Genomic DNA, 225,535 nt, shown 5'->3' with positions numbered 1-225,535 from the left:
AGTTGGGTGCGTACTTCGTCGCCGTGCGCGGGGTCGTTGCGATCCACTTGCCGGAGGGTCTGCCCCGGCAGTGGTTCGTAATGCACCGCGTCGCGCTGGATCTGCGGGATCCGCAGGACGTCCAGCACCTTCGGACAGACGATGTTGCGCCGTGCCAGCTCGCTGGCGTTGCGGGCGAAGCGTTCCGCGTAGGGGAACAGGGCTGCGGAGGAAATCAGTCGCTTGCGGCGAAACAGCTTGAGGAAGGTCCCGTCGCGCAGACGCAGTACCTTGTCCCCATGACCATCGGCTTCCAGCACTTCTGCGTTGTCACGCAACTGCAAGTAGGAGGGGTAGTCTATGACTCGCATGCGAGCTCCTGAACGAACGGCCCGCCATCTTACCCCAACACGCCCCCGGGCGGAGTGATGGACGTCCTGTGCTACACTCCGGGACCTTTTCAGCATGTAAGAAACCATGAGCGATAGTCCTCAGAATCCCGGACCTTCCAGTCTCAAGATCTATTTCCGCCTGTTGGGCTACGTGAAGCCCTACATCGGAATGTTCCTACTCAGCATCGTCGGTTTCCTGATCTTCGCCTCGACCCAGCCGATGCTGGCGGGCATTCTCAAGTATTTCGTCGACGGCCTGTCCAATCCTGACGCGGCTTTGTTTCCGAACGTGGAATGGCCCTGGCTGCGCGATCTGCACCTGGTCTACGCGGTGCCGCTGCTGATCATCCTGATCGCCGCCTGGCAGGGCCTGGGTTCGTTCCTCGGCAACTTCTTCCTGGCCAAGGTCTCCCTCGGCCTGGTGCACGACCTGCGGGTGGCGCTGTTCAACAAGCTATTGGTGCTGCCGAACCGCTATTTCGATACGCACAACTCCGGCCACCTGATCTCGCGCATCACCTTCAACGTGACCATGGTCACCGGCGCCGCCACCGAGGCGATCAAGGTAGTGATCCGCGAAGGCCTGACCGTGGTCTTTCTGTTCCTCTACCTGCTGTGGATGAACTGGAAGCTGACCCTGGTGATGCTGGCGATCCTGCCGCTGATCGCGGTGATGGTGACCACTGCCAGCCGCAAGTTCCGCAAGCAGAGCAAGAAGATCCAGGTGGCGATGGGAGACGTCACCCACGTCGCCTCGGAAACCATCCAGGGTTACCGCGTGGTGCGCAGCTTCGGCGGAGAGGCCTACGAGGAAAAGCGCTTCCTCGACGCCAGCCAGAGCAACACCGACAAGCAATTGCGAATGACCAAGACCGGCGCGGTCTACACGCCGATGCTGCAACTGGTGATCTATGTCGCCATGGCGGTGCTGATGTTCCTGGTGCTGTGGTTGCGTGGCGATGCCTCGGCGGGCGACCTGGTCGCCTATATCACCGCGGCTGGCTTGCTGCCCAAGCCGATCCGCCAGCTTTCCGAGGTCAGTTCGACCGTGCAGCGCGGCGTCGCCGGCGCGGAAAGCATCTTCGAGCAACTGGACGAAGCCCCCGAGGAAGACCGGGGTACCGTGGAGAAGGAACGAGTCGGCGGGCGCCTGGAGGTACGCAACCTGAGCTTCCGCTACCCGGGCACCGACAAGCAGGTGCTGGACGACATCAGCTTCGTCGCCGAGCCCGGGCAGATGATCGCGCTGGTCGGCCGTTCCGGTAGCGGCAAGTCGACCCTGGCGAATCTGGTTCCGCGCTTTTATCAGCACAATGAGGGGCAGATTCTCCTGGATGGCGTCGAGATCGAGGATTATCGTCTGCGCAATCTGCGTCGCCACATCGCCCTGGTGACGCAGCAGGTCACTCTGTTCAACGACAGCGTGGCCAACAACATCGCCTATGGCGACCTCGCCGGCGCTCCGCGCGAGCAGATCGAGCGGGCAGCGAAGGCGGCGAACGCCAAGGAGTTCATCGACAACCTGCCGCAGGGCTTCGATACCGAGGTCGGCGAGAACGGCGTGCTGCTCTCCGGCGGCCAGCGCCAGCGCCTGGCGATCGCCCGGGCGCTGCTCAAGGACGCACCGCTGCTGATCCTCGACGAGGCCACCTCGGCGCTGGACACCGAATCGGAGCGGCACATCCAGGCGGCGCTGGACGAGGTGATGAAAGGACGCACCACCCTGGTGATCGCTCACCGCCTGTCGACCATCGAGAAGGCCGACCTGATCCTGGTGATGGACCAGGGGCATATCGTCGAGCGTGGCAGCCACGCCGAGCTGCTGGCGCAGAACGGCCACTATGCGCGGCTGCACGCGATGGGACTGGATGAGCAGGCGCCGGCGCCTGTCGGCTGATAAACTGGGCGTCTGCCCCGAGAGGTTGTTTTCTGGAGTTCCCATGAAGTTGTCCATGCCCCGTTTCGACCAGGCCCCGGTATTGGTGGTCGGTGATGTGATGCTCGACCGCTACTGGCATGGCGCGACTTCGCGCATCTCGCCGGAGGCGCCGGTGCCGGTGGTCCGCGTCGAACAGCACGAGGACCGTCCCGGCGGCGCCGCCAACGTCGCGCTGAACATCGCCGCGCTGGGCGCCCAGGCCTTGCTGGTCGGCGTCACCGGCCGCGACGAGGCTGCCGACAGCCTGGCCAACAGCCTCAAGGCCGCCGGCGTGGACGCGCGTTTCCAGCGCATCGACAGCCAGCCGACCATCGTCAAGCTGAGGGTCATGAGCCGTCACCAGCAATTGCTGCGGGTGGATTTCGAAGAACCGTTCCGAACCGACGCTGCGGCCCTGGCGCTGGACGTCGAGGCGCTGCTCGACCAGGTCAAGGTGCTGGTGCTGTCCGATTACGGCAAGGGCGCACTGCAGAACCACCAGGTGCTGATCCAGGCGGCCCGGACTCGCAATATCCCGGTATTGGCCGATCCCAAGGGCAAGGATTTCGCCATCTATCGCGGCGCCAGCCTGATCACCCCGAACCTGTCCGAATTCGAGACCATCGTCGGCCGCTGCGCCGACGAGGCCGAGCTGGTCGCCAAGGGCCAGGCGCTGATGAGCGAGCTGGAGCTCGGCGCGTTGCTGGTGACTCGCGGCGAGCATGGCATGACCCTGCTCCGCCATGGCCAGCCGGCCCTGCACCTGCCGGCGCGGGCGCGGGAAGTGTTCGACGTCACCGGTGCCGGCGATACGGTGATTTCCACCCTGGCCGCGGCGCTTGCCGCCGGCGAGGAGCTGCCGTCCGCGGTGGGCCTGGCCAACCTGGCCGCCGGCATCGTGGTCGGCAAGCTCGGTACCGCGGCGATCAGCGCGCCCGAATTGCGTCGCGCGGTGCAGCGCGAGCAGGGTTCCGAGCGCGGCGTGCTGGGCCTGGAGCAGCTGCTGCTGGCGATCGAGGACGCCCGCGCCCACGGCGAAAGGATCGTCTTCACCAACGGTTGCTTCGACATCCTTCACGCCGGCCACGTGACCTACCTCGAACAGGCGCGCGCCCAGGGCGACCGCCTGATCGTCGGGGTCAACGACGACGCCTCGGTCACCCGTCTGAAGGGCGCCGGCCGGCCGATCAACTCGGTGGACCGGCGCATGGCGGTGCTCGCCGGGCTTGGCGCGGTGGACTGGGTGGTGAGTTTTGCCGAGGACACCCCCGAGCGCCTGCTCGAGCAGGTCCGCCCGGACGTGCTGGTCAAGGGCGGCGACTACGGTGTCGAGCAGGTGGTCGGCGCGCAGATCGTCAAGGCCTACGGCGGCGAGGTACGGGTGCTCGGCCTGGTGGAGAACAGCTCGACCACCGCCATCGTCGAGAAGATCCGCCAGAAAGGCTGAGCCTTTCCCCGGCCGGTCCCCCCTGGCGGATGACTGGCTGGCCTGACAACTCCCTTCGGCGAGACGGTCATAGGCGCTGCCCATGCGGCGGCGCATGATCCGGGCATCCCATCCTGCGTGGAGCAAGATGCCCATGAGCACCGATGTACAGGGCCGTGCCCTGGCTGTACTGAACCGCGTCGCCCAGGCCGACTGGCCGGACCGTTTCAATCTCCGCAAACCCTTCGAGAAACTGCTCTACAGCGGCAGCCGCACCGGTTTCCGCCTGGCCAGCGAGCGCTCGGCGAAGCAGACGAAGGGGCCGCGCAAGGCCGATCCGGACGGATTGTTCGACCTGTCTTTCTCCGATGACCAGCAGATGCTGGTGGACATGCTCGAAGGCTTCGCCCTGGAGGTGCTGCGTCCGCTGGCTCATGACGCGGACGCCGAGGCCAGCCTGCCGGCGGAGCTGCTCAACCAGGCGTTGGAGCTGGGCCTGACCCACTACGGCGTGGGCGAGGTGCACGGCGGCATGGCCGGCGAGCGCACCACCGTGACCACCGCGCTGATCGCCGAGGCCCTGGCCAAGGGCGACCTGTCGCTGGCGGCGGCGCTGCTGGTGCCGCTGTCGGCAGCCAACTGCATCCGCCGCTGGGGCAGTCCGTCACAGCAGGCGCAGTGGCTGCCGGCGTTCGTCAGCGAGGAGGGCGCGCCGCTCACCGCCATCGCGGTCAACGAGCCGAGCCTGCTGTTCGATCCGCGCAAGCCGGCCACCCGTGCCCGGCGCAAGGGCAGCCACTACCTCGTTTCCGGGGAGAAATGCCTGGTCCTGCGGGGCCTGGAGGCCAGCCGCCTGATCGTTGCGGCGAACACCGATGACGGCCCCGCGCTGTTCCTGGTGGAGGCTTCGGCCAAGGGAGTCGAGCGGCGTGCCGAACCGGCGATGGGCTTGAAGGCCGGCGGCACCGCCCGGTTGCGCCTGAAAAGCGTCAAGGTGCCGGCGGGCAACCGTCTGGCCGCCGAGCATTTCGACTACCAGGCTTTCCTCGACCACGCGGCCCTGGCCTGGTGCGCCCTGGCGCTGGGCACCGGGCAGGCGGCGCTGGACTACGTGATCGCCTACTGCAACGAGCGCGAGGCTTTCGGCGAGCCGATCAGCCATCGCCAGGGCGTGGCCTTCATGGTCGCCGACATCGCCATCGAGCTGGATGCCATGCGCCTGATGGTCTGGCGCGCCTGCGCCCTGGCCGAGCGCGGCCAGGCGTTCCATCGCGAGGCCTACCTGGCGCGCCTGCTCTGTGCCGAGAAGGCGATGAAGATCGGCACCGACGCCGTGCAACTGCTCGGTGGCCACGGCTTCACCAAGGAACATCCGGCCGAACGCTGGTACCGCGACCTGCGCGCAGTGGCGCTGATGGCCGGCGGCCTGCACCTGTGAACCCGAGCGAGCGCGCGGCCCGCCGCGGCGAGTGAACGAGGAACCGACATGTACCTGGAAACCCCGAAGAAATTCCGCAGCCTGGCCAACCAGGCGTATCAGGTGGCGGAGAACTACTTCCGGCCGATCTCGCGCAAGTACGACAAGGCCGAGCACGCCTACCCGAAGGAGCTGGACCTGCTCGCCGCCCTGCTGGATGGCATGAACAGCGGCTCGCCCGAGGCGGTCGGCGCGACCTCGGCGAGCAAGCGCGCCGGCAGGCAGGTAGAGGAAGGCATCAAGAACGGCGGCAACCTGTCGGCGCTGCTCGGCGTGATGGAACTGTGCTGGGGCGACGTCGGCCTGCTCCTGGCCATGCCGCGCCAGGGCCTGGGCAACGCGGCGATCGCCGCGGTGGCCAACGAGGAGCAGTTGCAGCGCTTCGGCGGTACCTGGGCGGCGATGGCGATCACCGAGCCGGGTTGCGGCTCGGACTCGGCGGCGATCCGCACCACCGCGACCCAGGATGGCGACCACTATGTACTGAACGGAGAGAAGATTTTCGTCACTTCCGGCGAGCGGGCCGACGCCGTGGTGGTCTGGGCCACCCTGGACCGTAACCTGGGGCGGGCGGCGATCAAGTCCTTCGTGGTCGAGAAGGGCACGCCGGGGATGACCGTCACCCGCCTGGAGAAGAAGCTCGGGATCAAGGCTTCGGATACCGCTTCGATCAGTTTCAATGATTGCCGGGTGCCGGCTGCGAACCTGCTGGGCAACGCCGAGGTCGACGTGCAGAAGGGTTTCGCCGGGGTCATGGAGACCTTCGACAATACCCGCCCGCTGGTGGCCGGGATGGCCGTCGGGGTGGCCAAGGCGGCGCTGGACCGGACCCGCGAATTACTGAAGAAGGCCGGCTGCAAGTTCGATTACAGGAAGCCGCTGCTCGTCGTCAGCCACGCCGAGGCGACCCTCTATCGGCTGGAGGCGGAATGGGAAGCGGCGCGCCTGCTGACCCTGAAGGCGGCGTGGATGGCCGACAACAAGCTGCCCAACTCGAAGGAGGCGTCCATCGCCAAGGCCAAGGCCGGGCGGGTGGCCAACGAGATCACCCTGAAGTGCGTGGAGCTGGCCGGCGCCCTCGGCTACGCCGAGGAGGAGCTGCTGGAGAAGTGGGCGCGGGACTCGAAGATCCTCGATATCTTCGAAGGCACCCAGCAGATCCAGCTGCTGATCGTCGCCCGGCGCCTGCTGGGCAAGTCGTCCAGCCAGCTGAAGTAGGTCCGGGCCGGGCGGCCTGGCGTGGCCTCAGGCGCTGGCGCGGTCACGCGCGCCGCCCTGGTCGCCGTCGTCCGAGGGCCACAGCGCCAGCCAGTCGCGGAAGCGGATGCGCTCCTCGCGCACCAGCCAGCCGTCCTGTACGGCGAAGCTCTCGGCCAGCCACAGCCCGCGCGTGCCCGCCGGGCGCAGCTGGCCCTTGCGCAGGGTGAACAGCTCGCCGCTGGGGCGTCCCTGCGCCAGCGGCAACAGGTACAGGTCCGGGCGGCGGCGATCCAGGCGCGCCACCAGCGGACCGCTCTCGAGCCGCTCGTCGACATGGTAGAGGCTCGGCTCGCGCGCATCGCGCGGCAGTTCCAGGCGCATGTCATAGACCAGTTGCAGCGAGGCCGTGGGCAGGTGCACGTAGGCCCGGGGGCGTTCCAGCAGGCGCAGGCTGCCGGCTTGCACCGGGCGGGCGGCGCCGGACAGCGGGGTGAGGACGAAGTGGCTGTTCTCCCGGTAGCGCAGCGAGCCCTGGTAGGGCGTCGGCAGCCAGGTATCGCCGAAGCGCCCGCCGAGCCAGCCGCCGGCGGTCTCCACCAGGCACTCCTCGGCGACCTCCTGGATCGCCGTGAGCAACGGCAGGTTCAATTCGTGCGCCGGCACGTAGCCGGAGATCAGCTTGAGCACGGTATCGCCGCGATCCAGGCGGCGCTGGCGGACCAGCACCCAGTAGTCGCGGCCCTGCCAGTTCAGGGTCAGGCGCACGGAGACGCCGAGATTGGCCAGCTCGGCGACGAAGCGCTGCGGGTCGGCGACCTCGATTCGCCGGCGGCGCCCGAGCATCTGCTGGAAGTTCAGTGGCAGGCCGAGGGCCTGGTAGACCAGGCCGTCCGGGGTGGCCTCCACCAGCAGCGGCAGGGTCTTGAAGGCGGACGGGTCCTTGCGGGCGAGCATTCGGGGCATACGGGACTCCTTCTCGGGTCATCGCGCCGGGGCGGGACGGAGGCTCTCGTTCGATGCACCGGCCACCGGAAGGTGAGGGCGGCAGGCAGGGTTCGGCTCGTTCGGGAGGAACATGGCAACGGAATGCACCGCGAGTGTCAACCCGCGGTTGTTGCAGCCGATGTATCGCTCAGGTCTTTTTCAGGGCTTGCGCGGCCATCGCGACATTATGGGCCAGGTGCAGCGGGTTGATGGTACCGACGATGGCCGCGCCGACGCCGGGCTGGCCGAACACCAGTTCAAAGCTGGCGCGCACCGGGTCCTGGCCGGCGTCCAGGCAGGCATGCCCGCTGGCCAGCGCCTTCTTCACCAGGATGCCCTTGGCGTGGGCGGCGGCGTAGTCGATGACCGGCAATTCGGCACGTTCGGCGAGGTTGTAGGTGACCATCGCGCAGTCGCCCTCGCGCAGGGCCTCCAGGCCGCCCTCTACGGTCTTGCCAGACAGCCCGTAAGCGCCGATCAGGCCCTCGCGCTTGAGCGCGGCGAGGGTCGGGTAGACCTCGCTGTTCTCCAGGATATCCAGGTCGTTGCCGTCGGAATGCACCAGCACCAGCTCGATGTGGTCGGTCTCCAGGCGTTTCAGGCTGCGTTCGACGGAGCGCCGGGTATGCGCGGCGGAGAAATCGAAGTGCGACCGGCCGTCGACGAATTCCTCGCCGACCTTGCTGACGATCACCCAGTGCTCGCGCTGGCCGCGCAACAGCGGGCCGAGGCGCTCCTCGCTGCGCCCGTAGGCTGGCGCGGTGTCGATCAGGTTGATGCCGAGCTCGCGGGCCAGGGCCAGCAGGTCGGCGGCTTCGCGGTCGTCGGGGATGGTGAAGCCGGAAGGGTACTTCACGCCCTGGTCGCGACCGAACTTGACGGTACCCAGGCCCAGCGGCGAGACCGTCAGGCCGGTGTCGCCCAGTGCGCGGTGCAGGTGGTGGAGGGTATCCCTGATCATTGGAAGGCAACCTCCCAGGCCGGCTCGGCGAGCGGCGGACGCGGCAGTTCCGGCAGCGCGACATGCCCGCCGGGGCGGATGCCTTCCTCTTCCAGGCGGGCGCAGACCCGGTCGGCGAAGTCCGGGGCCAGCGCCAGCTTGGTCGGCCAGCCGACCAACAGGCGTCCCTGTTCGGCGAGGAAGGCGTTGTCCGGGCGCAACAGGTTGGACTGCGCCGGCTCGGCGCGATCCACCCGCAGAGTCGCCCACCGCGCCTGGCCGAGGTCGATCCAGGGCAGCAGCTTTGCCAGCTCGCGCCGCGCCTCGGCGATCTGCGCGGCTTCGTCGCGGGCCACGCCATCGGCTTCGGCGATATCGCCGCCGAGGTACCAGACCGCCTGGCCATCGCGGGTCGGATGGGTGGTCACGGTGATCCGTGGCTTCGGCCCTGCGCCCAGGCAGTGGGCGTAGAGCGGCTTCAGGGTCGTCGCCTTGACCATCACCATGTGCAGCGGCCGCCGCTGCATGGCCGGTTGTTCCAGGCCCAGTTCGCGGAGCAGCGCCTGGTTGCCGGCACCGGCGCTGAGCACCACGCGCTGGGCACGGATCTCTCGGCCGTCGACGCGCAAGCCGGCCAGTTCCTCGCCTTCGCGCAGCGCTTCGATGCGCTGGCCGGCGAGCAGGCTGTCGCCGGCCAGTTCCGCCAGGCGACGAATCAGGTCGGGGACGTCGAAGACGATTTCCGTGAGGCGGTAGGCCTTGCCCTTGAACCCCTTGTCGCGCAATGCCGGCGGCAAATCGTCGCCCTTGGCCTGCTCGACCCGGCTGCGCACCGCCTTGCTGGCGAAGAAGCTGGTCAGGCTGCCGGCCAGGCCACCCGGCGACCACAGGTAGTGCGCCTCGGAAAGCAGGCGCACGCCCCGCAGGTCGAGTTCGCCGTCATCGCCGAGGCAGGCGCGCCAGCGCCGCGGCATGTCGGCGATGGCTTCCGAGGCGCCGGTCAGGGCGCCATGCAGAGCGTACTTGGCACCGCCGTGGATGATCCCCTGCGACTTCACGCTCTGCCCGCCGCCGAGGCTGGCGCTTTCCACCAGTACGGTGGCGTAGCCGGCCCGGCGCAGGCGGGCGTTCAGCCAGAGGCCGGCGATACCGCCGCCAACGATGAGGATGTCGGTGGAAAGGGCTTGGGGCATGGGGCTGCCTTATCGGAAACGGAAAGGGCGCAGTATACAACCTGCGCCCGCGACGGTCGTTCAGTGGCCCGAAGCGCGGGAAAACAGCTGGATCACCAGCACGCCGGCGATGATCAGGCCGATGCCGAGCAGGGCGGCCGGGTCCAGGCGCTGGCCGTAGACGAACATCGCAACCAGGCTGACCAGGACGATGCCCATCCCCGACCAGATGGCGTAGACCACCCCTACCGGCAGGGTACGCATGACCAGCACCAGCATGCTGAAGGCGACCACGTAGCCGCCCACCACCAGCAGCAGCGGCAGCGGTTTGCTGAGGCCGGAGACGGCTTTCAGCGAGGTGGTGGCGACCACTTCGGCGGCAATGGCGATGGCGAGGTAGAGATAGGTGGTCATGGCGAGGCCCTCCGGAAATTGTGGCCATTCTAGGGAGCCGGCGGATGGGATAAAGTCGTTACCTATCTGGATTGGAGATAGGTCATGCACTGGAGCCTGGAGCAGATCCGCCTGTTCGTCAGCGTCGCCGAGCGCCAGTCGTTCTCGGCCGCCGCCCGCGAACTGAAACGGGTGCAGTCGGCGGTGAGCAACGGCATCGCGCTGCTGGAGGCGGACCTCGGCGTCACCCTGTTCGAACGCAGCAGCGGACGCCAGCCGCGCCTGACCGACGAGGGCCGGGTGCTGCTGGCGGAGGCGCGCGAGGTGTTGCGCCAGTGCGAGCGCCTGCAGGGGCGCGCGCTGGGGCTGGCGCGCGGTGAGGAACCGCGGCTGCGCCTGGCCCAGGACGAGGCAATGCCCTACCAGCCGGTGCTGGACAGCCTGGAAGCGCTGGCGCAGCGCTTTCCCAGGCTGGAGGTACAGGTGGCCAGCGGCGGCCAGGGCGACGTGACCCGACGTTTGCTCGAGGAGCAGGCTGACCTCGGCCTGCTGTTCCACCACGAGCGCATGCCCGAGTCGCTGGAGCGGCGGCGCCTCGGCAGCGTCGAGATGGTCACCGTGTGCGGCGCCGGCCATCCGCTGGCCGGGCTGCCCCGGGTCAGCCGACGCGAGCTGGCACAGCACCGGCAACTTTTGATCGTGCCCCAGCAGAGCGACTATCCGGGCGGCGAGCAGATCAGCCCGCAGGTCTGGCGACTGGACAGCTTCTATTCCATGGCCGAGCTGCTGATGCGCAACCTCGGCTGGGCCTGGCTGCCGCGGCACGTGGTGCAGTACCCTACCTACGACCGGCTGATGGTCGAGCTGACCAGCGACTGGACGCCGCCGCCACTGGTGGTCGAGCTGGTCTGGCGGCGCAACGAGGTGCTCGGCCCGGCGGCGGCCTGGCTCGGCGAAGCCTTCACCCGCCACCTGCGCGCCATCGGCTGAGCCGGTCGGCGGCAGTTTTTGCTAAGCTGCGCGCCCATGAACCGAACCCTCTATACCCTGCTGTTCCACCTCGGCTTGCCGCTGGTGGCGCTGCGCCTGTGGTGGCGCGCGCGCCAGGCGCCGGCCTACGCCAAGCGCATCGGCGAGCGTTTTTCCCTGTCCTTGCCCGAGGTGCCGCCCGGCGGCATCTGGGTGCACGCCGTCTCGGTGGGCGAGAGCATCGCCGCCGCGCCGATGGTGCGGGCGCTGCTGGAGCGCCATCCGCAGCTGCCGGTCACCGTCACCTGCATGACCCCGACCGGCTCGGAGCGCATCCGCGCATTGTTCGGCGAACAGGTCCGGCACTGCTACCTGCCCTACGACCTGCCGTGGGCGGCGGCACGTTTCCTCGACCGGATACGGCCGCGCCTGGCGGTGATCATGGAAACCGAGCTGTGGCCCAACCACATCCACGCCTGCGCGGTGCGCGGGATCCCGGTGGCGCTGGCCAACGCGCGCCTGTCCGAGCGTTCGGCGCGCGGTTACGCGCGCTTCGCCGGGCTGACCCGGCCGATGCTCGCCGAGCTGTCCTGGATCGCCGTGCAGACCGAGGCCGAGGCCGAGCGCTTCCGTAGCCTCGGCGCACGTCCGGAATGCGTCAGCGTGACCGGTTCGATCAAGTTCGACCTGCGCATCGACCCGCAGTTGCCGGCCGCCGCCGCCGCGCTGCGCGCCGAGTGGGGCGCGACGGCGCGTCCGCTGTGGATCGCCGCCAGTACCCACGCCGGCGAGGACGAGATCGTCCTGGCGGCTCACCGACGCCTGCTGGAAACGCGTCCCGACGCGCTGCTGATCCTGGTGCCGCGCCATCCGGAACGCTTCGCCGGCGTCCACGAGCTATGCCGCCGCGAAGGCTTCGCGACGGTCCGGCGCTCCGGCGGCGAGCCGGTGGAACGCGCGACGCAGGTGCTGCTCGGCGACACCATGGGCGAGCTGCTGTTCCTCTACGCCCTGGCCGACATCGCCTTCGTCGGCGGCAGCCTGGTGCCCAACGGCGGGCACAACCTGCTGGAACCGGCCGCCCTGGGCAAGCCGGTGTTCAGCGGCCCGCACCTGTTCAACTTCCTCGATATCGCCACGCAACTGCGCGATGCCGGGGCATTGGCCGAGGTGGCCGATGCCCCGCAGTTGGCCGACGGGGTGGCGCGCCTGTGGGCGCAGCCGGAGGACGCGGCAGCCATGGCGGCTGCCGGGGAGAGCGTGCTGCGTGCCAACCAGGGCGCCCTGGAGCGGCTGCTGGCAGGGCTGGCGCGGTTGCTCGGGCGCGCCGGTTAGCGTTCGCCCCGTACGGCCTTGCGCGTATCGCATAGCGTCCCGCCAGGGCGTTTCAAAACGTCGGCGGGGTGATCACCCAGAGCACCACGGCATCGCTCTCGCCCGGATTGCCGTAGCGGTGCGGTTCCTGGCTGGCGTAGCTGAAACTGTCGCCCTCGCGCAGTTGGAAGTGGCGCTCGCCGACCCAGAGTTCGAAGACCCCGCTGAGGATGTAGCCGGCCTCTTCGCCCTCGTGGCTGTAGCTCTGCTGGCTGTAGGTGCCCGGCGGGAAGCGCGAGTGGAGGATCTCCAGCTGGCGGCTGGGCTGCGGGCTGAGCAGTTCGTCGATGATGCCGTCTTCGTAATGCACGCTCATGCGCGTGTTGCGCCGTACCACGTAGCCGGCGTCCGCCGGGTCCACCGCGGCCTCGCTGGCGAAGAACCACTGGATGGTCACGCCCAGGCTGCGGGCGATGTTGAACAGCGCCGGAATCGACGGGTACGCCAGGTTGCGTTCCAGCTGGCTGATGTAGCCGGCGGTGAGCTCGCTCTGCGCCGCCAGTGCGGCGAGGGTCAGGCCGCGGCGCTTGCGCAGGCCGCGGATGCGGGTGCCGAGGAAATGCGTTTCGCTGCGCGGCGTGTCGGTGGCGTCCGGCGTTGACGGGCGGGGCATGCGGCGGGGTCCTGGCTGCGTTTGCGGCATTCTAGGGGCTGGGCCGGGACCCGTCGAGGGCACTCCGGCGAAGCCGCTCAGATGCTCCAGGCGGCCCTGAGCCCTTCGTAGATCGCTTCCTCGGCGGTGCGTGGCGCCAGGCAATCGCCGATTCGCACCACCTCCGCCAGGCCTGCCAGGCTATCGGCCAGGCGATCCACCGGCTGGTGGCCGTGGCACAGCACCAGGGTATCGACCTCCTCGAACAGTATCGCCGCGCCACTGGCGCTGTGCTGCATGTACACCGTGGCGTCGTCGCAGCCGTACAGGCGGGCATAGGGCGTCACCGGGATGCCCAGGCGGTGCAGCTCGCCGGCCAACTGGTCGCGCACGTACAGCGGCAGGCTCTCGCCGCAATGGGTGCCATTCACCGCCAGGCGCACCTGGTGGCCCTCGCGTACCAGCTTTTCCGCGATACCGGGACCGATCCAGTCGCCCCGCCAGTCGGTGACCAGCACCGAGCGACCGGCCCGTACCTCGCCGCGCAGGACCTGCCAGGCATCTACCACCTGCAGCTCGCCGCCACGCTCGAAAGGCGGCCAATAGGGTTCGGCGCCGGTGGCGACGATCACCAGGTCCGGCCGCTCGCGTTCCACCAGCGCGCGGTCGACCGGGGTGTTGCGGCGCACCTCTACGCCGGCCAGTTGCATCTCCCGCTGCAGGTTGGTGGAGGCTCCGCCGAATTCGGCACGACGCGGCAGCAGTTGCGCGAGGTTGACCTGGCCGCCGAGTTGAGCACCGGCCTCGCAGAGCACTACCTCATGGCCGCGCTGTGCCGCCACCGCCGCCGCCTTCATCCCGGCCGGACCGCCGCCGGCGACCAGCACGCGCTTGCGCCGCGCGGCCGGATTGGGCGTTGCGTAGGTCAGCTCGCGGCCGGTTTCCGGGTGCTGGATGCAGGAGATCGGATAGCCACGGTGGAAATGTCCGATGCAGGCCTGGTTGCAGGCGATGCAGGCGCGCACGTCGTCGCTGCGCCCGGCCCCGGCCTTGTTCGGCATCTGCGGGTCGCAGATCAGCGCGCGGGTCATGCCGCAGACGTCGGCCTGGCCCCGGGCGAGGATCGCCTCGGCCTCCTGCGGCTGGTTGATGCGCCCGGTGACGAACAGCGGGATCGCCAGGCGCGCCTTGAAGGTACCGGCTTCGCGGGCCAGGTAGGCCGGCTCGATGGCCATCGGCGGCACGATGTGGATGGCGCCGCCGAGGGATGCCGAGGTACCGGCGACGATGTGCAGGTAGTCCAGCTCGCCCTGGACCGCCTCGGCCGCCTGCAGCGACTCGCTTTCGCTGAGACCCTCGGGATCGCGCTCGTCGGCGGACAGGCGCAGGCCGACGATGAAGTCCTCGGCGGTGGCCGCGCGTACCGCCGCCAGCACCTCGCGGAGGAAACGCAGGCGGGCGTCGAGGTCGCCGTTGTAGCCGTCCGTGCGGCGGTTCACCCGCGGGTTGAGGAATTGCGCCGGCAGATAGCCATGGCTGGCAACCACCTCCACTCCGTCCAGTCCCGCCTGGTGCAGGCGGCGCGCGGCGGCGGCGTAGCCGGCGACGATCTCGTCGATCAGCGGCTGGTCGAGTTCGCGGGGCATCACCCGGAAGCGTTCGTTGGGCGAGGCCGAGGCGGAATAGGCCACCGCCAGCAGGCCGTCGGCGGACTCCATGATCTCGCGCCCGGGATGGAAGACCTGCGACAGCACCAGGCAGCCTTCGGCGTGGCAGGCCTCGGCGACCCGCCGGTAGCCGGGAATGCAGGCGTCGTCGGTGGCCATCAGTACGTGCGAGGTGTAGCGCGCGCTGTCGTGCACGCCCGCCACCTGCATGACGATCAGCCCGGCGCCGCCGCGGGCGCGGGCCTGGTGGTAGGCGACCAGTTGGTCGTTGACCCGGTTGTCGGTGGGCATCGAGGTGTCGTGGCCGCTCGACATGATGCGGTTCTTCAGGCGTTTGCCCCGGATTTCCAGGGGACTGAACAGATGCGGGAAATTCACGGCTGGCGTCCTTCTTGTCGTTATGGCGGCGCGCTTCAGAAACAGGATATGAATTTACCATCAGTAAAAAATCAACTTGTTTTTTTAAAATCGACTGGCTAGTTTCTGTTCCGTGGCTGCCTCTCGGCGGCTCGCTGCGATCCACTCCACAACAAGAACAAGAGGAGACGCACATGAACCGTTCCCCTGCGTTGCGCCCTGCAGCCAGCGTTCGTTCGCATTCCATCGGCGGTTGCCGCGTCCTGCTCGGCGCCGTCCTGCTGGCGCTCGCTGCCGTGGCGCCGCTACGCGCCGCCGACGGGCTGGTGGTGGTCGGCTACGGCGGCGCCGGACAGAAGGCCCAGGACGTGGCGTTCTTCCAGCCGTTCAGCCAGCAGACCGGGATTCCCCTGGTGCAAAGCGAGTACAACGGCGAAATGGCCCGGATCAAGGTGATGGCCGACACCGGCCACGCCGACTGGGACCTGGTCCAGGTCGAGGGGCCGGACCTGGCGCGCGGTTGCGATGACGGCCTGTTCGAGCGCCTGGACTGGGCGGCCATCGGCGGCGAGGAGCGCTTGATCGCCAATGCCGCCCAGGATTGCGGCTCGGCCGCCCTGGTCTGGGGCGTGGCGATCGGCTACGACGCCGACCGGCTGAAACAGCCGCCGGCCTCCTGGGCCGACTTCTGGGACGTGCAGCGTTTCCCCGGCAAGCGTGGCCTGCGCAAGCGGGCGATCTACAACCTGGAATTCGCCCTGCTCGCCGACGGCGTACCGCGCGAGCAGGTTTACCCGACGCTGGCGACCCGCGCCGGGGTCGAGCGTGCCTTCGCCAAGCTGGGCCAGCTCAAGCCCTACATCCAGTGGTGGGAGGCGGGAGCGCAGCCGACACAGTGGCTGGCCGCAGGCGACGTGGTGATGACCTCCACCTACACCGGGCGCATCGCCGACGCCCACCGCGCGGGGCGTAACCTGGCGCTGGTGTGGCCGGGCAGCCTGTACGGCATGGATTACTGGGCGGTGGTCAAGGGCTCGAAACGGGTCGCCGAGGCGCGCCGCTTCATCGCCTTCGCCAATTCCCCGGAGGCCCAGGTGCGTTACGTCGAGAACATTCCCTACGGGCCGACCAATCGCCAGGCCGCCCAGCGCCTGCCTGCGCGCCTGGCGAGCTGGGTGCCGACCGCGCCGGCGAACCTGGAGCAGGGTCTGGCGATGGACGACGAATTCTGGGTCGAGCACGGCGAAGAGCTGGAGGAGCGTTTCAACGCCTGGGCCAGCCAGTGAGACGGGCGCCGCGCCAGCGGCGATCATCGGCTCGCCCCGCCGATGGGAGCTGTTCGACGAGAGGCTTTATCCGCTGGCCAGTCGAGTTCTCCTCTGAAAACCGCCTCGCCATGACGCGCATGGCGAGGCGGTGATGACGGGCTGCGCAACAACGCTACGCGCCGCGGCCCGGTCTCCTTACCAGGGGGCTTGTTCTCCGACATGGTTGTCGAACTGCAGGCCTCGGTTCAGGCCGATCAGTTTTCCGGAGACGGTGGCGCTTGTATCGACCCTGCCGCTGGTGAACGAATGGCTAACCGAGCCCAGGTTCCAGCCCACCAGGCCTGCGATGACAGTGCCATGGTCGCTGGAGACATTCCCGGTGGCGGAGGTGTCGCTGACGTCACCGATGTTCCAGCCGATCAGGCCGGCCGCTACACCGTCAAGACCCGTTGTGACATCGCCACTGGCAGAGGCGTGTTCCACTCTGCCGCTGGCGTGGCGACCGATCAGCCCGCCCACCGTGCTCTGCTCGCCCCCCGTTACCTTGCCCTGCGCCTGGGCACCGACGATCAAAGCGTCCTGGCTTTCGCCGATCAGCCCGCCGATCTTGCTCGCACTACCGCCAGTGACGTTACCGGTAACCGAAAGAGCGCTCAACTGGCCGCCCTGGTTGTAGCCGACCAGCCCTCCCACCATGCTTTCGCTCCCCCTGGCAGTGACATCTACAGCGGAGTCGAGATTGTGCAGCGTGCCTCCCTGGTTATGTCCGATCAGCCCGCCGATGTTAAGGCGATCGCCGGATAGGTTTATGCTGCCACGCGCCCTGCTGTCGCGCAGGGTTCCGCCGGCATTGATGCCTGCCAGCGCGCCGGCGCTGGCTTTCAGCATCTGCCCATCCAGCACGGCATCGGCCGAACTGTTGGCGATCAGGGCATTGCTGCCGTTGTATCCGACCAGTCCGCCCATCACATCGGTGTTGTGGTTGCCGGTGATACGACCCTGGAAGGAACTGTTGTGAATGCTGCCGAGGTTCCGCGCGACCAGGCCGCCGACGCTGTTGTGCTGCTTGCCGCTGCTGATCTTGCTGTTACGGACCTTCACATTGTCGATGGTCCCCAGGTTGACCGCGGCGAGAGTGCCCGCCGCTATGTTGGAGGGATGGGTGGCGCTGACCGTCATTCCTTCGAGGGAGAGATTGGCGATACGGCCGAAGTTCATGTTGAACAAACCTACCGTGTTGGTGGTGCTGTAGAGGACCAGGTTGGCGATGCTGTTGCCCAGGCCGTCGAAGTCGCCGCCGAAGACCTCGTTGGGACGGTTGCCGAGGGTTTCGAAGCGGGTGTTGCCACCATCGATTCGATTGCCGAGCACGTAGCGACCGCCCATCTTCTCGTCGATCTCGCGCAGCTGCGCGAGGTTCTGGATCACCCGGTAATCCTCGCCGTTGGCACGGTAGCCGGCACCGGCGCCGGAAAGGGTCACGCGCACGCCGTCGGCGAGCTTGTGGCCTTTGCCGCTGTTCAGCTCCAGCCTGGCGTTGCGCCCGGTGAGGGACAGGTCGGCGTTCAGGCGTACATGGTCGCGCGCGTTCAGCGCCAGTTCGGCCTTGTCGCCGCTGGCGCGCAGGTTGCCGTTCACCTCGACGTTGCCGCGCTCGGCGCTCAGGCCCAGCTTGTTGCCGCTGTTCCAGGAGAGCGGTGCGTCGACCTTGATATCTCCCTGGGTGCTGGTCAGCTCGATGTTGGTGGTCTGCAGGTTGTTCGCCAGGGTATCGCTCAGCACGCCAGATACCTTGGGCGCCGAGGTGCTGGCGACGTCCAGGGCGTTGGCGGCGACTTTCCAGGTGCCGGTCCTGCCCTGGGCCGATTGTGTGTCCACCTTGGCGCCCAATTGCACCTCGATCCCGGCGCCGCGGTTTTCCACCACTCCGCCATTGCCCTGGCCGCTGGCGCTGGCGTCCTGGCGGCCGGCGACCTGGAGGGTGCCGTTGCCGGCGTCGAGGACGATGCGGCCGTCTCGATTCTGCAGGGTCTTCGCCTCGATCACGCCCTGGTTGCTGACCACGGTCTTGAGCAGGCTGTCGGCGCTGCGCGCGGTCATCAGCACCTGGCCGCCGTCGGCCTTGAGCAGGCCGCCGTTGTGCGCCAGGGCGTCGACCGCGCCGGCGTTCACCTGCAGGTTGAGCAGGCCGTTGCCGTCGAAGTTGAGGCTGACGTCCTCGCCGGCGCCGAGGGCGACGCTGCCCAGGCGGGCCTGGATCACACCGCTGTTGTCGACCCGCGCGCCGAGCAGGGCGACACTGCCGCCTTCGCTGGCGTTGAGGCTGCCGGCGTTGCTCACCTGGGCGGTGGACTTGCCGCTGAAGCGGTAGTTGCCGTCGAGGAAGTCCTTGTCGGAGATGTCCAGGGTGCTGGCGACCAGGCCGCCGACGTTGACCTGGGCGGTCTTGCCGAACACCACCCCGTTGGGGTTGACCAGGAACACCTTGCCGTTGGCGTCGAGCTTGCCGAGGATCTGGCTGCCGTTGGTGCCGACCACGCGGTTGAGGGCGACGGCGGTGCTGTTGGGCTGGTTGAAGCGGACGCTTTCATCGCCGGCGATATCGAAGCCGTTCCATTGGGCGATCAGCTTCTGGCTCTGCTGGTCGATGGTCAGGTGCTTGCCGTCGGTGGAGGTGTGAAGGCCGGCCTCGCCATGGATGACCTTGCCGTCGCTGGGCAGGGCGAAGGCCTCGGGCAGGCCGAGCAGGCCCAGCAGCGAGGCGCCGGCGACCGCCAGCAGGGTGCCGCGACCGCTCTTGCCGCGCCGGCGGGTGCCTTCGCTGGTGACGTTCCAGCATCCCGTGGCCTGGTTCCAGACCAGGGCGTAGGTCTTGTTCATGTTAGCTCCTTACATATGGTTAGGTCCCGTTGCTCGCAGCGGGACAGTTGAGTTCCGGCGATGCCGGCAGTCATTGCCAGCGTTTCGTGCCGGTTACCCGAACAGGGGATCCCTGAACGAAGTTCTTTCTGGAAATTTTTGAATGAGCAAATACGCAGAACTGAAAATCAGGCTCCGGTATTCATTTTGTTTTTTGGCTTTTCTGGAAGATTTATATATTTGGAGTATTTGGCAGGTGCGCGTTGGATAACAATGCGTGCGCAGGTGAAAGGGAGATTACTTGCCTGTTTGCCGGATTTTCCTAAAGGGGGCGCTAATACTTTCTGAAGTCCTTTCGTATTCGTTCTATTCGATGCGGAGAATGGCTTTTGGCTGCCGGCGGCCCCACGGCGCTGGCGGTCAGCCGTAAATACGCCGTCGGGAGATGAGCCCGGCTGGGCTATCGAGCATATTCTTTCATGCGTGGAGTGTCGGACTGGCAGGGGGATAATTATTTCTGAAGTTTCTTATTGGATATTCGGATTTTTTTAGTTGTTTTAATTTGTTTTGAGCAAGATTGATTGCATGGATTGGCTTTATCGGGACGGCGAGTGTCCTGGTCCATTCGCCAGGTTGTCCTAGCGCTTGTCGATGGCGGATCGTATCGCGGGGAAATGGAGGCGGGAATGCCGGCTGGCTGCTGGATGCATCCGCCTCCGGCCCGGATGGTCGGAGGCGGCGCTGGGGGAAGGGAGGTCAGCGGACCCGCGGCTGGGCCTGCAACTGCTCGGCGGCGGCCTTGGCCAGGTCTGGCGGGAGGAAGTCCTTGTCCGGATCGTAATCCTGCTTCAGGTAGGCGCTGAGCGCCTCCAGGTCGGCCGGGCTGAGGGTGCCGGCGGCCTGCTTCAGGCGCAGGGTATCGAGGATGTAGTCGTAGCGGCTGTTGTTGTAGTCGCGCACGGCGGCGTACAGCTGGCGCTGGGCGTTGAGCACGTCGACGATGTTGCGGGTGCCGACCTGGTAGCCGATCTCGGTGGCTTCCAGCGAACTCTGGTTGGAGATGATCGCCTGGCGCCGCGCCTGGACCTGCTCGACGTCGGTATTCACCGCGCGGTGCAGGTTGCGGGTGTCCTGCACCACCTGGCGGCGCTGGCCTTCGCGGGACTGCTCGCTCTGGTTGAGGCGCTGGTAGGACTCGCGGACCTGGGAGGAGGTCAGGCCGCCGCTGTAGATCGGGATGTTCAGTTCCAGGCCAATGCTGCGCTCGTCGACATACTTGCCATAGTGCACCAGCGGATTGGCGGCGCTGTTGGCGAAGCCGAGGGCGTCGTTGTCGCCCTTCTGGTACTGGGCCACGGCATCGAGGGTCGGCAGGTGCCCGGCCTTGCGCTGGCGGAGGGTTTCCTCGGCGGCGTTGACCGCGTAGTTGCTGGCCAGCAGGCGCAGGTTCTGCTGCACCGCGGTGTCGACCCAGGCCTTGGCGTCGTTCGGCGCCGGCGGCACCACCGGCAGGGTATGGCGCATGCCCTCGATGGCGCTGTAGTCGCGGTTGGTCAGGGTCACCAGGGCCTGGAAGGCATCGTCCACGCGCTGTTCGGCGATCAACCGGTTGGCGCGGGCGGTGTCGTAGCTGGCCTGGGCCTCGAGCACGTCGGTCTTGTCGGAAAGGCCCACGTCGAAGCGCTCGTTGGCCTGGTCCAGCTGGCGCTTGAAGGCGGCTTCCTCGGCCTTGCTGGTGGCCAGGTTGTCCTGGGCGCGGAGCACCGTGAAGTAGGTCTCGGCGCTGCGCAGGATCAGGTCCTGCTGGGTCGCGGAGAATTCCAGCCGGGCCTGGTCGCTGGTTTCCTTAGCGGCCTGCCACTGGAACCAGCGGTCGGCGCGGAACAATGGCTGGCTGAGGGTGGCCTGGACGACCTGGCTGTTGCGCTTGACGGTCGCCGGACGCTCGTCGAAGGCGATCCGGGTGTCTCCGACGCGGGCGCCGGCGCCGAGTTGCGGCAGCAGGCCGGCGCGGGCCTGGGCACCACTTCCTTGCGCGCCAGGTAGTCGGCCTGGGCGGCGGCGAGGTCGGCGTTGTTGTCGACGGCTTCCTTGTAGACGCTGATCAGGTCGGTCTTGGTCGGCAGCGGGGTCGGCTGGGCGGCCCAGGCGACACCGGTCGCAGCGGCCACGGCGGCCGCCAGGGAGAGTCTGCGCAGCATTCGTTCGTCCTGGAAAAGATGCGAGGTGGGGCAAGGCTAAGGTCGCCATCGGTGGCGGTCAAGGCAGCCGTGCGGCAACTGATCGAAGAGCCAGTCCGGAGCGATGTTCCGGCGATCGTGGGGGTATCTGCGGCTACCCTGGCGAGTGCGTCGACGACTGCCGGTCGGCGCGGGCGTTTTCCGTTGGCGAATCCCGCCGGTCTTGATTAGACTGCCAGGGTTCTTGTCGGGGTGCCCTATACGAGGGGCTGAGATCGGATAGTTCCGGATCCCGTTGAACCTGATCGGGCTAGCGTCCGGTTCCGCCTCGCGCGGACCGCAGCAACCCGCGTAGGGAACAAGATGTCCGCGCCATGCCTGCCTTGCCGGCGCGTCCTTCTCGCCACCAGTCCCGGTGGCCCCGCGTGCCAGGTTCTCCCGACAATCACCCAGGAGAGCCATCGATGAGCGCAACGCAGAAGAACAACATCACCCGCCTTGAGCAGCTCGACCGCCAGTCGACGCAGCCTTTCCCGAACTCGCGCAAGGTCTACCTGACCGGCTCGCGCCCGGACATCCGCGTCCCGGTGCGGGAAATCTCCCTCGCCGACACCCCCACCGCCTTCGGCGGCGAAAAGAACCCGCCGGTGTTCGTCTACGACACCTCAGGTCCGTATACCGACCCGGAGGTCCGCATCGACCTGCGCAAGGGCCTGCCTGACGTGCGTTCGCGCTGGATCGACGAGCGCGGCGACACCGAGATCCTCCCCGGCCTGACTTCCGAGTTCGGCCAAGCGCGCCTGGCCGACGCCAGCCTCGATGCGCTGCGCTTCGCCCACGTGCGCACGCCGCGCCGGGCCAAGCCGGGCGCCAACGTCTCGCAGATGCATTACGCGAAGAAAGGCATCATCACCCCGGAGATGGAATACATCGCCATCCGCGAGAACATGAAGCTGCAGGAAGCCCGGGCCGCCGGCCTGCTCGACCAGCAGCACCCGGGGCACAGCTTCGGCGCCAATATCCCGAAGGAAATCACCCCCGAGTTCGTCCGCGAGGAAGTCGCCCGCGGCCGCGCGATCATTCCGGCGAACATCAACCACACCGAGCTTGAGCCGATGATCATCGGCCGCAATTTCCTGGTGAAGATCAACGGCAACATCGGCAACAGCGCGCTGGGCTCGTCGATCGAGGAAGAAGTGGAGAAGCTCACCTGGGGCATCCGCTGGGGCGCCGACACGGTGATGGACCTGTCCACCGGCAAGCACATCCATGAAACCCGCGAGTGGATCCTGCGCAACAGCCCGGTACCGATCGGCACCGTACCGATCTACCAGGCGCTGGAAAAGGTCAATGGCGTCGCCGAGGACCTGACCTGGGAAATCTTCCGCGACACCCTGATCGAACAGGCCGAGCAGGGCGTCGACTACTTCACCATCCACGCCGGCGTGCTGCTGCGCTATGTGCCGCTGACCGCCAAGCGGGTCACCGGCATCGTTTCCCGCGGCGGCTCGATCATGGCCAAGTGGTGCCTGGCGCACCACAAGGAAAACTTCCTCTACACGCATTTCGAAGAGATCTGCGAAATCATGAAGGCCTACGACGTCAGCTTCTCGCTGGGCGATGGCCTGCGCCCGGGCTCGGTGGCCGACGCCAACGACGCCGCCCAGTTCGGTGAGCTGGAGACCCTCGGCGAGCTGACCAAGATCGCCTGGAAGCACGACGTGCAGGTGATGATCGAAGGCCCCGGCCACGTGCCGATGCAACTGATCAAGGAAAACATGGACAAGCAGCTGGAGTGCTGCGACGAGGCGCCGTTCTACACCCTCGGTCCGCTGACCACCGACATCGCTCCCGGCTACGACCACATCACCTCGGGCATCGGCGCGGCGATGATCGGCTGGTTCGGCTGCGCCATGCTCTGCTACGTCACGCCCAAGGAGCACCTGGGCCTGCCGAACAAGGATGACGTGAAGACCGGGATCATCACCTACAAGATCGCCGCCCACGCCGCCGACCTCGCCAAGGGCCACCCGGGCGCGCAGATCCGCGACAATGCGCTGTCCAAGGCGCGCTTCGAGTTCCGCTGGGAAGACCAGTTCAACCTCGGCCTGGACCCGGACACCGCGCGGGCGTTCCATGACGAGACGCTGCCGAAGGACTCGGCCAAGGTCGCGCACTTCTGCTCCATGTGCGGGCCGAAGTTCTGCTCGATGAAGATCACCCAGGAAGTCCGCGACTACGCTAAGGAGAACGGCCTGTCCGACGAGAGCAAGGCCATCGAGGCCGGCTTCCAGGAGCAGGCGGCGCGCTTCAAGGATGAAGGTTCGGTGATCTACAAGCAGGTGTAGGCCGCGTCGCGCAGGCCCACCAGGCCCCTCGCCGTGCGCGGCGAGGGGCTTTTTCGTTGACGCCCGGAAGCGTTCAGCCGCGGCCGGGGAACAGGTTCGGCTTGACGATGCCGTTCAGGCGCGGATACGGGATCTTCAGTTCGGGGTGGGCGTAGGAATACGGCGCGATGGAATAGGCGTCGTACTTCAGCGTCACCGCGCCGAAGGTCAGTGCCACGTGCGGGGTGCGCTGGAACGGCCAGGTCTTCTGGAAGTCGGCGTCCTGGTCGAGCTTGTTGGCCAGCAGCCAGGCCTTGTGGGCCAGCTCGGCCTGCTTCCAGAAGGCTTCTTCCTGGCCGGGAACCAGCATGTCCTGCAGGCCCAGCACCTTGTGCTGGCGGCGGTCGTAGTTGATGAAGCCACGCCCCGGCATGCCGTGGGCGCCGCCGGTGAACAGGTAGCTGGAAAGCTCGATGATCACCAGACCGTCATGTTGTTCGCGCACCTTGGCTTGCAGGTAGCTGCTCCAGCCCGGTTCGGCGCTGTCCAGGAACTGCCGCTCGTAGGCCGCCAGCGATGCCGGCAGCGGCGTTTCGTTGTTCTCCCGGGTCATTTCCAGCAGGGCGCGCTCGATGATCGGATCCAGTTGCGGCTCGTCGGGGAACTTCAGGGTATCGATGTTTACCAACGGGCACTGTTCGCCCTGGCAACCGGGCTTCAGGTGCTCGCTGGCGAGGCGTTCGCTGGGCAGCGGATCGTCGAGGCCGGGCTTGAAGAAGCTCTGGCAGGCACTCAGCAGAACGACCAGGCTGCCGAGGGCGGCGAATTTCAGAAGGCGCATGGGATTCCTTTTGCGGCGATGAAAGGGCGGGTCCGAGGCGTCGGCCAGTCCGTTTCGACCCTGGCGCCGCGCTTGAGTTCGGCCCGCGCAAACCCCAAGTATGGCCTAGCCGCGCCCGGGAAACACGCCCGTGCGGCGAGCGCCGCGAAGTTTTCCCGAGCTGTCCTGAAAGTGGCTGCGCCCTGCGCCGGGCCGCGATAGGATGGCGCGAAACCCACAGACCCGAGTGAAGTGAGTCGAGGATGTCCGAAACCTTCAAACCCGCCCCCGGTGACGTCGAGCTCGTCCAGCGCGAGGAATGCTTCCGTGGCTTCTATCGCCTGGATCGCCTGCGCCTGCGCCATCGCCAGTTCGACGGCAGCATGGGCCGGGAAATCAGCCGGGAACTGTTTGTCCGCCACGACGCGGTCTGCGTGCTGCCCTACGATCCGCAGCGTGACTGCGTGGTGCTGATCGAGCAGTTCCGCGTCGGGGCGATGCAGAAGCTCGCCAATCCCTGGCTGCTGGAGCTGGTCGCCGGCCTGATCGACAAGGACGAGCAACCGGAGGAGGTCGCCCATCGCGAGGCGATGGAGGAGGCCGGGCTGACCCTCGGCGCGCTCTGGCCGATCACCCAGTACCTGCCATCGCCGGGTGGCACCGACGAGGTGGTGCACCTGTTCGTCGGCCGCTGCGACAGCGAGGGCGTCGGCGGGGTGCATGGCCTGCCGGAAGAGGGCGAGGACATCCGCGTCCACGTCTGGCCGCTGGAGGACGCGCTGCAGGCCGTGCGCGACGGGCGGATCAACAACGCGGCGAGCATCATCGCCCTGCAGTGGCTGGCCCTGAACCGGGCCGAGGTGCGTGGGCTATGGGCCTGAGCCTGCTGCGCGAGCGCTACCGGGTCGACCTGGCCGGCCTGCAGGCGACCTGCGAGGCCAACTACGCGCGGCTCATGCGCCTGCTCCCGGACATGCGCGAGACCCGGGCCTCGCGCCGCGTGGCACTGAGCGAGGGGGAGCGGCTGATCGGCGTGCTGGCGCTGGAGGTGACCGAGGCCTGCCCGTACACCACCACCCTGCAGGTGCGCCAGGAGCTGGGGCTGCCCTGGCTGCCGGCGCCGCGCCTGGAGGTACGGGTCTACCACGATGCGCGGATGGCCGAGGTGATCGGTGCCGAGCAGGCGCGCCGGCTGATGGCGATCTATCCCTACCCGAACCAGGCGATGCACCAGCCGGACGAGAAGAACCAGCTCAACCTGTTCCTTGGCGAATGGCTCGCCCACTGCCTGGCCTGCGGCCACGAAATGGAGCCGGTGGCCCAGCGTTGAGCGGCTGAAGGCAAAAGGCCAGTTGAATGACATCAAGCCAAAAGTAGTCCTCGCAACTGTGATCTGTTCCGCTTTCCGGGTTTGCCGCCTCTTTCGCCGGTCACCATAATCACCCCCATTCACCGCGGACGCCTCGCCTTCAGGAGACGGCCCCTTGTCACGCCATTCGAACACTCCCGATACCGACGCCTCCGTACTGCTGGTGCAGCTCTCGGACAGCCACCTGTTCGCCGAGGACGGCGCGCGCCTGCTCGGCATGGATACCGCCTACAGCCTGGAGAAGGTGGTCGAGCGGGTCGCCCGGGAGCAGCCGAGCATCGACCTGATCCTCGCCACCGGCGACGTCTCCCAGGACGGCAGTCTCGACTCCTACGCACGCTTCCGTCGCTTGAGCGCGCCGCTCGCCGCGCCGTTGCGCTGGTTCGCCGGCAACCACGACGAACGCGAGCCGATGCAGCAGGCCACCGCGGGCAGCGACCTGCTGGAACAGGTCGTCGATGTCGGCAACTGGCGCGTGGTGCTGCTCGATTCGAGCATTCCCGGCGCGGTGCCGGGCTATCTCGAGGAGGACCAGTTGGAGCTGCTGCGGCGCGCCATCGACAGCGCCGGAGAACGTTTCCTGCTGGTCTCCTTCCACCACCATCCGGTGCCGATCGGCAGCGACTGGATGGATCCCATCGGCCTGCGCAACCCGCAGGCGCTGTTCGACCTGCTGGCGCCCTATCCGCAGGTGCGTTGCCTGCTGTGGGGGCACATCCACCAGGAGTTCGACCGCCAGCGCGGCCCCCTGCGCCTGCTGGCCTCGCCGTCCACCTGCGTGCAGTTCGCCCCGGGCAGCAGCGACTTCACCCTCGACCGCCAGGCGCCGGGCTATCGCTGGCTGCGTCTGCATGCCGACGGGCGCCTGGAAACCGGGATCTCGCGGGTCGACGACATCGCTTTCGAGGTGGACTACGACACCGCCGGCTACTGACGGGCGCGCCGCTGCCGATCGGCGCACAGGCTGGAAGATGACGCCTGGAAGCTGGTACCGTTCGGCTTTCCCCTTCCGAGTCGAAGCCCATTAGCCCGTTCCCGATGACCGCGCCCCGTCCATCCCTGCTGTATATCCACGGCTTCAACAGTTCGCCCGAGTCGCACAAGGCGCGCCAGTTGCAGGCGGTCTTCGGTCACCTGGGCCTGGCCGGCGGCCTGCGCGTCCCGGGCCTGCACCACCATCCGCGGCAGGCGATCGCCCAGCTGGAGCGGGCCATCGCCGAACTCGGCAGGCCGGTGCTGGTCGGCAGCTCCCTGGGTGGCTACTATGCGACCCACCTGGCGGAGCGCCACGGCCTGGCGGCGATCCTGGTCAACCCGGCGGTCCTCCCGCACCGCTCCTTCGACGGTTACCTGGGGCCGCAGACCAATCACTACAGCGGCGAGACCTGGGAGCTCACCGAGGACCACGTGGCGGCCCTGGCCGAGCTGGAGGTCACGCAATTGCAACACCCCGAGCGCTACCAGGTGTGGCTGCAGACCGCCGACGAAACCCTCGACTACCGCGCCGCGCAGGCTTTCTACCGGGCCTGCGCGCTGCGCATCCAGGCCGGCGGCGACCACGGCTTCCAGGGCTTCGCCCGGCACCTGCCGGCGCTGCTGGCGTTCGCCGGCTATCCGTCGGCGCTGTGGCGCGATACCGATTTTTCGACTTTTGACTGAATAGAGACCCCATGGCTACCTACAACGCAGACGCCATCGAAGTCCTCTCCGGCCTCGACCCGGTGCGCAAGCGCCCGGGGATGTACACCGACACCACCCGTCCCAACCACCTGGCCCAGGAAGTCATCGACAACAGCGTCGACGAAGCCCTGGCCGGCCACGCCAAGAGCGTGCAGGTGATCCTGCACCAGGACAACTCGCTGGAGGTCATCGACGATGGCCGCGGCATGCCGGTGGACATCCATCCGGAAGAGGGCGTGCCGGGCGTCGAGCTGATCCTTACCAAGCTGCACGCCGGCGGCAAGTTCTCGAACAAGAACTACCAGTTCTCCGGCGGCCTGCACGGGGTCGGCATCTCGGTGGTGAACGCGCTCTCGACCCGGGTCGAGGTGCGCGTCAAGCGTGACGCCAACGAATACCGCATGACCTTCGCCGACGGCTTCAAGGACACCGACCTGGAAGTCATCGGCACGGTCGGCAGGCGCAATACCGGTACCAGCGTGCATTTCTGGCCGGATCCCAAGTATTTCGATTCGGCGAAGTTCTCGGTCAGTCGCCTCAAGCATGTGCTCAAGGCCAAGGCGGTGCTGTGCCCGGGCCTGAGCGTGGTGTTCGAGGACAAGAACACCGGCGAGCGCGTCGAGTGGCACTTCGAGGACGGCCTGCGCTCCTACCTGACCGACGCGGTCGCCGAACTGCCGCGCCTGCCCGACGAACCCTTCTGCGGCAACCTCGAGGGTTCCAAGGAGGCGGTGAGCTGGGCCCTGCTGTGGCTGCCCGAGGGCGGCGAGTCGGTGCAGGAAAGCTACGTCAACCTGATTCCCACGGCCCAGGGCGGCACCCACGTGAACGGCCTGCGCCAGGGCCTGCTCGACGCCATGCGCGAGTTCTGCGAGTTCCGCAACCTGCTGCCGCGCGGGGTCAAGCTGGCGCCCGAGGACGTCTGGGAACGGATCGCCTTCGTGCTCTCGATGAAGATGCAGGAGCCGCAGTTCTCCGGGCAGACCAAGGAACGCCTGTCGTCCCGCGAGGCGGCGGCGTTCGTCTCGGGCGTGGTGAAGGATGCCTTCAGCCTGTGGCTCAACGAGCACGCCGAGATCGGCTTGCAGCTGGCCGAGCTGGCGATCAGCAACGCCGGCCGGCGCCTCAAGGCGGGCAAGAAGGTCGAGCGCAAGAAGATCACCCAGGGCCCGGCGCTGCCCGGCAAGCTGGCCGACTGCGCCGGCCAGGAGCCGATGCGCGCCGAACTGTTCCTGGTCGAGGGCGACTCCGCCGGCGGCTCGGCGAAGCAGGCGCGGGACAAGGAGTTCCAGGCGATCATGCCGCTGCGCGGGAAAATCCTGAACACCTGGGAAGTCGATGGCGGCGAAGTGCTCGCCAGCCAGGAGGTCCACGACATCGCCGTGGCCATCGGCGTCGATCCGGGCGCCAGCGACCTGGCCCAGCTGCGCTACGGCAAGATCTGCATCCTCGCCGATGCCGACTCCGACGGCCTGCACATCGCCACGCTGCTCTGCGCGCTGTTCGTCCGCCATTTCCGCCCGCTGGTGGAAGCCGGCCATGTCTATGTGGCGATGCCGCCGCTGTACCGCATCGACCTGGGCAAGGATATCTACTACGCCCTCGACGAAGCCGAGCGCGACGGTATCCTCGAGCGCCTGGCCGCCGAGAAGAAGCGCGGCAAGCCGCAGGTCACCCGCTTCAAGGGGCTGGGCGAGATGAACCCGTTGCAGTTGCGCGAGACCACCATGGACCCCAACACCCGGCGCCTGGTCCAGCTGACCCTGGAAGACGCCAGCGGGACCCTGGAGATCATGGACATGCTGCTGGCCAAGAAGCGCGCCGGCGACCGCAAGTCGTGGCTGGAAAGCAAGGGCAACCTGGCCGAGGTGCTGGTCTGATGCGCCGCTTTCTGGCTGTCCTCGGCCTGTGTAGCGGCCTGGCCCAGGCGGCCGAGCCGGTAGCGCCGCCGGTGCCGGCGGCGCTGAGCTTCATTTCCGAGCACGCCGTGGAGGGCATGCGCGGCGGCAACCTGTCCGGGTTGGCCTGGTGCGGCAATGCGCTGTGGACCGTCTCCGACCGCGACGACGATCGCCTGTATCGCCTGCAGCCGTCGCCCGAGGGCTCCAACAAGCCCTGGCAGGCCGAGGCCGAGCACTTCATCGCCCCGACGCCGCCGGACAGCGGCCTGCCCTGGGGCATGAGCACGCGGGTCTGGCTCAGCGGCCTGGTGCGCGGCGGCAACCTCGACTTCGAGGGCATCGCCTGCGACGCTGCCGGCAACCGCTACCTGGTCAGCGAGGCGCACGCCGCGGTCCTGCAACTGCCGGTCAGCGGCGCGCCGAACTGGCTGCGCCTGCCGCCTGGCCTGCTGACCCAGGCGCGTGCCAGCGGCATGCTGATGAACTTCAACGCTCTGTTCGAAGGCATCGCCATCGACCCTGACGGCAAGCGCCTGTGGCTGGCTGCCGAGCGCGAGCGCCGTGGCCTGCTGGTGGCCCACCGGAACAACAGCGCCTGGCGCTGCGAGGGGAGCTGCGTGCTGCTCGCCGAGGGCGGCAGGATCGACCCGCCGCCGGAGCTGGGCAGTGAGCGCAAGTTGCCGAAGGACTTTTCCGATCTGGCCTTCTACCACGGCAAGCTGTTCACCCTGGAGCGCCTGGCGCACCAGATCTGCCGTCGCGACCTGGCCCAGGCCAGGGTCGAGCGCTGCTGGTCGTTCGCCTCGGCAGTGCTGGCGCCCGAGCGTCGCTACGAACTGCCCTACGGGGTGGCCGAAGCCCTGGTCCTGGATGACAAGGGCGCCTGGCTGGGTATCGACAATGGCGGCCACGCGCGCGCCGATGGCGATGTGCGGCCGTTCGTCCTGCGCTTCGCCGCGCCCGCCGGCGGCTGGTTGGGCGACAAGTGAGGCAAGGCGCGCCCGGCCAGCGGCTGGGACGGATCATGCTGGTACTGGCCTGGATCGCCGGGCTGGCGTTGGCGACGCGCTATTTCGGGCTCTGGGAAGACCGCCAGCGCAACCCGAACCAGACGCCGCAGTCGATCCATGGCGACGGTTACGTCGAGCTGCGCCTGGCCAGCAGCCGCCAGGGCCATTACCTGTTGAACGGGCAGGTCAACGGCGAGGCCGTGACCTTCCTGCTCGACACCGGGGCGACCCAGGTGGCGGTGCCGCAAGCCCTGGCGGAACGACTCGTGCTCGAGCGCGGCGCGCCGATCACCCTGAGCACGGCCAACGGCCGCGCGACGGGCTGGCGCACGCGGCTGGACCGGCTGCAACTCGGCGATATCCGTCTGTCCGGGGTCGCGGCGCTGATCGTGCCGGGCATGGACGGCGATGAGGTGCTGCTCGGCATGAGCGCCCTGAAACAACTCGAATTCACCCAGCGCGACGGCACCCTGGTGCTGCGCCAAAACATTTCTCCGTGAGGCACGCATGAGCGAATCCCTCGATCTGAGCCTGGAAGGGGTCGAACGCCGGTCGTTGGCCGAGTTCACCGAACAGGCCTATCTGAACTACTCCATGTACGTGATCATGGACCGCGCCCTGCCGCACATCGGCGACGGGCTGAAGCCGGTGCAGCGGCGCATCGTCTACGCCATGAGCGAACTGGGCCTGGACGCCGACTCCAAGCACAAGAAGTCGGCGCGCACCGTCGGCGACGTGCTCGGCAAGTTCCATCCGCACGGCGATTCGGCCTGCTACGAGGCCATGGTGCTGATGGCGCAGCCGTTCTCCTACCGCTATCCGCTGGTGGACGGCCAGGGCAACTGGGGCGCGCCGGACGATCCGAAGTCGTTCGCCGCGATGCGCTACACCGAGGCGCGCCTGTCGCGCTACTCCGAGGTACTGCTCAGCGAACTGGGACAGGGCACGGTGGACTGGGTGCCGAACTTCGACGGCACCCTCGACGAGCCGGCCGTGCTGCCGGCGCGCCTGCCCAACCTGCTGCTCAACGGCACCACCGGGATCGCCGTGGGCATGGCCACCGACGTGCCGCCGCACAACCTGCGGGAAGTCGCGTCGGCCTGCGTGCGCCTGCTCGACCAGCCGGGCGCGACGGTCGCCGAGTTGTGCGAACACGTGCCGGGCCCGGACTTCCCCACCGAAGCCGAGATCATCACCCCGCGCGCCGACCTGCAGAAGGTCTACGAGACCGGCCGCGGTTCGGTGCGCATGCGCGCGGTGTACCGCGTCGAGGACGGCGACATCGTCATCCATGCCCTGCCGCACCAGGTGTCCGGTTCCAAGGTGCTGGAACAGATCGCCGGGCAGATGCAGGCGAAGAAGCTGCCGATGGTGGCCGACCTGCGCGACGAGTCGGACCACGAGAACCCGACCCGCATCGTCATCATCCCGCGTTCGAACCGGGTCGATGTCGAGGAGCTGATGACCCACCTGTTCGCCACCACCGACCTGGAGACCACCTACCGGGTCAACCTGAACATCATCGGCCTCGACGGCAAGCCGCAGGTCAAGGACCTGCGCCAGTTGCTCTCGGAGTGGCTGCAGTACCGCATCGGCACCGTGCGTCGGCGCCTGCAGTTCCGCCTGGACAAGGTCGAGCGCCGCCTGCATCTGCTGGATGGCTTGCTGATCGCCTTCCTCAACCTCGACGAGGTGATCCACATCATCCGCACCGAGGACCAGCCCAAGGCGGTGTTGATGGAGCGCTTCGAACTCAGCGAAGTGCAGGCCGACTACATCCTCGACACCCGCCTGCGCCAGTTGGCGCGCCTGGAAGAGATGAAGATCCGCGGCGAGCAGGAAGAGTTGCTGAAGGAGCAGAAGCGCCTGCAGACCCTGCTCGGCAGCGAGGCCAAGCTGAAGAAGCTGGTGCGCGAGGAGCTGATCAGGGACGCCGAGACCTACGGCGACGACCGCCGTTCGCCGATCGTCGCCCGCGCAGAGGCCCGCGCGCTGTCGGAAACCGAGCTGATGCCCACCGAACCGGTGACCGTGGTGCTCTCGGAAAAAGGCTGGGTGCGTTGCGCCAAGGGCCACGACATCGACGCCGCCGGCCTCTCCTACAAGGCCGGTGACGGCTTCAAGGCCGCCGCGCCGGGACGCTCGAACCAGTATGCGGTATTCATCGACTCCAGCGGGCGCAGCTACTCGCTTCCGGCCCACAGCCTGCCGTCCGCGCGCGGTCAGGGCGAGCCGCTCAGCGGACGCCTGACGCCGCCGCCGGGGGCCAGCTTCGAATGCGTGCTGCTGCCGGACGACGATGCGCTGTACGTGATCGCCTCCGACGCCGGCTATGGCTTCGTGGTCAAGGGCGAGGACCTTCAGGCCAAGAACAAGGCCGGCAAGGCCCTGCTCAGCCTGCCCAACGGCGCCGCCGTGGTGGCCCCGCGTCCGGTGCGCGACGTGGAACAGGATTGGCTGGCGGCCGTGACGACGGAGGGGCGTCTGCTATTGTTCAAGGTCTCGGACCTGCCCCAACTAGGCAAGGGCAAGGGCAACAAGATCATCGGCATCCCCGGCGAACGGGTGGCCAGCCGCGAGGAGTACCTCACCGACCTGGCAGTTCTGCCAGCCGGGGCGACGTTGGTCCTGCAGGCCGGAAAGCGTACCCTTTCGCTCAAGGGCGATGACCTGGAGCACTACAAGGGGGAGCGCGGCCGCAGGGGTAACAAGCTGCCGCGTGGATTCCAGCGTGTCGACAGCCTGCTGGTGGACATTCCGTCGCAGGATTGAAACGAGCCGTTACCGGCTTCCGATTTCCCGCATGCCCGCAAGGGACGGTGAAAGCGGCCTCTTCCGAGGCCGCCTCGGCGGGAAAATGTCATCCTCCTGGCCGGTTTCGCCAGGTTTTCCCCTGAGGCAGGTGGTCCGAAACCGGTTTCGGAATACGCTCTGCCTCTGGAGCTATGGCGCTGGTTAAGGGATGATACGCCCCTTCGGTCGCCGTTTCCGATGGCGGGTGGCCAGTAGAATTCAAGTCTTGCATCAGTAGTGCCGAACTTCGGCGAAATACGGTGGTTCTCGATGAGCGCGTGGCGCGTCTTCGCATGTCTTTCCCTCGTCAGCCTGCTCGGGCTGGCGGGTTGTGCGGTCAATCCGCCGGCCCAGCTCTACCAGCTGGACGTCGGTGCCGCCGCGGTTCCGAAAAAGGATGGCGGTGCGGCCGTCCTGCTCGGCCCGGTACAACTGGCTGACTATCTCAAGCGCGATGTGATGGTGCAGCGCCAGGCCGACGGCATTCTCAGCCTGTCCACCGAGGCGCGCTGGGCGGGCAACCTGGAGACCAATGTCAGCCAGCAACTGCTGCGGCAGATGTCCAGCGAGCTGGGCAGCAGCCGCCTGGCGCTGTTCCCGGAGAAGCCCGGCTTCACCCCGCAGGTGCAGGTGATGCTGACCATCAGCCGGCTCGACTCCGGCCCCAAGCAGCCAGCGGTGATCGAGGCGCGCTGGCGCCTGCTGGACCAGAAGGGCGACCTGAAGGACAGCCGGGTGTTCCATGAGGAGGAGCAGCACCAGGGCAGCATCGGCGACCAGATCCGTGCCCAGAGCGACCTGCTCAAGCGCCTGGCGGCGCAGTTGGCCAAGGACGTCAAGCCGATCGCCGTGGCCGCCGAGGCGCCGCCGCCGGCGACCGCGCGCAAGCCGGCGGCCAAGCCGAAGGCCAAGGAAGAGGAAGGTCCGAAAATGCCGCTGGTGGTGCCGATTCGCACCGATGCCGAGGTCTATCGGTTCTGATTGTCGATAGCCGACCAGAAAAGAGCCCCGCCGAAGCGGGGCTTTTTCGTTTCGTCAGTCCGGGCGGCGTCGCAACAAGGCACGCAGGCCTGCCCCGGCGAGCGCCACGCCCAGGCATGGCAGCCAGACCCAGCGCGCCTCCGATTGCAGCACCAGCAATCCGCGTTCGCTGAGGAAGCGCGACAGGCCGATGGGCGACACGGCGATCGGATGGAAGGGCATGAAGTGGCGACTATCGCTCCACGGCCAGAACCAGGCGACGCCCAGGCCGCCGTTGGTCATCGCGTCCAGCAGGCTGTGCGAGGCGGTGGCCAGGGCTACCCACAGGCCGGCCTTCAGCGGGCCGCTGTGCAGCGGCCGGCAGGCAAGAGCGGCGAACAGGCCGAGGAACGCGGCGAACAGCAGCGAGTGACTGAAGCCGCGGTGGCCGAAGGCGTCGTGGTAGGCGATGCCGAGCTTGAAGGCGATCACGTCGAAGTCCGGCAGGCAGGCGGCGAGCATGCCGGCCAGCAACAGGCGCGCTGGAATCGCCCGGCTGCCGAGCGCCAGCCCCACTGCCAGGACCGGCAGCGGGTGGGTGATCAGGGTGGTCACGGACGGACGCGGTCGTGCATGCGCGCCAGCTGGCGCTCGAGCATCGACGGGTAGGGCTCGAGCAGGCGCTCCACGCAGCAGGCGCCTTCAGGGCTGGCGATGGCGCGGATACGCGCGCGTTCGCGGAGCACGGCGTCGTCGGCGATGCTGCGCTCCACCAGCAGCAGGTTGCGGCTGTGCTGGTTGAGGGCGAGGGCGTTCTGCACGGTCTCGTTGAGCAGCAGGTCGGCCTGGCTCAGTTCGCTGAGATCCTCGCCGAGGCTCAGGCCCAACTGCAGTTGCAGGGTGATGCCGCTGTCGGCGACCTCGATCTGCAGGGCATGGCCGAGGGCGCGCATCAGCTCGCCGCAGCAGAGCGCGTTGGTCAGGTAGTCGGCGCGGTTGTCGCGGCTGTGGAAGAGGATCAGGCTGCCGCCGTCGCTGAGGGTGTGCAGGCTACCCTTGTACTGCCGGGCGGCCTGCTCCAGGCAATCGCGATAACGTTGCAGCAGGTCCACCAGGCGGCTGCGCGGCAGGCGGCGCAACTGTTCCTGGGCGCCGAGCTGGATCGCCAGCACGGCGCTACGCTGCGGCTCGCGCGTGGCGCTCGGCGTCGCGGCGGGCTGTCCGGCGCTTGCGTCGTCGGTTTCATCGAAGGCGTCCTGGTCCAGCGGGTCTTCGTCGATAGAGGTGAACTCCACCGGCTTGCTGTCGTCGAGCAGGCCGTCGCCCAGCGGGATGTCGTCTTCCTCGAAGGCCGAGGCCTCGACCTTGCGGCTGCGCAGGTCGGCCTCGTCGTCCTCCAGCAGGATGTCGTCGAAGTTCTGCGGCAGCGGCGCTTCTTCCGGCTCCGGCGCCGGCGGTTTTTCCGGCACCAGGCGCTCTTCCAGGTCGCGGGCCAGATCGCCCAGCTCGTTCTGCAGCTCGGCGCCGGGCGCCGGGTTGTCCGGATCGCGCAGCCAGACCCGCAATTGCAACAAGGGCGTGGAAATCTGCCGGCCCAGGCGCAGGCTGAAATACAGCGCGAGGATCAGCAGGATCAGGCTGATCAGTCCCATGCTCTGCAGGCTGATCATCATCGGTTGCTGGAACTGCTGCATGTCCAGGCTGATGCGCAGGTGCCCGGCGATCACTTCCTGGAAGGTGATCGGTGTCGAGTAGAGTCCTTCGGTGGCACCCAGCAGGCTCTGCTTCGGGCGGCTGCCGGCCTCGGCGAGGATGCGCTGGTCGACGCTGTAGATCGCCGCGTGGGCCACCAGCGGGTTCTTCACCAGGTTGTTGAGCAGCACGTTGAGACTGAGGATGTCGTTGGAGACCAGCAGCTCGGTGGCGGAGGCGGCGGTCTGGGTGATCAGGCTCTGGCCCAGGGCGTCGGCCTGCTGCTGCATGGCCTGGCGGAACTGCATGCCCATGACCCAGGCATAAATGAGCAGGGCCAGGGCCACCAGAATCAGGCTGTGGCTGGCGAGCCGCAGGGCGATCGGGACACGGCGCTGGCGCAAGGCGCGATACAGCAGGAGAAAGAAATTGTCGGGCTTGACGGACGTGGGCCGGGTCACAGGGGGCTCGGTCTTCTGAAATAGAGGTATCGCGCAGTATAACCAGCGCCCCCTTGGGGGCAAAGGGCCGTTGACGCGCTTTCCAGGCCGCCGCGCGGCGGTTTCGCGGGTTTTCCCGGCGGTTCCGACCGATGGTGGCGGCAAATGCCGACGCCGGTTGCTCTCGGCTGTGTGGGAAAGCGGGTAGAATGGCGTCTTTTACCTGGCGGAGCGTACGCCTTGCGCGAAATTGTCCTGATCAACATCACCGGGGAAGATCGCCCCGGCCTCACCGCGGCCATCACCGGCGTGCTGGCCCAGGGTGGGGTGAATATCCTCGACATCGGCCAGGCGGTGATCCACGACACCCTGTCGTTCGGCATCCTGGTGGAGATCCCGGATACCGAGGCTGGCTCCTCGGTTCTCAAGGACGTGCTGTTCACCGCCTACAAGCTGGACCAGCAGGTGCGTTTCACCCCGGTCTCGGAAGAGGACTACCGGCAGTGGGTCGAGGGCCAGGGCAAGGCGCGGCACATCGTGACCCTGCTGACCCGGCGGGTGACCGCCGAGCAGTTGCAGCGGGTCAGTTCGATCACCGCCAAATATGCGCTGAACATCGACCATATCGATCGCCTCTCCGGCCGCATGCCGCTGGACACTCCCGCCGACCAGGGCAAGGGCTGCATCGAGTTTTCCGTGCGTGGCGAACCGGCCGATCCGGCGGCCCTGCGCGCGGAGTTCCTCAGCGTCGCCCAGGAGCTGAACGTCGACATCGCCTTCCAGCAGGACAGCGTGTTCCGGCGCAACCGCCGGCTGGCGGTGTTCGACATGGACTCGACGCTGATCGAGGCGGAAGTCATCGATGAGCTGGCCAAGGCCGCGGGTGTCGGCGAGAAGGTCGCGGCGATCACCGAGCGGGCGATGCGCGGCGAGCTGGACTTCCGCGCCAGCTTCAAGGAGCGCCTGGCGCTGCTGCAGGGGCTGTCGGAGGACGTGCTGGCGGAGATCGGCGCCTCGCTGCGCCTGACCGAGGGGGCGCAGACGCTGTTCGCCGAGCTCAAGCGCCTGGGCTACAAGACCGCGATCCTGTCCGGCGGCTTCACCTATTTCGCCCGCCAGTTGCAGGCGCAGCTGGGCATCGACTACGTGTTCGCCAACGAGCTGCAGATCGTCGACGGCAAGGTCACCGGGGTGGCGGTCGAGCCGATCGTCGACGCCCAGCGCAAGGCCGACCTGCTGCGCGAACTGGCGGCGAAGGAGGGGCTGAGCCTGGAGCAGACCATCGCCGTGGGCGACGGCGCCAACGACCTGCCGATGCTTGGCCTGGCCGGCCTGGGCGTGGCCTTCCGCGCCAAGCCGCTGGTCAAGCAGTCGGCGAAGCAGGCGATCTCCACCCTGGGCCTGGATGGCATTCTCTACCTGCTCGGCTACCGCGACCGCGAAGGGCGGGCCTGAGGCCGGCGGGCACCTCTTGGCGGCCCGGCAGCCACGAGCCAGGTCGGTAGAGCGGAAAAAGCAACGGGCGCCTTGGGCGCCCGTTCTTCATTCGTCTCCCGAGGAGAAGTCGTAGTCCATCGCCTGGCTCGGCCCCTGCAGGTAGTAGCCCTGGATATAGGTGGCGCCGGCCTGCCACAGGGTGGCGAGGACGCTGGCGCTTTCGACGAAGGGCACGATGCTGAGCTTTTCCTGTTCGTGCAGGTCGGCGATCAGGCCCTTGAGGATGTCCTGGTTCTCCGCCTGGTTGAGGTCCTGGACGAACGAGCCGTCGATCTTGATGAACTGCACCGTCAGGTGCTTCAGCGCGTTGAACGGGTTCAGCGAGCAGCCGAACTGGCTGATCGCCGCCTGGCACTGCAGGGTGGCCAGGCCCTGGGTCAGCTGCTTGGCCTGCTTCAGGTAGCTGGTGGCGTCGGCCTCGCTGATCTGGAACACCAGCGACTCCGGCGGCAGGCGCGCGGCCTTCAGCGCCACCCCGAGCCAGGGCAGCAGGCCGGGGTCTTGCAGGCTGGCGCTGGAGAGATGGACGAACAGCTTGGTCTGGTGCCCCTTGGCGCGATGCTCGGCGAGCAGCTTGATCGAGTTGAGGATCACCCAACGGTCGATCTTCTCCGCCAGCCCGGCTTCCTTGGCGGCATGCAGGAACTCCGCCGGCGGCACTTCCTGGCCCTGCGGATTGAGCAGGCGCAGGAGCACCTCGTAGTTCTCGTGACTGTCGCCGCGCAGGCTGATGATCGGTTGGAACAGCAGGCGGAAGCTGTTGGTGTCCAGCGCCTGCTGGAGAATCGCGATGACGTCGCCGCGCTGGGCGGCGGCGGCGAGTTCTTCCGCCGGGTTGTACTGCTTGATCTGCGAACCGCCCTTGCGCGCCGCCTCGTCGGCGCAGCGGTGCGCACGGTTCATCAGGTCCTGGGCCTTGGCGGTCTTCTCGTCGAGACCGGCGACGCCGATGCTGAGGGTCGCCTGGGCGCTGCGGCCGTTCAGCTCGAACAGGTGGTTCTCGACCTTCTTCAGCAGCCGTTGCAGGGCCGGTTGCGCCTGCTCGGGCGTCCTGCCCTTGAACAGGGCGGCGAAGATCGAGTCGCCGAAGCGCGCCAGGTCGGCTTCCTCGCCGAACTGCTCGCGCATCAGGCCGGCCAGTTGGCCGAGCAGCAGGTCGATGCCGGAAAGACCGTGGTCGGCCTGCAGCGAGGGATAGCCGTTGAGGTGGATGTAGGCCAGGGTCGACGGCTTGCGCGCGGTGACGGCCTGCTGCACGGCACCGTCCAGCAGGTCGAGGAAATGGCTGCGGTTGTAGAGCCCGGTGACCGGATCCTGGCTGCTGACTTCGCGGAGCTTCTCTTCCAGTTCGGCGTTGTCGACTTCGCTGCGGATCACCACCTGGATGCAGGGTTCGCCGTCGTAGGTGGCGGCGGACAGGCTGATGCGTGCCTTGAACTCCTGGCCGTCGAGCTTGACCCCGGTGCAGACCAGCTCGGTCTGGCGCTGGTCGTTCTGGTAGCCCTTGAGGAAGTCCTTGAAGGCGCCCTGGTCGCAGGAGGCGATCAGGTCGATCACCGGCAGGCCCTCCAGCTCCTCGGCGTCCTCGTAGCCGAACAGCGCCATGTAGGAGCGGTTGGCGTAGATGTGCATGCCGTCGTGGACGTAGGTGATGGCGTCGACCGAGCTGTCGAGCAGCAGTTGGCAGCGTTTCTCCGCTTCGCGCAGGGCGAGTTCGGCGGCCCGTCGCGCGCGGCGCTCGGCGAGGCCGGCGAGTTCGCGGTTGGCGACCAGCACCAGGCGCTCGTCCTCGCCTTGCGGCAGGGCGTCCTGGGCGCCGAGCATCAGCGCCTCGGTGATGGCGTCGGAGCCGTTGTCGGCGACCAGCTGGATGAACGGGATGTCGCGCGACTGGCGGCGCAGGGTGGCGAGCGCCTCGCCGGGGTCGAGGCATTCGCTGTCCGGTGCGGCGATCAGCAGATCCCAGCTCTGCTGGAGGGTTTCGGCGAGGTCCTCGGGGGATGTCAGTCGATGTACGCGGGTCGCGTGGCCGGCATTGCGGAACAGACTGACCAGGCGTTCGGCTTCGTTCTGCGAGTCTTCCAGAATCAGCAGGCGGATGGTTTTCTTTTCGATGGCCATGGAAAGGGCTCAGTCCGCGTCCGGGCGGGCGCGAAAAGACGACGAATGGAGGTGTCGGGGCAATCTACAGAGACTTCCAGAGCGAGTCAAAATCTTCCTCCCCCGCGTGCGGCTGGGCCACCGGCGCTGTGACCGGCTTATCGCTCGGGGTGTTCACCGGTTCCGCCGAGCGGTATTCGAACTGGCTGAAGCTGCCGGTCGAGGTCTGTCGGCGGTTGAGCAGTGCGCGGCGCTCCTCGCCGTGCAGGTTGATCTGTACCCGGCTGCCTTCCTGGAACGGCAGGCGCGGGGTGATCACCGTCGCCGGCCGCGAGATCGCGGCGATCGCGGGCAGCAGCAGGGCGCGCAGGTAGTGGCTGCTCTGCTCGGTCTTGCGCAGCAGTTGCAGGCCGCAGGGCTGGGCCGCCGGGGCGATCATCTCGATGCCCATCTGCGTGCCGCCGTTGCGCACCTGGCGGATCCAGCGCACCACCGCGATGCTCCAGGCCTGGCCGGGGAGGTCCTGGAGGCCGACCAGTTCGCCGGCCTGCAGTTGGGCGGGCACCTCCTTCGGCCAGCTCAGGCAATAACCGCCGGGACTGTGGTTGACGATGGGCAGGGCGTAGGTCGGGTAGTCCTCGGTGGCGTCGGCCTGTGCGTGGGCCTGCGGGTGCCCGGGTTGCCCACCGCGGGGCGACTGGTGCGGGCGATACTCGATTTCCTCCAGCGGCATGCCGGGCTGCCAGTCGGTGACCTTCTGCGCATCGAAGGCGCCGGCCCAGGCGTCCTGGACCTCGGCCTTGAAGCGAGGCGCCTCGGGCGCCTCCTGGATCTGCAGGACCTCGTTGAACGGCCGGCGTCCGGCGAGGAAGTAGTGCAGGGCGCTCATGCCGATGCACAGGGTCAGTTGGCCCTGTCCCTGGGTACGCTGGAAGGTGCGCTCGGCGATGTCGCCCCAGGCCGAGGAAAGATGCTGGAGGAGGTCCACGGTGACCCCTTCGATCAACGGCAGGCGCGCCTTCGCGCGTTCGGCCTCGGGCAGCAGCAGGTATTCGCGGATCAGGTCGACCAGGGGTTGGGGGTCGATGCCCAGTGCGTTGGCCTGCGGGTTCTCCGGGTACAGCGAGCGGTAGCGTGGCGGGCCGTCGATCTGCGGCACGGCGACGAACAGCGAGCCGGGTAGCGCCGCAGCCTGTATCGACAGCAACTGGCTCCACGGCTCGAGGACTTCGGCGAGCCGGGCGATATTGTTCTGGCGCATCTGGTTGCAGCGCGCGCAGCCCAGCAGCAGCGGAATCAGGTAGGCCTGTTCGACGCTCAGGCCGCGGGTGTGCTTGGCCAGTTCGTCGCGCACGGCGAGGCGGTGCACGCCGCGCTGGCTGGCCAGTTGGTAGAGCTGGTGCAATTCCAGCCACAGCCCTTCGGGCACCGGGCAGTACAGCTGGTTGGCGCGGACCAGCGGCCCGCACAGGCTGCGGATCGCCCGCTGGATACCGACCGCCAGCAGTTGCGCGCGCTCGCGGTTGTTGCGCGGCGCTTCCTGCACGACGATCAGCTTGTAGCCGATGGCCAGGTGGTTCTGCAGCGCCTGGCAGAGATTGGCGATCTTGCGTGGGCGCTCGTCGAGGACGATGGCCTGGTTGAGGAAGTGCCGCTCCAGATGGGAGCAGACGAAATGAACTTCCGGACGGAACAGTTCGAGCAGTTGCAGGCGTGCCTCGGCGGGCAGCACCAGCTGGTTGAGTTCGATCAGGCCCTGGTAGAGCTGGCGCGCGGTTTCCCCGAGGTTGGCCTTGGGCAGGTGCGCCAGCCAGTACCTGAGGTCCTTCGGGGTGGCGTCGCAGAAGCTCAGGTTCTGCTGCGTCGGAGTGGGGACGCGCAACGAGAGGTGGGGGCTCTGGTTTTCCATGTGGGGTTAGACGGCTCCGCTACTTGAAAGGCTCCGCAGGGCACGACGCCCCGGAGAGGTGCCGGACATCCGATCGCCGCGGCTGCGCCCCTGCTTTCTTAACACGGGGAGCTGATTCAACGTCGTGGCCAGGCGAGGAACTGTGCGGTAGTCCGCTTTCCTGGACATCGGGCCGGCGAACCGGTCCCGCCTAGGACTTTTCCGAACTCTAGCAGTATAGAAACGGACTCGCAGCTTCTCGGACGACGCGGTCCCGCCGGTAACGCCCGGCGGGGAAGATGCGGGACGGAACCCTGCCGGTCCCGGTCCCGGGGGCTCAGGCCTGTTTCGGCAGCGCCAGGCATTCGCCCATGCGCACCGGGGTGGCTGCGCCGAGGCCTTGCGCGAAGGCGACCTGTTGCGGGCCGAACAGGACGATGGCGGTGGAGCCGAGCTTGAAGCGGCCCAGTTCGGCGCCTTTCTCCAAGTGGATCGGCGCGCGTGCGGCCTCGTCGTAGCGGAAGGTCTTCAGCTCGCGCTTCGGCGGCGTGACCAGGCCGGCCCAGACGGTCTCGATGGAGGCAACGATCATCGCGCCGACCAGCACCACGGCCATCGGTCCGCGCTCGGTGTCGAACAGGCAGACCACCCGTTCGTTGCGGGCGAACAGCTCGGGGACGTTTTCCGCGGTGGTCCGGTTCACCGAGAACAGCCGCCCGGGCACGTAGACCATCTCGCGCAGAGTGCCGGCCAGCGGCATGTGCACGCGGTGGTAGTCGCGCGGCGACAGGTAGACGGTGGCGAAGTCGCCGCCCATGAACGGCGCGGCCAGTTCGGCATCGCCGCCGAGCAGTTCGGCCAGGCTGTAGCTGTGGCCCTTGGCCTGGAAGATCCGCCCGTGCTCGATCGGGCCGAGCTGGCTGATCGCTCCATCCGCCGGGCAGAGCACCGCGCCGGGCTCCTGGGCCGGCGGGCGGGCGCCGTCCTTCAGGGCGCGGGTGAAGAACGCGTTGAAGTGTTCATAGGCCTGCAGGTCCTCGACCTGCGCCTCGCGCATGTCGACCTGGTAGCGCCGGGCGAACCAGGCGATCAGGCGGTCCTTGAACCAGGTCGCACGGCAGTCGGCGGCGAAGCCGACCAACCGGGACAGCAGATGGTGCGGCAGCAGGTATTGGCAGCAGATGAACAGGCGATCTTTGAACGACATTCCTCAAACCTCTACAGGGGTATCGGGGTGGTTGCCCCATTCCGACCAGGAGCCGGCGTAGCCTTTGACCCGCGGGTAGCCCAGGGCCTTGGCGACCAGATAGGTGAAGCCGGAGCGATGATGGGTCTGGCAGTGGGTGATCACTTCCTTGTCCGGCGTGATGCCGAGGTCCTCCAGGACCTCGGCGATATCCGTGCGGATGCGCAGGGCGCGAGCCGGGTCCATGCCGGCGGTCCATTCGAAATTGATCGCGCCGGGCACGTGCCCGGCCTTTGCTGCGAGCACCTTGGTGCCGGCGTATTCGCTGGGGTTGCGAGCATCCCATACCGCCAGGTCGGCGGCGCCGAGGCGGCTTTGCAGGTATTCGCGGGTGGCGGTGGGCTCGTCGTGCAACGTCAGCGGCAGCGGGCCGCCGGCAGGCGCCGGGACCTCGCGGTCGAGCGCCCGGGTCTCGGCGAGCCAGGCCGGCAGGCCACCGTTGAGATAGTGGTAGCGGTGGTGGCCGATCACGTCGAGCAGCCAGATGAAACGGCCGGCCCAGCCGCCGCCTTCGTCGTCGTAGACCACGTAGGTCGCCTGCGGGCGGTGGCCCAGTTCGCCGAACAGGGCTTCCAGGTCGGCCTTGGCCGGCAGCAGGCCGGGTGCCGGGGGTTGTCCCCACTGGGTGCGTTTGGGATCGACGAAACGCGCGCCGGGGATGTGCCCTTCGGCGTAGCGGGTGGCACTGGTCAGGTCGACCAGGATCAGCTCGGGTGCGCCCAGGCGCGCCTCGAGATCGCTGGGCTCGATCACCAATGGCAGGTCGGAGAAGACGGACATGCGAGTACCCCCGGGTTGGAAAGGGCAGCAGTTTAACGGAAAGCGTGCCTGTCCAGTGCGCCGGGCTGGCCGTTCATTCCGTCCGACGCTGGCGGCCGAACTGCTGGACCGCGCGCTCGGTGCATTGGGCGGTCTTGGCGAAGGCCTGGGCGTGAAGGTCGCTAAATGGCTGGCCGGCGAGGTCGGCGAGGAGCAGCATCACCACCCGCGTACCGTTGCCCAGCGAGCGCAGCAGCAGGTGTGGACCGGGGAACCGCTGGCGCAGCGGCTCGGGGAGGGCCGGCAGCAATTGATCCTGGTTGTTCGGGCCGATGCGCAGCAGGGCCGGTTGCTGGAACAGCTTCTGCAACAGCGGGCTGCCGGCAATCTCCAGTTGCAATTTCTCCTGGCCGGGTTCGAGGCCGGAGGTCTGCTGCGCCTGCAGATGCATCTGGGTACGGTCGGCGACCAGCAGCATCACCCGTTGCAGGCCGCAGGCGCGCAGCGCATCGCGGGCGCAGGCGGTGAGCTGCACCACGTTGCTGAAGGGACTCGGTTCGCGCAGCAGCTCGGCGCAGTGCCTGCGCCATTCGGCCAGGGCTTCCGCCGAGGGCGGCGGTGGCGGTGCCGCCTCGGCCCGCCAGCGGCGCGTCTGCCAGGGCCAGATCAAGGCCACCGCCGGATGCCACAGCGGCGGCCGGGCGTGCAGGCGCGCGCTCTGCGCGGCGAGCATGTGCACCTGCTGCTGGACTTCGGTCAGCGGCTGGCCCAGGTAAAGGCCGGTCAGGCGCTGCCAGCGCAGCATGTGCGGCCCGTCCCAACTCTGGTGCGCGGCGATGGCCAGGCCGTTGGCGAGGAGAGTGCAGTTGGCCGGCTGGGTCAGCCAGCGGGCGAGATCGGGCTGGGCATCGAGTTGCTGTTGCTGGAGCAGGGGCGACTGGTGGTCGCGGGCGATGCGCAGGGCCCGGACCAGCAGGCGCCGGTCGCAGGCCAGCAGGCGATAGCCCTGGATCACCCACTGCGGCAACCGCCAGCGCTCGGCCAGCGCCAGGCAGATCGGCAGCAGGCGCATGCCGAGCAGTTCGCGCTCCACCCGCAAGGTCGGTTCGCCCTGTACCAGCACGCGCTGCTGCCACTGCTCCAGCAGTTGCGGTCGGGCGTTGGCCAGGGCCCAGACCGGCGCCATGGTCAGCAGGCTGCCCCAGTGGATTTCCTGCCAGAGTCGGGCCAGGCGCGCGCCGAACAGGCCGCTGGCCTGTTGCATGGCGTGCTGGCTGATCAGCAGCATCTGTGCGAGGACGCGGGGCATGTCGGCATCCTGGATGCTCGGCAGGGTCTTCAGAAGTTGGCTCGCGCGCGCCAGTCCCAGGCGACTGAGGGCGACCTCCAGGCTTTCCGCCGGATTGTCGCGGGCGCTTTCGGCGCGGTTGGCCTCGCGCAGGATGGACAGCGCCAGGGTCGGGCTGCCCTGCAACTGGTCGGCGATATCGCGCAGCGAACGGCGGCTGTCGCTCAGCGCGGCATGCAGGCTGGCGTACTGGCTGGCGGGGATCGGCAGGGGTTGCCGGTCGAGTTCTTCGAGCCAGGCGGCGAGGCGGTCTGTCATGGGTGTCGGGCTCGGTCTCGGCGAGGCGGCGAACTGGCTTTTCGAGTATTCGGACTATAGTCTTGCGGCTAGCTACCGATAACAAGAGGGAGCCTAGCAGTCCCCCTCCTTATCCTGTTCATTTCGTACGTCCGGTCCTCATGTCAAAAATCATCGGCATCATCGTCGTTTTCGCCAGCGTCCTCGGAGGCTATCTGCTCTCCGGTGGCAAGATCGGCGCCATCATCCAGCCCTTCGAGGTCCTGATCATCGGTGGCGCGGCCCTCGGGGCCTTCCTCCAGGCCAACCCCGGCAACACCTTCATGGTGGTACTGAAGAAAGCGCCGAAGATGTTCGGCCATCGCTTCACCCAGACCTTCTACCTGGAAGTGCTGGGCATGCTCTACGAGATCCTCAACAAGAGCCGGCGCGAGGGCATGATGGCGATCGAGGCGGATATCGAGGACCCCTCCGCCAGCCCGATCTTCAGCAAGTACCCGGGGGTGCTGAAGGACGAGCGGATGACCGCCTACGTCTGCGACTACCTGCGCATCATGTCCTCCGGGAACATGGCGCCGCACGAGCTGGAAGGCCTGTTCGACATGGAGCTGTCGAGCCTCAAGGAGGACCTCGAGCACCCGTCCCATGCGGTGACCAAGGTCGCCGACGCCCTGCCGGGCTTCGGCATCGTCGCCGCGGTGCTGGGCATCGTGATCACCATGGCGCTGCTCGGCGAGGGCAGCCAGGCGGAGATCGGCCACCATGTCGCCGCCGCGCTGGTCGGGACCTTCCTCGGCATCCTCGCCGCCTATGGCTTCGTCGGCCCGCTGGCCGGCGCCCTCGAGCACGACGCCAAGGAGGAGCTGAACCTGTTCGAGGCGATCAAGGCCTGCCTGGTCGCCTCCGCATCCGGCATGCCGCCGTCGCTGGCCGTCGAGTTCGGCCGCAAGGTACTGCTGCCCGGCCATCGGCCGACCTTCGCCGAACTCGAGCAGGCCGTGCGCGGCCGCTGAGTGGAGGCATAGTCGATAGATGGACAACAACCAGCCGATCATCGTCAAGCGCGTCAAGCGCTATGCCGCCGGCCACCACGGCGGCTCGTGGAAGATCGCCTTCGCCGACTTCGCCACGGCGATGATGGCGTTCTTCCTGGTGCTCTGGCTGCTGTCGTCGGCCACGCCGGAGCAGAAGAAGGCGATCTCCGGCTACTTCCAGGACCCCATCGGCTTCAGCGAAAGCGCCAGTCCCTATGTCATCGACCTCGGTGGCACGCCGACGCCGGCGCCGGACAAGACCCTCAACCCGCAGGTCCAGGCCCAGCCCGACTCCAACGAAAGCCGGATCAGTCCCGAGCAGGACCACCAGGTCAACGCCGACCAGGCCGAGAGCCTGGCCGAGCAGGTGGAGCGCGAGCGCCTGGCGCTGTTGCTGCAGGAGTTGCAGAACAAGGTCGACGAAAATCCGATGCTCAAGGACTTCAAGGACCAGATCCACTTCGAGATCACCCGCGACGGCCTGCGCATCCAGATCGTCGACGCCGCCAACCGGCCGATGTTCGATCTCGGCAGCGCGCGCCTGCAGCCATATTTCGAGGACATCCTGCTGGCGATGGCCGAGACCATCCGCCAGGTGCCGAACAAGATCAGCATCAGCGGCCACACCGATGCCAAGCCCTACGCCGGCAACGGCGACTTCGGCAACTGGGAGCTGTCGGCCAACCGCGCCAACGCCGCGCGCCGCGCGCTGGTAGCCGGTGGTTATCCAGAGACGCAGATATCCCAGGTGGTCGGCTACGCCTCGGCGCGACTGTTCGACGACAAGGACCCGTTGAACCCGGTCAACCGGCGGATCGATATCGTGGTCCTGACCCGCAAGGCACAGAAGGCCATCGAAGGCGAAACCGGCGCACCCGCGGCGGCTCCAGCCGAGCAGCCGGCGCCTCCGGCCGGCGCGCCGGCGACGGGCGCCCAGCCGCCGCTGCCGGCGGACGAGGTGCAGAAGAAGCTCAACCTGTTCGACGATGGCGGCAGCCTGAAGCTGGATCAGATCAGGGGCAATTGAATCTTCAGTAGTCCGCTTCCGGCATGCTCGCCAGAATGTGCCGGTAGCTGGCCATCCGTTGCGGCATGATGCGGCCGTCTTCCAGGGCCTGGAGCAGGGCGCATCCCGGTTCACGGTCGTGCTTGCAGTCGCGGAAGCGGCAATGCCCGAGCAGTTCGCGGAATTCGATGAAGCCGGCCTCGACATCGTCGCGCGACACGTGGCCCAGGCCGAACTCACGGATGCCGGGCGAGTCGATCAGGTCGCCGCCGCCGGGAAAATGGAACAGGCGCGCGGTGGTGGTGGTGTGGGTACCCTTGCCGGTCACCGTGGAGAGATCGCCGACGCGGGTGTCGACGCCCGGCAGCAAGGCATTCACCAGCGACGACTTGCCGACCCCGGACTGTCCGACGAAGACGCTGACGTGGCCGTCGAGAGCGCCGCGCAGTTCGTCCATGGCCAGGCCGTTGAAGGCCGAGACTTCGATCAGCGGATAACCCAGGGTGCGGTAGACATTCAGCAACGCATCGATGTCTTCTGCATTGCTCTCGTCGACCAGGTCGGCCTTGTTCAGGAGCAGCAGCGGCTGGATGCCGGCATGTTCGGCAGCGATCAGGTAGCGATCGATCAGATTGGCGTGGGGCTCGGGGCGCGGGGCGAAGACGATGACTATCCGGTCGACATTGGCCGCCACCGGCTTGAGCAGGCCGCGCATGTCCGGTCGGCACAGCTCGGAGCGCCGCGGCAGTTGCGCGACGATCACGCCGATGCCCTGGTTGCCGGCGCGCCAGACCACCTGGTCGCCCGTCACCAGCGCCGGCAGGTTGGCCCGCAGGTGGCAGCGCGAGACCTGGCCGTCGGTCGACTCGACCTCGACCTGCACCCCGAAGTGGGCGATCACCTGGCCGGTCTGCTCCGGCCCCAGGTCGCCACCTTCCATCTCCTCGACCGCGCGCGACTCGCGGCGCGCCGCCCGGGCCGCGCGTTCTTCCTGGATCTTTTCGATGCGCCAGCTCTGCCGGCGGGTCAAGTGGCGTCTGGCCATGATGCGTCCGCAAGAAAAATCGGCGGCGAGTTTAGCATGGGCGCGACGCCACCATTCGCGCGGCGGCGTTCCACGCTAGAATGCACGGCATAGCGACTGGAGCGACTCCCCCATGCAGAACCCGCAGAACCTTATCTGGATCGACCTGGAGATGACCGGCCTCGATCCGGACCGGGACGTCATCATCGAGATGGCCACCATCGTCACCGACAGTGACCTCAACACCCTGGCCGAAGGCCCGGTGATCGCCATCCACCAGCCGGAGGAAGTCCTCGCCGGCATGGACGAGTGGAATACCCGCCAGCACGGCCAGTCCGGGCTCACCCAGCGGGTCCGGGAAAGCACCGTGAGCATGGCCGAGGCCGAGGCGCAGACCCTGGCCTTCCTCGAGCAGTGGGTGCCCAAGCGCAGTTCGCCGATCTGCGGCAACAGCATCTGCCAGGACCGCCGCTTCCTCTATAGGCACATGCCCAGGCTGGAAGGCTATTTCCACTACCGCAACCTCGACGTCTCGACCCTCAAGGAACTGGCCGCGCGCTGGGCGCCGCAGGTCCGCGAAAGCTTCAAGAAGGGCAACACCCACCTGGCGCTGGACGATATCCGCGAGTCGATCGCCGAACTGCGCCACTACCGCGACCACTTCATCAAGCTCTGATCCGCCCTGTCCGGGCGGCAGGCGCCGGCCGGGCTAGGTTTCCCCGTGGCGCCTCAGCGCCCATTCCACGTGCTCGCGGACCAGTTCCGAAGGATGCTCGCGGCGCGCCTTCAGCGCTTCCAGCACCGGGATGGTCGAGGGCGCGTTGCCCAGCCCCACCGCCAGGTTGCGCAGCCAGCGCTCGTAGCCGGCGCGGCGCAGCGGAGAACCCTCGGTGCGGCCGAGGAACTCCTCTTCGCTCCAGAGGAACAGTTCGGCAAGACCGGCATTGTCCAGGCTGTGGCGCGGCTGGAAGTCGCCCTGCCCGGTGGGACGGGCGAAGCGGTTCCACGGGCAGACGATCTGGCAGTCGTCGCAGCCGAATACCCGGTTGCCGATCAGCGGCCGCAGCTCCAGCGGGATCGCACCCTTGTACTCGATGGTGAGGTAGGAGATGCAGCGCCGCGCGTCCAGCCGGTAGGGGCCGACGAAGGCGGCGGTCGGGCAGATGTCCAGGCACGCGGAGCAGCGCCCGCAGTGTTCGCTGGCCATCGCCGGATCGACCGGTAGCGGCACGTCGACGAACAGCTCGCCGAGGAAGAAGTAGCTACCGGCCTTGCGGTTGAGCACCAGGGTGTTCTTGCCGATCCAACCGAGTCCGGCCTGCTCGGCGATGGCCTTTTCCAGCACCGGCGCGCTGTCGACGAAGGCGCGGAAACCGAACGGGCCGATCTCGCCCTGGATGCGCTCGGCCAGTTGCTGCAGGCGCTTGCGGATCAGCTTGTGGTAGTCGCGGCCAAGTGCGTAGCGCGATACGTAGGCTTTTTCCGGGGCCGCCAGGACCTGCGCCATGCGTGTGTCGCCGGGCAGGTAGTCCATGCGCAGGGAAATCACCCGCAGGGTGCCGGGGACCAGCTCGGCCGGACGCGAGCGCTTGCTGCCGTGCGCCGCCATGTAGTCCATTTCGCCGTGGTAGCCCGCTTCCAGCCAGCGCTGCAGGTGCCCTTCGTGCTCGCCCAGGTCGACATCGCCGATGCCGACCTGCTGGAAGCCCAGCTCGCGGCCCCAGTCCTTGATGGACTGGGCGAGGCGGAGCGGGTCCGGCGGGGAAAGGCGGTCGGCCAGCGGCTGGGGAGTCATGGCGATTCGATGAAGACGAGGGAAAGCGAATGGGTACAGGTATAATTCTGCCAGACTGCGCGTCCGACGCCGAATCGATCCGATGACCATGACCTTCCAGCACGACGACCTGCCACTCGCCCTCTATTCCGCCGCCCAGGTGCGCGACCTCGATGCGCGCCTGATCGCCGCCGGGACACCGGGCTTCGAACTCATGCAGCGCGCGGCCCATGCCGCCTGGCGCGCATTGCGCCGGCGCTGGCCGGAGGCCGGGGCGCTGACCGTGCTCGCCGGGCATGGCAACAATGCCGGCGACGGCTACCTGGTCGCGGCGCTGGCGCAGCGCGCCGGCTGGCGCGTGCGGGTGCTGGCGGTCGCGGCGGCGGATCGTCTCTCCGGCGATGCCGCGCAGGCCCATGCCACGGCCCTGGATGCCGGCGTCGCGGTGCAACCGTGGAGCGAATGCGCCGAACTCGAGGGCGTGCTGGTCGACGCCATGCTCGGCACCGGCCTGGCCGGCGCGGTCCGCGAACCTTTCGCCCAGGCGATCCGCCTGGCCAACGCCGCCGGCCTGCCGGTCCTGGCGGTGGACATCCCTTCCGGCCTGAGCGCCGACACCGGCGCGGTATTGGGGGAGGCGATCCGGGCGGACCTGACGGTGACTTTCGTCGGGCTGAAGCTCGGGCTGTTCACCGGCGAGGCGCCGGAACGGGTCGGTGAACTGGTATTCGACGACCTGGGCGGCGACGCCGCCGCGGTCGCGCCGCTCCCGCCCCTGGCGCGGCGCCTGGCGCACCGCGACCTGCCAAGGTTGGCGGCACGGCCGCGGACCGCCCACAAGGGGCTCTTCGGCCATCTGCTGGTGGCCGGCGGCGACGCCGGGATGGGCGGAGCGGTGCTGCTGGCCGCGGAAAGCGCCCTGCGCTGCGGCGCCGGCCTGGTCTCGGCGGCGACCCGCGTCGAACACGTACCGGCGCTGCTGGGCCGTTGCCCCGAGGTCATGGCCCATGGCGTGGCTTCGGCGAACCAGTTGCTGGCTCTCGCCGAACGCGCCAGCGTGCTGGTGCTCGGTCCCGGGCTCGGCCAGAGGGCCTGGGGGCGCAGCCTGCTGAGCGCCGCCCGGGGGCGGCCATTGCCGCAGGTCTGGGATGCCGACGCGTTGAACCTGTTGGCCCTGGAACCGGTCGGAGCAGGGCCGCAGGCGTGGATCCTGACGCCGCATCCCGGCGAGGCCGCGCGCCTGTTGCGCCGCACGACCGCGCAGGTGCAGGCGGATCGCCCGGCTGCGGCGCTGGAATTGGCGCGTCGCTATCAGGCGGTGGTGGTACTCAAGGGCGCCGGCAGCCTGGTCGCCTCGCCCGACGGTCGCCTCGCCGTCTGTTCCCGGGGGCACCCGGCGATGGCCGGAGCCGGCCTGGGCGACATACTGTCGGGTGTCATCGGTGCCTTGCTGGCCCAGGGCATGGTGGCGTTCGACGCGGCCTGCCTGGCGGTCTGGCTGCACGCAGCCGCCGGTGAGCGGCTGGGCGCCCAGGGTCGCGGGCTGGTGGCGACCGATCTCGTACCTACCGTTCGTCAGTTGCTCGAGGAGTGCAGTCCGTGTCTGAAGTGATCCTGTCCGCCGAAGGGGAAGACGCGATGGTCGAACTGGGCGGGCGCATCGCCCGGGCCAGCGGCGGGCAGGGGGTCATCTACCTGCACGGCGACCTCGGCGCCGGCAAGACCACCCTCTCGCGCGGCATCCTGCGCGGCCTCGGCCATGCCGGCTCGGTGAAAAGCCCGACCTTCACCCTGGTCGAGCCCTACGAAATCGGCGAGCTGCGCGCCTACCATTTCGACCTGTACCGGCTCGCCGATCCGGAGGAACTGGAGTTCTTCGGCATCCGCGACTATTTCGACGGCAGCGCGCTCTGCCTGATCGAGTGGCCCGAGCGCGGCGCGGGCGTTTTGCCAACCGCCGATCTGGACATTACCATTACTGCCCAAGCGGGTGGACGGACACTGCGCCTGGTACCGCATGGTGCGCGGGGCGAAGCCTGGTGTGCCACCCTGACCATGGGAGCATGAGAAAAACGATGGGTTGGGGCTTGCGTCTGCGGACGTTGTTGACTGGGGTGATGATTCTGCTGGCCTGTCAGGTCGGCGAGGTTCTGGCCGCCGCGCAAATCAAGAGCGTGCGGATCTGGCGCGCTCCGGACAACACCCGTCTGGTCTTCGATCTCTCCGGCCCGGTGCAGCACAGCCTGTTCACCCTGGCCGCGCCCAACCGTATCGTCATCGACGTCAGCGGCGCCCAACTGGCGACCCAGCTCAACGGCCTCAAGCTCGGCAACACCCCGATCACCGCGGTGCGCTCGGCCCAGCGCACGCCGAACGACCTGCGCATGGTCCTCGACCTGTCCGCCCAGGTCACCCCGAAGAGCTTCGTCCTGCCACCCAACCAGCAGTATGGCAACCGCCTGGTGGTCGATCTCTATGACCAGGGCGCCGACCTGACCCCGGACGTGCCGGCGACACCGACCCCGAGCGTGCCGGTCACCCCGGTGACACCGACCCAACCGGTGGCCAAGCTGCCGCTGCCGACCAAGGGTGGCACCCGCGACATCGTCATCGCCATCGACGCCGGGCACGGCGGCGAGGACCCCGGCGCCCTCGGCCCGGGCGGCCTGCACGAGAAGAACATCACCCTGTCGATCGCCCGCGAGTTGCAGCGGCAGATCAACCAGGTGCGCGGCTACCGTGCCGAACTGACCCGCACCGGCGACTACTTCATCCCGCTGCGCAAGCGCACCGAGATCGCCCGCAAGAAGGGCGCCGACCTGTTCGTCTCGATCCATGCCGACGCCGCGCCGAGCCGCAGCGCCTTCGGCGCCTCGGTGTTCGCCCTGTCCGACCGCGGCGCCACCTCGGAAACCGCGCGCTGGCTGGCCGACAGCGAAAACCGTTCCGACCTGATCGGCGGCGACGGCAGCGTCAGCCTCGGCGACAAGGACCAGATGCTCGCCGGCGTGCTGCTCGACCTGTCGATGACCGCGACCCTGTCGTCGAGCCTGGATGTCGGGCACAAGGTGCTGACCAATGTCGGACGCATCACCTCGCTGCACAAGCGCCGGGTGGAGCAGGCCGGATTCATGGTGCTGAAATCGCCGGACATTCCCTCGATCCTGGTGGAAACCGGCTTCATCTCGAACGTCAACGAGTCGCGCAAGCTGGCCAGCGCCAGTCACCAGCAGGCCCTGGCGCGTTCGATCACCAGCGGCATCCGCCAGTACTTCCAGCAGAGCCCGCCGCCCGGCACCTACATCGCCTCGTTGCGCGCCCAGGGCAAGTTGTCGATGGGGCCGCGCGAGCACGTGGTGCGGCCCGGAGAGACCCTGGCGATGATCGCCCAGCGCTATGAAGTGAGCATGGCCGCGCTGCGCAGCAGCAACAGCCTGTCCAGCGACAACCTGAAAGTCGGCCAGGCCCTGTCCATCCCGAGCACCGCCCTGGCGGCCCAGTGATGAGCGAAGCGCCGCGTATCCAGCTGCTCAGTCCGCGGCTGGCGAACCAGATCGCCGCCGGTGAGGTGGTCGAGCGTCCCGCCTCGGTGGCCAAGGAACTGCTGGAGAACAGCCTCGATGCCGGCGCCCGGCGTATCGACGTGGAAGTCGAGCAGGGTGGCGTCAAGCTGCTGCGGGTGCGCGACGACGGTCGCGGCATCCCCGCCGATGACCTGCCGCTGGCCCTGGCTCGCCACGCCACCAGCAAGATCCGCGAGCTGGAAGACCTGGAGCGGGTGATGAGCCTCGGCTTCCGCGGCGAGGCGCTGGCCTCGATCAGCTCGGTGGCGCGCCTGACCATGACCTCGCGCACCGCCGACGCCGGCGAAGCCTGGCAGGTGGAGACCGAGGGCCGCGACATGCAGCCGCGAGTGCAGCCGGCGGCGCACCCGGTGGGAACCAGCGTCGAGGTTCGCGACCTGTTCTTCAACACCCCGGCGCGGCGCAAGTTCCTGCGTGCGGAGAAGACCGAGTTCGACCATCTGCAGGAAGTCATCAAGCGCCTGGCGCTGGCCCGTTTCGACGTGGCCTTCCACCTGCGCCACAACGGCAAGACCATCTTCGCCCTGCACGAGGCGCGCGACGAGCTGGCGCGCGCGCGCCGGGTCGGCGCGGTGTGCGGCCAGGCGTTCCTCGAGCAGGCGTTGCCGATCGAGGTCGAGCGCAATGGCCTGCACCTGTGGGGCTGGGTCGGCTTGCCGACCTTCTCCCGCAGCCAACCGGATCTGCAGTATTTCTATGTGAACGGGCGCATGGTGCGCGACAAGCTGGTCGCCCACGCGGTGCGCCAGGCCTATCGCGACGTGCTGTACAACGGCCGGCACCCGACCTTCGTGCTGTTCTTCGAGGTCGATCCGGCGGTGGTCGACGTCAACGTGCATCCGACCAAGCACGAAGTGCGCTTCCGCGACAGCCGGATGGTCCATGACTTCCTCTATGGCACCCTGCATCGCGCGCTGGGCGAGGTTCGCCCCGACGACCAGCTCGCGCCGCCGGGGGCGACCAGCCTGATCGAGCCGCGTCCGACCGGTGCCGCCGCCGGCGAATTCGGCCCGCAGGGCGAGATGCGCCTGGCCGAAAGTGTGCTGGAGAGCCCGGCGGCGCGGGTGGGTTGGAGCGGCGGTGCATCCTCGTCCGGCGCTTCCTCCGGCTATTCCGCCTACACCCGGCCGGAGGCGCCGCCCTCGCTGGCCGAGGCCGGCGGCGCCTACAAGGCCTACTTCGCGCCGCTGCCCGCCGGCGAGGCGCCGGCCGCGCTGCCCGAAAGCGCCCAGGACATCCCCCCGCTGGGTTACGCCCTGGCGCAACTCAAGGGCATCTACATCCTCGCCGAGAACGCCCACGGCCTGGTGCTGGTGGACATGCACGCGGCCCACGAGCGGATCACCTACGAGCGCCTCAAGGTGGCGATGGCCAGCGAAGGCTTGCGTGGTCAACCGCTGCTGGTGCCGGAGTCGATCGCGGTCAGCGAGCGCGAGGCGGATTGCGCCGAGGAGCACTCCGGCTGGTTCCAGCGTCTGGGCTTCGAGTTGCAGCGATTGGGCCCGGAAACCCTGGCGATCCGACAGATCCCGGCGCTGCTCAAGCAGGCGGAGGCGACCCAACTGGTACGCGACGTCATCGCCGACCTGCTGGAGTACGGCACCAGCGACCGTATCCAGGCGCATCTGAACGAACTGCTCGGGACCATGGCCTGCCACGGAGCGGTCCGTGCCAATCGACGCCTGACGTTGCCGGAAATGAACGCCCTGCTGCGCGACATGGAGATCACCGAGCGCAGCGGCCAGTGCAACCATGGGCGTCCGACCTGGACCCAGCTGGGCCTGGACGAACTGGACAAGCTCTTTCTGCGCGGCCGCTGAGCTTGCGGCTTCGGGCGCAAAGCCCGAAGCTATGCGCTTTGTCCAAGAGCTTTCCGATGCCTTCCCTGCCTCCCGCCATCTTCCTCATGGGGCCGACCGCCGCCGGCAAGACCGACCTGGCGATGGCGTTGGCCGATGCGCTGCCCTGCGAGCTGATCAGCGTCGACTCGGCGCTGATCTACCGCGGCATGGATATCGGTACGGCCAAGCCTTCCCGGGAGTTGCTGGCGCGCTATCCGCACCGCCTGATCGATATCCGCGACCCGTCCGAGAGCTATTCGGCCGCCGAATTCCGCGCCGACGCCCTGGCGGCGATGGCCGAGGCCACCGCGCGCGGCAGGATTCCCCTGCTGGTGGGGGGCACCATGCTCTATTACAAGGCGTTGCTCGAAGGCCTGGCCGACATGCCCGGTGCCGATCCCGAGGTGCGCGCCGCGCTCGAGGCCGAGGCGCGGGCCGAAGGCTGGGAGGCGCTGCATCGGCAACTCGCCGAGGTCGACCCGGAGTCGGCCGCGCGAATCCATCCCAGCGATCCGCAACGGCTGATGCGGGCGCTGGAGGTCTATCGCGTCGGCGGCGTGTCGATGAGCGAACTGCGTCGCCGGCAAAGCGCTGAAAAGGCGGATTTTGACGCGTCAGGCAGGAATCAATTGCCGTATACTGTCGCCCAGCTGGCGATTGCTCCCGAGCAGCGCCAGGTGTTGCACGCGCGGATTGCGCAGCGTTTTCGCCAGATGCTGGAACAGGGTTTCATCGCCGAGGTCGAAGCACTGCATGCCAGAAGTGACTTGCATGCAGGATTACCGTCTATTAGAGCCGTGGGTTACCGTCAGGTGTGGGATTACCTGGACGGCAAGCTGTCCTACGCTGAAATGACCGAGCGCGGCATCATCGCAACCCGCCAGTTGGCCAAGCGCCAGTTCACCTGGCTGCGAGGCTGGAGCCATCTACACTGGATGGACAGCCTAGCAGGTGACAATCTGCCGCGTGCCTTGAAATACCTGAAAACGGTCTCCATATTGGCCTGAGACCTTAATTTGTCCGTCTGTTTCCGGAGCGAGTCCGGAGGTTTGGACGGCGCCAAGTCACCCTATTCGACTACTCAAACTACGATCCTTAAAGGAGTGCGGCACATGTCAAAAGGGCATTCGCTACAAGACCCTTACCTCAATACCCTGCGGAAAGAACGCGTTCCGGTTTCCATCTATCTGGTCAACGGCATCAAGCTGCAGGGCCAGATCGAGTCGTTCGACCAGTTTGTCATCCTGCTGAAGAACACCGTCAGCCAGATGGTTTACAAACACGCGATCTCCACCGTGGTACCGAGCCGTCCGGTGCGTCTGCCGAGCGGCGACCAGCCGGCCGAGCCGGGCAACGCTTGACGGGAGTCCGCTTTGTTCTTTGAGCGCCCAGGTGGTGGGGAACAGGCTGTTCTGGTGCATCTGGAAGGGCAGAACCCCGAGGCGCGCGAAGATCCGCAGGAGTTCCAGGAACTGGTGCGTTCGGCCGGCGCGGAAACGGTGGCATTCGTCAGCGTGTCCCGCCACCAGCCGAGCGCCAAGTATCTCATCGGCAGTGGCAAGGTCGAGGAACTGCACGACCTGGTCAAGGCCGAGAACGTCGAGCTGGTGATTTTCAACCACACCCTGACGCCCAGCCAGGAGCGCAATCTCGAGCGTGCGTTCGAGTGTCGCGTGCTCGACCGGACCGGGCTGATCCTCGACATCTTCGCCCAGCGCGCGCGGACCCACGAAGGCAAGTTGCAGGTGGAACTGGCGCAGCTGGAGCACATGAGCACGCGGCTGGTCCGCGGCTGGACCCACCTCGAACGGCAGAAGGGCGGTATCGGCCTGCGCGGACCGGGTGAAACCCAGCTGGAAACCGACCGGCGCCTGTTGCGCGTGCGCATCCGCCAGATCAAGCAGCGCCTGGAGAAGGTCCGCAGCCAGCGCGAGCAGGCCCGCCGTGGGCGCAAGCGTGCGGACATCCCGGCGGTATCGCTGGTCGGCTATACCAACGCCGGCAAGTCGACCCTGTTCAATGCGCTCACCTCGTCCGAGGTGTACGCCGCCAACCAGTTGTTCGCCACCCTCGACCCGACCCTGCGTCGCCTGCAGCTGGACGACCTCGGGCCGGTGGTGCTGGCCGACACGGTGGGTTTCATCCGCCACCTGCCGCACAAGCTGGTGGAGGCCTTCCGCGCTACGCTGGAGGAATCGAGCAATGCCGACCTCCTCCTGCACGTGATCGATGCCCACGAGCCCGAGCGGGACGCGCAGATCGAGCAGGTGCTGGCGGTGCTCGGCGAGATCGGCGCCAACGAACTGCCGATGCTCGAGGTCTATAACAAGGTCGACCTGCTACCCTCGGTCGAACCGCACATCCAGCGCGACGATGCCGGCAAGCCGGTGCGCGTCTGGCTGTCGGCGCAGACCGGCGAAGGCCTCGACCTGCTGCGTCAGGCCATCGCCGAGCTGCTCGGCGAGGACCTGTTCGTCGGTACCTTGCGCCTGCCCCAGCGGCTCGGGCGCCTGCGCGCCCAGCTGTTCGAGCTGGGCGCGGTGCAGTCCGAGGCACACGATGAGGAAGGTTGTACCCTGCTGCAGGTGCGCCTGCCGCGGGCCGAGTTGAATCGCCTGGCGAGCCGCGCAGGTTGGCAGCCGGCGGAGTTCGTTGCGCAACACACTTTGCAATAAAGCCCGTATCGCTGCTTTTGGCAGCGGGCAGGGCATTCGGTAGCATGGGTGGCCGCGCCGCAGGCGCGTTTCGCGTTACTAGATGGAGAGCGCTATGGCTTGGAACGAGCCGGGTGACAACTCGAACAACAACGATCGAGACCCGTGGGGAGGCCGCCGCGGTGGTGGTGGCGGCGGTGGTGACCGCAAGGGGCCGCCCGACCTGGATGAGGCTTTCCGCAAGCTTCAGGACAGCCTGAACGGGCTGTTCGGTGGAAAAAAACGCAGTGGCAACGGCTCCGGCTCCGGTTCCGGCGGCAAGGGCGGTGGCCTGGGCCTGTTCGGCATCGGCCTGGCGATCCTCGCCGTGCTCTGGCTGTACAACGCCATCTATGTGGTGGACGAGCAGGAGCAGGCGGTCATCCTGCGCTTCGGCAAGTACTACGAGACGGTCGGTCCCGGCCTGAACTTCTACTTCCCGCCGATCGACAAGCGCTTCCAGGAGAACGTCACCCGCGAGCGTGCGTACAGCAAGCAGGGGCAGATGCTCACCGAGGACGAGAACATCGTCGAGGTGCCGCTGACCGTGCAGTACAAGATCAGCAACCTGCAGGACTTCGTGCTCAACGTCGACCAGCCCGAGGTCAGCCTGCAGCAGGCGACCGAGAGCGCGCTGCGGCATGTCGCCGGCTCCACCACCATGGACCGGATCCTCACCGAAGGCCGCGAGCAGATGGCGACCGAGGTGCGCGAGCGCCTGCAGCGCTTCCTGGATACCTACAAGACCGGTATCACCGTGACCCAGGTGAACATCCAGAGCGCCCAGGCTCCGCGCGAGGTGCAGGAAGCGTTCGACGACGTGATCCGCGCCCGCGAGGACGAGCAGCGCGAGAAGAACCAGGCCGAGGCCTATGCCAACGGCGTGGTGCCGGAAGCGCGCGGCCAGGCGCAGCGCATCATCGAGGAGGCCAACGGCTACCGCGACGAAGTGATCTCCCGCGCCCAGGGTGAGGCGGACCGCTTCTCCAAGCTGCTGGTCGAGTACCGCAAGGCGCCGGAAGTGACGCGCGAGCGCCTGTACCTGGACACCATGCAGGAAGTCTTCAGCCAGACCAGCAAGGTGCTGGTGACCGGCCAGCAGGGGCAGAACAACCTGCTCTACCTGCCGCTGGACAAGATGATCGATGGTCGTAACGCCGCTCCCGCAGCGGGTGCCGGCGCCTCCACCGGTGGTGGCAGCGCCAGCGCTTCGGACCTGGGTTCGCGGATCGTCAACGACCTGCGCCAGCAAGACGCGCGTACGAGGGAGAGCCGCTGATGGGCAACAAGTCTTTGATCGCTCTGATCGTCGGTGTCGTCGCCGCCATCGTGCTGTGGAACAGCGTCTACGTGGTCCAGCAGACCGAGCGCGCGGTCATGCTGCGCTTCGGCCGGGTGGTCGAGTCCGACGTCAAGCCGGGCCTGCATTTCAAGATCCCGTACGTCAACCAGGTGCGCAAGTTCGATGCCCGCCTGCTGACCCTGGACGCCCCGACCCAGCGCTTCCTGACCCTGGAGAAAAAGGCGGTGATGGTTGATGCCTATGCCAAGTGGCGGGTGGCGGACGCCGAGCGCTTCTACACCGCGACCTCGGGTCTCAAGCAGATCGCCGACGAGCGTCTGTCGCGGCGCCTGGAGGCGGGCCTGCGCGACCAGTTCGGCAAGCGTACCCTGCACGAAGTGGTGTCCGGCGAGCGCGATGCGCTGATGGGCGACATCACCGCGTCGCTGAATCGCATGGCGCAGAAGGAGTTGGGTATCGAGGTGATCGACGTGCGGGTCAAGGCCATCGACCTGCCGAAGGAAGTCAACCGCAGCGTCTTCGAGCGGATGAGCACCGAGCGTGAGCGCGAGGCCCGCGAGCACCGTGCCAAGGGTCGCGAACTGGCCGAAGGCATTCGCGCCGACGCTGACCGCCAGCGCCGGGTGATCGTCGCCGAGGCCTATCGCGAGTCGGAAGAGACCCGCGGTGACGGGGACTCCAAGGCTGCCGCGATCTACGCCAAGGCCTACAACCAGGATCCGGAGTTCTACGCGTTCTACCGGAGCCTGAAGGCCTATCGCGAGAGCTTCGCCGAGAAGCGCGACGTGCTGGTGCTCGATCCGAGCAGCGAGTTCTTCCGCTACCTGAACAAGGCCAACAAGTAATCCGCGGTTCTCCGGCGGGCGGCAGCGCCCGTCGGAGAAATCGTGTTATGATGAGCCAGCCGGGAAATCCCGGCTTTTTTGCGTCCGCGAGAATCATGTGGCAGGAATTCGGCATCGCGTTTTGTCTGGTACTGGTGCTGGAAGGCATCCTGCCGTTCCTGTGCCCGCGGCAGTGGCGCGAGGCGGTCTCCGGCATCGGCCGGTTGAGCGACCGTCATCTGCGTCTCGTGGGGCTGGGCAGCATGCTGCTCGGCACCCTGCTTCTTTACTGGATTCACTGATGATGTGCCGCCCGGCTGAAAGGGGAGAGGCGAAATGGCAACGGTAGACCGCTGGCTGCTGCCAGATGGGATCGAAGAGGTGCTGCCCCCGGAGGCGGCGCGCATCGAAGCAGCCCGCCGTCAGGTGCTGGATCTGTTCCACCGCTGGGGTTACGAGTTCGTCGTGACCCCGCATATCGAATACCTGGAGTCACTGCTCACGGGCGCGGGACAGGACCTCGACCTGCGCACCTTCAAGGTGACCGACCCGGCGTCCGGCCGGCTCATGGGGTTCCGCGCCGACATCACGCCGCAGGTGGCGCGGATGGACGCGCACAGCCTGCGTCGCGAGGGGCCGAGCCGGCTGTGCTATGCCGGCAGCGTGCTGCATGCGCAACCGCGCGCGCTGTCCACCTCGCGCAGTCCGATCCAGCTGGGCGCCGAACTGTACGGCGACGCCAGTCCGGCCAGCGATGTCGAGGTGATCAGCCTGATGCTGGACATGCTCGAGATGGCGGAAGTGCCGGATGTACACATGGATCTCGGCCACGTCGGCATCTACCGTGGCCTGGCCCGCGCGGCCGGGCTTTCCGGCGAGGTCGAGCAGCAGCTGTTCGACGCCTTGCAGCGCAAGGCGGTGGACGAGGTCGAGGCCTTGACCGCGAGCCTGCCGGGCGAGCTGCGCGACATGCTGCGCGCGCTGGCCGAACTGTGTGGTGGGCGCGACGCGCTCGAGCAGGGGCGTGTGCGCCTGGCCGCGGCGCCGGCCGAGGTGCAGGTGGCACTGAACGAGCTGATCGAGATCGCCGACTCGCTGGCCGCACGCTTCCCGGGCTTGCCGCTGTATTTCGACCTCGGCGAACTGCGCGGCTATCACTATCACACCGGGGTAGTGTTCGCGGCCTTCGTGCCCGGCGTTGGCCAGTCCATCGCCCAGGGCGGTCGCTATGACGATATCGGTGCCGACTTCGGGCGTGCCCGACCGGCAACCGGTTTTTCCACCGATTTGAAAAACCTGGTCACTCTCGGCCAGGCCCGGCTGGACCAGGCAGTGTCGGGTATCTGGGCGCCGGCCGAAGGGGGCGGCCTCTGGCAGGCGGTGCAGCGACTGCGCCGCGACGGGCAGCGTGTCGTCCAGGCACTGCCCGGGCAGGATGCGGCTTCTGCGCGCGAGGCGGGCTGCGACCGGCAGCTGGCGCTGCGCGATGGCAATTGGCAGGTGGCGCCGCTGGCGTCCTGAGATTTCCGCCGGCCGCGGCCGGCATCGAACTTCCACGATGGGGACAAGTGTTATGGGTAAGAATGTCGTAGTCCTGGGCACCCAGTGGGGTGATGAGGGCAAGGGCAAGATCGTCGACCTGCTCACCGAGCAGGCGGCTGCCGTAGTTCGCTACCAGGGTGGTCACAACGCTGGCCACACCCTGGTGATCGATGGCGAGAAAACCGTCCTGCACCTGATTCCATCGGGCATCCTGCGCGAAGGCGTGCAGTGCCTGATCGGCAATGGCGTGGTGCTGGCGCCCGATGCGCTGCTGCGCGAAATCACCAAGCTGGAAGAGAAGGGCGTGCCGGTGCGCGAACGCCTGCGCATCAGTCCGTCCTGCCCGCTGATCCTGTCCTACCACGTCGCTCTCGACCAGGCGCGCGAGAAGGCCCGCGGCGAAGCCAAGATCGGCACCACCGGTCGCGGCATCGGCCCGGCCTACGAGGACAAGGTGGCGCGCCGTGGCCTGCGCGTCGGCGACCTGTTCCATCGCGAGCGCTTCGCCGCCAAGCTGGGCGAGCTGCTGGACTACCACAACTTCGTCCTTCAGCACTATTACAAGGAGCCGGCCATCGACTTCCAGAAGACTCTGGACGAGGCGATGGAATATGCCGAGCTGCTCAAGCCGATGATGGCCGATGTCGCCGCGACCCTGCACGACCTGCGCAAGCATGGCAAGGACATCATGTTCGAAGGCGCCCAGGGATCGCTGCTGGACATCGACCACGGCACCTATCCCTATGTGACCAGCTCCAACACCACCGCCGGCGGCACCGCCACCGGTTCCGGCTTCGGCCCGCTGTACCTGGACTACGTGCTGGGAATCACCAAGGCCTACACCACCCGTGTCGGTTCCGGTCCGTTCCCGACCGAGCTGTTCGACGACGTCGGCGCCTACCTGGCCAAGCGCGGCCACGAGTTCGGCGCCACCACCGGTCGCGCTCGCCGCTGCGGCTGGTTCGACGCCGTGATCCTGCGTCGCGCCATCGAGATCAACAGCATTTCCGGCCTGTGCCTGACCAAGCTCGACGTGCTCGATGGCCTGGACGTGGTGCGGCTGTGCGTCGGCTACAGGAATGCCGATGGCGACGTGCTGGAAGCGCCGACCGATGCCGACAGCTACATCGGCCTGCAGCCGGTCTACGAGGAAATGCCCGGCTGGAGCGAGTCGACCGTGGGAGCGAAGACCCTGGAAGAGTTGCCGGCCAACGCCCGCGCCTACATCAAGCGCGTGGAAGAGCTGGTGGGTGCGCCGATCGATATCATCTCCACCGGTCCGGACCGCAACGAAACCATTATCCTGCGCCATCCGTTCGCCTGAGGCGGATAGCGGGACGATGACGGAACGGGCTGCGCATGCAGCCCGTTTTCATTTCCGGGGCGGCGCAGCGGCGAGTGGAGGAGGGGTGTGCTTCGAAGGGGGAAATCGCGGACAACAAAAAGCCGAGCGATGCTCGGCTGTTTGTCTTGAAGATGGTGCCCAGGAGAAGACTCGAACTTCCACGGTGTTGCCACCGCTAGGACCTGAACCTAGTGCGTCTACCAATTCCGCCACCTGGGCATGCTTTTCAGCATTGTGCGATGATCGCTCATCGACTTGGATGTTGCAAACCTTGCTGCAGTTTCAATGCCTGGTAGTGGCTGAACTGCTAAAACAAAGGCAGTCTAATGTCTGGCTTTGTCTGAAATATGGTGCCCAGGAGAAGACTCGAACTTCCACGGTGTTGCCACCGCTAGGACCTGAACCTAGTGCGTCTACCAATTCCGCCACCTGGGCACTGGAGTCGATGATCGCTCATCGTTTCCGTGTTACAACGTCTCAGCAACGTTGTGGGCGCGAACTATACGAGTACGCATTGTGCTTGTAAACCCCTGATGCGATAAAAATTATTCTGCTGCCGAAGCTGACCGACGAAGCGTTTTCGCGCTTCAATAGAGCAATGGCAGCGAACGCTAAAGAAGAAAAGGTGACCTACCTCTAATGGCCGATTGGCAAAACCTCGATCCCGAGGCCGCTCGCGAAGCGGAAAAGTACGAAAACCCCATTCCCAGCCGGGAACTGATCCTGGCTCATCTGGCCGAGCGAGGCGCCCCGGCGACCCGTTCCCAGCTACTCGACGAGTTCGGGCTCGCCGGCGAGGAGCCGGAAGAAGCCCTGCGTCGACGCCTGCGTGCCATGGAACGCGACGGGCAGCTTATCTATACACGTCGCGGTGCCTATGCGCCGGTGGACAAGCTGGACCTGATCCGCGGCCGCATCAGCGGGCACCGTGACGGCTTCGGCTTCCTCATCCCCGACGATGGCAGCGACGACCTGTTCCTCAGCCCGACCCAGATGCGTCTGGTGTTCGACGGCGACCGTGCCCTGGCCCGGGTATCCGGCCACGATCGCCGCGGCCGCCGCGAAGGCCAGCTGGTCGAGGTGATCGAGCGTGCCCACGAGATCGTGGTCGGCCGCTACTTCGAGGAAAGCGGCATCGGCGTGGTGGTCGCGGACAATCCGAAGATCCAGCAGGAAGTCCTGATCCCGCCGGGCAAGACTGGCAAGGCCAGGCACAACCAGTTCGTCCAGGTGCGCATCGAGCAGTGGCCGAGCATCCATCGCCAGGCTCAGGGCGAGATCGTCGAGGTGCTCGGCGACTACATGGCGCCGGGCATGGAAATCGAGGTCGCCCTGCGCAGCTACGACATTCCGCACGTGTGGCCGGCCGCGGTGGAGAAGGAAGCGGCCAGGCTCAAGCCGGAAGTGGCGGAGAAGGACAAGCAGAAGCGCATCGACCTGCGTCAGGTGCCGTTCGTCACCATCGATGGCGAGGACGCCCGCGACTTCGACGACGCCGTGTACGCCGAGTCCAGGCGTGGCGGCGGCTGGCGCCTGTTCGTGGCGATCGCCGACGTCTCGCATTATGTGAAGGTCGGCTCGGCGCTGGACGAGGAAGCGGCCAAGCGCGGCAACTCGGTGTACTTCCCCGAGCGGGTGATTCCGATGCTGCCGGAAGTGCTGTCCAACGGCCTCTGCTCGCTGAATCCGCTGGTCGACCGCCTGGCCATGGTCTGCGAGATGACCCTGTCCAAGGCCGGCAAGCTCACCGGCTACCAGTTCTACGAAGCGGTGATCCACTCCCATGCGCGCCTGACCTACACCAAGGTCAGCCAGTTGCTCGAGCGTCCCGACAGCGTCGAGGCCGAGAACCTGCGCCAGCAGTTGCCCGGGGTGGTGCCGCATCTGCAACAACTCTACGCGCTGTACAAGGCCCTGCTGGCCGGTCGTCACGTGCGCGGCGCGATCGATTTCGAGACCCAGGAGACCCGCATCGTCTTCGGCGCCGACCGGAAGATCTCGGAAATCCGCCCGACCCAGCGCAACGATGCGCACCGTCTGATCGAGGAATGCATGCTCTGCGCCAACGTGGCGACCGCGCGCTTCCTGCAGAAGCACGGCATTCCGTCGCTGTACCGGGTGCACGACGGCCCGCCCCAGGAGAAACTCAACAACCTGCGCCAGTTCCTCGGTGAGCTGGGGCTCAGCCTGGGTCGCGGCAAGGCCGCGCCGACCCCGGGCGACTACCAGGAATTGCTGGAGAAGATCCGCGACCGCGCCGACTTCCGCCTGATCCAGACGGTCATGCTGCGTTCGCTCAGCCAGGCGGTGTACAGCCCGGACAACAATGGCCACTTCGGCCTCAACTATGACGCCTACACCCACTTCACCTCGCCGATCCGGCGCTACCCCGACCTGCTGGTGCACCGCGCGATCCGCAGCGTGATCCGCTCCAAGGTGGAGACTCCGCACGTGCAGCGGGCGGGTGCGGCAAGCATGCCCAAGGCGCGCATCTATCCGTACGACGAATTGCGCCTGGACCAGTTGGGCGAGCAGTGCTCGATGACCGAGCGGCGTGCCGACGAGGCGACCCGCGACGTGACCAACTGGCTGAAATGCGAATACATGCGCGAGCGGGTCGGCGAGACCTTCCCTGGCGTAATCACCGCCGTCACCGGTTTCGGCCTGTTCGTCGAGCTGACCGATATCTTCGTCGAAGGCCTGGTGCATGTGACCGCGTTGCCCGGCGACTACTATCATTTCGACGCCGTGCACCATCGCCTCAGCGGTGAACGCACCGGGCGCAGCTTCCGTCTCGGCGACACCACGGAAGTGGTAGTGGCGCGGGTCGACCTGGACGAACGGAAGATCGATTTCGAGCTGGCCGGGAACGTGCTGAGCGCGCCGATCGGACGCAAGAAGCGTAATGGCGACAAGTCGGCGAATGCCGGCAAGGCGCCGAAGGGGCGCAAGGGTGCCTCCGTGCCCGAAGTCGACCTGGAGCCTGCGCTGGCCAGTCCCGACGCCGCGGTGGTGCCGCGACGCAAGGCCGGCAAGGTGCAGGCGCTGCCGCCGGTGGCGCCGGAACTGCTGGCCCAGGCCGCGGAGATGCTCGGCAACACCGACGTACGCAAGAGTCGCGAAGTGAAGAAGGCTCTGCTCGCCGAGGCGCGTGTCGGCGACGGCGGCGGCAAGGACAAGGGTGGGAAGAAGGGCAAGGCCGCCCCGGCCGGCAAGAACGCCAAGGGCAAGGCCAGGGGCGGCAAGCCTGCTGCCGCCAAGCCGGGGAAACCGACCAAGCATCGCAAGGGGCCTTCCAAGCCGAAGGCCGATAGCGCTCCGGCAGCGACCGGGGCACGCAAACGTAAGGCCAAGTCATGAGTCAGTGGGAAAAGGTCTACGGCGTGCACGCCGTGGAAGCGTTGTTGCGTCACCACCCGAAGCGGGTCAAGCAGCTGTGGCTGGCCGAGGGCCGCCACGATCCGCGGGTCCAGGTGCTCACCGAGTTGGCCGCCGGGTTCCGTATCCCGGTAGGGCAGCGCGACCGGCGTGAACTCGACGAGTGGGCGGAAGGCGTCCACCAGGGGGTGGTCGCGGAGGTCAGTCCGAGCCAGGTCTGGGGCGAGAACATGCTCGAGGAACTGCTCGAGCGGGCCGAAGGCGCGCCGCTGTTGCTGGCCCTGGACGGCGTCACCGACCCGCACAACCTCGGCGCCTGCCTGCGCACCGCCGATGCGGCGGGAGTGCTGGCGGTGATCGTGCCGAAGGATAAGTCGGCGACCCTCAACGCCACCGTGCGCAAGGTCGCTTGCGGCGCCGCCGAGGTGATCCCGCTGGTGGCGGTGACCAACCTTGCGCGCACCCTGGAAAAGCTCCAGCAGCGCGGCCTGTGGGTGGTCGGCACCGCCGGCGAGGCGGACAAGACCCTCTACCAGCTCGACCTCAAGGGACCGACCGTGCTGGTGATGGGCGCGGAAGGCAAGGGCATGCGCCGCCTGACCCGCGAGCATTGCGACTTCCTCGCCAGGTTGCCGATGGCCGGCAGCGTCAGCAGCCTGAATGTCTCGGTCGCCACCGGCGTCTGCCTGTTCGAGATCCTTCGCCAGCGCACCCCGCTGGATTGAGCGAGGACGGGGCCGTCGCGCGACGGTCCCGCTGCATTCCCGGTGCTGTACAAATATTCGCCAATCTTCCTTGCTTCGCCGGTTGCCCTTCTCTAGAATGTCGCCCCTTGCCGCGTGGGCAGGCGTTCGTTCGCCTCTCCGCCAGGCAAGCCAAGAAAACATTCACTCCTTGCCTGACCGTTCCGCGGCAGGCTGCAACCCGTAAGGAGCATTTATGCGTCATTACGAAATCGTGTTCCTGGTTCACCCGGACCAGAGCGAACAAGTCGGTGGCATGGTCGAGCGTTACACCAAGGCCATCGAAGAAGACGGCGGCAAGATCCACCGCCTGGAAGACTGGGGCCGCCGTCAGCTGGCCTACGCCATCAACAACGTGCACAAGGCCCACTACGTTCTGATGAACGTCGAGTGCAGCGCCAAGGCCCTGGCTGAGCTGGAAGACAACTTCCGTTACAACGACGCCGTGATCCGTAACCTGGTCATGCGTCGCGACGAAGCTGTCACCGAGCAGTCCGAGATGCTCAAGGCTGAAGAAAGCCGCAACGAGCGTCGCGAGCGTCGTGAGCGTCCGAACGATAACGCTGAAGGCGCCGATGGCGACGACAACAGCGATAGCGATAACGCTGACGAGTAATTCCGGACCAGTATTGAGGAGCCAATCACATGGCACGTTTCTTCCGTCGTCGTAAGTTCTGCCGCTTCACCGCCGAAGGCGTGAAAGAGATCGATTACAAGGATCTCAACACCCTGAAGGCCTACGTTTCCGAAACCGGCAAGATCGTTCCGAGCCGTATCACCGGCACCAAGGCCAAGTACCAGCGTCAGCTGGCGACCGCTATCAAGCGCGCCCGCTACCTGGCCCTGCTTCCTTACACCGACAGCCACGGCCGTTGAGATCGGGCAGTCGGACGCTGGTAAGGGATAGATCGCATGCGCGCACTGGCTGAGTTCACCATGCGCGGCCGCATGCAGGCCACGCTCGCCGTGGCAGGCTCCGCGGTTGTTCCACTGTTGTTCTGGCTGAGTGCCGCCGCCGGTAGCCTGGTGCTGCTGCGGCGCGGATTCGGCGACGCCTTCGGCGTCCTGGCCTGGGCGGTGCTACCGGCGATGTTCTGGTGGTACCTGGGCGATCCGAGCATCCTTCTGGTCCTGCTCGGAACCCTGACGCTGGCGCAGATCCTGCGCGCCAGCATGTCCTGGAGCCATGTGCTGCTGGGCAGTGTTGCAGTTGGCGTGGTATTCGCGCTGGTGCTGGGGCATACCTCCAGCGAGCTGATCGGCGTCCTGGCGACGGAAGTCTCCAAGGTCCTGACCCAGCTTCGCGGGGAGTCCCAGCTGTCGGGCGAAGAGCTGGAAAAGTTGCAGGTGGCGCTGGTGCCGACCCTGACCGGGGTCATGGCGTCCTCGCTGCAGGTGACCTGCCTGCTCTGCCTGATGCTGGCGCGGTACTGGCAGGCCTCGCTGTACAACCCGGGTGGCTTCGGCCGCGAATTCCGGAGTCTGCGGCTGGCGCCGGCGGTTGCCGTGATCCTGCTGCTGGGGCCGTCGTGGTCCCGGCGCTGGAAGTGCAGGCCGCGGCGCTCGGTCCGTTGTGCAGCGTGCCGCTGATCATCGCCGGCGTGGCGCTCGGGCATGGCCTGATCGCCCTGAAGCGCCTGGCGGGTGGCTGGCTGGTGGGCCTGTACCTGGCTGTATTGCTGCTGGGGAACCTGATCTGTCTTTTGGCGGTTGTCGACAGTCTGTTTGATTTTCGTGGACGCCTGGCCCGGCGCCAGGGCTCCACGAACGGTGAAGGTTAAAAGTTAAGAGGTAAGACTCAAATGGAAGTCATCCTGCTGGAAAAAGTCGCCAACCTGGGCAACCTGGGCGACAAGGTGAACATCAAGGGCGGCTACGCCCGTAACTTCCTGCTGCCGCAGGGCAAGGCCACCGTCGCCACCGCCGAGAACGTCGCTGCGTTCGAAGCCCGCCGCGCCGAGCTGGAAAAGGCTGCCGCCGAGAAGAAGGCCGCTGCCGAAGCCCGTGCTGCCCAGCTCTCCGAGCTGGTGGTAACCCTCGGCGCCCACGCTGGCGACGAAGGCAAGCTGTTCGGTTCGATCGGCACCCGCGACATCGCCGAAGCCGTTTCCGCTGCCGGTTACCCGCTGGAAAAAGCCGAAGTTCGCCTGCCCAACGGCGCGCTGCGCAACACCGGTGAGTTCGACGTCGCCGTGCACCTGCACACCGACGTGGAAACCACTCTGAAGCTGATCATCGTCGCTGAGTAAGCGATCCGATCGGTAGGGCTGGGCGGGCATATGCGTGTCCGCGGCAGTCCGCTAACATCGGGCACGGTACCGGCAACGGCACCGTGCCCGTTGTTTTTTCCGCTGTTCCTTTTTCTTGCGTCGAGTCTATGAACGAGATCACCAGCCCCGAGCAATACGACCTGGAAACCACAGCCCTGAAGGTGCCGCCGCACTCGATCGAGGCCGAGCAGGCCGTGCTGGGTGGCCTGATGCTGGACAACAACGCCTGGGAGCGGGTGTCGGACTCGGTGTCCGACGGCGATTTCTACCGCCATGACCATCGCCTGATCTTCCGCGCCATCTACAAGCTCGCCGAAGGCAACCAGCCGATCGACGTGGTGACCCTCTCCGAGCAGTTGGAGAAGGAAGGACAGCTGGCGCAGGTCGGCGGCCTGGCCTATCTCGGCGAACTGGCGAAGAACATCCCGTCGGTCGCCAACATCAAGGCCTACGCGCAGATCATCCGCGAGCGCGCCACCCTGCGCCAACTGATCGGCATCAGCAACGAGATCGCCGACAGCGCCTTCCACCCGGAAGGGCGCGGCGCCAACGAGATCCTCGACGAGGCCGAGCGGAAGATCTTCGAGATCGCCGAGGCGCGACCGAAGACCGGCGGGCCGGTGGGGATCAGCGACATCCTGGTCAAGACCATCGACCGCATCGACTACCTGTTCAACACCACCGAGGCGCTGACCGGGGTATCCACCGGTTTCACCGACCTCGACGAGAAGACCAGCGGCCTGCAGCCGGCCGACCTGATCATCGTCGCCGGGCGTCCGTCGATGGGCAAGACCACCTTCGCCATGAACCTGGTCGAGAATGCGGTCATGCGCACCGACAAGGCCGTGCTGGTGTATTCCCTGGAGATGCCCTCCGACTCCATCGTGATGCGTATGCTCTCGTCGCTCGGTCGTATCGACCAGACCAAGGTGCGTTCCGGCAAACTCGACGACGAGGACTGGCCGCGCCTGACCTCGGCGATCAACCTGCTCAACGACAAGAAGCTGTTCATCGACGATACCGCCGGCATCAGCCCCTCGGAAATGCGTGCGCGGACCCGTCGCCTGGTGCGCGAGCACGGCGACCTGGCGCTGATCATGATCGACTACCTGCAACTGATGCAGATCCCCGGCTCCAGCGGCGACAATCGGACCAACGAGATTTCCGAGATTTCCCGCTCGCTGAAGGCCCTGGCGAAGGAATTCAATTGCCCGGTGATCGCCCTGTCGCAGCTCAACCGCTCCCTGGAGCAGCGGCCCAACAAACGCCCGGTGAACTCCGACCTGCGCGAATCCGGTGCGATCGAGCAGGACGCCGACGTGATCATGTTCGTCTACCGCGACGAGGTGTATCACCCGGAGACCGAGTTCAAGGGCGTCGCCGAAATCATCATCGGCAAGCAGCGTAACGGCCCGATCGGCACCGTGCGGCTGGCCTTCATCGGCAAGTACACGCGCTTCGAGAACCTCGCCGCCGGCATGTACAACTTCGAAGACGAATGACCCGGCTTGGGTCTTGCCCGGCGGGCGCCTTACCATAGGCGCCCGTTTCATTTGCAGGACCCGAGACCATGCGTCCACTCGTTGCCACCGTCGATCTTTCCGCGATCTGCCACAACTACATCCTGGCCAAGCGCTGCGCGCCGCAGCGCCAGGCGTTCGCGGTGGTCAAGGCGAACGCCTATGGCCACGGTGCGCGTGAAGTGGTGACGGCGCTGCACGACGAGGCCGACGGTTTCGCCGTGGCCTGCCTGGAGGAGGCTGCCGAGGTCCGCGCCCTGCACGCCGACGCGCGGATCCTGCTGCTGGAAGGCTGTTTCGAGGCGAGCGAATACGCCCTCGCCGGCCAGTTGCGGCTGGACCTGGTGATCCAGGGGCTCGAGCAGGGCGAAGCGTTCCTCGCCGCCGGACTGGATACACCGCTCAACGTCTGGCTCAAGCTTGACTCCGGCATGCACCGCCTGGGCTTCGATCCCGCCGCGCTGCGCGCGTGGCATGCGCGCCTGCGCAACCACCCCGGCGTTCGCGAGCTGAACCTGATCAGCCACTTCGCCTGCGCAGACGAGCGCAACCATCCGCTCACCGAGCAGCAGGTGGAGTGCTTCCTCGGCCTGCTCGACCTGGATTTCGACCAGCGCAGCCTGGCCAATTCGGCGGCGGTGCTGACCATCCCGGCCGCGCACATGGACTGGCTGCGGCCGGGGATCATGCTCTACGGCGCGACCCCCTTCGCCGACCTGAGCGCCGCCGAGCTGGGCTTGAAGCCGGCGATGAGCCTGACCGCGCGTCTGATCTCGGTGCGCGAGGTGGCGGCGGGCGAGAGCGTCGGCTACGGCGCCGGCTGGGTCGCCGAACGCCCGACTCGGATCGGCACGGTCAGCTGCGGCTACGCCGACGGCTACCCGCGCAACGCGCCAGCCGGCACCCCGGTGCTGGTCGGCGGGCGACGCACGCGGTTGGCCGGCCGGGTATCGATGGACATGCTGACGGTCGATCTCGGCGGCCTGCCGGACGCCCGCGTCGGCGATCCGGTGGAGCTATGGGGCGCGCAACTGGCGGTGGACGAGGTGGCGCGTGCCTGCGGCAGCATCGGCTATGAGCTGCTGAGCAAGGTCACCGCGCGGGTGCCACGGCGCTACGCCCATTGATCAGGAGCTCCGGTCCGGCGCCAGGGCGGACGGCCAGGGCAGTGCCGGCGCCGTCTCGCGCTGCGCGTCGGCGGCCATCGCGTAGCCGGCCCGGCCGGCGCCCTTGACCCGGTACAGCGCCTGGTCGGCGGCCTTGTAGAGTTTGCCGAACTGCAGGGCGTCGCCGGGAAACAGGGCGACGCCGATGCTCGGTGTGATCACCAGCCACTGCTTGGCGAACTCCACCGGTTTCGCCAGCTCGCGCAACAGCCGCTCGGCGATCTCGCGGGCGTGCTGTTCGGCGTTCGAGCCGCCGATGAACACGGCGAATTCGTCGCCGCCCAGGCGCGCCACGCAGTCATCGGCGCGCACGCACTGGCGCAGGCGCTGGGCCACGCTTTGCAGGACGAAATCACCGGCGTCATGGCCGTGGGTATCGTTGATCGGCTTGAAGTGGTCCAGGTCGATCAGCAGCAGCGCCATGCTGTCGCCGTGGCGACGGGCGTCTTCCAGTGCGCGCTCGGCGAACTCCAGCAGTTGGCGGCGGTTGCCGAGGCCGGTCAGCGGGTCGTGCAGGGCGGCGTACTGCAGTTGCGCTTCACGCATCTGCAGCAGGCGGTTGGCTTCGCTCAGCTCGTTGGTGCGCACCTCCACGGCGCGCGCCAGGTCGCGCTGGGCGCTGTGCAGCAGGGCCAGGCGGGCGTTCTTCTCCTGGTCGGCCTGCTCCAGGGCCTGGGCCCTTTCCTGCTTCAGGTCCTGGATCCGCGAGGCGAGCGCGAGGGAGAACAGCAGGGCCTCCAGGGTCAGCGCCAGCGGGAACACCATGGTGTTGGCCGAGGTCGGCTGGACGAGCGCGGTGGCGCGCATCAGCTCCAGGCTGACGCTGCCCAGCACCAGGCCGAAGCCGAGCAGGTACAGGCGTGCGGTGGCCGAGCCCTGGCGCCAGCGTTGCAGGGCCAGGCCGATGGCGATCGGCAGGTTCGCCAGCAGGGTCGCCGCCAGCATCCCGCCGGCCTGCCAGCGCCAGCCGCCGGCGTTGAGCGCCAGGCAGACGAGGAACAGCAGGCAGCAGGCGTTCAGCAGATGATGGGCCCGGCGGGCGTGCTGGCGGCTCTGCAGCAGGTTCTGGCTGAAGCGGATCACGCAGATGCCCCAGAACGCCAGCAGCGTCAGACGGTTCAGCCACCAGGGCAGCGCATGTTCGGGCCACAAGTATTCGAAGCCGTGGCCGCTGATGCTCAGGGTCAGCAGTAGCGCGCTGGCCCCGGTCAGCACGTACCAGAAACAGGCGCGGTCGCGCAGGCTGCTGAAAAGGAACAGGTTGTACAGCAGCAGGGCGAGGATCAGCCCGTAGGCCATGCCGAACAGCAGGTTGCCCTGGCTGCGGTATTCCAGCAGCTCGTCGTGGCTCCAGAGCCGCAACGGAAAGGCATTGCCACCGGGGTCGTGGCTGCGCAGGTAGACGCGCAGCGGGCCATCGTCGGCGGGCAGGCGAAACAGGGGGTGGCGATAGGCATGGTCGCGGCCCTCGGCGAAGGGCACGGCGTCGCCGCTGCGCCGCTCGCGGTAGCCGCCCTGGCCGTCGGGCAGGTACAGGCGCAGGTCCAGCAGGCTGGAGCTGGCGACTTCCAGCCACCAGCCTCCGGGCACCGCCTCGCGCGGCGGCAGGTCCAGGCGCAGCCACCACACGCTGCGGCTGAGGCCCACGCTGGTGCGCCCCTGGGCGGCGACGAAGCGCTCGGCCCGCTCCGGCTGTTCGAGGTCGTCCACCTGCAGGCTGCCGTCGGGGTCCTCGAGCAGTGCCAGCGAGCCGTTCAGCCAGGCGCCGCCGGGCGGTCCGGACGCGGCGCCGGACGTGGCGCCCGCCAGCAACAGGAAGAGGACCGCGATCAGGGCAAGGGGGTGGCGCACGATGACTCTCCCGGGGGCCTGTCGTCGAGGCCGGGTGAGATGACAGTGATCGCAGTATAGAAGTTAGATGGCTAAATGATGGCATTTCCACGAGCCGCCCGACGACAGGCAATACCTAGTGAAAACGTCGGAATTGCTCATTTTTTGTGCTATATTCCGCGCCCGCGTTTTTGCGCTCCCCATTCCTAGAGATACCCGGTGCCCGTGATGCAAGCCGCCAAGCCGCTGTTCGACTATCCCAAGTACTGGGCCGAGTGTTTCGGTCCGGCGCCCTTCCTGCCGATGAGCCGGGAAGAGATGGATCAGCTCGGCTGGGATTCCTGCGACATCATCATCGTCACCGGCGACGCCTACGTCGACCACCCGTCCTTCGGCATGGCCATCATCGGCCGCCTGCTGGAAGCCCAGGGTTTCCGCGTCGGCATCATTGCCCAGCCGGACTGGCAGTCGAAGGACGACTTCATGAAGCTCGGCGAGCCGAACCTGTTCTTCGGGGTCGCGGCCGGCAACATGGACTCGATGATCAACCGCTACACCGCGGACAAGAAGATCCGCTCCGACGACGCCTATACCCCCGGCGGCCTGGCCGGCAAGCGCCCGGACCGCGCCAGCCTGGTCTACAGCCAGCGTTGCAAGGAAGCCTACAGCCATGTGCCGGTGATCCTCGGCGGCATCGAGGCGTCGTTGCGGCGGATCGCCCACTACGACTACTGGCAGGACAAGGTGCGCCGCTCGATCCTGATGGACGCCACCGCCGACATCCTGCTCTACGGCAATGCCGAGCGCGCCGTGGTGGAGATCGCCCAGCGCCTGGCCCAGGGCGAGCCGGTGAGCGCGATCAGCGACGTGCGCGGTACCGCCTTCGTCCGTCGCGATACCCCGGAAGGCTGGTTCGAGCTCGATTCCACGCGGATCGACCGGCCGGGCAAGGTCGACAAGATCATCAATCCCTACGTGAACACCCAGGACACCGCCGCCTGCGCCATCGAGCAGGAAAAGGGCGCGGTGGAGGACCCGCAGGAAGCCAAGGTCGTGCAGTTGCTGCCGAATCCCAGGCTGACCCGGGAGAAGACCGTGATCCGCCTGCCGTCGTTCGAGAAGGTACGCAACGACCCGGTGCTCTATGCCCACGCCAACCGCGTGCTGCACCTGGAAACCAACCCGGGCAACGCCCGCGCCCTGGTGCAGAAGCACGGCGAGGTGGACGTCTGGTTCAATCCGCCGCCCATCCCGATGAGCACCGAGGAAATGGACTACGTGTTCGGCATGCCCTACGCGCGCGTGCCGCACCCGGCCTACGGCAAGGCGAAGATCCCCGCCTACGAGATGATCCGCTTCTCGGTGAACATCATGCGCGGCTGCTTCGGCGGCTGCACCTTCTGCTCGATCACCGAGCACGAGGGACGGATCATCCAGAACCGCTCGCACGAGTCGATCATCCGCGAGATCGAGGAGATGCGCGACAAGGTGCCCGGCTTCACCGGGGTGGTCTCCGACCTCGGCGGGCCGACCGCTAACATGTACCGCATCGCCTGCAAGAGTGCGGACATCGAGAAGCATTGCCGCAAGCCGTCCTGCGTGTTCCCCGGCATCTGCGAGAACCTCGACACCGACCACAGTTCGCTGATCGAGCTGTACCGCAAGGCCCGCGCGCTGCCGGGGGTGAAGAAGATCCTGATCGCCTCCGGCCTGCGCTACGACCTCGCGGTGGAGTCGCCGGAGTACGTCCGCGAACTGGTCACTCACCATGTCGGCGGCTACCTGAAGATCGCCCCGGAGCACACCGAGCGCGGTCCGCTGGACAAGATGATGAAGCCGGGGATCGGCACCTACGATCGCTTCAAGCAGATGTTCGAGAAGTTCTCGAAGGAGGCGGGCAAGGAACAGTACCTGATCCCGTACTTCATCGCCGCGCATCCGGGGACCACCGACGAGGACATGATGAACCTGGCGCTCTGGCTCAAGCGCAACGGTTTCCGCGCCGACCAGGTACAGGCGTTCTATCCGTCGCCGATGGCCACCGCCACCGCGATGTACCATTCGGGCAAGAACCCGCTGCGCAAGGTCACCTACAAGAGCGATGGCGTGACCATCGTCAAGAGCGACCAGCAGCGCCGCCTGCACAAGGCCTTCCTGCGCTACCACGATCCGAAGGGCTGGCCGCTGTTGCGCGAGGCGCTGGAGCGCATGGGCCGCGCCGACCTGATCGGCAACGGCAAGCAGCACCTGGTGCCGACCTACCAGCCGGACACCGGCGAGTACCAGAGCGCGCGGCGGAAGAATTCCACGCCGGCCGGCAGCAAGAAGACCGGCAAGCTGCTGACCCAGCACACCGGCCTGCCGCCACGCGCCAGCGACGGCGGCAAACCGTGGAGCAAGGGCCAGCAGAACAAGGCGGCGGCCTTCGCCAAGGGCAGGAAGAAACCGCGCCAGCCGAACATCCCGCGCTGATTCAGCGCGGCGGCGGGGCGCCCCGTAGAGGGGCGCGCGACCCGCATGCGCGCACCCTGCCGGTGCGCAGTCGGGGCCGGAGCGCGTGCCGGGCGCGGCCGCTGGCTCTGGCACAAGTCTTGCGCCACGGGAACTGCCCCGGTCCTTTGCGGAGGCTGTGCTACCGCCCCTGGCGACGCCTCGTCGCTTTGCTCCGGCGGCGTGCCGCCGAGTCCGCTACAGTGACCGCAAACCCAGCCCCGCGAGCCCGCGATGCCCGAGCTGCCCGCCCACCCTCCGTCACGCGACACGGCCTACCACGAATTGCTCGATCGCCAGGGCGGCGTGCGTCCACACTGGCAGCGCCTGTTCCGCCAACTGGAGCGCAGCGGCCCGGCGCAGTTGCGCCAGCGCCAGGCGCTGGTCGAGCGGCAGATCCAGGAAAACGGGGTCACCTATAACGTCTACGCCGATCCCAAGGGCACCGACCGGCCCTGGGAGCTAGACCTGCTGCCGAACCTGCTGTCGGCCGCCGAGTGGCAGCCGCTCGCCGCCGGCGTGGCGCAACGGGCACGGCTGCTCAACGCGTTGCTGGCCGACCTGTACGGCGAGCAGCGCCTGCTCGCCGAGGGGCTGCTGCCCAGCGAGCTGGTCTACGGCCATCCGAACTTCCTCTGGCCGGCAGTAGGCATCCAGCCGCCCGGCGGGATCTTCCTGCATAGCTATGCCGTCGATCTGGTGCGCGATGCCGATGGCCGCTGGCAGGTGCTCGCCGACCGTACCCAGGCGCCATCCGGCGCCGGCTATGCGCTGGAGAACCGGCAGATCGTCTCGCGGGCCCTGCCGGAACTGTACCGCGACCTGCGCGTGCAGTACCTGGCCGGGTACTTCCGCACCCTGCAGGAAACCCTCGCCAGCCAGGCCGCCAGCGACGGCGAGACGCCGCTGGTGGTGCTGCTGACCCCGGGCGCTTCAACGAAACCTATTTCGAACACCTGTACCTGGCGCGCCAGCTCGGGTTCCCGCTGGTCGAGGGGCACGACCTGACGGTGCGCGACGCCACCCTCTACCTGAAGACCCTCGGTGGCCTCAAGCGCGTGCACGCGGTACTGCGCCGCCTCGACGACGACTTCTGCGATCCGCTGGAACTGCGCAACGATTCCGCCCTGGGTATTCCAGGCCTGCTCGAGGCGGTGCGCCAGGGACGGGTGCTGATGGCCAATGCGCTGGGCAGCGGGGTGCTGGAATCGCCCGGCCTGCTCGGTTTCCTGCCGGCGGCGAGCCGCCGCCTGCTCGGCGAGGAGCTGTCGCTGCCGTCGGTCGCTACCCGCTGGTGCGGCGAGCCGCAGGCACTGGACGCGATAAGCGCGGAACTGCCTGGGCTGGTGATCAAGCCGGCCTTTCCCGGCCAGCGGTTCGAGCCGCTGTTCGGCCATGCCCTCGATGCCGCCGGCCTGGCCGCGCTCGACGAGCGCCTGCGCGAGCAGCCGCAGGCCTACGTGGCGCAGCGCCTGGCGCAGCTGTCCCTGGCGCCGGTGTGGCGCGACGACGGCGCCGACGGCGCTCTGCAGGCGCGGGCGATCGGTATGCGCGTGTTCGCCGTCGCCGCCAGCGACGGGCGCTACTGGGTGATGCCCGGCGGGCTGACCCGGGTGGCTTCCGCGGCGGATGCCGAAGTGGTGTCGATGCAGCGCGGCGGCGCCAGCAAGGACACCTGGGTGCTCGCCGAGCGCCCGGTCGGTGGCGAGCCCTTGCGGCCACGTTCGCTCGGCGTGCGCGACCTGGTACGCGAAGACCCGTACCTGCCGTCGCGGGTAGTGGAAAACCTGTTCTGGTTCGGTCGCTATGCCGAGCGTTGCGACGACCACGCACGGCTACTGCGGGTGGTGCTGTCGCGCTACGTGGATGCCGACGGCGACGACGAGGCGCTGCGCAGCGCCCTGGCCCTGGCCGCCGACATCGGCCTGCTGCCCGATGCGCCCGCGGCGCTGGAACGGCGCCTGCTGCGGGCATTGCTCGACGAGCACTGGGCGGCCAGCCTGTGCGCCAACCTGCGCCGCCTGCACGGGGCGGCGGCGCAGGTGCGCGGGCGCCTGTCGGGGGAGAACTGGCTGGCGCTGCTGGCGCTGCAGCGCGATGCCCTGGCGCTCGACCCGGCGCGCACCGATCTCGGCGAGGCGCTGGATTTCCTCGACCGGCTGCTGATGTCCCTGGCAGCCCTGTCCGGCTTCGCCCTCGACGACATGACCCGCGATGATGGCTGGCGTTTCCTTATGATCGGCCGGCGCATCGAACGCGTGCGCTTCTTCGCCGAGAGCATCGCCGCCTTCCTCGACGCCGGCACCGCCTGGGACCCGGGCGCGCTGGACGGGTTGCTGGAACTGGGCAACAGCGGCATCACCTACCGCTCGCGCTACCTGGCCTCGCCACAATTGATCCCGGTGCTCGACCTGCTCCTGCTGCACGAGCAGAACCCGCACTCGCTGCGCTTCCAGCTACAGGCCCTGGAGCGTTCCCTGGAACACCTGCACCAGGAGTTCGGCGCGCCGCGCGAGCGCGAACTGAAGGCCCTCGGCGAACGCCTGCGCGGCTTCGACCTGGCAACCCTGGAAAGCCCGCTGTTCGGCGCGGCCGGGCTCGACGAGGTGCTCGCCGGGCTGGCGCGGCTGCTGCGCGAGATCGCCGGCAGCGCCGGGCAGGTCTCGGATCGGCTAGGCTTGCGCCATTTCGCCCATGTCGACGACGTCAGCCAGAGAACGGTATCCACCTGATGTCCGCTCCCGCCCTTCGCTCCGTTCCGCTCCGTGGCGCCCGCTACCAGGTGCTGCACGACACCCACTACCGCTACGCGGCGCCGGTATCGCTGTCGTGGCAACTGGCGCACTTGTGGCCGCGCGACTGCGCCTGGCAGCGCTGCCATGAGCGCGCCTTGCTGGTCGAGCCGGGGCCGAGCCGGCGCGAGGATGGCGAGGATGCGTTCGGCAATCCGCTGAGCCGGCTGGCCTTCGAGCGGCCGCACGAGGAGTTGCGGGTCAGCGCGCGCCTGCAGGTCGAGGTGTTCGCCCACGCGCCGGCGCAACTGGCGGCGTCGCCGGCCTGGGACGCGGTCGCCGCCGGACTGGCATTTTCCGGGCGGCCGCTGGATGCCGCCGAACTGGATGCCTGCCGTTACCGGGTCGATTCGCCCTATGTCCGCCGCCAGGGGCCGTTCGCCGAGTTCGCCGCCGCCTGCTTCCCGCCTGGCCGGCCGCTGCTGGTGGCGACGGCGGCGCTGATGGAGAAGATCTTCCGCGAGTTCGCCTTCGACGCCCAGGCGACCCAGGTGGCGACGCCCTTGAGCGAGGTGCTGGAGCGCCGCCGCGGAGTCTGCCAGGACTTCGCCCACCTGATGCTCGCCTGCCTGCGTTCGCGTGGCCTGGCGGCGCGCTACGTCAGCGGCTACCTGCTGACCCGGCCGCCGCCCGGGCAGCCGCGCCTGATCGGCGCCGATGCCTCGCACGCCTGGGTTTCGCTGTACTGCCCGCGCAACGGCTGGGTGGACTTCGACCCGACCAACAACATCCTCCCCGACCGGGAGCACATCACCCTGGCCTGGGGCCGCGACTTCTCCGATGTGTCGCCCTTGCGCGGGGTGATCCTCGGCGGCGGCAGCCACGATCCGGAGGTGCGGGTGACCGTGTTGCCGGTGGCGGAAGGCGGCCGCTGATCAAGAACCGAGCAGTCCTCGCCAGGCCCTGCCAATCGGGGGCCGCGGCGTTTTTCTCCCAGCTTGTCCACAGCCTCGCCCACGCCGTTTGGGGACAACGAAGCGGCCGGCCGGCAAATTCGCGGCGGCGTGCTAGCTTTTCCAGGATCCGCTACGGACGTTGTCGGGCCAGGGGCCGGAGCCTGCCTTTCCGGTGCCAGGGGCGGTTCTCGTACGGAGCCAGACTCCTTCCTTGCGCAGGGTGAGCGATATGGATGACACGACGATCGTCAACGTAGGTACCGAGAAGATCAACGCGCTCTGGGCGACGGTGTCCCAGTACGCCTTCGCCTTCGGCATCAAGATTCTCGCGGCCATCGCCTTCTGGGTGATCGGCCGCTGGCTGATCGGCTTCGCCGTCGGCATGGTGCAGAAGTCCCTGGAGCGACAGAAGGTCGACCCGACCGTGCTGCGCTACGTCGGCTCGTTCATCACGGTGACCCTGAACATCCTCCTGGTGGTGGGCATCCTCGGTTTCTTCGGCATCCAGACCACCAGCCTGGCGGCGTTGATCGCGGCGGTCGGCCTGGCCATCGGCATGGCCTGGTCGGGATTGCTGGCGAACCTGGCGGCCGGCGGCTTCATCATCGTCCTGCGGCCGTTCAAGGTCGGCGACTTCATCTGCGCTGGCGGAGTGACCGGCACGGTCAAGGAGATCGGCCTGTTCACCACCGCGATCAACACCCCGGACAACGTGCTGACCATGGTCGGCAACAACAAGATCTTCAGCGACAACATCCAGAACTTCACCCACAACCCGTTCCGCCGGGTCGAACTGAAGGCGCAGCTCTCCGGCGCCGCCGACTACCAGGCGGCCATCGCCCTGCTCAGGCAGCGTGTCGCGGCGATTCCCAACGTGCTCGGCGAGCCGCCGGTGGACGTGGAGATCCTCGAGTTCAACCTGGTCGGACCGGTGCTGGCGGTGCGTCCGTACTGCCACAACGACCATTACTGGCAGGTCTACTTCGACACCAACAAGGTGATCAAGGACGCCCTCGGCGCGGACTTCCCGGCGCCGATGCCGGCGCAGACGGTGATCGTGCAGCAGGCTGGCGGGGCCTGACGCGCGGTCGCGGATCGAGTCGAGAGGACGCCCCGCTTTGCGGGGCGTCTTCGTTTGGTGGCCGCCGCCGGGCGAGGTCGGACGGGAGCGAACGGGACGGCGACGGGTCCAACGGGCTGGCCGGCGAACGGGTATAGTGCGGGCCTGCAACCGTCGCCGCCGCCGGCCGGGTTCCATCGGAAAAAGGATTCCGTGTGTTTTTCAGATTGCTCTTGATCGCCGTCCTGCTGGCGGTATCCGCGTGCAGCTCCAAGGCTCCCGCTCCGGGAGCGTCGGTGCCGAAGGTCGTGCGCGGCGAATACCGCGTCAAGCGCGGCGATACCCTCTACTCGATCGCCACCCGCCATGGCTGGAACTACAAGGACCTGGCGCGCGCCAACGGCATCCGCCCGCCCTACGCGGTGAAGGTCGGCCAGGTGGTGCGCTTCGACGGGCGCAAGTCGACCTACGTCGCCAGCCGCCGCTCCTCGTCGAGCGCCCGTGCGCGCAAGCCACCGCCTCCGCCGCCGTCGGTGACCCTGCGCGGCTGGCAGTGGCCGATGAAGGGGCCGGTGATCCGCCGCTTCTCCAGTTCCGACAAGCTCAACAAGGGCATCCGCATCGCCGGCACCCTGGGCCAGCCGGTGCAGGCCTCGCTGGCCGGCAAGGTGGTGTTCGCGGTGAACAACATGCGCGGCTACGGCAACCTGGTGATCATCCAGCACGGTACCTCGTACACCAGTACCTACGCGCACAACAGCCGCTTGCTGGTGAAGGAGGGACAGATGGTCAGCAAGGGCCAGAAGATCGCCGAGGCCGGCTCCTCGGATGCCGACCGGGTGCAGTTGTACTTCGAGATCCGCCAGAACGGCCGGCCGCTCGACCCGCTGAGCCTGCTGCCGCCGTCCTGAGCGGGGAGTGGATTACAGCGGGGTGCGGTCGACCCACTTCGGCGCCACGCTCGGCGTCCAGGCGGCGAGGGCGTCGAGCAGCGCCTCCGGGCTGGCGCCGCGCTGCAGCATGCCGCGGTGTTCGGCGCGGACGAAGCGTTCGTCGACCAGGTGGTCGAGGAAGGCCAGCAGCGGGTCGTAGAAGCCGTTGACTTCGAGCAGGCCCAGCGGCTTGGCGTGGTAGCCCAGCTGGCCCCAGGTCCAGACCTCGAACAGCTCTTCCAGGGTGCCGAGCCCGCCGGGCAGGGCGACGAAGGCATCGGCCAGCTCGGCCATGCGCGCCTTGCGCGCGTGCATGCCGTCCACCACTTCCAGGCGGGTCAGGCCCTTGTGGCCGATCTCGGCTTCCTGCAGGCTCTGCGGGATGATCCCGATCACCTCGCCGCCGGCGGCCAATGCGGCGTCCGCCACGGTGCCCATCAGGCCGACCGCGCCGCCGCCGTAGACCAGGGTCAGGCCGCGCTCGGCCAGGTGCCTGCCGAGGGCCACGGCGGCTTCCTGGTAGACCGGGGAGGCGCCGGGGCTGGCGCCACAGAATACGCAGACGGAACGCAAGGTCATGTTCGACTCCTGTCGGGGGTGAAAAAGGCGCACAGGGTAGCGGCTCGGATCGCTTCGACCAAGCCGTCCGAAGCGTTGCCGGACGTTGCGTCGCAGGCGCGAAGCGGCACTTCTGTGCTAAAACTGGGGTTCCCCGTAGTAAACGCCGGGCAGATCCCGCTCGATGCCCCGCCATGTCCGGTTCGGGTTTGACCTGAATCAGTGGAACTCGGCGCCCGATCGGGCAGTCTGCTCTTTCAGGATTCATCGCCCAACCTGCCTAGGAGGCTGCTCCATGCTACGTAAACTCGCTGCGGTATCCCTGCTGTCCCTGCTCAGTGCGCCGCTGCTGGCTGCCGAGTGCTCGGTGGACATCCAGGGTAACGACCAGATGCAGTTCAACACCAACGCGATCACCATCGACAAGAGCTGCAAGCAGTTCACCGTCAACCTGTCCCACCCCGGCAACCTGCCGAAGAACGTCATGGGCCACAACTGGGTACTGAGCACCGCCGCCGACATGCAGGGCGTGGTCACCGACGGCATGGCCTCCGGCCTGGACAAGGACTACCTGAAGCCCGACGACAGCCGCATCATCGCCCACACCAAGCTGATCGGCTCGGGCGAGAAAGACTCCGTGACCTTCGACGTCTCCAAGCTGAAGGAAGGCGAACAGTACATGTTCTTCTGCACCTTCCCGGGCCACTCCGCGCTGATGAAGGGCACCCTGACCCTGAAGTGATCGCGCGCGATCGCCGCACGAAAAAGCCCGGCCGATGCCGGGCTTTTTCATGGGCCTCGCGCCAGGCTCAGCGGGCGTAGCGCGCCGCCATCGCCTCGCCGGCCAGTTGGTGTACGCGCCGTGTCGGGTGCCATTCGTCCCAGAAGTAGTACTGGTCGGGATTGGCGCAGGCCGGGCGGACCCGTGGCAGGGTCGGCTGGCAGGGCGCGTCCAGCTCCACCAGGCCGTAGCGCGCCGCGTTGCGCCGCAGGTGGCTGCTGAAGGTCTGGTGGTCGAACCAGCTCAGCTCCAGGCCGCGGGTCTTGCGCAGGGCGGCGAGCTGGATCGGCAGGCTGGCGTTGACCGCCTGCAGGTAGCGCTGCGCCCGTTCCACCCGGTTGCCGGCGACCACCGCCGGAGCCACGCTCAGGTCTGTCGAGCTGACCACCAGGAAGCGCCGTGCGCCGGCGTCGCCAAGGCGCTGCACGGCGGCGCGGATGTTCGCCACGCTGCTGCCGGCCAGTTGTTCCAGGGGCTGCTCGCCGGCGAAATCCTCGTGCTCGAAGAAGTCGTTGGCGGAAACGAAGATGAAATGCAGCGCCTGGCCGTCGGCCGGCTTGCCCTCCAGGGTGGCGAGGTAGGCGTCGACCTGGCCGGCGAGGCCGGTATGGCGGTAGGCGCTCATCCAGCCGTAATAGTTGTCCGCTCCGCTCTTGGCGCCGCCCACCGCATGGTCGGCCAACTGCGCGCCGAGCTGGCGGGCGAGCACCTCGACGGCGGTCGGGCCGTTGCTCCAGCGGCCCCGCCAGTAGACTTCGCCGGGTAACGCCTGGGCGCCGGCGACGCCCTTGGCGAGCATCTCGCGGGTCAGCCGCTGGCTTTCGCCGTTATCCGAATAGCTGTCGCCGAAGGCGTGGATCTGCCGCACCGGGTCGAGCAACGGGGAGGTGTGTCCGTGGGCCTGGCCGGCCAGCACGAGGCCGAGGAGCAGGGCAGGAATTCTGGGGCGCATGGCGGGCCTTCGCGGGGATTACAGTCTCCTTCTAGCGCGCCGTCGCGAGGACTTGAAGACCTGTTTGCGACAGGCGCATTCCCGCCCGCGACAAGGCCCGTCGACGACGGGCGTTGCCGCGCGGGCCGAGAGGTTCAGGGCGCCTTCGGCAGCTCGCGCTTGTGCTGGGTCTTGTGGTAGGTATCGATGATCACCCGCGCGGCCTCCTCGCGCAGCGGCTGGCCGTGCAGGAAGGCGTCGATCTCGGCATAGGTGACGCCGTGCGAGGCCTCGTCCGGATGGCCGGGGCGCAGGTCCTCGAGGTCGGCGGTGGGGATCTTCTCCACCAGGTTCTCCGGCGCGCCGAGGGCGCGGGCGAGGGCGCGCACCTGATGCTTGACCAGGCCGCTGAGCGGAGCCAGGTCGCAGGCGCCGTCGCCGAACTTGGTGAAGAACCCCATGACCGCCTCGGCGGCATGGTCGGTGCCGATCACCAGGCCGCCACGGGCGCCGGCGATGGCGTACTGGGCGACCATGCGGATGCGCGCCTTGATATTGCCGATGACGAAGTCGCTCTTCGCCGGCTCGAGGCCTTCCAGGGCTTCCAGCTGTTCCGCCAGGGCTTTCACCGAGGGACCGATGTTGACGGTCTGCTCTTCGTCGGCGCGGATGGTCGCCAGCGAAGCCTGGGCGTCGGCCTCGTCCTGCTGCACCTGGTAGGGCAGGCGCACGGCGATGAAGCGGTAGGCCTGGTCGCCGCTCTGCTCACGCAGTTGCTCGACGGCGCGCTGGGCCAGCAGGCCGGCGGTGAGCGAGTCGACGCCGCCGCTGATTCCCAGCACCAGGGTCTTCAGCCCGGAATCCTTCAGGCACTGCTGGATGAAGGCGATGCGCCGGGCGATCTGCGCCTGCACGTCGGCCTCCGTCCGGAACGGCGGCTGGACCTGCAGGGCCTGGGCGATGTCGCGTTGGATCTGTTGCATGTTCGTGCTCCCTTTAGGTTCGAAGAGGTTACCCCGGCACGTTGAAGACGTGGCGGAGGTAGGCGACGAAGTTCCCGTCGCGGCATTGGGTCTTGCCCGGGGCGTCGGAGATCTTCGCCACCGGGTGGCCGTTGCAGGCCGTCATCTTCAGGACGATGTTCATCGGCTCGATCCCGGGAATATCGCAGGTCAGGTTGGTGCCGATGCCGAAGCTGACGTTGATCTTGCCACGTAGCGCGCGGAACAGCTGCAACGCCTTGGGCAGGTCCAGCCCGTCGGAGAACACCAGGGTCTTGCTCAGCGGGTCGATACCCAGCCGGCGGTAGTGGGCGATGGCTTTCTCCGCCCAGGCCAGCGGGTCGCCCGAATCGTGGCGCAGGCCGTCGAAGAGCTTGGCGAAGTACAGGTCGAAGTCGGCGAGGAAGGCATCCATGGTGATGCAGTCGGTCAGGGCGATGCCGAGCTGGCCGCGGTATTCGCGGACCCAGCAGTCCAGCGCGGCTTCCTGGCTGTCGACCAGCCGCGGGCCGAGCTGCTGGTGGGCCATCAGCCATTCGTGGGCCATGGTGCCGATCGGCTTGAGATCGTACTCGCGGGCCAGGTGCACGTTGCTGGTGCCGACGAAGCGGCCAGGAAAGTCGCGCTTGAGGATATGCACGACCTCCTCCTGGGTACGGTAGGAGAAGCGCCGGCGGGTGCCGAAGTCGGCAAGCTGGAACTCCGCCAGTTCCTCGCTGCTGGCCTGGGCGGAGAGCCAGTCGAGCTTGCGATAGAGCTGCTCGCCGACCTGCTCCAGGACCACCTCGCGGTAGCGATAGCGGTTGCGCACCTCGCTGACGATGGCCAGCAGCGGCACTTCGAAGAGGATCACGTGCAGCCATGGGCCGCGCAGGCGGATCGCCAACTGGCCGTCCTCGATGGCGGTGTGCACGTAGCGCAGGTTGAAGCGGAACAGGCTGAGGAAACGGATGAAATCCGGCTTCATGAACGGGATACGCTCGAGGAAGGCGAGCTGGTCGGCGGTCACCTCGACCTCGGCGAGGCGCTCGATCTGGTAGCGGATCTCCGCCAGGTACGGACGCAGGTCCTCGCTGTTGCGGCAGCGGAATTCCCATTCCACTTCGGCGTTGGGGTAGTTGTGCAGCACCGCCTGCATCATGGTCAGCTTGTAGAAATCGGTATCGAGCAGGTTCTGCACGATGCGCTCGGCGAAGACGCTTTCGGCCATGTTCACTTCTCCTTGTCGGCGCCGGCGAGGGCGCTATCCAGTCGTTCCAGGTCGGCGCAGAGGATCACCCCAGCGTCGCGCATCTCGTCGCAGGCCCGCTGCGCGGTGTCCTCGGCGATGGCCCGGCAGGCGGGCAGGTAGAGCAGCACCTCGAAACCGGCGCGGCGCAGTTGCAGGGCGGTGTTCTTCACGCAGTAGTCCAGCGCCAGGCCACCCACCAGCACATGGCTCACGCCATTCTGCCTCAGGTATTCGATGACCCCGGTGCTGCGGCGTTCCGCCAGATCGTGGTAGCAGGCGCCGTAGGGGTGCAGGTCCGGCTCCACGCCCTTCCAGACGAAGAAGTCGTAGTCGATCGGCCGCGGCAGCTCGTCGAGCAGCTCGAAGCCCGGCGTACCCGGCACGCAGTGGGCGACCCAGGTCAGGTCTGCGTCCGGATAGGCCAGCGGCCGCAGCATCTGCGCGGCGCTTTCCACTACCCAGGCAGCCTTCGGGCTGTGCGCGTCCTTGCTGCCCAGGCGCAGCGCGGCACGGCTGGCCAACAGGTTGAGGGCGGCGCCGATGGCGTCGCCGCCGGGCACCGGCAGTTCGTCCGGGCACAGCGGGGTGAAGCCTTTCTGGGCGTCGACATCGAAGCTGGCGATCTTGGGGCGATTCATGGAAGCCTCCGCTTGACGGGTTGGGGCTGAATGTGGGTACATAATTCATCACGTGAAATAAGTCGTCAAGCACCTGTACTACAAAATTTCGCAGTGGAAGGTATTTTCTATGCGTGATGAAATAAGTTCCCGGATTCGCCGACTGCCTGCTGGGATGAGCGGCGGACGCGCCCCCGACTTCGCTCTCGCGGTCTATGGTGGGGCGTTCGACCCGCCGCACCCCGGCCATGAGTCGGTGATCCGCCGGGCGTTGCTCTGCGCCGAGCGGGTCGCCCTGGTGCCGAGCCACCGGCACGCCTTCGGCAAGCGCATGAGCGACTTCGAGCAGCGTTGCCGCTGGCTGGCGCGGCTGGCCCGGCGCATCGATCCGCGGCGGGTGTACTGCGAGCCGATCGAAGCAGGATTGATGCCCGATCGTCCGGCGGTCTACAGCATCGATCTGCTGGAGGCCCTGGCCGCGCGCAGTGGCCTGGCGTCGCCGCGGATCGCCCTGCTGATCGGTGCCGATAACGAGGCGGAGCTGCCGCGCTTCGAACGCGCCGCCGAATTGTGCTGGCGCTTCGGCCGGCTGGTGGCGGAGGAGCGGCTGGCGCTGCACAGCTCGATGATCCGCCAGCGTCTGCGCGAAGGACTGGAAATCCCGGAGGCCTGGTGCCTGCCGGAGGTGAAGGATGAATTGCACTGCTATGGCGTCGCGCGCCGGGCGGTGTGAGGAGGAGTGAGGATGAGTTCAGCGGAAGTATTGGCCAGCGTGGATATCGTGGCGTTGCGCCTCAACCCCGGGCACGGACTGGAGCTGTTGCTGATCCGCCGTGCCCAGGCGCCTTTCGCCGGGCAGTGGGCACTGCCCGGCGTGCTGGTCAACGGCCGCAGCGCCGACCACAGCCTCGACGACGCGGCGGTGCGCGCCCTGCGCGACAAGGCGCGGCTGGAGCCGGCCTACATCGAGCAGGTGGCCACGGTCGGCAACGCGGTACGCGACCCGCGCGGCTGGTCGCTGAGCGTGTTCTACCTGGTGCTGGTCGGTCCGGACACCCGGGTGGAGGACGACGACCTCGACTTCGTGCCGCTGCGCGAGGTGCGCAGCGAACGCTTCGCCCTGCCGTTCGACCATCTCCAGCTGGTGCAGCAGGCCTGCGAGCGCCTGGCGAGCAAATCGGTATACAGCGCCCTGCCGCTGTTCCTGCTGGCGCCGCGCTTCACCGTGGCCGAGGCGCTGAAGGCCTTCGAGTGCGCCATCGGCCAGGAAGTCCAGCATTCCAGCCTGCGCGGGCGCCTGGAGCGGATGAAGGAGGCTGGCTGGGTCGAGGACACCGGCGAACGCCAGCGTCCGCCCATGGGGCGCCCGCAACACGTCCTGCATTTCACCCCGAAGCCGGGCGGCGCGTTCGTTTTCGACCGCAGCCTGCTGGCGTCCTGACAAACGCCTACCGGTGCGGCAGGGCCGGTGAGGCCGCTCCCTGCCGCGCTTGCTAGACGGTGAAGCGCTGGATCTGCTGCTCCAGCCCGTTTGCCAGCTTCGCCAGCTCGACACTGGAGGTGGAGGTCTTCACCGCGCCCTCGGCGACTTCGCCGATGCTGGCATTGAGCGAGTCGATGTTCTGGCTGACCTCGCTCGCGGTGGCGGTCTGTTCTTCCGTCGCCGTGGATATCTGCGCGTTGCTCTGGGCGATGCCTTCGACCGCCTGGGCGATGAGACCGAGCGCCTTTCCCGCCTCGTGGGCGCGCTGGACGCTGACCTGGGCTTGCTCGCGTGACTGCTGCATCACGCTGACCGCGCTGCTGGCGCCTGCCTGCAGGGCTTCGATCATCTCGCGGATGGTTTCGGTGGCCTTGTGCGTATTGGTGGCCAGGCTGCGCACTTCATCGGCGACCACCGCGAACCCGCGTCCGGCCTCGCCCGCCCGTGCGGCTTCTATCGCGGCATTGAGGGCGAGCAGGTTGGTCTGCTGGGCGATGTTCTGGATGACTTCCAGGACGGTGCTGATTTCATCGGTCTTGTTGCGTAGCGTGTCGATGACGGCTCCCGCCTCTCCGACCATGACCGACAGGCCCTGGATGGCGTCGAGGTTCGCATGCACGAGGCCGGTTCCGGTGTGCGCCTCGCTGTTCGCCGATTCCGCGCTGGCCGCGGCGGCCTGGGCGTTCCGCGCCACGTCCTGGACCGCCATGCTCATCTGGTGTACCGCCGTGGCGACCATGTCGGTCTGGTCGCCCTGGGACGTGGCGACATGGCTGACCTGGTTGCTGATGGCGCTCATCTCGTCCGAGGTGACGGTCAGCTTCCTGGCCGTTTCGGCGAGATGGCGGAGCAGCGCCTGCTGGCTTTCCAGCATCATATTGAAGGCGCGCGCCGTATCGGACACTTCGTCGCGCCCGCGCGCATCGGCGCGGAGCGTGAGATTCGAGGAGTCCTGCACGCGGCGGATCACCCCGCGTAGATCGGAAAGCGGGCGCATGATCGACAGGCTGATGAACCAGGCCGCGGCGACGATGAGGACCAGGGCTGCGGCGCCGATGAGCAGGAAGGTGGTGCGCATGGAGTCGTAGCGTTTCTCCATCTGCTCGTTGAGCTTGGCGCCTTCGCTGAGCTGCAGGTCGATCAGCGTCGACAGCGCGGTTCCCAGGGGATCGAACGCACCATACATCTCGCGATTGAACGTTCCGGCCTCGACGTTTCGCAGGCTTCCGGCCTTGGCCTGCTCGCCGTATGCCAGGGTCATCCGCTTGACCTGTTCCAGGGTGGGGACCAGCGACTCGATGATTTCCTTCTCGGCGGCAGTCCGGTGGTCTGCGGAATAGTCGGCCCACGACTTCTCGATGCGCGACAGCGCCCCACTCAACTCCTGCTGCAGGTGCTCTTCATCGAAGACGCCCGCACGGTACTTGTGCAGGGCGTCGACCACGCTGACCGCAACGGCGTCGGCGACGATCTTGAGCTGGCTGATGGGCTTCATCCGGTTGTTGAAAAGGTCCTGGAAGCTGGCATCGAGTCGACTGGCGTTGGCCAGCGCCATCGCGATGACCGTGACGAGCATTGTCAGGGGCAGCAACGCCAGGACCAGCAGGCGGATTCGAACCGTGACGCCAGTGAGCATGGGACGTTCCGAGGTGAACCGAGTGAGAGTAAAGATGGTTCCGCGCAGCGGAAACGTCAAACCGGGCCGTGGCGCGTCTGGCGGGGGCCCGCTGAGGGTTGCTCCTGCTCCAGGCGCTCTACCATCCATTCGACGAAATGGCGCACCTTGGGCACTTCCGCGGCATGCTCGGGATAGGCCAGGTAGTAGGCCTCCTGGCTCGGCAGGGCGTGCGGCCAGGCGATCGCCAGCTTGCCTTCGGCGAGTTCCTCCTCGACCAGGAAGCGTGGCAGCAGAGCCACCCCGCAGCCGGCCTGGGCGGCGCGGATGCACATGTAGAAGGTGTCGAAGCGCGGCCCGTGGTAGCAGCCCTGGCAGTTCCGTCCGAGGCTGGCGAACCAGTCGTGCCAGGCTTCCGCGCGACTGGCGTTCTGCAGCAGCACCAGCCCGGCCAGTTGGGTCGGCTCGTCCAGCCCGCCGGCTGGCAGCAGGGCGGGCGCGCAGACCGCCACCAGTTCCTCGCCGAACAGGCGGATGCATTCGGCTCCGGGCAGGGTGCCGGGACCGAAGAAGAACGCCAGGTCGCAATGGCCCTGGCGCAGGTCGTCGGGCTCCAGTTCCTGGCGCAGGTCGAGGTGTATGTTCGGGTGGCGGTGGCGCCAGCCGTTCAGTTGCGGGATCAGCCAGCGCGCGCCGAAGGTCGGCGGGGTCGCCACCCGCAGCACTTCGGTCTCGCCGCCGTAGGAGAGCAGGAAGCGGGTGGACAGTTCGACCTGCTGCAGGATGCGCCGCACCTCGGCCAGGTACAGCTCGCCGGCCGGGGTCAGCTGCAGGCGCTTGCGCACCCGGCGGAACAGGGCGTGCTGCAACTGCTCCTCGAGCTGGGCGACCTGCTTGCTCATGGCGCTCTGGGTCAGGCTCAGCTCCTCGGCGGCGCGGGTGAAGCTCAGGTGCCTGGCCACCGCTTCGAAGCATTGCAGGGCGGTCATCGACGGCAGGCGGCGTTTGTTCAGCATGGCGGGTTCCTGGCGCGGCGGGTGCGGACGGGGCGCTATATGAATAAACGGAATGACCAGGGGAGGAAAGGTCGCTTGCGGGAGGCGCCAGCGGCGCTTATTACTGCCCGGCGAGACTCGCGATAGAGCCGTCGCCCGCCCATGGCCAATCCGTCACAGGGCCTTTGAAAAAAAAAGCTGTCGCGCACGGATATGTTCGCGTCGTATCCGGATCGACTCTTTCCATCGGGTACAGAATGCCTGGAAGTTCATGTTCATATTAATTTGAAAAACCGCTCTGGCCTGCATGTTAATGAAAAAAGAGGACCTCGATTAGTGCGCCGGATGCACCAGTGCTGTGCAGTTCCTAACCGCGTTAATATCGTTGTAGAGTTATTCCTAGGGGCGGCACAGGTGGCGCGATGCCTGGGCTCCAGCTTCCAGGAAGAAATGCCGCGGAAGCAATTAAATGACTGATTTCCAATAACAAAGATAAAAACGGAAAGGAGGGCTAAAGTTCTTGTGGCCGGCCACTCAGGAAAAAAACGAATGGCACGCCGCTTGCTCTGCCTGTTGAGCGAAACACAACAACAACATCGTAGTTACGAGCGCCAACATCATTTTCAGGAGCAACACCCCATGTCCAAGAAGCTGTTCAGAAAAGGCATCCTGGCTCTAGCGGTATCTTCCGTGATGGGTCTTTCCACGCATGCGCTGGCCGACGTGGTGATCGGCGTGGCCGGACCGCATACCGGCGCCAACGCCTCCTTCGGCGAGCAATACTGGCGCGGCGCGTCCCAGGCGGCGGAAGACATCAACGCGGCGGGCGGGATCAACGGCGAGAAGATCAAGCTGGTCAAGGCCGACGACGCCTGCGAACCGAAGCAGGCCGTGGCCGTCGCCAACCGCCTGGTCGACCAGGACAAGGCCATCGCCGTGGTCGGCCATTTCTGCTCTTCTTCGACCATCCCCGCATCCGAGGTCTACGACGAGGCCGGGATCATCGCCATCACCCCCGGTTCCACCAACCCGCAGGTCACCGAGCGCGGACTCTCCGGGATGTTCCGCATGTGCGGCCGTGACGACCAGCAGGGCGTGGTCGCCGGCGACTATATCGTCAAGGTGCTCAAGGCCAGGAAGGTCGCGGTGATCCACGACAAGGACACCTATGGCCAGGGCCTGGCGGACGCCACCAGGGCGCAACTGAACAAGCTCGGCGTGAAAGAGGTTCTCTACGAGGGCCTGACCCGCGGCGAGAAGGACTTCAACGCGCTGGTCACCAAGATCCGCGCCTCCGGTGCCGAGGTCGTCTACTTCGGCGGCCTGCATCCGGAAGCCGGTCCGCTGGTACGGCAGATGCGTGAGCAGGGACTGACCGCCAGGTTCATGTCCGACGACGGCGTGGTCACCGACGAACTGGCGACCACCGCCGGCGGTCCGCAGTACGTCAAGGGCGTGCTGATGACCTTCGGCGCCGACCCGCGGCTGATCCCCGACGGCAAGGCGGTGGTGGAGAAGTTCCGTGCCGGCGGTTTCGAGCCGGAAGGCTACACCCTCTACTCCTACGCCTCGATCCAGTCCCTGGCGGCGGCCTTCAAGGGCGCCGGCGCCAACGATCCGGCCAAGGCCGCCGAGTGGCTGAAGTCGCATCCGGTGCAGACCGTGATGGGCAAGAAGGAGTGGGACAAGAAGGGCGACCTGAAAGTCTCCGACTACGTGGTCTACGAGTGGGACGACAAGGGCAAGTATCACCAGTTGCCCTGATCGCGCTCGACCGCCATGCGCCGGGCACAGGCCCGGCGCATGGGTAAGTCCGGGAGCTGCTGAAGTGCTCGCCCGTGCTTGCCGCCGTAGTGCGGATTCGCCGAAGACGTCTGCGTGTGGTCGGTCTGGAGCCCCGCGATCCGGGGCCGTTTCAGTAGCACCCGTCCGCTTTCACCGGTGAGCGCCGGCGCGCCTTACAAAGGCCGTCGCGATTCGCCCTGAAGAGACTGAAAAATGGACGGCATCTTCCTCCAGCAAATGATCAACGGGCTGACCCTCGGCTCGGTCTACGGCCTCATCGCCATCGGCTACACCATGGTCTACGGCATCATCGGCATGATCAACTTCGCCCATGGCGAGGTGTACATGATCTCCGCCTACCTCTCGGCCATCGCCCTTGCCCTGCTGGCCTTCTTCGGCCTGCAGAACTTCCCGCTGCTGATCCTCGGCACCCTGCTGTTCACCGTGCTGGTGACCTGCACCTACGGCTGGGTGATCGAGCGCATCGCCTACAAGCCGCTGCGCAACTCCACGCGCCTGGCGCCGCTGATCTCGGCGATCGGCATGTCGCTGATCCTGCAGAACTACGTGCAGGTGGCCCAGGGCCCGCGCCAGCAGGGGATCCCGACCCTGCTCGACGGGGCCCTGAAGTTCCACGTCGGCGACGGCTTCGTCCAGCTCACCTACACCAAGCTGTTCATCCTGGTCGCCTCGCTGATCGGCATGGCGGTACTCACCTACGTGATCCGCTGCACCAGGCTCGGGCGCATGTGCCGGGCGACCCAGCAGGACCGTAAGATGGCCTCGATCCTGGGGATCAACACCGACCGGGTGATCTCCTACGTGTTCGTCATCGGCGCGGCGATGGCCGCCCTGGCCGGGGTGCTGATCACCATGAACTACGGCACCTTCGACTTCTACGCCGGCTTCATCATCGGCATCAAGGCGTTCACCGCGGCGGTGCTCGGCGGCATCGGCTCGCTGCCCGGGGCGATGCTCGGCGGCCTGGTGCTGGGAGTGGCCGAGGCGCAGTTCTCGGGGATGGTCAACACCGACTACAAGGACGTGTTCGCCTTCTCGTTGCTGGTGCTGATCCTGATCTTCCGTCCCCAGGGCCTGCTCGGCCGCCCGCAGATCGCCAAGGTGTAAGGGGACGACGATGAGCAACGAGACTTCCATCGATCTCAAGCAGTGCGTCCTCGATGCCGTGCTCTCCGGGCTGATCGCCCTGGTGGTGTTCGGCCCCATCGTCGGCGTGGTCCTCGACGGCTACGGCTTCAACCTGCATTTCGAGCGGGTCGCCTGGATCATCGCGATCGTCATGGGCGGGCGCTTCCTGCTCAGCCTCTACCTGCAGACCCGCGGCGGGCGCGCCGTGCTGGAGCGCTTCGAGGGGGCCGGCAGCGGCGTCCACGTCCTGCCGCCGGGCTACAAGACCCGGCTGCGCTGGATCGTGCCGCTGATCCTGGTGGCCGCGGTGATCTTCCCGTTCTTCGCCAGCAAGTACCTGCTGGCGGTGGTCATCCTCGGCCTGATCTACGTGCTGCTGGGCCTGGGCCTGAACATCGTGGTCGGCCTCGCCGGGCTGCTCGACCTCGGCTACGTGGCCTTCTACGCCATTGGCGCCTATGGCCTGGCGCTGGGCTACCAGTACCTCGGCCTGGGCTTCTGGAGCGTGCTGCCGCTGGCCGCGCTGGGCGCAGCGGTGGCCGGGGCGATCCTCGGCTTTCCGGTGCTGCGCATGCACGGCGACTACCTGGCGATCGTCACCCTGGGCTTCGGCGAGATCATCCGCCTGGTGCTGAACAACTGGCTGTCCTTCACCGGCGGGCCGAACGGCATGCCGGCGCCGGCGCCGACCTTCCTCGGCCTGGAGTTCGGCCGCCGGGCCAAGGACGGCGGGGTGCCGATCCACGAGTTCCTCGGCATTGCCTACAACCCCAACATGAAGTTCCTGTTCATCTACGTGGTGCTGTTCCTGGTCGTGCTGCTGGTGCTCTACATCAAGCACCGGCTGACCCGGATGCCGGTCGGGCGCGCCTGGGAGGCGCTGCGCGAGGACGAGATCGCCTGTCGCGCGATGGGCCTCAACCACGTGCTGGTGAAACTCTCGGCGTTCATGCTCGGCGCCTCCACCGCGGGGCTGGCCGGGGTGTTCTTCGCCAGCTACCAGGGCTTCGTCAACCCGTCCTCGTTCAACTTCTTCGAGTCGGCGCTGATCCTCGCCATCGTCGTGCTCGGCGGCATGGGCTCGACGGTCGGGGTGGTGATCGCCGCCTTCGTCCTCACCGTGGCGCCGGAGCTGCTGCGCAGCTTCGCCGACATCCGCGTGCTGCTGCTCGGGATCCTCATGGTGGTGATGATGATCTGGCGGCCGCGCGGGCTGATCCGCATCAGCCGCGTGGGCTTCGCTCCGCGCAAGGGGGTGGCGCCATGAGCGACAGGATCCTCAGCGTCGAGCACCTGATGATGCACTTCGGCGGCATCAAGGCGCTCAACGACGTCAACCTCGACGTCGAGCGCGGTTCGATCACCGCGCTGATCGGCCCCAACGGCGCCGGCAAGACCACCGTGTTCAACTGCCTCACCGGCTTCTACAAGGCCACCGGCGGCAACATCCTGCTCAACACCCGGGGGCGCACCACCGATGTCATCCAGGTGCTCGGCGAGCCGTTCCAGCTGGACGACTTCGTCAAGCCGCCGCAACTGGGCAGCCGTCTCTACTACAAGATGTTCGGCGGCACCCACCTGGTGAACCGTGCCGGGCTGGCGCGGACCTTCCAGAACATCCGCCTGTTCAAGGACATGTCGGTGGTGGAGAACCTGCTGGTGGCGCAGCACATGTTCGTCAACCGCAACCTGCTCGCCGGCATCCTCGACACTCCCGGCTACCGCCGCGCCGAGAGCGAGGCGCTGGACCACGCGTTCTACTGGCTGGAGGTGGTCGACCTGGTGGACTGCGCCAACCGCCTGGCCGGCGAAATGTCCTACGGCCAGCAGCGGCGCCTGGAGATCGCCCGGGCCATGTGCACGCGGCCGGAAATCATCTGCCTGGACGAACCGGCCGCCGGCCTCAACCCGGCCGAGACCCACGCCCTGAGCAACATCGTCCGCTACCTGCGCGACCACCACGGGATCACCGTGCTGCTGATCGAGCATGACATGGGCATGGTGATGAACATCTCCGACCACATCATCGTGCTCGACCACGGCGACGTGATCGCCCGTGGCGACCCCGAACAGATCCGCCATGACGAGAAGGTGATCGCCGCCTATCTCGGTGCCGACGAAGAGGAGCTGTCATGAGCGCGGCGTTGCTGGAATTCCGTGAAGTGGACGTGTTCTACGGGCCGATCCAGGCGCTGAGGAAGGTTTCGCTGCGAGTCGACGAGGGCGAGACGGTGAGCCTGATCGGCGCCAACGGCGCGGGCAAGTCGACGCTGTTGATGTCGATCTTCGGCCAGCCGCGCGCGGCGGCCGGGCAGATCCTCTACCGCGGCCAGGACATTCGCCAGAAGTCGGCGCACTACGTGGCGGCCAATGGCATCGCGCAAGCGCCGGAAGGACGCCGGGTGTTCCCCGACATGAGCGTCGAGGAGAACCTGCTGATGGGCACCATCCCCATCGGCATGGACCACGCCGAGGCGGACATGCAGCGCATGTTCGAGCTGTTCCCGCGCCTGAAGGAGCGGCGCAACCAGCGCGCCATGACCATGTCCGGCGGCGAGCAGCAGATGCTCGCCATCGCCCGCGCGCTGATGAGCCGGCCGAAGCTGCTGCTGCTCGACGAGCCGTCCCTGGGCCTGGCGCCGATCGTGGTCAAGCAGATCTTCCAGACCCTGCGCGAGCTGGCCAGCAGCGGCATGACCCTCTTCCTCGTCGAGCAGAACGCCAACCATGCGCTGAGGCTTTCCGACCGCGCCTACGTGATGGTCACCGGGGAGATCCGCATGAGCGGCAGCGGCGAGGAGCTGCTGGGCAACCAGGAGGTGCGCAACGCCTATCTCGGCGGGCATTGAGGCGGACGCCCCGGGCTGTGGATAACGCCGCCCGGGGTTGTTCAGGATTTCTGTGCGAGGCCCTGTGGACAAGGTGGGTAAGAATCGCCAGGAACCCGGTCTGGCGAGCCTTGCGGGCTATCGATCAGAAACTGTCCAGCGCTTCGTCGGGACGACTTGTCCCCAGGCCCAACGCCAGCGCGCTGCCACAGTTGTTCAGGAAAACCGTGCGATGTCCTGTGGACAGATTGCCGGTCATTCGCTGTAGCGCAGGTCCGGCGCGGGTTGCGCCGCGCTGTTCAGTTCCTGGCCGGGGACGGGTGAAGTCGCCTGCAACTGTATGGGCAATGGCGCGCCGCGAGCCTCTAGAATCCCCGGATACCGTTTTTCCGCCCCGTACGAGGAGATGCCCATGTCGTCCACCCTGTTCATCACCGGCGCCACCTCAGGCTTCGGCGAAGCCTGCGCCCGTCGTTTCGCCGAGGCCGGCTGGTCGCTGGTGCTCACCGGCCGTCGCGAGGAACGCCTGCAGGCGCTGGCCGCCGAGCTGTCGGCGCAGACCCGGGTGCTGCCGCTGACCCTGGACGTACGCGACCGCGCGGCGATGCACGCGGCCGTGGACAGCCTGCCGGAAGAGTTCGCCCGCCTGCGCGGCCTGATCAACAACGCCGGCCTGGCGCTGGGCACCGACCCGGCGCAGTCCTGCGACCTGGACGACTGGGACACCATGGTCGATACCAACATCAAGGGCCTACTCTACAGCACCCGCCTGCTGCTGCCACGGCTGATCGCCCACGGCGCCGGGGCGAGCATCGTCAACCTCGGCTCGGTGGCCGGCCGCTGGCCCTACCCGGGCAGCCACGTATACGGCGGCACCAAGGCCTTCGTCGAGCAGTTCTCGCTGAACCTGCGCTGCGACCTGCAGGGCACCGGGGTGCGCGTGACCAACCTGGAGCCGGGGCTGTGCGAAAGCGAGTTCTCCCTGGTCCGCTTCGGCGGCGACCAGGCGCGTTACGACAAGACCTACGCCGGGGCGCGGCCGATCCAGCCGGAGGACATCGCCGAGACCATCTTCTGGATCATGAACCAGCCCGCCCACCTGAACATCAACAGCCTGGAGATCATGCCGGTGAGCCAGTCCTGGGCCGGCTTCGCCATCCACCGCGAAAGCTGACCGGCGAGGGTGGCCGGGGCGCGCTATCATGCCCCGGTCGTCCCGATCGAGTAGCTGAATCCATGAGCAAACCGGGCCAAAGGGTACTGGCCGAGCTGCGCAAGCTGATCGCTTCCGGCGAGCTCGCCGCCGGCGAGCGCATCGTCGAGATCCCCACCGCCGAACGCCTGCAGGTGTCGCGCATGCCGGTGCGCATCGCCCTGCGCACGCTGGAGCAGGAGGGGTTGTTGTGCAAGAGCGGGCGCGGCTACACGGTACGCGCGATGACCCGCGAGGACATCGCCGGCGCGGTCGAGGTGCGCGGCGTGCTGGAAGGACTGGCGGCGCGCCAGGCGGCCGAGCGCGGCTTGTCCGCCGAGACGCGGGCGATCCTGGAAGAATGCCTGGCCGAGGGCGACCGACTGTTCGCCAAGGGCCATGTGCTGCTGGAGGAACTGGAGCGCTATCACGCGATGAACATGCGCTTCCATCGCACCGTCGTCGAGGCCAGCGGCAACCCGGCGATCGCCGCGGCGCTGGCACGCAACGACCACCTGCCATTCGCCTCGGTGAGCGCGCTGGCGGTGGACCGCGACAACCTCGAGCAGGAGTTCCGCCGCTTCAACTTCGCCCATCTGCAACACCACGCCGCGGTCGACGCCCTGGTCAACGGCCAGGGCGCGCGCGCCGAGGCAATCATGCGCGAACACGCCAACGCCACCCTGCGCTACGCCGACTACTTCGATCCGGCGCGACAGGGCGTCACCGTGCTCCACGGCGACACCTCCGCGAACTAGAGATCCAGCAGCAGCCGTGGGCTGCGCGCACGCGAGCAGCAGGGCGTGAAGCAGTCGTTGGCGGCCTGCTCTTCATCGCTGAGGTAGAGGTCGCGGTGGTCTGGCTCGCCGTCCAGCACACGGGTCAGGCAGGTGCCGCAGATGCCTTGCTCGCAGGAGGCCGGCAGTTCCACCCCGGCTTCGCGCAGTGCCGCCAGCGCGGTCTGCCCGGCCGCCACCCGGATCAGCGCGCCACTGCTTGCCAGCTGTAGCTCGAACGGCGTGTCGGCGGCAGCCTCCTGTGGCGCGGCGGTGAAGTGTTCGCGGTGCAGCCGGTGTTCCTCCCAGCCCAGGTCGCGGGCGGCGCTTTCGATCCAGCGCATGAAGCCCGCCGGACCGCAGAGGTACAGCTGGGTGTCGCGCGGACTGGCCGCGAGCAGGGCGCGCGGGTCGGCGCGGCGGGCGCTGTCGCCATGGTCGAAATGGCAGTGCACGCGGTCGGCGAAGGCGCAGTGGCCGAGGTAGTCGACGAAGGCCGCCCGCTCGGCGGAATGCGCGCAGTAGTGCAGCTGGAAATCGGCACCGTCGCCGGCCAGGCGTTCGGCCATCGCCAGCAGCGGAGTGATGCCGATGCCGCCGGCGAACAGCAGGCGCGGTGCGGGCTCGGTGGACAGCGGGAACAGGTTGCGCGGCTCGCCGATGCGCAGCCGCTGGCCGACCCGCAGTTCGGTGTGCACCGCGGCCGAGCCGCCGCGCGAGTCGCGGCAGCGCAGCACGGCGATGCGGTAATGGCGCGGCCGCTCGGCCGGCCCGCAGAGGGAGTACTGGCGGACCAGGCCGTTGGGCAGGTGCAGGTCGATGTGCGCGCCCGGCTCGAAGGATGGCAGTGTCGCCCCGTCGGCCCGGAACAGTTCGAAGCTGTGGATATCCTGCGCCTCCAGGCGGATGGCGCCGACGATGACCTCGATCATGGCGAAGGCTCCCGTCAGGCCTGGGCACGGTCAGGGGCGGCGGCCTGGCGTTCATCCGCCAGCAGTCGCTCGATGATGCGCCGGGCCTGCACGCCGCCGGCGTCGATGTTCAGTTTCAGCAGGTCGCGGCGTGGGTGGCGCAGCAGGTTGCGCTGCTGGCTTTCGAGCATTTCCAGGTCTTCGCCGAAGATTTTCCCCTGGCCTTCGCGGATACTCGCGGTAAGCGCCTGGTCGTGGGCCTGGAAGTTGCGCGCCATGCCCCAGAAGTACCAGATCGAGGTGGCGCTCTCCGGGGTGATGAAGTCGACCACGATGCTCGCCGCCTTGCGCTGTGCCGGCGCCCGGTAGCCGCCGTGGCCGGCGTGGGCCACGCCGACCTCGATCAGCACGTGGCTGGGTGGCGTGAAGCGGCAGATCTGCCAGCGGTCCACCGGCACGTCGTCGGCCAGGCCGTTGCCGCGCAGGGCCATGCGCCAGAACGGCGGGGCCATGACGTTCTCCATGTGGCGGGAGGTGATCACCTCGTCGCCCTCCACCCGGGTGCTCGGCGCGGCCTCGTCGATTTCCTTCTGGCCGATGCTGGACGCATGCACGTAGGTCTCGTGGGTCAGGTCCATCAGGTTGTCGATCATCAGGCGGTAGTCGCAGTGGATGTGGTACAGCCCGCCGCCATAGGCCCAGTCGGGACTCTCCGCCCATTCCAGGCGAGGGATCAGCGTGGCGTCGGCATGCCCGGCGTCGCCCGGCCAGACCCAGACGAAGCCGTGCCGCTCCACCACCGGGAACTGGCGGATGCAGGGAAAACCGCGGACCCGCTGGCCCGGCATCGAACGGGTGCGGCCATCCTCGCCCATCGCCAGGCCGTGGTAGCCGCAGACCAGCACGCCGTCCTCGACGAAGCCCAGCGATAGCGGCGCGCCCCGGTGCGGGCAGAAGTCCTCGAGGGCCACCACCCGGCCCTCCTCGCCGCGGTAGAAGACCATCGGCTCGTCGCAGATGCGCCGGCCGAGCGGTTTTCCGACCAGTTCGTCGGGGGTGCAGGCCACGTACCAGGCGTTCTTCGGAAACATCGTCGGATCCTCTTGGTTGTTCTTGTATTGGATCCAATGATTTGCGAGTGAATTATTCCAAGTCAATCGCTTCTGTACAAAAAATAATCTGTTCGATAGCCGAACATAAAAGTTTTACGTGAAAGAACGGGTGCTTCTTCGCGTTTCAGAGCCCCTCCTAGCCAGTGCAGAAGGCTGGATAGGTGCTGGTGATCCTGCTTTTTGCCTTATCAATGGATCCAATTGTATTGCCCGATCGCCGTAACGCTGCCAGGGTGCCTGCGCTTGCCGTGCGTACAACAACAAGAAAAAGGGCTTTCCCGATGATGGATTCCTGCATTCCCGCGTCTGGCTTCCGCCTGCCGTGCCTTCCCTCCTCTCCGATCGGGGAGGGCCGTCCATGAACCAGGACCTGCGCCGCGTCCTCGACGACGAACCGATGCGGCCCTTCCAGTGGCTGGCGGTGGCTGTCTGCGTCGTGCTCAACCTGATCGATGGCTTCGACGTGCTGGTGATGGCTTTCACCGCCTCGTCGGTGGCCAGCGAATGGAGCCTCGGCGGCACCGAACTCGGCCTGCTGCTCAGCGCCGGCCTCTTCGGCATGGCCGCCGGCTCGCTGTTCATCGCGCCCTGGGCCGACCGCTGGGGGCGCCGCCCGCTGATCCTCGCCTGCCTGGCGCTGTCGGGCCTGGGCATGCTCGCCTCGGCGCTGAGCCAGGCGGCCTGGCAACTGGCGTCGTTGCGCGGGCTGACCGGACTGGGTATCGGCGGCATCCTCGCCAGCAGCAACGTGATCGCCAGCGAGTACGCCTCGCGCCGCTGGCGCGGGCTGGCGGTCAGCCTGCAATCCACCGGCTATGCCCTGGGCGCGACCCTCGGCGGGCTGCTCGCGGTGGGGCTGATCGACGCCTGGGGCTGGCGCTCGGTGTTCGCCTTCGGCGGCGGCCTGACCCTGGCGGTGATCCCGCTGGTCTGCCTGTGCCTGCCGGAGTCGCTGGACTTCCTCCTCGCCCGCCGGCCACGCCGCGCGCTGCAGCGGGTCAATGCGCTGGCGCGGCGCCTGGGCCGTGCCGAGCTCGCCGAACTGGCGCCCGCGAGCGAGCGCCAGGCGCGGCGCGGCAGCCGCCTGGCCGGCCTGTTCGGCGTGGCGCAGGGGCGTACCACCCTGCTGCTCTGGGCGCTGTTCTTCCTGGTGATGTTCGGCTTCTACTTCGTCATGAGCTGGACCCCGAAGCTGCTGGTTGCCGCCGGCCTGTCCAGCGCCCAGGGCATCACCGGCGGCACCCTGCTGAGCATCGGCGGGATCTTCGGCGCCGCGCTGCTCGGCGGGCTCGCCGCGCGCTTCCGCCTGGAACGGGTGCTGGCGCTGTTCATGCTGCTCACCGCGGGCCTGCTGGCGGCGTTCTCGCTGAGCGCCGGGCTGCCTGGCGCGGCCCTGGCGCTGGGGCTGCTGATCGGTCTTTGCGCCAACGCCTGCGTGGCCGGCCTCTATGCCCTGGCGCCGACCCGCTACGGGGCCTCGGTGCGCGCCACCGGGGTCGGCTGGGCGATCGGCGTCGGTCGCGGCGGGGCGATCCTCTCGCCGCTGGCGGCCGGTGTGCTCCTCGATGGCGGCTGGCGGCCGCTGGCCCTCTACGGCGTGTTCGCCGCGGTGTTCGTCGGCGCCGCCGCGCTGCTGCCGTTGCTCGACGCCCGGCGCCGGCGGCCGGCGGCACTCGGGGAGACGACATGAGGTGCGCCGTGGCGTCAGCGCTGGGCGGCGATGATCGCCTCGGCGATGGTGGTGCGGAACCAGTTCAGCGCCGCCGAGCGTTCGCTGCTCTCGTGCCAGTGCAGGGAGACGTCGAACGGGGGCAGGTCGAAGGGCAGGTCGAGCATGCGCATGCCGCCCTCGGCGACGAAGCGGTGGGCGATCTGCGCCGGCAGGATGGTCAGCAGCTCGGTGCCCGGGATGATCTTCGGCAGCACCGAGAAGTGCGGTACCCGCAGGCTGATGCGGCGCTGCACCTGCATGGCCTTGAGCACGTCCTCGGCGATGCCGTGGCCGGAGGTGCGGGTCACCACGATGTGCCGTTCGGCCAGGTACTGCTCCAGGCTCAGGCAGTCGCCGATCCGCGGGTGGCGGTCGCTGAGCAGGCACACGTAGCGTTCGTGCAGGACCCGCTGGCTGCGCGCGCCGGGCACCGGCTGGCGGCAGATCGCGGCGTCGACCTTGGCGCTGCTCAGCCAGGCGCCGACCTCGTCCACCTGCAACGGCAGCACCTCCACCTCGGCGAACGGTGCGTCGCGGGTCAGACGTTCGAGGATCAGCGACAGGAAGCCGACTTCGCCGAGGTCGGTGAGGGCGATGCGGAAGCGGCGCTCGGTGGTCGCCGGATCGAAGTGGCGCATGCTCTGCACCGCCCCCTCGATGCGCGTCAGCGACTCGCGGAAGGTGCCGTACAGCTGCTCGGCGACGAAGGTCGGCTGGATGCCGTCGCGGGTGCGGGTGAACAGTGCGTCGTCGAACAGTTCGCGCAGGCGCGCCAGGGCGTAGCTCACCGACGGCTGGGTGACGAACAGGCGCTCGGCGGCGAGGGTCACGCTGCCGGCCTCGTAGAGCGTGACGAAAGTGCGGACCAGGTTGAGGTCGATCGGGCTCATATAGATCACTTCTATTTTTTATAGAAAGAGTATCGATTTGATTGATTATCGAGCGGCTGCAACAGTAGCGCAAATCCAGGAAACGACCTTGAAGGCCTGCATGAAAACCGTCCATTCCGCCTCCTACGAGATCCTCCGCCGCCACGGCCTGACCACCGTCTTCGGCAATCCCGGCTCGAACGAACTGCCGTTCCTCAGGGACTTCCCCGAGGACTTCCGCTACATCCTCGGCCTGCACGAGGGCGCGGTGGTCGGCATGGCCGACGGCTTCGCCCTGGCCAGCGGCCGCCCGGCGTTCGTCAACCTGCACGCGGCGGCCGGCACCGGCAACGGCATGGGCGCGCTGACCAACGCCTGGTATTCGCACAGCCCGCTGGTGATCAGCGCCGGACAGCAGGTGCGCTCGATGATCGGGGTCGAGGCGATGCTCGCCAACGTCGAGGCCGGCCAACTGCCCAAGCCGCTGGTGAAGTGGAGCCACGAACCGGCCTGTGCCCAGGACGTGCCGCGCGCGCTCAGCCAGGCGATCCAGATCGCCAGCCTGCCGCCGCGTGCGCCGGTGTACCTGTCGATTCCCTACGACGACTGGGCGCAGCCGGCGCCGGCCGGCGTCGAGCACCTGGCCGCGCGCCAGGTCAGTGGCGCCGCGCTGCCGGCCCCGGCGTTGCTGGCCGAGCTCGGCGAGCGCCTGTCGCGCTCGCGCAACCCGGTGCTGGTGCTCGGCCCGGACGTCGACGGGGCGAACGCCAATGGCCTGGCCGTGCAACTGGCGGAAAAGCTGCGGATGCCGGCCTGGGTCGCGCCCTCGGCTTCGCGCTGCCCGTTCCCCACCCGCCACCCGTGCTTCCGTGGCGTACTGCCGGCGGCCATCGCCGGGATCAGCCGGCTGCTCGACGGCCATGACCTGATCCTGGTCGTCGGCGCGCCGGTATTCCGCTACCACCAGTTCGCCCCCGGCGACTACCTGCCGGCCGGCGCCGAGCTGGTGCAGATCACCTGCGATCCCGGCGAGGCCGCGCGGGCACCGATGGGCGACGCGCTGGTCGGCGACATCGGCCTGAGCCTCGAGGCCCTGCTCGAACAGGTCCGTCCCAGTGCGCGGCCGCTGCCCGAGGCGCTGCCGCGCCCGCCGGCGCTGGCCGAGGAGGGCGGACCGCTGCGTCCGGAGACAGTGTTCGACGTGATCGATGCGCTGGCCCCGCGCGACGCCATCTTCGTCAAGGAATCCACCTCCACCGTGACCGCTTTCTGGCAGCGAGTGGAGATGCGCGAGCCGGGCAGCTACTTCTTCCCGGCCGCCGGCGGCCTCGGCTTCGGCCTGCCGGCGGCGGTCGGCGCGCAACTGGCGCAGCCGCGGCGGCAGGTGATCGGGATCATCGGCGACGGTTCGGCCAACTACGGCATCACCGCGCTCTGGAGCGCCGCGCAATACCGTGTGCCGGCGGTCTTCATCATCCTCAAGAACGGCACCTACGGCGCCCTGCGCTGGTTCGCCGGGGTGCTCGAGGTGCCCGATGCGCCGGGGCTCGACGTGCCGGGACTGGACTTCTGCGCGATCGCCCGCGGCTATGGCGTGGAGGCGCTCCACGCGGCCACCCGCGAAGAACTGGAAAGCGCCTTGAAGCAAGCCCTGGCCGCTGATCGCCCGGTTTTGATCGAGGTGCCGACGCAAACCATCGAACCCTGATGTTCCACGGCACCGCCCCGTGCCAGAGTGGGCGGTGCCGACCAGACGCCCGCGTGCGCCGATAACAAGAACAAGAGAGGTTGGTATGAACAGGCAATCCGCTGCGGCGGTGATCGATGCTGCCCGCTTTAACCGTACTCACTGGCTGATCCTCGGCTGGGGGTGTTTCATCATGCTGTTCGACGGCTACGACATGGTCATCTACGGCTCGGTGGTGCCGCGGCTGATGCAGGAGTGGCAACTCAGCCCGGTGCAGGCCGGCACCCTGGGCAGTTGCGCGCTGTTCGGCATGCTCTTCGGCGGTACCCTGCTGGCGCCGCTGGCCGACCGCTTCGGCCGGCGCCGCCTGGTGATCGCCACCACCCTGCTGGCGAGCCTCGCCGCCTTCCTCACCGGCCACGCCCGCGACCCGCTGGAGCTGGGTGCCGGTCGCTTCTTCACCGGCCTGGCGCTCGGCGCGCTGGTGCCCAGCGCGATCAACCTGATCAGCGAGTTCGCCCCGGCCGGCCGGCGCAGTACCCTGGTCACGGTGATGTCGGCGTTCTACTCGGTCGGCGCGGTGCTTTCGGCGCTGCTGGCGATCGTGATGATTCCGGCCTGGGGCTGGCAGTCGGTGTTCTACGTGGCGGTGCTGCCGGTGCTGGCGGTGCCGCTGATGCTGCGCTGGCTGCCGGAGTCGGCGGCGTTCCTCGAACTCAAGGGGCGGCGCGCCGAACTGGACGCGCTGCTGCTCAGGGTCGATCCCGCCTACCGGCCCGGTACCCAACTGCCGGTCGGCGCCGCGCCGGAGCGCGCGCGCGGACGGGTCGCCCAGTTGTTCGACGGCCGCCAGGCGCTCGGCACCCTGCTGCTGTGGCTGGCATTCGCCATGTGCATGCTGATGAGCTACGGGCTCAACACCTGGCTGCCGAAACTGATGGCCGGCGGCGGCTATGCCCTGGGCTCGAGCCTGGCGTTCCTGGTCACCCTCAACATCGGTGCCACCCTCGGCGCGCTGTTCGGCGGCTGGCTGGCCGACCGTCTCGGCGCCGGCCGCACCCTGGTGCTGTTCTTCGCCCTGGCCGCGGCGTCGCTCGCGGCCCTCGGCCTGCGCCCCGGACCCTGGTTGCTCAATACCCTGCTGGTGGTGGCCGGCGCCACCACCATCGGCACCCTGGCGGTGATCCACGCCTACGCCGCGCAGTTCTACCCGGCCTGGGTGCGCTCCACCGGGGTCGGCTGGGCCGCCGGGGTCGGCCGCCTCGGCGCCATCGCCGGGCCACTGCTCGGTGGCAGCCTGCTGGCACTGGAACTGCCGTTCCAGCAGAACTTCCTGGCTTTCGCCGTGCCCGGCGTGGTCGGCGCGCTGGCGATCGCCTGCATCCACCTGCGGCCGCGCGTGACGGCGCAAGCGCCTGTCGATGCGGCGGCGAAGAAACCCCTGTGATTTTCGAAAGAGGAGAAGAGCGATGAGCGATTCCCGTTATACCGACCTCGGTCTTCAGCCCTTGGCCGGCGAATGGCGCCATGGCCGGGCCGGCCGGCGGTTGAAGGTGAGCAACCCGTACGACGCCAGCCTGCTGCTGGAAATCGAGCAGGCCGACCGCGACGACCTCGAGGCCGCCTACGCCAAGGCCGCCGAGGTCCAGCCGGCCTGGGCCGCGCTCGGGCCCTCGGCACGCGCGGCGGTGCTGTACAAGGTGGTGGAGGTGTTCGACCGGCGCCGTGAGGAGATCGTCGACTGGATCATCCGCGAGTCCGGCAGCACCCGCCTGAAGGCCGAGATCGAATGGGGCGCGGCGCGCGCGATCACCCTTGAGTCGGCGTCGTTCCCGGCACGGGTGCACGGGCGCATCGTCGACTCCGACGTGGCGGGCAAGGAAAGCCGGGTCTACCGCAGCGCGATCGGCGTGGTCGGCGTGATCAGTCCGTGGAACTTCCCGCTGCACCTGACCCAGCGTTCCATCGCCCCGGCCCTGGCGCTGGGCAACGCGGTGGTGGTCAAGCCGGCCAGCGACACGCCGGTCTGCGGCGGACTGCTGCTGGCGCGGATCTTCGAGGAAGCCGGGCTGCCGGCCGGGCTGTTCAGCGTGGTGGTCGGTCCCGGCAGCGAGATCGGCGACGCCTTCGTCGAGCACCCGGTGCCGGGCCTGGTGACCTTCACCGGCTCGACCCCGGTGGGCCGCAACATCGGCCGCATCGCCAGCGGCGGCGCGCATCTCAAGCACGTGGCGCTGGAGCTGGGCGGCAACAGCCCGTTCGTGGTGCTCGGCGACGCCGACCTGGAGCAGGCGGTGAACGCCGCGGTGTTCGGCAAGTTCCTGCACCAGGGGCAGATCTGCATGGCGATCAACCGCATCATCGTCGAGGACAGTCTCTACGACGCCTTCGCCGCGCGCTTCGTCGAGCGGGTCAAGGGCCTCCGGGTCGGCGATCCGCAGCGCGCCGATACCGCGGTCGGGCCGATCGTCAACGCGCGCCAGCTCGAAGGCCTGCTGGAAAAGATCCGCCTGGCCCGCCAGGAAGGCGCCAAGCCGCTGTACGAGGGGGGCGTCGACGGCCAACTGCTGGCACCGCATGTGTACGGCGAGGTCACCGCCGACATGGAGATCGCCCGTGACGAGATCTTCGGCCCGCTGGTCGGCCTGCTCCGCGCGCGCGACGAGGCGCATGCGCTGGAGCTGGCCAATGCCAGCGAATACGGGCTGTCCAGCGCGGTGTTCAGTCGCGACCTGGAGCGCGCGGTGCGCTTCGCCCGCCAGGTTCGCGCGGGGATGACCCACGTCAACGACATCCCGGTGAACGACGAGGCCAACGCGCCGTTCGGCGGCGAGAAGAACTCCGGGCTCGGTCGCTTCAACGGCGACTGGGCCATCGAGGAATTCACCACCGACCACTGGATCAGCGTGCAGCACGCGCCGCGCCAGTACCCGTTCTGACCCTGGCGGCGGGGCCCGCGCCCCGCCGCTGACCCGACCGTCGCCGCCAGGTGGCCCGCAGAGGCTGCCGGGGCCCGGTCGTCCCTGAAAAACGGAGCACAATAACAATGAAAATCCGTCGTAAAACCGCAGTCCCGCGCAGCGCAGGGGCGGTCCTGCCCATGCTCGCCTGTCTTGCCGCGCAAGCCGCCGAGGGCGGCTTCCTGGAGAATGCGAAGACCGACCTGGTCCTGCGCAACTACTACTTCAATCGCGATTTCCGCGACCACGACGCCGGCAAGAGCCTGGTGGACGAATGGGCGCAAGGCTTCATCCTCAAGTTCAGCTCCGGCTACACGCCCGGCACCGTCGGCGTCGGCCTGGACGCCATCGGCCTGTTCGGCGTGAAGCTGAACAGCGGACGCGGCACCAGCAACTCCGAACTGCTGCCGTTGCACGACGACGGCCGCGCGGCGGACAACTACGGCCGCGTCGGCCTGGCCGCCAAGCTGCGGGTCTCGGCCAGCGAGCTGAAGATCGGCGAGATGCTCCCGGACATTCCGCTGCTGCGCTACGACGACGGCCGCCTGCTGCCGCAGACATTCCGCGGCTTCGCCGTGGTTTCCCGCGAGCTGCCGGGCCTGGCCCTGCAGGCCGGACGCTTCGACGCGGTGAGCCTGCGCAATTCGGCGGACATGCAGGACCTGTCGGCCTGGAGCGCGCCGACGCAGAACTCGGACGGTTTCAACTACGCCGGCGCCGAGTACCGCTTCAACCGGGAACGTACCCAGGTCGGGCTGTGGCATGGGCAACTGGAAGACATCTACCGGCAGAGCTACGCCAACCTGCTGCACAAACAGCGCGTCGGCGACTGGACCCTGGGCGCCAACCTCGGCCTGTTCGTCGACCGCGACGACGGCGCCGCGCGCGCCGGCGAGATCGACAGCCACACCCTCTACGGTCTGTTTTCCGCCGGTATCGGCCTGCACACCTTCTACCTCGGTCTGCAGAAGGTCGGCGGCGACAGTGGCTGGCAGTCGGTCTACGGCAGCAGCGGGCGGAGCATGGGCAACGACATGTTCAACGGCAACTTCACCAATGCCGACGAACGCTCCTGGCAGGTTCGCTACGACTACGACTTCGTCGGCCTCGGCTGGCCCGGCCTGATCGGCATGGTCCGCTACGGCCATGGCTCGAATGCCACCACCAGGGTCGGTAGCGGTGGCAAGGAATGGGAACGCGATGTCGAGCTCGGCTACACCGTGCAGAGCGGCCCGCTGGCGCGCCTCAACGTGCGGCTCAACCACGCCAGCAACCGGCGCAGCTTCAACAGCGACTTCGACCAGACGCGGGTGGTGGTGAGCTATCCGTTGTCGTGGTGACGCAGGCTGTCGCGCCGCTCCTCCGGACAGCCCCGGAGGGCAGGGCGGCGGGTGGCCCGGTGCTTCGGCGGATAACCGCTGGGCGGTTATTCGCCCTACCGGAGCGGCGCTGGCGCACGCTGTCGCGGCGCTCCTCCGACAACTCCTGAGGGGGCGGGCGGGACTCAGAACTTCGCCCGCATCCCCACCCGCAGGGTGCGCCCCGGCGCGGGCATGAAGCTCTGCGCCAGCGGGTCCAGGTAGTAGCGGTCGGTGAGGTTCTGCAGCGAGGCGTTCAGCTCGGTGTGCTCGAACAGCTTGTAGTTGAGGAACAGGTCGAACAGCTGCACCGAGCGGTACTCGATCTGCGGGGTGGTGGCGCCGGTCTGCCAGGGCTTGTCCACCGTCGCGGTGGGGCCCGAAGTATAGGTCATGCGCCCGCCCAGGGTCAGGGTCTCGTCGAAGAAGCGCAGGCCGGCGAGCAGGTTGGCCGAGAAGCGTGGCGGGTTCTGCGTGTTGGTGTAGGAACCCATGAAGCTGCCTGGCGTGCAGTCCGGCGTATTCTCGGTGTGCCGGTACTGGTTCGCGCTGGCGCGCAGCCTGGCGGCGAATGCCGCGTCGCAGGTCTCGGTCTTCAGGTAGTAGGTCGCCGACAGGTCGCTGAACAGCCGACCCGCGTCGTAGTGCGACTGCAGTTCCAGGCCGCTGGTACGGTAGCTGTCGGTATTGCTGAAGGTCATCAGGCCCATCAGGCCGGGGCTCGGGTCGTAGTAGCGGGTGATGTAGTTCCTGATGGTGTTGTTGAAGTAAGCCAGCTTGAGCGCCGCCGAGTCGCGTTCTGCCAGCAGGCCTTCGCGCAATGCGCTGACGCCGATCTCCCAGCTGCGCGAACGCTCGGGCTTGAGGTCCTTGCCCGGCTCGACCTGCAGGGTGCCGCGGCTGGTCTCGAACAGCGACGGCAGGCGCAGGCCCTGGGTGTAGCTGGCGTAGACGAAGGTGTCCTGGGCCAGCTCGAAGTTGATCCCGAAGGCCGGCGCGAAGCCGCCGCCGCTGCTGCTGCGCTTGCCGGCGTAGTCGTAGCCGGTGACCACGTTGGTGACCGCCGAGGGATGGACCGTCACCTCGGCCGGGCCGATCTCGTCGAAGGGAATGCCTTCGAACGGATTGTTGGTGTTGTCGGTGACGATGCCGTTGTGCAGGCGTGGGTCGGTGGCATCGGTGTACTCGCCGTTCTGGTCGGGAAACCACATCATCGAGCCGTAGTAGTCGGGCCTGCTCACCGTGATGAAGCGCACGTCGCGATCCTCGCGCCGCGCCGTGGCGGAGATGCCGTTGTCCTTGCTGCGGAAGTGGCTGTAGCGGCCGCCGCCCCACAGGGTCAGGCGCTCGACCGGCTTGTACTCCAGCTTGCCGTTGAGGCTGTACTCCTGCCGCGAACCGTCGCGCAGGGTGCGCTGGGCGTTGATATCGTGAAGGGTGGTGACCACGCTTTTCTGCGGCTGGAGGTCCTCGAACTGGAACGAGCCGCCCAGGTCGAGCTTGAAGTCGCCATAGTCGGTCGCCAGGCGCGCGACGTTGTTCAGGTCGCCGCCGATGCGCCGGTTGTCCTGGCGGGTCCAGTTGCGGTCGGGGCGATAGGCCTGCGAGCGCGGCGCCAGCACCGAGGTCAGGGTGTCGGTCTTCGCCTCGGTCAGCCACAGGCCGGCGTTCAGGTCCAGCAGGGAATTGCCCTCGGGCAGGTAGTGGTAGCGCGCGGTGTAGGTGTCGATCTTCACTTCGCTCAGCGGGTACTGGTAGATGCCCGCGGTGCCGAGGCGGAAGATGTCCGACGGCATGATCTCCCCGTTGCGTCCGTCGTAGCGGCGATAGCCGAGGTCGAGGCGGTGCTCGTCGGCGATCCGCCAGGTCGCCTTGAGCAGGTACGATTCTGTCTCCGACGAGGAGTTGAGCACTTCCTCGCCGGCCTCGTAGACCGTCGCCACGCTGTTTTCCTCTCTGCCGCGGTGGTCGTAGACGCGGTAGCGGTCCTGGCCCTTCCTGCCGGAGAAATAATTGCCCTGGTTGCGGTGGGCGTAGGCGGCGACCAGGTCCAGGCGTTCGTTGCGGTAGGCGAACGCGGCGCTGCCGGATTGCGCCTGCGAACCGAACAGGCTGCCGCGGTCGTCGTGCGGCGTGGCACCGAGGTCCTCGTCCTTCGAGCTGGCGCTGCGGTGCTGCGGCGCGACGCCGTTGTTCCAGACGTCGCCGGTGAAGCGCACGCCGATGTCCTTGCCGTCCACCAGGATGTCGTCGACGCCGAGGGTCTGCATGTCCACCGTGCCGCCGATCGCCCCCGATTTGTTCGAAGGTCCCTTGTTGATGGTCACGCTGCTGATCAGGTCGGGATCGATGTAGCTGCGTTGCTGGGTGCCGGCGTAGCCGCGGTAGACGTCCAGCGCCTGTTCCGCGCCGTCGACCCGCACCGCCACCCGGCTCTGTCCCTGGATGCCGCGGATGTTCACGTCCAGCGCGCCGCCGTTGCGGCTGTCGCCGACCTGGACGCCGGGCACGCCCTTGAGCAGGTCGCCCACCGAGACCCGGCCGAAGCGGTCGATGTCTTCGCTGGAGAGGTGCACCGAGGAGCGCGGCGCACTGTAGGTGTCCTTCTGCGGGTCGGCCAGCTCGGCGGCCGAGACCACCACCGGCGACAGTTCGGCCGGCGCCTCCCCGGACCTGCGTGGCGCGACCAGCAGGTAGGCGCCGGTCGAGCCCGCCATGACCTGCAGGTCGGTCTGCGACAGCACTCGCTGCAAGCCTTCGAGGACCGTGTAGCGTCCGTCCAGCGCCGGCGCGTTGCGGCCGCGGGTCAGCTCGGGATCGAACGACAGCAACAGCCCGGAACGGCTGGCGAAGGCGCCGAGGGAGGCGCCCAGGGGACCGGCCGGAATCCGGTAGTCGCGTGCTGTCGGGTCGTCCAGGCGGGTACCGCTGGGCGCCACCTGGCTGGTGTCCTGCGCCGGGGCTGCGCCCGCCAGGCCGGTGCCGGCCGCGGCCAGGGCGCATAACGCGCAACGCAGGGCCAGGGTGATCGGGGAGAGGCGCGTCCGGGGACGCGACGGGCGGGGGAAACGAGGTGTTCGGGACATGCTTCTTCGCTCGCTGGATGGCTGCCCGTCATTCGCGGGCTCTCACCCCCTCTGTCGCACGAGATCGAAAAAGGGATATTCCCGGAGAAACTTTTCGCATCCGCCAACCCCTCGCGGGATTGGCATTGTGGTGCGTGGCAAATTAGTGATAATAGTTTTCATTTGCACTTGAGCCCAGCCCGATCCGACTCCTCATCGATGAATGCACCGAGCCCCTGTCTTTCCGCTGACCGCGGCAGCGTCGCCACGCTGTACCTCGAAAACCACGCCTGGCTGCGCGGCTGGCTGGCCTACCGGCTACGTTCCTGGGGCCGCGAGGTGGCGGACGACCTGGCCCAGGACACCTTCCTGCGCATCCTCGCCAGCCACGACGCCGCGCAGCGCGAGGCGATCCGCCAGCCACGCGCCTACCTGACGCGCATCGCCACCTGCGTGCTGGTCAGCTGGCGACGCCGCCAGTCGCTGGAACTCGCCTGGCTCGAGGCCCTGGCCACGCTGCCCGAGCCGTTGCAGCCGTCGCCGGAGCAGCAGAGCGTGATCGTCGAGACCCTGCACGAGATCGACGCGCTGCTCGACACCCTGCGCCCGCGGGTGAAACAGGCATTCCTGATGGCGACCCTGGACGGCATGAGGCAGAAGGACATCGCCGAGGCGCTGGACGTGGCGCTGCCGACGGTGAAGAAATACATCCACCAGGGCTTCCTGACCTGCCTGAGCCTGATGCCCGATGACTGACGCCACCGCCGCACGCGCGCAGCGACTCGACGAAACGGGCTTCGCCGGCCCGCCGGCCGCCGAGGCGATCGCCCCGCAGGTGCTCGGGGAGGCGGCCTCCTGGCTGCTGCTGATGCAGGAAGGACCGCTGGCCCCGGCGCAACAGGCCGAGCTGGAGTCCTGGCGCCTGCGCAGTGCCGAGCATCAGCGTGCCTGGCGGCGCGCCGAGCGGCTGCTGGCGAATATCGGCAGCCTGCCGCCGGCACTGGCACGGCGCACCCTGGAGCGGCCGGGCGGGAGCGGCCGGCGCGCCGTGTTGCGCGGCCTGGCCCTGTTCATCGGCGGTGCGCCGCTGGCCTGGTGGGGCTGGCGCGCCCAGCTCTGGCGCGACGGCTTCGGCGCCGACCACCTCACCGCCGTCGGCGAGCGGCGCCACCTGACGCTGGAGGACGGCAGCCAGGTCGAGATGAATACCGACAGCGCGCTGGACCTGCGCTACGACGCTGGCCAGCGCCTGCTGCGCCTGTATCGCGGGGAGATCTACATCCGCACCGCGGCGGACCGGCGCGAGCCGCCGCGGCCGTTCCTGGTGCGCACCGAACAGGGCCTGATGCGCGCGCTGGGTACCGCCTTCAGCGTACGGCGCGAGGGCACGGAGACAGTGCTGGCGGTGTACGAAGGCGCGGTCCAGGTACGTCCCGAGGACGCTGCGAGCGCGGCGGATGGCCGGGTGATCGAGGCCGGCCAGCGGGTGCGCTTCGATCGCCAGCGGATCGGCCCCATCGAGTCCGCCGGCGAGGCGGCGCTGGCCTGGCGCCAGGGCCTGTTGGTGGCCGACGAGATGCCGTTGCGGCAGTGGGTGGGAGAACTGATGCGCTACGGGGGCAAGAGCATCGAGTGCGAGCCGTCGCTGGGCCCGCTTCGGGTCTCCGGCACCTTTCCCGTCGACGACCTGCCGCTGGCCCTGGCGATGCTGGCGCAGACCCACGGCCTGCGCCTCGTGCACCAAGGCCGACGGGTGCTGATCAGGCGCTGAGGGAGGCGCGGTGGCTCAGCCGGCCAGCAACCAGACCCCGGCGCCCGCCGAGGCCAGCCCGGCGAGACGCACCAGCGGCGCCGCCGCCTGCGGCAGCAGACGCACCAGCGCATAGCCGGCGGCGTGCAGCGCGGCGGTGGCGGCGACGAAACCGAGCGCGTACAGCCAGGGGCTGGAAAGGTCCGGCAGCTCCAGGCCGTGGGCGACCCCGTGGGCCAGGGCGAACAGCGCGGTGGCGGCCATTGCCAGCGGCAGCGGCGGGCGCACGGCGAGCGCCACGCAGAGGCCGAGGGCGAGCACCGAGGCGGCGATGCCGGTTTCCATGAACGGCAGTTGCAGGCCCTCGAAGCCGAGCAGGCCGCCGACCAGCATGGTGCCGACGAAAGTGCAGGGCAGGGCGAGGCGCGCGGCCCCCTGTTGCTGGGCGGCCCAGAGGCCGACGGCGAACATCGCCAGCAGGTGGTCGAGGCCGGTGAGCGGATGGGCGAGGCCGGCGACCAGGCCGTGTTCGCCGTGGCCAGGGTGGGCGAAGGCCAGCGCCGGCGCGGCGAGCAGGGCGAGGGTGGCGAGCAGCTTGGGCAGTTTCATGGGCGGTTCCTTGTCGTGGCGAGGCGGCGTCAGGCGGCGGTCAGCAGGCCCTGGCGCTCGATGAAGGCGATGATTTCGGCCAGGCCCTGGCCGGTCTTCTGGTTGCTGAACACGAACGGCTTGTCGCCGCGCATGCGCCGGGCGTCCTCGTCCATCACCTCGAGGGAGGCGCCGACCAGGGGCGCCAGGTCGATCTTGTTGATCACCAGCAGGTCCGACTTGCAGATGCCGGGGCCGCCTTTGCGCGGGATCTTGTCGCCGGCGGAAACGTCGATCACGTAGAGGGTCAGGTCGGACAGTTCGGGGCTGAAGGTGGCCGACAGGTTGTCGCCGCCGGACTCCACCAGGATCAGCTCCAGGCCGGGGAAGCGCCGGTTGAGCTGGTCCACCGCCTCCAGGTTGATCGAGGCGTCCTCGCGGATCGCCGTGTGCGGGCAGCCGCCGGTCTCCACGCCGATGATCCGCTCGGGGGCGAGGGCCTCGTTGCGCACCAGGAACTGCGCGTCCTCCTGGGTGTAGATGTCGTTGGTGACCACCGCGAGGTTGTAGCGCTCGCGCAGTTCGCGGCACAGGGCCAGGGTCAGGGCGGTCTTGCCGGAGCCCACCGGACCGCCGATGCCGACACGCAGGGGTTGGGATGTCATGGGGTTTCTCCTAGGAACGGAACAGACGGCTGTACTGGGTTTCGTGGGTCATGCTGGCCAGCGCCAGGCCGAACGCGGCGCTGCCCTCGACGGCAGGCCGCCGCAGGGCCTCGGCGCAGGCGCGGTCGAGGTCCGGCAGCAGGCTGGAAGCAAGTTTCTGTGCGGCCAGCTGGCCGAGCGGCAGGGTTTTCATCAGCACCGCCAACTGGTTCTCCAGCCAGCTCCAGAACCAGGCGCTGAGCGCCTCCTCGGCGTCCAGGCGCCAGGCGCGCGCGGCCATCGCCCAGGCGGCGGCGAGATTGGGTGGATCCTGGCGCGCCAGCCAGGCGCGGCCGGCGTCGTCGAGTTCGGGCAGGGCTTGCAGCAACTGTTGCAGGGAAAAGCCCATCTGCCGGCTTTCCTGGGCCAGCTCGCGGGTCTCGCGGCTGGCCCGATGGCGTTCGCTGGCCGCATCGCAGGCGGCCCAGTCACCGGCCAGCGCGGCACGCAGGAGGCCGGCCAGCAGCGGTGCCTCGAAGCGCGCCAGGTTCAGTTGCAACTGGTCGACCAGCCAGGTCCGCGCGCTCTCGGCGTCGCGCACCCAGCCATTGTCGAGGGCCGCCTCCAGGCCCTGGGAATAGCTGTAGCCGCCGATCGGCAACTGCGAGCTGGCCAGGCGCAGGCGCGCCCAGATGCTGTTCACCGGCGCACGCCGAACTGGTGCAGGCGCGGGGCGTAGTTGAATTCCGCCTCGCCGTGGTGCGAATGATGATGGCCGCCGCCGTAGGCGCCATGCTCCGGCTGGAACGGTGCCTGGATGGCCTCCACCGTGGCGCCGAGCTGTTCGAGCATGGCCTTGAGCACGTAGTCGTCGAGCAGGCGCAGCCAGCCCTCGCCAACCTGCAGCGCGACGTGGCGGTTGCCCAGGTGATAGGCGGCGCGGGCCAGTTCCAGCGGGCTGGCGCAGGTCACGTGAAGCAGTTCCTCGGCCCGGGCGAACACGCGCACCACGCGGCCGTCGCGGGCTTCCAGGCAATCGCCGTCGGCCAGCGGCGGCAGGCCGCGCTCGAGGAACAGGCCGACCTCCTCGCCGCTTGCCGCGAAGCAGCGCAGGCGGCTCTTGCTGCGGGCCTCGTAGGTCAGGTGGAGTTCTTCGTCCCAGCGGGGCGGGCGGTCGGGCAGGCGTTGATGAATGACCAGCATGGGCAGTTTCCGCAATGCGACAGGAAAGGGATCACAACAAGCACCAGCAAGGGCCTTGCCAGGTCGATGCGGGACGCCTGTACCGGGAAAACGGGGCCATAGGGATGTAACAAAATATTGCAGCGCGCCAGGATGGTGCGCAACGACTTTTTTGCCGCACCGAAAAAGTGCGCGCGCGTCTAGCCCGCGGCCGGGCGCCGCGCGGAGAGATTGGCGAGGGAGGGCAGGCTCAGCCGGGCAGGCCGTGCCAGTGCTTGCCGCCGATCATGATGAAACGCAACTGGTGGGTGATCTTCGCGGCTGGCATCAGGTGTGGCGGCAGGTCGGCGGCGGGTGGGTCGATCAGCTCCGGCAGGGTGGCGAACACGGTCTTCACCACCAGGTCGGCGAACACATCGAGGGCCGCGCCGTCGAGGTGCGGCATCTTGTTCAGCAGCGCCAGGTCGGCGGCCAGGTCGTCGGTGATGCGCTGGCGCAGGCAGGCGATGGCCTGGCGGATCGGCAGCGAGCCGCCGTACTGCTCGCGGGCGAGGAAGAGGAACTGGGAACGGTTGGCGCCGACCGCGTCGAGGAAGATACGCACCGAAGCGTCGATCAGCCCGCCCAGTTCGAACTCGTTGTGGCGCACCGCGCGCAGGGTGGCGCGGAAGGTCTCGTCGACCTCGGCGACCAGCGCCAGGCCGAGCTGGTCCATGTCGCTGAAGTGCCGGTAGAAGCCGGCCGGGACGATCCCGGCGGCGCGCGTCACTTCGCGCAGGCTGAGGCTGCCGAAACCGCGCCCGCTTTCCATCAGGTGGCGCGCGGCGCTCATCAGCGCGTGGCGGGTCTGCTGTTTCTGTTCGGCGCGGGGTGAGGACATACGGCTTCCTTTGGCGGACCGGCGACTGTAGCAAAAGCCCGCGGCCCGGTCGAACCGGGGACGGCAGCGGTCGAAGGATACATCAGTGAACGCTTGTTGACTCGATTGCGCAGAACGGGCAAAGTTTTGTGAACGATCGTTCACTGAAATATCCTCGATGGCTTTGCTTCCCCTCGCTCTCCTGACCCCCTTGCTCGCACCCCTGCGCCGTCTCGCCGCTCGTGGCTGGCTGCGCGAGGCCGATGTCGACGGCCTGCTGCGCCACGCCCATCCGCTGGCATCGCTGAACCGCCACTATGCGCGGGTCGAGGCGCGCTACTGGGTGGCCGACGACATGCTCGCCCTGACCCTGCGTACCGCCCCCGGTTGGCCGGTGGCGCGGCCGGGCCAGCATGTCCAGCTGCTGGCGGAGCGCAATGGGGTACGGGTCGGGCGCAGCTACAGCCTGACCCGGGTGCTCGGCGAACGCCTGGAAATCGCCGTCAGGCGTCACCCGGACGGGGCGCTCTCGCCCTGGTTGTGCGAGCACCTGGAAGTCGGCCAGCGTGTCGAGTTGCAGCCCGCGCAAGGCGATCTGCATTGGCCGATGCAGGCCGAGGCGGTCTGCCTGCTGGCCGCCGGAAGCGGCCTGACGCCCCTGCTCGGCCTGCTCCGCGAGGCGCTGGAGAACGGCTATCGCGGTCCCGTGCTGTGGCTGCACTACGTCCGTCATCCCGGCCAGCGCGCCTGGCTCGGCGAGCTGGAGGCGCTGGCGGCGCGCCACCCGAACCTGGAGTTGCGCTGGAGCCTGACCCGCGGCTCGCCGGCCGCCGGCTGCCTCGCGGGACATTTCCAGGCCGACCATCTTGAGGGCTGGCCGGCCGACCTGGCGCGCAGCCAGGCCTTGGCCTGCGGGCCGGCAGCCTTCGTCGAGGCGGTGGGCGAGCAACTGGGGGCACGCTTCGCCGGCTTGCAGACGGAATCCTTCAGCGTCCCGCGCTGGCGCAGCGGGGAGGCGCCGCGCGAGGTACGCCTGCGCTTCGCCCGTTCGCAGCGGGAAGTCTCCGGCGATAGCGCCGCCAGCCTGCTGGAACAGGCCGAGGCCCACGGCCTGCGCCCGGCCCACGGTTGCCGCCAGGGCATCTGTGCCAGTTGCACCTGCGTCCTGCTCAGCGGCTGCGTGCGTGACCTGCGCAGCGGCGCGCTGTGCAGCGAGCCCGGCCAGCCTATCCGCCTCTGCGTCAGCGCCGCCCACGGCGACCTGGCGCTGGACCTGTGAACCGACCTGCGAGCCCTGCGATGCGCGACGACCGCGAACTGACCCCGGAACAACTGGCGGCCTTCGGCGCCGAACTCGACGCCCTGCGCAAGCGTACCCTGGCCGATCTCGGCGCGGACGACGCGCGCTACATCCGCCGGGTCCGTGCGGCGGTGCGCTTCTGCTGCTGGAGCGGCAGGGCGCTGCTGATGTTCGGCTGGCTGCCGCCGACCTGGCTGCTCGGCAGCCTGCTCCTCGGCCTGGGCAAGATCCTCGAGAACATGGAGCTGGGCCACAACGTCATGCACGGCCAGTACGACTGGATGAACGATCCGGAATTCGCCGGCCGCGCCTACGAGTGGGACATCGCCGGGCCGTCCGACTTCTGGCGGCACACCCACAACCATATCCACCACACCTACACCAACGTGCTGGGCAAGGACGACGACGTCGGCTACGGGATCGTGCGGCTGTTCCCGGAACAGCGCTGGAAGCCGTTCTACCGCTGGCAACCGCTGTGGGTGACGTTGCAGGCGCTGCTGTTCCAGTACGCGGTGGCGATCCAGCATCTGCGCCTGGACCAGTACGCCAAGGGGCGCCTGGACAAGGCCGAACTCTTGCCGCTGCTACGCCGCCTGCGTGCCAAGCTGGGTCGCCAGTGGACCAGGGACTACCTGCTGTTCCCGCTTCTCGGCCTGTTCGCCGGCGGCTTCGGCGCGGTGTTCGTCGGCAACCTGCTGGCCAACGTGCTGCGCAACCTGTGGACCTTCACGGTGATCTTCTGCGGCCACTTCACCGAGAAGGCGGTGGTCTTCCCGCCCTCGGTGCTGGAGGGGGAGACCCGTGGCCACTGGTACCTGCGCCAGCTGCGCGGCTCCAGCAACCTGGAGGGCGGGCCGCTGTTCCATATCCTGACCGGCAACCTCAGCCACCAGATCGAGCACCACCTCTACCCGGACCTGCCGGCGCGTCGCTACGCCGCGCTGTCCCGCGAGGTCCGCGAAATCGCCCGGCGCTACGGGCAGACCTACAACAGCGGACGCCTGGGACGGCAATTCCTCACTGTCTTGCGGCGCATCTGGGTATATCGGTTGCCACCGCGCGAGTCGCTCGCGGCCGGACGCGGCTGAACCGACGGAACGCCCGCGGCGCCCGTGGCGGGGCCGCTCCGGAGCGGGGATAATGCCGCCCTGTGCGTCGCGACGTGGCTTGCCGCCGCCGCGCGGCGTCGGAGTCTCGCCGAACGCAAGGCGGCCTGCGCCCGCGATCGGCCAGCAGCGTCGATCCTTCCCGAACCTATCAATGCTCGGCGGATGCCGGCCGTGGGGCCCGTCCGTCCAGGAACCGTCATGTTCAGCCCGCTCGTCACCTTTCCCGCGCTCTACACCGCCACCCTGCTCATGCTGGCCGGCTCCGGCCTGTTCACCACCTACATCGGCCTGCGCCTGACCCAGGAAGGCGCAGGCGACCTGTGGGTCGGCGGGCTGATGGCGTCCTACTACTTCGGCCTGGTCTGCGGTGGAAAATTCGGACACAAGCTGATCGCCAGCTTCGGTCATATCCGCTCCTACGTGGCCTGCGCCGGGATCGCCACCGTGACCGTGCTGCTGCATGCCCTGGTCGACCAGCTGGAGGTCTGGCTGCTGCTGCGCTTCATCACCGGCGCGGTGATGATGAACCAGTACATGGTGATCGAAAGCTGGCTCAACGAGCAGGCCGAGAGTCACCAGCGCGGCAAGGTGTTCGCCGGCTACATGGTCGCCGTCGACCTCGGCCTGGTGCTCGGCCAGGGCCTGCTGGCGCTGAGCCCGACCCTCGACTACAAGCCGCTGCTGCTGGTCGCCATCTGCTTCGCCTCGTGCCTGATCCCGCTGGCCATGACCCGTCGCGTGCACCCGGCCAAGCTGGTCGCCGCGCCGCTGGAAGTGCGTTTCTTCTGGCAGCGCGTGCCGCAGGCGCTGGGCACGATCTTCATCGCCGGCCTGATGGTCGGCGCCTTCTACGGCCTGGCGCCGGTCTACGCCAACCGCAACGGCCTGGACGCCTCGCAATCGAGTTTCTTCGTCGGCATGTGCATCGTCGCCGGCTTCTGCGCGCAATGGCCGCTGGGCTGGCTTTCCGACCGCCTCGACCGCAGCTGGCTGATCCGCGGCAACGCGGTACTGCTGTGCCTGGCCTCGATTCCCATGTGGGGCCTGGTGGAACTGCCGTACGGGCTGCTGCTGGCCAACGGCTTCGTCACCGGCATGCTGCTGTTCACCCTCTATCCGCTGGCGGTGGCGCTGGCCAACGACCACGTCGAGCAGCCGCGCCGGGTCGCGCTGTCGGCGATGCTGCTGACCACCTACGGGGTCGGCGCCTGCATCGGTCCGCTGGTGGCCGGCGCGCTGATGCGCCACTTCGGCCCTGGGCTGTTCTACATGCTGGTGTCCGGCTACGCGGTGGTGCTGGTGTTCTGGGTGCAGCCCAAGCGCGTTACCGGGGTCCACCGGGTCGACGAGGCGCCGTTGCAGCACGTGGCGATGCCGGACACGGTCAGCCCGATGGCCGCGACCCTCGACCCGCGTGTCGAGGAGGTGCCGGAGGAACTGGTGGTGGAGGCACCGGCGAACATCGGCCGCTCCGACGGCGAGCCGGACGCCGGCGAGAAGCCCGCTCAGTCCTGAGCCGGGAACGCCAGGTCGAAGCGGATGCGTCCCGGCGCCGGTGCGCTCGCTTCGGCGCGGCCGCCGTGCAGGCGCATGATCGCCTGGACGATGGCCAGGCCGAGTCCGCTGGACTGGGCGTCGCTGCGCGCGGCGTCGCCACGGTAGAAACGGTCGAACAGGCGCGACAGCGGTTCGGCCGGCAGCATGTCGCAGGCGTTCTCCACGCTCAGCAGGAATTCCCCCGACCGGCGCAGGCCGCGCACTTCGATCAGGCTGTCGGCGCTGGCGTAGCGGATCGCGTTGGCCAGCAGGTTGCTCAGCGCCCGGCGGAACAGTTGCGGGTCGGCGCGCAAATGGCCGTTGACCCGGACGTCGAGGCTCAGCCCACGCTCCTCGGCCAGCCCTTCGAAATACTCCGCCTGGCGGCGCAGCTCTTCGCCCAGGTCCAGGCGGCTGCGTTGCACCGCCGCCCGCACGTCGTCGGCGCGGGCGAGGAAGAGGATGCTCTCGACCATCCGTGAGATGCGCTCCAGCTCTTCCTGGTTGGAGGCGATCAGCGCCTGGTACTCCTCGTTGCTGCGCGGCTGGCGCAGAGCCACCTGGCCGTGGCCCAGCAGCGAGCCGATGGGCGTGCGGATCTCGTGGGCGAGGTCGGCGGAGAACTGCTGCAGGCGCTGGTAGCCGTCGTCGAGGCGTTCGAGCATGGCGTTGAACGACTGCGCCACCTGCTGCAACTCGGCGGGCGCGGCGGCGACGTCGAGGCGGGTGTCCAGGCTGGTCGGATGGATCTCCGCCGCCTTCGCCGCCAGCGTGCGCAGCGGGCGCAGGCCGTGGCGCAGGACCAGCCAGCCGAGCAGGGCGGTGCCGAGGAACGCCAGCAGCACGGCGGCGATGACCCGCTCGCGGTACTGGGCGAGCATCCGCGTCTCGCCCAGCAGCAGGTGCGCGGCGGTGATCTGCAACGGCTCGCGGCCGCCGACCAGGACCTCGGCGGCGAGCACGCGCATCGCGATGCCGTCGTGGGTCAGCGCGGCGTGCACGGCGGACGGGTTCAACGCCTGGCCGGCGGCGACCAGCCGTAGCGATGGCAGGCGTTCGTGGCGCGGGTTGACCGCGACGATCGGCGCCTCGCCGGGCTGGCCGAGGAGCAGGATGTCCTGCTCGTTGCCGAGCATGTTCTCGAACAGCCGCGGGCGCGCCTTCAGCTCGGCCAGGGTGAGGTTGTCGCGCAGCAGGTTGCGGAAGTGCTCGACCCGGCCGGCGACCATCACGTCGCTGCGGCGCAGCATCGCCTCTTCCACCGAGCGGTACAGGTAGAAGCCGACCGCGCTGACCACCAGCGCCGCCACCGCGGCGAACAGCAGCGCCGCGTAGAGGGTCAGGGAGCGGCGGGCGGGCACGGGCGCTCCTCGCAGACGTAGCCGATGCCGCGCACGGTATGGATCAGCTTGTTCGGGAAGGGATTGTCGACCTTGGCGCGCAGGCGCTTGATCGCCACGTCGACGACGTTGGTATCGCTGTCGAAATTCATGTCCCAGACCTCCGAGGCGATCAGGGTGCGCGACAGCACCTCGCCCTCGCGGCGCATCAGCAGGTGCAGGAGGGCGAACTCCTTGTTGGTCAGGGCGATCAGCAGGCCCTGGCGGCTGACCTTGCGCCGCAGCACGTCCAGGTGCAGGTCGGCGAGCTGCACCTGCTCGGCCTCGCGTACCACGCCGCGGCGCAGCAGGGTGCGGATGCGCAGCAGCAGTTCGGTGAAGGAGAAGGGTTTCACCAGGTAGTCGTCGGCACCCAGCTCGAGGCCACGGATGCGGTCCTGCAACTGGTCGCGGGCGGTGAGGAAGAGCACCGGCACGTCGTGCTTCTTGCGCAGCACCTCCATGATCTGCCAGCCGTCCAGGCCGGGCAGCATCACGTCGAGGACCACCAGGTCGTAGCGGTTCTCCAGCGCCAGGTAGAGGCCGTCGGCGCCGTGCCGCGACCAGTCGACCGCATAGCCCGACTCGCCGAGGCCCTTCTTCAGGTATTCGCCGGTCTTCGCGTCGTCTTCGACCACCAGGATGCGCATGTCTCGTCCCCCTTCGTTCGCCGCCATTCTAGCCAGCGCGCGGCGCGGATTCGGTGACATTTTTGTCATGCGCAGGTCATCTCCGGGTACCGCCGCCGGGGCGACCATCGAGGCTCAACTCCCCACCGAGGATCGACCGATGCTTCGACTCAAGGCTTCCCCCGCGCTGCTCTTCGGCCTGCTCCTGGCCAGCGCCGCCAGCTTCGCCGCGCAACCGCCGGCGGGCATGGCGCAGCCGCTGCGCGGCACCATCCAGCAGGCTGCCGCCGACCACCTGCAAGTGAAGGCGCGCAACGGCCAGCAACTGACGGTGAAACTCACCGACAAGACCGCGATCCGCGCCGTGTCGCTGGCGAAACCGGAGGACATCCAACCCGGCAGCTTCATAGGTACCGCCGCCGTGCCGCAGCCCGACGGCACCCTCAAGGCCCTCGAGGTGCACGTGTTCGCCCCCAGCCTGCGTGGCAGCGGCGAAGGCCACCGGCCTTGGGAGAACGCCGATGGCAGCGCCTCGACCATGACCAACGGTACGGTCGGCAACCTGGTGGTCAGCCAGGGCCGGCGCATGACCGTGAAATACGGCGATGGCGAGAAGACCGTGGTGGTGCCGGACGACGTACCGATCGTCAGTCTCGAACCGGGCGAGCGCAGCCTGCTCGAGCCTGGGGCCAAGGTCGTGCTGTTCCCGCAGAAGGGCGCCGACGGCAGCCTCACCGCCCTGGCCATCTCGGTCGGCAAGGACGGCGTGACCCCGCCGATGTGAGGTTTCGCCGGGACGGCGCGTCCGTCCCGGCCGGGTTTCCTGGGAGAAAGACCATGAACCGTGCGTTGCACGCCTGGCCGGTGAGGCTCTGCCACTGGCTCAATGCCTATGCCATGGCCTGCCTGATCGGCAGCGGCTGGGGCATCTACAACGCTTCGCCGCTGCTGGATTTCCGTTTTCCCGCCTGGGCCACCCTCGGCGGCTGGCTCGGCGGTTCCATCGCCTGGCATTTCGCCGCCATGTGGCTGCTGCTCGGCAACGGCCTGTGCTACCTCGCCTACGGACTGTCCAGCGGGCATTTCCGTCGCGACTTCCTGCCTTTGAGCGCGGCTGGCGTCTGGCGCGACCTGCGCCTTGCCGTCGGCTTGCGCCTGGTCCATGAGCCGGGCCGCTACAACGCGGTACAGCGCCTGCTGTACTGGCTGGTCCTGGCGCTCGGTGCGCTGCTGGTGCTGTCCGGGCTGGCGATCTGGAAACCGGTGCAGCTGCATGGGCTGACCGTGTTGTTCGGTGGCTTCCAGGGCGCGCGCTGGGTGCATTTCCTGGCCATGGCCGGGGTCGTCGGGTTCGTCGTCGTGCACCTGCTGCTGGTGCTGCTGGTGCCGCGCACCCTGGTGCCGATGATCATTGGCCGCGAGTGGCGGCGCGGACGGAGGAGCGAAGGATGAAGGGGCCGGAGAAGAAGCGCGCGAGGATCGCGATCGACCCGTCCAGCGAGCGGCAAATGGTCGACCTGCAACGCCGCCTGCTGTTGCGCGGAGGCCTGTCCCTGGGCGCCCTGGCGATGCTCTCGGGGTGCCGGCTGCAGGACGGCGATTCGGTCGACAAGGTACTCTGGGCCATGTCGCGCTGGAACGACCGGGTCCAGGCCTGGCTGTTCAGCCGTACGCGGCTGGCGCCGATCTTCGATCCGTCGCAGGTGGTCTCGCCGTTCCCCTTCAACGCGTTCTACCCGGCCTACAACGTGCCGGAGATCGACCTGCCGGAATACCGCCTGCAGGTTTCCGGGCGGGTCCGCGACAAGCGCCCCTGGAGCCTGGAACGACTGCGCCGGCTGCCGCAGGCCAGCCAGGTCACGCAACTGATCTGCATCGAGGGCTGGAGCGCGATCGGCCAGTGGAGCGGAGTGCCGCTGCGCACCTTCCTGGAGCTGGTCGGCGCCGACACCTCGGCGAAGTACGTCGGCTTCAAGTGCGCCGACCGCTACTACTCCAGCCTCGACATGCCCAGCGCGCTGCATCCGCAGACCCTGCTGGCGCTGGAGATGTCCGGGCAGGCGCTGCCGGAGGAGAACGGCTACCCGCTGCGCCTGCGGATTCCCACCAAGCTCGGCTTCAAGAACGCCAAGCACGTGGTGGAAATCTTCGTCAGCAACAGCAATCCCGGCGGCTACTGGGAGGACCAGGGCTACAACTGGTTCAGCGGGGTGTGAGTGGGGAGCGGGCCATAAGAAAGCCCGGCATCGAGCCGGGCTTTTCTCGCGCCTTGCGGCGTCGCGGGCGATCAGGCGGTGCGCAGATCGAAACGGCTCATGCTGCGATGCAGGCGGTCGACGGTCCGTTCGCTGCCGTTGTCGGCCAGGCGCGCTTCGGCCTGGCTCATGTCCTTGTGCAGGCGATCGATGGTCTGTTCGCTGCCGTTGTCGGCCAGGCGGGCTTCGGCCTGACTCATGTCCTTGTGCAGGCGGTCGATGGTCCGCTCGCTGCCGTTGCCGGCGATGCGCAGCTCGACGCTGGTCATGTCCTGGTGCAGGCGGTCGACGGTGCGGCTGGCGCCGTCGGCGGCGAAGGCGGCATTGGTGGTCAGGGCGGCGAGGGTGAGGCCGAGGATCAGGGAACCTTTCATGGGGGTGACTCCAAGTGGGTGGTGTGCGTTTCGTTGGAGTCATTGTCAGTTCGGATAAATCGATTGGAAAACGAAGCTCGATGATAATGCCTATCGATCCCGATGATTGTTGTTATGACCGCTCTATATAAGGGTTTTCATGGCTATATTGCGATTTTTCAGACGAGCCTCGATGCAGCTGAAGCTTTTCTCTATTTAATCTATTAATTGAATCTATTTGCCGCAAAAGAAAGCCGACGCGGTGCGCGTCGGCTCTCGGGTGGGCCCTGGAACGGGCTGTCAGGCAAGGTCGTCGAGGATGTCGGCCATGTCGTCCGCATGCTCTTCTTCCTGGGCCAGGATTTCTTCGAAGATGCGCCGGGTAGTGGGATCGTCGTTGCCGAGGTAGGTGATGATCTCGCGATAGCTGTCGATGGCGATGCGCTCGGCGATCAGGTTCTCGGTGACCATGTCCTTCAGGGTCTTGCCTTCCACGTATTCGGCGTGGGAACGCTCCTCCAGGCCGCGCGGATTGAAGTCCGGCTCGCCGCCCAGCTGCATGATGCGCTCGGCCAACTGGTCGGCGTGCTGCATTTCCTGGTTGGCGTGCTCGAGAAACTCGGCGGCGGCGATGCTGGCCTTCAGGCCGGTGGCCATGAAGTAATGGCGCTTGTAGCGCAGGAAGCAGACCAGCTCGGTGGCGAGCGCTTCGTTGAGCAGGCGCAGGACGGTCTGGCGATCGGCCGAATAGCCTTCGGTCACCGCGCCTTCCTGGATGTTCTTGCGGGCACGGTCGCGAAGGGTCTGGACGTCCGTCAGTTGAACGGTGGTCATCGGTTTTCTCCTTGAGGCTGATCCGGTGAAAAGAGGGCCGGCTCTGCGGTCGGCTTTTTCTGCTTACCTAGGGTGTGAGTCCCGCGCGGTCGAAAAAGTTTTATCGTCCCTGCGCCGAACTGGCCTTTTGCCTGAAATGCGCGCGTCGGGGAGCAATGCCGGCGTTTCGCCGGTCCTAACGGAACGGGCCGGCGCATTCGCGCTGGCGAGACCATGGGCCGGCCTGCACACTGACAGGCTGAGCGAGGCGCGCTGCCGCGCCTGCCCGACAACCGACGCGGCGAAAAGGAGTTGTGCATGACGCGCGGCCGAAAGATCCTGACCTGGACCCTCGCCAGCCTGCTCCTGCTGCTGGCGGCGCTGGTGGTGTTCATCGCTACCTTCGACTGGAACCTGATCAAGCCCACCCTCAACGAAAAGGTCTCGGCGGCGCTGAACCGCCCGTTCGCCATCAACGGCAATCTGGCCGTGGCCTGGCGTCGCGAGGAGGGCGAGGAAGGCTGGCGCGCCTGGGTTCCCTGGCCGCGCTTCAGCGCCGAGGACATCACCCTCGGCAACCCGGACTGGACGGCGGGCAAGACCAGAGCGAACGAGTTCGCCAGCCTGGAGCGCATCGAATTCCGCCTGGCGCCGCTGCCATTGCTCTGGCAGACCATCCGCATTCCGCAGATCAAGCTGACCCAGCCACGCGCCGACCTCCTGCGTCTGGCCGACGGCCGCGCCAACTGGGATTTCGACCTGCCCGCCAGCGACAGCGACGAGCCGTCCGCCTGGCAACTGGACATCCGTGAGATCGGCTTCGACAAGGGTAGCGTCAGCCTCGACGACCAGCGATTGAAGACCCGCCTGGAAGTGCTGGTCGACCCGCTCGGCAAGCCGGTGCCGTTCGGCCAGTTGGCCGGCAAGGCGCTGGCCCGTGGCGATGCGGCGAACGCCCAGGACTACGTGTTCGGCTGGAAGGTCAAGGGCACCTACAAGGGCCAGGCGCTGTCCGGCGCGGGCAAGGTCGGCGGGATGCTGGCGTTGCAGGACGCGAGCAAGCCCTTCCCGCTACAGGCCGAGGTCAGTGCCGGCAGCACCCGTGCCGCAGTGGTCGGTACCCTGACCGATCCGCTCAACCTCGGCGCCCTCGACCTGCGCCTGAAACTGTCCGGCACCAGCATGGCCAACCTGTATCCGCTGACCGGCATCACCCTGCCGGACACCCCGGCCTACTCCACCGACGGCCATCTGCTGGCGCGGTTGAAGGAGGAGGGCGGCGCGCTGTTCCGCTACGAGAACTTCAACGGCAAGGTCGGCGCCAGCGACCTGCACGGCAGCCTGACCTTCGTCGCCCGCCAGCCGAGGCCGAAGTTGTCCGGCAAGCTGACCTCGGAACAGCTGCGCTTCGTCGACCTCGGCCCGCTGATCGGCGCCGACAGCAATGCCGAGAAGCAGAAGCGCGGGCAGACCGCCCGCCAGCCGGGCGACAGGGTGCTGCCGGTGGAAGAGTTCCGCACCGAGCGCTGGCGCGACATGGACGCCGACGTGGAATTCACCGGCAAGCGCATCGTCCACAGCGACAAGCTGCCGATCAGCGACCTCTACACCCACCTGGTGCTCAACGACGGCCTGCTGCGCCTGGAGCCGCTGCGCTTTGGCGTGGCCGGCGGCAGACTGGAGTCGGACATCCGCCTGGATGGCGGCAAGCAGCCGATGCAGAGCCGGGTGAGGATGAGCGCGCGCGGCTTCAAGCTGAAACAGCTGTTCCCCGGCTTCGCGCCGATGCAGACCAGCTTCGGCGAGCTGAACGGCGACGCCAGTCTCAGCGGCAGCGGCAACTCGGTGGCGAAGATCCTCGGCGGCGCCGATGGCGAATTGAAGATACTGATCAACGACGGCGCGATCAGCAAGGGCCTCACCGAAATCGCCGGCCTCAACGTCGGCAACTACCTGGTGACCAGGCTGTTCGGCGACGACGAGGTGAAGATCAACTGCGCTGCCGCCGACTTCGGCCTGCAGAAGGGACTGATGAGCAGCCGGCTGTTCGTCTTCGATACCGAGAACGCGCTGGTCAACGTCGATGGCACGGTGAATTTCGCCAACGAGCAGCTCGACCTCGATGTCACTCCGCACAGCAAGGGCCTGCGGATCTTCTCGCTGCGCTCGCCGCTTTACGTGCGCGGCACCTTCGCCAGGCCCGACGCCGGGGTCCACGCCGGGCCGCTGGTGGCGCGCGGCGCGGGGATGATCGCGCTCGGCGTGGCGGTGGGGCCGGCGGCCAGCCTGCTGGCGCTGGTGGCGCCGAGCAAGAGCGACGACAACCAGTGCACTGCGTTGCTGCAGCGCATGCGCCAGCCGGCCAAGGCGCCGGCCGGCAAGCGTTGAGTCAGTAGATAGGGATATACAGGTCGACTTGCGAATTCGGATCCAGCGGTCCGCGGAAACGCTGGTCGTAGTGTTCGAAGTCGACCCCCGCCTTGGGTTCCAGGCCACGCTCGGCGAGCAGGTGGCTGTAGATCGCCTGGAAGCTCTCGGCGATCTGCGGCGCCGTGCCCTTGTGGGTGAACACCGCGTACTTCTGCGCCGGCACCACGAAGCGCACCATGCCGTCGGGCACCGGCCAGCCTTCCTGCACCTCGAAGCCGGCGACATAGTGGAACTCGCCATTGGGCCGCTGCGCGCAGATGCCGTAGGAGACGTCGGGATCGTGCTTGCCGGCGATCTCGTGCTCGCGCGGGATGAACCGCTCCCAGAGCTGGCCGATGCTGTCGTCCTGGGCGTTGCCGATGTATTCCATGCCCACCACGCTGAAGGCGGGACGTTCGACGATTCGTGAGTGCATGCTGCGGATCCTCCAATGGGCGAATGTCGCCAGGGTGCGGTCGAGTTCCGCCAGCAGACGCTGGCGGGCGCTGAGTTCCTCGCGCAGGTTGTCCTGCTGCCGCAGCAGGGAGTGCCGCAGCCGCTCGGGATCGTCCAGCGCGCCGCCGCGTTTCGACCGGTCGATGGCTTCCAGCGGTACGTCGAGCCGGCGCAGGGCGAGGGGGCGCGAGAGTTGCCCGATCTGTTCCGGCCGGTAGTAGCGATAGCCGTTGTCGGCACCGATTCGCGCGGGGACGAACAGGCCGAGCGCATCGTGGTGGCGCAGGGTCCTGGTAGAGACTTCGAAGATTCGCGCCAGTTGGCCGATGGTGAGCATTGCCGGTTCCTGCAGCGGGATAGCGGCAGACTAAGGATTGTCCCTGGGGCAAGGTCAAGGGGTTTGCGCCGCCGGGTCATTTTGACTGAACGTCGGCCGTCGCGTCCCGGTCCCAAGCGATGAACCCATCGCAAAGGGAGACTTCCCATGCCCCGTGGCGACAAGAGCAAGTACAGCGACAAGCAGCAGCGCAAGGCCGAGCATATCGAGGACAGCTACAAAGCCAAGGGCGTCAGCGAGTCGGAGGCCGAGGCGCGCGCCTGGGCGACGGTCAACAAGCAGTCCGGCGGTGGCGAGCGCAAGGGTGGCTCCGGCCGCGCCAAGAGCGAGACGGCCAAACGCGCCGAACGCAAGGACTCGGCTCACCGCGCGGCGCAGACTCGCTCCGGACACCCGGCCAATCGCGGTTCGGCGAGCCGTGGCAAACGCCAGGGCAGCACCGCGGTGAGCGAGATGACCCGCGACGAGCTGATGCAGCTGGCGCGCAAGCGCGACATCCGTGGTCGCTCGCGGATGCGCAAGGCCGAACTGATCGAGGCCCTGTCCAGGGCCTGAAGGCAGGCGCCCCGCTTCCCGGGGAAGCGGGGCGTCGTGTCAGGGGCGCGCGTCGCGTTCGTGGCGGTCCAGCTCGGAGCAGGTCATGAAGCCAGAGCCGTCGACCTTGCCGCTGCCGTCGAAGCTCACGTAGAAGGGTTGCTGCTGGCCGTCCCGGTTGAGGATATAGCTGTTGCAGCTGCCCGGCTTCATCAGGCGCTTCTGGGTGCCCGACGGCGTGCCGCCGATGCGCAGGACTTCCTGCTGGCTCATGCCCTTCTCGACGTTCTTGACCAGCGGTTCGTCGCGGAAGGTGATGTAGTTGACCGGGTTCTGGACCTTGGTCGACGCGCAGCCGGCCAGGGTTGCCATCACGAACAGTGCCGCCAGTGACTGCTTGTACATGCTGTGACTCCTTGTGGTTGAGCGGTGCTTGCCAACATTGGAGCGCGGGCCCTCGCGCAGAGTTCGCCGGGAATTGCCGCGCATCGCCTCAGACCCTGTCCAGCGGCCGGTGCGGCGGGGGCGGCAGTTCGACGTGGATGGCGTCGCCGGGGCGCACCTCGCCGCCCTCCAGGACGGTCGCCATCACCCCGGCCTTGCGCAGCAGGTTGCCCTGTTCGTCGCGGCCGAGCACGGCGGCGGTCAGGCCGGGCTGGTAGTTGTCCAGTTGCGCGCAGGGGTTGCGCAGGCCGGTCAGCTCGACTATGGCGCTTTCCCCCAGGCGCAGGCGGGTACCGGTGGGCAGGGCGAGCAGATCGATGCCGCGGGTGGTGATGTTCTCGCCCAGCGTTCCGGGGGCGATGGCGAAGCCGCCGGCGCGCAACTCGTCGTGCAATTCCGCGTGGATCAGGTGGACCTGGCGCAGGTTGGGTTGGGTCGGGTCCTGCCGCACCCGCGAGCGATGCTTCACGGTGACGCCGCTGTGGGCGTCGCCCTCGACGCCGAGGCCCTTCAGCAGACGGATGGCGGGACGCCCCTGCTTGCTGAACGCGTGGGTGGCGCAAAGACTCACCGCGATGACCTGCTGCATGGAACTCCTCCTCGTGCGAGGCGTCAGTCTAGCTGCGAAACATGACGCTTGTCGCAAGCGCACAGGACGCGTTCCCAGCCCCTGCAAAGCCCGCCGCAGTCGCTAGACTTCAGCGCACCTGCATGCGAACGTGCAGCCCTTCAAGGAGAGTTCGATGAATATCCTGCGTATCCCGATGTTCGTATTGGCCATGGCCGTCTCGGCCCATGGTTTCGCTGCCACCGCGCAGCAGGAAAAGATGACCGCCTGCAACGCCGAAGCCACCAGCAAGGCGCTCAAGGGCGATGAGCGCAAGGCGTTCATGAGCGGCTGCCTGAAGGCCGGCGCGCCTGCCGGCGGCAAGGCCACCGCGCAGCAGGAGAAGATGAAGAGCTGCAACGCTGACGCCAGCGCCAAGTCGCTCAAGGGCGACGAGCGCAAGGCGTTCATGAGCAGTTGCCTGAAGGCTGGCGGCGGCGCCAAGGCGGCGACCCAGCAGGAGAAGATGAAGACCTGCAACGCCGACGCCACCGCCAAGGCGCTCAAGGGTGACGAACGCAAGGCGTTCATGAGCACCTGCCTGAAGAAGTGAGCCCCCGCCCTCGTCGGGCTCGGTGTGGCGGCGGATAACGCCAGTGGCGTTATCCGCCCTACGGACGGGTGTGGCGTGATCTTGGCGTAGGGCGAATAACCGCTCGCGGTTATCCGCCATGGCGGGCCCGGTGTGACCCTTATCCACCCTAAGGCAGGGGCGCGGCCAGGACGGCTCAGCCGTAGCGCTTCTTCGCCTCGATGGCCAGGCCGCTGCCGATGCTGCCGAACAGGTTGCCTTCGACGTGGCGGGCGTTGGGCAGCATCGCCGAGATGCTCTGGCGCAAGGCCGGAATGCCGCTCGAACCGCCGGTGAAGAACACCGTGTCGACCCGCTCGGCGCCGATCCCGGCCGAGGCCAGCAACTGCGTGACGCTGTTGCGCACGCGCTCCAGCAGGCCGCCGATGGCGCTCTCGAACAGCTCGCGGGTCAGCTCCACGCCCAGCCCGGCCTCGATGCGCTCCAGCGAGAGGTGCAGGCGCTCGGTTTCGGTCAGGCGGATCTTGCTGTCTTCCACCTGCATCGCCAGCCAGTGCCCGGCGCGTTCCTCGATGAGCTTGAAGAGGCGATCGATGCCGGTGCTGTCGACGATGTCGTAGCGCATGTTCTTCAGCGCCAATTGCGACTTCTGCGCGTACACCGCGTTGATGGTGTGCCAGGTGGCCAGGTTCAGGTGGTAGCTGGTGGGCATGAAGGCGTCGCTCTTCATCCGGCTGCCGTAGCCGAACAGCGGCATCACGCCTTCCAGGCTGAGCTGCTTGTCGAAGTCGGTACCGCCGATGTGCACGCCGCCGGTGGCCAGGATGTCGTCCTGGCGCTCGGCCACGTCGCGGCGCTCCGGCGCCAGGCGCACCAGGGAGAAGTCCGAGGTGCCGCCGCCGATGTCGACGATCAGCACCAGTTCCTCGCGCTGGATGCCGCGCTCGTAGTCGAAGGCCGCGGCGATCGGCTCGTACTGGAAGGAAACCTCCTTGAAGCCGAGCTTGTTGGCCACTTGCACCAGGGTGTCCTGGGCCTCGCGGTCGGCGTCCGCGTCGTCGTCGACGAAGAACACCGGGCGCCCCAGCACCACCGCGTCGAAGGCCTGCCCGGCGGCGGCTTCGCCGCGCGCCTTGAGCTGGCCGATGAACAGGCCGAGTAGGTCCTTGAACGGCAGGGCGCTGCCGAGCACGGTGGTCTCGCTTTTCAGCAGCTTGGAGCCCAGCAGGCTCTTCAGCGAGCGCATCAGCCGCCCCTCGTAGCCCTCCAGGTACTCGCCGAGCGCCTGGCGGCCGTAGACCGGGCGGCGTTCCTCGACGTTGAAGAACACCACCGAGGGCAGGGTGATCTTGCCGTCCTCCAGCTCGATCAGCGGTTCGATACCCGGCCGCCACCAGCCGACGGTGGAGTTGGAGGTGCCAAAATCGATGCCCAGGGCGCGGGCGGCGGTGCTCGGGTTCATGGCGCGAAACGGTCCGGGAAAAAAACGGCCGCGCAGTGTATGCGAGAGCGTCGCGGATTTCACCGCCGGCGATCGGCGAAAACCTCCTAGCACGCCCGTGCGGGCGGCCCCGACCTTTGTATACGGATTTGCCAAGGGGCCTGCGCATGGTGCTATGTTGGCGCTGCTTTCCCACTCCGTCTTGCCGTGTTGTCCTGGATTTCGCCATGCATAGAGCCTCACACCATGAGTTGCGTGCGATGTTTCGCGCGCTGTTGGACTCCTCCCGTTGCTACCACACCGCTTCCGTGTTCGATCCCATGTCGGCGCGCATCGCCGCCGACCTCGGCTTCGAGTGCGGCATCCTCGGCGGTTCGGTGGCTTCCCTGCAGGTCCTGGCGGCGCCGGACTTCGCCCTGATCACCCTCAGCGAATTCGTCGAGCAGGCCACCCGCATCGGCCGGGTGGCGCGCCTGCCGGTGATCGCCGACGCCGACCACGGCTACGGCAACGCGCTGAACGTGATGCGCACGGTGGTCGAGCTGGAGCGCGCCGGGATCGCCGCGCTGACCATCGAGGACACCCTGCTGCCGGCGCAGTTCGGGCGCAAGTCCACCGACCTGATCTGCGTCGAGGAAGGCGTCGGCAAGATCCGTGCGGCCCTGGAGGCGAGGGTCGACCCGGCGTTGACCATCATCGCCCGGACCAATGCCGAACTGATCGACGTCGACGCGGTGATCCAGCGCACCCTGGCCTACCAGGAAGCCGGCGCCGACGGCATCTGCCTGGTCGGCGTGCGCGACTTCGCCCACCTCGAGGCGATCGCCGAGCACCTGCACATCCCGCTGATGCTGGTCACCTACGGCAATCCGCAACTGCGTGACGACGCCCGCCTGGCGCGGCTCGGCGTGCGCATCGTGGTCAACGGCCACGCCGCCTATTTCGCCGCGATCAAGGCGACCTACGACTGCCTGCGCGAGGAGCGCGGCGCGGTCGCCTCGGACCTGACCGCCTCGGAGCTGTCGAAGAAGTACACCTTCCCCGAGGAGTACCAGGCCTGGGCCCGCGACTACATGGAAGTCAAGGAGTAGGCGACCTCAGGCCAGGCGCTGGCGCAGCGCCTGGTACAGCGGCAGGTCGCGCTCGTACTGGCCGGGAGCCAGGGCGTGGCGGTGCTCGGCGAGCATGCCCAGGTAGTCGTCCACCGCCGTGCGGTAGCTGGCCAACTGGTCGGTGGCCAGGGGCTGGCCGGCCATGGCGCGGATGTCGAAGGCCCATTGCAACCCGTCGCGGGCGTTCGAATAGGCGGCGCCGTCCATGCCGGCGGTGAGCGCCAGCCACTGGTCGAGGAAGGCCTGCGGTGCATCGCGCGGCGGGAAGTGGCGGATCTTCGCGGCGCCCACCTCGGTGATGCCGTCGCCGTCCAGGTCGACGCTGTAGCCTTCGGGCAACAGCAGGTTGCGCGCGCCTTCCTCGCTCAGCGCCTCGACCCGGATCGGCTCGGCCAGGCCCAGGTTGCGCTGCAGCGCCTGCAGGTCGTCGGCGCCCAGGCGGGCGAGGAAGCCACGGGCGTCCAGTTGCGCGCCGTTTTCACAGGCGCGGTTGAGCACATGGGCGAAGCGCAACTGGTCTTCCAGGCTGACGCCGCGCAGCCGGCTGTATTCCTGCTGGGTGGCGCCGAGGGTGTCGGCCAGCGCCCCGGCCTGCTCCGCGCTGCCGTCGGCGGCAACCGCGAGGCGCGCGTAGGCGGCCTGGAAGTCGCGCTGGAAAGCCTGGTCGGGAGTGCGGGTCATCATCTGCCGCTGGGCCAGGCTCGGAGAGCTGGAGGCTGAGTCGATCTTCATGTCCGGGTCGTCCTTGAGGCCGAGGATGGAGAAGGCGCTACCCTACGCGCCGGCACGCCGGCCAGCCAATGCGCAGAAGGTCGCAGGCGACAGTCTGCCTCAGGCTCGTCCGGAGCGCTCGCGCCGCTTGCGTTCGCGGTAGGCGGCCTGGTTGGCCAGGCGCCGCTGCGCCGAGCCGGGGCGGTTGGCCGCCTGGGCGCGGTACAGGCGTTGGGCGTAGGCCAGTTCCATGTAGCGCTGCATCGCCCGGCTGTTGAACAGCAGCCAGGCGCAGGCGCCGCCGCCGAGCGCCACCAGGCCCGCCGTCTCGCCGCTGGCCAGGCGCAGCAGGAGCCCGGCGCCGACCAGCAGCAGGCTGGCATCGCGCGCCAGGCGCGGGCCGAGGCTGGCGCCGCGGGAGAGCAGGGCGACCAGCCACAGCCAGGCCGCCAGCAGCGGCAGGGCGGAAAGCCAGCCCAGCGGCCGCAAAGGAGTCTCCGGCAATACCAGGCGCAGCGCGGCCAGGCCCAGCGGCGCGGCGCCGAGCAGCAGCGCCAGGCTGCCGAGTACCGGTGCGTAGAGACCGGGATGACGGCGCGGATACAGGCCGTGCAGTTGCTGGACGCTATGGCGCGTCTCCGGCGCCGGCAGGGCGAACGGATCGCTGGCGAGCGCGGCGTCGAGCTGGCGGCCCTGGTCGATCAGGCGGGCGAGGCGGCGGAACGGTCCCATCATGCGGCGTACCTTCAGGCTTGGCCGGCGATTGTGCCACGCCACGCCAGGCCGATGGTCGCGCCGCCCTTGCAAAGCCGCGGGCGAACGCCCATATCTGGAAGTTCCAGGGTTTCAGCCAGAGGAGTCAGTCATGGCCAGCGGGTGGGCGAACGACGGTGCGGTGCAGGAACAGATCGACAGCACGATCGAGGACGCCATCGCCCGCGCGCGCAGCCAGTTGCCCCGCGGCGAGAGCCTGACCCATTGCGAAGAGTGCGACGCGGCGATCCCCGAGGCGCGGCGCCGGGCGATCCCCGGCGTGCGCCTGTGCGTCAACTGCCAGGCCGAGCACGACAGGGAACAGGCGAAGTTCAGCGGCTACAACCGCCGCGGCAGCAAGGACAGCCAGTTGCGCTGAAGGCTGTGTCTCTCGCCTCCCTCTCTACCCTTCAGAACAGGAAATAACGCTGCGCCATCGGCAGCACGTCGGCCGGTTCGCACCAGAGCAACTGGCCGTCGGCGCGTACCTGGTAGTTCTGTGCGTCGACCTCGATGGTCGGCAGGTAGCCGTTGTGGATCAGGTCGGTCTTCTGCACGCCGCGACAGCCCCTGACCACGCCGATGGCCTTGCGCAGGCCGAGTTGCTGCGGTACGCCGGCGGCGAAGGCGGCCTGGCTGACGAAGGTCAGGCTGGTGGCGTGGCGGCTGCCGGCGTAGCTGGCGAACATCGGTCGGTAGTGCACCGGCTGCGGCGTGGGGATCGAGCCGTTGATGTCGCCCATCAGGCTGGCGGCGATGGCCCCGCCCTTGAGGATCAGGCTCGGCTTGACGCCGAAGAAGGCCGGGCGCCAGAGCACCAGATCGGCCCATTTGCCGGCTTCGACGGAGCCCACTTCATGGCTGATGCCGTGGGTGATCGCTGGGTTGATGGTGTACTTGGCGATGTAGCGCCTGGCGCGGAAGTTGTCGTTGCGCGCACCGTCGCCGTCGAGGCGGCCGCGCTGGCGCTTCATCTTGTCGGCGGTCTGCCAGGTGCGCGTGATCACTTCGCCGACCCGGCCCATGGCCTGGCTGTCGGAGCTGATCATGCTGAACGCGCCGAGGTCGTGGAGGATGTCCTCGGCGGCGATGGTCTCGCGGCGGATGCGCGACTCGGCGAAGGCCACGTCCTCGGCGATGGCCGGGTCGAGGTGGTGGCAGACCATCAGCATGTCCAGGTGCTCGTCGATGGTGTTGCGGGTGAACGGCCGGGTCGGGTTGGTCGAGCTGGGCAGCACGTTGGCGAAGCCGCAGGCCTTGATGATGTCCGGCGCGTGGCCGCCGCCGGCGCCCTCGGTGTGGTAGGTGTGGATGGTGCGGCCCTTGAAGGCGCCGAGGGTGGTCTCGACGAAGCCGGATTCGTTGAGGGTGTCGGTGTGGATCGCCACCTGGATGTCGTGGCGCTCGGCGACCTCCAGGCAGTTGTCGATCGCCGCCGGGGTGCTGCCCCAGTCCTCGTGCAGCTTAAGGCCGATGGCGCCGGCGAGCACCTGCTCCTCCAGCGGCAGCGGCAGGCTGGCGTTGCCCTTGCCGGTGAAGCCGATGTTCATCGGGAAGGCGTCGGCGGCCTGGAGCATCCGCGCCATGTGCCAGGGGCCGGAGGTGCAGGTGGTGGCGTTGGTCCCGGCGGCGGGGCCGGTGCCGCCGCCGATCATGGTGGTGACCCCGCTCATCAGCGCCTCTTCGATCTGCTGCGGGCAGATGAAGTGGATGTGCGTGTCGATGCCGCCGGCGGTGAGGATCATGCCCTCGCCGGCGATCACCTCGGTGCCGGCGCCGATGGCGATGTTCACCCCGGGCTGGATGTCCGGGTTGCCGGCCTTGCCGATGGCCTGGATGCGCCCGTCCTTGAGACCGACGTCGGCCTTGACCACGCCCCAGTGGTCGAGGATCAGCGCATTGCTGATCACCGTGTCGACCACCTGCGCCGCGCCCAGCTGGCTCTGGCCCATGCCGTCGCGGATGACCTTGCCGCCGCCGAACTTCACTTCCTCGCCATAGACGGTGAAGTCCCGCTCCACCTCGAGCCACAGGTCGGTGTCGGCCAGGCGCACGCGGTCGCCGACGGTGGGGCCGAACATGTCGGCGTAGGCTTGTCTGCTGATTTTCATCGAACGCTCCTTTGGCGATCGTCGGTGTTCGCTGTCTTTCCTCGGACCTGGCCAGTCGGGAACGGGGCCTAGAGGTCGCCCATCACCCGCCCGGCGAAGCCGTAGACGCGCCGCTCGCCGGCCAGCTCCACCAACTCCACCTCGCGGCTCTGCCCCGGTTCGAAGCGCACCGCGGTGCCGGCGGCGATGTTCAGGCGCATGCCACGGGTGGCCGGACGGTCGAAGGCGAGGGCGTCGTTGACCTCGAAGAAGTGGTAGTGCGAGCCGACCTGGATCGGCCGGTCGCCGGTGTTCGCCACGCTCAGGGCGAGGGTGCGGCGGCCGGCGTTGAGTTCGATATCGCCGGGCTGGATGTCGTATTCACCGGGGGTCATGGGGGCTCCTTGGGGCTCAGGGCGCGCTGCGCGTCGGATCGAGGTTCATTTGCATGAAGGTCAGGTCGAGCCAGCGGCCGAACTTCTGGCCCACCTGCGGCATCTGCCCGCTGATCTCGAAGCCGAGGCGCCGGTGCAGGCCGATCGAGGCGGCATTGCCGCTTTCGATGGCGGCCACCATGACGTGCAGGCCCTGGGCCCGCGCACGTTCGATCAGCGCCTGCAGCAGTTGCACGCCGAGGCCTTTGCCGCGCTGGTCGTCGCGCACGTAGACGGAGTGCTCGACGGTACCGCGGAAGCCCTCGAAGGGCCGCCAGTCGCCGTAGGAGGCGTAGCCGAGCACTTCGCCGGCGGCGTCGCTCGCCACCAGGATCGGGTAGCCCTGGCGGGCGCGGGCGTCGAACCAGGCCTGGCGGTTGGCCAGGTCCACCGGGGTTTCGTTCCAGATCGCCGTGGTATTGCCCACGGCGTCGTTGTAGATGGCGAGGATGCCGGGCAGGTCGGCGACGCCGGCGTCGCGGATCGAAGCGCTCATGGCCGGCCTCAGGCGATGGGCTGGTGGACGGTCACCAGCTTGGTGCCGTCGGGGAAGGTGGCCTCCACCTGGATGTCCGGGATCATCTCCGGCACGCCCTCCATCACCTGTTCGCGGTTCAGCAGGGTGGTGCCGTAGTGCATCAGCTCGGCGACGCTGCGGCCGTCGCGCGCGCCTTCCAGCAGGGCGGCGGAGATCAGCGCCACCGCCTCCGGGTAGTTCAGCTTGAGGCCGCGCGCCAGCCGGCGCTCGGCGAGCAGGCCGGCGGTGAAGATCAGCAGCTTGTCTTTCTCGCGGGGGACAAGTCCATCTCAGGTGCTCCAGATGCGTGGGGGAACGGCCTCGCGGCCGAGCAGCGCCGGCCGCAGCAGGCGCCAGAGTTCGATCAGCCAGGCTCGCGCGTGCAGCGCCTCGTCGGCCAGGCAGCGCGCCACCAGCAGGCCGCCAGGCAACTGGCTGAGGTTGCCGCGGCCAGCGCAGGGGAGCGCGCGGCAGCGTTGCAGCAGGTCGGTGTCGATCTCGCCGCTGGCGATGAGGGTGGCCAGCACCGGGTGCCCGCCGAGGCCGATCGGCGAGTCGAGCAGGCGGTCGCCGCCGTCGATGCGCTGGCGCTCGTGCCAGAGCAGGTTCTCGTCGCGGCGGATGTCCAGGGCCGCGACGAAATGGCCGCTGGCGAAGCGCTCGCCGCTGGCCGGGCGGCCGAGCGCGACCATGTCCCAGTAGAACAGGCGGGCGTCGCCGCGTAGCTGGATGCGGGTTTCCAGTTCGGCCTGGGCGCCAGCGAAGACGATGGTTTCCTGCGGCAGCCATTCCAGGGTGGCGCCGGGCTCCAGGTGGATCTCCAGGGTCTGCCGCGACGGGCAGGCGGCGCGGTACCACTTGGCCGCGCCGGGGCTGGTGAGCTGGGCCCAGGCGCGTTCGCCGAGGCGCACGTCGAAGGCCAGGCTGTCGCCGCCGGCGATGCCGCCGGGCGGATGCACGAGGATGTGCTGGCAGACTTCCGGGCCTTCGCCGTACAGGTGCTTCTGCACCCGCAACGGCCCGGCGTGGCGCCGCGTCACCGGACGGGTGGCGTCGCCGGCGCGGGCATAGGCCAGTTCCAGCTGGGCGTGCCAGGCGGGATGGAAGTTCAGCTCGGGGAGGGCGGCGGTCATCGGTCGGGTCAGGCCAGGGCCTTGCGCATGAACACGCGGCGGAATCCCTGTTCCTGGCGGCGTTCGTATTCGAGGTAGCCGGCCCTGGCGTAGAGCGCGATGTTTTCCGTCATCCGCTCGTTGGTGTAGAGGTACAGCGAGCGGTAGCCGAGGCTCGCCGCGTCGCGCTCGGCGTGCTCCAGCAACTGCCGGCCGATGCCCCGGCCCTTGCACTCGGGAAGCACGGCGAGGTTGTCGACGAGGAAGCCATCGGCGGTTTCCCGGGTCACCAGCAGGCCGACCGGCTGGCCGCCGTGCTCGGCGATGAAGACCCGGTCGCTGGCGATCACCTGGTGGTAGTCCTGGGTCATCGGCCAGGGCTTGCGGCCGATCACCGCGATCCATGGGGCATAGGCGGCGGCGACGCAGAGCGCGGCGAAGCCCGCGTCGGCCTGGACGGCCGGGCGCAGAGTGACGGTCATTTCGACCTCCTGCGGAAAGACGAGGGCATAGAGATTGCCAGCGCAGGCCCCGGTTGCGCCAGCGGCAGTGTGTCCCAGCCCGTTCAAATCGCCACCAGCCCGCGCACGCCCTCGTTCTCCATGTCGCGGCCGCGGCCCTGCTGGACGATCTCGCCGCGCGCCATCACCAGGTATTGGTCGGCCAGTTCGGCGGCGAAGTCGTAGAACTGCTCGACCAGCAGGATCGCCATGTCGCCGCGCGCCGCCAGGCTGCGGACCACCGTGCCGATCTCCTTGATCACCGAAGGCTGGATGCCTTCGGTGGGTTCGTCGAGGATCAGCAGGCGCGGCTGGCTGGCCAGGGCGCGGCCGATCGCCAGTTGCTGCTGCTGGCCGCCGGAGAGGTCACCACCGCGCCGTCGCTTCATTTCGCGCAGGACCGGGAACAGCTCGTAGATGAAGTCCGGCACGGCCCGGGCGTCCCTGGCGCTGAAGCGGGACAGCCCCATCAGCAGGTTCTCTTCCACCGTCAGCCGGGAGAAGATTTCCCGTCCCTGCGGCACGTAGGCGATCCCGGCGCGGACCCGCTGGTGCGGCCTGAGACCGCTGAGCGAACGACCTTCCCAGGCGACCTGGCCCTCGCGGGCCGGGACCAGGCCCATCAGGCAGCGCAACAGGGTGGTCTTGCCCACCCCGTTGCGGCCGAGCAGGCAGGTCACCTCGCCGACCTTCGCCTCGAAGCTCAGGCCGCGGAGGATATGGCTACCGCCGTAGTACTGGTGGAGCTTGTCGACTTGCAGCATGGCTTTCTTCCATTGTCCTGTGAGGGCTGGCGCCGTCGTTATTCCGAACCCGCCATGGCGGATAACCGCGAGCGGTCATTCTTCCTACGCGACGGGCGCCACTTGGCAGGCGCTACCCGCCGAGCGGATGGCTGGCGTCAGCGACCGAGGTAGACCTCGATCACCTGTTCGTCGGCCTGTACCTCCGCCAGCGAGCCTTCGGCCAGCACATGGCCCTGGTGCAGCACGGTGACATGGTCGGCGATGCTGCCGACGAAACCCATGTCGTGCTCCACCACCATCAGCGAGTGCTTGCGCGCCAGGGACTTGAACAGCTCGGCGGTGAATTCGGTCTCGGCGTCGGTCATGCCCGCGACCGGTTCGTCGAGCAGCAGCAACTGCGGTTCCTGCACCAGCAGCATGCCGATCTCGAGGAACTGCTTCTGGCCATGGGACAGCAACCCCGCCGGGCGCCGCCGCGACTCCAGCAGGCGGATGGTGGCGAGCACCTCCTCGATGCGTTCCTTCTGCGCGCCGTCGAGCCGCGCGCGCAGGCTGGCCCACACCGACTTGTCGGCCTTCTGCGCCAGTTCGAGGTTCTCGAACACGCTCAGGGCCTCGAACACCGTGGGCTTCTGGAACTTGCGGCCGATCCCGGCCTGGGCGATCTGCACCTCGCTCATGCGGGTCAGGTCGAGGGTGTCGCCGAAATACGCGGTACCGCTCTGCGGGCGGGTCTTGCCGGTGATCACGTCCATCAGGGTGGTCTTGCCGGCGCCGTTGGGGCCGATGATGCAGCGCAACTCGCCGACGCCGATGTACAGGGTCAGGTCGCGCAGGGCCTTGAAGCCGTCGAAGCTGACGTTGATGTCTTCCAGGCTGAGGATGGTGCCGTGGCGCGCGTCCAGCCGGCCGCTGGTGGCGGCGCCCAGGCCGATGGCGTCGCGGCCGCTGCCGGCGGTATCCAGACCGGGGTGGAAGGCCGGTTCGAGCATCGGGTGCGGTGTGGCTCTCATTACTCCTTCTCCTTGCGCAGCAGGCCGAGCAGGCCGCGCGGCAGGTACAGGGTGACGAGGATGAACAGCGCGCCGAGGAAGAACAGCCAGTATTCCGGGAAGGCCACGGTGAACCAGCTCTTCGCGCCGTTCACCACGCCGGCGCCGAGCAGCGGCCCGAGCAGGGTGCCGCGCCCGCCGAGGGCGACCCAGACGGCGGCCTCGATGGAGTTGGTCGGCGACATCTCGCTGGGGTTGACGATCCCAACCTGCGGCACGAACAGCGCGCCGGCGAGGCCGCAGAGCACCGCGCTCAGGGTCCAGACGAAGAGCTTGTAGCCGCGCGGGTCGTAGCCGCAGAACATCAGGCGGTTCTCGGCGTCGCGCAGCGCGGTGAGGACCCGGCCGAACTTGCTCCGCGCCAGGCGCCAGCCGAGCAGCAGGCTGGCCGCGAGCAGCGCGACGGTGGCGAGGAACAGCGCGGCGCGGGTGCCCGGCGCGGTGATCGGGAAGCCGAGGATGCTGCGGAAATCGGTGAAGCCGTTGTTGCCGCCGAAACCGGTCTCGTTGCGGAAGAACAGCAGCATGCCGGCGAAGGTCAGGGCCTGGGTCATGATCGAGAAGTACACGCCGCGGATCCGCGAACGGAAGGCGAAGTAGCCGAAGACGAAGGCCAGCGCGCCGGGCACCAGCACCACCAGGCACAGCGCCCAGAGGAAGTGCTGGGTGCCGGCCCAGTACCAGGGCAGTTCGTTCCAGGAAAGGAAGCTCATGAATGCCGGAAGGCTGTCGCCGGCGGCCTGGCGCATCAGGTACATGCCCATGGCGTAGCCGCCGAGGGCGAAGAACAGCCCGTGGCCGAGGGACAGCAGGCCGGCGTAGCCCCAGACCAGGTCGAGGGCCAGCGCGACGATGGCGTAGCAGAGGATCTTGCCGGTCAGGGTCAGGCTGTAGGCGGAGACATGAAGCGCGCTGTCCGGCGGCAGCAGGTGCAGCAGCGGCATCGCCAGCAGCACGGCGAAGGCCGCGCCGAGCGCGATGCCGGTGACGCGGACGCCGGCCTTGCGGGCGAGGCTGACGGTGAGTGGCTGGTTCAATCGATGACCCTCCCTTTCAGGGCGAACAACCCCTGCGGGCGTTTCTGGATGAACAGGATGATCAGCGCGAGGATCAGGATCTTGCCCAGTACCGCGCCGATCTGCGGTTCGAGGACCTTGTTCGCCACGCCCAGGCCGAAGGCGGCGAGGACGCTGCCGGCGAGCTGGCCGACACCGCCGAGCACCACCACCAGGAAGGAGTCGATGATGTAGCCCTGGCCGAGGTCCGGGCCGACGTTGCCGACCTGCGACAGGGCTACCCCGCCGAGCCCGGCGATGCCCGAGCCGAGACCGAAGGCGAGCATGTCCACGCGCCCGGTGGGCACCCCGCAGCAGGCCGCCATGTTGCGGTTCTGGGTCACCGCGCGGACGTTCAGGCCGAGCCGCGTGCGGTTCAGCAGCAGCCAGGTGAGCAGCAGCACGAACAGGGCGAAGCCGATGATGACGATGCGGTTCCACGGCAGCACCAGGTTCGGCAGCACCTGGATGCCGCCGGACAGCCAGGCCGGGTTGGCCACCTCGACGTTCTGCGCGCCGAACAGCACCCGCACCAGCTGGATCAGCACCAGGCTGATGCCCCAGGTGGCGAGCAGGGTTTCCAGCGGTCGGCCGTAGAGATGGCGGATCACAGTGCGTTCCAGGGCCATGCCGATGGCGGCGCTGACGCAGAATGCCACCGGCAGCGCCAGCAGCGGGTAGAGCGCCAGCCATTCCGGCGCCAGGCGCTGGAGCAGCAGTTGCACGACGTAGGTGGAGTAGGCGCCGAGCATGAGCATTTCGCCATGAGCCATGTTGATCACCCCGAGCAGGCCGTAGGTGATCGCCAGGCCGAGCGCCGCGAGCAGCAGGATCGAGCCCAGCGACAGGCCGCTGAAGGCCTGGCCGAGCAGGTCGCCGACCAGCAGCCGGCGCTTGACCTGGGCCAGGCTGGTGGCGGCGGCGACGCGCACGCCTTCCTCCGGTTCTACCGCCGGGTCGAGCAGGTTTTCCAGGCGGGTCCGCGCCAGCGGGTCGCCGGACTCGCCGAGCAGGCGCACGGCGGAAAGGCGCAAGGCCGGGTCGGGATCGTTCAATTGCAGGTTGGCCAGGGCCAGGCCGAGGGCCTCCTTCACGCCGGCGTCGCTCTCGATCCGCAGGCGCGCTTCGAGCAGCGGCCGCTGCGCGGCCCTGGCGGTCTTTTGCAACTGCTGCGCGGCGGCCAGACGCTGCGGCACGTCGTTGGCCACCAACTGGTGGCTGGCCAGGGCGGTGTTGAGCAGGCCGCGCAGGCGGTTGTTCAGGCGCAGCGGCTTCGGCTCGCCGTCCGGCGGGGCATCGCCCTCGGCGGCCTGGAAACGCTGGTTGGCGCCGAGGAGGAACGGCTGCTGGTGGCTGTCCAGCGCCACGCGGTTGTGGCGCAGCGCTTCGAGAAAGGCCAGGCGTCCCGCGTCGGGCGTCGCCGCCCAGTGTTCGAGGAGGCGGGCGCGGGCGCCGTTGTCGGCGGCGGCGAAGTCCTGGGCCGGGCCGGCCTGCGCCGGCGCGGCGAGGAGGCTGGCCAGGGCCAGGGCACAGGTCTGGAGCAGGCGGGTGAGGTGGGCAAGGGACATGCTGGGGTTCCTGGACGACGTGCGGTGTGGCCGGTCGGTGCCCCTTTCCCTGAAGGGAGAGGGGGCTGTCCGGCGCGTGACCGGGGCGTCCCCGTTCCGTGCAGGGGAGCGCCTGGCCAGGGGGACAGGGTTTTTCACGGCAGAACTCAGTCGCTCTTCGCCGCGTAGTCCGGCTTCTTCTCGTTGCCCGGAATGAACGGGCTCCAGGGTTGCGCGCGGAGCGGCTCGGGGGTCTTCCAGACCACCTCGAACTGACCGTCGTCCTGGATCTCGCCGATCATCACCGGCTTGTGCAGGTGGTGGTTGCTCTTGTCCATCACCAGGGTGTAGCCCGACGGCGCCTTGAAGCTCTGTCCGGCCATGGCCTCGCGGACCTTGTCGACCTCGGTGCTGCCAGCCTTCTGTACCGCCTGCGCCCACATGTGGATGCCGACGTAGGTGGCCTCCATCGGGTCGTTGGTCACCGCGGTGGCGTAGTTCGGCAGGTTCTTCGCCTTGGCGTAGGCTTTCCAGTCGGCGACGAACTTCTCGTTGACCGGATTGCTCACCGACTCGAAGTAGTTCCACGCCGCCAGGTTGCCGACCAGCGGCTTGGTGTCGATGCCGCGCAGTTCTTCCTCGCCCACGGAGAAGGCCACCACCGGCACCTCGGTGGCTTCCAGGCCCTGGTTGGCCAGTTCCTTGTAGAACGGCACGTTGGAGTCGCCGTTGACGGTGGAGACCACCGCGGTCTTGCCGCCGGCGGCGAACTTCTTGATGTCGGCGACGATGGTCTGGTAGTCGCTGTGGCCGAACGGCGTGTAGACCTCCTGGATGTCCTTGTCGGCCACGCCCTTGCTGTGCAGGAAGGCGCGCAGGATCTTGTTGGTGGTGCGCGGGTAGACGTAGTCGGTGCCGAGCAGGAAGAAGCGCCTGGCGCCGCCGCCGTCCTCGCTCATCAGGTATTCCACCGCCGGGATCGCCTGCTGGTTCGGCGCCGCGCCGGTATAGAAGACGTTCGGCGAAAGTTCCTCGCCCTCGTACTGCACCGGGTAGAACAGCAGCCCGTTGAGTTCCTCGAACACCGGCAACACCGATTTGCGTGACACCGAGGTCCAGCAACCGAAGACCACCGCGACCTTGTCCTGGGTCAGCAACTGGCGGGCCTTCTCGGCGAACAGCGGCCAGTTCGACGCCGGGTCGACCACCACCGCTTCGAGCTTCTTGCCGTTGACCCCGCCCTTGGCGTTGATCTCGTCGATGGTCATCAGGGCCATGCCCTTCAGCGAGGTCTCGGAGATCGCCATGGTCCCGGACAACGAGTGGAGGATGCCGACCTTGATGGTTTCGGCGGCCTGGATCGACCAGGACAGGCCCATGGAAGCGATGGACGCGGACAGCGTGAAGGCCTTGAGCAGACTGCGACGTTTCATTGGTGTTGTTCTCCATTCACCAGCGGTCGGGGCGGCAGTTTTCAGGAGGCGTCGTGCTTGTCGTCGGGGCATCCGTCCCTGGGGACGGCGGGGTGCGCACTGCGGCCTGGATCTCTTCGCTGAGGCTCCAGAGCAAAGGCTGTGCCTCTTCTTGGCGCTGGCCGGCATCGGGCGGCGAAAAGGCGTCGCGAGGCGCCGGTGGAACATGCCGAGGAGACCTGGCCATGCCGGGGCAGGCTGCGTTTTCAACGGGGTTTCGCCGGATATCCACGAAGAAGCGCTCGTGGGCGCCGGATGGGAAGACCTCGCGCTGACGTCCCTCCCTACGGCCGGCGGCGCGTCCTGGGGATCGCCGCCGTTCCGCTCGGGCACCATCGCGGTGCGTCCGGGTACGGCATCCAGGGCGTCCGCCTCAGGCTGGTGCGCTCAGCCGGGGAACAGCGATCCCTTCAGGCCGGTGACGATGATCTGTGCCGCCAGCGCGCAGACGAACAGACCCATCAGACGGCTGACGATCTGTAGCCCCTGGTCGCCGAGCAGGCGCTCGATGCGGTCGGAAAGGTACAGCGTGGTGCCGAGGGTCAGGCAGGCGAGGAAGATCGCCACCAGGGAGATCAGCTTGGCCTCCCAGCCCTGGCCGACGCCCATCACCAGCAGCGCGCCGATGGTGCCGGGGCCGACGGTGAGGGGAATGGTCAGCGGGACGATGGTCACGTCCTGCTGCACGTTGTCGCTCTGCACCGCCGCGCGGCCCTGGGCCATGCCCAGGGCGGAGATGAACAGCACGCTGCCGGCGCCGATGCGGAAGGCGTCGGCGGTGATGCCGAAGAGGATGAAGATGTAGCGGCCGAACAGGTACAGCGCGACGCTGGCGATCAGCGCCGCCAGGGCCACGCGCCAGGCCATGCGCTTGCGGTCGCGCGGGCCGAAGCCGCGGCTGAGGCTGATGAAGCAGGACAGCACGAAGAAGGGGCTATAGAGCACCAGCATCTTCAGGTAGACGCTGAACAGCAAATGCATGGAGGCGCTTCCGGTCCGGGGGTGGGCATGAGCATAGCGTGCGACGGGCCGGCGCGATGTCCGGCGGGTTGGCAATATGCCGGTTCGCGTGGCAGGTGACAACGAGCCCGCGTGTCGGCGGACAACGCCGTCGGCGTCGGGAGTCGGGCGCCGCCTGGGTACAGGGCGAATAACCGCGTGCGGTTATCCGCCGTGGCGGAGGCCGGGTGCAGCGCCGGAGTACGTCGCTGCCCTCAGGAGGGCAGGGCGTCGCCCTGGCGGCGGCGGTCGCGTTCGCCGACCCAGTAGGCGATCAGCTCGCGCAGTTGCGACAGTTCCACCGGCTTGGCCATGTGCCCGTCCATGCCGACCAGCCGCGCGCGCTCCTTGTGCTCGCTGAGGATGTGCGCGGTGAGCGCCACCACCGGGGTATGCGGGCGCTGTTCGTGGGCTTCCCAGGCGCGTAGCTGCTCGGTGGCGGAGAAGCCGTCGAGCACCGGCATCTCGCAGTCCATCAGCACCAGGTCGTACTGGGTGGCCTTCATCGCGGCGAGCGCCTCCTGGCCGTTGCTGGCGGTGTCCGGCTGCAGGTTGAGCTTGTTCAGCATGCCGCGGATGACCTTGGTGGAGATGCTGTTGTCCTCGGCGACGAGGATCCGGAAGTCGCTCGGCAGGCTCGGCGCCTGCGCTTCCTTGGCCGGGTGGAGGTAGTTGGTGACGCCGCTGACGCCGCGCTGGGCGAGTTCGTCGGCGAGGGTCGCCTTGAGCGTATAGCCGGCCACCGGCTTGGCCAGGATGCGCTTGATCCCGGCGTTGCGGGCGATGATCTTGCTTGGCGCGTTGCTGATCCCGGTGAGCATGATCAGCAGGATGTCGTGGTTGAGGTTGGGGTCTTCCTTGATCTTCGCCGCCAGTTGCATGCCGGTCATGCCGGGCATGTCCTGGTCGAGCAGGACCACGTCGAAGTACTCGCGCAGGTGCGCCTTGGTGCGCAACTGGGCCAGCGCCTCCTTGCCCGAGGACACCGCGCTGACGTTCAGGCCCCAGCCGCTGCACTGCTGCAGGAGCACCTTGCGGCAGGTTTCGTTGTCGTCCACCACCAGCAGCCGCGCGCCCTGCAGCGGGCCGTCGAGGTCGGCGGTGGGGTTCTCCAGTTGCTGCGGGTCGAGCGGCAGGGTCAGCGACAGGGTGGTGCCCTGGCTGCTGCCGGACTGGATGCCGAACTCCCCACCCATCAGCCGCACCAGTTGGCGGGCGATGATCAGGCCGAGGTGGCTGCCGAGCTTGCTGGCGGAAAGGAAGTCGCCGCTGTGCAGCTCGGCGGTGAGCAGCGCCTCGCGTTCCTTGGCGTCGAACGGGTGGCCGCTGTCCTGCACGGCGATGCGCAGGCGCGGCGCCCCGCTCTGCTCGTCGAGGGCCACCACCAGCAGGATCTCGCCTTCCTCGGTCTGCTTGAACGCGTTGTCCAGCAGGCTCAGGACCACCTGGCGCAGGCGCGTCGGATCGCCGCCGATGACCCGCGGCACCTGCGGCTGGGTGAAGCTGATCAGCTCGATGCGCTGCTGCTCGGCCTTGACCCGGAAGATATCCAGGCAGTCCTCGATCAGCGCGTTGAGGTCGAACTGCACTTCGTCCAGCTCGATCTGCCCGGACTCCAGCTTGGAGATGTCGAGGATCTCGTTGATCAGCGTGAGCAGCTCGTTGCCGGCGCTGTGGATGGTCTGCACGTAGTCACGCTGCTTGGCCGACAACGGGGTGCCGAGGAGCAGTTCGGTCATCCCCAACACGCCGTTCATGGGCGTGCGGATCTCGTGGCTGATCTTGGCCAGGAACTCGGCCTTGGTCTGCAATTCCGCGGTGTGCGCCGCCTCGCTGGTGCGCTGTTGCAGGTTGAGCTGCTGGATCAGCCGCTGGCGTTCGGTGAGCGAGACGCTCAGGACCAGCCCGGCGAGGGTGGCGAAGCTGAACACGCCGAGCACCAGCCAGCCCGGATCGAGTTGCCTGGTGCCGAACAGTACCGGCAGGAACACCATGAAGCCGGCGTTGAACACGATCATCCCGGCGACGATCAGGCGCGCCGGCTGGTAGCCGCGATACCAGTGCCAGGCCGCGACCAGCGGGACGCTGAGCGAACTGAGGATCACCAGCAGGTAGATCAGCCAGCTGAACCAGAGTTGCTGGGTGAAGGCGATGATCGCGCCGACCGCCAGGATCAGCAGCGCCTCGCCTTGCAGCAGACGGTTCAGGCGGCTTTCCGCGGTGCCGCGGAAGAAGCTGCAGGCGAACCACAGCAGGCTCACCGCGGCGCCGAGGGCACCGAGGTCGGCGGTCAGCGACTGGTTGAACCTGAGTCCCGGCAGCCAGAACGCCACCAGCCCCAGGTTGGCCGCGGCGCAGACCGCCAGCGCCGCGTGCACAGCCGCCAGCCACAGGCTGCTGGCGCTGCGCGAGTAGGCGAAGCGGATCAGGTTGTACATCAGCAGCAGGAGCATGCCGCCGAGCAGCATGCCGAAGGCGTAGGCCGGCTTCTCCAGGCCGACCAGGCCGGCTTCGTCGATCTGGTCGAACCAGGCCATCAGCGGATGGTTGGAGGTCATCCGCACGTACAGGGTCATCGGCTTGCCGTCGACCGGCAGCGAGAACAGGTAGGAGCGCGACGGCAGCGGGCGTTCCTGGAACGGTCGCGACTCGCCGGTGTGCTGGTCGCGGACCAGCTGGCCGTCCTGCACCAGGTAGTAGTCCAGGTACTGCACGCGCGGGGCGAAGATCCACAGCCAGCTCGGCGCCTTCTGTTCGGGCAGTTGCACCTGTAGCCAGACCGCCTGGGTGCTGGCGGGGAAGATGAAGGAACGCTTGGCCAGCGGACGGAACTGTTCCTTGCGCTGCAACACGTCGGCGATCCGCAGCTGCGCGCTCTCGTCGCGCAGCACGCGCCAGTTCTGGTTGGCGCTGGGGGTAGTGGCGGTGGTTTGCAGGGGAACGCTGGAAACGCCGGAGTCGTCCGCGACCGCCGGCGAGATCGGACCGAGCAGAAGCAGCAGGCAGCTGACGAGTAGTCCTATGGCGATCCGAAGCCGTACCACGGCGAAGTCCCTTCGAAGGTGAATGGCCGGATTATAGCCAAGTGGCCGTGGCAACGGCATAGGCCGCGCAAGCGCCGCGGCCTCGGGTCCGGTCAGGACTCGCCGCACTCGCGGGCGATGGCACGGTAGCCGATGTCCTTGCGGTAGAAGCAGCCGTTCCAGCGGATCTTCCCGGCCAGGCGATAGGCCTGCTGCTGGGCGGCGGACACGCTCTCGCCGATGGCGGTGGCACAGAGCACGCGGCCGCCGGAGGTGACCACCTGGCCATCCTTCAGCGCGGTGCCGGCGTGGAACACCTTGCCGTCCAGCGCGGCGGCCTCGGCCAGGCCTTCGATGACCTCGCCCTTGGCGTAGTCGCCCGGATAGCCGCCGGCGGCCAGTACCACGCCTACGGTCGGACGCGGGTCCCAGGTCGCCTCGACCTTGTCCAGCGCCTTGGCCAGGGCGGCCTCGACCAGCAGCACCAGGGAGGACTCCAGGCGGACCATGATCGGCTGGGTTTCCGGATCGCCGAAGCGGCAGTTGAATTCGATGACCTTGGGCGCGCCGCTCTTGTCGATCATCAGGCCGGCATAGAGGAAGCCGGTATAGACGTTGCCTTCCTCGGCCATGCCGCGCACGGTCGGATAGATCACTTCGTCCAGCACCCGCTGGTGGACCTCGGCGGTGACCACCGGTGCCGGCGAGTAGGCGCCCATGCCGCCGGTGTTCGGCCCGCTGTCGCCGTCGCCGACACGCTTGTGATCCTGGCTGGTGGCCATCGGCAGCACGTTCTTGCCGTCGACCATGACGATGAAGCTGGCTTCCTCGCCGTCGAGGAACTCTTCGATCACCACGCGCGAACCGGCGTCGCCGAAGGCATTGCCGGCGAGCATGTCGCGCACGGCGGCTTCGGCTTCGTCCAGGCTCATGGCGACGATCACGCCCTTGCCCGCGGCCAGGCCATCGGCCTTGATGACGATGGGCGCGCCCTGCTCGCGCAGGTAGGCCAGGGCCGGCTCGACCTCGGTGAAGTTGCGATAGGCGGCGGTGGGGATCCGGTGGCGGGCGAGGAAGTCCTTGGTGAAGGCCTTGGAACCTTCCAGCTGGGCGGCGCCAGCGGTCGGGCCGAAGATATCCAGGCCGCGCTCGCGGAACAGGTCGACCACGCCCGCCACCAGCGGCGCCTCGGGACCGACGATGGTCAGCTGGACGTTCTTCGCGGCGAAGTCGGCCAGTTGCTCCAGGGCCAGCACGTCGATGGCGACGTTCTCGCACTTGGCCTCGGTGGCGGTGCCGGCGTTGCCCGGGGCGACGAAGACCTTGGCCACGCGCGGGTCCTGGGCGACCTTCCAGGCCAGGGCATGTTCGCGACCGCCGCTGCCGATGATGAGTACGTTCATGGGATTCTCCTGGCGCAACGGCGGATAACGCGCCGCGTTATCCGCCCTGCGTGAAATTCGTGGGTAGGGCGGCTGACCGCGTCGCGCTCAGCCGCCGTGATACTCAATGGCGGAAATGGCGCATGCCAGTGAACACCATCGCGATATCCGCCTCGTCGGCCGCCGCGATCACTTCGTTGTCGCGCATCGAGCCGCCCGGCTGGATCACCGCGGTGATGCCGGCCTTGGCCGCGTTGTCGATACCGTCGCGGAACGGGAAGAAGGCGTCGGAAGCCATCACCGCGCCTTTCACTTCCAGGCCGGCGTGCTCGGCCTTGATCGCGGCGATGCGGGCGGAGTTGACCCGGCTCATCTGGCCGGCGCCGACGCCGACGGTCTGGCGGTTCCTGGCGTAGACGATGGCGTTGGACTTGACGAACTTGGCCACCTTCCAGGCGAAGATCAGGTCGTGGATCTCCTGCTCGGTAGGGGCGCGGCGAGTGACGATCTTCAGGTCCTCGGCCTTGATCATGCCGATGTCGCGACTCTGTACCAGCAGGCCGCCGTTGACCCGCTTGAAGTCCCAGCCCGGGGCGCGCTCGGCTGGCCATTCGCCGCATTCGAGCAGGCGTACGTTGGCCTTGGCGGCGACCACCTCGCGAGCGGCGGCGGAAATCTTCGGCGCGATGATCACCTCGACGAACTGGCGCTCGACGATGGCTCTGGCGGTTTCGCCGTCCAGCTCGCGGTTGAAGGCGATGATGCCGCCGAACGCCGATTCGCTATCGGTGGCGTAGGCGAGGTCGTAGGCCTTGCGGATGCCGCCTTCGTCTTCCGGCACCACGGCGACGCCGCAGGGGTTGGCATGCTTGACGATCACGCAGGCCGGCTTGAGGAAGCTCTTCACGCATTCCAGGGCGGCGTCGGTGTCGGCGACGTTGTTGAACGACAGTTCCTTGCCCTGCAACTGGATGGCGGTGGAGACGCTGGCCTCGCCCTTCTTCGCCTCGACGTAGAACGCCGCGCTCTGGTGCGGGTTCTCGCCGTAGCGCATTTCCTGGGCCTTGACGAACTGGCTGTTGAAGGTGCGCGGGAAGGCGCCGCGGTCGGCGGTGCCGAGGGTGTCGCGGGTCTGGTCGATGGTGCCCAGGTAGTTGGCGATCATGCCGTCGTAGGCGGAGGTGTGCTCGAACGCCTTGAGGGCCAGGTCGAAACGCTGGGCGTAGGTCAGGCCGCCGGCCTTGAGGGCCTCGACCACGGCGGAGTAGTCGCCGGCGTTGACCACGATGGCGACGTCCTTGTGGTTCTTCGCCGCCGAACGGACCATGGTCGGCCCGCCGATGTCGATGTTCTCGATGGCGCTCGGCAGGTCGCAGTCGGGCCTGGCCACCGTGGCCTCGAAGGGATACAGGTTGACCGCCACCAGGTCGATCGGCTTGATGCCGTGCTGCTCCATGACCGCGCCGTCGAGGTCGCGGCGACCGAGGATGCCGCCATGCACCTTCGGGTGCAGGGTTTTCACCCGACCGTCCATCATTTCCGGGAAGCCGGTGTAGTCGGCCACTTCCACGGCGGCGATGCCGTTGTCCCGGAGCAGCTTGTAGGTGCCGCCGGTGGAGAGGATTTCCACGCCGAGGGCGACCAGCTCACGGGCGAAGTCGACGACGCCGGTCTTGTCGGAAACGCTGATCAGCGCGCGGCGGATGGGCAGGCGGGTGGTTTGGTCGGTCATTGCAAGGGTCCTGAGGGCTGGCTTGCGGCCGCGGGTGCCGGCCGGGCGCGCGCCCTTGGCCGGAGCCCGCCGCCGCTCTTAAAGAAGGTCGTATTGCTTGAGTTTCTTGCGCAGGGTCCCGCGGTTCAGGCCGAGCAGCTCGGAGGCCTTGGTCTGGTTCCCCTTGACGTGGTTCATGACGGTTTCCAGCAGCGGCGCTTCGACTTCGCAGAGCACCATGTTGTACACGTCCGTGACCGGCTGCCCCTCGAGGTGGGCGAAATAGTTGTGCAATGCCTTCTCCACGCTGTCGCGCAGGGTCTGCCCTTCTTGCGTCGGCGTGGTGAGGTGCTGTTTCAGGTTGGCGTTGTCGCTCACGGGCGTTGTTCCACTCACTAAAGTCTCGGTCGTCATCGTTGTCATGCGGCCACCCCTGTTCCGTTGTTCTGGCGCTCGGCGAAGAACTGCCTGACGCTGGCGCACTGCGCATCCGTGTCCTGCAAACGATTGAACTGGGCGCGGAATTCCCTTGCGCCCGGCAGAGTCGCGAGATACCACCCCACATGTTTGCGGGCGATCCGCACACCCATTTCTTCCCCATAAAAAAGGTGCAGCTCCGCGAGGTGTTCGAGCAGGATACTCTCCACTTCGGGAAGCGGCGCCGCCGGCAGGTGTTCGCCGGTCCGCAGGTAATGGTCGATCTCGCGGAAAATCCACGGTCTCCCCTGGGCGGCCCGACCGATCAGCAGGGCGTCCACCCCGGTCTGCTCGATGACTTTCCTGGCCTTCTCCGGCGAATCGATGTCGCCATTGGCGAACACCGGTATCGACACGGCCTGCTTGATCGCCGCGATGGTCTCGTACTCCGCCTCCCCGGTGTACAGGTCGGCGCGGGTCCGGCCATGCACCGCAAGAGCCTGGATCCCCGCCTGTTCGGCGAGCCTCGCGACGGTGACGCCGTTACGGTTGTCCCGGTCCCAGCCGGTCCGGATCTTCAGGGTGACCGGTACGTCGACCGCCCTGACCACGGCATCGAGGATTTCGGCGACCAGCGCCTCGTCCCGCAGCAGGGCGGACCCCGCTGCCTTGTTGCATACCTTCTTCGCCGGGCAGCCCATGTTGATGTCGATGATCTGCGCACCGAGTTCCACATTGCGTTGCGCCGCCTCGGCCAGCATCGCCGGATCGCCGCCGGCGATCTGCACCGAGCGCGGCTCGTCCTCGCCATCGTGGATCAGGCGCAGGCGCGACTTGCGGCTGTTCCACAGGCGGACGTCGCTGGTCACCATCTCCGATACCACCATCCCGGCGCCAAGGCGACGGCAAAGCTGACGGAACGGACGATCGGTCACCCCGGCCATCGGCGCGAGGATCAGTCTGTTGGGCAGTGTATATGGGCCGATGCGTACCACCGACATGGGGCTTCCCTGTCTTGCGGTGCTGCGAAAAAAGGGAGGGCATGATACCCGCTCTGGATGACCGGATAAAGGCTGTTTTGGATAAATTCTGAACAGCCGCTTCCTTAGTTCTTACAGTTGGAAGACGAGCGGCACTTGCGTCCGGCGCCCTTCGCGAGCGGTTGGCCGTCGCGCTCCGTCGGCGACCGCAAGCGCGTTTCCGGTCATTCCGGAGAATGAAAGCTCAGGCTGTAGTTCACCGCCTTCGGTCCCGGGTCGAGGATGTCCAGCGACACGTGGATCGGGACCTGCGGCGGCATCTCCGTGCGGCCGGCCAGCTCGCCGCCCAGGTACTCGCCGGGCTTGAAGCGGCGGTTGGCGATCAGGTGGCCGTTGAGATCGGCGAAGCGCAGTTCCAGCAGAGGGAAGGGCTGCGAGAAGCTGGCGCGGTTGTAGATGATCGCGTCGACCACCAGCGCGCCGCTGAACTCGGGGTGGCTGCGGACCACCAGGTTGCTGCTCCTGATCTGCTCCACGTCGACCTTGGAGGGAAGGGTGCAGCCGATTTCCGGACAGAACTGGGCGAACCAGGGACGGTACGCGTCCTGCCGCGCCAGTTCGTCGAAGTGGTAGGCGACGTACTGCGCGGCGAGGCCGCCGAGCGCCAGCAGGATCAGCAGCAGCCAGCCGAGGCGGCGCGGCCACTGGCGCCTGGGCTTTTCCCAGGCCAGTTGCAGCGGTTCGTCGCGCAACTGGTCGAGACTCTCGACCGGCGCCTCGTCCGGTTTGCGGGCGCTGCCCTGGGGCGCGACGGACTGTTCCTCGGCGCTTTCCTCGTCGTCTTCATCCAGGGCGCTCAGGCCGTGGCGGCGCTTGCCGAGGCGGGGCTCGTCGTCGTCATCGAGGCTGAGGCGAAGTTCCGGCGGATCCTCGGCGCGGCGCAGCGGCACGAAGGATACCCGCTCTTCCGCCAGCGGTTCGCCGAGGCTCGGTTCCTGGCGCGGATTGCCGCGCGCCGGCTGGGCCGGTTCGGCATCGGCGATCAGCGCCTCGGCCCAGCGTTCGTCATGTGGATCGCGTTCGTCGTCGCGGCGCGCCAGCAGGCTTTCCGCCGGTCGCGGGGCTTTCTCGATGCTGGAGAACTCCTGGTCCAGCTCGAATTCGTCGAGCTTGGCCAGTTCCTCGTCGAGGTTGAGGCTGTCCAGGTCGAGGTCGTCATGGATCCACAGGGTTTCGTCGCGCGGGCGCGAAGCCGGGGCTGGCGTCGGCGTGGTGGCGGACGGGGCGGGTGGCGCCACCGCGGGCTGCGCCGGAGATGGCGCTGGCGCACTGGCGCGCGGCGCTCCGCCCACCTGGTGCTGCAGGGCGTTGAAGACTTTCAGGCAGGTGCCGCAGCGGACCGCGCCATTGGCGGCGCCCAGTTGCGCGTCGCTGACGCGGAAACTGGTGCTGCAATGGGGACATTGGGTGATGACGCTTTCGCTCATGCGGCGATCCGTAGGGAAAATCCGGCGGCTAGTCTACCCCAAGCTTCTTGCACGAAGGCAGTGGGGCGGGATCAGTGGTGGCTGGCGGCGCGCCATCAATCGGCGCGGCGGCGGCCGCTGATGCGGATCCAGCCCTCGCGTTCGGCAGTCGGGTCGAGATCGAAGTGTGCGGAGTAGGCCTCGCGTACCTCCTCGGCCTGCTCGGCGAGGATGCCGGACAGTGCCAGCAGGCCGCCGGGACGGACCAGGCCGGTCAGTTGCGGGGCGAGGGAAACCAGCGGGCCGGCGAGGATATTGGCGACCAGCACGTCGGCCTGCTGCCGCGGCAGGTCCGCCGGCAGGTAGACAGGGAACCGCGCGGGCTCGATGCCGTTGCGCGAGGCATTGTCGCGCGAGGCTTCCAGGGCCTGCGGGTCGATGTCGGTGCCGACCGCCCGTTCGGCGCCGAGCAGCAGCGCGGCGATGGCGAGGATTCCCGAGCCGCAGCCGAAGTCGAGCACCTGCCGGCCGGCCAGTTCCTGGCCGTCGAGCCATTCCAGGCACAGCGCGGTGGTCGGGTGGGTGCCGGTGCCGAAGGCCAGGCCCGGATCGAGCAGCAGATTGACCGCGTCCGGCTCCGGGGCGGCGTGCCAGCTCGGCACGATCCACAGGCGGCGGCCGAAACGCATCGGCTGGAAGTTGTCCATCCAGCTGCGTTCCCAGTCCTGGTCGGCGATTTCCTCGACATGGTGCTCGGGCAGTTCGCCGCCGGTAAGCAAGGCGAGGTGGGCGAGCAGGGCGGTCTCGTCGGTGTCCGCTTCGAACAGCGCCAGCAGGTGGGTGCGCGACCACAGCGGGGTGGTGCCCAGGTCCGGCTCGAAGATCGGCTGGTCTTCGGCGTCCATGAAGGTCACGGAGACGGCGCCGACTTCGAGCAGGGCATCTTCGTAGGTTTCGGCCTGTTCCGGGGTGATGGCCAGGCGAACTTGTAACCAGGGCATGGGGCGACCTCTGTTGCGGCTGTAAACGAAACGGGCCGCCCAGGGGCGGCCCGTTTTCCACCGCGCAAGCTTACTTGAGGCTAGCCGGCGCTGCCACTCTCTGCCGTGGCCTCGCCGCGCAGTTGCGCCAGGCCGCGATTGGCCAGGTGGCAGGTACCGCCGCCGAGCACCGCCGGCAGCAGCAGGTTGAGCAGCGGCACCAGCGCCAGGAGCAGTATCAGCAGGCCGAACAGCAACAGGCTGCCGCGGCGGGCGCGCAGCACGGCGAGCTGCTCGCCGGCATCGGCCAGCCCGGCCAGCGTGGCGGGCAGCAGGAAGCGGATGTTCAGGTAGGCCAGCGCCAGTAGCAGGAGTACACCGTTGTAGAGCGGAACCAGCAGGCCGACCAGGATCGATCCGGAAACGCCCAGCCAGGGCGCCAGGCGGAAGCCGGCGGCACGCCACAGCGAGATCCTTTCGCCGGAAGCGGGTGCCAGTCGCGGGTAGCGTTGGCGGACCTGCTCCTTCAGTTGTCCGAGCAGGCCGATGCGCAGGCCCAGGCGGATGCCGAAGACGATGCTGGCGGCGTACAGGGCGACGAAGAACAGCGCGGCATAGCCGACGAAATAGAACGCCAGTTGCGCCAGTCCCGCCAGGCCGTTGAAGGCCGCCAGCGGATCGAAGTACGGGCCACCGCTGCCGGCCTCGATCAGCGAGCCGTTGGGGATCAGGGCGAAGTTGGCCACGCTGAATGCCGTGTACAGCGCGGCCCAGCCGCAGAGGCGGATGATCGGTTCGAAGAAATGCACGAACAGCCAGGTGCACAGCACGCTGACGAGTATGCACAGGCCCGCGGAGCGGAAGAGGGCGGCGGGTTGCAGGCTTTCCCTGAAACCCAGGGCGAAGCAGGTCGCGGCCTCGGTCGCGGCGGCCAGCGATTGGCGGTACCAGCGGCGGATGCGTTCCATGCAGGAGTCCGGTGGTGGAGGGGCGACGAGGATAGCACCGTTGGGGCGGCCGGCAGGCGGAAACGACAAGGGCCGCCCGGAGGCAGCCCTTGTGCGCAGCGACTGACGGATCAGTGCTTGTCCATACCCAGTTTCTTCTCCAGGTAATGGATGTTCACCCCGCCCTTGCAGAAGGCGGCGTCGCGCACCAGGTCCTTGTGCAGTTCGGTGTTGGTCTTGATACCGTCGACGATCAACTCGTCCAGGGCATTGCGCATCCGCGCCAGCGCCTCGTCGCGGTCGGCACCGTAGGTGATGACCTTGCCGACCAGCGAGTCGTAGTTCGGCGGCACGCTGTAGCCGCTGTAGAGGTGCGAGTCGACGCGCACGCCGTTGCCGCCCGGGGCATGGAAGTGCTTGACCTTGCCCGGGCTGGGCATGAAGGTCTTCGGATCTTCGGCGTTGATCCGGCATTCCAGCGCATGGCCGCGGATGACCACGTCCTCCTGGCGGATCGAGAGCTTCTCGCCGGAGGCGATGCGCAGCATCTCCTTGACGATGTCGACACCGGTGACCATCTCCGATACCGGGTGCTCCACCTGCACGCGAGTGTTCATCTCGATGAAGTAGAAGCGGCCGTTCTCGTAGAGGAACTCGAAGGTGCCGGCGCCGCGGTAGCCGATCTCGATGCAGGCCTGGACGCAGCGGGCGAAGACTTCCTGGCGGGCCTTCTCGTCGATGCCGGGGGCCGGCGCCTCTTCGATCACCTTCTGGTGGCGGCGCTGCAGGGAGCAGTCGCGGTCGCCGAGGTGGATGGCGTTGCCCTGGCCGTCGGAAAGCACCTGGACTTCCACGTGGCGCGGGTTGGTCAGGAACTTCTCCAGGTAGACCATCGGGTTGCCGAACGCCGCGCCGGCCTCGGTGCGGGTCAGCTTGGCCGACTTGATCAGCTCGGATTCGTCGTAGACCACGCGCATGCCGCGCCCGCCGCCGCCGCCGGCGGCCTTGATGATCACCGGGTAGCCGACCTCGCGGGCGATCGCCAGGGCGGTCTCTTCATCTTCCGGCAGCGGGCCGTCGGAGCCCGGCACGGTGGGGACGCCGGCGCGCTTCATGGCGTCCTTGGCCGAGACCTTGTCGCCCATCAGGCGGATCACCTCGGCGGTCGGGCCGACGAAGGTGAAGCCGGAGCGTTCGATCTGCTCGGCGAAGTCGGCGTTCTCGGCGAGGAAGCCGTAGCCGGGGTGGATCGCGGTGGCACCGGTGACCTCGGCCGCGGCGATGATCGCCGGGATCTGCAGGTACGACTGGGTGGCCGGGGCCGGGCCGATGCACACCGATTCGTCGGCGAGCGACAGGTGCATCAGCTCGCGGTCGGCGGTGGAGTGTACCGCCACCGTCTTGATCCCCAGCTCCTTGCATGCGCGAAGGATGCGCAAGGCGATTTCGCCGCGGTTGGCGATCAGCACTTTTTCCAACATCGCAGGTTCCCCGCGGCTTAGACGATGGTGAACAGCGGCTGGTCGAACTCAACCGGCTGGCCGTTCTCCACCAGGATCGACTCGATGGTGCCGCTTACTTCGGCTTCGATGTGGTTCATCATCTTCATGGCTTCGACGATGCACAGGATGTCGCCTTTCTTCACGCTCTGGCCGACTTCGACGAAGTTGGCCGAGGTCGGCGAGGCGGCGCGGTAGAAGGTGCCAACCATCGGCGAGCGAACCACGTTGCCGTTCAGCTTCGGCGCGGCCGGGGCGCTTTCCGCGGCAGCGGCGGCCGGAGCGGCGGCTGCCGGTGCCGGCGCGGCGACCGGTGCGGCGAAGGCCGGAGCCTGTGCGTACACCGGCTGGGCGGCGGTCTTGCTGTGACGGCTGATGCGTACCGACTCTTCGCCTTCGCGGATTTCCAGCTCGTCGATACCGGACTCTTCCAGCAGCTCGATCAGTTTCTTGACTTTACGAATGTCCATTAGCGCTAGCACTCCCAGTGAGGTCAGGGGCGTTGAAGTTGTTCAAGGGCGGATTCCAGGGCCAGGCGGTAGCCTGTGGCGCCGAGACCGCAGATCACCCCTACCGCCACGTCGGAGAAGTAGGAGTGATGCCGGAAAGGTTCACGTTTGTGCACGTTCGACAGGTGCACTTCGATGAATGGGATGCTCACCGCAAGCAGCGCGTCACGTAACGCGACGCTGGTATGGGTGAATGCCGCCGGATTGATGATGATGAAGTCCACGCCTTCGTCGCGCGCGGCGTGGATCCGGTCGATCAGTTCGTATTCGGCGTTGCTTTGCAGATGCAGCAGGTGATGGCCGGCTTCGCGGGCGCGGCGCTCGAGGTCCTGGTTGATCTGCCCGAGGGTGGTCGAACCGTAGGTGCCGGGCTCGCGGGTACCCAGCAGGTTCAGGTTCGGCCCGTGCAATACGAGGAGGGTCGCCATTGTCTTGTTGATTGTCCTGTACAGGCTGCAAACGGCAAGCGGGCACTATGCCGGAATTTCCTTATGACTGTCCAGTCACTGTTAGATTGCAGTAGATCGCCGCATGTTGACCGGCAATTGCGGCAGAAGTGTGTCAGCGCATGTCACTGCCGGGTAGCGGCCCGGCGCAGCCGTTCGGCGAGCCCGGCGGCGTCGATCTCTCCGATGACGCGCAAGTCGCTCCATTCGTCACCGCCGGGGGCGAAGAACAGGATCGCCGGCGGCCCGAACAGGTTGTAGCGGTCCAGCAGGCTGCGCTGGGCCGGGTTGCTTTCGGTGATGTCGAAGCGCAGCAGGCGATAAGCCGGCAGTTGCGCCTGCACCGCGGGATCGGTGAGGACCTGGCGCTCGATGACCTTGCAACTGATGCACCAGTCCGCGTACCAGTCCAGCAGCACCGGCTTGCCGGCCTGGCGCGCCTCGGCCAGGGCGGCGTCCAGCTGCGCCGGGGTGGTCAGGTTCCGCCACTCGCCGGGCGTGCTCGGCGGCCCGGCGTGGATCGACGGCACCGAGCGACCCAGCGGGTGGATCGGATCCGACTCGCCCTGCAGGGCGCCGACCCAGGCGGCCACCGCGTAGGTCAGGAACATCAGGCCGAGCAGTTGCAGCAGGCGGCGTCCGGCGCTTTTCGGGGTGAATTCGAGGGCGCCCAGGGCCAGGCCGGCGCCGCCGGCGAGCATGCCCCAGAGCATCAGCGCCACCGGGCCGGACACTACCCGCTCCAGCAGCCACACGGCGACCGCCAGCAGGAGCACGCCGAAGGCATTGCGCACGCCGTTCATCCAGGCTCCGCTCCTGGGCAGCAGGGCGCCGCCGCCGGCGCCGAAGATCACCAGCGGGGTGCCCATGCCGAGACCGAGGGCGAACAGTTGCAGGCCGCCACCCCAGGCGTCGCCGCTGGCGCTGATATAGAGCAGCGAGGCGGCCAGCGGGGCGGAGACGCAGGGCGAGACCAGCAGGCTGGAGAGCACGCCGAGGGTCGCGGCGCCGAGGATCGAGCCGCCGCGTGCATCGCCGGCCAGGCGGTCGAGCGGCTCGCGGATGAAGCCGGGCAGGCGCAGCTCGAAGAAGCCGAACATGGCCACGGCGAACAGCGCGAAGAACGCCGCGAACGGCACCAGCACCCAGGGCGACTGCAACTGCGCCTGGAGGTTGAGGCTGGCGCCGAACATGCCCATCAGCGCGCCGAGCAGGGCGAAGCAGAGCGCCATCGGCAGCACGTAGGCGAGCGACAGGACGAAGCCGCGACCGCCGCCCGGGCGGCCGCGCAGGACCACTCCGGAGAGGATCGGCAGCATCGGCAGCACGCAGGGGGTGAAGGTCAGGGTCAGGCCGGCGAGGAAGAAGAACAGCAGGCTGCGCTTGCCCTTGTGCTCGAGCGGGCCCTTGCTGGCCGCGTCGCCCGTGGCCGGCGTCGCGGCGCCGCCGTCGATATCGAAGCGCCTGGTTTCCGGGGGATAGCAGAGACCCTTGTCGGCGCAGCCCTGGTAGGTAACCACCAGGGTATAGGGCTGCCGGGCCGGGTTGCTCAGGGGAATCTCCAGGTCGACGATGTCGTAGTAGACCTCGGTATCGCCGAAGTACTCGTCGTGGTGCTGCTTGCCCGCCGGCAACCGCACCTGGCCGAGGCTGACCTGGGCTGGCTCGACCTTGAACTGGAAGCGGTGGCGGTAGAGGTAGTAGCCCTCGGCGTTGACGAAGCGCAGCAGCACGTGCTGCGCGTCGCTGCGCTCGACGCTGGGCTTGAAAGCCTGGTCGACCTTGAGGAAGTCGCCGCCATCGACACTGCCGCCAAGGGGTGCGGAGGGGCGGCTATCGAACAGGCCCGCGCCGGCGGGCAGGGCGACCAGCAGGAGGATCAGGGTCAGCAGGCGGCGCATGGATATCTCGTCGGATCAAAAGCCGGAATGATAGCGGAAAGCCGGGCCCGATCGAGCCCCGTGCGGCTGATCAGGTCCTGCCCCGGTTCCGCTGAACCGAATCCGACCGGTTCGCCGGGAAGCGGTTCCGCCGGCGCCTTGCGGCACGTCGCCGCAGGCTCACAGGCGGAAGGCCTGCACCGTGGTGCGCAGGTCGCCGCCCAGTTGCCGCAGTTGCTCGCCCTGTTCGCGGCTGTGGCCGATCAGGCGCAGGTTTTCCCCGCCCAGGGCGTGGATGCGTTCGCTGTGCGAGCGAATCTCGCCGACCGCCTGGCTCTGCTGGGTCGAGCCTTCGGCGATGCGTTCGGCCATCACGCCGATGGTGTGGATCGCGGCGACCACTTCGTCCAGCGCGCCCTCCGCCGCGCCAGCCTGTTCGGCGGTGCGTTCGGCGTGCTCGACCTGGCTGCGCATGGCCTCCACCGACTGCCGCGCGGCCTGCTGCAGGCGGCCGATGAGCTGCTGGATCTCCTCGGTGGCGCCGGCGGTGCGCTGGGCCAGCGAGCGGACTTCCTCGGCGACCACGGCGAAGCCGCGGCCCTGGTCGCCGGCGCGGGCGGCCTCGATGGCGGCATTGAGGGCGAGCAGGTTGGTCTGTTCGGCGATCGAGCGGATCACCGTCAGCACGCTGCCGATGGTCGCCGACTCCTCGGCCAGGCGTTCGATCGACTGGGCGTTGCCCTGCACCTCGTCGACCAGCTCGCGCAGGCCGCCCAGGCTCTGGCCGATCACCCGCTGGCCGTGTTCCACCGCCTGGCCGGCGCTGCGGCTGGCGTCGGCGGTCTGGCTGGCATCGCCGGCAACCTGCTGGATCGCCGCCTCCATGTCGCCGAGGGCGTCGCGGATCTGCCCGGTATCGCCGGCCTGGCGCTCGACTCCGGCGTGCAGGCCGCTGCTGACCTCGGCCAGGGTCTGGCTGCTGCCGGCGACCTGTTCGGCGCGGCGGTGGATCGCGCCGACCAGCTCGGCAAGGAAGCTGCGCAGGCGGTTCAGCGAGTCTTCCAGATTGCGCAGGTCTTCGGTGCGGGTACGCAGGGCGATGGGCCGCGAGAAGTCGCCGTCGGCCCAGGCCGAGAGCGCCGGCACCAGTTGCCCGAGCACCCGTGCCAGGCGCCGTTGCAGGCTGTCGATGGCGAGGGCGATGAGCAGGATCAGCACGATCATCCCACCCTGGATCAGGCGCACCTGGCCTTGCAGGCGCTGGCGCTCGCCGCGCACCTGCGGTTCCAGGGTGGCCAGGGCCTGGCGCACCGCATCGAGCCTGGAACCGGTGTCGGCGGACAGTTGCTGGCGCCGTTCGATCAGGTCGCGGGTGCGGCGCAGCTCGTCCGGATAGCGCTGCAGCAGGCTGGCGAGTTCGCGTCGCAGGGTCACGCCGCGGTCTTCGGCATTGCCGGCGCCGGCCTCGGTGGCGCCGGCCAGCCCCATCATGGCGGCGAAGTCGTCGCTGGCCGAGCGTTGCTCGTCGAGCACGCCGAGCAGCGGCAGGGCGTCGATCCGCCCGGCCTGCTCGCGCAGGCTGGCCAGCTCGCGCTCGACGTCGCCGGCCAGCGCCGGGTTGGCGCTTTCCACCAGCTTGGCGCGGGCCAGGCTGAGGCGGGTCAGGTGCAGGCTGGCGAGCAGCAGCGGCGGGCGATAGGCGCCGGCCCGGGGTTGATCCGCCGCGGCCTCCAGGTAAGCGGACCATTGCTCCAGGTTGCCGGCCAGGTCGCGCTCGGCCTGCAGCAACAGGCCCTGCGGGTCGCCGGCGAGCTTGCCGGCGGCGAGCAGCTCGCCGGCGCTGAACCCGCGCAGGTCCGCGAGGCTCGGCGCGAGGGTCCGCGCCAGTTCCGGAGGCAGCTGGGGCAGGGCCTCTTCGAGGTGATCCAGGGCTTGCAGCGCCGCCTGCTGGCGCACGGCGTCGCCGCTGCCGAGGTATTGGCGGATGTTGCGCGCGACCTGTTCGTCGAAGCGCTGCGACAGCTCCAGGTAGCGATCGAGCAGCTGGAACGGACGCTCCATGGCGCGCTGCGACCACCACAGGGTGATTCCCAGGGCGAGGCAGACGGTGAGCAGGAGCAGGGTGTTGAGGTTGGTGAGTTGCTTGAGGCGCATGACGGGTCTCGTCCGACAACGGAACGGCGAGACCGCAGGTTATTTCCGTTCGGTTACCACGTAATGACAAAGCGCCATTAGCCGGTTCAGGAACGGTACACCTCGATCCGGTTGCGCCCGCCGTGCTTGGCCCGGTACAGCGCCTCGTCGGCCTGCTTGGCCATGCTCTTGATATCGAGGTCCGGGGTCAGCTCGGCGATGCCGCAACTGAAGGTGCAGCGCAGGTCGGCCGGTTGCGCCGGGTAGTGGATCTCGGCGAAGCGCTGGCGAATCTCGTCGAGCACCAGGCGCGCGGCGTCCAGGTCGGTGTCCGGGAGGACTACGGCGAACTCTTCGCCGCCATAGCGGCCGATGTGGTCGGTCTTGCGCAGGCGTTGCTTGAGAAACAGCGCCAGGCCCTTGATCACCCGGTCGCCCATGGGGTGGCCGAAACGGTCGTTGACCTGCTTGAAGTGGTCGATGTCGAGCATCGCGAAGCTCAGCGGACGGCCATCGCGGCGCGCGCGCAGGCGGGCATCCTCGAGCAGTTGCAGGGTATGGGTGTGGTTGTACAGGCCGGTCAGGCTGTCGCGCACCATCCGCGCCTTGAGGCTGCGCGCGCGGCTGGCGCGGGTGCGCACGGTGGCGATCAGGTGGCGCGGGCGGATCGGCTTGGTGAGGAAGTCGTCGCCGCCTTCGCTCATGGCGTCCAGTTGCTTGTCCAGGTCGTCCTCGGCGGACAGGTAGATGATCGGCACGCTGACGTGGCGCTCGTGCTGGCGGATCACCTTGGCCAGTTCGGTGCCCAGGCATTCGGGCATGTACATGTCGAGGATGATCAGGTCGGGCTGGAACTCGCTCAGCTCGGCCATCACCGACAGCGGCTCGGTGAGCGCGCGGGTGATGATCCCGGCGCTGTTGAGGATCATCTCGGTGTGCAGCGCCTGGGCCCGGGAGTCGTCGACGATCAGCACCCGGTACGGCTCGTAGAAGCTCAGGCGGCTGAGGGTCTCGATCTTTTCCAGCACGCTGGAGGCGTCCAGGGTTCCGGTGAAAAACTCCTGGCCGCCGGCGCGGGCCGCGGCCAGGCGGGTGGGGGTGTCGGTCTCGCTGTCGCTGAAGAACAGCACCGGCAGCTTGTGTTCGAGACCGGCCTGGGCTTCGCTGGCCAGTTGCAGGCCCATGGCGGGGCCGGCGAAGTCGACTTCCATGACGATCGCCGCCGGGTAGCGCTCGCGCATGCTGCCGCGGAAGCCGTCGGCGGTCTCGCAGGTCAGTGCCTGCAGGCCGAAGAACTCCAGTTGCTGGGCCAGGCGTCCGGCGCGCTCGCGATCCTTCAGGGCCAGGTAGACCGGCTTGCGCAGCGGCGGCAGGACGGTGTGCTCGAGCTGGTCGCCATGTCGCAGGCCGGTGCGCGACAGACGCTGCATCAATTGGTTGAGTTCGCTGATCGACTCGCTGGAGAGTCGGCCGCGGTTGGCTTCCACCATGTCCAGGGTACGGTCGATGGCGCCGGCCAGCTGGGCATGCTCGGCCTGCTCGAAGCGTTCGGCGTAGCGCCGCAGGCGCAGGGTGGCATCGGAAAGTTCTTCCATCCCGTCGCTGTTCCACTCCGCGCGGGTCAGGCGTTGCCAGACCTCCAGAACCTGCCGGGCCTGATGGATCACTCGCTGGGCGAAGTGGTGCTTCAGGCGGTCCAGGGTCGGGTCATCGTGCTCGGTCATCATGACGCGCTTCTTTCGTGGTCTTCGCGGCAGAGCGTCGCTGCGAATGATGGCTCTATGCTATCACCTATCGCCATGAAAGCCAGCGGCCGTTGGGCGGCTGACGAGAGGAGCCTTTTCTTTTCCAAATGTCATCCCCACCTGTTGGTGGGTGCCTTTGTGCGACGGACTACGGCATGCTTATGCCTGTTTCGGAAAATTCTCACTGAGCATTCCGGCACAAAACCGGCTTCCACTACGCTGAAAGCCGACGACGCCGAGGTTTCGGCGTCCTGGAAGGATTGGCGCTTGGCACGGAACGCGTTCGCCATGGTCCAATCCCCCATCTATCGAGCTGTTTTTAAGGACCCTTGCCATGCTGGACTGGAAGAAGCGTCGTGGGACCATGCGCGATCGCGTGGACAATTCCGTGGATGATGTGCGTACCTACTTCGGCGGCCCCTGGCTGGTGCGCGTGGTAGGAGGCCTGCTGGGCGTCTACCTGCTGGTGGCGATGCTGGTCGGCTGGTACTGGAGCCAGGAACCCGACCTGTTCCCCGTGCAGCAGGACGCCCAGGCCGCCGCCGAGCGCGCCGGCCGGCAGATGGTCACCGGCTACACCACGGTGGAGACCCTCAAGGAAGTGGTCGACACCCTGCTGACCAAGCCGGGCGGCTACATCTCCAACGACATCTTCCCGCCGGGCATCTGGATGGACAACATGCCCAGCTGGGAATACGGCGTGCTGGTCCAGGTCCGCGACATCAGCCGCGCCCTGCGCAAGGACTTCGCCCGCTCGCAGTCCCAGTCCACCGAGGACGCCGACCTGGCCCGCGCCGAGCCGCGCTTCAACTTCGACAACAAGAGCTGGGCGCTGCCGGCGTCCGAGTCGGAGTACCAGGAAGGCATCAAGTCGCTGGACCGCTACCTGGCCCGGCTGTCCGACCCGAACCAGCCGAACGCGCAGTTCTACGCGCGCGCCGACAACCTGAACAACTGGCTGGGCGACGTCGCCACCCGCCTGGGCTCTCTCTCCCAGCGACTGTCGGCGAGCGTTGGCCGGGTCAAGCTGAACACCAACATCAAGAACCCCGACGAGGTACAGCCGGGCGAGGCGCCGAAGGTCGAGGAGGTGGTCCAGGAAACTCCCTGGCTGCAGATCGACAACGTCTTCTACGAGGCCCGTGGCCAGGCCTGGGCGCTGTCGCACCTGCTGCGCGCCATCGAGGTCGACTTCGCCGACGTGCTGGCGAAGAAGAACGCCACGGTCAGCGTGCGGCAGATCATCCGCGAACTGGAGGCGGCGCAGGAGCCGCTGTGGAGCCCGATGGTGCTGAATGGCAGCGGCTACGGCATCCTGGCCAACCACTCGCTGGTGATGGCCAACTACATTTCCCGCGCCAACGCCGCGGTGATCGACCTGCGCCAGCTGCTCTCCCAGGGCTGACCGATGGCCGCGCCGATCAGTGCCGAGGAGGTGGCCCACCGGGCCGCCTCCGACGCCGAACTCATCGCCTGGGTCGACGAGCAGGACCGCCCGCTCGGCAGCCTGCCGCGCGCCGAACTGCGCACGCGCGGGCTGATCGGCCGCGGCACCTTCATCCTGCTGTTCAACTCCGCCGGCGAGCTGTGCGTGCAGCGCCGGACCCTGAGCAAGGCGGTCTATCCCGGCTACTGGGATCTCGCCGCCGGCGGCATGGTGCAGGCCGGCGAGGCCTACGCAGAGTCCGCCGCGCGCGAACTGGAGGAAGAACTGGGCATCCGCGACGTGCCCCTGCGCGAGCACGGCCGCTTCCTCTTCGACGAACCGGGCAACCGCCTCTGGTGCGTGGTCTATTCCGCGGTTTCCGACGCACCCTTGCGCCTGCAACCCGAGGAAATCTCCGAAGCCCGTTTCATCCGCCCCGAACGGGCGCTGGAAGAGGCGCGCAGCCTGCCGTACTGCCCCGACTCCCTGCGCGCGTTGCGCCTGTACCTGGATGCCTGAGCCGGCGATGTCGCCATTTCACCGATCAATGGCGCATTTTCGCTCTTAGCATTTGCCCGCAATGCTGCTAAATTGCGCGACCTTTTCGGGGCGGTCCCCATACCGCCCCTGCGCAGCCCCTGCCTGAGTGGGGCGTCGCGGTCGGCTCCCGCCGGCCATCGTTGTTGACCTGGCCCGTCGAGGCCATTCTGGGGGAAACGCCCGGTGGTCAAGAAAGCTTCGTCCCTGTCCGCCCTCGGCGGGCTGGTGTATTCCACGGATGGCGGCCGGCATTGCCCGGACTGCCAGCAGCCCAAAGACGCCTGCATCTGCGGGCAGGCCGTAGCGCCTGTCGGCGACGGGATCGCGCGCGTGCGCCGCGAGACCAAGGGCCGCGGCGGCAAGACGGTGACCACCATCAGTGGCCTGCCGCTCGCCGGCGACGCGCTGAAGGAACTGGCCAGCGCGCTGAAGCGACGCTGCGGCACCGGCGGCAGCCTCAAGGACGGCGTGGTGGAAATCCAGGGCGAGCATGTCGACCTGCTGATCGACGAACTCCTCAAGCGCGGCTTCAAGGCGAAGAAATCCGGCGGCTGACCGCGTTCTCCCCTGCAGAGAGCGGGCAGGTCCGGCATCGTCGATGCCGCGCCAGCCCTTTCCCTAGATGGGAGACCGCGGATACCCGCACGAGCGGATTTCCTCGGCTTTCCTAAACTACCGCCCAGTGTGGCGGTCAACACGGCAACGTCACATCCCCCGGCTAGCCTCCACCACAGGCGCGCCGGCCCAGGGCCGTCCGGAGATCCCGGCGCCCGCCGACCCCGACATTGAGGAGATCACCGCGCATGGCCGCTCGACGGACTCGCAAAGACGATGGCAGCAACTGGACCGTGGCCGACAGCCGCGGCGTATACGGCATCCGCCACTGGGGGGCGGGTTATTTCGCCATCAACGATGGCGGCAACGTCGAAGTGCGTCCGCAGGGGGCCGATTCGACGCCCATCGATCTCTACGAGCTGGTCGGCCAGTTGCGCGAGGCGGGCCTGAGCCTGCCGCTGCTGGTGCGCTTCCCGGATATCCTGCAGGACCGCGTGCGCAAGCTCACCGGCGCCTTCGACGCGAACATCCAGCGCCTGGAGTACCAGAGCCGCTACACCGCGCTGTATCCGATCAAGGTCAACCAGCAGGAAGCGGTGGTGGAGAACATCATCGCCACCGAGAACGTCTCCATCGGCCTGGAAGCCGGTTCCAAGCCGGAGCTGATGGCGGTATTGGCGCTGGCGCCGAAGGGCGGCACCATCGTCTGCAACGGCTACAAGGACCGCGAGTTCATCAGGCTGGCGCTGATGGGGCAGAAGCTCGGGCACAACGTGTTCATCGTGATCGAGAAGGAGTCCGAGGTGCAGCTGGTGATCGAGGAGGCCGCCACCGTCGGCGTGCAGCCCCAGGTCGGCCTGCGCGTGCGGCTGTCCTCGCTGGCTTCGTCGAAGTGGGCCGATACCGGTGGCGAGAAGGCCAAGTTCGGCCTTTCCGCCGCGCAATTGCTGTCGGTGGTCGAGCGCTTCCGCAAGGCCGGTCTCGACCAGGGCGTGCGCCTGCTGCACTTCCACATGGGCTCGCAGATCGCCAACCTGGCCGACTACCAGCACGGCTTCAAGGAAGCCATCCGCTACTATGGCGAGCTGCGCGCGCTCGGCCTGCCGGTCGACCACATCGACGTCGGCGGCGGCCTCGGCGTGGACTACGACGGCACCCACTCGCGCAATGCCAGCTCGATCAACTACGACATCGACGACTATGCCGGCGTGGTGGTGGGCATGCTCAAGGAGTTCTGCGATGCCCAGGGTCTGCCGCATCCGCACATCTTCTCCGAGAGTGGCCGCGCGCTGACCGCGCACCACGCGGTGCTGATCACCCAGGTTACCGACGTCGAGCGGCATATCGACGATGTGCCGAAGATCGTCGATCTCGACGAGCAGCCGGAGATCGTCCGCTGGTTGGCCGAACTGCTCGGCCCGACCGATGCCGAGATGGTCACCGAGACCTACTGGCGCGCCACCCACTACATCGGCGACGCCGCCGCGCAGTATGCCGACGGCAAGATCAGCCTGGCCCAGAAGGCGCTCGCCGAGCAGTGCTACTTCGCCATCTGCCGGCGCCTGCATAACCAGCTCAAGGCCCGCCAGCGCTCCCACCGGCAGGTGCTCGACGAACTCAACGACAAGCTCGCCGACAAGTACATCTGCAACTTCTCGGTATTCCAGAGCCTGCCGGACACCTGGGCCATCGGCCAGGTGCTGCCGATCCTGCCTCTGCATCGCCTGGGCGAGGAGCCGGATCGGCGCGCGGTACTGCAGGACCTGACCTGCGACTCCGACGGCAAGATCACCCAGTACGTCGACGAGCAGAGCATCGAGACCAGCCTGCCGGTGCACGAGGTGAAGGAGGGCGAGGACTACCTGATCGGGGTGTTCCTGGTCGGCGCCTACCAGGAGATCCTCGGCGACATGCACAACCTGTTCGGCGACACCGACTCGGTGAACGTCTACCAGCGCGCCGACGGCGGCGTCTACCACGCCGGCATCGAGACCCACGACACCATCGAGGACATGCTGCGTTACGTGCACCTGTCACCGGAGGAACTGATGACCCTCTATCGCGACAAGGTCGCCGGGGCCAAGCTCACCGCCCGCGAGCGCAACCAGTACCTGGATGCGTTGCGCCTCGGGCTTACCCGTTCGGCCTACCTGTCCTGAGCGGGTAGCCCGTCCGCGACGGGAACGAACGAAACGGTGGCCGGCGGGCGCGCGATGCTCCCGCCGGCCATTTCGTTCCAGGTGGGGCTAGTAGGATTCTGCTGGTTGTGTGGGAAACCTCCGTAACCCTCCATTTCCTGCTTCGCCCAGCGGCATGCCGCCGGGAATTTGCTCAGTATCCGGGAGCCAGATCGTCCTGGCGTCCCTACAAGGAAAGCGAACATGAGCAAAGTTCCACTCGGCACCAAGGCAAAGACCGGCGAGAAATGCCCGGAAAGCGGCGTTTGGCGCTCCGGCGATACACCGTCGACCACCGCGCCGATCGCCCGCGGCAACACCATGCCGCCGCACAACGGCAAAGCGGTTGTCTGGAGCCTGATCCAGTACGCCTGAGGCGCTGCGGCCGCCTTGGCGCGAAGCGCGCTGAGGGGGATTTCCCGGTGACTCCGCTCCACCTCTCTCCCGCTTACGGGAGAGGGGTGTGGGCAGCTTTCCGCACGGGGCTCTCCGAAATCCTCCTGGCTGCCTCGCGCCTCAGAAGTACTTCAACCAGGCGATATCCCGCCGTCGCGCCTTCACGCCGGCGAACCAGCGCACCGCCGGGTACAGCGCCCCTGCCAGCAGGACGCTGCAGAGCCAGAGCGCCGCCACCGAGGAAAAGCCGAAGTAGGCGCCCTGGTTGGCGCCCCAGATGCCCAGCGCCAGCAGATAGAGCAGCTTCAGCACGTAGAGATGCAGCAGGTAGAAGAACATCGGCGCCGCGCCGAAGACCGTCAGCACCTTGCCGGGCCCTTGCCGGTCCAGACGCTCGAACCGGGCCAGGAGCAGCAGGCCGGTGCCCAGGGTGAGGGCGAGGAAGAGCAGCGACGGCGGATACTTGGTGATGTTGAAGAAGCCCATCAGGGTGGTGACGGCCGTTTCCCCGAGCGTCCAGGGCTGTTCCCCGTAGCCGTTGAGCAGGCGCAGCAGGAGGAAGCCGAGCAGCAGGCCGGCGCCGCTCGCCAGCAGGTAGCGGCGCCGGCTGGCGGCAGGCGTGGCGCTGGCGAACCAGGGGCCGGCGGCGTAGCCCAGGGCGATCACCCCGATCCATGGCAGCAGGGGATAGGAAGTGCGCAGGCGCAGGGCGTCGCCGGCTTCGATCCAGCCACGGTCGTGGAGCACCGCCCAGGGCAGGTGCCAGGAAGAGCCGGGCGCGAAGTGGATGGGGTCGAGCAGGTTGTGCCCGGCCACCAGCAGCACGCCGAGCCCAGCCAGCATCGGGCGCGGCAGCCAGAGCAGGGCGGCCAGGGCGAGCATGCTCAGGCCGATCGCCCAGATTACCTGGAGGTAGATCACCGTCGGCGGCAACTGGAAGGTCCAGGCGAAGTTCACCAGCGTCAGTTCCAGCGCGACCAGGAACAATCCGCGCTTGAACAGGAATGCCGAGACCGCCTGGCGTCCCTGGTGTTTCTCGCCGTAGAGGAATGCCGACAGGCCAGTGAGGAAGACGAATACCGGCGCGCACAGGTGCGCCAGGGTGCGGCTGAGGAACAACGCCGGCTCGGTGCTGGCGACGTCCATGGGGTCACCGACCTGGCGATGCAGGAAGAAAGTCTCGCGGACATGGTCGAGCAGCATGAACAGCATTACCAGGCCGCGCAGGGCGTCGATGCTGTGCAGGCGGCCGGAGGGCGAAAAGGCGTTGGGCATGGCGGGGCTGGCTGCGGCAAGGGTGGATGGGCGTCACAAGCCGTTGAAGAGCGGCGGGTTGGAAGCGGTCATTGTATTGCGACAGGATAATCTAGCTGATAGCGTTATAGTATATCATTTCTTTTCTGGTGCGATTTCCCATGAGAGTCAGTGTGTCGCTTGTCCTCGGTGTCGGCCTCGGTTGCAGCAGTCCGGCGCTCTGGGCGGAAACCGAAAGCCCCGCGGAGCTGGAAGTCCTCACGGTCACCGCCGAGGCAGAGCGCGCGGAGGGCCCGGTGCAGGGCTACCGGGCCAATCGCTCGGCCAGCGCCACGCGTACCGACACCCGTATCGAGGACATCCCGCAGGCCATCAGTGTAGTGCCGCGCCAGGTGCTCGACGACCTCGACAGCAGCCGCATCGAACGGGCGCTGGACTTCGCGGGCGGGGTGTCGCGGCAGAACAACTTCGGCGGCCTGACGATGTTCGAGTACAACGTCCGTGGCTTCACCACCTCGGAGTTCTACCGCGACGGTTTCAGTGCCAACCGTGGCTACATGAACGCGCCGGACAGCGCCACCATCGAGCGCGTCGAAACCCTCAAGGGACCGGCCTCCAGCCTCTACGGACGCGGCGACCCCGGCGGCACGGTGAACCTGGTGACCAAGAAGCCACAGGCCGAGCGCTTCGCCCGTTTCCATGCCAGCGCCGGCAGCTGGGACCGCTATCGCTCGACCCTGGACCTGAACACGCCGCTGGACGACGAGGGTGACCTGCTCTACCGGATGAACCTGGCGGTGGAGGACAGCAAGGGCTTCCGCGACCATGCCGAAGGTCAGCGCGTGCTGGTGGCGCCGTCGTTCAGCTGGCAGTTGAATCCGGATACCTCGCTGCTGGTGGAGGCCGAGGTGGTGCGCAATCGCCAGGTCTTCGACCGTGGCACGGTGGCGCCGCACAACCACCTGGGCAGCCTGCCGCGCTCGCGCTTCTTCGGCGAACCGGACGATGGCAAGATCGACAACGACAACGAAACCCTCCAGGCCACCCTGCGCCACCACTTCAACGAGCAATGGAGCCTGCGCCTGGCCAGCCACTACAAGCATGGCCACCTGGACGGCTACGCCTCGGAGAACTCCAGCCTCGCCGCCGACGGCTACACCCTGCGCCGCGAGTACCGCTACCGCGACTTCGAGTGGCACGACAGCATCACCCAGCTCGACCTGCTCGGCGACCTCCATACCGGCTCGATCCGCCACCAGTTGCTGATGGGCCTGGAGTACGAGCGCTACCACAACGACGAGCTGATCCTGCGCAGCATCCCCTCGCGCAACCCCTATGCCATCGACATCCGCCGGCCGGTCTACGGCCAGCCGAAGCCGCCGTTCGGCCGCGACGACCGCAACCACGAGGAGGTCGACGCGATGGCCCTCAACCTGCAGGACCAGATCGAGTTCAGCGAGAAGTGGCGCGGCCTGCTCGGCGTGCGCTTCGACCGCTACCGCCAGGACATGAACGCTACCCGCCTCAACAACGGCAACTTCCGCGACACCAGCTCGCAGCAGACCCAGCGTGCCACCACTCCGCGCATCGGCGTGCTGTACCAGGCGACCGCGGAAATCGGCCTGTTCGCCAACGCCTCGAAGTCGTTCAAGCCCAACGGCGGCACTGATGTGGCCGGCAAGGCCTTCGACCCGGAGGAGGGCCGCGGCTACGAGGCGGGAGTGAAGCTCGACCTGCTCGACGGCCGGCTGGGCATGACCCTTGCCGCGTTCCACCTGAAAAAGAAGAACGTGCTCACCGCCGATCCGGACAACCCCGGCTACCAGCAGACCGCCGGCGAGGCGCGCAGCCAGGGTTTCGATCTGCAGTTCAGCGGCCAGCTCACCGACCAGGTGCGGCTGATCGGCGCCTACGCCTACATCGACGCCGAGGTGACCAAGGACGAGAACCTCGCCCGCGGCAGCCGCCTGCTCAACGTGCCGAAGCACAGCGGCAGCCTGATGGGCGTCTACGAATTCCCCGACGGCTGGCTGCGCGGTGCCGACGCCGGCGCGGCGGTCAACTACGTCGGCGAGCGCGCCGGGGACAGCAACGGCGGCTTCGAACTGCCGGCCTACACCACCGTCGACCTGCTCGCGCACTATCCGCTGGCGAGCAATGCCACCCTCGGGGTGAACTTCAACAACATCTTCGATCGCCGCTACTACGAACGTTCCTACAACAACGTCTGGGTCGCCCCCGGCGAGCCGCGCAACCTGACCATGAGCCTGACCCTGAACTACTGACCCTTTCCGCTGCCAGGAAGCCTCGCCATGCAAGGACGCCCACCGTTGCTGGAAACCCTCCGCGAACTGGAGTGCGAGATCCGCCTGCTCACCGGCTATGCCCGCGAATGCTGTGGCTGCTACGAGATCCTCAGGCGCAAGCTCGACCGCCTCAGCGGACTGATCGGGGAGGATTGCAGCCGGGCGCAGTGGCAGGCCGATTCGGACGATCCTGCATTGCAGGCGCTCGGCCTGCGCCTGCGCGACGCGGCGGTGCAGGCCCTGTGCGAACTGGAGAAGCACCTTTGCCAGGGCGCGCTGCATGAACCCGGCGAGATGGGCCGCTACCTGGGCGGCCTGCTGGAATCCATCCGCGGCGAACTCGACAGCGCCGGGATAGATGCCGATGCACGGGTCCTGTTCGTCGGCTCAGGGGCCCTGCCGACGTCGGCCCTGGTGCTGGCGCGCGAGGTCGGCGCGCATTTGTGCTGCCTGGACATCGACGAGGAGGCCCTGGGGTGTGCCCGCGAGATCGCGCGCTGCCAGGGGCTGGAGGCCCGCATGCAGTTTTCCTCGCGGCCGCCGGCGGAACTGGCGTTTTCCCGCGATGCCACGCATTTCCTGATCGCTTCGCTGGTGCAGCAGAAAAGCGCGGTACTGGCGCAGATCCGCCAGGTCATGCGCGCCGACGCCAAGGTACTGTTGCGTCACGGCAGCGGCATCAAGGGTCTGTTCAACTACCCGGTGGAACCGGCCGAGCTCGAGGGCTGGCGGGTTTGCGCGGAGCGGGTCAGCCAGCCGCTGTACGACACCCTGATCCTGGAGAAGTCCGGTCGATGAACGCCGATGATGGGAGCCTGGGTAATGCCCTGTTGGTCGGTCTGGGCGCGGTGGCGATCCAGGTCGCGCTGGACCTGCGCCGGCATGGCGTCGGCCGCCTGGCCGCGCTGAACCATCCCGGCCAGCGCAGCCAGCGGATCGCCGCGGCCCTGGCGCGCGGCGCCTGCCTGCAACTGGAAGGGCAGGGGCAACTCCGCGGGCTGTCCGGCAACGTGGCGCTGGACGCCTTCTACCAGCGGCCCGACGAACTGCAGGACGAATGGCAGACCCTGGTGCTCTGCGTGCCGGCCGACAGCTACCTGGAGGTGGTCCGGCAACTGCCTTGGGAGCGACTCGGGCGGGTCCGCGCGCTGGTGCTGATGTCGGCCTTCATCGGCGCCAATCTGTTGGTGCGCAGCGCCCTGCCGGCGGGGTGCCAGGCGACCGTGCTGAGCCTGTCCAGCTATTACGCGGCGACCAAGGTGATCGACGAGACACAGCCGCTGCGGGCCCTGACCAAGGCGCTCAAGCGCAGGGTCTACCTGGGCTCCAGCCGGCAGCGCTGCCCGGCCCGGGAGACCTGGCGGCGGGTCCTGGGCGGTAGCGGGGTGGAGGTGGTGCCCCTGGCGTCCCCGGAAGCGGCGGAGGGCCGCAACATCACCACCTATGTACACAGCCCGTTGTTCCTCGGCGAGTTCGCCCTCGAACGGGTGTTCTCCCGGCAGGGACCGCCGGGCTTCATGTACAAGCTCTATCCGGAAGGCCCGATCACCCCGGCGGCCATCGGCGCCATGCGGCGCCTTTGGTGCGAACTGAGCGAACTGTTGCGGCGGATGGGCGCCGAGCCGCTGAACCTGCTGCGGTTCCTCAACGACGACAACTACCCGGTGCACGAGACGATGCTGCCGCGCGCGGCCATCGATGGCTTCGTCGAGTCCGACGCGCAGCGCCAGGAATACCTGCTGTTCGTGCGCTACGCGGCATTGCTGGTCGATCCTTTTTCGCCGGCCGACGAGCAGGGTCGCCACTTCGACTTTTCCGCCGTGCCGTTCCGCCGCGTCTACCGCGACGAAGCGGGACTCTGGCGGCTCCCGCGGGTGCCGCTGGAGGACTACCGCAAGCTGGCGCTGATCGTCGCGCTGGCCGCCCACTTCGACCTGGCCATGCCGCAGGCGCGCAGCCTGCTGGCGAGCTACGAGAACGCCGTGTCCCGATTCATCGATTGCCAAGGAGCGAGCCAGTGCCATCCAAGCCTGTATCCGATCGACAGCCGTCCGGCGGCGGACGCCATCTACCGCCAATGGTGCTCGACCTGCTGAAGAGTGGGGTGTTGCTGGCGGTGCTGGCCTCCTTCACCTTCAGCGTGATGAACGCGTTGGTCAAGGAAGCCAGCGCCACCCTGCCGGCCGCCGAGATCGTGTTCTTCCGCAGTGCCATCGGCACACTGCTGATCTACCTGCTGATGCGCCAGGCCGGCGTGAGCCTGTCGCGCCAGGGTGTGCCAATGCTGCTGGTGCGCGGGGTGATGGGGGCGCTCTACCTGGTCTGCTATTTCTACGCCATCGCCCACATCCCGCTGGCGGATGCGAGCATCCTGGCGCATATGTCGCCGTTCTTCGTCATCCTGTTCTCCGCGCTGTTCCTCGGCGAGCGGATTCCGCCGGCAGTCTATGGACTGCTGCTGGTAGTGGTGCTCGGCGCATTGATGATCGTCAAGCCGTTCAGCTATTCCAGCTATTCGGTGTACGCGGCGATCGGCTTGCTCAGCGCGGTGTTCGCCGCCGGCGCCTCGGTGGCGATCCGGCAACTGAGCGCCCGCCACCATACCTACGAGATCGTCTTCTACTTCCTGGCAGTGGCGACCCTGGTGGCGATCCCGCTGATGTGGAACGACTTCGTGGTGCCGGCGACGTTGCGCGAGTGGGGACTGCTGCTGGCCATCGGGGTGGTCTCGCTGCTCGGCCAGGTGTTCCTCACCCGCGCTTTCAGCCATGAAAGCGCAACTATCGTCGCGGTGACTCGCTACATCGGCATCGTCTTCAACGCCGGCTGGGGCTGGCTGTTCTGGAGTGAAGTGCCGGACGGGCTGACCATCGCCGGCGGCGTGCTGATCGTGGTGGCCTGTATCGCCCTGTCGCGGGTGAAGAAGGGCTGATTGCCGGGGGCGCCTGCCGCGCACGGGAACGCGTTGGGCGCGATCTAGAGCACGTAGCGCCAGATCGCCACGAAATGCAGCAGGCTGCCGGCGATCACGAACAGGTGCCAGATACCGTGCCAGTGGCGGAAGCGGTGATCGTAGGCGTAGAAGACGATGCCCACGGTGTAGAGCACGCCGCCGGCCGCCAGCCAGGTGAAGCCGGCGCTGCCGAGGGCGGCGAGCAGCGGTTTCACCGCGATCAGCACGATCCAGCCCATCACCGCGTAGATCACCACCGACAATACCCGCGCCTCGGAGCGCGGCTTGATCTCCTGGAGCATGCCGAGCAGCGCCAGGCCCCAGACGATGCCGAACAGGGTCCAGCCCCAGGGGCCGCGCAGGGTGACCAGGCAGAACGGGGTATAGGTGCCGGCGATCAGCAGGTAGATCGACAGGTGGTCGAGCTTGCGCATCACCACCTTCGCCCGCCCGCGCACGCTGTGGTAGGCGGTGGAAATGCTGTAGAGCAGGGTCAGGGTGACGCCGTAGACGCTGACGCCGACGATCTTCCACGGACTGCCGTTGAGGCTTGCCAGGACCGTCAGCCAGACGGCGCCGGAGCAGGCGGCGACCGCACCGACCAGGTGGGTCCAGGCGTTGAGTCTTTCACCGTGATACATGACGCATGATCCTCCCGCGATGAGCGAAACCATCTTAGGGCAAGTGGGGGCCGGAGTGTCCCGACCTTTTATTGGCATTTTCCGTGACGGCTGTATGAAGGTTCCCCGGGCCTGACCGAGACGGGAACGCTTGACGAAAAATATGTCGATCATAATATTATATTTGTCATACTTCCGCGCCAGCCTGTCGCGGCATATCGCGCCAACGGAGACTAACTTGATGAACGAGAAGATCGGCCAGGGCGTCGCCCTGGTCACCGGCGCCTCCTCCGGGATCGGCGCGACCTATGCCGAACGCCTGGCGCGTCGCGGCCACGACCTGCTGCTGGTGGCGCGTGACCAGCTGCGCCTGGAAGATCTCGCCGAGCGCCTGCGCGCGACGCATGGGGTCAGGGTGGAGATCCTGCGGGCGGACCTCACCGAGCGCGACGAGGTGCTGCGCGTGGAGCGACGCCTGCGCGAGGATGCCTCGATCCGCCTGCTGGTGAACAACGCCGGGGTGGCGATGAACGGTTCGCTGGCGGATGCCGACATGGCCCGGGTGGAACGGATGATCACCCTCAACGTGGTCGCCCTGACCCGCCTGGCGGCTGGCGCCGCGGACGGTTTCGCCCGCCGTGGCGGCGGCGCGATCGTCAACCTCGGCTCGGTGGTGGCGCTGGCGCCGGAGCTGTTCAACGCCGTCTACAGCGCCACCAAGGCCTACGTGCTGGGCCTGAGCCAGTCCCTGCAGCATGAGCTGGCCGGTAGCGGGGTGTACGTCCAGGCGGTGTTGCCCGGCGTCACCCGCACGGAGATCTGGGAGCGCAGCGGGAGCGGAACCGCCGGCATTCCCGCGGAGATGGTGATGGAGGTCGGGGACCTGGTGGACGCGGCGCTGGTCGGCTTCGACCGGGGCGAAGCGGTGACCATCCCGTCGCTGCCGGACGCGGCGGACTGGCAGGCGCTGATGAGCGCGCGGGCGAAGCTCGGGCCGAACCTGTCGCGGCGGCGGCCGGCGGAGCGCTACCTGGGCTGAGTGGCAGGTGCCGCAGCGGCCTGTCGCACTTTGACGAGAGGGGAGAACGGCCGGGCGTGGGCAAGCCCGGTTGCTGCCGCTTGCATCGAGAGGGCGAATGATACCGGCGGCGCTATCCGCCGTTGCCGCTTTCCACCTGTTCCAGCAGCTTCCTGCGGGTCGCCGCGAGGATGCGTTGCGACAGCGCCTCGTCCTGTACGCTGCGCGACAACTGCAGCGCGCCGACCAGCGCCGCGAGCAGCAGCACGCTGCGCTCGCCGGCGTCTTCTCCCGGCAGGGCGGACTCGATCAGTTCCAGCCGATCGCGGACTATCGCATCGCTGGTCGGGCTCGGCGTACCGCGCTGGCCGAGTTCCGCCGACAGGGTCGGCAAGGGACAGCCGGCACCGGGGTCGTCGCGATGGCGCGGCGACAGGTACAGCCCGATCAGCGCCGCCAGCGGCCGCTCGCTGTCGGCCAGCGGGGCGGTCGCCTCCTTGAGCTGGGCGGCGGCGTGCTGCAGGGCGGTTTCCACCAGGTCGTCCTTGGACTTGAAGTGCGCGTAGAAGCCGCCATGGGTCAGGCCCAGGGCCTTCATCAGCGGTTGCAGGCCGGTGGCGCCGACGCCGTCCTGGCGGAACAGGCGGGCGGCTTCCTCGACGATGCGCTGGCGAGTCTTCTGCTTGTGGTCTTCGGGATAACGCATGGCTTTCGCTACCTTGGGATGCTGCCCGTCATCTTACCGCCCGGGGCCATCCCTGGCCACGCAGGCGTTCAGGCGGGCATCTGCAGGATCAGGCAGGTGGTCGAGCCGACGGCGTAGAGGCGGTCGTCGACGTCGTAGAGGCGACCCTCGGCCACCGCCGTCGAGCGTCCCACGTGCACTACCCGGCCCTCGGCGCGCACCGGGCCGACCTTGTCGGTCAGCGCGCGCAGGTAGCTGACGCGCAGATCGGTGGTGGTATAGCCCTGTCCGGCCTGGAGCCGGGTATGCACCGCGCAGCCCATGCAGGAATCCAGCAGCGATGCGGCGTAGCCACCGTGCACGCTGCCCAGCGGGTTGTAGTGGCGGCGGTCCGGGGTGCCCTGGAAGAGGAAGTAGCCATCGGCCCACTCGATGGGCACGAAGTCGATCAGTTCGCCATAGGGTGGGCAGGGCAGTTCGCCGTTGCCGATGCGGTCGAAGAATTCGCGCGGGGTGAGCGCGGCGACCTGCCGCAGGCTCAGGGTGCCGCTGGCGCCCAGGCGGGCACGGGTGTCGCGCTCGATGGCGAGCCAGGCATGCAGGCGGTCTTCGCGGTTGGGCTGGTCCATGGTGTCGCTCCTGTCGTCTGTGGGAAGGGCGTGCAGAAAAATTACGGTCATCATATAAACTTTGCATGACGAGCGAAATACAATCGCCGTCGTGGTCTCTCCCGGCCTCCCGCACACCGCTGTGGCGGCGCTTCGGGGAGGGCGCGCGGCGGCAGAGCCGAGGAGCAGGATGATGCAACGCTATGACGTGATCGTGATCGTGATCGTGATCGGTGCCGGGCCCGGCGGCTACAACGCCGCCAGCCGGGCCGGCCAACCGGGCCTGGCGGTGGCCTGCATGGAGGGCCGCGAGACCCTCGGCAGCACCTGACTGAACGTCGGCTGCATGCCGTCCAGGGCCTTGCTGCATGCCTCGGAACTGTACACGGCGGCGAGCGATGGCGAGTTCGCCCGGCTCGGCATCCGGGTCAGCCCGGAACTGGACCTGGCGCAGATGATGAGGCAGAAGGACGAAAGCGTCGCCGGCCTGACCCGCGGCATCGGGTTCCTCTTCCGCAAGCACAAGGTGCAATGGATCAAGGGCTGGGCGCGGCTACAGGGCGAGGGGCGGGTCGAGGTGACCCACGCCGACGGCAGCCACTCGCTGCTGGAGGCGCGCGACATCGTCATCGCCACCGGCTCGGAGCCGGCGCCGCTACCCGGCGTGACCAGCGCATCCCCGACTCCACCGGCGCCCTGGCGCTGACCTGCCGTCCGCACCCGACCCGCTCCGAGGCGTTGCGCCAGGCGGCGCTGGACGTGCGCGGACGGGCCAGGCAGCACTGAAGCCTCAGCCACGCAGGCCGATGCCGCGCGCCATCAGCGAGGCCAGCAGCGGGATGACCAGCAGCAACAGCAGTTGCAGGCGTACCGCCAGTACCACCCGGCGGCCCTGGGCCGGTGCCACGACCGGCACTTCGCCGGCCTTCAAGGCGCCGCGCCAGCCGAGGAAGGTCACGGTCGGCAGCAGCGAGACCAGGGCGGCGAGGACGAACAGCCCGACCTTGGCGTGGAACACGCCGTTGTGCAGGTAATAGTCGACGCCCTTGCCGTACCACAGCACCCGCGCCAGGCCGCTGGCCAGCACCGCCAGCGCGCAGAGGCCGTAGCCGCGGTCGATGGCGGCCAGGCTGCGGGCGCGCTCCAGATCCAGCGGCAGGCGCAGCAGGCGATGCTGCAGGACCAGCAGGGCGAACAGCAGGAAGATCGACAGATAGTGCAGGTAGGCGGCGATTGCCTGGGCCATGGCGGCGCTCCTCGGGTGGGATGGGCACAGTCAAGCAGAACCCGTGGCGTCGCGCCCGGCGATGCTTCCGGCGTTGCCCGGGAATGCGTCTAGAATCGACCTGGCCACTTTCCCGGAGCCCGCCATGACCCCGCTGACGTCCGACCAGACCCGCGCCTACCTGAACCACCTCGCTGTCGACGATCCCGGTCCGCCGAGCCTGGCGAACCTCGACCGGCTGATCGGTGCGCACCTGCGCCGGGTCGCCTTCGAGAACCTCGACGTGCTGCTCGAGCGGCCGATCGGGATCGATGCCGACAAGGTCTTCGCCAAGGTCGTCGAGGGCAGCCGCGGCGGCTACTGCTTCGAGCTCAACTCGCTGTTCGCACGCCTGTTGCTGGCCCTCGACTATCGTCTCGAGCTGCTGGTGGCGCGGGTGCGCTGGGGCCTGCCGGAGGACGCGCCGCTGACCCAGCAATCGCACCTGATGCTGCGTGTCTACCTGGCCGAGGGCGAATTCCTGGTCGACGTCGGCTTCGGCTCGGCCAACCCGCCGCGGGCGCTGCCATTGCCGGGCGACCAGGGCGATCCCGGCCAGGCCCACTGCGTGCGCCTGCTCGATCCGCACGCCGGCCTGTACGAAAGCGCCGTACGTGGCCGCCACGGCTGGCTGCCGCTGTACCGCTTCGACCTGCGCGCGCAGCTGTGGCTCGATTACATCCCGCGCAACTGGTACACCTCGACCCACCCGCAGAGCGTGTTCCGCCAGGGCCTGAAGGCCGCCATAAGCGAGGGCGACCTGCGCCTGACCCTGGCCGACGGGCTGTTCGGCCAGCGCGCCGGCGATGGCGAGACGCTGCAGCGCCAGGTAAGCGACGTCGACGAACTGCTGGACATCCTGCAGACCCGTTTCCGCCTGCGCCTCGATCCGCTGCGCGACGTACCGGCGTTGGCGCGGCGACTGGCCGGGCTGATCGCTGCCTGAGGAAGGGCTGGGCCGGCGATTTCAGCCGGTCTCTTGCAGGAATTTTCCGATGTTCAACAGAAGCCTGAACGAAACGGCTTTTTCGGTTGACCTCGCCTGGCGAGAGGTCTATAAAAGCCCCGCCCGCAGAACCGGGCACTTTCTTTCCCCCTACGAAGAGAGCCATGGACAGTATTCCCAGTAGTCGTCGCCCGGCCATGCAAACGCCGGCTGGTGCGAGGACCCAAACCAACGTACGACGGAACCCGCAACGGGTCGGTCGGTTGAGCGGCATCCTGGGCTGACCCACTGCTTCTCACCCGTGTCCGGCTCGTCGGGCACAGGTGAGTCATGAACTTCGATAATTCGGTTTCCCCCGGCGTATCCGCCTTCGTGGCGAGGATACGCGTGCGCGCCGCCCAGTCCCCCGGCGCCGTTCCTCCAGCCCATGGTCTTTCCGCGACCCTCGCCTGGCGTGTCAGCCCGGCCGGCGGTCGCCTGGAATGCCGCCGCCTGGAGACGCAGGTCGACGAGACCCCCGGGAGCGCCCGCCGCCCGCTACGCGGCTGACGCTTTCCCCATCCTCCGAACCTTTCGCACAAGGAGCCTGCCATGGACGAACCACCAAGTCGGCCTGCTGCGTGCCGCCTGAGCGGCCGCGCGCAGTGGGCCTCATCCGGACCAGCCGAACCTTATTTCCACCGATCGCGAACATCGCGACCCGGCACGCCGTTGCCCGTCACCTGACCGGCAACCGACTCGTGTCGCCGTCGCGCTGCTCGCGACAGGAGACCCGAGTCATGAGCGTAGCGACCCAACGCAATACCCAGCTCGATACCGAGCGCCGCAACGACCGACTGTCCATGCGCGCCGCCCGCGAGGCGCAGAACAGCCTGGAAACCACCCTCTCCAACGTCCGCGGCCGCCAGGACGGCCTCGACCAGGCCGAGGCCGCCGCCCGGCTGCATGCCGACGGCCCCAACGAAGTGGCCCACGACCGCCCGCCGCACGTGCTGGTGCAACTGCTGCAAGCGTTCAACAACCCCTTCATCTACGTGCTGATGACGCTCTCCGCGATCAGCTTCTTCACCGACTTCTGGCTGCCGCTGCAGGACGGTGAGGAAACCGATCTCACCGGCGTCATCATCGTCCTCTGCATGGTCCTGGTCAGCGGCCTGATGCGCTTCTGGCAGGAGTACCGTTCGGGCAAGGCCGCCGAGGCGCTCAAGGCCATGGTGCGGACCACCGCCACCGTGCTGCGCCGCGACGAGCGCGGCATGCGTGGCGAGCTGCGGGAAATCCCCATGGGCGAGCTGGTGGTCGGCGACATCGTGCGCCTGTCCGCCGGCGACATGATCCCCGCCGATATTCGCCTGATCGAGTCGCGCGACCTGTTCATCAGCCAGGCCGTGCTCACCGGCGAGGCGTTGCCGGTGGAGAAGTACGACACCCTCGGCGCGGTCCGCGAGAAGTCCGCCAACCGCATGGCCGCCGACCAGCAGGACCTGCTCGAGCTACCGAACATCTGCTTCATGGGCACCAACGTGGTCAGCGGCACGGCCACCGCGGTGGTGGTCGCCACCGGCGCGCGCACCTACTTCGGCTCGCTGGCCCGCTCCATCGTCGGTTCGCGGGCGCAGACCGCCTTCGACCGCGGGGTGAACAGCGTCAGCTGGCTGCTGATCCGCTTCATGCTGGTGATGGTGCCGATCGTGCTGCTGATCAACGGTTTCACCAAGGGCGACTGGGCCGAGGCGTTCATGTTCGCCCTGGCGGTGGCCGTGGGCCTGACTCCGGAGATGCTGCCGATGATCGTCAGCGCCAACCTGGCCAAGGGCGCGGTGGCGATGTCGCGGCGCAAGGTGGTGGTCAAGCGCCTCAACGCGATCCAGAACTTCGGCGCGATGGACGTGCTCTGCACCGACAAGACCGGCACCCTGACCCAGGACCGGATCATCCTCGAGCACCATGTCGACGTCGCCGGCCGGCGCTGCGACCGGGTCCTGCAACTGGCCTGGCTGAACAGCTTCCACCAGTCCGGGATGAAGAACCTGATGGACCGCGCGGTGGTGAACTTCGTCGAGCAGAATCCGCGCTTCACCCCGCAGGACGCCTGGCGCAAGGTCGACGAGCTGCCGTTCGACTTCGTCCGCCGGCGTCTCTCGGTGATCCTCGAGGGCAACGGCGGCGAGCACCTGCTGGTGTGCAAGGGGGCGGTCGAGGAGATGCTCGAGATCGCCACCCGGGTGCACCAGGATGGCGTCGACCTGCCGCTCGACGACGAACGCCGCCGCGCCTTGCTGGCGCTGGCCGAGGAATACAACCGCGACGGCTTCCGCGTGCTGCTGCTGGGCACCCGCAGCCTGTCGCGCACGCAATCCCAGGCCCAGTACGGCGCCGGCGACGAGCGCGAGCTGGTGATCGCCGGCCTGCTGACCTTCCTCGACCCGCCGAAGGAGACCGCCGGCCCGGCCATCGCCGCGCTGCGCGAGAACGGCGTGGCGGTGAAGGTGCTGACCGGCGACAACCCGGTGGTCAGCGCGAAGATCTGCCGCGAGGTCGGCCTGGAAGTAGGTGAGCCGCTGCTCGGCCGCGATATCGACCTGCTGGACGACGCCAGCCTGCAACGCCTGGCCGAGGAGCGCACGGTGTTCGCCAAGCTGACGCCGCTGCAGAAGTCGCGGGTGCTCAAGGCGCTGCAGGCCAACGGCCACACCGTCGGCTTCCTCGGCGACGGCATCAACGATGCCCCGGCGCTGCGCGACGCCGACGTCGGCATCTCGGTGGACAGCGGCACCGACATCGCCAAGGAATCGGCCGACATCATCCTCCTGGAAAAGAGCCTGATGGTACTGGAGGAAGGCGTCATCAAGGGCCGCGAGACCTTCGGCAACATCATGAAGTACCTGAACATGACCGCCAGTTCCAACTTCGGCAACGTATTCTCGGTACTGGTCGCCAGCGCCTTCATTCCCTTCCTGCCGATGCTGGCGATCCACCTGCTGCTGCAGAACCTGATGTACGACATCTCCCAGCTGTCGCTGCCGTGGGACAAGATGGACAAGGAATTCCTCGCCAGGCCGCGCAAGTGGGACGCGAAGAACATCGGCCGCTTCATGGTCTGGATCGGTCCGACCTCGTCGATCTTCGACATCACCACCTACGCGCTGATGTGGTTCGTGTTCGCCGCCAACAGTCCGGAAATGCAGTCGCTGTTCCAGTCCGGCTGGTTCATCGAGGGCCTGCTCTCGCAGACCCTGGTGGTGCACATGCTGCGCACCCAGAAGATCCCCTTCATCCAGAGCACCGCGGCGCTGCCGGTGATGCTGATGACCGGCCTGGTGATGGCGCTGGGCATCTACGTGCCGTTCTCGCCGCTGGGCGCGATGGTCGGCCTGCAACCGCTGCCGTGGGAATACTTCCCCTGGCTGGTGGGTACGCTGCTCTGCTACTGCGTCACCGCGCAGACCATGAAGACGCTCTACATCCGCCGCTTCGGCCAGTGGTTCTAAGCGATCGGCCGGGCTTCGCCCGGCCTCTCGGCCATCCCCTGACCCACGTATGGAGAGTCGCCTCATGACCTTGCACCCACGGCGCCCACGGGCGCCCCTGTTCGAACCGCTGCCGGCTCCGCTGCGGCGGGCCCTGCGCTGGCGCCTGGGCTTCCTCGCCGGCGCGCTCGCCGCGGTCCTGCTGCTGGCCCTGTTGTCCGAAGCCCGCGCCGCGGGCGGCGCCTACCGGGTCGACGATGGCGAGATCAATCCCGTCGGCGAATGCAACCTGGACACCTGGCACCAGCGTGAGCGCCGCCACGCCAACCGCTACCAGTCGGTGCTGGCGCCGGCCTGCACCTTCTCCGCCCTGCCGTCGCTGCAACTCGGCGCGGCGCTGGTGGGCGAGGGCGACGCCGGCCAGCGGCAGCGTCGCCTGAGTCCCGAACTGAAGACGCCGCTGCTGGCCCGCGAGGAACTCGGCCTGGCGCTGGCCCTGGCACTGACGGCGGATGTCTACCTGGATCGCCGGCACGCCTTCGAGGGCGCCGGCTTCAGCCTGCCGTTGAGCTACCAGCCAACCACCGCCCTGCGCCTGAATGCCTCGGCCGGCCTCGGCCATGCCTACGCCGAGGGCGCTCGCCAGCACCGCTGGAACTGGGGCGTCGGCCTGGAGTACGCGCTCGGCGAACCGTTGACCCTGATCGCCGAGCGCTTCGGCGAGTCGGCCGGCGACAGCGGCTGGCAGGCCGGGCCGCGCTGGCACCTGGGCCAGCGGCTGGACCTCGACCTGCTGCTCGGCGCTCACCTGCGCGGCGAGCGCGAACGCTGGCTGGTGTCGGGGGCGACCTTGCGTTTCTGAGCCCGGGGAGCGCTCCGTCCGGGGCGCTCGCTGCCACCGAGGTGCCTGCCATGAACGCTGTGCGCAAAACCCTGGGGATGCCGCGTCGCGTCCTATGCGGCCTGGCGGTGCGGTTCCTGGCGAAGGCCGCGCACTTGCTGATGGTGATCAGCGTGCGCGCCTACGCCAGCGGCCGGCTGAGCCAGCTCGAGGTGAAGTGCCTGCTGGACTGCTCGAGCGCGCTCAATCGCGCCTCGCTCAGGCTGGCCATGGGTCAATGAGCCCGTTCCATCCACGATCCATTCCGAACCGGAGTTCCGCCATGCAGGGAACCATCCTCCTGATCAACCTGGCCGGCGCCGTGGCTCTGCTGCTGTGGGGTACGCACATGGTCTCCAGTGGCGTGCTGCGCGGCTTCGGCACCGCCCTGCGCAACTGGCTCGGCCGCCACCTGGGCAACCGCTGGCTGGCCCTGTTCGCCGGGCTCGGCATCACCGGCCTGCTGCAGAGCAGCACCGCCACCAGCCTGATGGCCGCATCCTTCACCGCCAGCGGTACGCTGGGCCTGGCGCCGGCGCTGGCGGTGATGCTCGGCGCCAACGTCGGCACCACCCTGGTGGTGCAACTGCTGAGTTTCGACACCTCGCTGCTGGCGCCGCTGGTCCTGCTGCTCGGCCTGCTGCTGTTCCGCCTGGGCGATGGCCCGCGCCTGGAAAGCCTCGGCCAGTGCCTGATCGGCCTCGGCCTGATGCTCCTGGCCCTGGCGCTGCTCGGCCAGTCCTTGCAGCAGATCGAAGCGTCGCCGGCTTTCGCCGCGGTGGTCCGTGGCCTGGAAGGCGATCCGCTGATCGCCCTGCTGCTCGCCGCGCTGCTGACCTGGGCCTGTCATTCCAGCGTCGCGGTGGTGCTGCTGGTGGCCTCCCTGGCCCATGCCGGGCTGGTCTCGCCACCCATCGCCCTGGCCCTGGTGCTTGGCGCCAACCTCGGCGGCGCGCTGCCGGCGCTGGGCGTCGCCGGCAGCCGGGTGGCGCGGCGCCTGCCGCTGGGCAACCTGCTGGTGCGCCTGCTCGGTTGCCTGTTGGCGCTGCCCTGGCTGGGTCCACTGGGGCACCTGGCCGCCGGCCTCGGCGGCGGCGCGGTGGTCTGGTTCCACAGCGCCTTCAACCTGGCCCTGGCCTTGCTCGCGATCGGCTTCACCGGGCCGCTGGCGGCGCTGCTGGCGCGCCTGCTGCCGGAGGAGGCGCAGCCAGCCGATCCAGGGATGCCGCACTACCTCGACGAGGCCGGCCTGGCGGTCGCCAACATCGGCCTGGCCAACGCCACCCGCGAGGTCTTGCGCCTGGCCGACATGGCCAGCCTGATGCTGCGCGCCGCCAGCGGCCTGCTGCAACGGCCGGAGGCGAAGGTGGCGGCGGAGGTGCGGCGCCAGGACCAGGCCCTCGACCAGTTGAGCGCGGCGATCCGCGCCTACCTGGCGGACATCGGCCAGGACGGCCTGAGCGAAGGCGACGCCGATCGCGCCCAGGAAATCCTCCTGTTCGCGATCAACATCGAGCACATCGGCGACCTCGTCGCCAACAGCCTGATGCCCCTGGCGATGCGCTGGGCCGGGCGCAGTCGGGCCGCCGGCGAGTTCGAGCTGGGCCAGTTGCTGCCGCTGCGGGCGGCGCTCGACGAGAGCCTGCACCTGGCGATCAGCGCGTTCCTTCGCGAAGACCTGGAAGCCGCGCTGCGCCTGGTAGCGCGCAAGAAACTGCTGCAACGGCTGGAGGCCGATGCCAGCCGCGAGCGCTTTCGCCGCCTGCGTGACGACCGTGGCGCCTGGGTTGAGTCCGGCGATGTGTTCCAGCGCATGCTCCGCGACTACCGGCGCATCCATCATCACATCACCGCGCTGGCCTACCCGCTGCTCGAACGCAGCGGCATCGACCCGATGACCGAAGCGTTCGGCGGGATCCGGCCGGAGGAGGGTTCGGCATGCGCCTCCTGATCCGCGCGGGACGTCACTTCAAGGAGGCCGGGCGCCTGCGCCTGGCGCTCGAGCGCTGCCACGAGCTGCAGCCGGTGGAACTGCTCGGTCATCTGCTGCATGCCGGCAGCGGGCTGCTGGACGCCGCCGCGCACTGGTGCCGCGAGCGCGGAGCGCAGGCGCGCGCCTACGACTATCCGGAGCGCAGTGGCGGCGAGGAAGTCTTGCGCGGTCACGCCGAGGCGGTCCTGGGCGACTTCGCTCCGGACCTGGTACTGGTGTTTCCCGGCGGACGCCTGGCCAACGAAATGGTGCATGCCGCCCACGCCGCCGGTATCCCGCTGATGCTCGCCTACAGTCCGCTGCCGGCGCGCTGGGCGGCGAACCAGCCGTCGCGGCGGGTCAGGCGCCAGCCGTAGGCGGCCAGGACCAGCCCGCGCAGCAGCATGAAGGTGAGAAACGCCAGCCACAGGCCGTGGTTGCCCAGCCCTTGTAGCAGCCAGCCGAGCGGCAGGCTGGCGGCCACCGCGACGAGCATCGCGTTGCGCATCTCGCGGGCGCGGGTGGCGCCGATGAACAGGCCGTCGAGCAGGTAGCTCCACATCCCCAGCAGCGGCAGGCAGGCCAGGTACGGCAGGTAGGCGTAGGCGACCTGGCGGACCCCGGCGATGTCGCTCTGCAGGTCGACGAACAGGTGGCCGAACAGGGCGAACAGGGCGGCGAAGGCCAGGCTCGCCAGCAGTGACCAGCCGCCGGCCACCACCAGCGCGCGGCGCAGGGCGGCGCGGTCGCGCGCGCCGATGGCGTGGCCGCACAGTGCCTCCACCGCATGGGCGAGTCCGTCGAGGGCGTAGGAGGTGAGCAGCAGGCCATTGAGCAGCAGGGCGTTGGCCGCCACCGTGGCATCGCCGAGCCGGGCGCCTTGCACGGTGAGGAGGAAGAACACCAGTTGCAGGGCCAGGCTGCGGATGAAGATATCGCGATTGACCATCAGCAGCGGCAGCCAGGACAACCAGTGGCGCAGCCGTTGCCACTGCGCCTGTCCGGGACGGCGGGCCAGGTCGCGGCGGGCCAGGGCCAGGCCGAGCAGGGCGCCGCTCCATTCCGCCAGTACCGAGGCGCGCGCCGCGCCCTGCACGCCCCAGTCGAGGCCATGGACGAACCAGAGCACCAGCACGATGTTGGTCAGGTTGGTGCCCAGCAGGATCGCCAGCGGCGCCCGCGCGTTCTGCGTGCCGAGGAACCAGCCGACCAGCGCGTAGCTGGCCAGCGCCGCCGGCAGGCCGAGCAGGCGGGTATGGAAGAAGGCCCGGGCCTCGCCGGTCAGCTCGGCGGAAGGCTGCATCAGTTGCAGCGCCCAGCCGCTCAGCGGCAGCGCCAGCGCGCCGAGCAGCAGGGCCAGGAGCAGCGCCATGCCCAGGCCCTGGGCGAGGATCAGGCGCAGCGCCCCGCCGTCGTCGCGGCCGGCGGCCTGGGCGGCGAAACCGGTGGTACCCATGCGCAGGAAGCCGAGCACGCCGACCATCAGGGTATACAGGCTGCCGCCCACGGCTACCGCGCCGAGCTGGTAGGCGTGCGGCAGGTGGCCGACCACCGTGCTGTCCACCAGGTGCACCAGGGGGACGGAAACGTTCGACAGGATCATCGGCCCGGCCAGCGCCCAGACCTTGTGGTGGGTGGGGGCGTGCCGCCAGGCGTCGCGCAACAGGCTCATGGGGTCCTCCGGATCGGCCGGGCAGTATAGCGATGCGCGCGGCCGCGTGCGGCAAGCGCCTTTCATATCCGGTAACAGACCCGCCGGCCTTGTCCGGAGCGGCTTGCGCGGGCAATGCGGCAAACCCTGCGAAATCCTGTCAGGAACCTTGCGCAGCGCTAACCGCGGGGCTTCGCGCGACTCCCTAGAATGCCGGCGTTCGCTGTTTCGAGAGGAAGCCGCGCATGCTCCTGGGACGTTTCGTCTCGGTCGGTGCCTGTGCCACCGCCATCCATTACCTGGTGCTGACCCTGCTGGTCGAAGGCTTCGCCGTCGGCGCCGCCCCGGCTGCCAGCGCGGGCGCCGCCTGCGGAGCGCTGGCGGCCTACCTCGGGCACCGCTGGCGGACCTTCCGCCAGCGCGGCCCGCTACTCCGCTCGCTGCCGCGCTTCCTCCTGGTCAGCCTGTTCTCGGTGCTCGGCAGCGCCGCCCTGGTGTGGCTGCTCGGCGATCTCGCCGGGCTCGACTACCGCCTGGCGCAGCTCGCCGCCACCGGCGCGCTGCTGCTGGCGACCTATCACCTCCACCGACTCTGGACCTTCTCATGATGATCGAACCTTCCCTGACGACGAAGCTCGAGGCCCCCTGCCTGCTCAGCGTGGTGGTGCCGGTGTACAACGAGGAGGCGGTGCTGCCGGCGTTCCACCAGCGCCTCAGCGCCGCCCTGGCGAGCCTCGGCGACGACTACGAGGTGCTCTATGTCGACGATGGCAGCAGCGACCGCAGCGCGGCGATCCTCGCCCAGCTACAGGGCGCCGACCGGCGGGTGGGGGTGGCGCGCTTCACCCGCAACTTCGGCAAGGAGCAGGCGATGAGCGCCGGCCTCAAGCTGTCGCGTGGCGCCGCGGTGATCGTCATCGACGCCGACCTGCAGGATCCGCCGGAACTGATCCCGCAGATGCTCGACGCCTGGATCGGCGGCGCCGAAATGGTCAACATGCGACGCCGCAGCCGGGCCGGCGAAAGCTGGTTGAAGCGCGCCTCGGCGAGCGCCTTCTACCGGGTGATCAACCGCCTCAGCGAGGTGCCGATCCCGCGTGACGTCGGCGACTTCCGCCTGCTCGACCGGCGGGTGGTCGACGCCCTCTGCGAGCTGCCGGAGGGCAACCGCTTCATGAAGGGACTGTTCGCCTGGGTCGGCTTCCGCCAGGTCGACATCGTCTACAGCCGTGCCGCCCGCGCCGCCGGCCACAGCAAGTGGCGCTACTGGCGGCTGTGGAACTTCGCCCTGGAAGGCATCACCGGTTTTTCCACCGCGCCGCTGAAGGTCGCCGGCTACCTCGGCCTGCTCAGCCTGCTGGCGGCGCTGGCGACTCTGCTCGCCGGGATCTTCGGCCAGCCGGAGATCCACGAGCACTGGCCGGTGATCGCCGCGCTGTTCCTGATCGGCGGCCTGCAACTGCTGGCCATCGGTGTGTGCAGCGAGTACCTCGGGCGGATGACCATGGAAGCGCGGCGCCGCCCGCTGTACCTGATCGACCGCTACCTGCCGGCGCAGGTCGGCGGGGCGCATTCGTGAGGGCGCTGCGCGGCTGGCCGCTGGCCTGGAGCCTGCTCGGCCTGGCGCTCGTCATCCGCCTGCTGAGCCTGGGCAGCTATCCGCTGATGGACACCACCGAGGCCCGCTACGGCGAGGTGGCGCGGAAGATGGCCGAACTGGGCGACTGGATCACCCCCTGGTACGACGTCGGCGTGCCGTTCTGGGGCAAGCCGCCACTGGCTTTCTGGCTCAGCGCCGGCGGCCAGGCGCTGTTCGGCGCCAACGAATTCGCCAGCCGCCTGCCGCACTGGCTGCTCGGCATGCTGGTGCTATGGCTGGTATGGGACTGGCTGGCGCGCGACGACCGGCGCCTGGCGGGCATCGCCTGTGTGTTGCTGGGCAGCTCGGCGCTGTTCTTCGTCGCCTCCGGCGCGGTGATGACCGACATGGCCCTGGCCCTGGCGCTGGTCCTGGCCATGCGCGGTTTCTGGCTGGGCCTGCATGGCGCGGCGGGGATCCGCCGTCGCGAGGGCTGGCTGATGTTCCTCGGCCTCGGCCTGGGACTGCTGGCGAAAGGTCCGCTGACGCTGATCCTGGCCGGCCTGCCGATCGGCCTGTGGGCTTTGCTGGAATGGCGCTGGCGGGCCCTGTGGCAGGGGCTGCCGTGGATTCGCGGGAGCCTGCTGATGCTGCTGGTGGCGCTGCCCTGGTACCTCCTCGCCGAGCTGAAGACGCCGGGCTTCCTCGATTACTTCCTGCTCGGCGAGCACTGGCAGCGCTTCGTCACCGCCGGCTGGGACGGCGACCGCTACGGCAATGCGCACGCCTATCCCTACGGCAGCGTCTGGCTGTTCCTGCTGGCCGCGGCGTTTCCCTGGAGCCTGTGGCTGCCGCTGCTGCTCTGGCTGGGCTGGCGCCAGCGCGCGGAGATCGACGGGCAACGCCTGTCGCGGCGCCGCTACTGGCTGTTCTGGGGACTGATGCCGTGCCTGTTCTTCACTTTCGCCGGCAATGTCCTCTGGACCTACGTGCTGCCCGGCCTGCCGGCCCTGGCGCTGCTCGCCGCCGACCTGCTGCGCGCGCCGCTGGCACGCAGCGCCTGGCTGCGTCGTGGCTGGCTGGCCTGCCTGGCGCTGACGCCGCTGCTGTTCGCGCTGTTCCTCGGCTCCCTGCTGCTGGGCGGGCGCGCCGAGCAGAAGTCCACCGCCGCGCTGCTGGCCAGCGATACCGGCTGGCGCGAGCGGCCGCTGGTGTTCTGGCCGAAGCGACCGTATTCGGCGTCGTTCTACAGCGGCGGAAGGGCACAACGGGCGGCGGACGACGAACTGGCCGGCTGGCTGCGCCGCGACGCGCTGCTGGCGATCCGCTCGCGCTCGTTCGCCGCCTTGCCGGAGGACCTGCGCCAGCGCCTGCACTGCCGGCCGCCGGTGGGGCAGTACCAGCTCTGCCGGGGCGTGGTGCCGCCAGGCTGAAGCTACTTCGGCCGATAGGCGCAGTGGCCGGGGCGCGGGCCGATGCGCGGGTGATTGCGGCAGGTGTCCGGGCGGCGCGCGTAGATGGTGCACAGGCGGGTCTGGCGATCGAGGTACAGGCAGTCGCCGTTGGCCATGCGGGTGAGGGTGAAGATCTCGCGCTTGTGGTTGAAGTGCTCGATCACCCCGTCCTTTTCCAGGCGCCTGGCGATGCGCTTGGCCGGTTCCTCGCGTTCGAACTCGTCGACCAGCCGCATGCGGATCAGGTCGTCGATACGCACCTCCACCGGCAGCGTGCAACAGGTCGCGTTGCAGCCGCCGCACAGGCCCTCGCGGTATTTCACCCAGGTGTCCAGGCGGTCGGGGTCGGCGGCGGCGAGCGGGATCTTCTTCATCGGCGGTCGGAGGCGGGAAAAAAAGGGCGCGCAATGATAGTGGCTGCGCGCCCGTTGCGCTCGTCCGGGCGATGAGCGTCAGTGTCGGGGCGCGTCCCGCCAGACCGGGCGGTCCCGTTCGGCGAATACCTGGCCGGCGCTCGGCTGGTCGCCGTCGCGGACGATTTCCAGGATCAGGCGCTCGCTCAGCGACAGGCCGTCGCGCAGGGCCGGCAGCTCGCGCAGTTGTCGACGCAGTGCCGCACCCAGCGCTGCGGCGACGGGGCGCGATAGGCGTCCCAGGCCGCGCGGGCCAGCGCCAGGGCCTCGGCGTCCAGCGGACGGCGGTGGGTCCACAGCCAGGCGAGCAGTTCCGGCGCCAGTTGGCCGATGCCGACGAAGCGCTCGACGCCCGGCACCCGATCGATCTCGACCAGCTCCAGGCGCGGCTCCTGTCCCGGGGGCCAGGTACGGCTGGCCGGCTCGCGGCGCCACTGGCGCAACAGCTCCTTGGCGCACTTGCGTTGCTGTTCGAGGTTGATCCGGCCGTCGCCGAGGGTGCGGAAAGGGTCATGCGATCTCCTGTGCGGCCTTGTCCGCCATCAGGCCTGGGAGTCGCATGCGCGATGCGTGGGGTGGATCGCCTGGGCGCAGCCCTTTCCGCGGAGGGGAGGCGTGGAGAACGCCGGCGCCCACTATAGGTCTGCCGGCGCAAGCGTAACAAGCCAGCTCAGCCCTTGCGGATCATCCAGATGCCGGCGCCGATCAGCGCCAGCCCGCCCAGCTTCAGCGCGCTGACCGGCGCCTCGCGAAAGCCGGCCCAGCCGAAGTGGTCGAGGCTCATGGCCATGCCCAGCTGGCCGGCGAGCACCAGCACCATGAACATCAGCGCGCCGATGCGCGGCGCGGCGAAGGCGGCGATGAAGATGAAGAACATGCCGAGGAAGCCGCCGCACCAGTGCCACCAGCTCAGCCCGCGCAGCGCCGCCAGGCCGGGGAACTCGCGCTGCGAGAGGGTCAGGGCGAGCAGCCCGAGGGTGCCGACGAAGAACGAGATCAGCGCCGCGGCGAGCACGCTGGATACCTGCTTGGCCAACTGGCCGTTGATCCCCGCCTGCAGCGGCAGGCAGGCGCCGGCGAGCAGGGGCAGGACGAACAGCCACCAGGGTGGAGTGGGCATGGAAGGCTCCTGGATCGATGACGGCGAACGCGCCCCGCGCGGGGCGGGGGACGGGCCGGAGTGGTACGGGGGGCGCACAGTATGCACCAGGCGCGGGCGGCGGAGGAAAACGCGGGAGCAGCGCGCGCCCATCGGGTCCCGTCCGGCGGCTGACCGCGCGCGGCTATCCGCCCCTCGGCCGCAATAGCGTCACCGCCGTCAGCCGCCTACAAGCGCGCCGCCAGCATGGCCCCCTCGCGGATCGCCCGCTTGGCATCCAGCTCCCCCGCCACCCGCGCCCCGCCGATCAGGTGGAAGCGCAGGCTCTCCGCCGCCTGGCTGATCTGCAACTCGCGCAGCGGCTCCTGGCCGGCGCAGATCACCACGTTGTCCACCTCCAGCCAGCGTTCCTCGCCGTCGACGCGGACCAGCAGGCCGCGCTCGTCGATCTTCAGGTACTCCACCCCGCCGAGCATGCGCACGGCGTTGTGGCGCAGGTGCGCACGATGCACCCAGCCGCTGGTCTTGCCGAGCTGCGCGCCGGGCGCGCCGGGCTTGCGCTGGAGCAGCCATACCTGGCGCGCCGGTCGCGCCACGGCGGGCTCGCGGAGGGCGCCGGGCTGGCTGTTGTCGAGGTCCACGCCCCACTCCGCGAGCCATTCGCCGAGCGCCCGAGGCTGGCCGTCGCTGGGCGCGGCGACGAGGAAGGTGGCGACGTCGAAGCCGATGCCGCCGGCGCCGACGATGGCGACCCGTTCACCCACCGGCGCGCCACGCAGCACGTCCACGTAGCTGAGCACGGTTGGCCCGCCGATGCCGTCGATGCGCGGCCGGCGTGGCTGGATGCCGGTGGCCACCACCACCTCGTCGAACTGGCCATCCAGCTCGCCCTGGCGCACCCGGTGGCCCAGGCGCAGGTCGATGCCGAGGCGCTCCAGGCGCACGCGGAAGTAGCGCAGGGTCTCGTCGAACTCCTCCTTGCCGGGGATCCGCCTGGCCAGGTTGAACTGCCCGCCGATCTCCCCGGTAGCCTCGAACAGGCTGACCCGATGCCCGCGCTCGGCCGCCACGCAGGCGGCGGAGAGCCCGGCGGGGCCGGCGCCGATCACCGCGACGCGCTTCTGCGTGCGCGCCTTGCGGTAGCGCAGTTCGGTCTCGAAGGCCGCGCGCGGATTGACCAGGCAGGTGGCGCGGCGGTTGGCGAAGGCATGGTCGAGGCAGGCCTGGTTGCAGGCGATGCAGGTGTTGATTTCCCCGGCCCGGCCGGCGCCGGCCTTGGCCACGAACTGCGGGTCGGCCAGCAACGGGCGGGCCATCGACACCAGGTCGGCCTTGCCTTCGGCGAGCAGCGCCTCGGCGACCTCCGGGGTATTGATCCGGTTGCTGGCGATCACCGGCACCTTCAGTTCGTGGCGCAGCCGCGCGCTGACCTCGGCGAAGGCTGAGCGCGGTACCGAGGTGACGATGGTCGGCACGCGCGACTCGTGCCAGCCGATGCCGGTGTTGAGCAGGGTGATGCCGGCCTCCTCGAGGGCCAGGGCGATGCGCCGGACCTCCTCCCAGGTATTGCCGCCCTCGACCAGGTCGAGCAGCGACAGGCGGTAGCTGAGGATGAAGCGCTCGCCAACGATCCGGCGGATGCCGCGGACGATTTCCAGCGCCAGGCGCATGCGGTTTTCCAGCGGGCCGCCCCAGGAGTCGTCGCGGCGGTTGGTACGCGGGCAGAGGAACTGGTTGAGCAGGTAGCCCTCGCTGCCCATCACCTCCACCCCGTCGTAGGCGGCGGCCTTGGCCAGCCGGGCACAGCGGACGAAGGCGCGGATGGTTCGGCGGATACCGCGCTCGGTGAGTTCGCGGGGGGTGAACCAACTGATCGGCGACTTGATCGGCGAGGCCGAGACCGCCATCGGGTGGTAGCCGTAGCGCCCGGCGTGGAGGATCTGTAGCAGGATCTTGCCGCCTTCTGCGTGTACCGCTTGGGTCAGGCGGCGGTGGGCCGGCACCTCCAGGGCGCTGGTCAGGCTGCTGCCGAAGGGCAGCAGCCAGCCTTCGCGGCAGGGCGCGAAGCCGCCGCTGACGATCAGCCCGACACCGCCGCGGGCGCGCTCGCGGTAGTAGGCGGCGAGCTTGCCGAAGTCCCACAGGCGATCCTCCAGCCCGGTGTGCATCGAGCCCATCACCACGCGGTTGCGCAGGCGGGTGAAACCCAGGTCGAGCGGCGCCAGCAGGTGCGGGTAGGGAGCGGGGGACAGCGGCGGGTAAGGGGTGCGCATGGCATGGGTCCGGTGGCCTGGGCCTTTTCACCATAAAAAAGATGCGGCCGACGCGGATGCGGCCGGGTTGCCACGACCCGCGGGCAATTCGGTCAAGGCAGATATCGGAAGGCTTGCGGGCGATATGCCGAGCCGTCGCCCGGCGGCCGCTGTTACGCCGCGTAATGGGGGACGCACGCCCCTCGACTCAAGGTCGGCTCGACGCCTCGGTAAGTGCTGGCAATCTGCCGTTCGGCGTCGCTGTGGCGCTCTTGCCAAGCTGACCGTGCAATGCCAGTGGAGTGTCGAGAATGAACAAGAGGGTCAGCCTGTTCGAGAGCAACCCGACCCAGGTCTACCGGCAGCACGCGAATCGTCTTAGGAATATCGGGCTCTGACCCCATGCCCGGGCCGCCCCTGCGACGGCAGCCCGGCACTAGCCATTAGTATAATGGCGCAGTGATATCGTCTGCGTCTCCCGCGCGTCGCGTCCTTCGGACCCGTCCCAATTCGGGATTCCTTGCTGGACAAGGTTTGCCCCGCCGTGTAATGACTCTGGTCAAGGCAGAAAAACCCAGCGTTCGTGTAGGGTTCGCTGCCCCATAGTCGTGCCCGGCTGGCATACGCCGCCAGGCTGGCTATCTTTCAACCAGAGACATCCGGCCATGTCCCGGGTGTCCTTTGCCTGATGCAGGAGATGCACGATGGATATGAACCGTCGGCAATTCTTCAAGGTCTGCGGTATAGGCCTTGGAGGATCGAGCCTTGCGGCGCTCGGAATGGCCCCCACCGAGGCCTTCGCCGACCAGGTCCGCCACTTCAAGCTGGCGCACACGGTCGAGACCCGCAACACCTGTACCTACTGTTCGGTCGGCTGCGGCCTGATCATGTACAGCCAGGGCGACGGCGCCAAGAACGTCGCGCAGAACATCATCCATATCGAGGGCGACGCCGACCATCCGGTCAATCGCGGCACTCTCTGCCCGAAAGGCGCCGGCCTGCTGGACTACATCCACAGCCCGAACCGCCTGAAGTATCCGGAAGTGCGCGAGGCCGGCTCCAGCGAGTGGAAGCGCATCGAGTGGGACGAAGCCCTCGAGCGCATCGCCAAGCTGATGAAGGAAGACCGCGACGCCAACTTCGTCGAGAAGAACGAGCAGGGCCAGACCGTCAACCGCTGGTTGACCACCGGCTTCCTCGCCGCGTCCGCCTCGTCCAACGAGGCCGGCTACATCACCCACAAGGTGATGCGTTCCCTCGGCATCCTGGGATTCGACAACCAGGCGCGTGTCTGACACGGCCCGACGGTGGCAAGTCTTGCCCCGACGTTTGGCCGTGGAGCCATGACCAACCACTGGACCGACATCAAGAATGCCGATCTGGTGCTGATCATGGGCGGCAACGCCGCCGAAGCCCACCCGTGCGGATTCAAATGGGTCACCGAAGCCAAGGCGCACAACAAGGCGCGGCTGCTGGTGGTCGATCCGCGCTTCACCCGTTCCGCCTCGGTCGCCGACTACTACGCGCCGATCCGGACCGGCACCGACATCGCCTTCCTCGGCGGCCTGATCAACTACCTGCTGGAAAACGACAAGATCCAGCATGAATACGTGCGCAACTACACCGACGTCTCGTTCATCGTGAAGGAAGGCTTCAGTTTCGAGGACGGCCTGTTCAACGGCTACGACGCCGAGAAGCGGACCTATCCGGACAAGTCATCCTGGGGCTACGAGATCGGTGAGGACGGCTATGCCAAGGTCGACCCGACCCTGACCCACCCGCGCTGCGTGTTCAACCTGCTCAAGCAGCACTACAGCCGCTACACCCCGGACGTGGTGAGCAACATCTGCGGTACGCCGAAGGACATGATGCTCAAGGTCTGGGCGGAAATCGCCGAGACCTCCAAGCCGGGCAAGGTCATGACCATCATGTACGCCCTGGGCTGGACCCAGCACTCGGTGGGCGCGCAGATGATCCGCACCGGCGCGATGGTCCAGCTGCTGCTGGGCAACATCGGCATGCCCGGCGGCGGCATGAACGCCCTGCGCGGCCACTCCAACATCCAGGGCCTGACCGACCTCGGCCTGCTGTCCAACTCGCTGCCGGGCTACCTGACCCTGGCGATGGACGCCGAGCAGGACTACGACGCCTACATCGCCAAGCGCACGGCCAAGCCGCTGCGCCCGGGACAGCTGTCCTACTGGCAGAACTACGGCAAGTTCCACGTCAGCCTGATGAAGGCCTGGTTCGGCAAGTCGGCGACCAGGGAAAACAACTGGTGCTACGACTGGCTGCCCAAGCTCGACATGCCGGGCGCCGGCTACGACGTGCTGCGCTACTTCGACATGATGTACCAGGGCAAGGTCAACGGTTACTTCTGCCAGGGTTTCAACCCCATCGCCTCGTTCCCCAACAAGGCCAAGGTCGGCGCCGCGCTGGCGCGCCTGAAGTGGATGGTGGTGATGGACCCGCTGGTGACCGAGACCTCGGAGTTCTGGCGCAACGTCGGCGAGTACAACGACGTCGACACCGCCAGCATCAAGACCACCGTGTTCCGCCTGCCCACCTCCTGCTTCGCCGAGGAGGATGGCTCGATCGTCAACAGCGGCCGCTGGTTGCAGTGGCACTGGAAGGGCGCCGAGCCGCCGGGCCAGGCGCGGCCGGACATCGCCATCATGGCCGGGCTGTTCCACCGCCTGCGCGAGATGTACCGCAAGGACGGCGGGGCCTTCCCCGACCCGATCCTCGGCCTCGACTGGTCCTACCTCAAGCCCGACGAGCCGGGCCCGGACGAACTGGCCCGGGAATTCAACGGCAAGGCCCTGAGCGACCTGGTCGACCCGGCCAACGGCATGATCCTGGCCAAGGCCGGCGAGCAGTTGCCGGGCTTCGCCCTGCTGCGCGACGACGGCAGCACGGCGAGCGGCTGCTGGATCTTCGCCGGCTCCTGGACCCAGCAGGGCAACCAGATGGGGCGCCGCGACAACAGCGACCCCTACGGCATGGGCCAGACCCTCGGCTGGGCCTGGGCCTGGCCGGCGAACCGGCGGATCCTCTACAACCGCGCCTCGGCTGACCTCAGCGGCAAGCCGTGGGACCCGGAGAAGAAGCGCCTGGTGTGGTGGAACGGCAAGTCCTGGGGCGGCACCGACGTGCCCGACTACAAGGCCGACGTACCGCCGGAAGCCGGGATGAACCCGTTCATCATGAACCCCGAAGGGGTGGCCCGCCTGTTCGCCGTCGACAAGATGGCCGAAGGCCCGTTCCCCGAGCACTACGAGCCGTTCGAGACGCCGATCGGGGTGAACCCCCTGCACCGCGACAACCGCAAGGCGATCAGCAACCCGGCGGCGCGGGTGTTCAAGAACGACATGGAGCTGTTCGGCACGGCCGACGAGTTCCCCTACGCGGCGACCACCTACCGGCTCACCGAGCACTTCCACTACTGGACCAAGCACTGCCGGCTGAACGCGATCACCCAGCCCGAGCAGTTCGTCGAGATCGGCGAGGCGCTGGCCAAGGAGCTGGGCATCAATGCCGGCGACAAGGTCAAGGTCTCCTCCAACCGCGGCTACATCAAGGCGGTGGCGGTGGTGACCAAGCGCATCCGCCCGCTGCAGGTGGACGGCAAGACCGTGCACCACGTCGGCATCCCGATCCACTGGGGCTTCGCCGGCATGGCGCGCAACGGCTTCCTGGCCAACACCCTGACCCCCTTCGTGGGCGACGGGAACACCCAGACGCCGGAGTTCAAGTCGTTCCTGGTCAACGTGGAAAAGGCGTGAGGTGAAACATGAGTAGTCAGGACATCCACGCCCGCTCCGCGACCACCACGCCGATGCCCTCGGTGCGGAACCAGCAGGAAGTGGCGAAACTGATCGACGTGTCCAAGTGCATCGGCTGCAAGGCCTGCCAGGTCGCCTGCTCGGAATGGAACGAGCTGCGCGACGAGGTCGGCCACAACCACGGCACCTACGACAACCCGCAGGACCTGACGGCCGACTCGTGGACGGTGATGCGCTTCACCGAGCACGAGAACGAGGCCGGCAACCTCGAGTGGCTGATCCGCAAGGACGGCTGCATGCACTGCGCCGAGCCGGGCTGCCTGAAGGCCTGCCCGAGCCCGGGGGCGATCGTGAAGTACGCCAACGGTATCGTCGACTTCAACCAGGACAAGTGCATCGGCTGCGGCTACTGCATCACCGGTTGCCCGTTCGACATCCCACGGATCTCGCAGAAGGACCACAAGGCCTACAAGTGCAGCCTGTGTTCCGACCGCGTCTCGGTGGGCATGGAGCCGGCCTGCGTGAAGACCTGCCCGACCGGCGCCATCGTCTTCGGCAGCAAGGAGGACATGAAGGAGCACGCCGCCGAGCGCATCGTCGACCTGAAGAGCCGCGGCTACGAGAACGCCGGCCTGTACGACCCGGAAGGGGTGGGCGGCACCCACGTGATGTACGTGCTGCACCATGCCGACAAGCCGTCGCTCTACGCCGGCCTCGCCGAGCAGCCGAGCGTCAGTCCGATGGTCAGCCTGTGGAAGGGCGTGACCAAGCCGCTGGCGCTGCTGGCCATGGGTGCCACGGTGCTCGCCGGGTTCTTCCACTACGTGCGCGTCGGCCCCAACCGCGCGGACGACGAGGAAGACCACGGGCAAGCCGAGGCACCGGTGCACCAGGTCGATCCGTCGGTACACACCTTTGACCCGCACGAGCGTCGTTGAGCCTGCGCGCGGGCGCTGCCGCCGGTCCTCCGCGACCCGGCGGCAGCGGCGGCGCTCTCGAGGAGTCGGAAATGAAAAATGAAATCCAGCGCTACAACGCCAACGAGCGCAGCAACCACTGGGCCGTGGCGATCCTGTTCTTCATGGCCGGGCTGTCCGGTCTGGCGTTGTTCCACCCGGCGCTGTTCTGGCTGACCAACCTGTTCGGCGGCGGGCCCTGGACGCGTATCCTGCACCCCTTCCTGGGGCTGGCGATGTTCGTCTTCTTTCTCGGCCTGGTGGTGCGCTTCGCCCATCACAACCGGGTGCAGAAGAGCGATATCCAATGGCTCAGGCAGTGGCGCGACGTGGTCAGCAACCGCGAGGAGAACCTCCCGGAAGTCGGCCGCTACAACGCCGGGCAGAAACTGCTGTTCTGGGTGCTGCTGCTGAGCATGCTGACCCTGTTGGTCACCGGCATCGTGATCTGGCGCCAGTACTTCAGCGCCTGGTTCGGCATCGAGGCGATCCGCCTGTCGGCGCTGCTGCACGCCTTCGCCGCCTTCGTCCTGATCGCCAGCATCATCGTGCACATCTATGCCGGCATCTGGGTCAAGGGCTCGATGGGCGCGATGCTCTACGGCAAGGTCAGCCGCGCCTGGGCGCGCAAGCACCACAACGGCTGGCTGAAGGAAGTCGGCAAGGGCGAGGAGCACTGACGCGTATAGTGTCGCCATCGCCCGACCGGAGGCCCCAGCGATGGGGCCTTTGCATTCATTCCGCGCCCCTCCGGGCGCCCGATCGTTGCGGCGTGGCCCATCGGCCCGCCGGCGCAGACCCGAGGAGTTCCCGTGTCACGCACCATTCTTCAACCGGGGCAGATCGAAGCCGCCGCCAACATTCCCCCGCACCTGCACCAGCCGTCGCGCGACCTGTTCGCCCGCCGTGGCGAGCGCCTGCTGCAACTGGCCGATGGGCACCCGATGGGCGACTACCTGCGCCTGGTCGCCGGTCTCTGCCAGCTCCAGCAGGCGCTGCTGGACAACCCGCCGGCGCTGGCCCCGCTCGATCCCGAGCGCCTGCGCAAGAGTCGCGAGCACGGCATGCCGCCGCTGGCCTATGACCTGCTGGTGCGCGAAGGCGCCTGGCTGCCCTGGCTGGATGCCCTGCTCGCGGGCTACCCGGCGCCGGCCAACGCCGCCGTCGGCGCGGCACTCGAACAATTGCGCGAAGCCGACGAAGGCCAGCGCAAGGCCTGGGCCATCGCCCTGCTCAGCGGTCAGTTCGACCTCCTGCCGGCGGCCCTGGTGCCGTTCCTCGGCGCCGCCCTGCAGGTAGCCTGGAGCCACTGGCTGCTGGGGCTGGAGGAGGGCGCGGTGGTCGAGACCGAGAGCCGGACCCTGTGCCCCGCCTGCGGCTCGCCGCCGATGGCCGGGATGATCCGCCAGGGCGGCAAGGAAACCGGCCTGCGCTACCTGAGCTGCTCGCTGTGCGCCTGCGAATGGCACTACGTGCGGATCAAGTGCAGCCACTGCGAGGAAAGCAAGCACCTGGCCTACCTGTCCCTGGAGCATGACGGGCAGCCGGCGGAAAAGGCCGTGCTGCGCGCCGAGACCTGCCCCGGTTGCCAGGGCTACCTGAAGCAGTTCTACCTGGAATTCGACCGTCACGCCGATGCTCTCGCCGACGACCTGGCCAGCCTGGCGCTGGACATGCGCCTGGCCGAGGATGGCTACCTGCGGCGTTCGCCCAACCTTCTGCTGGCCCCCGGCGGCGAATAGCCGAAGGCGCTGCGGGCCCGCGCCGACGCGTCTATGATGGGCGTGTCGGTGGCCCCTTCCCTGTGGATAAGGTTTCTCCATGAGTTCCGTTCGCTTGCCTTCGGTCGACCGCCTGCTGCGTAGCGCGGCGGCCGCTCCCCTGCACCAGCGCTACGGCCGCGAGGCGCTGCTGGCGACCCTCCGCGACCTGCTCGACGAACTGCGCGAGCCGGCTCGCCAGGGCGCCCTCGCCGCGATCGAGCTGAGCGAGGCGGTGCTCGCCGGCCGTGCCGGCGAACGCCTCGCCGCGCAGCATGCCAGCCGCGTGCGGCGGGTGTTCAACCTGACCGGCACGGTGTTGCATACCAACCTCGGCCGGGCCCTGTTGCCGGACGAGGCCATCGAGGCGATCACCCTCGCCGCGCGCTACCCGCTGAACCTGGAGTTCGACCTGGCCAGCGGCAAGCGTGGCGACCGCGACGACCTGATCACCGGACTGATCCGCGAGCTCACCGGCGCCGAGGCGGTCACCGTGGTCAACAACAACGCCGCGGCGGTGCTGCTGGCGCTGAACAGCCTGGGGGCGCGCAAGGAAGGGATCATCTCGCGCGGCGAGCTGATCGAGATCGGCGGCGCCTTCCGCATTCCCGACATCATGACCCGCGCCGGCGTGCGCCTGCACGAGGTGGGCACCACCAACCGCACCCACGCCCGGGACTACGAAGCCGCCATCGGCCCGCGCAGCGGCCTGCTGATGCGCGTGCACACCAGCAACTACAGCGTCCAGGGCTTCACCGCCAGCGTGCCCACCGCGCAACTGGCGGCCATCGCCCATGGCCACGGCCTGCCGCTGCTGGAAGATCTCGGCAGCGGCACCCTGGTGGACCTGACCCGCTGGGGCCTGCCCAAGGAACCGACGGTGCAGGAAGCCCTGGCCGACGGCGCCGACATCGTCACCTTCAGCGGCGACAAATTGCTCGGCGGGCCCCAGGCCGGGCTGATCCTCGGCAACCGCGAACTGGTCGGACGGATCAAGAAGAACCCGCTCAAGCGCGCCCTGCGCGTCGACAAGCTGACCCTCGCCGCCCTCGAGGCGGTGCTCGGCCTGTACCGCGATCCCGATCGCCTCGCCGAACGCCTGACCACCCTGCGCCTGCTCAGCCGCCCGGCGGCGGAGATCCGCGCCCAGGCCGAGCGGCTGGCGCCGGCGCTGGCCGAAGCGCTCGGCGAGGACTGGGAGGTCGCCGTGGTCGACGCCCTGGGCATGATCGGCAGCGGCGCGCAGCCGGTGGCGCGGCTGGCCAGCGCCGCGCTGTGCCTGCGTCCGAGGCAGCCCAGGCGCCTGCGCGGACGCACCCTGCGCAACCTCGAGGAAGCCCTGCGCGGCCTGCCGCTGCCGGTGATCGGCCGGCTCGACGACGACGCCCTCTGGCTCGACCTGCGCCAGCTCGACGACGAGCCGGCGTTCCGCGCCCAGTTGCCGCGGCTGCGGGGCGAACTGTCGTGATCGTCGGCACCGCCGGGCATATCGACCACGGCAAGACCTCGCTGCTGCGCGCCCTCACTGGGATCGAGGGCGACCGCCGTCCGGCCGAGCGCCAGCGCGGCATCACCATCGACCTCGGCTATCTGTACGCCGACCTCGGCGATGGCAGCCCCACCGGTTTCATCGACGTGCCCGGCCACGAGCGCTTCGTCCACAACATGCTGGCCGGCGCCAGCGGCATCGATTGCGTGCTGCTGGTGGTGGCCGCCGACGACGGCCTGATGCCGCAGACCCGCGAGCATCTGGCGATCGTCGAGCTGCTCGGTATCCGCCGGGCACTGGTGGCGCTGACCAAGATCGACCGGGTCGAGCCGCAGCGGGTGCAGCAGGTGCAGATCCAGGTCGAGCACCTGCTGGCCTCCGGACCGCTGGCGCGCTCGCCGATCTTTCCGCTCTCCAGCAGCAGCGGTGAGGGCGTGGCGGCGTTGCGCGAGGCTCTGCGCGGGCTTGCCGGCGAAGTCCGCGAGCGCGGCCGCGAAGGGTATTTCCGGCTGGCGGTGGACCGGGCCTTCAGCGTCGCCGGCAGCGGCATCGTGGTCACCGGCACGGCCTTCTCCGGACAGGTCGCGGTGGGCGACGAACTGCTCCTCGGCAACGCCGGGCGGCCGGTGCGGGTGCGCGGTCTGCACGCGCAGAACCGGCCCGCGCAACAGGCCTGGGCCGGCCAGCGCGTGGCCCTGAACATCGCCGGCGAGCGCCTCGCGCTGGAGCAGGTCCAGCGCGGCGACTGGCTGCTGCAGGCAGCGCTGCACGCGCCGACCACGCGGGTCGACATCGACTTTCGCCTGCTCCCCGACGAACTCCGCGACTTCACCCACTGGACCCCGGTGCACCTGCACCTGGGGACCCAGGACGTCACCGGGCGCCTGGCCCTGCTCGAGGGCGAGCAACTGGAGCCTGGCCATCGCGCCTTCGCCCAACTGGTGCTGAACGCGCCGATCCAGGCCCTGCACGGCGATCGCCTGGTGCTGCGCGACCAGTCGGCGCAGCGCACCCTCGGCGGCGGACGGGTGCTCGACAGCGCCGCGCCGGCGCGCAACCGGCGAACCCCGGCGCGTCTGGCGCAACTCCAGGCGCTGCGCCAGGATAGCCTGGAGGAGGCGCTGCCGACCCTGCTCGGCGCCGCCGAGAACGGCCTCGATCCGCAACGCCTGGTGCAACTGTTCAACCGCCCGCGCGAGCACTGGCGGCTGCCGGAGGAGATGGTCGAGGTACAGACCCGCCTCGGCCCGCGGCTGTTCGCCGGCGAGCGCTGGTTCGCCCTGGTCGAGCGACTGCTCGCCGGCCTGCGGCGCTTCCATGAGGAATTGCCGGACGAACTCGGCCCAGACCGCGACCGCCTGCGCCGCTATGCCCTGCCGCAGCTCGAGCGGCCGGTGTTCATCGCCCTGCTGGAGGCCGCCTTGGCCGGCGGCGACGTGCACAGCAGCGGCCCCTGGCTGCACCTGCCCGGCCACGAGGTACGCCTGAGCGACAGCGAGGAACAGTTGCGCGCGCGCCTCTGGCCATTGCTCGAAGCCGGCCGCTACGACCCGCCCTGGGTCCGCGACCTGGCTCGCGAGCTGGGCCAGGACGAAGCCGCCATGCGCCACCTGTTGCGCAAGCTGGCGCGCCTGGGCCAGGTGCAGCAGGTGGTGCGCGACCTGTTTTACCCGGAGGCCACCCTGCGCCAGTTGGCCGGGATCGCCCTGCAGGTGCGCGACCCGTCCGGGCTGATCCGTCCGGCGGAGTTCCGCGACCGCCTGGGTATCGGCCGCAAGCGCAGCATCCAGATCCTTGAGCATTTCGACCGCATCGGCCTGACCCGCCGCATCGGCAATGACCGCCGCCTGCGCGAGGGCTCGGCGCTGGCCGAACAATTGCTCGGCGGTGTCTCGCCCTGAGTCTCAGGGGCCGACGCGCTGCCCTTGGCTCAGGCACTCGATGAACAGCGCGAACAGTTCCGACTGCGAGCCGACTTCCAGCTTGGCGTAGAGTTTCTTCCGGTGCATGCGCACCATCTCTGGGGAGGTGTCCATCAGCCGCGCGCTGGATTTCGCCGAGCGGCCGCTGAGTAGCGGCTGGCAGGCCTCGCGTTCGCGGACGGTGAGCACGCCGCGACCGAAGCCGCGCAGCACTTCCTGAGGGCGCGCAGCTCAAGCTGCTCGCGATGCTCGCCCGGGGCGTCGGCGGCCTGCACTACGGCTGGAACCATGGCTTCGCCGACGATTTCAGCCTGGACTCCATCGTCCCGCCCTCGCCGGGCCAGGTGGCCGCGCTGGGAGTGATGGTCTACGGCATCATGGGGACCGAGCTGGCCTGTTGCAGCGCCGCGGTATCCCGCGCGCGGTGCTGACCTCCGGGCTGATCGTCGGCGCCTTCAATATCTTCGGCACCCTCGGCGTGCTGGCCGCGGTACCGGCCGAGGAAACCGACGTCACCCGGATCTTCGCCACACCCTCTTCACCAACATGGAGCATGGGCACCAACCGTGCCGCGGTGGAAGCGGCCAAGGCCTGCGAGCTGCCGGCGCTGTTCGGCGTGGTCCATCCGCGGCATGGCACGCCGATCGACTCGGCGGTACTGGCCTGTGAGCATCGTCCTGCTCCTGCTCTACGGCCTGGTGGCGCACACTGCCGAGGAACTGCTCTGGACTTCGCTGTCGATCTTCGCATGGTCTTCATGATGCCCTACGTGCTGATGTGCCTGGCCTTCGTCCGCCTGCGCCGCGCCGACCCGCGCCCACGGCCCTGCCGGATGCCGCTGGGCGATCGCCTGGCCAGTCTCTGGGCGCTGTTCGTCGCGCTGCATGTGCTGGCCGGCATCGGCTTGTCCGTCGTCGCCCCCGGCGCGCCGATGGACTGGGCCTACGCCGGCAAGATCGTCGGCGGCGTGGCGCTGGTCATGGCGGCGGACCAGCTGCTGATCCGCCAGGCGGCGCGAAGGCGCGGCGGGGTGGCTCTGCGCGGTGCCTACGGTTGAGGAGCGGCCCTGTCGCAACACTGCCGATGGCGTTAATGTGCCGTTAATGCCCTTGGTGGGTAATGGGTCGCAGCGCAACACGGAGGAGGTCGTCATGTCCGAACGAGAGCACTGGCAACGGGTATACGAGAGCAAGCCGTCCGACGCGGTGAGCTGGTTCCAGGCCAAGGCCACGCTGTCCCTCGACCTGATCCGGCATATCGGCGCGCCCCGCGAGGCGGCGATCATCGATGTCGGTGGCGGCGCCTCGACCTTGGTCGACGGCCTGCTCGCCGATGGCTTCGGCGACCTGACGGTGCTCGACCTCTCCGACGCCGCCCTGCGCGTCGCCCGCAACCGCCTCGGCGCGCGCGGCGAAGAGGTGCGCTGGATCGCCGGCGACATCACCGCCGTCGACCTGCCGGAAGCCACCTACGATGTCTGGCACGACCGCGCCGTGTTCCACTTCCTTACCACTGCCGAAGCCCGCCGCGCCTACGTGCGTCAGGTGATGAAGGCGGTTCGCCACGGCGGCCACGTGATCGTCGCCACCTTCGCCGCCGACGGCCCGACCGAATGCAGCGGCCTGCCGGTCATGCGCTACGACGCCGACGAACTGCACGCCGAGTTCGGCTCCGCCTTCCAGCTCACCGAGCACCGCGACGAACACCACGTCACTCCCGCCGGCCGGGTCCAGCACTTCGTCTACTGCCATTGCCTGAAACGCCTGTGAAGTGCTCCGAGGCTGGGCTACGCTCTGCTCGCCCGGCCATGCGAACGACTTTCCATGACATCCGGCATTTCTTCTTCGGACGCTGGCCTGATAAGCTCCCGCCTCGAAGAAAACTTCTTGCAAATCAAAGAGGAAGGCAATCACGCCCGGTGGCGTGGCCGGACTTCAAATCCGGTGGGGGACGGCAGCCGTTCCTGGGTGGGTTCGACTCCCACTGCCTTCCGCCATATCCCCCTTCCACAGCCCTTGCCGCTCTAGGCTTCCAGCGTTTCCGCCGGTGTCGAAAAATCCGTCGTGTCGAAGAAGTGTCGAAAGTCTTTCAGCGGGCCGAGTCTGATCACGTCTTGCAGGAAGTCCGGGGCGAGGTGCGCATACCGCATGGTCATGGTCAGCGACGAGTGCCCGAGAATCTTTTGCAGGGTCAGGATATTGCCGCCGTTCATCATGAAGTGCGAGGCGAACGTGTGGCGGAGCACATGCGATTTCTGCCCACGGGGGAGGGCGACGCCGGACATCTTCACGGCGAAGTCGAAGCTGTCGCGGCAGTTGGAGAACTTGCCGTAGCGGCGCAGGTGCGAGTGCAGGCGTTGTTCCAGTTCTGGAGGTATCGGGACCGAGCGGCGACGCTTTGACTTCGTGTTAACGAACTGCACCGCTCCATCCCGGACCCGATCCAGGGTCAGCCCTTGAGCTTCACCCCAGCGGCAACCGGTAGCCAGACAGACCAGGGCGACGGGTTCCACATGAGGCGTCTTGCAATGTTCCCGGAGGGCACGGAACAGCGTTTCTATCTGCTGGCGGGTCAGGTAGGTCAACTCTCGATCTTGCAGCTTGATCGCCTTCACCTTGGCCAGCGGGTCTGGATAGTCGATTTCACCCAACTGGTGCAGTTCGTTGAACAGCGACCGCAGGTAGCCCAGTTCGTTGTTCAAGGTCTTGCCGCTGATGCCTGACGCAAGGCGTCTGGCCCGATACTCGGTGAAGATGTTCCCGGTTACCACCGAGCCTATGGGGTCGCCCATGCGTTCCGCCATCTTGCGCAGCACCAGGGAACGACGGTCAGCGTCCGTCAGGGCGTGGCCGTGGAGTAACGTCCAACGGGTCACCAACTCAGACAGGCGTCGACGATCCTTCGGCCTTGGTGTCCAGGCCGGGTTTTCAATGGTCCTTTGCCGCACGGTGGCTTCGAACCGCTGGGCTTCGCCCTTGGTCTTGAAACGCTTCCTAAAACGCTTGCCCTTGATCGGTTCAACGTCGGCCAGCCAGCGGCCATCCTCAAGCTTGGTGATCGCCATCAGATAGCGTATCCGCGCCGTAGATACCGATCACACATCAGCTTGTGTATATGCCTTTCCAGATCGCGACGAGTCCAACCCTTGGCGAGATAGTGGTCTTCGATAACGTGCCAGAACTCCAGTTTGCGGGCGGACTCAATAGCCTTTTTTGCAGGAATGCGCTCCCGCGCAATCAGGCTGATGAACTGGCCGAGGAACATCTCGCAGTTACGCCCACTGAATCCCTTGGCGGTCTTGTAATAGCGCCGGTACTCGGTGCGCTCGATCAGCGGATCGCACTCGACTTGGACGCGGGCGTCCTGGCTGATCAGGCTCCAGAACGGATCGTAGACCGCCGTCCGGCTCAGCAACTTGAAGCTTTCACAGGCGTAGTTCCACAGTCCTTGCAGGTGCGGGCAAAGCCCCTCATAGGTGCGGCAGCCAATGACCTCCCCCGAGGCCATACGCGAGCCTTCGGAGAACTGCTGGACGATGGAGTGATGGAAGCGGAATTCGAGCCGCCACACCGTTTCCAGGGGGTTATAGGCCGGGTCACCATCGCCGAACGGATCCCCGTTCAGGGTGGCCCACACGCTTTCCCAATAGTCGAGCTTGTCGGTGGCCCGAGCCTGGAGGGTCTTGTTATAGATCGATAGTTGCAGGCCGTTGGCCGAGCCGAACATGTACGTCTCGCCACGCCCGTAGACCGAGGCGTTGCCGTCGAATTCGATCCGCTCGATCCCGCTGATTTGCCGCACCCGACGCGAGCGGCAATGCATGCGATCCACCAGATCGCGAGGCGGTTTCCAGCCTTGTACGTCCAGGGCGATATGCACAGCGGCTTGGTTGGTCTCGCAGTGGCTCAGCACGGCAGCGGCCAAGTCATCCAGCACGCCCTGGAGGATATGCGGGTCGGCACCGTCGAGGGCATGGGGCGACACCTCGATCTTGAGGTGCGAGCCAAGGGTATCGACCTTGATGTTGTGATTCTTGATCAGCAGGATCAGCCCCAATTCTGCGTTCTGCAGACGGTACTGATAGCCGGAGTCGCGACCGATGCGGCCCTTGGACCATTCGTAGCCGGCGAACTCGACCACATCCACCGAGAGGTCAAACAGCGCCATGACTTCCGGCCGGAGCTTGCCGTTGTACAACTGCCGCACCGTGTCCACGCCGCAACGCAGGATCCGCACGCCTGACAGGTCGGTGAACGCCCCCGTCATGGAATCAACGAAGAGCCGTCCCTTGGGGGAGTCCAGCAGTTGTCCGTCGGGTTGCAGCAGGAGGCGGTTTTGATGGGTCACTTTCTTCATGGTTTCACCTAACAATGTCCATTAATGTCCAAATCGCGGGGTGCTTATCTGACGTGTTACAGGGGCGTCGGCCGGCCCCGCCGTGGCGCTTGCTCACTCCGAGACGAGCCGTTCGCGCGCGCCCCGGCCAGGCCGGCTACAGCGGCCATACCGGCCCCGTCGGCGTCACCGCCACCGCGAAGAAAAAGCCCGCCAGATAGGCCAGGAACGCCAGCCCCAGTGCGGCGAAATAGCTTGTCCAGTTCATCGGCTCCCCCTCAGTTGATCGAGCGCGGCAAGCGGCTGGTGTCAGGAACCACCGTCACCCGCACGGCGGCGCCGTTCGCGGCGGCGGGCGGTACGTTCGGCGCGGCGGTCTGAGCCGGCGGCGCATTGCCCAAGGCGCTACGCCCGGCGCAGGCGGCATAGCCGGACCAACCGCCCTTGAAGCTCAGTTCCGCGGCGCAGTTGCCCCGCGGCACCACGGCATAGCCGGTGTCGGTCAGGTCGCGATCGGTAAGAGTGAATTCGCTGCCGTCCTGGCCCCGGACGGCGAACAGATAGGTGCGGCGCCCGGAGGCGGACAGCAGGGTTGCCTTGACGATGAAGTCGCGGCCGGCGAAGGGATGGCCTACAGGAGCAGCACCCGGAACGCCTGGGTGCCCAGGTACATCATCAGCAGCATCAGGACCAGCCGCACCAGTAGCACGCGCAGCACCCACAGCAGGACCGGCTTGAGCAGGCGCAGCAGTTCCAGCAGCAGGCGGCGATACAGGGTCGCCCATGAGCAAACGAGGGCCGCCGTCATAAACCACAGACCCAATAGCAAGGGCCGGAATTGCCATGAATAGAAGAATCTTAGGTTGTCTAAAAAGGCTCTTGCCGGCGATGGTGTCGGTGACGGAGCCGGTGGCTGTCGATTCATAGAGGGCGAAGGTCTCCTGGCGGATTTTCTTGATCTCGACGATCACGTCGCGGGCCGGCGGTTTGTTGTCCTGCGCCGAGTGCTGGCTTTCCTTGTAGCGGCCCCGAATGCCGATGACGGCGAGGTTGGAGTGCAGATAGGCCTTTTCCGCCGTCATGCGGATGTCGTCGCGGATATAGGCGATGTTCGGCGTGGTGAGGATGATGTCCCAGTTGAAATGCCGGTGCCGGGTCCAGGCATCCAGCCAGCCCATGGGCCGCCCGGCTGCCTTGGCCGCTTCCGGGCCGTCCGGGAAGTCGAAGCGCTTGAGGTCGGCTTCGCGCCAGGACTTCAGAAAGATCAGTTGGGTTTCGTCGAAGATGATGAACGCGCCACGCGGCGCCCACATGAACCAGGTGCGCATCTTTTCCATGTCTTCCAGGTCCTCGAGGTCGAGGTTGATGACGTCGCAGCTGGAGGGCGTCTCCGGCATCACTTGGAAGATCCGTTCGCGGGTCAGGCCGCGCACATTGGTGATGATGACGCGGCCCTTCTTGATCGCGGGGATCAAGTCATCTTGGATCGCGCCGGAGGTCTTGTAGGAGCCGTTCGGGCCGTGATGAATCTTGATCGCCATGTCACTTACCTATGAAGGGGATGAAGGACATGGAGAAGCGCGTACCAATGGCGGCGAAGATCATGTTCACCGCGTCCGGCAGGCCGAAGAACGCCAGCAGCGAGCGCAGGTCGCCGTCCAGGGACGAGTAATAGGACGTGATGGTCGAGCCGATACCAATGCCGCCGACGACTTCGCGGAACGCCTTGTAGCCGATTTCCGCGACGAACAATTGCATCTCGAACCAGCCCTTGATGGCCATCTTGGTCAGCAGGACAAAGGCGTCGGTGACGAAGTCATAGACACCGCTGTAGAGGAAGTCCCAGAGGGATTGCATCCAGGCGAGAATGTCGGAGAGAAAGGGAATGTCCATGGCGTTTCCTCAGGAGCGATAGAAAACGATCCATCCGGCCAGGATCGCGGCGATGAACAGCAACACGTAGCGGATGACGGAGAGTTCTTGGGCGTACTGGGTGAGGCAGACGTCGTAGCGCTGACCGAGAGCGGTAAAGTCCCAACACGTCAGGGAGCCGCCGCCGGTGCCCAGGTGAATATCGAACTTGGAAGCGAGGACGCTTTCGAACTTGCCTTGCAGTTCCTGGAAGTCCTTTTGCGCCTTGGCGATGGCGTCGTCGTATTCCTTGATGGTTTTGTCGAAGGAGCCTTGCTTCGGCTCTTTCAGGCCTCCCCCGCCGGAGCCGTCGCCGCCATCGCCACCGGTCCCGCCGCTGGAGCCGGACCCGTCGCCATCGCCGCCGCTACTGCCGTCACCGCCGGGCGTGGTGCCGCAGTCACTGCCAACATGGCCCTGACAGGGGTTGTTACCGCCACCGCCCCCACCGCCGCCGCCACCACTGGAGCCGTCATCGCCACCGCCGTTACCGGGCTTGGTGCCGCCATCGCTTCCACCGTCGCCGCCGGGCGGGTTGCTGCCACCGTCGCCCCCTGTGCCGCCGTCCCCACCCGGAGGCGGACCGTCACCCGGGCCCACGTCGCAGCCAAAGGCACAGGAGCCATTGGAGGTGAACCAGTTACCGGTGAACGAGCCGATGACCTTGCAGTACGTCGCGCCGGCTTGACCCTCAGCGGGGCCGATACAACCGTCAATCGAACTGACGGCGATCTCGCAGCCGAGGTAGTTGATGAAGCGGGAGATCGGCGCTTGATGGGATTTTTCGTAGAGCGAGCCGGCCAGGATTTCGCACTTGTTTTCCTTGCACTCGCCGGTCTCTTTATTGAAGTCCGTGCCTTCCGGGCAACTGTCGCCGGTCAATATAGCGGTCGACGTCTGCCAAGTGATTCCACCAGTACCCGAAACATTGCACTGAACTTCCTTGTAGCTCAGTTTGTTGATTTCCTTTAGCCAGTTGGCCGACGTGTTATCGAAGTAGTACTGGCATGCCGCCGTATAGGATGGAAAGAAGGCCGTGGGATTTCCGGGGATGGAAATCTTCCATTGGTAGAAGTCCGCGTGGGCCGCCGATGAGAGCACCAGGGCGAAAATGAGTAGTACGAAGCGAGGCATAAAAAAGGGGCCTTTCGGCCCCTCCTCCTGTCACTGATACTGGCCGATTTTCAATCCCGTCAGCAGCGCGGACGCCATGAATGCGCCCAGCATCAGGGACCAGATCACGTCAGGCCTTGCGCATCGCGCCGATGACCAGGGCGAGGCCGACCAGCACCGCCACGGCGGCGATCACCAGCTTGGCCACGGACGAGCCGTCGGTGCCGGCTTGGGTCAGCACTTCCTTGGTCGCCTCGTCGATCAGCGAGTCGGCGAAGGAGACGTTGGCCACGGCCAGGCCGACGGTGGCGATGGAAGCGTTGCGGAACAGGGTTTTCATTTTTTCCATGATTGGAACCTCATTAATTGCGCGCTTTGCGCATGGCGGAAATGATCAAGCCAGCCCCCAAACCAACGGCGAACAGCCCGATGGTCCCGGCGAAGCCGAGGCGGAAGGCCGACGGGTCGAAACCACCCATCAGCAGAGTCAAATAGCCCTCTGCCTCAGGCGGCAGCAGGTAGGTCTGTATCCACTCAAGGTGCGTACAGCCAACCGTGCCGTCCGCGTTCTGGACCCAGGTCTTGCACACTTGAACCGATACAGAACCTTCCATTCGTGCAGTCCTCAAACAGCCAGGGAGGCCGCTAGGCCGTCGATCCAGCCCCAGGCGTAGCCGGTGGCCAGACCTACCGCGAACAGCGAGAGATAGCGGAGCATCGCGGCCTCCTACGGCTTACGCCTTGGTGTCCGGGGACTTGTCTTGTTTGTCCTGGCCCTGCGGCTGCTGGGCCGGGCGCGGGGTTGGGCCTGCGCTTGCGGGCGGGCCGGGGCTTGGGCGGTCGGCGCCATCGGCTTGCCGCCCACGGCCAGCAGATCCACAAGGACTTGGGTATTGGTGATCCGACCAAAACGGTCTTGGGTCGGGCGGACCACGCTGGCGAACTTGCAGAGCACCGGCTGGCCTTCGAAGACGATGGCGTCCAGCAGGGTCGGCTCGATGTTGTATTCGCTGATCTCGAAGCCCTTGGCGTTGCCACGGGCACCTTCCGGGATCGGGGCGATGGACTGGACCGAGGCGTAGATTTCCCCGGTCTTGGTCGAGGTATAGGTGTCAGTCTTGGTGACCCACAGTTCGACGACGCCGCCTTGGGTTGCAAACATGTTCATCGGTGTTTCTCCTTCAATTCGCCTTTTTCGGCGTGAGTTGTCCCGCTGCTGCAAATTCGGCTGTTTCGCCTTCATTCAGCGGTGTTGGGTGAAAGTGATGTGTGGGGCGATCCCTTCGGGCCGGGCTCTATTCGCTAGCGAACCAAGCCAACCACGGGTGTTCGTCTCGGCCCATTCGGGTAACGATCCCTATCGCAACGTCGTCGCCGACGGCCAAGGGGAACGCTTCCCCTTGGAACCCGCAGAGCAACACCAAGGGCTCTGCCCTTGTCATCCCGCTCTTGCCGCCGAGGGCTCGGGAGCGCGGGGCGGAAGAGCTGCCCCACACTCCCCAGCGGAGGCTGTTTCAGGGGCGAGGCGTTCAAGGGTGCGCTGCGCCCGTGCTTCCGTTCGCCGGAACGATGAAGCTGTTCCGACGAGCCGGGAGCGCGGCCCTTGACCGGATCGGCCACGGTGCGGGCGGCTTGGATCAAGCAGAGCAGGAGCAGCGCTTTCAGGGTCTTAGCGAGCATGGGTCAGCCCTCCAATTGAAATGCTTCGCGCACAGGCACGAAGGGCGTGGGTTTCCCGCTGTCGTACACAACGTGCCAGTACTTCGGCGGACGCCGGGACGGGTCGTGTTTCGCGCAGAAGGAACGGGGACGGCAGAGCCAGCGGCCATCTTCCAGATAGGGCAGCCCAGGGGGCCGGCAGTCCGGACACGGCGACGGGCTGTGCAATGGGATGACCTGCCTTGCGGACCAGCACACAGAGCAGGCGCAGTCCGGGGCGTGGGTTTGGCGCAAGTAATTCGGAGACGACATGGTCAGCTTCCTCCTTATCTTGGCGAGCACGGCCCCAGGCGAGAGCTTCAACCCGCAGGTCGGCCAGATAGGATTCTTCCGGTTGGGAGAGGTAGCCGGCATCCATGAGGCCATCGATCAGCATCAGGGCGCGGTCGAAGGGTTCGCTAGGGTGCTGTGCCGTTTGCAGCAGATAGCCTTCCAAGAAGGTCAGCAGCGCATGGATAGGGTTGCCTGACAGCATCAGAACTCCTCCTTTTCCATCAGCTGATGGGTGAAGAGCGCAACATTGACCATCACGTGCTTGCCGATCTTGTACGCGGGGATATAGCCCTTACGAATCCATCCACGGACGGTTTCGTGCTCTTCCCCCATGCCAATCCAGTTCGCGAAGTCCCGCCAGGGCAACACCGGGGGCGCCGCGCGGAGGTCTTGAGCCTTGATTTCTTCCACTTCCATGGCCTTTGCTGCACTATGTTGGTCTTTGTTGGGCTGCGCCCTTTAAGTCAATAATTACCTCGAAGGCAATTATTGACCCGACCATGAGTCGAGTCAATAGTTACCCTCACCGCTTCGTGTGAATAATTTCTATATGGAAAGCTCAGCAGATAGAGCAAGACTATTGATTAAGCAGGTCGGCCCTAAAAAGCTCAGTCAACTGAGCAATACCGATCACAGCCGGTGGCTGAATGTCAGCAAAGGCGCTGTACGAGTCAGCACTGACGAAATTGACGTGCTTGTGCGGGCCTTCCCTCAGTACGCCCTTTGGATCGCTAGCGGACAGATTGCCCCCGAGTGCGGACAGACAAGTCCGAGCTACGATGAAGCCAACCGAAACTTGACCAGTCAAAGCGCGGGATAGCGATAACACAGGAAGTAGCTAGGCGTTGGTATGCCCGGGGAGATTAGAGTCAAACCAAAGGTGCTAGGTTATAAAATAATTTAGTTTAAAGGTCGGAGCAGCAAAAGAAATTATTAAGCTTATAGTGGCTTTGTGTTGAGGAGCTAGGCATGGCTAAAGTAAATCTTGACGCACTGATTTCTAGAGAAGATTTCGAAATCGAAGAGGTTGTAAATTCAGGAAAAAAGAAAGAGACAATTTCAATTGAAGACATAAAGTATGATTCTTTCTTTTTTTCTAATCTCAGAAAGCCCGACTTTCAGCGCGAAACCAATGAGTGGGATGCTGAAAAAGTTACGGAACTAGTGCGCAGCTTTATAACCGGAGATTTAATCCCATCTGTTATTCTCTGGCGAAGTGCTGGTGGCTATTTGTTTGTTATCGATGGAAGTCATCGGCTAAGTGCTCTAGCTGCATGGGTCAATAATGATTATGGTGACGGTGAGGCATCTAAGCTGTTCTATGATGGAATCGTACCCGACGAACAGTTGAGAGTTGCACAAGATACCAGAAAGCTTATTGAAAAAGCAGTGGGTGCATACAGCGATTTTCGCTTAGCTCTTACTCACCCCGAAAAAGTTCGTCCCGATATAGTCAGGCATTCGAAAAATCTAGGGGCTCTCGCTATTCAATTACAATGGGTTGAAGGTGACGCTAGGAAAGCAGAGAGCTCTTTCTTCAAAATTAACCAGCAAGCTGCTCCAATTGACAAAACGGAACTGAAACTTCTAGAAGATCGCCGAAAACCAAATAGCATTGCAGCACGAGCTATAATAAGAAGTGGCAAGGGGCATAAATATTGGTCTGGATTTTCCAAAGAGGCGCAAATAGAAATTCAAGAAATTGCGGCTGAGATTAACGAAATACTTTTCTCCCCAAGGCTTCAGACTCCTATAAAGACCTTGGATCTACCAATTGCAGGAAAGCTATACTCTGCTCAGACGCTGCCACTTATTGTTGATATGATTAATATAGTATCCAAGGGGAGTGCACTCGATGATGAGGATGGTAACGCCACGATTTCAGTGCTCAAGAGAGTGCGAAAAATTTCGTCTCTTCTGAATAGCAATTACCCCTCATCTTTAGGACTGCATCCTGCAGTTTATTTTTACTCGCAAGAAGGTCGTCATAAAAGCGCTTCATTTCTAGCAATGACTGATTTTGCTAACCGAATATCTCGTGAAGGGAAGCTAGATGACTTCACTTCAATAAGGCCGCGTTTTGAAAGCTTTCTATTAGATTATGAGTATCTGATACAGCAAATTAACAGAAAGTATCGAACCGCCCATGTTAGTCATCCTCATATATCTAAATTTTTCGAGATGGTGATGAGTAATATGGGAATGAGCTTGCAGAATGATGATATAGTAAGAGCAATTCAAGCAACACAAGAATTTGGTTATTTATCGCTACAGAAACCCGCAAATAAACGCGGAGTGGCAGGAGGTAAGTTCGACTCGGATGCAAAAAGTGCTATCTACCTTCGGGAGGTGCTAAGGAAGGCTCCGACATGTAATATATGCAATGGATATATACATAGAAATTCTATTTCTATTGATCATGTTGTGCGGAGAAGCGAGGGCGGTACTTCTAACTTGGAGAATGGCACGCTAACACATCCATATTGCAATACTGGGTACAAAAGCTAGAAAAGGCCTGTGCTGTCGAAAAAGTGTCGAAAACACTGGCCAGTAATGGCCAGTGAAGGCGACTTTGTCTTATTGCAAGCCATTGATTTATAAATGATTGTCCAGCATAGACCAAATAAGACCTCCCTAAAAATAGGGTTCGACTCCCACTGCCTTCCGCCAATTCTGCACCTTTCTGCTTCCTTTCTTCGTATTTTGGGGCATGGTAATTTGCTTTGGCGCGGAGTTAAAAATAAGTCTGTCCCCTTTTTACGACGGATAACTGATCGGTGCCCGGGGGCAGGTCAGCCATCATATTCCGGTTCGCGCGGGGCATTGAAGCTGCTGCAGCGACTCGAACGTTAGCGGGTAATACTGCTCGCCAAACCGGTCAAGAAATCTCTATCGATGCATCACGAGCAGATAATATACGTTCGACTGTCTCTACTATGGCCTGGGTCTGTGGGTCGATTTCGATATTGACGGTACTTCCCACGGACTTCTTGCCGAGAGTAGTACGTTCCAAGGTTTCAGGAATCAGATGCACGCAGAAACTTTGGCTTTTGACTTCACCAACGGTCAGGCTGATACCATCAATGCCAATAAAGCCTTTATGAAGTACGTACTTCATAATTTCTTTGTTTGGCATGCAAAGCCAAAGCTGGTGGTTATTATCAGACAGTTGAACCTTTTCTATCTCCGCTACGCAGATAACATGTCCAGACATAAGATGACCGCCAATCTCATCACCGAGCTTGGCGGCCCGCTCAATATTTACGAAGTCGCCCACAATTAAGTCGCCCAGGTTGGTCAGTAGCAAGGTTTCCTTGATCAGATCAAAACTGATACGGTTGTTTTCTATGCGTGTAACTGTCAAGCAACAACCGTTGTGAGCAACTGAGGCTCCCAATTCCAACCCTGTTGATAACTCTGGAGGTAACTCAACTGTATGGGTGCGAAAATTTGACTTCGTATCAATTTCGATAAGGCGGGCTGTGCCTTGTACTATACCGGTAAACATAAGAATTTCCTCTTGCGTTTCTCTGGTAATGGCTAATTGATATTAAAAAATAATAAGGCGACTTGGCTCTAGGGCGCTGATTAGACCTGCTCCAAGGTGGTCGATGGTAAGCTTTGCATTAAGAGAATACTGGTCTAGATTCTTGCCTAGGTCTGTATTGAAGTGCAACCCGAAGGTAGCAGTAAATTTTGACAATTGTCATTCAGGGGCTTGATGTAGTGATCAAGCTATCCCAGACAGTCGGTTAAGTTTTTCTTCGCCACCGCAGACGGCTGCCCATCATTGTACTGATGTGGCTTGGCCCTGTTTTAGCGGTACATCAGGTTATGGCTGATGTACCGCTGGGGCTCCAGCGCTGCCCGGTGGCCAGTCGACGAGATCCACTCCGACGTCAGGCCACGGAACAGGCGCTCCCATTGGTGGATGGACCTAACAACTCCCCTGAACGGCTCATGCTCTGCCGCATCCGGTTACGCCAGAGTCGTTATCGGAACGGGCGGCTGACCGCGCTACTCATAGTCCATGACCAGAACTTTTATCACCAGTCCTTATCCGGTCTGGCGTGCGAGCCCGGCTGCCTGCTGGGCAGACTCAACTCCCACATCAACCGATGCACTCGCAAACGGTCGATAGTCACCTGACTTCCCGTGATATGGCCAGGATGCTGCGGCTACCAGCCAAGCCTCGACTTTGGTTGAATAACTGATTGATTTGAGCCCTACGCGGGGCATCAACACGGCTACGTCAAAAACTTTGGGCGTAGTAGCAGGACAGCGCAATCTCGAAGGCTGAATAGACCAGTTCCACGGGCTCTTGCTTATTCAACCGGTCGATCCGCGCGTACGGCCGAGTTCGTCCTACATCAAGAGCGCGATAGCTTTTTTAGGACCGCGTTTTCTCACTCCAACCGATTGATCCGGGCCTCCAGTTCTTGGATTTTCTGCTGCTCGGGCGTCAGTACCTTGCTCTTCGGGGCAACGTCCTGGCGTTACTCCTAGAGCTGTTTCAGCCAGCGGCGCAACGCCGAACCTTCGCGCCGAGCGACCGGCAGGCCTCGTTATGGCTGTAGCCTTGAGCCAGCACCAAGGCGGTAGCCTCGCGTTTGAACTCAGCGGAAAACACACGTCGCTGCGTGCTCATCGAATACTCTGAGCGGTGAGGACTTTTGCCTAAATCGGTGCCCGGGAACAGTAGACCACGACACATCGAGTTTCACAGGATCAAGGCCCGTTCCAGCAGAAGCAGCATCTCACCCGTCCCCGTCGTCTCCCTGACCAACGCTCCCCGCTCATTCCAGAACGCACTCCTACCCGCCGCCTTCCAGCCACCCGTCGGCCCGCCATGGTTGGCCAGCAGCACGGCCATTCCGTGCTCGCGGGCATGACCGGCGAGCATGGCCGAATCGGCCGGGTAGCCGTTCTCGCTGATCAGCGCGCTGGCGATGTAGAGACGGGCGCCGGCGCGAGCGGCGTGGGCCGGGTGGCTGGGCTGGCTGAAGTCGGCACACACCGCCAGCGCCACCGGCAGGCCGTCGATCTCCAGCAGGGGGCCGCCTTCGCCGGCTGAAAAATGGCGTTCTTCGCCCGGGTGCAGGTGCTGCTTGGCATAGACGCCGAGGCTGCCGTCGGCGCCGAGGACCAGGGCGGCGATCAGCGGCTTGGCGTGCTTCGGCGAGCGCAGCGGCAGCCCGACCACTGTGGTCATCCGCGCCTGTTCGGCGAGCTGGCGCAGCGGTTGCAGCAGGGGGGTGTCCGCCGGCTGGGCGAGGGCGGCGGCAGCGGTGGGTTCGTAGCCGGTGAGCGACAGTTCGGGAAACACCAGCAGGCGCACGCCCCGTGCCTGGGCGAGACGCATCAGGCGCAGGTGGTCGGCCAGGTTGCGCGGCAGGTCGGCGGGGTGAGCGCGGCTCTGGGCGGCGGCAATCAGTGACATGGGGCTGTCTCGGGCAGGGGCGTAGAGTCGCCAGTAGAGCCCAAGGCGGCGTGACCGGGAAGAGGCGACTGCGCTGCGTTTGGCTCGGCGGTTCCGCCAGGTGCCATGGGATGGGCGCTTTTGCCGGCGCGAAGCCGTAAGATAACGCGCTTCATGGCGCGCCCGACGGACGGGTGCGCACGCTTGCCTCGGGAGAACAGGGATGGCCGAGATCAATCCGCTTTCAACGGACCTGCAACAGCAACTGGCGGACTTGCAGACACAGGGGCTCGCCTTGCTCGGCGTCGCCGCGGACGAGACGCCGGCGCAGATCGTCGCTGCCGTCACCGACTACGTGCGCGATGCGAGGGAGCAGGGGCGCAGTCTCGACGACGCGGCGATCTTCGCCCTCGGCGCGCTGCTCGGTGCGCAGTACGTGCGCGGCCTCGGCTGGCACTGGGGCGACGTGACCTGGGACGGCGACCCGGACAGCGCCGCCGTCGGCGTGCTCAGTCCCGACGGCTCGCTGTTCAACAACCCCATCGGCTGGGTCAGCCAGATCGTCGAAGGCGACGGCGGGGTGCCGTTCATGCTCAGCTACAACATGATCCTGGCCAACCAGGTGCCGTTGTTCGAGCCGGGCAGCGCCACCGGGCTCTACTGAGCATGCGGGCGGATCGCAGCGACGCGCCGGCACGTCTCGGGCGCGCTTCCCGGCAAGGGGTGGGTGCCGGCTGGCTGGTATTCGCGGCGATCGGTGGCGGCATCACCCTGGCGGCGCTGCTGGCGGCGGGGGCGTTGTTCCGGGCGGGCGCCAGCCCGCTGGTGGCCGAGGATGGCAACCGGCCGGCGCTGCGGGACGAAGACCCGGCCGTGAGAAAGGACTGGGACAGGATCGTCGAGGAGGTGGCGCGGCGCAACACCAGCACCCTGCCGCAGGCCATCGAGGAAAGCGCCGCTCCCGCCATGCGCCAGACCGTATACAACGATGGCAATTACCAGCCACGCGGGGCCGACAACCTGCTCAGCCTGCGCCAGGCGCCGCGACCCGCCGAGCGGCGACAACCCGCGAACAGGGTGCGGGTGAGCGTGGTCGAGCAGGCGCTGCCTTTGAAGGATCGCGCCTGCGGCGCTTTCAAGGAAGGCAGCCTGGAGAGACGCGCCTGCCGAGCCCGTATCGGACTGCAATTCCGCGAGTGAGCGGGCTGCCGGTTCGCGACCGGGCCGGCAGCCATGAATTCGGCATGAAGCTCGGGATGGAGCACAACGGTGGAGGTTGTCCCCGGGCGTGAGCCGCGGGGAAATCGCCGGGGGTATTGTCGGAAAGATTCATCAAGGCGATATCAGCCCCTCGCGCCCTGAATCGTGCTTCCTTCGCGACCGCCGTTAGCGACGGTGTCGTTTGGCGCCAGCGCCCGGCCGAGAATCCGTGCGACGACTTCGTCCTTGCCACGGGTGTAGGCCTCGCGGTCGGTCGGGTGGCGGCGGGCCAAGGCATGCTTGGTTTCGGCATAGAGGCGGGCGTCGTCGGGGTGGTTGCGCAGCCAGTCGCGGAACAGCAGGTAGCGGTCGGCCTCGGCCAGGGGCATGACATGCACATGGTGGCTGCGGCCATCGCCGAAGGGCGGCATGCCTTTGACGAAGAACATCCGCTGGGTGTCCGGGTTCTCGTGCCAGAACCGGTAGCCGAGGCCCTCCAGGGGGGCTACCAGTCGTCGCGGATCATGGCCGGGCGGCGGCAGCAGGAGGATATCGATGATCGGCTTGGCGTCCAGCCCGGGGACCGCGGTGCTGCCGATATGCTCGATACCCAGCCCGGGTAGCGCCAGCGCCGCGCGGATGGCCTCGGCCTCGGCGGCGAAGCGTTGCGGCCAGACGGGGTCGGCAGGCAGCACCTCGATGCGGTCGTCGTCGGCGTTGCTCCAGCGTTGGCCGTCGAAGCGGGGCGGTTGGGGTGGGGGCATGGCGGGCTCCGGGGAGATTCGGGAGATTGGAGATGATGGGAACCTGGGGTGGGGCGAATAACGCCAGCGACGTTATCCGCCGATCATGCAGAGTGCGAGTAAGCCCGGGGAATCTCAGAA

197 protein-coding genes, 3 tRNA genes, 12 pseudogenes and 1 riboswitch (2 of these 213 only partly in view) are annotated in these 225,535 nt (G+C 67.5%); of the genes and pseudogenes, 112 read left to right on the top strand and 100 right to left on the bottom strand.

What is annotated here, in order from left to right; genetic code table 11:
• Positions 1–350, bottom strand: the 5' portion of a protein-coding gene (locus tag B7D75_RS25935; protein WP_058129751.1) for a BUD32 family EKC/KEOPS complex subunit. It extends 301 nt beyond the left edge of the window; only the first 350 of its 651 coding nucleotides appear in the window; the start codon lies at positions 348–350; its stop codon lies off the left edge, out of view.
• Between the two features lie 106 nt (positions 351–456).
• Between B7D75_RS25935 and msbA the strand changes: the two genes are divergently transcribed.
• The 4 genes from msbA (at position 457) to B7D75_RS25915 (ending at position 6,410) form a co-directional block, all read left to right on the top strand.
• A complete protein-coding gene (gene msbA / locus B7D75_RS25930) occupies positions 457–2,268 on the top strand; it encodes a lipid A export permease/ATP-binding protein MsbA (protein WP_034081273.1) in 1,812 nt (603 codons plus the stop codon).
• A 43-nt stretch (positions 2,269–2,311) separates the two neighbouring features.
• Complete coding sequence (gene hldE, locus B7D75_RS25925; protein ID WP_107114563.1) at positions 2,312–3,736, top strand: bifunctional D-glycero-beta-D-manno-heptose-7-phosphate kinase/D-glycero-beta-D-manno-heptose 1-phosphate adenylyltransferase HldE; 1,425 nt, start codon at positions 2,312–2,314, stop codon at positions 3,734–3,736.
• 127 nt (positions 3,737–3,863) lie between these two features.
• Complete coding sequence (locus tag B7D75_RS25920) at positions 3,864–5,153, top strand: acyl-CoA dehydrogenase family protein (RefSeq protein WP_023443273.1); 1,290 nt, start codon at positions 3,864–3,866, stop codon at positions 5,151–5,153.
• A gap of 48 nt (positions 5,154–5,201) precedes the next feature.
• Entirely contained in the window at positions 5,202–6,410 is a 1,209-nt protein-coding gene (locus B7D75_RS25915; RefSeq protein WP_107114562.1) for an acyl-CoA dehydrogenase family protein, read from the top strand.
• A 27-nt stretch (positions 6,411–6,437) separates the two neighbouring features.
• Here the strand turns inward: B7D75_RS25915 and B7D75_RS25910 are convergent, their stop codons facing one another.
• The 4 genes from B7D75_RS25910 to B7D75_RS25895 form a co-directional block, all read right to left on the bottom strand.
• Positions 6,438–7,355: a hypothetical protein gene (locus tag B7D75_RS25910; protein ID WP_012077681.1), complete on the bottom strand. Its 918-nt coding sequence runs from the start codon at positions 7,353–7,355 to the stop codon at positions 6,438–6,440.
• 169 nt (positions 7,356–7,524) lie between these two features.
• Entirely contained in the window at positions 7,525–8,337 is an 813-nt protein-coding gene (locus tag B7D75_RS25905; protein WP_003156831.1) for an aldo/keto reductase, read from the bottom strand.
• Entirely contained in the window at positions 8,334–9,509 is a 1,176-nt protein-coding gene (locus B7D75_RS25900; RefSeq protein WP_058136677.1) for an NAD(P)/FAD-dependent oxidoreductase, read from the bottom strand. The genes B7D75_RS25905 and B7D75_RS25900 overlap by 4 nt, the downstream gene beginning before the upstream one ends.
• A 60-nt stretch (positions 9,510–9,569) precedes the next feature.
• Positions 9,570–9,902: a DMT family transporter gene (locus tag B7D75_RS25895; protein ID WP_012077678.1), complete on the bottom strand. Its 333-nt coding sequence runs from the start codon at positions 9,900–9,902 to the stop codon at positions 9,570–9,572.
• Between the two features lie 84 nt (positions 9,903–9,986).
• Between B7D75_RS25895 and B7D75_RS25890 the strand changes: the two genes are divergently transcribed.
• Both B7D75_RS25890 and waaA read left to right on the top strand, forming a co-directional pair.
• Positions 9,987–10,871, top strand: a complete 885-nt coding sequence (locus B7D75_RS25890; protein ID WP_034081279.1) for a LysR family transcriptional regulator — start codon at positions 9,987–9,989, stop codon at positions 10,869–10,871.
• 36 nt (positions 10,872–10,907) lie between these two features.
• Positions 10,908–12,185, top strand: a complete 1,278-nt coding sequence (waaA, locus tag B7D75_RS25885; RefSeq protein WP_058136679.1) for a lipid IV(A) 3-deoxy-D-manno-octulosonic acid transferase — start codon at positions 10,908–10,910, stop codon at positions 12,183–12,185.
• Between the two features lie 52 nt (positions 12,186–12,237).
• On the opposite strand, the gene B7D75_RS25880 is transcribed toward waaA, so the two are convergent.
• Together B7D75_RS25880 and B7D75_RS25875 are read right to left on the bottom strand one after the other, a co-directional pair.
• Positions 12,238–12,837 (bottom strand): helix-turn-helix domain-containing protein, encoded by a 600-nt coding sequence (locus B7D75_RS25880; protein WP_003155522.1) that lies wholly within the window; start codon positions 12,835–12,837, stop codon positions 12,238–12,240.
• 77 nt (positions 12,838–12,914) lie between these two features.
• Positions 12,915–14,861, bottom strand: coding sequence for an oxidoreductase (locus tag B7D75_RS25875; RefSeq protein ID WP_107114561.1), 1,947 nt, complete (start codon positions 14,859–14,861; stop codon positions 12,915–12,917).
• A gap of 173 nt (positions 14,862–15,034) precedes the next feature.
• On the opposite strand from B7D75_RS25875, the gene B7D75_RS25870 reads away from it, so the two are divergent.
• Complete coding sequence (locus tag B7D75_RS25870) at positions 15,035–16,126, top strand: ABC transporter substrate-binding protein (RefSeq protein WP_058136681.1); 1,092 nt, start codon at positions 15,035–15,037, stop codon at positions 16,124–16,126.
• A 177-nt stretch (positions 16,127–16,303) separates the two neighbouring features.
• Here B7D75_RS25870 and B7D75_RS25865 read toward each other — a convergent pair whose 3' ends face one another.
• Positions 16,304–18,988: a two-partner secretion domain-containing protein gene (locus B7D75_RS25865; protein WP_107114560.1), complete on the bottom strand. Its 2,685-nt coding sequence runs from the start codon at positions 18,986–18,988 to the stop codon at positions 16,304–16,306.
• A gap of 60 nt (positions 18,989–19,048) precedes the next feature.
• On the opposite strand from B7D75_RS25865, the gene B7D75_RS29445 reads away from it, so the two are divergent.
• Positions 19,049–19,315 carry a hypothetical protein gene (locus B7D75_RS29445; RefSeq protein ID WP_124083181.1) on the top strand — a complete coding sequence of 89 codons (267 nt, stop codon included), beginning with the start codon at positions 19,049–19,051 and terminating at the stop codon, positions 19,313–19,315.
• Between the two features lie 408 nt (positions 19,316–19,723).
• Here B7D75_RS29445 and opmH read toward each other — a convergent pair.
• Positions 19,724–21,168, bottom strand: a pseudogene (opmH, locus tag B7D75_RS25860) (efflux transporter outer membrane subunit OpmH).
• Positions 21,169–21,385: 217 nt separating this feature from the next.
• Positions 21,386–21,522: riboswitch (TPP riboswitch) on the top strand.
• Positions 21,523–21,611: 89 nt separating this feature from the next.
• Between opmH and thiC the strand changes: the two are divergent.
• Positions 21,612–23,495, top strand: a complete 1,884-nt coding sequence (gene thiC, locus B7D75_RS25850) for a phosphomethylpyrimidine synthase ThiC (RefSeq protein ID WP_012077657.1) — start codon at positions 21,612–21,614, stop codon at positions 23,493–23,495.
• Positions 23,496–23,568: 73 nt separating this feature from the next.
• Here the strand turns inward: thiC and B7D75_RS25845 are convergent, their stop codons facing one another.
• Positions 23,569–24,315: an RsiV family protein gene (locus B7D75_RS25845; RefSeq protein ID WP_003151488.1), complete on the bottom strand. Its 747-nt coding sequence runs from the start codon at positions 24,313–24,315 to the stop codon at positions 23,569–23,571.
• A gap of 242 nt (positions 24,316–24,557) precedes the next feature.
• On the opposite strand from B7D75_RS25845, the gene B7D75_RS25840 reads away from it, so the two are divergent.
• The 9 genes from B7D75_RS25840 (at position 24,558) to B7D75_RS25800 (ending at position 34,028) form a co-directional block, all read left to right on the top strand.
• Entirely contained in the window at positions 24,558–25,175 is a 618-nt protein-coding gene (locus tag B7D75_RS25840) for an NUDIX domain-containing protein (protein WP_003095694.1), read from the top strand.
• A complete protein-coding gene (locus B7D75_RS25835; protein ID WP_012077656.1) occupies positions 25,166–25,624 on the top strand; it encodes a DUF1249 domain-containing protein in 459 nt (152 codons plus the stop codon). The genes B7D75_RS25840 and B7D75_RS25835 overlap by 10 nt, the downstream gene beginning before the upstream one ends.
• A gap of 154 nt (positions 25,625–25,778) precedes the next feature.
• The gene (cpdA, locus tag B7D75_RS25830) at positions 25,779–26,597 is read left to right on the top strand and encodes a 3',5'-cyclic-AMP phosphodiesterase (protein WP_003151486.1); all 819 of its coding nucleotides are present in this window, start codon (positions 25,779–25,781) and stop codon (positions 26,595–26,597) included.
• 104 nt (positions 26,598–26,701) lie between these two features.
• Positions 26,702–27,322: a YqiA/YcfP family alpha/beta fold hydrolase gene (locus B7D75_RS25825; RefSeq protein WP_012077655.1), complete on the top strand. Its 621-nt coding sequence runs from the start codon at positions 26,702–26,704 to the stop codon at positions 27,320–27,322.
• Between the two features lie 11 nt (positions 27,323–27,333).
• Entirely contained in the window at positions 27,334–29,223 is a 1,890-nt protein-coding gene (gene parE, locus B7D75_RS25820; protein WP_003151483.1) for a DNA topoisomerase IV subunit B, read from the top strand.
• Positions 29,223–30,233 (top strand): esterase-like activity of phytase family protein, encoded by a 1,011-nt coding sequence (locus tag B7D75_RS25815; RefSeq protein ID WP_107114559.1) that lies wholly within the window; start codon positions 29,223–29,225, stop codon positions 30,231–30,233. Before parE ends, B7D75_RS25815 begins: the two co-directional genes overlap by 1 nt.
• Entirely contained in the window at positions 30,230–30,754 is a 525-nt protein-coding gene (locus tag B7D75_RS25810) for a retropepsin-like aspartic protease family protein (protein ID WP_034081288.1), read from the top strand. The genes B7D75_RS25815 and B7D75_RS25810 overlap by 4 nt, the downstream gene beginning before the upstream one ends.
• Positions 30,755–30,761: 7 nt before the next feature.
• On the top strand, positions 30,762–33,026 hold the full coding sequence (parC, locus tag B7D75_RS25805) for a DNA topoisomerase IV subunit A (protein ID WP_034081289.1): 2,265 nt from the start codon (positions 30,762–30,764) through the stop codon (positions 33,024–33,026).
• Positions 33,027–33,317: 291 nt separating this feature from the next.
• Positions 33,318–34,028 carry a PqiC family protein gene (locus B7D75_RS25800; protein ID WP_003151477.1) on the top strand — a complete coding sequence of 237 codons (711 nt, stop codon included), beginning with the start codon at positions 33,318–33,320 and terminating at the stop codon, positions 34,026–34,028.
• 54 nt (positions 34,029–34,082) lie between these two features.
• Here the strand turns inward: B7D75_RS25800 and B7D75_RS25795 are convergent, their stop codons facing one another.
• On the bottom strand, positions 34,083–34,622 hold the full coding sequence (locus B7D75_RS25795) for a metal-dependent hydrolase (protein ID WP_107114558.1): 540 nt from the start codon (positions 34,620–34,622) through the stop codon (positions 34,083–34,085).
• Entirely contained in the window at positions 34,619–36,160 is a 1,542-nt protein-coding gene (locus B7D75_RS25790; RefSeq protein ID WP_053817854.1) for an AhpA/YtjB family protein, read from the bottom strand. The genes B7D75_RS25795 and B7D75_RS25790 overlap by 4 nt, the downstream gene beginning before the upstream one ends.
• 219 nt (positions 36,161–36,379) lie before the next feature.
• Here B7D75_RS25790 and serB point away from each other — a divergent pair, with 219 nt between their 5' ends.
• Complete coding sequence (gene serB, locus B7D75_RS25785; protein ID WP_003151473.1) at positions 36,380–37,594, top strand: phosphoserine phosphatase SerB; 1,215 nt, start codon at positions 36,380–36,382, stop codon at positions 37,592–37,594.
• Positions 37,595–37,681: 87 nt separating this feature from the next.
• On the opposite strand, the gene fimX is transcribed toward serB, so the two are convergent.
• The 5 genes from fimX to B7D75_RS25755 form a co-directional block, all read right to left on the bottom strand.
• Positions 37,682–39,757, bottom strand: a complete 2,076-nt coding sequence (gene fimX, locus B7D75_RS25780; RefSeq protein ID WP_033997509.1) for a cyclic di-GMP-binding protein FimX — start codon at positions 39,755–39,757, stop codon at positions 37,682–37,684.
• Positions 39,758–39,821: 64 nt separating this feature from the next.
• On the bottom strand, positions 39,822–41,645 hold the full coding sequence (gene fimW, locus B7D75_RS25775; RefSeq protein WP_043103387.1) for a cyclic-di-GMP receptor FimW: 1,824 nt from the start codon (positions 41,643–41,645) through the stop codon (positions 39,822–39,824).
• 316 nt (positions 41,646–41,961) lie between these two features.
• Complete coding sequence (asd, locus tag B7D75_RS25765; RefSeq protein WP_012077645.1) at positions 41,962–42,831, bottom strand: archaetidylserine decarboxylase; 870 nt, start codon at positions 42,829–42,831, stop codon at positions 41,962–41,964.
• Between the two features lie 3 nt (positions 42,832–42,834).
• A complete protein-coding gene (gene rhdA / locus B7D75_RS25760; RefSeq protein WP_012077644.1) occupies positions 42,835–43,650 on the bottom strand; it encodes a thiosulfate sulfurtransferase in 816 nt (271 codons plus the stop codon).
• A gap of 73 nt (positions 43,651–43,723) precedes the next feature.
• Entirely contained in the window at positions 43,724–45,235 is a 1,512-nt protein-coding gene (locus tag B7D75_RS25755) for an HDOD domain-containing protein (protein WP_034081298.1), read from the bottom strand.
• Positions 45,236–45,375: 140 nt separating this feature from the next.
• Between B7D75_RS25755 and motA the strand changes: the two genes are divergently transcribed.
• Together motA and motB are read left to right on the top strand one after the other, a co-directional pair.
• Positions 45,376–46,227, top strand: coding sequence for a flagellar motor stator protein MotA (gene motA / locus B7D75_RS25750; protein WP_012077642.1), 852 nt, complete (start codon positions 45,376–45,378; stop codon positions 46,225–46,227).
• A 19-nt stretch (positions 46,228–46,246) separates the two neighbouring features.
• On the top strand, positions 46,247–47,275 hold the full coding sequence (gene motB, locus B7D75_RS25745) for a flagellar motor protein MotB (RefSeq protein ID WP_012077641.1): 1,029 nt from the start codon (positions 46,247–46,249) through the stop codon (positions 47,273–47,275).
• Between the two features lie 4 nt (positions 47,276–47,279).
• Here motB and rsgA read toward each other — a convergent pair whose 3' ends face one another.
• Entirely contained in the window at positions 47,280–48,299 is a 1,020-nt protein-coding gene (rsgA, locus tag B7D75_RS25740; protein ID WP_107114557.1) for a small ribosomal subunit biogenesis GTPase RsgA, read from the bottom strand.
• 112 nt (positions 48,300–48,411) lie between these two features.
• On the opposite strand from rsgA, the gene orn reads away from it, so the two are divergent.
• Positions 48,412–48,954 carry an oligoribonuclease gene (gene orn / locus B7D75_RS25735; RefSeq protein WP_003157127.1) on the top strand — a complete coding sequence of 181 codons (543 nt, stop codon included), beginning with the start codon at positions 48,412–48,414 and terminating at the stop codon, positions 48,952–48,954.
• 33 nt (positions 48,955–48,987) lie between these two features.
• Here the strand turns inward: orn and queG are convergent, their stop codons facing one another.
• Positions 48,988–50,073 (bottom strand): tRNA epoxyqueuosine(34) reductase QueG, encoded by a 1,086-nt coding sequence (gene queG, locus B7D75_RS25730; RefSeq protein ID WP_012077640.1) that lies wholly within the window; start codon positions 50,071–50,073, stop codon positions 48,988–48,990.
• Positions 50,074–50,155: 82 nt separating this feature from the next.
• Between queG and B7D75_RS25725 the strand changes: the two genes are divergently transcribed.
• The 12 genes from B7D75_RS25725 (at position 50,156) to B7D75_RS25670 (ending at position 63,163) form a co-directional block, all read left to right on the top strand.
• Positions 50,156–51,664, top strand: coding sequence for an NAD(P)H-hydrate dehydratase (locus B7D75_RS25725; RefSeq protein WP_107114556.1), 1,509 nt, complete (start codon positions 50,156–50,158; stop codon positions 51,662–51,664).
• Positions 51,652–52,119, top strand: coding sequence for a tRNA (adenosine(37)-N6)-threonylcarbamoyltransferase complex ATPase subunit type 1 TsaE (gene tsaE / locus B7D75_RS25720; RefSeq protein ID WP_012077638.1), 468 nt, complete (start codon positions 51,652–51,654; stop codon positions 52,117–52,119). The genes B7D75_RS25725 and tsaE overlap by 13 nt, the downstream gene beginning before the upstream one ends.
• Positions 52,120–52,127: 8 nt before the next feature.
• The gene (amiB, locus tag B7D75_RS25715; RefSeq protein ID WP_003123571.1) at positions 52,128–53,555 is read left to right on the top strand and encodes an N-acetylmuramoyl-L-alanine amidase AmiB; all 1,428 of its coding nucleotides are present in this window, start codon (positions 52,128–52,130) and stop codon (positions 53,553–53,555) included.
• Positions 53,555–55,456, top strand: a complete 1,902-nt coding sequence (gene mutL / locus B7D75_RS25710; protein ID WP_107114555.1) for a DNA mismatch repair endonuclease MutL — start codon at positions 53,555–53,557, stop codon at positions 55,454–55,456. Before amiB ends, mutL begins: the two co-directional genes overlap by 1 nt.
• A 56-nt stretch (positions 55,457–55,512) precedes the next feature.
• Entirely contained in the window at positions 55,513–56,484 is a 972-nt protein-coding gene (miaA, locus tag B7D75_RS25705) for a tRNA (adenosine(37)-N6)-dimethylallyltransferase MiaA (RefSeq protein WP_107114554.1), read from the top strand.
• Positions 56,485–56,589: 105 nt separating this feature from the next.
• Positions 56,590–56,838, top strand: a complete 249-nt coding sequence (gene hfq, locus B7D75_RS25700; RefSeq protein ID WP_003095657.1) for an RNA chaperone Hfq — start codon at positions 56,590–56,592, stop codon at positions 56,836–56,838.
• A gap of 12 nt (positions 56,839–56,850) precedes the next feature.
• Positions 56,851–58,152, top strand: coding sequence for a ribosome rescue GTPase HflX (hflX, locus tag B7D75_RS25695; protein ID WP_012077634.1), 1,302 nt, complete (start codon positions 56,851–56,853; stop codon positions 58,150–58,152).
• Positions 58,153–58,246: 94 nt separating this feature from the next.
• Positions 58,247–59,449: an FtsH protease activity modulator HflK gene (hflK, locus tag B7D75_RS25690; RefSeq protein WP_003156459.1), complete on the top strand. Its 1,203-nt coding sequence runs from the start codon at positions 58,247–58,249 to the stop codon at positions 59,447–59,449.
• Positions 59,449–60,318 carry a protease modulator HflC gene (gene hflC, locus B7D75_RS25685; RefSeq protein WP_012077632.1) on the top strand — a complete coding sequence of 290 codons (870 nt, stop codon included), beginning with the start codon at positions 59,449–59,451 and terminating at the stop codon, positions 60,316–60,318. The genes hflK and hflC overlap by 1 nt, the downstream gene beginning before the upstream one ends.
• Before the next feature lie 95 nt (positions 60,319–60,413).
• On the top strand, positions 60,414–60,599 hold the full coding sequence (locus B7D75_RS25680) for a DUF2065 domain-containing protein (RefSeq protein ID WP_003156457.1): 186 nt from the start codon (positions 60,414–60,416) through the stop codon (positions 60,597–60,599).
• 34 nt (positions 60,600–60,633) lie between these two features.
• Positions 60,634–61,818 (top strand): ATP phosphoribosyltransferase regulatory subunit, encoded by a 1,185-nt coding sequence (locus tag B7D75_RS25675; RefSeq protein WP_107114553.1) that lies wholly within the window; start codon positions 60,634–60,636, stop codon positions 61,816–61,818.
• A gap of 52 nt (positions 61,819–61,870) precedes the next feature.
• Positions 61,871–63,163, top strand: coding sequence for an adenylosuccinate synthase (locus tag B7D75_RS25670; protein ID WP_012077630.1), 1,293 nt, complete (start codon positions 61,871–61,873; stop codon positions 63,161–63,163).
• Between the two features lie 153 nt (positions 63,164–63,316).
• Here B7D75_RS25670 and B7D75_RS25665 read toward each other — a convergent pair.
• Together B7D75_RS25665 and B7D75_RS25660 are read right to left on the bottom strand one after the other, a co-directional pair.
• A tRNA-Leu gene (locus tag B7D75_RS25665) sits at positions 63,317–63,403 on the bottom strand.
• A 129-nt stretch (positions 63,404–63,532) separates the two neighbouring features.
• A tRNA-Leu gene (locus B7D75_RS25660) sits at positions 63,533–63,619 on the bottom strand.
• Between the two features lie 204 nt (positions 63,620–63,823).
• On the opposite strand from B7D75_RS25660, the gene rnr reads away from it, so the two are divergent.
• The 8 genes and pseudogenes from rnr to alr all read left to right on the top strand — a co-directional run bounded on the left by rnr (position 63,824) and on the right by alr (position 72,222).
• Positions 63,824–66,544, top strand: a complete 2,721-nt coding sequence (gene rnr / locus B7D75_RS25655; protein WP_043098604.1) for a ribonuclease R — start codon at positions 63,824–63,826, stop codon at positions 66,542–66,544.
• Positions 66,541–67,287 carry a 23S rRNA (guanosine(2251)-2'-O)-methyltransferase RlmB gene (gene rlmB / locus B7D75_RS25650; RefSeq protein WP_003156454.1) on the top strand — a complete coding sequence of 249 codons (747 nt, stop codon included), beginning with the start codon at positions 66,541–66,543 and terminating at the stop codon, positions 67,285–67,287. The genes rnr and rlmB overlap by 4 nt, the downstream gene beginning before the upstream one ends.
• 214 nt (positions 67,288–67,501) lie before the next feature.
• Positions 67,502–67,921 (top strand): 30S ribosomal protein S6, encoded by a 420-nt coding sequence (gene rpsF / locus B7D75_RS25645; protein ID WP_003095636.1) that lies wholly within the window; start codon positions 67,502–67,504, stop codon positions 67,919–67,921.
• Between the two features lie 29 nt (positions 67,922–67,950).
• Positions 67,951–68,181: a 30S ribosomal protein S18 gene (gene rpsR, locus B7D75_RS25640; RefSeq protein WP_003095634.1), complete on the top strand. Its 231-nt coding sequence runs from the start codon at positions 67,951–67,953 to the stop codon at positions 68,179–68,181.
• Positions 68,182–68,217: 36 nt separating this feature from the next.
• Positions 68,218–69,086: pseudogene (locus tag B7D75_RS25635) on the top strand (hypothetical protein).
• Between the two features lie 21 nt (positions 69,087–69,107).
• Entirely contained in the window at positions 69,108–69,554 is a 447-nt protein-coding gene (gene rplI / locus B7D75_RS25630; protein WP_003095627.1) for a 50S ribosomal protein L9, read from the top strand.
• A gap of 128 nt (positions 69,555–69,682) precedes the next feature.
• Positions 69,683–71,077, top strand: a complete 1,395-nt coding sequence (dnaB, locus tag B7D75_RS25625; RefSeq protein WP_034081307.1) for a replicative DNA helicase — start codon at positions 69,683–69,685, stop codon at positions 71,075–71,077.
• Between the two features lie 68 nt (positions 71,078–71,145).
• On the top strand, positions 71,146–72,222 hold the full coding sequence (alr, locus tag B7D75_RS25620) for an alanine racemase (protein ID WP_107114552.1): 1,077 nt from the start codon (positions 71,146–71,148) through the stop codon (positions 72,220–72,222).
• On the opposite strand, the gene B7D75_RS25615 is transcribed toward alr, so the two are convergent.
• Complete coding sequence (locus tag B7D75_RS25615; protein ID WP_107114551.1) at positions 72,223–74,112, bottom strand: diguanylate cyclase; 1,890 nt, start codon at positions 74,110–74,112, stop codon at positions 72,223–72,225.
• A 207-nt stretch (positions 74,113–74,319) separates the two neighbouring features.
• On the opposite strand from B7D75_RS25615, the gene B7D75_RS25610 reads away from it, so the two are divergent.
• The 5 genes and pseudogenes from B7D75_RS25610 to B7D75_RS25590 all read left to right on the top strand — a co-directional run bounded on the left by B7D75_RS25610 (position 74,320) and on the right by B7D75_RS25590 (position 82,240).
• Positions 74,320–76,563: a YgiQ family radical SAM protein gene (locus B7D75_RS25610; RefSeq protein ID WP_003157450.1), complete on the top strand. Its 2,244-nt coding sequence runs from the start codon at positions 74,320–74,322 to the stop codon at positions 76,561–76,563.
• Positions 76,564–76,815: 252 nt separating this feature from the next.
• Positions 76,816–79,313 (top strand): annotated as a pseudogene (locus B7D75_RS25605) (circularly permuted type 2 ATP-grasp protein).
• Positions 79,313–80,248, top strand: coding sequence for a transglutaminase family protein (locus B7D75_RS25600; protein WP_034082933.1), 936 nt, complete (start codon positions 79,313–79,315; stop codon positions 80,246–80,248). Before B7D75_RS25605 ends, B7D75_RS25600 begins: the two are co-directional and overlap by 1 nt.
• Positions 80,249–80,498: 250 nt before the next feature.
• On the top strand, positions 80,499–81,350 hold the full coding sequence (locus B7D75_RS25595; protein ID WP_043098606.1) for a mechanosensitive ion channel family protein: 852 nt from the start codon (positions 80,499–80,501) through the stop codon (positions 81,348–81,350).
• A gap of 194 nt (positions 81,351–81,544) precedes the next feature.
• Positions 81,545–82,240 (top strand): peptidoglycan DD-metalloendopeptidase family protein, encoded by a 696-nt coding sequence (locus B7D75_RS25590; protein ID WP_053814680.1) that lies wholly within the window; start codon positions 81,545–81,547, stop codon positions 82,238–82,240.
• Positions 82,241–82,252: 12 nt separating this feature from the next.
• Here the strand turns inward: B7D75_RS25590 and B7D75_RS25585 are convergent, their stop codons facing one another.
• On the bottom strand, positions 82,253–82,840 hold the full coding sequence (locus B7D75_RS25585; protein ID WP_012077621.1) for an LOG family protein: 588 nt from the start codon (positions 82,838–82,840) through the stop codon (positions 82,253–82,255).
• 274 nt (positions 82,841–83,114) lie between these two features.
• Here B7D75_RS25585 and azu point away from each other — a divergent pair, with 274 nt between their 5' ends.
• Entirely contained in the window at positions 83,115–83,561 is a 447-nt protein-coding gene (gene azu / locus B7D75_RS25580; RefSeq protein ID WP_034082939.1) for an azurin, read from the top strand.
• Positions 83,562–83,628: 67 nt separating this feature from the next.
• On the opposite strand, the gene choE is transcribed toward azu, so the two are convergent.
• From choE to B7D75_RS25560, 4 genes are all read right to left on the bottom strand, one after another.
• Entirely contained in the window at positions 83,629–84,552 is a 924-nt protein-coding gene (gene choE / locus B7D75_RS25575; RefSeq protein WP_043098607.1) for a cholinesterase ChoE, read from the bottom strand.
• Positions 84,553–84,686: 134 nt separating this feature from the next.
• Positions 84,687–85,514, bottom strand: a complete 828-nt coding sequence (gene nadE, locus B7D75_RS25570) for an ammonia-dependent NAD(+) synthetase (RefSeq protein WP_034082941.1) — start codon at positions 85,512–85,514, stop codon at positions 84,687–84,689.
• 28 nt (positions 85,515–85,542) lie between these two features.
• On the bottom strand, positions 85,543–86,742 hold the full coding sequence (gene pncB / locus B7D75_RS25565) for a nicotinate phosphoribosyltransferase (protein WP_034082943.1): 1,200 nt from the start codon (positions 86,740–86,742) through the stop codon (positions 85,543–85,545).
• A gap of 2 nt (positions 86,743–86,744) precedes the next feature.
• Complete coding sequence (locus tag B7D75_RS25560) at positions 86,745–87,401, bottom strand: nicotinamidase (protein WP_043098608.1); 657 nt, start codon at positions 87,399–87,401, stop codon at positions 86,745–86,747.
• Between the two features lie 109 nt (positions 87,402–87,510).
• Between B7D75_RS25560 and B7D75_RS25555 the strand changes: the two genes are divergently transcribed.
• The gene (locus B7D75_RS25555) at positions 87,511–88,113 is read left to right on the top strand and encodes an adenylyltransferase/cytidyltransferase family protein (protein ID WP_012077618.1); all 603 of its coding nucleotides are present in this window, start codon (positions 87,511–87,513) and stop codon (positions 88,111–88,113) included.
• A gap of 12 nt (positions 88,114–88,125) precedes the next feature.
• Entirely contained in the window at positions 88,126–88,821 is a 696-nt protein-coding gene (locus B7D75_RS25550; protein WP_003156794.1) for an NUDIX domain-containing protein, read from the top strand.
• Positions 88,822–88,873: 52 nt separating this feature from the next.
• Here B7D75_RS25550 and B7D75_RS25545 read toward each other — a convergent pair whose 3' ends face one another.
• Positions 88,874–90,499, bottom strand: coding sequence for a methyl-accepting chemotaxis protein (locus B7D75_RS25545; protein WP_107114550.1), 1,626 nt, complete (start codon positions 90,497–90,499; stop codon positions 88,874–88,876).
• A 56-nt stretch (positions 90,500–90,555) separates the two neighbouring features.
• Positions 90,556–91,494, bottom strand: a complete 939-nt coding sequence (locus B7D75_RS25540; protein ID WP_107114549.1) for a LysR substrate-binding domain-containing protein — start codon at positions 91,492–91,494, stop codon at positions 90,556–90,558.
• Positions 91,495–92,112: 618 nt separating this feature from the next.
• Here B7D75_RS25540 and B7D75_RS25535 point away from each other — a divergent pair.
• From B7D75_RS25535 to B7D75_RS25505, 7 genes are all read left to right on the top strand, one after another.
• Positions 92,113–93,237, top strand: a complete 1,125-nt coding sequence (locus tag B7D75_RS25535; protein ID WP_058146615.1) for a branched-chain amino acid ABC transporter substrate-binding protein — start codon at positions 92,113–92,115, stop codon at positions 93,235–93,237.
• Between the two features lie 234 nt (positions 93,238–93,471).
• Positions 93,472–94,386, top strand: coding sequence for an ABC transporter permease subunit (locus B7D75_RS25530; protein WP_003156790.1), 915 nt, complete (start codon positions 93,472–93,474; stop codon positions 94,384–94,386).
• 10 nt (positions 94,387–94,396) lie between these two features.
• Positions 94,397–95,674 carry a high-affinity branched-chain amino acid ABC transporter permease LivM gene (gene livM / locus B7D75_RS25525; RefSeq protein ID WP_012077613.1) on the top strand — a complete coding sequence of 426 codons (1,278 nt, stop codon included), beginning with the start codon at positions 94,397–94,399 and terminating at the stop codon, positions 95,672–95,674.
• On the top strand, positions 95,671–96,543 hold the full coding sequence (locus B7D75_RS25520) for an ATP-binding cassette domain-containing protein (protein WP_043098610.1): 873 nt from the start codon (positions 95,671–95,673) through the stop codon (positions 96,541–96,543). The genes livM and B7D75_RS25520 overlap by 4 nt, the downstream gene beginning before the upstream one ends.
• Entirely contained in the window at positions 96,540–97,256 is a 717-nt protein-coding gene (locus B7D75_RS25515; protein WP_034082950.1) for an ABC transporter ATP-binding protein, read from the top strand. Before B7D75_RS25520 ends, B7D75_RS25515 begins: the two co-directional genes overlap by 4 nt.
• Positions 97,257–97,647: 391 nt before the next feature.
• The gene (locus B7D75_RS25510) at positions 97,648–98,409 is read left to right on the top strand and encodes an SDR family oxidoreductase (RefSeq protein WP_003150750.1); all 762 of its coding nucleotides are present in this window, start codon (positions 97,648–97,650) and stop codon (positions 98,407–98,409) included.
• A 62-nt stretch (positions 98,410–98,471) separates the two neighbouring features.
• Positions 98,472–99,185 (top strand): GntR family transcriptional regulator, encoded by a 714-nt coding sequence (locus B7D75_RS25505; RefSeq protein ID WP_012077608.1) that lies wholly within the window; start codon positions 98,472–98,474, stop codon positions 99,183–99,185.
• Here the strand turns inward: B7D75_RS25505 and B7D75_RS25500 are convergent.
• Both B7D75_RS25500 and B7D75_RS25495 read right to left on the bottom strand, forming a co-directional pair.
• Positions 99,182–100,135: a PDR/VanB family oxidoreductase gene (locus B7D75_RS25500; protein WP_043098611.1), complete on the bottom strand. Its 954-nt coding sequence runs from the start codon at positions 100,133–100,135 to the stop codon at positions 99,182–99,184. The genes B7D75_RS25505 and B7D75_RS25500 overlap by 4 nt on opposite strands.
• Positions 100,136–100,149: 14 nt before the next feature.
• Positions 100,150–101,205 carry an aromatic ring-hydroxylating oxygenase subunit alpha gene (locus B7D75_RS25495; protein ID WP_034082954.1) on the bottom strand — a complete coding sequence of 352 codons (1,056 nt, stop codon included), beginning with the start codon at positions 101,203–101,205 and terminating at the stop codon, positions 100,150–100,152.
• A 379-nt stretch (positions 101,206–101,584) separates the two neighbouring features.
• Here B7D75_RS25495 and B7D75_RS25490 point away from each other — a divergent pair, with 379 nt between their 5' ends.
• A complete protein-coding gene (locus B7D75_RS25490; protein WP_033997488.1) occupies positions 101,585–102,916 on the top strand; it encodes an MFS transporter in 1,332 nt (443 codons plus the stop codon).
• A gap of 14 nt (positions 102,917–102,930) precedes the next feature.
• Here the strand turns inward: B7D75_RS25490 and B7D75_RS25485 are convergent, their stop codons facing one another.
• Positions 102,931–103,827: a LysR family transcriptional regulator gene (locus B7D75_RS25485; RefSeq protein ID WP_012077603.1), complete on the bottom strand. Its 897-nt coding sequence runs from the start codon at positions 103,825–103,827 to the stop codon at positions 102,931–102,933.
• A 100-nt stretch (positions 103,828–103,927) separates the two neighbouring features.
• Between B7D75_RS25485 and mdlC the strand changes: the two genes are divergently transcribed.
• The 4 genes from mdlC to B7D75_RS25465 all read left to right on the top strand — a co-directional run bounded on the left by mdlC (position 103,928) and on the right by B7D75_RS25465 (position 109,793).
• The gene (gene mdlC, locus B7D75_RS25480; RefSeq protein ID WP_033997518.1) at positions 103,928–105,514 is read left to right on the top strand and encodes a benzoylformate decarboxylase; all 1,587 of its coding nucleotides are present in this window, start codon (positions 103,928–103,930) and stop codon (positions 105,512–105,514) included.
• Between the two features lie 85 nt (positions 105,515–105,599).
• A complete protein-coding gene (locus B7D75_RS25475) occupies positions 105,600–106,940 on the top strand; it encodes an MFS transporter (RefSeq protein WP_012077601.1) in 1,341 nt (446 codons plus the stop codon).
• Between the two features lie 22 nt (positions 106,941–106,962).
• Positions 106,963–108,432 (top strand): aldehyde dehydrogenase family protein, encoded by a 1,470-nt coding sequence (locus B7D75_RS25470; protein ID WP_107114548.1) that lies wholly within the window; start codon positions 106,963–106,965, stop codon positions 108,430–108,432.
• A gap of 107 nt (positions 108,433–108,539) precedes the next feature.
• Positions 108,540–109,793, top strand: coding sequence for an OprD family porin (locus tag B7D75_RS25465; protein WP_043098615.1), 1,254 nt, complete (start codon positions 108,540–108,542; stop codon positions 109,791–109,793).
• A gap of 164 nt (positions 109,794–109,957) precedes the next feature.
• On the opposite strand, the gene B7D75_RS25460 is transcribed toward B7D75_RS25465, so the two are convergent.
• Positions 109,958–112,897 (bottom strand): TonB-dependent receptor, encoded by a 2,940-nt coding sequence (locus B7D75_RS25460; protein ID WP_311623398.1) that lies wholly within the window; start codon positions 112,895–112,897, stop codon positions 109,958–109,960.
• A 198-nt stretch (positions 112,898–113,095) separates the two neighbouring features.
• Between B7D75_RS25460 and B7D75_RS25455 the strand changes: the two genes are divergently transcribed.
• Entirely contained in the window at positions 113,096–113,632 is a 537-nt protein-coding gene (locus tag B7D75_RS25455; protein WP_012077597.1) for a sigma-70 family RNA polymerase sigma factor, read from the top strand.
• Positions 113,625–114,647, top strand: coding sequence for a FecR domain-containing protein (locus B7D75_RS25450; RefSeq protein ID WP_107114547.1), 1,023 nt, complete (start codon positions 113,625–113,627; stop codon positions 114,645–114,647). Before B7D75_RS25455 ends, B7D75_RS25450 begins: the two co-directional genes overlap by 8 nt.
• A 15-nt stretch (positions 114,648–114,662) precedes the next feature.
• Here the strand turns inward: B7D75_RS25450 and B7D75_RS25445 are convergent, their stop codons facing one another.
• The 5 genes from B7D75_RS25445 to desT all read right to left on the bottom strand — a co-directional run bounded on the left by B7D75_RS25445 (position 114,663) and on the right by desT (position 117,920).
• On the bottom strand, positions 114,663–115,235 hold the full coding sequence (locus B7D75_RS25445) for a HupE/UreJ family protein (protein WP_012077595.1): 573 nt from the start codon (positions 115,233–115,235) through the stop codon (positions 114,663–114,665).
• A 29-nt stretch (positions 115,236–115,264) separates the two neighbouring features.
• A complete protein-coding gene (ureG, locus tag B7D75_RS25440) occupies positions 115,265–115,879 on the bottom strand; it encodes an urease accessory protein UreG (protein ID WP_003157212.1) in 615 nt (204 codons plus the stop codon).
• 10 nt (positions 115,880–115,889) lie between these two features.
• Positions 115,890–116,561: an urease accessory protein UreF gene (locus B7D75_RS25435; protein ID WP_043098616.1), complete on the bottom strand. Its 672-nt coding sequence runs from the start codon at positions 116,559–116,561 to the stop codon at positions 115,890–115,892.
• Positions 116,558–117,061 (bottom strand): urease accessory protein UreE, encoded by a 504-nt coding sequence (ureE, locus tag B7D75_RS25430; RefSeq protein WP_053817835.1) that lies wholly within the window; start codon positions 117,059–117,061, stop codon positions 116,558–116,560. Before ureE ends, B7D75_RS25435 begins: the two co-directional genes overlap by 4 nt.
• Positions 117,062–117,290: 229 nt before the next feature.
• Positions 117,291–117,920 (bottom strand): TetR family transcriptional regulator DesT, encoded by a 630-nt coding sequence (desT, locus tag B7D75_RS25425; protein WP_003157215.1) that lies wholly within the window; start codon positions 117,918–117,920, stop codon positions 117,291–117,293.
• A gap of 157 nt (positions 117,921–118,077) precedes the next feature.
• On the opposite strand from desT, the gene B7D75_RS25420 reads away from it, so the two are divergent.
• The 3 genes from B7D75_RS25420 (at position 118,078) to B7D75_RS25410 (ending at position 121,823) form a co-directional block, all read left to right on the top strand.
• Positions 118,078–119,178, top strand: coding sequence for a ferredoxin reductase (locus B7D75_RS25420; protein ID WP_058162831.1), 1,101 nt, complete (start codon positions 118,078–118,080; stop codon positions 119,176–119,178).
• A complete protein-coding gene (gene desB / locus B7D75_RS25415) occupies positions 119,175–120,287 on the top strand; it encodes a fatty acid desaturase DesB (RefSeq protein WP_107114546.1) in 1,113 nt (370 codons plus the stop codon). The genes B7D75_RS25420 and desB overlap by 4 nt, the downstream gene beginning before the upstream one ends.
• A 219-nt stretch (positions 120,288–120,506) precedes the next feature.
• A complete protein-coding gene (locus tag B7D75_RS25410; RefSeq protein WP_012077589.1) occupies positions 120,507–121,823 on the top strand; it encodes an MFS transporter in 1,317 nt (438 codons plus the stop codon).
• On the opposite strand, the gene B7D75_RS25405 is transcribed toward B7D75_RS25410, so the two are convergent.
• Both B7D75_RS25405 and B7D75_RS25400 read right to left on the bottom strand, forming a co-directional pair.
• Complete coding sequence (locus B7D75_RS25405; protein WP_043098618.1) at positions 121,814–123,205, bottom strand: heavy metal sensor histidine kinase; 1,392 nt, start codon at positions 123,203–123,205, stop codon at positions 121,814–121,816. The genes B7D75_RS25410 and B7D75_RS25405 overlap by 10 nt on opposite strands.
• Positions 123,184–123,873, bottom strand: a complete 690-nt coding sequence (locus B7D75_RS25400; RefSeq protein WP_034081502.1) for a heavy metal response regulator transcription factor — start codon at positions 123,871–123,873, stop codon at positions 123,184–123,186. Before B7D75_RS25400 ends, B7D75_RS25405 begins: the two co-directional genes overlap by 22 nt.
• A gap of 139 nt (positions 123,874–124,012) precedes the next feature.
• On the opposite strand from B7D75_RS25400, the gene B7D75_RS25395 reads away from it, so the two are divergent.
• From B7D75_RS25395 to B7D75_RS25385, 3 genes are read left to right on the top strand one after another with little or no spacing between them, the layout of a single operon-like run.
• The gene (locus B7D75_RS25395; protein ID WP_003156953.1) at positions 124,013–124,636 is read left to right on the top strand and encodes a DUF5666 domain-containing protein; all 624 of its coding nucleotides are present in this window, start codon (positions 124,013–124,015) and stop codon (positions 124,634–124,636) included.
• 53 nt (positions 124,637–124,689) lie between these two features.
• Positions 124,690–125,304 (top strand): cytochrome b/b6 domain-containing protein, encoded by a 615-nt coding sequence (locus tag B7D75_RS25390; protein ID WP_003156954.1) that lies wholly within the window; start codon positions 124,690–124,692, stop codon positions 125,302–125,304.
• Positions 125,301–126,068, top strand: a complete 768-nt coding sequence (locus tag B7D75_RS25385) for a molybdopterin-dependent oxidoreductase (protein ID WP_107114545.1) — start codon at positions 125,301–125,303, stop codon at positions 126,066–126,068. Before B7D75_RS25390 ends, B7D75_RS25385 begins: the two co-directional genes overlap by 4 nt.
• A gap of 71 nt (positions 126,069–126,139) precedes the next feature.
• Here the strand turns inward: B7D75_RS25385 and B7D75_RS25380 are convergent, their stop codons facing one another.
• Positions 126,140–126,481 carry a hypothetical protein gene (locus B7D75_RS25380; RefSeq protein ID WP_012077583.1) on the bottom strand — a complete coding sequence of 114 codons (342 nt, stop codon included), beginning with the start codon at positions 126,479–126,481 and terminating at the stop codon, positions 126,140–126,142.
• Between the two features lie 279 nt (positions 126,482–126,760).
• A complete protein-coding gene (locus tag B7D75_RS25375; RefSeq protein WP_003095503.1) occupies positions 126,761–127,294 on the bottom strand; it encodes a ferritin-like domain-containing protein in 534 nt (177 codons plus the stop codon).
• Positions 127,295–127,591: 297 nt separating this feature from the next.
• On the opposite strand from B7D75_RS25375, the gene B7D75_RS25370 reads away from it, so the two are divergent.
• On the top strand, positions 127,592–129,661 hold the full coding sequence (locus B7D75_RS25370) for an AsmA family protein (RefSeq protein WP_107114544.1): 2,070 nt from the start codon (positions 127,592–127,594) through the stop codon (positions 129,659–129,661).
• A 1-nt stretch (position 129,662) separates the two neighbouring features.
• On the opposite strand, the gene B7D75_RS25365 is transcribed toward B7D75_RS25370, so the two are convergent.
• Positions 129,663–130,475 (bottom strand): MerR family transcriptional regulator, encoded by an 813-nt coding sequence (locus B7D75_RS25365; RefSeq protein ID WP_107114543.1) that lies wholly within the window; start codon positions 130,473–130,475, stop codon positions 129,663–129,665.
• Between the two features lie 147 nt (positions 130,476–130,622).
• On the opposite strand from B7D75_RS25365, the gene B7D75_RS25360 reads away from it, so the two are divergent.
• The gene (locus B7D75_RS25360; protein WP_003153502.1) at positions 130,623–131,030 is read left to right on the top strand and encodes a Rho termination factor N-terminal domain-containing protein; all 408 of its coding nucleotides are present in this window, start codon (positions 130,623–130,625) and stop codon (positions 131,028–131,030) included.
• A 39-nt stretch (positions 131,031–131,069) separates the two neighbouring features.
• On the opposite strand, the gene osmE is transcribed toward B7D75_RS25360, so the two are convergent.
• Positions 131,070–131,414 (bottom strand): osmotically-inducible lipoprotein OsmE, encoded by a 345-nt coding sequence (gene osmE / locus B7D75_RS25355; RefSeq protein WP_003153500.1) that lies wholly within the window; start codon positions 131,412–131,414, stop codon positions 131,070–131,072.
• 88 nt (positions 131,415–131,502) lie between these two features.
• Positions 131,503–132,042: an MOSC domain-containing protein gene (locus tag B7D75_RS25350; RefSeq protein WP_107114542.1), complete on the bottom strand. Its 540-nt coding sequence runs from the start codon at positions 132,040–132,042 to the stop codon at positions 131,503–131,505.
• 154 nt (positions 132,043–132,196) lie between these two features.
• On the opposite strand from B7D75_RS25350, the pseudogene B7D75_RS30130 reads away from it, so the two are divergent.
• Positions 132,197–132,349: pseudogene (locus tag B7D75_RS30130) on the top strand (PsiF family protein); the annotation flags it as partial.
• Complete coding sequence (locus B7D75_RS30125) at positions 132,344–132,613, top strand: PsiF family protein (RefSeq protein ID WP_374119463.1); 270 nt, start codon at positions 132,344–132,346, stop codon at positions 132,611–132,613. The pseudogene B7D75_RS30130 and the gene B7D75_RS30125, both read left to right, overlap by 6 nt.
• Before the next feature lie 175 nt (positions 132,614–132,788).
• Here B7D75_RS30125 and B7D75_RS25340 read toward each other — a convergent pair whose 3' ends face one another.
• Entirely contained in the window at positions 132,789–134,054 is a 1,266-nt protein-coding gene (locus B7D75_RS25340) for an Hsp70 family protein (RefSeq protein WP_107114541.1), read from the bottom strand.
• Positions 134,055–134,260: 206 nt separating this feature from the next.
• Here B7D75_RS25340 and B7D75_RS25335 point away from each other — a divergent pair, with 206 nt between their 5' ends.
• The gene (locus B7D75_RS25335) at positions 134,261–135,124 is read left to right on the top strand and encodes an isocitrate lyase/PEP mutase family protein (RefSeq protein ID WP_024915259.1); all 864 of its coding nucleotides are present in this window, start codon (positions 134,261–134,263) and stop codon (positions 135,122–135,124) included.
• A 6-nt stretch (positions 135,125–135,130) separates the two neighbouring features.
• Here B7D75_RS25335 and B7D75_RS25330 read toward each other — a convergent pair whose 3' ends face one another.
• Positions 135,131–135,877: a hypothetical protein gene (locus B7D75_RS25330; protein WP_043098623.1), complete on the bottom strand. Its 747-nt coding sequence runs from the start codon at positions 135,875–135,877 to the stop codon at positions 135,131–135,133.
• A gap of 99 nt (positions 135,878–135,976) precedes the next feature.
• Complete coding sequence (locus B7D75_RS25325) at positions 135,977–136,591, bottom strand: hypothetical protein (protein ID WP_033997475.1); 615 nt, start codon at positions 136,589–136,591, stop codon at positions 135,977–135,979.
• Between the two features lie 130 nt (positions 136,592–136,721).
• On the opposite strand from B7D75_RS25325, the gene B7D75_RS25320 reads away from it, so the two are divergent.
• Positions 136,722–136,988, top strand: a complete 267-nt coding sequence (locus B7D75_RS25320; RefSeq protein WP_003095462.1) for a DksA/TraR family C4-type zinc finger protein — start codon at positions 136,722–136,724, stop codon at positions 136,986–136,988.
• 31 nt (positions 136,989–137,019) lie between these two features.
• Here the strand turns inward: B7D75_RS25320 and ureC are convergent, their stop codons facing one another.
• The 26 genes and pseudogenes from ureC to gcbA form a co-directional block, all read right to left on the bottom strand.
• Complete coding sequence (ureC, locus tag B7D75_RS25315; RefSeq protein WP_003157480.1) at positions 137,020–138,720, bottom strand: urease subunit alpha; 1,701 nt, start codon at positions 138,718–138,720, stop codon at positions 137,020–137,022.
• A 68-nt stretch (positions 138,721–138,788) separates the two neighbouring features.
• Entirely contained in the window at positions 138,789–139,094 is a 306-nt protein-coding gene (locus B7D75_RS25310; protein ID WP_034081518.1) for an urease subunit beta, read from the bottom strand.
• 16 nt (positions 139,095–139,110) lie between these two features.
• Complete coding sequence (locus B7D75_RS25305) at positions 139,111–139,629, bottom strand: L-methionine sulfoximine N-acetyltransferase (protein WP_107114540.1); 519 nt, start codon at positions 139,627–139,629, stop codon at positions 139,111–139,113.
• Positions 139,630–139,637: 8 nt separating this feature from the next.
• Positions 139,638–139,934, bottom strand: a pseudogene (locus tag B7D75_RS25300) (urease subunit gamma); the annotation flags it as partial.
• A 6-nt stretch (positions 139,935–139,940) separates the two neighbouring features.
• Complete coding sequence (locus tag B7D75_RS25295; protein WP_034081519.1) at positions 139,941–140,783, bottom strand: urease accessory protein UreD; 843 nt, start codon at positions 140,781–140,783, stop codon at positions 139,941–139,943.
• Between the two features lie 8 nt (positions 140,784–140,791).
• Positions 140,792–141,244 (bottom strand): GNAT family N-acetyltransferase, encoded by a 453-nt coding sequence (locus tag B7D75_RS25290; RefSeq protein WP_003157484.1) that lies wholly within the window; start codon positions 141,242–141,244, stop codon positions 140,792–140,794.
• 83 nt (positions 141,245–141,327) lie between these two features.
• Positions 141,328–142,026, bottom strand: coding sequence for an urea ABC transporter ATP-binding subunit UrtE (urtE, locus tag B7D75_RS25285; RefSeq protein WP_053814665.1), 699 nt, complete (start codon positions 142,024–142,026; stop codon positions 141,328–141,330).
• Positions 142,027–142,163: 137 nt separating this feature from the next.
• Complete coding sequence (gene urtD, locus B7D75_RS25280; RefSeq protein WP_069734907.1) at positions 142,164–143,021, bottom strand: urea ABC transporter ATP-binding protein UrtD; 858 nt, start codon at positions 143,019–143,021, stop codon at positions 142,164–142,166.
• Entirely contained in the window at positions 143,021–144,097 is a 1,077-nt protein-coding gene (gene urtC / locus B7D75_RS25275; protein ID WP_107114539.1) for an urea ABC transporter permease subunit UrtC, read from the bottom strand. Before urtC ends, urtD begins: the two co-directional genes overlap by 1 nt.
• A complete protein-coding gene (urtB, locus tag B7D75_RS25270; protein ID WP_058129777.1) occupies positions 144,094–145,683 on the bottom strand; it encodes an urea ABC transporter permease subunit UrtB in 1,590 nt (529 codons plus the stop codon). The genes urtC and urtB overlap by 4 nt, the downstream gene beginning before the upstream one ends.
• A gap of 146 nt (positions 145,684–145,829) precedes the next feature.
• Positions 145,830–147,095, bottom strand: coding sequence for an urea ABC transporter substrate-binding protein (gene urtA / locus B7D75_RS25265; protein ID WP_107114538.1), 1,266 nt, complete (start codon positions 147,093–147,095; stop codon positions 145,830–145,832).
• A gap of 426 nt (positions 147,096–147,521) precedes the next feature.
• Positions 147,522–148,115, bottom strand: coding sequence for a MarC family protein (locus B7D75_RS25260; RefSeq protein ID WP_003095417.1), 594 nt, complete (start codon positions 148,113–148,115; stop codon positions 147,522–147,524).
• Between the two features lie 233 nt (positions 148,116–148,348).
• Positions 148,349–151,177 (bottom strand): hybrid sensor histidine kinase/response regulator RetS, encoded by a 2,829-nt coding sequence (retS, locus tag B7D75_RS25255; protein ID WP_033997462.1) that lies wholly within the window; start codon positions 151,175–151,177, stop codon positions 148,349–148,351.
• 92 nt (positions 151,178–151,269) lie between these two features.
• On the bottom strand, positions 151,270–152,559 hold the full coding sequence (gene purD / locus B7D75_RS25250; protein WP_107114537.1) for a phosphoribosylamine--glycine ligase: 1,290 nt from the start codon (positions 152,557–152,559) through the stop codon (positions 151,270–151,272).
• Between the two features lie 103 nt (positions 152,560–152,662).
• Positions 152,663–154,270 carry a bifunctional phosphoribosylaminoimidazolecarboxamide formyltransferase/IMP cyclohydrolase gene (purH, locus tag B7D75_RS25245; RefSeq protein WP_058175422.1) on the bottom strand — a complete coding sequence of 536 codons (1,608 nt, stop codon included), beginning with the start codon at positions 154,268–154,270 and terminating at the stop codon, positions 152,663–152,665.
• A 78-nt stretch (positions 154,271–154,348) separates the two neighbouring features.
• Positions 154,349–154,672: a DNA-binding transcriptional regulator Fis gene (gene fis, locus B7D75_RS25240; protein ID WP_003121116.1), complete on the bottom strand. Its 324-nt coding sequence runs from the start codon at positions 154,670–154,672 to the stop codon at positions 154,349–154,351.
• Positions 154,669–155,667, bottom strand: coding sequence for a tRNA dihydrouridine synthase DusB (dusB, locus tag B7D75_RS25235; RefSeq protein WP_003155438.1), 999 nt, complete (start codon positions 155,665–155,667; stop codon positions 154,669–154,671). The genes fis and dusB overlap by 4 nt, the downstream gene beginning before the upstream one ends.
• A gap of 203 nt (positions 155,668–155,870) precedes the next feature.
• Positions 155,871–157,133, bottom strand: a complete 1,263-nt coding sequence (locus tag B7D75_RS25230; protein WP_107114536.1) for a DUF3426 domain-containing protein — start codon at positions 157,131–157,133, stop codon at positions 155,871–155,873.
• A gap of 95 nt (positions 157,134–157,228) precedes the next feature.
• Positions 157,229–158,113, bottom strand: a complete 885-nt coding sequence (gene prmA, locus B7D75_RS25225; protein WP_058136723.1) for a 50S ribosomal protein L11 methyltransferase — start codon at positions 158,111–158,113, stop codon at positions 157,229–157,231.
• 80 nt (positions 158,114–158,193) lie between these two features.
• Entirely contained in the window at positions 158,194–159,060 is an 867-nt protein-coding gene (locus B7D75_RS25220; protein WP_058129778.1) for an EI24 domain-containing protein, read from the bottom strand.
• 110 nt (positions 159,061–159,170) lie between these two features.
• Entirely contained in the window at positions 159,171–160,520 is a 1,350-nt protein-coding gene (gene accC, locus B7D75_RS25215; protein ID WP_003095391.1) for an acetyl-CoA carboxylase biotin carboxylase subunit, read from the bottom strand.
• A gap of 17 nt (positions 160,521–160,537) precedes the next feature.
• Entirely contained in the window at positions 160,538–161,008 is a 471-nt protein-coding gene (accB, locus tag B7D75_RS25210; RefSeq protein ID WP_003110495.1) for an acetyl-CoA carboxylase biotin carboxyl carrier protein, read from the bottom strand.
• Positions 161,009–161,031: 23 nt separating this feature from the next.
• The gene (gene aroQ / locus B7D75_RS25205; protein ID WP_003095385.1) at positions 161,032–161,475 is read right to left on the bottom strand and encodes a type II 3-dehydroquinate dehydratase; all 444 of its coding nucleotides are present in this window, start codon (positions 161,473–161,475) and stop codon (positions 161,032–161,034) included.
• Positions 161,476–161,618: 143 nt separating this feature from the next.
• A complete protein-coding gene (locus tag B7D75_RS25200) occupies positions 161,619–163,394 on the bottom strand; it encodes a protein-disulfide reductase DsbD (protein ID WP_107114535.1) in 1,776 nt (591 codons plus the stop codon).
• A 159-nt stretch (positions 163,395–163,553) separates the two neighbouring features.
• Positions 163,554–165,527, bottom strand: coding sequence for a methyl-accepting chemotaxis protein CtpL (gene ctpL, locus B7D75_RS30145; RefSeq protein ID WP_107114534.1), 1,974 nt, complete (start codon positions 165,525–165,527; stop codon positions 163,554–163,556).
• 86 nt (positions 165,528–165,613) lie between these two features.
• Positions 165,614–167,233: a diguanylate cyclase GcbA gene (gcbA, locus tag B7D75_RS25190; RefSeq protein WP_003157499.1), complete on the bottom strand. Its 1,620-nt coding sequence runs from the start codon at positions 167,231–167,233 to the stop codon at positions 165,614–165,616.
• A 352-nt stretch (positions 167,234–167,585) separates the two neighbouring features.
• Here gcbA and B7D75_RS25180 point away from each other — a divergent pair, with 352 nt between their 5' ends.
• The 5 genes from B7D75_RS25180 to B7D75_RS29620 all read left to right on the top strand — a co-directional run bounded on the left by B7D75_RS25180 (position 167,586) and on the right by B7D75_RS29620 (position 172,324).
• Positions 167,586–168,656 carry a DUF2333 family protein gene (locus B7D75_RS25180; protein ID WP_003157498.1) on the top strand — a complete coding sequence of 357 codons (1,071 nt, stop codon included), beginning with the start codon at positions 167,586–167,588 and terminating at the stop codon, positions 168,654–168,656.
• A gap of 3 nt (positions 168,657–168,659) precedes the next feature.
• Positions 168,660–169,196, top strand: a complete 537-nt coding sequence (locus tag B7D75_RS25175) for an NUDIX hydrolase (protein ID WP_003157497.1) — start codon at positions 168,660–168,662, stop codon at positions 169,194–169,196.
• 204 nt (positions 169,197–169,400) lie between these two features.
• Positions 169,401–169,772, top strand: coding sequence for a translation initiation factor Sui1 (locus B7D75_RS25170; protein WP_003157496.1), 372 nt, complete (start codon positions 169,401–169,403; stop codon positions 169,770–169,772).
• A 248-nt stretch (positions 169,773–170,020) separates the two neighbouring features.
• On the top strand, positions 170,021–171,931 hold the full coding sequence (gene speA, locus B7D75_RS25165) for an arginine decarboxylase (RefSeq protein WP_003157495.1): 1,911 nt from the start codon (positions 170,021–170,023) through the stop codon (positions 171,929–171,931).
• Positions 171,932–172,153: 222 nt separating this feature from the next.
• A complete protein-coding gene (locus tag B7D75_RS29620; protein WP_003157493.1) occupies positions 172,154–172,324 on the top strand; it encodes a hypothetical protein in 171 nt (56 codons plus the stop codon).
• A 141-nt stretch (positions 172,325–172,465) separates the two neighbouring features.
• Here B7D75_RS29620 and B7D75_RS25160 read toward each other — a convergent pair whose 3' ends face one another.
• Positions 172,466–173,620 carry a DUF1624 domain-containing protein gene (locus tag B7D75_RS25160; protein WP_003157492.1) on the bottom strand — a complete coding sequence of 385 codons (1,155 nt, stop codon included), beginning with the start codon at positions 173,618–173,620 and terminating at the stop codon, positions 172,466–172,468.
• 140 nt (positions 173,621–173,760) lie between these two features.
• On the opposite strand from B7D75_RS25160, the gene cntO reads away from it, so the two are divergent.
• From cntO to cntI, 4 genes are read left to right on the top strand one after another with little or no spacing between them, the layout of a single operon-like run.
• Positions 173,761–175,884 carry a pseudopaline transport outer membrane protein CntO gene (gene cntO, locus B7D75_RS25155; protein WP_107114533.1) on the top strand — a complete coding sequence of 708 codons (2,124 nt, stop codon included), beginning with the start codon at positions 173,761–173,763 and terminating at the stop codon, positions 175,882–175,884.
• 27 nt (positions 175,885–175,911) lie between these two features.
• Entirely contained in the window at positions 175,912–176,703 is a 792-nt protein-coding gene (gene cntL / locus B7D75_RS25150) for a pseudopaline biosynthesis protein CntL (RefSeq protein WP_034081530.1), read from the top strand.
• Positions 176,700–178,001 (top strand): opine metallophore biosynthesis dehydrogenase, encoded by a 1,302-nt coding sequence (locus B7D75_RS25145; protein WP_107114532.1) that lies wholly within the window; start codon positions 176,700–176,702, stop codon positions 177,999–178,001. Before cntL ends, B7D75_RS25145 begins: the two co-directional genes overlap by 4 nt.
• Positions 177,983–178,837 (top strand): pseudopaline transport inner membrane protein CntI, encoded by an 855-nt coding sequence (gene cntI, locus B7D75_RS25140; protein WP_012077551.1) that lies wholly within the window; start codon positions 177,983–177,985, stop codon positions 178,835–178,837. The genes B7D75_RS25145 and cntI overlap by 19 nt, the downstream gene beginning before the upstream one ends.
• A 44-nt stretch (positions 178,838–178,881) precedes the next feature.
• Here the strand turns inward: cntI and trhA are convergent, their stop codons facing one another.
• Positions 178,882–179,499: a PAQR family membrane homeostasis protein TrhA gene (gene trhA, locus B7D75_RS25135; RefSeq protein ID WP_003151528.1), complete on the bottom strand. Its 618-nt coding sequence runs from the start codon at positions 179,497–179,499 to the stop codon at positions 178,882–178,884.
• Between the two features lie 220 nt (positions 179,500–179,719).
• Here trhA and B7D75_RS25130 point away from each other — a divergent pair, with 220 nt between their 5' ends.
• Positions 179,720–180,517 carry an SDR family NAD(P)-dependent oxidoreductase gene (locus B7D75_RS25130; RefSeq protein WP_107114531.1) on the top strand — a complete coding sequence of 266 codons (798 nt, stop codon included), beginning with the start codon at positions 179,720–179,722 and terminating at the stop codon, positions 180,515–180,517.
• A gap of 112 nt (positions 180,518–180,629) precedes the next feature.
• Here the strand turns inward: B7D75_RS25130 and B7D75_RS25125 are convergent, their stop codons facing one another.
• On the bottom strand, positions 180,630–181,202 hold the full coding sequence (locus B7D75_RS25125; protein ID WP_012077549.1) for a TetR/AcrR family transcriptional regulator: 573 nt from the start codon (positions 181,200–181,202) through the stop codon (positions 180,630–180,632).
• Between the two features lie 68 nt (positions 181,203–181,270).
• Positions 181,271–181,810, bottom strand: a complete 540-nt coding sequence (locus B7D75_RS25120) for a PaaI family thioesterase (protein ID WP_012077548.1) — start codon at positions 181,808–181,810, stop codon at positions 181,271–181,273.
• A gap of 169 nt (positions 181,811–181,979) precedes the next feature.
• Between B7D75_RS25120 and B7D75_RS25115 the strand changes: the two are divergent.
• Positions 181,980–182,494 (top strand): annotated as a pseudogene (locus tag B7D75_RS25115) (FAD-dependent oxidoreductase); the annotation flags it as partial.
• A gap of 85 nt (positions 182,495–182,579) precedes the next feature.
• Here B7D75_RS25115 and B7D75_RS25110 read toward each other — a convergent pair.
• A complete protein-coding gene (locus B7D75_RS25110) occupies positions 182,580–183,035 on the bottom strand; it encodes a DUF2214 family protein (protein ID WP_012077546.1) in 456 nt (151 codons plus the stop codon).
• 124 nt (positions 183,036–183,159) lie between these two features.
• Here B7D75_RS25110 and B7D75_RS25105 point away from each other — a divergent pair, with 124 nt between their 5' ends.
• From B7D75_RS25105 to B7D75_RS25075, 7 genes are all read left to right on the top strand, one after another.
• The gene (locus tag B7D75_RS25105; protein ID WP_107114530.1) at positions 183,160–183,999 is read left to right on the top strand and encodes an arylamine N-acetyltransferase family protein; all 840 of its coding nucleotides are present in this window, start codon (positions 183,160–183,162) and stop codon (positions 183,997–183,999) included.
• A 330-nt stretch (positions 184,000–184,329) separates the two neighbouring features.
• Positions 184,330–184,548 (top strand): hypothetical protein, encoded by a 219-nt coding sequence (locus tag B7D75_RS25100; RefSeq protein WP_107114529.1) that lies wholly within the window; start codon positions 184,330–184,332, stop codon positions 184,546–184,548.
• 230 nt (positions 184,549–184,778) lie between these two features.
• Positions 184,779–187,490: a magnesium-translocating P-type ATPase gene (mgtA, locus tag B7D75_RS25095; protein ID WP_003151512.1), complete on the top strand. Its 2,712-nt coding sequence runs from the start codon at positions 184,779–184,781 to the stop codon at positions 187,488–187,490.
• Between the two features lie 64 nt (positions 187,491–187,554).
• Positions 187,555–188,331: a hypothetical protein gene (locus B7D75_RS25090; protein ID WP_012077544.1), complete on the top strand. Its 777-nt coding sequence runs from the start codon at positions 187,555–187,557 to the stop codon at positions 188,329–188,331.
• A gap of 50 nt (positions 188,332–188,381) precedes the next feature.
• The gene (locus tag B7D75_RS25085; protein WP_107114528.1) at positions 188,382–188,591 is read left to right on the top strand and encodes a hypothetical protein; all 210 of its coding nucleotides are present in this window, start codon (positions 188,382–188,384) and stop codon (positions 188,589–188,591) included.
• Positions 188,592–188,632: 41 nt separating this feature from the next.
• Complete coding sequence (locus tag B7D75_RS25080; RefSeq protein ID WP_012077542.1) at positions 188,633–190,300, top strand: Na/Pi cotransporter family protein; 1,668 nt, start codon at positions 188,633–188,635, stop codon at positions 190,298–190,300.
• Entirely contained in the window at positions 190,288–190,698 is a 411-nt protein-coding gene (locus B7D75_RS25075) for a hypothetical protein (protein WP_053814650.1), read from the top strand. The genes B7D75_RS25080 and B7D75_RS25075 overlap by 13 nt, the downstream gene beginning before the upstream one ends.
• Here B7D75_RS25075 and B7D75_RS25070 read toward each other — a convergent pair.
• Positions 190,632–191,993: an MATE family efflux transporter gene (locus B7D75_RS25070; protein ID WP_053814649.1), complete on the bottom strand. Its 1,362-nt coding sequence runs from the start codon at positions 191,991–191,993 to the stop codon at positions 190,632–190,634. The two genes, B7D75_RS25075 and B7D75_RS25070, sit on opposite strands and share 67 nt — an antisense overlap.
• A 224-nt stretch (positions 191,994–192,217) precedes the next feature.
• Between B7D75_RS25070 and B7D75_RS25065 the strand changes: the two genes are divergently transcribed.
• The 3 genes from B7D75_RS25065 to B7D75_RS25055 are packed head-to-tail and all read left to right on the top strand — an operon-like array spanning position 192,218 to position 194,984.
• Positions 192,218–192,580, top strand: a complete 363-nt coding sequence (locus B7D75_RS25065; protein ID WP_012077540.1) for a GtrA family protein — start codon at positions 192,218–192,220, stop codon at positions 192,578–192,580.
• Positions 192,577–193,551: a glycosyltransferase family 2 protein gene (locus tag B7D75_RS25060; RefSeq protein ID WP_012077539.1), complete on the top strand. Its 975-nt coding sequence runs from the start codon at positions 192,577–192,579 to the stop codon at positions 193,549–193,551. The genes B7D75_RS25065 and B7D75_RS25060 overlap by 4 nt, the downstream gene beginning before the upstream one ends.
• The gene (locus B7D75_RS25055; protein WP_012077538.1) at positions 193,548–194,984 is read left to right on the top strand and encodes an ArnT family glycosyltransferase; all 1,437 of its coding nucleotides are present in this window, start codon (positions 193,548–193,550) and stop codon (positions 194,982–194,984) included. Before B7D75_RS25060 ends, B7D75_RS25055 begins: the two co-directional genes overlap by 4 nt.
• A 2-nt stretch (positions 194,985–194,986) precedes the next feature.
• Here the strand turns inward: B7D75_RS25055 and B7D75_RS25050 are convergent.
• The 4 genes and pseudogenes from B7D75_RS25050 to B7D75_RS25035 all read right to left on the bottom strand — a co-directional run bounded on the left by B7D75_RS25050 (position 194,987) and on the right by B7D75_RS25035 (position 198,790).
• A pseudogene (locus B7D75_RS25050) lies at positions 194,987–195,482 on the bottom strand (YkgJ family cysteine cluster protein).
• 14 nt (positions 195,483–195,496) lie between these two features.
• A pseudogene (locus tag B7D75_RS25045) lies at positions 195,497–195,900 on the bottom strand (hypothetical protein); the annotation flags it as partial.
• Positions 195,901–196,088: 188 nt separating this feature from the next.
• Positions 196,089–196,538 carry a DMT family transporter gene (locus B7D75_RS25040; protein WP_012077535.1) on the bottom strand — a complete coding sequence of 150 codons (450 nt, stop codon included), beginning with the start codon at positions 196,536–196,538 and terminating at the stop codon, positions 196,089–196,091.
• 206 nt (positions 196,539–196,744) lie between these two features.
• Complete coding sequence (locus tag B7D75_RS25035; protein WP_107114527.1) at positions 196,745–198,790, bottom strand: NADPH-dependent 2,4-dienoyl-CoA reductase; 2,046 nt, start codon at positions 198,788–198,790, stop codon at positions 196,745–196,747.
• A 299-nt stretch (positions 198,791–199,089) separates the two neighbouring features.
• Between B7D75_RS25035 and B7D75_RS29860 the strand changes: the two are divergent.
• The 7 genes and pseudogenes from B7D75_RS29860 to selB all read left to right on the top strand — a co-directional run.
• Positions 199,090–199,167: pseudogene (locus B7D75_RS29860) on the top strand (hypothetical protein); the annotation flags it as partial.
• A gap of 306 nt (positions 199,168–199,473) precedes the next feature.
• Positions 199,474–202,554 (top strand): formate dehydrogenase-N subunit alpha, encoded by a 3,081-nt coding sequence (gene fdnG / locus B7D75_RS25030; protein ID WP_079262212.1) that lies wholly within the window; start codon positions 199,474–199,476, stop codon positions 202,552–202,554.
• Positions 202,555–202,562: 8 nt separating this feature from the next.
• Entirely contained in the window at positions 202,563–203,492 is a 930-nt protein-coding gene (gene fdxH, locus B7D75_RS25025; RefSeq protein WP_003155442.1) for a formate dehydrogenase subunit beta, read from the top strand.
• Between the two features lie 71 nt (positions 203,493–203,563).
• A complete protein-coding gene (locus B7D75_RS25020; protein ID WP_003155443.1) occupies positions 203,564–204,190 on the top strand; it encodes a formate dehydrogenase subunit gamma in 627 nt (208 codons plus the stop codon).
• 132 nt (positions 204,191–204,322) lie between these two features.
• The gene (gene fdhE / locus B7D75_RS25015) at positions 204,323–205,252 is read left to right on the top strand and encodes a formate dehydrogenase accessory protein FdhE (protein ID WP_012077531.1); all 930 of its coding nucleotides are present in this window, start codon (positions 204,323–204,325) and stop codon (positions 205,250–205,252) included.
• 79 nt (positions 205,253–205,331) lie between these two features.
• A complete protein-coding gene (selA, locus tag B7D75_RS25010) occupies positions 205,332–206,738 on the top strand; it encodes an L-seryl-tRNA(Sec) selenium transferase (RefSeq protein WP_058136710.1) in 1,407 nt (468 codons plus the stop codon).
• Complete coding sequence (selB, locus tag B7D75_RS25005; RefSeq protein ID WP_107114526.1) at positions 206,735–208,660, top strand: selenocysteine-specific translation elongation factor; 1,926 nt, start codon at positions 206,735–206,737, stop codon at positions 208,658–208,660. Before selA ends, selB begins: the two co-directional genes overlap by 4 nt.
• A 3-nt stretch (positions 208,661–208,663) precedes the next feature.
• On the opposite strand, the pseudogene B7D75_RS25000 reads toward selB, so the two are convergent.
• Positions 208,664–208,912, bottom strand: a pseudogene (locus tag B7D75_RS25000) (helix-turn-helix transcriptional regulator); the annotation flags it as partial.
• Positions 208,913–208,926: 14 nt separating this feature from the next.
• On the opposite strand from B7D75_RS25000, the gene B7D75_RS29615 reads away from it, so the two are divergent.
• From B7D75_RS29615 to B7D75_RS24985, 4 genes are all read left to right on the top strand, one after another.
• The gene (locus tag B7D75_RS29615; RefSeq protein ID WP_034081540.1) at positions 208,927–209,112 is read left to right on the top strand and encodes a hypothetical protein; all 186 of its coding nucleotides are present in this window, start codon (positions 208,927–208,929) and stop codon (positions 209,110–209,112) included.
• Positions 209,079–209,738 (top strand): APC family permease, encoded by a 660-nt coding sequence (locus tag B7D75_RS24995; protein WP_185269346.1) that lies wholly within the window; start codon positions 209,079–209,081, stop codon positions 209,736–209,738. Before B7D75_RS29615 ends, B7D75_RS24995 begins: the two co-directional genes overlap by 34 nt.
• A 94-nt stretch (positions 209,739–209,832) precedes the next feature.
• A complete protein-coding gene (locus tag B7D75_RS24990) occupies positions 209,833–210,450 on the top strand; it encodes a class I SAM-dependent methyltransferase (RefSeq protein ID WP_034081542.1) in 618 nt (205 codons plus the stop codon).
• A 131-nt stretch (positions 210,451–210,581) separates the two neighbouring features.
• A tRNA-Sec gene (locus B7D75_RS24985) sits at positions 210,582–210,677 on the top strand.
• Positions 210,678–210,704: 27 nt separating this feature from the next.
• Here the strand turns inward: B7D75_RS24985 and B7D75_RS24980 are convergent.
• From B7D75_RS24980 to pflM, 9 genes and pseudogenes are all read right to left on the bottom strand, one after another.
• Positions 210,705–211,745 carry a phage integrase gene (locus tag B7D75_RS24980; protein ID WP_016264131.1) on the bottom strand — a complete coding sequence of 347 codons (1,041 nt, stop codon included), beginning with the start codon at positions 211,743–211,745 and terminating at the stop codon, positions 210,705–210,707.
• The gene (locus B7D75_RS24975) at positions 211,745–213,037 is read right to left on the bottom strand and encodes a hypothetical protein (protein ID WP_012614376.1); all 1,293 of its coding nucleotides are present in this window, start codon (positions 213,035–213,037) and stop codon (positions 211,745–211,747) included. Before B7D75_RS24975 ends, B7D75_RS24980 begins: the two co-directional genes overlap by 1 nt.
• Before the next feature lie 257 nt (positions 213,038–213,294).
• Positions 213,295–214,557, bottom strand: coding sequence for a zonular occludens toxin domain-containing protein (locus B7D75_RS24970; protein WP_107114524.1), 1,263 nt, complete (start codon positions 214,555–214,557; stop codon positions 213,295–213,297).
• 1 nt (position 214,558) lies between these two features.
• A complete protein-coding gene (locus B7D75_RS24965; RefSeq protein WP_003159569.1) occupies positions 214,559–214,909 on the bottom strand; it encodes a DUF2523 family protein in 351 nt (116 codons plus the stop codon).
• 9 nt (positions 214,910–214,918) lie between these two features.
• Positions 214,919–216,061 (bottom strand): hypothetical protein, encoded by a 1,143-nt coding sequence (locus B7D75_RS29855; RefSeq protein WP_239481358.1) that lies wholly within the window; start codon positions 216,059–216,061, stop codon positions 214,919–214,921.
• Positions 216,062–216,170: 109 nt separating this feature from the next.
• Positions 216,171–216,389 carry a hypothetical protein gene (locus B7D75_RS24945; RefSeq protein WP_058177207.1) on the bottom strand — a complete coding sequence of 73 codons (219 nt, stop codon included), beginning with the start codon at positions 216,387–216,389 and terminating at the stop codon, positions 216,171–216,173.
• Between the two features lie 13 nt (positions 216,390–216,402).
• Positions 216,403–216,654: a hypothetical protein gene (locus B7D75_RS24940; RefSeq protein ID WP_003124954.1), complete on the bottom strand. Its 252-nt coding sequence runs from the start codon at positions 216,652–216,654 to the stop codon at positions 216,403–216,405.
• Positions 216,655–216,774: 120 nt separating this feature from the next.
• Positions 216,775–217,208 (bottom strand): annotated as a pseudogene (locus B7D75_RS24930) (DNA-binding protein).
• 515 nt (positions 217,209–217,723) lie between these two features.
• Entirely contained in the window at positions 217,724–218,011 is a 288-nt protein-coding gene (gene pflM / locus B7D75_RS24920) for a lysogeny maintenance protein PflM (protein ID WP_023131707.1), read from the bottom strand.
• Here pflM and B7D75_RS24915 point away from each other — a divergent pair.
• Positions 218,010–218,228, top strand: coding sequence for a hypothetical protein (locus tag B7D75_RS24915; RefSeq protein ID WP_107114522.1), 219 nt, complete (start codon positions 218,010–218,012; stop codon positions 218,226–218,228). The genes pflM and B7D75_RS24915 overlap by 2 nt on opposite strands.
• A gap of 5 nt (positions 218,229–218,233) precedes the next feature.
• Here the strand turns inward: B7D75_RS24915 and B7D75_RS24910 are convergent, their stop codons facing one another.
• Positions 218,234–218,449, bottom strand: coding sequence for a MerR family transcriptional regulator (locus B7D75_RS24910; protein ID WP_107114521.1), 216 nt, complete (start codon positions 218,447–218,449; stop codon positions 218,234–218,236).
• Between the two features lie 552 nt (positions 218,450–219,001).
• Here B7D75_RS24910 and B7D75_RS24900 point away from each other — a divergent pair.
• Positions 219,002–220,540, top strand: coding sequence for an HNH endonuclease family protein (locus B7D75_RS24900; protein WP_107114519.1), 1,539 nt, complete (start codon positions 219,002–219,004; stop codon positions 220,538–220,540).
• 370 nt (positions 220,541–220,910) lie between these two features.
• On the opposite strand, the gene B7D75_RS24895 is transcribed toward B7D75_RS24900, so the two are convergent.
• The 3 genes and pseudogenes from B7D75_RS24895 to B7D75_RS24885 all read right to left on the bottom strand — a co-directional run bounded on the left by B7D75_RS24895 (position 220,911) and on the right by B7D75_RS24885 (position 223,472).
• On the bottom strand, positions 220,911–221,540 hold the full coding sequence (locus tag B7D75_RS24895; RefSeq protein WP_107114518.1) for a riboflavin synthase subunit alpha: 630 nt from the start codon (positions 221,538–221,540) through the stop codon (positions 220,911–220,913).
• Positions 221,541–221,762: 222 nt separating this feature from the next.
• Positions 221,763–222,680, bottom strand: a pseudogene (locus B7D75_RS29440) (transposase).
• Between the two features lie 72 nt (positions 222,681–222,752).
• Positions 222,753–223,472, bottom strand: a complete 720-nt coding sequence (locus B7D75_RS24885; protein ID WP_107114517.1) for a carbon-nitrogen hydrolase family protein — start codon at positions 223,470–223,472, stop codon at positions 222,753–222,755.
• A gap of 274 nt (positions 223,473–223,746) precedes the next feature.
• On the opposite strand from B7D75_RS24885, the gene B7D75_RS24880 reads away from it, so the two are divergent.
• Complete coding sequence (locus B7D75_RS24880; protein WP_079976517.1) at positions 223,747–224,115, top strand: hypothetical protein; 369 nt, start codon at positions 223,747–223,749, stop codon at positions 224,113–224,115.
• A gap of 2 nt (positions 224,116–224,117) precedes the next feature.
• Positions 224,118–224,651, top strand: coding sequence for a hypothetical protein (locus tag B7D75_RS24875; RefSeq protein ID WP_053806843.1), 534 nt, complete (start codon positions 224,118–224,120; stop codon positions 224,649–224,651).
• A 143-nt stretch (positions 224,652–224,794) separates the two neighbouring features.
• On the opposite strand, the gene B7D75_RS24870 is transcribed toward B7D75_RS24875, so the two are convergent.
• Complete coding sequence (locus tag B7D75_RS24870) at positions 224,795–225,415, bottom strand: GrpB family protein (protein ID WP_052178117.1); 621 nt, start codon at positions 225,413–225,415, stop codon at positions 224,795–224,797.
• A 114-nt stretch (positions 225,416–225,529) separates the two neighbouring features.
• A protein-coding gene (locus B7D75_RS24865) for a glycine cleavage system protein H (RefSeq protein ID WP_053814640.1) crosses the window boundary here: on the bottom strand, positions 225,530–225,535 show its 3' portion. It continues 462 nt past the right edge of the window; 6 of the gene's 468 nt are visible here — the last part of the coding sequence; its start codon lies beyond the right edge, outside the window — the gene reads right to left on this strand; the stop codon is at positions 225,530–225,532.

The organism is Pseudomonas paraeruginosa (genome assembly GCF_003025345.2).
GTDB classification, from domain to species: domain Bacteria; phylum Pseudomonadota; class Gammaproteobacteria; order Pseudomonadales; family Pseudomonadaceae; genus Pseudomonas; species Pseudomonas paraeruginosa.
The sequence above is the reverse complement of the archived record's forward strand: the minus strand, read 5'-3'. Positions and strand labels throughout refer to the sequence as shown.

Excerpts from the sequence above, each read along its gene's own strand:
- B7D75_RS25470 (WP_107114548.1), top strand. The coding sequence starts at position 106,963 with ATGAGCGATTCCCGTTATACCGACCTCGGTCTTCAGCCCTTGGCCGGC.
- fimX (WP_033997509.1), bottom strand. The coding sequence starts at position 39,757 with ATGGCCATCGAAAAGAAAACCATCCGCCTGCTGATTCTGGAAGACTCG.
- B7D75_RS25385 (WP_107114545.1), top strand. The coding sequence starts at position 125,301 with ATGAAGGGGCCGGAGAAGAAGCGCGCGAGGATCGCGATCGACCCGTCC.
- B7D75_RS25540 (WP_107114549.1), bottom strand. The coding sequence starts at position 91,494 with ATGCTGAACAAACGCCGCCTGCCGTCGATGACCGCCCTGCAATGCTTC.
- B7D75_RS25090 (WP_012077544.1), top strand. The coding sequence starts at position 187,555 with ATGACCTTGCACCCACGGCGCCCACGGGCGCCCCTGTTCGAACCGCTG.
- choE (WP_043098607.1), bottom strand. The coding sequence starts at position 84,552 with ATGCGCCCCAGAATTCCTGCCCTGCTCCTCGGCCTCGTGCTGGCCGGC.
- B7D75_RS25600 (WP_034082933.1), top strand. The coding sequence starts at position 79,313 with ATGTCCGCTCCCGCCCTTCGCTCCGTTCCGCTCCGTGGCGCCCGCTAC.
- B7D75_RS25380 (WP_012077583.1), bottom strand. The coding sequence starts at position 126,481 with ATGAAAGGTTCCCTGATCCTCGGCCTCACCCTCGCCGCCCTGACCACC.
- purH (WP_058175422.1), bottom strand. The coding sequence starts at position 154,270 with ATGACCGACCAAACCACCCGCCTGCCCATCCGCCGCGCGCTGATCAGC.
- B7D75_RS29620 (WP_003157493.1), top strand. The coding sequence starts at position 172,154 with ATGAGCAAAGTTCCACTCGGCACCAAGGCAAAGACCGGCGAGAAATGC.
- hflC (WP_012077632.1), top strand. The coding sequence starts at position 59,449 with ATGGGCAACAAGTCTTTGATCGCTCTGATCGTCGGTGTCGTCGCCGCC.
- B7D75_RS25360 (WP_003153502.1), top strand. The coding sequence starts at position 130,623 with ATGCCCCGTGGCGACAAGAGCAAGTACAGCGACAAGCAGCAGCGCAAG.
- B7D75_RS24965 (WP_003159569.1), bottom strand. The coding sequence starts at position 214,909 with ATGGACATTCCCTTTCTCTCCGACATTCTCGCCTGGATGCAATCCCTC.
- B7D75_RS25895 (WP_012077678.1), bottom strand. The coding sequence starts at position 9,902 with ATGACCACCTATCTCTACCTCGCCATCGCCATTGCCGCCGAAGTGGTC.
- B7D75_RS24895 (WP_107114518.1), bottom strand. The coding sequence starts at position 221,540 with ATGTTTACCGGTATAGTACAAGGCACAGCCCGCCTTATCGAAATTGAT.
- alr (WP_107114552.1), top strand. The coding sequence starts at position 71,146 with ATGCGTCCACTCGTTGCCACCGTCGATCTTTCCGCGATCTGCCACAAC.
- B7D75_RS25500 (WP_043098611.1), bottom strand. The coding sequence starts at position 100,135 with ATGATCGAGGTCATCGTCGGCGCCATCCGCCTGGAGGCGCAGGATATC.
- B7D75_RS24970 (WP_107114524.1), bottom strand. The coding sequence starts at position 214,557 with ATGGCGATCAAGATTCATCACGGCCCGAACGGCTCCTACAAGACCTCC.
- B7D75_RS25490 (WP_033997488.1), top strand. The coding sequence starts at position 101,585 with ATGAACCAGGACCTGCGCCGCGTCCTCGACGACGAACCGATGCGGCCC.
- orn (WP_003157127.1), top strand. The coding sequence starts at position 48,412 with ATGCAGAACCCGCAGAACCTTATCTGGATCGACCTGGAGATGACCGGC.
- B7D75_RS25910 (WP_012077681.1), bottom strand. The coding sequence starts at position 7,355 with ATGCCCCGAATGCTCGCCCGCAAGGACCCGTCCGCCTTCAAGACCCTG.
- B7D75_RS25035 (WP_107114527.1), bottom strand. The coding sequence starts at position 198,790 with ATGCGCACCCCTTACCCGCCGCTGTCCCCCGCTCCCTACCCGCACCTG.
- msbA (WP_034081273.1), top strand. The coding sequence starts at position 457 with ATGAGCGATAGTCCTCAGAATCCCGGACCTTCCAGTCTCAAGATCTAT.
- B7D75_RS25815 (WP_107114559.1), top strand. The coding sequence starts at position 29,223 with ATGCGCCGCTTTCTGGCTGTCCTCGGCCTGTGTAGCGGCCTGGCCCAG.
- B7D75_RS25200 (WP_107114535.1), bottom strand. The coding sequence starts at position 163,394 with ATGCGCCGCCTGCTGACCCTGATCCTCCTGCTGGTCGCCCTGCCCGCC.
- B7D75_RS29615 (WP_034081540.1), top strand. The coding sequence starts at position 208,927 with ATGCTCGCCCGGGGCGTCGGCGGCCTGCACTACGGCTGGAACCATGGC.
- urtE (WP_053814665.1), bottom strand. The coding sequence starts at position 142,026 with ATGCTGCAAGTCGACAAGCTCCACCAGTACTACGGCGGTAGCCATATC.
- hldE (WP_107114563.1), top strand. The coding sequence starts at position 2,312 with ATGAAGTTGTCCATGCCCCGTTTCGACCAGGCCCCGGTATTGGTGGTC.
- cntL (WP_034081530.1), top strand. The coding sequence starts at position 175,912 with ATGCAAGGACGCCCACCGTTGCTGGAAACCCTCCGCGAACTGGAGTGC.
- B7D75_RS25530 (WP_003156790.1), top strand. The coding sequence starts at position 93,472 with ATGGACGGCATCTTCCTCCAGCAAATGATCAACGGGCTGACCCTCGGC.
- B7D75_RS24910 (WP_107114521.1), bottom strand. The coding sequence starts at position 218,449 with ATGGAAGTGGAAGAAATCAAGGCTCAAGACCTCCGCGCGGCGCCCCCG.
- B7D75_RS25330 (WP_043098623.1), bottom strand. The coding sequence starts at position 135,877 with ATGAAGATCGACTCAGCCTCCAGCTCTCCGAGCCTGGCCCAGCGGCAG.
- prmA (WP_058136723.1), bottom strand. The coding sequence starts at position 158,113 with ATGCCCTGGTTACAAGTTCGCCTGGCCATCACCCCGGAACAGGCCGAA.
- B7D75_RS24975 (WP_012614376.1), bottom strand. The coding sequence starts at position 213,037 with ATGAAGAAAGTGACCCATCAAAACCGCCTCCTGCTGCAACCCGACGGA.
- B7D75_RS25450 (WP_107114547.1), top strand. The coding sequence starts at position 113,625 with ATGACTGACGCCACCGCCGCACGCGCGCAGCGACTCGACGAAACGGGC.
- B7D75_RS25120 (WP_012077548.1), bottom strand. The coding sequence starts at position 181,810 with ATGGACCAGCCCAACCGCGAAGACCGCCTGCATGCCTGGCTCGCCATC.
- B7D75_RS25520 (WP_043098610.1), top strand. The coding sequence starts at position 95,671 with ATGAGCGACAGGATCCTCAGCGTCGAGCACCTGATGATGCACTTCGGC.
- B7D75_RS24870 (WP_052178117.1), bottom strand. The coding sequence starts at position 225,415 with ATGCCCCCACCCCAACCGCCCCGCTTCGACGGCCAACGCTGGAGCAAC.
- pncB (WP_034082943.1), bottom strand. The coding sequence starts at position 86,742 with ATGGCCGAAAGCGTCTTCGCCGAGCGCATCGTGCAGAACCTGCTCGAT.
- B7D75_RS25085 (WP_107114528.1), top strand. The coding sequence starts at position 188,382 with ATGAACGCTGTGCGCAAAACCCTGGGGATGCCGCGTCGCGTCCTATGC.
- B7D75_RS25900 (WP_058136677.1), bottom strand. The coding sequence starts at position 9,509 with ATGCCCCAAGCCCTTTCCACCGACATCCTCATCGTTGGCGGCGGTATC.
- B7D75_RS25375 (WP_003095503.1), bottom strand. The coding sequence starts at position 127,294 with ATGACCACCGTTCAACTGACGGACGTCCAGACCCTTCGCGACCGTGCC.
- motB (WP_012077641.1), top strand. The coding sequence starts at position 46,247 with ATGGACAACAACCAGCCGATCATCGTCAAGCGCGTCAAGCGCTATGCC.
- livM (WP_012077613.1), top strand. The coding sequence starts at position 94,397 with ATGAGCAACGAGACTTCCATCGATCTCAAGCAGTGCGTCCTCGATGCC.
- hfq (WP_003095657.1), top strand. The coding sequence starts at position 56,590 with ATGTCAAAAGGGCATTCGCTACAAGACCCTTACCTCAATACCCTGCGG.
- B7D75_RS25400 (WP_034081502.1), bottom strand. The coding sequence starts at position 123,873 with ATGCGCATCCTGGTGGTCGAAGACGACGCGAAGACCGGCGAATACCTG.
- B7D75_RS24875 (WP_053806843.1), top strand. The coding sequence starts at position 224,118 with ATGCGGGCGGATCGCAGCGACGCGCCGGCACGTCTCGGGCGCGCTTCC.
- B7D75_RS25350 (WP_107114542.1), bottom strand. The coding sequence starts at position 132,042 with ATGCAGCAGGTCATCGCGGTGAGTCTTTGCGCCACCCACGCGTTCAGC.
- B7D75_RS25145 (WP_107114532.1), top strand. The coding sequence starts at position 176,700 with ATGAACGCCGATGATGGGAGCCTGGGTAATGCCCTGTTGGTCGGTCTG.
- B7D75_RS29445 (WP_124083181.1), top strand. The coding sequence starts at position 19,049 with ATGCCGGCAGTCATTGCCAGCGTTTCGTGCCGGTTACCCGAACAGGGG.
- B7D75_RS25335 (WP_024915259.1), top strand. The coding sequence starts at position 134,261 with ATGCATAGAGCCTCACACCATGAGTTGCGTGCGATGTTTCGCGCGCTG.
- B7D75_RS25510 (WP_003150750.1), top strand. The coding sequence starts at position 97,648 with ATGTCGTCCACCCTGTTCATCACCGGCGCCACCTCAGGCTTCGGCGAA.
- B7D75_RS25870 (WP_058136681.1), top strand. The coding sequence starts at position 15,035 with ATGAACCGTTCCCCTGCGTTGCGCCCTGCAGCCAGCGTTCGTTCGCAT.
- B7D75_RS25835 (WP_012077656.1), top strand. The coding sequence starts at position 25,166 with ATGGGCCTGAGCCTGCTGCGCGAGCGCTACCGGGTCGACCTGGCCGGC.
- B7D75_RS25410 (WP_012077589.1), top strand. The coding sequence starts at position 120,507 with ATGTTCAGCCCGCTCGTCACCTTTCCCGCGCTCTACACCGCCACCCTG.
- B7D75_RS25445 (WP_012077595.1), bottom strand. The coding sequence starts at position 115,235 with ATGAAACTGCCCAAGCTGCTCGCCACCCTCGCCCTGCTCGCCGCGCCG.
- waaA (WP_058136679.1), top strand. The coding sequence starts at position 10,908 with ATGAACCGAACCCTCTATACCCTGCTGTTCCACCTCGGCTTGCCGCTG.
- B7D75_RS25555 (WP_012077618.1), top strand. The coding sequence starts at position 87,511 with ATGCGTGATGAAATAAGTTCCCGGATTCGCCGACTGCCTGCTGGGATG.
- B7D75_RS25125 (WP_012077549.1), bottom strand. The coding sequence starts at position 181,202 with ATGCGTTATCCCGAAGACCACAAGCAGAAGACTCGCCAGCGCATCGTC.
- B7D75_RS25465 (WP_043098615.1), top strand. The coding sequence starts at position 108,540 with ATGAAAATCCGTCGTAAAACCGCAGTCCCGCGCAGCGCAGGGGCGGTC.
- asd (WP_012077645.1), bottom strand. The coding sequence starts at position 42,831 with ATGTCGTTCAAAGATCGCCTGTTCATCTGCTGCCAATACCTGCTGCCG.
- B7D75_RS25105 (WP_107114530.1), top strand. The coding sequence starts at position 183,160 with ATGACCCCGCTGACGTCCGACCAGACCCGCGCCTACCTGAACCACCTC.
- rplI (WP_003095627.1), top strand. The coding sequence starts at position 69,108 with ATGGAAGTCATCCTGCTGGAAAAAGTCGCCAACCTGGGCAACCTGGGC.
- B7D75_RS25230 (WP_107114536.1), bottom strand. The coding sequence starts at position 157,133 with ATGAGCGAAAGCGTCATCACCCAATGTCCCCATTGCAGCACCAGTTTC.
- B7D75_RS25475 (WP_012077601.1), top strand. The coding sequence starts at position 105,600 with ATGAACAGGCAATCCGCTGCGGCGGTGATCGATGCTGCCCGCTTTAAC.
- B7D75_RS29855 (WP_239481358.1), bottom strand. The coding sequence starts at position 216,061 with ATGCCTCGCTTCGTACTACTCATTTTCGCCCTGGTGCTCTCATCGGCG.
- hflK (WP_003156459.1), top strand. The coding sequence starts at position 58,247 with ATGGCTTGGAACGAGCCGGGTGACAACTCGAACAACAACGATCGAGAC.
- B7D75_RS25100 (WP_107114529.1), top strand. The coding sequence starts at position 184,330 with ATGAACTTCGATAATTCGGTTTCCCCCGGCGTATCCGCCTTCGTGGCG.
- B7D75_RS25370 (WP_107114544.1), top strand. The coding sequence starts at position 127,592 with ATGACGCGCGGCCGAAAGATCCTGACCTGGACCCTCGCCAGCCTGCTC.
- queG (WP_012077640.1), bottom strand. The coding sequence starts at position 50,073 with ATGACTCCCCAGCCGCTGGCCGACCGCCTTTCCCCGCCGGACCCGCTC.
- B7D75_RS25420 (WP_058162831.1), top strand. The coding sequence starts at position 118,078 with ATGGCTTTGCTTCCCCTCGCTCTCCTGACCCCCTTGCTCGCACCCCTG.
- B7D75_RS24990 (WP_034081542.1), top strand. The coding sequence starts at position 209,833 with ATGTCCGAACGAGAGCACTGGCAACGGGTATACGAGAGCAAGCCGTCC.
- B7D75_RS24915 (WP_107114522.1), top strand. The coding sequence starts at position 218,010 with ATGGTCAGCTTCCTCCTTATCTTGGCGAGCACGGCCCCAGGCGAGAGC.
- B7D75_RS25505 (WP_012077608.1), top strand. The coding sequence starts at position 98,472 with ATGAGCAAACCGGGCCAAAGGGTACTGGCCGAGCTGCGCAAGCTGATC.
- B7D75_RS25455 (WP_012077597.1), top strand. The coding sequence starts at position 113,096 with ATGAATGCACCGAGCCCCTGTCTTTCCGCTGACCGCGGCAGCGTCGCC.
- B7D75_RS25060 (WP_012077539.1), top strand. The coding sequence starts at position 192,577 with ATGATGATCGAACCTTCCCTGACGACGAAGCTCGAGGCCCCCTGCCTG.
- rlmB (WP_003156454.1), top strand. The coding sequence starts at position 66,541 with ATGAGTCAGTGGGAAAAGGTCTACGGCGTGCACGCCGTGGAAGCGTTG.
- B7D75_RS25920 (WP_023443273.1), top strand. The coding sequence starts at position 3,864 with ATGCCCATGAGCACCGATGTACAGGGCCGTGCCCTGGCTGTACTGAAC.
- purD (WP_107114537.1), bottom strand. The coding sequence starts at position 152,559 with ATGAACGTACTCATCATCGGCAGCGGCGGTCGCGAACATGCCCTGGCC.
- B7D75_RS30125 (WP_374119463.1), top strand. The coding sequence starts at position 132,344 with ATGAGCGGCTGCCTGAAGGCCGGCGCGCCTGCCGGCGGCAAGGCCACC.
- B7D75_RS25800 (WP_003151477.1), top strand. The coding sequence starts at position 33,318 with ATGAGCGCGTGGCGCGTCTTCGCATGTCTTTCCCTCGTCAGCCTGCTC.
- thiC (WP_012077657.1), top strand. The coding sequence starts at position 21,612 with ATGAGCGCAACGCAGAAGAACAACATCACCCGCCTTGAGCAGCTCGAC.
- B7D75_RS25220 (WP_058129778.1), bottom strand. The coding sequence starts at position 159,060 with ATGGAACGCATCCGCCGCTGGTACCGCCAATCGCTGGCCGCCGCGACC.
- pflM (WP_023131707.1), bottom strand. The coding sequence starts at position 218,011 with ATGTCGTCTCCGAATTACTTGCGCCAAACCCACGCCCCGGACTGCGCC.
- B7D75_RS25320 (WP_003095462.1), top strand. The coding sequence starts at position 136,722 with ATGGCCAGCGGGTGGGCGAACGACGGTGCGGTGCAGGAACAGATCGAC.
- B7D75_RS25840 (WP_003095694.1), top strand. The coding sequence starts at position 24,558 with ATGTCCGAAACCTTCAAACCCGCCCCCGGTGACGTCGAGCTCGTCCAG.
- dnaB (WP_034081307.1), top strand. The coding sequence starts at position 69,683 with ATGAACGAGATCACCAGCCCCGAGCAATACGACCTGGAAACCACAGCC.
- ureG (WP_003157212.1), bottom strand. The coding sequence starts at position 115,879 with ATGACATCCCAACCCCTGCGTGTCGGCATCGGCGGTCCGGTGGGCTCC.
- trhA (WP_003151528.1), bottom strand. The coding sequence starts at position 179,499 with ATGTATCACGGTGAAAGACTCAACGCCTGGACCCACCTGGTCGGTGCG.
- urtA (WP_107114538.1), bottom strand. The coding sequence starts at position 147,095 with ATGAAACGTCGCAGTCTGCTCAAGGCCTTCACGCTGTCCGCGTCCATC.
- B7D75_RS25725 (WP_107114556.1), top strand. The coding sequence starts at position 50,156 with ATGACCATGACCTTCCAGCACGACGACCTGCCACTCGCCCTCTATTCC.
- B7D75_RS25610 (WP_003157450.1), top strand. The coding sequence starts at position 74,320 with ATGCAAGCCGCCAAGCCGCTGTTCGACTATCCCAAGTACTGGGCCGAG.
- B7D75_RS25845 (WP_003151488.1), bottom strand. The coding sequence starts at position 24,315 with ATGCGCCTTCTGAAATTCGCCGCCCTCGGCAGCCTGGTCGTTCTGCTG.
- gcbA (WP_003157499.1), bottom strand. The coding sequence starts at position 167,233 with ATGATGACCGAGCACGATGACCCGACCCTGGACCGCCTGAAGCACCAC.
- B7D75_RS25825 (WP_012077655.1), top strand. The coding sequence starts at position 26,702 with ATGACCGCGCCCCGTCCATCCCTGCTGTATATCCACGGCTTCAACAGT.
- B7D75_RS25340 (WP_107114541.1), bottom strand. The coding sequence starts at position 134,054 with ATGAACCCGAGCACCGCCGCCCGCGCCCTGGGCATCGATTTTGGCACC.
- B7D75_RS25290 (WP_003157484.1), bottom strand. The coding sequence starts at position 141,244 with ATGACCGTCACTCTGCGCCCGGCCGTCCAGGCCGACGCGGGCTTCGCC.
- B7D75_RS25130 (WP_107114531.1), top strand. The coding sequence starts at position 179,720 with ATGAACGAGAAGATCGGCCAGGGCGTCGCCCTGGTCACCGGCGCCTCC.
- B7D75_RS25325 (WP_033997475.1), bottom strand. The coding sequence starts at position 136,591 with ATGATGGGACCGTTCCGCCGCCTCGCCCGCCTGATCGACCAGGGCCGC.
- cntO (WP_107114533.1), top strand. The coding sequence starts at position 173,761 with ATGAGAGTCAGTGTGTCGCTTGTCCTCGGTGTCGGCCTCGGTTGCAGC.
- B7D75_RS25070 (WP_053814649.1), bottom strand. The coding sequence starts at position 191,993 with ATGAGCCTGTTGCGCGACGCCTGGCGGCACGCCCCCACCCACCACAAG.
- B7D75_RS24885 (WP_107114517.1), bottom strand. The coding sequence starts at position 223,472 with ATGTCACTGATTGCCGCCGCCCAGAGCCGCGCTCACCCCGCCGACCTG.
- urtD (WP_069734907.1), bottom strand. The coding sequence starts at position 143,021 with ATGAGAGCCACACCGCACCCGATGCTCGAACCGGCCTTCCACCCCGGT.
- B7D75_RS25390 (WP_003156954.1), top strand. The coding sequence starts at position 124,690 with ATGAACCGTGCGTTGCACGCCTGGCCGGTGAGGCTCTGCCACTGGCTC.
- osmE (WP_003153500.1), bottom strand. The coding sequence starts at position 131,414 with ATGTACAAGCAGTCACTGGCGGCACTGTTCGTGATGGCAACCCTGGCC.
- accB (WP_003110495.1), bottom strand. The coding sequence starts at position 161,008 with ATGGACATTCGTAAAGTCAAGAAACTGATCGAGCTGCTGGAAGAGTCC.
- B7D75_RS25675 (WP_107114553.1), top strand. The coding sequence starts at position 60,634 with ATGGCAACGGTAGACCGCTGGCTGCTGCCAGATGGGATCGAAGAGGTG.
- B7D75_RS25180 (WP_003157498.1), top strand. The coding sequence starts at position 167,586 with ATGCTGGACTGGAAGAAGCGTCGTGGGACCATGCGCGATCGCGTGGAC.
- B7D75_RS25865 (WP_107114560.1), bottom strand. The coding sequence starts at position 18,988 with ATGAACAAGACCTACGCCCTGGTCTGGAACCAGGCCACGGGATGCTGG.
- ureC (WP_003157480.1), bottom strand. The coding sequence starts at position 138,720 with ATGAAAATCAGCAGACAAGCCTACGCCGACATGTTCGGCCCCACCGTC.
- rhdA (WP_012077644.1), bottom strand. The coding sequence starts at position 43,650 with ATGTCCGTCTTCTCCGACCTGCCATTGGTGATCGAGCCCAGCGATCTC.
- aroQ (WP_003095385.1), bottom strand. The coding sequence starts at position 161,475 with ATGGCGACCCTCCTCGTATTGCACGGGCCGAACCTGAACCTGCTGGGT.
- B7D75_RS24980 (WP_016264131.1), bottom strand. The coding sequence starts at position 211,745 with ATGGCGATCACCAAGCTTGAGGATGGCCGCTGGCTGGCCGACGTTGAA.
- mdlC (WP_033997518.1), top strand. The coding sequence starts at position 103,928 with ATGAAAACCGTCCATTCCGCCTCCTACGAGATCCTCCGCCGCCACGGC.
- B7D75_RS25020 (WP_003155443.1), top strand. The coding sequence starts at position 203,564 with ATGAAAAATGAAATCCAGCGCTACAACGCCAACGAGCGCAGCAACCAC.
- B7D75_RS25550 (WP_003156794.1), top strand. The coding sequence starts at position 88,126 with ATGAGTTCAGCGGAAGTATTGGCCAGCGTGGATATCGTGGCGTTGCGC.
- B7D75_RS25460 (WP_311623398.1), bottom strand. The coding sequence starts at position 112,897 with ATGTCCCGAACACCTCGTTTCCCCCGCCCGTCGCGTCCCCGGACGCGC.
- B7D75_RS25040 (WP_012077535.1), bottom strand. The coding sequence starts at position 196,538 with ATGCCCACTCCACCCTGGTGGCTGTTCGTCCTGCCCCTGCTCGCCGGC.
- B7D75_RS25880 (WP_003155522.1), bottom strand. The coding sequence starts at position 12,837 with ATGCCCCGCCCGTCAACGCCGGACGCCACCGACACGCCGCGCAGCGAA.
- urtB (WP_058129777.1), bottom strand. The coding sequence starts at position 145,683 with ATGTCCCTTGCCCACCTCACCCGCCTGCTCCAGACCTGTGCCCTGGCC.
- ureE (WP_053817835.1), bottom strand. The coding sequence starts at position 117,061 with ATGCTGGTCATTCATCAACGCCTGCCCGACCGCCCGCCCCGCTGGGAC.
- parE (WP_003151483.1), top strand. The coding sequence starts at position 27,334 with ATGGCTACCTACAACGCAGACGCCATCGAAGTCCTCTCCGGCCTCGAC.
- B7D75_RS25905 (WP_003156831.1), bottom strand. The coding sequence starts at position 8,337 with ATGATCAGGGATACCCTCCACCACCTGCACCGCGCACTGGGCGACACC.
- amiB (WP_003123571.1), top strand. The coding sequence starts at position 52,128 with ATGGGTTGGGGCTTGCGTCTGCGGACGTTGTTGACTGGGGTGATGATT.
- parC (WP_034081289.1), top strand. The coding sequence starts at position 30,762 with ATGAGCGAATCCCTCGATCTGAGCCTGGAAGGGGTCGAACGCCGGTCG.
- B7D75_RS25545 (WP_107114550.1), bottom strand. The coding sequence starts at position 90,499 with ATGCTCACTGGCGTCACGGTTCGAATCCGCCTGCTGGTCCTGGCGTTG.
- B7D75_RS25260 (WP_003095417.1), bottom strand. The coding sequence starts at position 148,115 with ATGCATTTGCTGTTCAGCGTCTACCTGAAGATGCTGGTGCTCTATAGC.
- B7D75_RS25595 (WP_043098606.1), top strand. The coding sequence starts at position 80,499 with ATGGATGACACGACGATCGTCAACGTAGGTACCGAGAAGATCAACGCG.
- fimW (WP_043103387.1), bottom strand. The coding sequence starts at position 41,645 with ATGGAAAACCAGAGCCCCCACCTCTCGTTGCGCGTCCCCACTCCGACG.
- B7D75_RS25110 (WP_012077546.1), bottom strand. The coding sequence starts at position 183,035 with ATGGCCCAGGCAATCGCCGCCTACCTGCACTATCTGTCGATCTTCCTG.
- rsgA (WP_107114557.1), bottom strand. The coding sequence starts at position 48,299 with ATGGCCAGACGCCACTTGACCCGCCGGCAGAGCTGGCGCATCGAAAAG.
- B7D75_RS25890 (WP_034081279.1), top strand. The coding sequence starts at position 9,987 with ATGCACTGGAGCCTGGAGCAGATCCGCCTGTTCGTCAGCGTCGCCGAG.
- B7D75_RS25295 (WP_034081519.1), bottom strand. The coding sequence starts at position 140,783 with ATGACCGCCGCCCTCCCCGAGCTGAACTTCCATCCCGCCTGGCACGCC.
- cntI (WP_012077551.1), top strand. The coding sequence starts at position 177,983 with ATGGTGCTCGACCTGCTGAAGAGTGGGGTGTTGCTGGCGGTGCTGGCC.
- B7D75_RS25160 (WP_003157492.1), bottom strand. The coding sequence starts at position 173,620 with ATGCCCAACGCCTTTTCGCCCTCCGGCCGCCTGCACAGCATCGACGCC.
- B7D75_RS25495 (WP_034082954.1), bottom strand. The coding sequence starts at position 101,205 with ATGTTTCCGAAGAACGCCTGGTACGTGGCCTGCACCCCCGACGAACTG.
- B7D75_RS24900 (WP_107114519.1), top strand. The coding sequence starts at position 219,002 with ATGGCTAAAGTAAATCTTGACGCACTGATTTCTAGAGAAGATTTCGAA.
- mutL (WP_107114555.1), top strand. The coding sequence starts at position 53,555 with ATGAGCGAAGCGCCGCGTATCCAGCTGCTCAGTCCGCGGCTGGCGAAC.
- B7D75_RS25560 (WP_043098608.1), bottom strand. The coding sequence starts at position 87,401 with ATGAATCGCCCCAAGATCGCCAGCTTCGATGTCGACGCCCAGAAAGGC.
- nadE (WP_034082941.1), bottom strand. The coding sequence starts at position 85,514 with ATGCAACAGATCCAACGCGACATCGCCCAGGCCCTGCAGGTCCAGCCG.
- desT (WP_003157215.1), bottom strand. The coding sequence starts at position 117,920 with ATGTCCTCACCCCGCGCCGAACAGAAACAGCAGACCCGCCACGCGCTG.
- B7D75_RS25305 (WP_107114540.1), bottom strand. The coding sequence starts at position 139,629 with ATGAGCGCTTCGATCCGCGACGCCGGCGTCGCCGACCTGCCCGGCATC.
- B7D75_RS25670 (WP_012077630.1), top strand. The coding sequence starts at position 61,871 with ATGGGTAAGAATGTCGTAGTCCTGGGCACCCAGTGGGGTGATGAGGGC.
- B7D75_RS25395 (WP_003156953.1), top strand. The coding sequence starts at position 124,013 with ATGCTTCGACTCAAGGCTTCCCCCGCGCTGCTCTTCGGCCTGCTCCTG.
- B7D75_RS25080 (WP_012077542.1), top strand. The coding sequence starts at position 188,633 with ATGCAGGGAACCATCCTCCTGATCAACCTGGCCGGCGCCGTGGCTCTG.
- rnr (WP_043098604.1), top strand. The coding sequence starts at position 63,824 with ATGGCCGATTGGCAAAACCTCGATCCCGAGGCCGCTCGCGAAGCGGAA.
- rpsF (WP_003095636.1), top strand. The coding sequence starts at position 67,502 with ATGCGTCATTACGAAATCGTGTTCCTGGTTCACCCGGACCAGAGCGAA.
- B7D75_RS25535 (WP_058146615.1), top strand. The coding sequence starts at position 92,113 with ATGTCCAAGAAGCTGTTCAGAAAAGGCATCCTGGCTCTAGCGGTATCT.
- B7D75_RS25485 (WP_012077603.1), bottom strand. The coding sequence starts at position 103,827 with ATGAGCCCGATCGACCTCAACCTGGTCCGCACTTTCGTCACGCTCTAC.
- B7D75_RS24940 (WP_003124954.1), bottom strand. The coding sequence starts at position 216,654 with ATGGAAGGTTCTGTATCGGTTCAAGTGTGCAAGACCTGGGTCCAGAAC.
- B7D75_RS25175 (WP_003157497.1), top strand. The coding sequence starts at position 168,660 with ATGGCCGCGCCGATCAGTGCCGAGGAGGTGGCCCACCGGGCCGCCTCC.
- B7D75_RS25755 (WP_034081298.1), bottom strand. The coding sequence starts at position 45,235 with ATGACAGACCGCCTCGCCGCCTGGCTCGAAGAACTCGACCGGCAACCC.
- B7D75_RS25515 (WP_034082950.1), top strand. The coding sequence starts at position 96,540 with ATGAGCGCGGCGTTGCTGGAATTCCGTGAAGTGGACGTGTTCTACGGG.
- dusB (WP_003155438.1), bottom strand. The coding sequence starts at position 155,667 with ATGTCGGTGGTACGCATCGGCCCATATACACTGCCCAACAGACTGATC.
- B7D75_RS25585 (WP_012077621.1), bottom strand. The coding sequence starts at position 82,840 with ATGACCTTGCGTTCCGTCTGCGTATTCTGTGGCGCCAGCCCCGGCGCC.
- ctpL (WP_107114534.1), bottom strand. The coding sequence starts at position 165,527 with ATGCGCCTCAAGCAACTCACCAACCTCAACACCCTGCTCCTGCTCACC.
- B7D75_RS25365 (WP_107114543.1), bottom strand. The coding sequence starts at position 130,475 with ATGCTCACCATCGGCCAACTGGCGCGAATCTTCGAAGTCTCTACCAGG.
- fis (WP_003121116.1), bottom strand. The coding sequence starts at position 154,672 with ATGACAACGATGACGACCGAGACTTTAGTGAGTGGAACAACGCCCGTG.
- accC (WP_003095391.1), bottom strand. The coding sequence starts at position 160,520 with ATGTTGGAAAAAGTGCTGATCGCCAACCGCGGCGAAATCGCCTTGCGC.
- B7D75_RS24945 (WP_058177207.1), bottom strand. The coding sequence starts at position 216,389 with ATGGAAAAAATGAAAACCCTGTTCCGCAACGCTTCCATCGCCACCGTC.
- B7D75_RS25680 (WP_003156457.1), top strand. The coding sequence starts at position 60,414 with ATGTGGCAGGAATTCGGCATCGCGTTTTGTCTGGTACTGGTGCTGGAA.
- azu (WP_034082939.1), top strand. The coding sequence starts at position 83,115 with ATGCTACGTAAACTCGCTGCGGTATCCCTGCTGTCCCTGCTCAGTGCG.
- selA (WP_058136710.1), top strand. The coding sequence starts at position 205,332 with ATGAGTTCCGTTCGCTTGCCTTCGGTCGACCGCCTGCTGCGTAGCGCG.
- B7D75_RS25310 (WP_034081518.1), bottom strand. The coding sequence starts at position 139,094 with ATGACCCCCGGTGAATACGACATCCAGCCCGGCGATATCGAACTCAAC.
- B7D75_RS25065 (WP_012077540.1), top strand. The coding sequence starts at position 192,218 with ATGCTCCTGGGACGTTTCGTCTCGGTCGGTGCCTGTGCCACCGCCATC.
- miaA (WP_107114554.1), top strand. The coding sequence starts at position 55,513 with ATGCCTTCCCTGCCTCCCGCCATCTTCCTCATGGGGCCGACCGCCGCC.
- B7D75_RS25075 (WP_053814650.1), top strand. The coding sequence starts at position 190,288 with ATGCGCCTCCTGATCCGCGCGGGACGTCACTTCAAGGAGGCCGGGCGC.
- mgtA (WP_003151512.1), top strand. The coding sequence starts at position 184,779 with ATGAGCGTAGCGACCCAACGCAATACCCAGCTCGATACCGAGCGCCGC.
- rpsR (WP_003095634.1), top strand. The coding sequence starts at position 67,951 with ATGGCACGTTTCTTCCGTCGTCGTAAGTTCTGCCGCTTCACCGCCGAA.
- fdxH (WP_003155442.1), top strand. The coding sequence starts at position 202,563 with ATGAGTAGTCAGGACATCCACGCCCGCTCCGCGACCACCACGCCGATG.
- speA (WP_003157495.1), top strand. The coding sequence starts at position 170,021 with ATGGCCGCTCGACGGACTCGCAAAGACGATGGCAGCAACTGGACCGTG.
- motA (WP_012077642.1), top strand. The coding sequence starts at position 45,376 with ATGTCAAAAATCATCGGCATCATCGTCGTTTTCGCCAGCGTCCTCGGA.
- B7D75_RS25915 (WP_107114562.1), top strand. The coding sequence starts at position 5,202 with ATGTACCTGGAAACCCCGAAGAAATTCCGCAGCCTGGCCAACCAGGCG.